This window comes from Pseudomonas sp. Irchel 3H7 (genome assembly GCF_900187605.1).
Classification (GTDB): domain Bacteria; phylum Pseudomonadota; class Gammaproteobacteria; order Pseudomonadales; family Pseudomonadaceae; genus Aquipseudomonas.
The window spans coordinates 286,589-517,274 of the sequence record NZ_FYEA01000003.1 but is presented as its reverse complement, the minus strand read 5'-3'; the positions used below and the strand labels follow the sequence as shown (position 1 = coordinate 517,274).

Below are 230,686 nucleotides of genomic sequence, written 5' to 3'. Positions count from 1 at the left end.
TTGGCTTGCATGAGAGTGGAAGCGAAAACCCGGTCGATTGCCAGGATGCTGACGCGCCGCAAGGGCGTGGAGACTTGCTTGGACATAATTCAACTTTTGTTTTGTTTTTATAAGGGAAAGTGGTCACCAGACGGCTGGATCGTCTTATTTTTTGTCGGATGTGTCCAGTGTCCTGTGTCAGAGGGGAGGCTTAGTCTCTGAAGATCATCTCCCTCCAACAACAAAGAAAGGTGCCGCATGATCCCCAGAACCTTGTTTAGCCCCGAGCACGAATTGTTTCGCGACAGCGTCCGCACCTTCCTCGAAAAAGAGGCCGTGCCGTTTCATGCGCAATGGGAGAAGCAAGGCTATATCGACCGCAAACTCTGGAACAAGGCAGGGGAGGCGGGGATGCTCTGCTCGCACCTGCCGGAAGAGTATGGCGGGCTGGGAGCGGACTTTCTTTACAGCGCGGTGGTGATCGAGGAGGTCGGTCGACTGGGCCTGACCGGCATCGGTTTCTCGCTGCATTCGGACATTGTCGCGCCGTACATCCTGCATTACGGCAGCGAAGCGCTGAAGCACAAATACCTGCCGAAACTGGTTTCGGGCGAGATGGTCACGGCCATTGCCATGACCGAACCGGGCGCCGGTTCCGATCTGCAAGGCGTGAAGACCACGGCCGTGCTGGACGGTGACGAATATGTGATCAACGGTTCGAAAACCTTTATCACCAACGGCTTTCTGGCGGACTTGGTGATCGTAGTCGCGAAGACCGATCCGAAGGCCGGCGCCAAGGGCACCAGCCTGTTTCTGGTGGAAGCGAATACGCCGGGCTTCGACAAGGGCAAGCGCCTGGAGAAGGTCGGCATGAAGGCGCAGGACACCTCGGAATTGTTCTTTCAGGATGTGCGCGTGCCGAAGGAAAACCTGCTGGGGCAGGCTGGGGCAGGGTTTGCTTATCTGATGCAGGAGTTGCCGCAAGAGCGTCTGACGGTAGCGATTGGTGGCCTGGCTTCAGCTGAAGCGGCGTTGCAATGGACGCTTGATTACACCCGTGATCGCAAGGCCTTTGGCAAGGCGATTGCCGACTTCCAGAACACCCGCTTCAAGCTGGCGGAGATGGCGACTGAAATCCAGATCGGTCGAGTGTTCGTCGATAAATGTCTGGAGCTGCATCTGCAAGGCAAGCTGGATGTGCCGACAGCGGCGATGGCCAAATACTGGGGCACCGATCTGCAATGCAAGGTACTCGACGAATGCGTGCAGTTGCATGGCGGCTACGGTTTCATGTGGGAATACCCGGTAGCCCGGGCGTGGGCGGATGCGCGGGTGCAACGGATTTATGCCGGCACCAATGAAATCATGAAGGAGATCATTGCGCGTTCGCTTTGATGATCGTTCCCACGCTCTGCGTGGGAATGCCGCCGGGGACGCTCCGCGTTCCGCTTTGGTGATGATCTGATCGGCCTCTTCGCGAGCAGGCTCGCTCCCCAAGGATCACGCTGTACCTGTGGGAGCGAGCCTGCTCGCGAAGCTTTTAGCGTTCAATCAAGGCGCAGGATTCGGATGATCCTTGTGAATCGCTTCGATCCCTGCCAGCACTTCGTCGGAAAGCTTCAGATCAAAACTGGCAATGTTGCTGTCCAGTTGCTCAAGCGTCGTCGCACCAATGATGTTGCTGGTGACGAACGGTTGCTGCGTGACAAACGCCAGCGCCATCTGCGCAGGATCCAGACCGTGTTCACGGGCCAGCGCCACATAGCGGCTGCACGCTGCTTCCGACTGCGCGTTGAAATAGCGGCTGAAGCGACTGTAGAGGCTCAGACGACCTTTCGGCGGCCGGGCGCCACCTTCGTATTTGCCTGACAGAAAACCAAACGCCAGCGGCGAATAGGCCAGCAGACCGCATTGCTCGCGAATGGCGATTTCTGCCAGACCGACTTCAAAGCTGCGGTTGAGCAGGTTGTACGGGTTTTGAATCGACACCGCACGCGGCCAGCCACGGGCCTCAGCCAATGCCAGAAAACGCATGGTGCCCCACGGCGTTTCGTTGGACAGGCCGATGTGGCGGATCTTGCCGGCCTTCACCTGTTCGTCGAGCGCCTCGAGGGTGTCTTCGAGCGGCGTCAGGTTGGCTTCGATCTTGTGTTTGTAGCCCAGCTGTCCGAAAAAGTTGGTGCTGCGTTCCGGCCAGTGCAATTGGTACAGGTCGATGTAATCGGTCTGCAAACGCTCGAGGCTGGCGTCCACCGCTGCGGTGATGTGCTGGCGGTTGTGGCGCAGGTTTTTGTCGCGGATGTAGTCAATGGTGTTGCCCGGGCCGGCGATCTTGCTGGCGAGAATCCAGTCGGCGCGATCACCGCGACTTTTGAAGTAATTGCCGATGTAGCGCTCGGTGGTGGCGTAGGTTTCGGCTTTCGGCGGCACCGGATACATCTCGGCGGTGTCGATGAAATTGATCCCGGCTTCCTTGGCCCTTTCGATCTGCGCGAAGGCTTCAGCTTCAGTGTTTTGCTCGCCCCAGGTCATGGTGCCGAGGCAGATTGCACTCACGTTCAGGTCGGTACGGCCTAGCTGGCGATAGTCCATCGGGTGCTCCTTGGGCAAAACAATCATAAAAGCAGGTTGAAATATTTTTCGCAATCTGCATAATTGCCGACCTCTTTCTGCAGTGGAAGTGATGCGCCGCCGCCGAAGAATCTTGCCGTTGAACGGACGCGCCGACCCGAGCCCCCGAAAGCGTCTGTATCCGGCTGCCTTTGACTTGTCAAAGTACGCACTATTCAGTAAGATCCGCCGTCTAATTTACAGGGCGGCCCCTGAGGCTATAAAGAATGAAAACTTTTACTGCTAAACCGGAAACAGTAAAGCGCGACTGGTTTGTCGTCGACGCTGCTGGTCAGACCCTGGGTCGTCTGGCCACCGAAATCGCGAGCCGTCTGCGTGGCAAGCACAAGCCTGAGTACACTCCTCACGTTGACACCGGCGACTACATCGTCGTAATCAACGCTGAGCAGATTCGTGTTACCGGTGCTAAAACCACTGACAAAATGTACTACTCCCACTCCGGTTTCCCGGGCGGCATCAAGTCGATCAACTTTGAAAAGCTGATCGCTAAAGCCCCTGAGCGCGTGATCGAGACCGCGGTTAAAGGCATGCTGCCTAAAAACCCACTGGGTCGCGACATGTACCGTAAGCTGAAAGTCTATGCGGGCGCTGCACACCCACATACTGCTCAGCAGCCCCAAGAACTGAAGTTTTAACGGAATAGTACATTATGTCGGCGACTCAAAATTACGGCACTGGCCGTCGCAAGACCGCAACCGCACGCGTTTTCCTGCGTCCGGGTACTGGTAACATCTCCATCAACAACCGTTCGCTGGATAACTTCTTCGGCCGCGAAACTGCCCGCATGGTAGTTCGTCAGCCGCTGGAGCTGACCGAGACTGTCGAGAAGTTCGACATCTACGTCACCGTGATCGGTGGTGGTGTAAGTGGTCAAGCTGGCGCAATCCGCCACGGCATCACTCGCGCTCTGATGGACTACGACGAAACCCTGCGTGGCGCTCTGCGCAAAGCTGGCTTCGTTACTCGCGACGCCCGTGAAGTTGAACGTAAGAAAGTTGGTCTGCGTAAAGCGCGTAAGCGTCCGCAGTACTCGAAGCGTTAATTCCGCTTCCGCGTTCAAAAAGAACGCCCGCCTCCTCACGGAAGCGGGCGTTTTTTTATGCCTGTGATTTATCAAAGAATTGCGCTGCGACAACTTGCCACTTCCGTAGACCCCCTATACTGCAAGGCTTGAGGGTAAGAGCTCGGGGTAATTCCCTTGTCAGAATTGGGGCTTTTCATTACCATCTCGGCAAAATTTTTATAAGTAACATTGATTTATTTAGTAGACGCCTGATTTAACAGGCCACAAAAGCTGATGGGAGAGGACTGAATGAGCAATGACGGCGTGAATGCAGGCCGGCGTCGCTTCTTGGTAGCAGCCACATCCGTGGTGGGTGCTGCAGGAGCGGTGGGGGCTGCGGTCCCGTTCGTGGGGTCATGGTTTCCCAGTGCCAAGGCGAAAGCCGCCGGTGCACCGGTGAAAGTGAATGTCAGCAAAATCGAGCCAGGACAGCAGATGATTGCTGAATGGCGCGGCCAGCCGGTGTTCATTGTCCGCCGTACCGAGGAAATCCTGGGGAATCTCAAGAAGATCGAGGGCCAGCTCTCCGATCCAACCTCCAAAAACTCCACGCAACCCACCTATGTCGACCCTGAAGTGCGCTCGATCAAGCCGGAAATTCTGCTGCTGATCGGGATCTGCACACACCTGGGTTGCTCACCAACCTTCCGTCCCGAAGTGGCACCTGCGGATCTCGGTAAAGACTGGGTCGGTGGCTATTTCTGCCCTTGCCACGGTTCCCACTACGATCTGGCTGGCCGCGTCTACAAGTCGCAACCTGCGCCTTTGAACCTGCCAGTTCCCCCGCATTCCTATGAGACCGATGACCTGATTGTCATTGGCGTCGATACGGAGAAAGCGTGATGAGCAAGTTCATGGATTGGGTTGATGCGCGCTTTCCCGCGACCAAAATGTGGGAAGACCATCTCAGCAAGTATTACGCTCCAAAAAACTTCAACTTCTTCTATTTCTTCGGCTCCTTGGCGCTGCTGGTGCTGGTGAATCAGATCGTTACCGGTGTCTGGCTGACGATGAGTTACACGCCGTCGGCAGAAGAAGCCTTCGCTTCCGTTGAATACATCATGCGCGACGTCGAGTACGGCTCGATCCTGCGTCTGCTGCACTCGACCGGCGCTTCGGCGTTTTTCATCGTGGTTTATCTGCACATGTTCCGTGGCCTGCTCTACGGTTCGTACCAGAAACCGCGCGAGCTGGTCTGGGTCTTCGGCATGCTGATTTACCTGGCGCTGATGGCCGAAGCCTTCATGGGTTATCTGCTGCCTTGGGGTCAGATGTCCTACTGGGGTGCCCAGGTGATCATCTCGCTGTTCGGTGCGATTCCGGTGATCGGAAACGACCTGACCCAGTGGATTCGTGGTGACTACCTGATCTCCGGGATCACCCTGAACCGCTTCTTCGCCTTGCATGTGGTGGCTCTGCCAATCGTGATTCTCGGTCTGGTCGTGCTGCACATTCTGGCGTTGCACGAAGTCGGTTCGAACAACCCTGACGGCGTCGACATCAAGAAGCACAAAGACGAAAACGGCATCCCGCTGGACGGCATTGCCTTCCACCCGTACTACACCGTGAAAGACATAGTCGGTGTCGTGGTGTTCCTGTTTATCTTCTGTTTTATTGTGTTCTTCTTCCCGGAAATGGGCGGCTACTTCCTCGAAAAACCAAACTTCGAACAGGCTAACCCGTTCAAGACACCAGAGCACATTGCCCCGGTCTGGTACTTCACGCCGTTCTACGCAATCTTGCGGGCGATCCCCGACAAACTCATGGGTGTGATTGCCATGGGCGCGGCGATTGCGGTGCTGTTCGTGCTGCCATGGCTGGACCGCAGTCCGGTCAAATCGATGCGCTATAAGGGCTGGATGAGCAAAATCTGGCTGCTGGTGTTCTGCATTTCGTTCGTGATTCTGGGCATTCTCGGTGTTCTTGCGCCGACGCCGGAGCGAACCTTGCTGTCGCAGGTCTGCACCTTCCTGTACTTCGCCTACTTCATTCTGATGCCGTTCTACACCAGGCTCGAGAAGACCAAACCGGTTCCGGAAAGGGTGACTGGCTGATGAAAAAGTTATTTTTCGCTCTGATTTTTGCTGCTTTGCCTGTCCTGTCTTTCGCTGCTGAGCACGGAGGTCCTGAGCTGGAGAGAGTCGACATCGACGTTTCCGACAAGGCCGCCCTGCAGGATGGCGCACGTACTTTTGCCAACTATTGCATGGGTTGCCACAGTGCCAAGTTCCAGCGTTACGAGCGGGTTGCCGATGATCTGGGCATTCCTCACGAAATGATGCTGGAGAAGCTGGTGTTCACCGGCGCCAAGATCGGCGATCACATGAACATCGGCATGCAGCCGGCGGACGCCAAGACCTGGTTCGGCGCGGCACCACCGGATCTGACCCTGGTGGCGCGCGTGCGTGGTACTGACTGGCTTTACGGTTACCTGCGCTCGTTCTACGAAGATCCGGCACGTCCTTGGGGTGTAAACAACAAGGTCTTCCCGAACGTCGGCATGCCTAACGTGCTGGTCGGCCTGCAAGGTCGCCAGGTCGTGGGCTGCAAACAGGTGCAGATCGTCGAAGACGGCAAGAAGCAATATGATCCGTTGACCGGCACGCCTCTGACGCATGAAGCGTGCGATCAACTGACCATCGTGCCGAAATCCGGTGCTCTGAACGAAGAGCAGTTCGATGAGAAGGTCAAGAATCTGGTAACCTTCCTGGCTTACTCGGCTAACCCGGTTAAGCTGCAACATCAGCGCATCGGTACTTATGTCTTGCTGTACCTGGCGTTCTTCTTTGTGTTCGCCTACCTGCTCAAGCGTGAATACTGGAAAGACGTGCACTGATACGCTTCAAGCATTGCTGTTAATCGCGCGCGCCCAAGGGCGCCTCCAATAACGCAACGTCTGGTTCGCCAAGCGTTGCGGGAGGCGCCCTCTGGGCGCGCGCGTTTTTCCGGTTCCGACAAATTCAACAAGCGAGGAGGATCGCCATGGGCGTGACCAATCGGTTGGCCTGTTACTCCGACCCCGCCGACCACTATTCCCACCGAGTGCGCATTGTGCTTGCAGAGAAGGGTGTCAGCGCCGAGATCATTTATGTGGAAGCTGGTCGCCAGCCGCCTAAACTGATTGAGGTCAACCCTTACGGCAGTCTGCCGACGCTGGTCGATCGTGACCTGGCGTTGTGGGAGTCGACCGTGGTGATGGAATATCTGGATGAGCGTTACCCGCACCCGCCGTTGATGCCGGTTTACCCGGTGGCGCGTGCCAACAGCCGCCTGCTGATTCATCGTATTCAGCGCGACTGGTGTGGTCTGGTGGATCTGATTCTGGATCCCAAGTCCAAGGAGGCCGCGCGTGTCGTGGCGCGCAAGGAATTGCGTGAAAGCCTGACGGGCGTGTCGCCGCTGTTTGCCGACAAGCCGTTTTTCCTCAGTGAGGAACAAAGTCTGGTGGATTGCTGCCTATTGCCAATACTCTGGCGTTTGCCGATTCTGGGTATTGAACTGCCGCGGCCAGCCAAGCCGTTGCTTGATTATATGGAGCGCTCGTTTGCGCGTGAGGCTTTCCAGGCGAGTCTGTCTGGTGTCGAACGCGATATGCGCTAAGGCTTAAGGAGCCGCTATGAACTCCAGTCGACCTTATCTGGTCCGCGCGCTCTACGAGTGGATTGTTGATAACGATTGCACCCCGCACATGCTGGTCAATTCCGAATACCCGGCGGTGCAGGTGCCGCAGGGTTTCGCCAGTGACGGGCAGATTGTCCTGAACATCTCGCCAAGTGCCGTGCGTCATCTGCACATGGACAACGACGTGGTGACCTTCGAAGGTCGCTTCGGTGGTGTCCCGCACAGCTTGTACGTGCCGATCAGCGCGATCCTGGGGATCTACGCCCGGGAGAACGGTCAGGGCATGGTGTTCGATCTCGAGTCGCCGATGGATGACGAGGAAGAGATCGAGTCGGATGACGACTTGCCGCCACCGGACAGCGAGCCGCCGCGCCCTAGCGGCCGGCCTAGTTTGAAAGTGGTGAAATAAAAAAAGGCGATCCGGATGGATCGCCTTTTTCATGCGCATCTCAAAACTTCACATACATCTCAAATCTGCATACACATCTCAAAACTGTAGGAGCTGCCGAAGGCTGCGATCTTTTGATCCTGATCTTTAAAGCAAGATCAAAAGATCGCAGCCTTCGGCAGCTCCTACACAGGGTTCTGTGTCAGTCGATGTATTCGAAGAGTTTGACGATCTTCTGCACGCCGGAAACGCCCTGAACCAGATTGGTTGCCTGAGTGGCTTCCTGTTTGGTCAGCAGGCCCAGCAGATAGACGATACCGTTCTCGGTCACGACCTTGATGCGCGAGCCAGGGATGCTGGCGTCGGTGAGCATCTGGGTCTTGATCTTGGAGGTCAGCCAGGTGTCGTTCTGGCGAGCCAGGAAGCCGGACGGCGGTATGACCTGCAGTTCGTTGTGAACGGTTTTTACCCGTTGCACGGCGGCTGCTGCCTGCTCAGCCTTGGCTTTCAAGTCTGCGCGAGGGGTTTGACCGGCCAGCAAGACAACACCGTTGAAACTGGTGACGACGATGTGCGAATCGTTGTCCAGGGCCGGGTCGGCCTTGGCCACGTTCACACCGACTTTGGTTTCGATCAACGAGTCGTCGATCTTGCTACCGAAGGTGCGCGTGCCACGGTCGTCGTCGATCGGTGCTTCACGGCTGGCGTTCACCACCGAGGTGCAGCCGCTGATGCCGAGGCACAGGGTCAAGGCCAGAAGGCCAAGGCGATTAGGGGTCATTCTTCACTCCCGAACAGTTGGCTGTCGATCAGATCGCAAAGGCAATGGATCGCCAGCAAGTGGACTTCTTGAATACGTGCGGTGACATTGGCCGGTACGCGAATCTCGACGTCTTCGGGCAGCAGCAGTGACGCCATGCCGCCGCCATCGCGTCCGGTCATAGCTACGACAATCATTTCGCGATCATGTGCGGCCTGGATCGCTTGAATAATGTTCGCCGAGTTGCCGCTGGTCGAAATAGCCAGCAGGACATCGCCTGGCTGACCGAGTGCGCGGATCTGTTTGGAGAACACTTCGTTGTAGCTGTAGTCGTTGGCGATCGAGGTGATCGTCGAGGTGTCGGTGGTCAGGGCGATGGCCGGCAGGCTCGGACGCTCGCGCTCGAAGCGGTTGAGCAGCTCCGAAGAGAAGTGCTGAGCGTCACCGGCCGAGCCGCCGTTGCCGCACGAAAGCATTTTGCCTTCGTTGAGCAGGGCGTTGACCATGATCTGGCTGGCTTGCTCGATGTGCGGTGCAAGTACGTCCATCGCCTGTTGCTTGGTGTCGATACTGGCCTGGAAAAGCTGGCGAATTCGGGATTGCATGTCCATCTGTGTGACCTTAAGTAGCGCGGCTGTCCGGCACATGAATGTGCAGCCCGCAAAGCAAAGAGCAAAATTTGTCGGTGGGATTGTCCGGGTCGCAACGCCTGCGATCAACTGTCGAAAGCATTCTGCAACCAGTTCAGCTGATCCGGATGGCTGTCGATAGCCACCACGTCGAAGCGGCAAGGGGAATTGGCCCAACGCGACTCGCGCTGAAGAAAATACTGTGCAGCGAAAATCAGTTTCTGCTGCTTGCGCCCATCGATGCTAGCGAGCGCGCCACCCCATTGAGTGTTTTTTCTGTAGCGAACTTCAACGAATACTACTGTATCGCCATCAAGCATGACCAGATCAAGCTCGCCGCGTTTGCATAACCAGTTCTGCGCCAGCAGGCGCAGACCGTGTTGTTGCAGATGCTCGAGCGCCTGGCGCTCGGCATCCTTACCGCTTTGCGAGCGTGACCTGTCGGGCATCAGCGCGGGGTGTCCGGCAGGCGCTGCACCTGGCCGCTGACGAACTGTGCCCAAGGCAATTGACGAACGACGCGTTGGGTCTGGGTCATGCCGAGGCTGCCCGACTCACCGTCGATGCGGCTGTCCGGCAGCGCTTTGAGTTGCCCCAGGCGCGGAGCCAAGCGATAGGCATCGACACCCATCGCGTACAGGCGGCCGAGGCTGCCGGCGGCTTGCGGCCACTGCGCAACCACTTGCTGACGCAATGGGTCACTGCTGTCCAGCAGCCATGGGGTTTCGCAGAAGCGAATGCCGTTCATGTCGTTGTACTGGTTGACGTCGCCACTGGCGCTGTAAACGTGCGAGGTCGCGTAAACCGGAACGTCTCCGGCGTACTGGAAATTCAGGGTCGGCTTGATCTGCTGCGCCTGTTGTGGCGTGGCAGCAAGGAAGATGAACTCGATGTCCTGACGACGCGACGGCTGCGCGGCGACGTTAGTGCCGGCGGCATTTTGCAGGCTCTTGGCGCGGGCTTCGCTCTGACGCAGCTGGAACATGTCAGCGATCTGCTGAGCCAGTTGCACCGGCTGATCAACGCGTTCGGTGGCTACGATGCTGCCGCCGTTAGCCTGCCAGTCCTGGCTGAACGCACGCAGTACGCGGTCGCCCCATTCGCCTTTCGGCACCATAATGGCGGCGCGGTGCAGGCCATCGGCACGGGCGCGGCGCGAGACTTCGCGGGCTTCGTCTTCAGCGGCCAGACCAAACTGGAACAGCTGCGCCGGGCCTTGATCACCTTCGCTGTAGTTCAGGGCGAGGGTGGTGATCGGCAGTTGCGGGCGGGTGCTCAGTTGTTTGACCAGTGGTTTTTCCAGCGGGCCGACGACCAGTTGCACGCCATCAGCCTGAGCCTTGCGGTAGAACTCGTCCATCGAGGTCAGCTTCGAGCTGTCGTAGAACTCGATCGCTGGTGGCTTCTGTCCAGCCTGTTGAGCCTGGTAGTGCGCAGCCATGAAGCCTTCACGCAGTGCCTTGCCGACGGCAGCCAATTGACCGTCCTGCGGCAGCAGCAGGGCGATTTTGCTCAGCGGCTGGCTGGCCAGTTCCTTGAGTTTGGTCAGCGGCAGCGGCAGGTTGATCGCAGCCGGGTGTTTTGGATTCTGCGCACGCCAGGTGTCGATCGCGGCTTGCTGCTGTTCCAGGGTGCCCGCGGATTTTACCGCCATGGCCAGGCCCATCCAGCCGCCGAGATCGTCGGTGCTGTTCGGTTGCAGTTGATCAGTTGGCAGCGAGCCGATCAGGGTCCAGATCGCTTCGTGGTTCTTGCTCGCGGCTTCGCCTTGCAGCATCGGAGCGATAAACACGCGCTCGCGGGCGGCAGCCAGAGTCTGGCCATCGGCTTCAAGGGCGCGGGCGTGAACGGTGCCGGTGCGCACTTGCTGCTCTTCAGGCATCTCACCCAAATGTTGCAGGCTTGGATGGCTCAGGGCCGTCAGCGCAGCTTTCGGCTGATTGCGGGTCATGGCCAGCTCAGCATTCAGCGTGCTGGCGAAAATCTGCTGGCCTGGCTTCAGTTGCTCCATCGGCACTTGTTGCAGGATCTGCGCAGACTGGCCGGCGTTACCCTGACGGTAAGCCAGATCCGCAGCACTCAGGCGCAGCAGGGCGGCTTTTTCCGGGGTTTTCGCCTGGCTAGCCTGTTCGAGCAGTTGCTCGATGCTGGCATCCGGGGTCCGTGGAAGTTCGCCAAGGCTGGAGGAAGGGGAGCTGGCGCAAGCCGCCAACAGGGCAGCGAGGCAGAGGGCAGTGAACAGCCGCAGGCAAGCGATCATGTAAGTGTTCCTGATACTCGATCAAATTAGCGTCGAATTGTACCCAAGCACTGGCCGGGGCGCGATGTTACTGGCGTGAATCGGACGATTTAGCTGGAGTAAATGTTGCGGCGGCGCACAACTGCGCGCAAAACCATGGTGGGTCGAGGCGCGTCGCAAGCCTCGTGTCGCGCTACAATGGCCGCTTTTACCGATCACGAGGTGTGCGCTTTGACTGCTCCAGGTTCCCTGAATTCCGCTGCTGGCTCGCTTTATGTGGTGGCGACGCCCATCGGCAACCTGGACGACATCAGCGCCCGGGCATTGAAGATCCTCCGTGAAGTCGCCTTGATCGCCGCCGAGGACACCCGTCACTCGGCGCGCCTCATGCAGCACTTCGGGATCGGCACGCCGCTGGCTGCGTGTCACGAACACAATGAACGAGATGAAGGTAGCCGCTTTATTACCCGCTTGCTGGCCGGTGATAACGTCGCGCTGATTTCCGATGCCGGGACACCGCTGATTTCCGATCCGGGTTATCACTTGGTGCGTCAGGCTCGCGCAGCCGGGATCAATGTCGTGCCAGTGCCGGGTGCCTGTGCGCTTATCGCCGCGCTGTCGGCGGCCGGTCTGCCGTCTGACCGTTTCATCTTCGAAGGTTTTCTGCCGGCCAAGTCGGTCGGACGCAAGGCGCGACTGGAAGCCGTCAAAGAAGAGCCGCGCACGTTGATCTTCTACGAAGCACCGCACCGCATTCTTGAATGTCTGCAGGATATGGAAGCCGTGTTTGGCGGTGAGCGCCAGGCATTGCTCGCTCGTGAAATCACCAAAACCTTTGAAACGCTTAAAGGTCTGCCATTGGCTGAGTTGCGTGCATTCGTCGAATCCGACAGCAATCAGCAACGCGGCGAATGCGTGGTGCTGGTCGCCGGTTGGACCGCGCCGGAGTCTGAAGACGCAGTGAGTAGCGAAGCGATGCGCATCCTCGATCTGCTCCTCGAAGAAATGCCGCTCAAGCGTGCCGCCGCGCTGGCAGCGCAGATCACCGGCGAGCGCAAAAACGTGTTGTATCAGGTCGCGCTGGATAAACAGAAAGGCGTTTAAGCCGTCGCCCATAGCGGTCTTGAGGCTTTTAGCGCTTGTTCTTCGGGCGCTCTGCCGTTAACCTTCGCGGCGGAGAGTCGATCGGACAGTCGCTGCCCTCTATGAAAATTAGGGGGGGGAGGAAAGTCCGGGCTCCATAGGGCGAAGTGCCAGGTAATGCCTGGGAGGCGTGAGCCTACGGAAAGTGCCACAGAAAATAACCGCCTAAGCGCTTCGGCGCCGGTAAGGGTGAAAAGGTGCGGTAAGAGCGCACCGCACGTCTGGCAACAGTTCGTGGCTAGGTAAACCCCACTTGGAGCAAGACCAAATAGGGTCCCAAGGCGTGGCCCGCGCTGGGACCGGGTAGGTTGCTAAAGATGTCCAGTGATGGCCATCGTAGACGAATGACTGTTCAAGACAGAACCCGGCTTACAGATCGACTCTCCACCTTTTTCTTTCCCTGCTTGAATCAATGGCAACAGGGCTGTGTAATATCAGCAGGCCTGGGCTGAAAGTTCGGCAGCGGCAAACGCAGTAATAGCCATTTCCCACCTTGCTTCAATCAACAGCAGAAGCGCTTTTGTAATACCGAAAAAATCTTACTCTTAACAAATTACTTTAACTTTCGAGCGCAGCTATCAGTGCTGCATCAGGTTATGGGTCAAAAGTCTGCGCCAGATTGTCGTTACTCCTCCTTTTATGCTCCTAAATCTCCGTTCTGTAAGGGTTTTCCTTTAATCCGCGCCTTGACGGTGTGGTGGGCGCATTCCTATAGTGTGCGCAAGTGGCGGAAAGTGGCATGAAGTGGGTTTTTTGAGCTCAAAACGATAAAAATTGGAGAAACGCAGACGTGTTTCGCGGAGCTAACGCTATCAGTCTCGACGCAAAGGGCCGTCTCGCTATGCCGAGCCGGTACCGTGACGAGCTCGATTCGCGCAGTTCCGGCCAATTGATCGTGACCATTGATGCCGTTGATCCGTGTCTGTGTGTCTATCCGCTCGACGAGTGGGAAATTATTGAAACCAAGTTGCGCGCACTCCCTTCGCTTCGCGAAGAGAACCGTCGCTTGCAGCGTTTATTGATTGGCAACGCCGTCGACCTCGAGCTCGATGGCAGTGGTCGTTTTCTGGTTCCACCGCGTCTGCGCGAATACGCCAAGTTGGATAAGCGCGCGATGCTGGTAGGCCAACTGAACAAGTTCCAATTGTGGGACGAGGATGCATGGAACGCGGTATCTGCCGCTGACCTTGCTGCCATTCAACAACCGGGCGCGATGCCTGATGAACTGCGTGATTTGATCCTGTGACTATTGATAGCGGCTTTAACCACATCACCGTACTGCTTGACGAAGCCGTCGAGGCTCTCGCCGTACGTCCTGATGGCTGCTATCTGGACGGCACGTTCGGGCGCGGCGGCCACAGCCGGCTGATCCTCAGCCAGCTCGGCACGGACGGTCGGCTCATCGGATTCGACAAAGATCCACAAGCGATTGCCACCGGGCAAACGCTAGCGGCCGAAGACGGCCGCTTTGTCGTTGTGCAGCGCAGCTTTGCCGAGCTCGGTTCGGTGGTTGCCGAACAGGGTCTGAGCGGCAAGGTCAGCGGTATTCTGCTCGACCTCGGCGTGTCTTCGCCGCAGCTCGACGACGCCGAGCGCGGCTTCAGTTTCCTCAACGACGGCCCGCTCGACATGCGCATGGACCCGTCCCGTGGCATCAGCGCTGCCGAGTTTGTCAACACCGCACCGGCTGAGGAAATCGCCCGGGTGTTCAAGGAATACGGCGAAGAGCGATTCTCCGGTCGCATGGCTCGCGCGGTCGCCGAACGTCGCGATATCAAGCCGTTCGAGCGCACCGCCGATCTGGCTGAAGTGTTGAAAGTCGCCAACCCGGCGTGGGAAAAGGGCAAGAACCCGGCCACCCGTGCATTCCAGGGTTTGCGCATTCACGTCAACAACGAACTGGGTGATCTGGAAGCCGGCCTCGAAGCCGCACTGGACGCTCTGGAAGTTGGCGGCCGTCTGGTCGTGATCAGCTTCCACTCGCTGGAAGACCGCATCGTCAAACTGTTCATGCGCAAGCTGGTGAAAGGCGAAGCCGACAACCTGCCGCGCAACCTGCCGGTTCGCCATGTCGCGTTCGAACCGAAAATCAAAATCCATGGCAAAGCGCAGACGGCCTCCGACGCCGAACTCAAAGCCAACCCACGTTCCCGTAGCGCCGTCATGCGCGTCGCGGAGAAGTTGCGGTGAGCAAGCTTTTCGCCAAGCCACTGCCCGGCGGCAGCTTTCTGATGCTGCTGCTGTTTATCGGCGTGCTCGTGTCGGCCATCGCCGTGTCGTACAGCGCGCACTGGAACCGGCAGTTGCTCAACACCCTTTACAACGAACTCAGCGTGCGCGACAAGGCGCAGGCCGAGTGGGGCCGTCTGATTCTTGAGCAGAGCACCTGGACCGCGCACAGCCGCATCGAAGTGCTGGCCACCGAACAATTGAAAATGCACATCCCCGGCGCGGCTGACGTGAAGATGGTGGCGCCATGATGAAACTCGAAGGCGCACTGTTCCCATGGCGCTTCCGCCTGATGGTGGCGCTGCTTGGCATCATGGTCGCGGCGATCTGCTGGCGCATCATCGACCTGCAAGTGGTTGACCGTGACTTCCTCAAAGGTCAGGGCGATGCGCGCAGCCTGCGTCACATTCCGATTCCGGCTCACCGTGGTCTGATCACCGACCGTAACGGCGAGCCTTTGGCCGTGAGTACTCCGGTGACCACGCTGTGGGCCAACGCCAAGGAAATGCAAACGGCGAAAGAGAAGTGGCCGGCACTCGCCGCCGCGCTGGGTCAGGACCCGAAAGCCCTGACTGAACGCCTCGAAGCCCAGGCCAACAAAGAATTCATTTATCTGGTGCGCGGGCTGACCCCCGAGCAAGGCCAGGCTGTGCTCGACCTGAAAGTGCCGGGCGTTTATGGCATCGAAGAATTCCGCCGGTTCTATCCGGCCGGTGAAGTCACCGCACACATGGTCGGGTTTACCGACATCGACGACCACGGTCGCGAAGGTGTCGAACTGGCTTATGACGAATGGCTCGCCGGGGTGCCGGGCAAACGACAGGTCATCAAGGATCGGCGCGGACGGCTGATCAAGGATGTCCAGGTCACCAAAAACGCCAAGGCCGGCAAGCCCTTGGCGTTGTCCATTGACCTGCGCCTGCAATATCTGGCCAACCGCGAGCTGCGTAACGCGATCATCGAGAACGGCGCCAAGGCCGGCAGCCTGGTGATCATGGACGTCAAGACCGGCGAGATTCTGGCCATGGTCAACCAGCCGACCTACAACCCGAACAACCGCCGCAACCTGCAACCGGCGATGATGCGTAACCGCGCGATGATCGACGTGTTCGAACCGGGTTCGACCATGAAAGCCATCTCGATGGCTGCCGCAATCGAAACCGGCCGCTGGAAACCGAGCGACACCGTCGAGGTGTATCCGGGCTCCCTGCAGATCGGCAAATACACCATCAAGGACGTCTCCAAGAGCGAAGGTCCGGTGCTCGACCTGACCGGCATCCTGATCAATTCCAGTAACGTCGGCATGAGTAAGGTCGCGTTCGATATCGGCGGCGAAACGATTTTCCGCCTCGCGCAGAAAGTCGGCCTCGGCCAGGACACCGGCCTTGGCTTCCCGGGCGAACGTGTCGGCAACCTGCCGAACTACCGCGATTGGCGTAAGGCTGAAACCGCAACCTTGTCTTACGGCTACGGTATTTCCGTGACCGCGATTCAACTCGTCCACGCGTTCTCGGCGCTGGCCAACAACGGTCGTCTCGCGCCGCTGACCCTGATCAAAACCGACAAGCCACCGCAGACCACGCAGGTGCTGCCGGAAGCCGTCGCGAAAACCCTGCAAGGCATGCTTACCCAGGTGATCGAAGCGCCGCGCGGCGTGTTCCGTGCGCAGGTGCCGGCGTATCACGTGGCGGGCAAGTCGGGTACTGCGCGTAAGACCTCGGTGGGCACCAAGGGCTATGCGGAAAACTCTTACCGCTCGCTGTTCGCCGGTTTCGGTCCGATGAGCGATCCGCGTTACGCGATCGTTGTCGTGATTGATGAACCGTCCAAGGCCGGTTACTTCGGTGGTCTGGTTTCCGCGCCGGTGTTCAGCCGTGTGATGTCCGGCACCCTGCGTCTGATGAACGTTACGCCGGACAATCTGCCGACGACGCAACAAGCCAACGCTACCCCGGTCGTTCCGCTGAAAGCCAATGGAGGGCGCGGCTGATGTCATTAAGTCTGAACAAGATATTCCCCCACGCCGGCCACGATCTGTTGATCCGTGAATTGGCGCTGGACAGCCGCAACGTACGCGCGGGCGATTTGTTCCTCGCCGTGCCCGGCGGCAAATTCGATGGCCGTGCGCACATCGCCGATGCCTTGCAACGCGGCGCGGCGGCTGTAGCGTATGAAGTTGAAGGTGCCACCGTGCTGCCGATCACCGACGTGCCGCTGATTCCGGTCAAAGGCCTGGCGGCGCAGCTGTCGGACATCGCCGGGCGTTTTTACGGTGAGCCAAGTCATCACCTGAACTTGATCGGCGTGACCGGCACCAACGGCAAAACCAGCGTGACCCAATTGGTTGCGCAGGCGCTGGATCTGCTCGGTCAGCATTGCGGCATCGTTGGGACCTTGGGTTCCGGCTTCTATGGCGCACTGCAAAGCGGTCTGCACACCACGCCGAATCCGATCGCCGTGCAAGCAACGTTGGGCGACCTGAAAAAGGCCGGCGCCAAAGCCGTGGCCATGGAAGTCTCGTCCCACGGTCTGGATCAGGGCCGCGTCACTGCGCTGGCGTTCGACGTCGCGGTGATGACCAACCTGTCCCGCGACCACCTGGACTATCACGGCACCATGCAGGCGTACGCCGAGGCCAAGGCCAAGCTGTTCGCCTGGAATGATCTGAAGTGCCGCGTGGTCAACCTCGACGACGATTTCGGCCGGCAACTGGCCGCTGAAAAACGCGAATCGCGCCTGATCACCTACAGCCTGCTCGACAGCAGCGCCTATCTATATTGCCGCGAAGCGCAGTTCGATGACCACGGCGTGCGCGGCACACTGGTGACGCCGCAGGGCGAACATCATCTGCGCAGCACCTTGCTCGGTCGTTTCAACCTGAGCAACGTACTGGCAGCCGTCGGCGCCTTGCTCGGTCTGGATTACGCGCTCGACGAAATTCTCAAAGTACTGCCGAAACTCGAAGGCCCGGCCGGGCGCATGCAGCGTCTGGGTGGCGGTACGCAGCCGTTGGTGGTGGTCGATTACGCCCACACCCCGGATGCGCTGGAAAAGGTTCTGACCGCTTTGCGCCCGCACGTCAAAGGTCAACTGCTGTGTCTGTTCGGCTGCGGCGGTGACCGTGATCGCGGTAAGCGTCCGTTGATGGCCGAAGTGGTCGAGCGTCTGGCCGATCAGGTGCTGGTCACCGACGACAACCCGCGCACTGAAGATCCGGCAGTGATTTTCGATGACATCCGCGCCGGTTTCACGGCTGTGGATAAAGTCACCTTCGTCGCCGGCCGTGGTCAGGCGATTGCGCAACTGATTGCCGGCGCTTCGGCGGATGACGTGATTGTTCTGGCCGGTAAAGGTCACGAGGACTATCAGGAAATCAACGGCGAGCGCCACGCTTTCTCCGATCTGGTCGAGGCTGATCACGCCCTGACGGCGTGGGAGGTGGCCCATGCTTAAGGCCTTGAAACTCAGCGAACTGACCAACGCACTCGATGCACGTTTGATCGCTGCTGATGCCAGTTTCGACGGCGTCAGCATCGACAGCCGTGCGATCCAGCCAGGCCAACTGTTTATTGCGTTGACCGGCCCGCGATTCGACGGTCATGACTATTTGAACGATGTCGCTGGCAAAGGCGCCGTTGCTGCGCTGGTCGAGCGTGAAGTCGCCGACAGCACCTTGCCGCAACTGCTGGTCAAAGACACCCGTCAGGCCCTCGGCCAGTTGGGCGCGCTGAACCGTGCCGCGTTCACTCAGCCAGTCGCAGCGATCACCGGTTCCAGCGGCAAGACCACCGTCAAGGAAATGCTCGCGAGCATCCTGCGCACGCGCGGTCCGGTGCTGGCGACCCGTGGCAATCTGAACAACGATCTCGGCGCGCCGCTGACCCTGCTCGAACTGGCTGCGGAACACACTTCGGCCGTCATCGAACTGGGCGCTTCGCGTCTCGGCGAAATCGCTTACACCGTTGGCCTGACCAAGCCGCACGTGGCGATCCTCAACAATGCCGGCACCGCGCATGTTGGTGAGTTCGGCGGGCCGGAAAAAATCGTCGAAGCCAAAGGCGAAATCATCGACGGGCTGGCGGCCGATGGTGTCGCCGTGCTCAACCTCGATGACAAGGCTTTCGGTATCTGGAAGACCCGTGCGGGCGCGCGCAAAGTGCTGACTTTTGCCTTGAGCAACACGCACGCGGACTTTTACGCCAGCGATCTGAGCACCGATGCCCGTGGTTGCCCGGCCTTCAATCTGCACACACCTGAAGGTGTCGAGCGCGTTCAACTGAACCTGCTCGGCACGCATAACGTCGCCAACTCCATGGCCGCCGCCGCTGCCGCTCACGCCTTGGGCGTGTCGCTGTTCGGCATCGCCACCGGGCTTGGCGCCGTGCAACCGGTCAAGGGTCGCACCGTCGCGCAACTGGCGAAAAACGGTATGCGCGTGATCGATGACACTTACAACGCAAACCCCACCTCGATGTGCGCGGCCGTTGATATACTCGCCGGCTTTTCCGGCCGCACCGTCCTGGTGCTCGGAGATATCGGCGAGTTGGGCGATTGGGCGGAGCAGGGGCACCGCGACGTGGGCGAGTACGCCCGGGGCAAGGTTTCCGCGCTTTACGCAGTCGGGCCAAACATGGTTCACGCCGTAAACGCTTTCGGTGAACAGGCGCATCACTTCGGCACGCAAGCCGAACTGATTCAGGCCCTCGACGCCGAGCAGGACACAAACACCACCATTTTGATCAAGGGTTCGCGCAGTGCAGCGATGGAAAACATCGTTGCGGCTCTGTGCGGGTCCAGTCTGGAGAAACATTAATGCTGCTGCTGCTAGCGGAGTATCTGCAACAGTTCTACAAAGGCTTCGCGGTCTTTCAGTACCTGACCCTGCGCGGGATTCTCGGTGTGCTGACCGCGCTGGTTTTGTCGCTGTGCTATGGCCCGTGGATGATCCGCACTTTGCAGAACCGTCAGATCGGTCAGTCCGTTCGTAATGATGGCCCGCAATCGCACCTGTCCAAGTCGGGTACACCGACCATGGGCGGCGCACTGATTCTGTCTTCGATCGGCGTCAGCACTCTGCTTTGGGCTGACCTGAGCAACCGCTACGTCTGGACTGTTTTGTTGGTGACTCTGTTGTTCGGCGCCATCGGCTGGGTCGACGATTACCGCAAAGTCATCGAGAAGAACTCGCGTGGTCTGCCGAGCCGCTGGAAGTATTTCTGGCAGTCGGTGTTTGGCCTCGGCGCGGCGATCTTCCTTTATATGACTGCGTCCACCCCGGTGGAAACCACGCTGATTCTGCCGATGCTCAAGGACTACAGCATTCCGCTGGGCCTCGGTTTCATCGTGCTGACCTACTTTGTGATCGTCGGCTCGAGCAACGCGGTCAACCTGACTGACGGCCTCGATGGCCTGGCAATCATGCCGACCGTGATGGTCGGTGGTGGCCTCGGCATCTTCTGCTACCTGTCGGGTAACGTGAAATTCGCTGAATACCTGTTGATCCCTTACGTGCCGGGCGCGGGCGAACTGATCGTGTTCTGCGGCGCGCTGATCGGTGCCGGTCTCGGCTTCCTGTGGTTCAACACCTATCCGGCGCAAGTGTTCATGGGCGACGTCGGTGCCCTGGCACTCGGCGCGGCGCTGGGCACCATCGCGGTGATCGTCCGTCAGGAAATCGTCCTGTTCATCATGGGCGGCGTGTTCGTGATGGAAACCCTGTCAGTCGTCATTCAGGTTGCGTCCTTTAAGCTGACCGGTCGCCGTGTGTTCCGCATGGCACCGATCCACCACCATTTTGAACTCAAGGGCTGGCCCGAGCCGCGCGTGATCGTCCGTTTCTGGATCATCACCGTGATTCTCGTGCTGATCGGCCTTGCCACCCTGAAGCTGAGGTAGAACGAGTGTCTCTGATCGCTTCTGACCACTTCCGCATCGTTGTCGGCCTCGGCAAGAGCGGCATGTCCCTGGTTCGCTTCCTGGCGAACCGGGGCACGTCGTTTGCCGTGGCGGACACGCGGGAAAATCCACCGGAACTGGCCACGCTCAAGCGTGACTATCCGCACGTGGAAGTGCGTTGTGGCGAGCTGGACGTCGAATTCCTGTGCCGTGCCGACGAGCTCTACGTGAGCCCCGGCCTGGCGCTGGCGACCCCGGCCCTGCAAGCCGCTGCGGCCCGTGGCGTGAAACTGTCCGGCGACATCGAGCTGTTCGCGCGTAACGCGCGGGCGCCGATCGTGGCCATCAGCGGTTCCAACGCGAAAAGCACCGTCACCACTCTGGTTGGCGAGATGGCGGCTGCGGCCGGCAAACGTGTCGCCGTCGGCGGCAACCTTGGCACTCCGGCGCTGGATCTGCTCAGCGACGACGTCGAGCTGTACGTGATGGAACTGTCGAGTTTCCAACTGGAAACCACCGACCAGCTCAATGCCGAAGTGGCCACCGTGCTGAACATCAGCGAAGACCACATGGATCGCTACAGCGGTCTACCGGCGTACCACTTGGCCAAGCACCGGATTTTCCGTGGTGCCAAGCAGTTCGTGGTCAACCGTCAGGATGCGCTGACTCGTCCGTTGATGGGTGAGGGCCAGCCGTGCTGGACCTTCGGTCTGAGCAAACCGGATTTCAAGGCATTCGGTATCCGCGAAGAAGATGGCGAGAAGTACCTGGCCTTCGAATTCCAGAATCTGATGCCAGTGCGTGAATTGAAGATTCGCGGTGCACACAACCAGTCCAACGCCCTCGCGGCGCTGGCGCTCGGTCACGCCGTGGGCTTGCCGTTCGACGCCATGCTCTCGGCGCTGCGCACCTTCGCCGGCCTCGAACATCGCTGCCAGTGGGTGCGTGATCTCGATGGCGTGGCGTATTACAACGATTCCAAAGCGACCAACGTTGGCGCCGCACTGGCGGCCATCGAAGGCCTCGGCACGGACATCAACGGTAAGGTCATCCTGATCGCCGGTGGTGATGGCAAGGGTGCCGAATTCAACGATCTGCGTGATCCGGTGGCGGCCAACTGCCGCGCCGTGATCCTGATGGGCCGCGACTCCGACAAGATCGGCGAGGCCATCGGCGACGCCGTGCCATTGATTCGCGCGACCTCACTGGTCGACGCCGTTGCGCAATGCCGCGCCGCCGCCCGGCCGGGTGACGTCGTGCTGCTGTCGCCGGCCTGTGCCAGTTTCGACATGTTCAAGAATTACGAAGACCGTGGTCACCAGTTCGTCCGCGCTGTGGAGGATCTGGCATGAGCCTGCGCAATATCATCAAACCGTATCCGTCGCCGATCATCACCGGGCGCGGTATCGACCTCGATTTCCCGATGCTCGCCGGTTGCCTGGCGCTGCTCGGTCTCGGTTTGATCATGATCGCCTCGGCGTCCACCGAAGTGGCAGCCGCGCAGTCGGGCAGTCCGCTGTATTACATGATTCGCCACCTTATTTATGTGGTGCTGGGTCTGGGCGCGTGCATCGTCACCATGATGATTCCGATCGCCACCTGGCAACGTCTCGGCTGGCTGATGCTGATCGGTGCGTTCGGGTTGCTGGTGATGGTGATCATTCCCGGCATCGGTCGCGAAGTGAACGGTTCGATGCGCTGGATCGGTTTCAGCTTCTTCAACGTGCAGCCGTCGGAAATCGCCAAAGTGTTCGTGGTGATCTACCTCGCCGGTTATCTGGTACGTCGCCAGAAAGAGGTGCGTGAAAGCTGGATGGGCTTCTTCAAGCCGTTCATCGTGCTGCTGCCGATGGCCGGTCTGTTGCTGATGGAACCGGACTTCGGGGCCACCGTAGTAATGATGGGTGCTGCGGCGGCCATGCTGTTCCTCGGCGGGGTCGGACTGTTCCGCTTCTCGCTGATGGTGGTGTTGGCGGTCGGGGCCGTGGTCTTGCTGATTCAGATGCAGCCATATCGTATGGCGCGTCTGACCAACTTCGCCGACCCGTGGGCTGACCAGTTCGGCGCCGGCTATCAGTTGTCGCAAGCGTTGATCGCGTTCGGTCGCGGTGAATGGCTGGGCGTCGGTCTGGGCAACAGCGTGCAGAAGCAGTTCTACCTGCCGGAAGCGCACACTGACTTCGTGTTCTCGGTACTGGCTGAAGAGCTCGGCGCCGTGGGTTCGCTGTGCACCGTCGCGCTGTTCGTGTTCGTGTGTATTCGCGGCATGTACATCGGCTTGTGGGCGGAGAAAGCCAAGCAGTTCTTTGCCGCGTATGTGGCTTACGGTCTGTCGTTCCTGTGGATTGGTCAGTTCCTGATCAACATCGGTGTGAACGTCGGCCTGCTGCCAACCAAGGGTCTGACCCTGCCGTTCCTCAGTTATGGCGGCAGCTCGTTGGTGATCTGCTGTGCCTGTCTCGGCTTGTTGCTGAGGATCGAGTGGGAGAGTCGAACCCATCTGGGCAGTGAAGAGATGGAGTTCCATGAGAGCGACTTCGCCGAGGAGCCGAATCATGGGCGCTAACGTATTGATCATGGCCGGCGGCACCGGCGGCCACGTATTCCCGGCGCTGGCCTGTGCCCGCGAGTTTCAGGCGCGCGGCTACACCGTGCACTGGCTCGGCACGCCACGCGGCATCGAGAATGAACTGGTGCCGGCGGCAGGTCTTGAACTGCACCGCATCAACGCTACCGGCCTGCGCGGCAAGGGCAAGCTGTCGCTGCTCAAGGCGCCGTTCATGCTGCTCAAATCGGTGTGGCAGGCGCGGGCGATCATTCGTCGCTTGAAGCCGGTGTGTGTGGTCGGCTTCGGTGGTTATGTGACCGGTCCCGGTGGCCTCGCCGCGAAACTGGCCGGTGTGCCGGTGATCGTTCACGAGCAGAACGCCGTGGCCGGCACCGCCAATCGGTTGCTGGTGCCGTTCGCCGCCCGGGTGTGTGAAGCGTTCCCCGACACCTTTACTCTGTCGGACACCCGCCGTACCACCGGAAACCCGGTGCGCAGCGAGCTGTTCCTCGATACATCGCGACCTGCCCTGGCCGGTCGCAAAGCGCGTTTGCTGATCCTCGGCGGAAGCCTGGGTGCAGAGCCGTTGAACAAGTTGCTGCCTGAAGCCCTGGCCCAAGTCGCTGCCGATTTGCGCCCGGAAGTGTTTCATCAGGCTGGCAAAAACCACGATGAAGTGACTGCAGAGCGTTACCGCGCCGCCGGCGTGGAAGCGCAGGTGCAGCCGTTCATCAAAGACATGGCCCAGGCCTATGGCTGGGCTGACTTGGTGGTGTGCCGTGCAGGCGCGTTGACCATCAGTGAGCTGGCTGCCGCCGGTCTGCCCTCGATGCTGGTGCCTTTGCCCCACGCGATCGACGATCACCAGACCCGCAACGCCGATTATTTGGCCCGCGAAGGCGCTGCCTTCCTGATGCCGCAAAGAACGACTGGTGCCGCGGACCTTGCCGCGCGCCTGACAGAGGTCTTGATGCAACCGCAACGACTCGAAGATATGGCCCAAGCGGCCCGCCGTCTGGCGAAACCCGATGCCACCCGTAGCGTGGTCGATACCTGTCTGGAGGTGGCCCATGGTTGAGAATCAGAAAGCCATGCCGCAACCGGAAATGCGCCGCATCCGTCGCATCCACTTCGTCGGCATCGGCGGCGTGGGCATGTGCGGTATTGCCGAAGTGTTGTTGAACCTGGGCTACCAAGTGTCCGGTTCCGACCTGAAAGCTTCGCCGGTGACCGAGCGTCTGGAATCGTTCGGCGCGCAGATTTTCATTGGCCACCGTGCCGAGAACGCTGCGACCGCCGATGTGCTGGTGGTGTCTAGCGCGGTAAATACCTCGAACCCGGAAGTCGCGACTGCGCTTGAGCGCCGCATTCCGGTTGTACCGCGTGCCGAAATGCTTGCGGAACTGATGCGCTATCGCCACGGCATCGCTGTCGCCGGTACGCACGGCAAAACCACCACCACCAGCCTGATCGCTTCGGTGTTCGCCGCGGGTGGTCTGGACCCGACGTTCGTCATCGGTGGTCGTCTGAATGCCGCGGGCACCAATGCCCAGCTCGGCACCAGCCGTTACCTGATCGCCGAAGCCGATGAAAGCGATGCGAGTTTCCTGCATCTGCAACCGCTGGTGGCCGTGGTCACCAACATCGATGCCGACCACATGGCGACCTACGACGGTGACTTCAACAAACTGAAGAAAACCTTCGTCGAGTTCCTGCACAACCTGCCGTTTTACGGTTTGGCCGTGATGTGCCTGGACGATCCGGTGGTGCGTGAAATCCTGCCGCTGGTGAAGCGTCCGACCGTGACCTACGGCTTCAGCGAAGACGCTGACGTGCGCGCGATCAATATTCGCCAGCAAGGCATGCAGACGTTCTTCACCGTGCTGCGCCCGGATCGTGAACCGCTGGACGTGTCGGTGAACATGCCCGGCAACCACAACGTCCTCAACTCGCTGGCGACCATTTGCATCGCCACCGACGAAGGCGTCAGCGATGAAGCCATCGTTCAGGGCCTGTCGGGCTTCCAGGGCGTGGGCCGACGCTTCCAGGTCTACGGCGAACTGCCGGTGGACGGCGGCAACGTGATGCTGGTCGACGACTACGGTCACCACCCGACCGAAGTCGCCGCGGTGATCAAAGCCGTGCGCGGTGGCTGGCCGGAGCGCCGTCTGGTGATGGTGTATCAGCCGCACCGTTACAGCCGCACCCGCGACCTGTACGACGACTTCGTCAATGTACTGGCCGACGCCAACGTGCTGCTGCTGATGGAAGTTTATCCGGCCGGCGAAGAGCCGATCCCGGGCGCCGACAGCCGCAAGCTGTGCAACAGCATCCGCCAGCGCGGTCAGCTCGACCCGATCTACATCGAGCGTGGCGTCGATCTGGCGCCGCTGGTCAAGCCGCTGCTGCGTGCCGGCGACATCCTGCTGTGTCAGGGCGCTGGTGATATCGGCGGTCTCGCGCCGAAGCTGTTGAAAAGTGAATTGTTCGCTGGCGCCGTGGCGGCGTCGGTCGAGGGGAAGTTGAAATGACTGCTGCCTACGCCAACCTGTTCTCCACCATCGCGCCGAAAGACTTCGGCCGCGTTGCCGTGCTCTTTGGCGGCCTGAGTGCCGAGCGTGAGGTTTCGCTGAAATCCGGTAACGCCGTGCTCGACGCACTGCAAAGCGCTGGCGTGGACGCGTTTGGCATCGACGTTGGCGACGACATTCTGCAACGTCTGCTCAGCGAAAAGATCGACCGCGCCTTCATCATTCTTCACGGCCGTGGCGGTGAAGACGGCTCCATGCAGGGCCTGCTCGAAGTGGCGGGCATTCCGTACACCGGCAGTGGCATTCTGGCCTCGGCACTGGCGATGGACAAACTGCGCACCAAGCAGGTCTGGCACAGCCTCGGGATTCCGACGCCGCGTCACGCCGTGCTGTGCAGCGAAGCCGATTGTATTTCGGCGGCGACGGAACTGGGCTTCCCTTTGATCGTCAAACCGGCGCATGAAGGTTCAAGTATCGGGATGGCCAAAGTGAGTTCTGCGTCCGAGTTGATCGACGCATGGAAAGCGGCCAGTACCTACGATTCGCAAGTCTTGGTTGAGCAATGGATTCAAGGTCCGGAGTTCACCATCGCCACCCTGCGTGACCAGGTGTTGCCTCCTATCGCCCTGGGTACACCGCACACGTTCTACGACTACGACGCCAAGTACATCGCCAACGATACCCAGTACCGCATTCCGTGCGGGCTGGATGCCGTCAAGGAGCAAGAACTCATGGATCTCACGGCCAAGGCCTGTGAGGCGCTGGGTATTGCCGGCTGGGGCAGGGCGGACGTGATGCAGGACGCCGACGGGCAGTTCTGGTTCCTGGAAGTGAACACCGCACCGGGCATGACCGATCACAGTCTGGTGCCGATGGCGGCCCGCGCGGCTGGCCTGGATTTCCAGCAACTGGTTCTGGCCATTCTGGCCGCCAGTGTTGAAGACGCTCGAGGTTAAGACGATGCAAGGCGCTCAGCTCCGACATCAGCCTCCCGCACCCGGCCGCAAGCCGGTGCCACGGGGTGCCAGCCGAATGGTGGCGAAAGAGCCGATGTCCGCGCGCCTGCCGAAAGCCAATTTCAGCTTTCTGAAAAGTCTGTTCTGGCCGGTGCTGTTGGTGGTGCTGGGCTTTGGCACTTACGAAGGCGCGACGCGTTTGCTGCCGTACGCCGACCGGCCGATCACCAAGATCGCCGTGCAGGGCGACCTGAGCTACATCAGCCAGCAAGCGGTGCAGCAGCGGATCGCCCCGTATGTGGCGTCGAGCTTCTTCACCATCGACCTGGCCGGTATGCGCACCGAGCTTGAGCAGATGCCGTGGATCGCCCACGCCGAAGTACGTCGGGTGTGGCCGGACCAGGTGGTGATCCGCCTCGAAGAACAATTGCCGGTGGCGCGTTGGGGCGACGAGTCGTTGCTGAACAACCAGGGCCAGGCGTTTACACCCAAGGAACTGGCGAATTACGAACACCTGCCACAGCTGTTCGGCCCACAACGGGCTCAGCAGCAAGTCATGCAGCAGTATCAGGTGCTGAGCCAGATGCTGCGGCCGTTGGGCTTCTCGATTGCGCGCCTGGAATTGCGTGAACGCGGGAGTTGGTTCTTGACCACCGGTGCCGGCAGTTCCGGCCCCGGCATCGAGTTGCTGCTGGGACGCGGCAACCTGGTGGAAAAGATGCGCCGCTTTATCGCCATCTATGACAAGACGCTTAAAGACCAGATTACGAACATTGCGCGCATCGATCTGCGCTACGCCAACGGCCTCGCTGTTGGCTGGCGGGAACCAGTAGCGCCGACGACAGCCCAACCCGCTGTCGCAAAGAATTAAGAAGAGGCAGGACCCATGGCAAACGTGCAAAGCGGCAAAATGATCGTCGGTCTCGATATCGGCACCTCCAAGGTGGTGGCGCTGGTCGGCGAGGTCTCCGACGACGGCTCGCTGGAAATCGTCGGGATCGGTACCCATCCGTCCCGTGGCCTGAAGAAGGGCGTGGTGGTCAACATCGAGTCCACCGTGCAATCGATCCAGCGCGCGATCGAAGAAGCCCAACTGATGGCGGGCTGCCGCATTCACTCGGCGTTCGTCGGCGTGGCGGGCAATCACATCCGCAGCCTGAACTCCCACGGCATCGTCGCGATCCGTGATCGTGAAGTCAGCTCGGCTGACCTTGAGCGCGTGCTCGACGCCGCTCAGGCTGTAGCTATCCCGGCTGACCAGCGCGTGCTGCACACCCTGCCGCAGGATTACGTGATCGATAACCAGGAAGGCGTGCGCGAGCCGCTGGGCATGTCCGGCGTGCGTCTGGAAGCCAAGGTTCACGTGGTCACCTGCGCCGTCAACGCCGCACAGAACATTGAAAAATGCGTGCGTCGCTGCGGTCTGGAAATCGACGACATCATTCTCGAGCAACTGGCTTCGGCCTACTCGGTGCTGACCGACGACGAGAAAGAACTCGGCGTGTGCCTGGTCGACATCGGCGGCGGCACCACTGACATCGCGATCTTTACTGAAGGCGCGATCCGCCACACCGCAGTGATCCCGATTGCCGGTGATCAGGTGACCAACGACATCGCCATGGCGTTGCGCACCCCGACCCAGTACGCCGAAGAGATCAAGATCCGCTACGCCTGCGCCCTGGCCAAACTGGCCGGTGCCGGTGAAACCATCAAGGTGCCGAGTGTTGGCGATCGTCCACCGCGCGAACTGTCGCGTCAGGCCCTGGCCGAAGTGGTCGAGCCGCGTTACGACGAACTGTTCACCCTGATCCAGGCCGAGCTGCGTCGCAGCGGCTACGAAGACCTGATCCCGGCCGGCATCGTCCTCACCGGCGGTACGTCGAAGATGGAAGGCGCCACTGAACTGGCCGAAGAAATCTTCCACATGCCGGTCCGCCTCGGCGTACCGCATGGCGTGAAAGGTCTGGATGACGTGGTGCGCAACCCGATTTATTCCACTGGCGTGGGCTTGTTGATGTACGGCCTGCAAAAGCAGTCCGACGGGGTTTCGTTCTCCGGCATCGGCAGCCGCGACAGCTACAGCAACGAAGAGCCACAGGCGCCGTTGCTGGACCGATTGAAGAAGTGGGTTCAAGGCAACTTCTAAAGCTTTACCGCAACACCGCAACAAAAATGCAGTAGGCGAAAAAACTAGAGAATGTAAGGAGAGGGAAAATGTTCGAACTCGTAGACAACATCCCCGCAAGCCCGGTAATCAAAGTTATCGGTGTTGGCGGTGGCGGCGGCAACGCTGTCAATCACATGGTCAAGAGCAACATCGAAGGCGTTGAATTCATCTGCGCCAACACTGATGCTCAAGCGCTGAAAAACATCGGCGCGCGTACCATTCTGCAACTGGGCACCGGCGTGACCAAAGGTCTGGGCGCCGGCGCCAACCCTGAAGTAGGTCGTCAGGCCGCTCTCGAAGACCGTGAGCGCATTGCCGAAGTCCTGCAGGGCACCAACATGGTGTTCATCACCACTGGCATGGGCGGCGGTACCGGTACCGGTGCTGCGCCGATCATCGCCGAAGTGGCCAAGGAAATGGGCATTCTGACCGTTGCGGTAGTAACGCGTCCGTTCCCGTTCGAAGGCCGCAAGCGTATGCAGATCGCCGATGAAGGCATCCGCATGCTTTCGGAAAGCGTCGACTCGTTGATCACCATCCCTAACGAGAAGCTGCTGACCATCCTCGGTAAAGACGCAAGCCTCTTGTCGGCTTTCGCCAAGGCTGACGATGTACTGGCCGGTGCCGTTCGCGGTATCTCCGACATCATCAAGCGTCCGGGCATGATCAACGTCGACTTCGCCGACGTGCGTACCGTAATGAGCGAAATGGGCATGGCGATGATGGGCACTGGCTGCGCCAGCGGTCCGAACCGTGCACGTGAAGCCACTGAAGCGGCCATCCGCAACCCGCTGCTGGAAGACGTGAACCTGCAAGGCGCACGCGGCATCCTGGTGAACATCACCGCCGGTCCTGACCTGTCCCTGGGTGAGTACTCCGACGTGGGTAGCATCATCGAAGCCTTCGCTTCCGAGCACGCGATGGTCAAGGTCGGTACCGTTATCGATCCGGACATGCGCGACGAACTGCACGTGACTGTGGTTGCCACCGGTCTGGGCGCGAAAATCGAGAAGCCTGTAAAGGTTATCGACAACACCGTTCACACCTCCATGGCTTCTGCCCAGGTGCAACAACCGGCTGCGGCCCGTCAGGAAGCGCCAGCGGTGAACTACCGTGATCTGGACCGTCCGACCGTCATGCGCAACCAGGCTCAGGCCGGTGCTGCGGCTGCCGCGAAGATGAATCCGCAAGATGATCTGGACTACCTGGACATCCCGGCTTTCCTGCGTCGTCAGGCCGATTGATGGAATGTATCAGGGCTATGAAGGTGATTGGTGTTCAGCAAAGGCATGGTCTGCTATCATCGCCAGCCTTTGTTGATACCAGTTCGCAATTTGCGCTGAAGCGGCCCAAGCCATGATTAAACAACGCACACTGAAAAATATTATCCGTGCCACAGGTGTAGGCCTGCACTCCGGTGAGAAGGTCTATCTGACCCTCAAGCCTGCGCCTGTCGACACTGGCATTGTGTTTTGTCGCGCTGACCTCGACCCTGTGGTGCAGATTCCTGCCCGCGCGGAAAACGTCGGTGAAACCACTATGTCGACGACGCTGATCAACGGCGACGTGAAAGTGGACACGGTAGAGCACTTGCTCTCGGCCATGGCTGGCCTGGGCATCGATAACGCCTACGTCGAGCTCTCCGCGTCCGAAGTCCCGATCATGGATGGCAGCGCTGGACCCTTCGTATTCCTGATTCAATCGGCAGGCCTGGAAGAACAGGACGCCGCCAAGAAATTCATCCGTATCCTGCGTGAAGTGACAGTGGAAGACGGCGACAAGCGCGCCACTTTCGTCCCTTTCGAAGGGTTCAAGGTGAGCTTCGAGATCGATTTCGATCACCCGGTATTCCGGGACCGCACCCAAAGTGCAAGCGTGGATTTTTCCAGCACTTCGTTCGTAAAAGAAGTCAGCCGCGCCCGTACCTTTGGTTTCATGAGTGATATCGAGTACCTGCGCAAGCACAACCTCGCACTCGGCGGCAGCGTTGAAAACGCGATCGTGGTTGATGCCGATGGCGTACTGAACGAAGACGGCCTTCGCTATGAAGACGAATTCGTGAAGCACAAGATCCTCGATGCCATTGGCGACCTGTACCTGCTGGGTAACAGCCTGATTGGTGAGTTCAAAGGCTTCAAGTCCGGCCACGCACTGAACAACCAGCTGCTGCGCAAGTTGATTGAGCAGACAGATGCTTGGGAAGTGGTGACGTTCGAAGACGCCAGCACCGCACCAATCTCTTACATGCGCCCGGTTGCGGCGGTGTAAGTAAAAAACCTCTCTAGTTTTTTGAAGGCCATCCTCGGATGGCCTTTTTTTATGCCTGCAATTTCTCTGGTGCCTGATCTGGCCCTATCGCTGGCAAGCCAGCTCCCACAGGTTTCTTTGTGAATCACAAATCTGCAGCACATCACAAATCCCTGTGGGAGCTGGCTTGCCAGCGATAGGGCCGGTGAAGCCAATACATCTATCAGGCAGCCACCACCACCCGGTTACGCCCACCTTCCTTGGCCTGATACAACGCCTTGTCCGCCGCAAACAGCAACTGCTCCAGCGTCATCTCGCTCGCCGCCGTCCATGTCGCGATGCCAATACTCACGGTCATCAGCCGCTCAGCCCCATCGACCAATGGCAATTGCTCCACCGCCTGACGAATATGCTCGGCAATCTGCTGCGCGCCATGGCCGTCGGTCTCGGCCAGAATCACCGAAAACTCCTCCCCGCCATAACGCGCGACCAAATCCGCCGGTCGCCGCACATTGTCCGTGATGACCTTGGCCAGCGTCTTCAACGCCTGATCCCCGGCCTGATGCCCATGTCGATCATTGAAAGCCTTGAAGTGATCGGCATCGATCATCATCACCGACATCGGTTTGCCCGAGCGCTGGGCGCGGAACCACTCATGACGCAGTGCCTGATCGAGCATTCGCCGATTGGCCACGCCCGTCAGCGCATCGGTAGCAGCCAGTTGCGCCAGCTCGCGCTCGGCCCGTTGGCGCAAACGCAACTCGCGGGCCAACAGCCAGGTCAGCCACAACAGACCCACGCACAACACGCCCGTGGCACCGCTGATCAGAATCGCGGTGCGCCGCCAGGTGCCGAACACTTGATCGCTGGACAGCGCAACCATCACCGTCAACGGCAAATTGCCAACCCGCGAATAGGTATAGAGGCGCTGCTGATGATCCATGCTCGAGGTGCTGGTGAAACTGCCGCTGCCGTCCTTGTCTCCGAGGATGCGCACGACATTCGGCCGGTTGCCGAAGCTTTTGCCGATGGAATCACTTTGCAGATAAGGCTTCTGTGCGAGCAGGACGCCGTCACTGTTGATGATGTTCAGCGTGCTGTCTTTGCCAATGTCGAGGCTGTTGAACAATTGGTCGAAGTAGTCGAGTTTCATCGACGCCACGGCCACACCAGCGAACTCACCGGTTTGCGAGGAGATCCGGCGACTGAAACTGATTCGCCACTGATTGGCCTCGTCGCAGTCGCAACGGGTCTTGAACGGACGGCTGATGAACATGCCGATGTCGCGATTGAAGGCGTGGGCGAGGAAGTAATCGCGGTCGGCAAAATTACCCGGTTTTGGCTCGATTCGCGAAGAATCGGCAATCACATTCCCATGTTTGTCGAGCAACAGAATGTCGCCCTTGAAGCGTGCCGTGGTCGAGCGGTCGAACAGCGCCAGATGGCGGATCTGCGGTGAGACATCTTGCAGGTCATCGCGCTGGGCGGCGGCGATCAGGCCTTGCAGGGTCAAGTCGTACAGCTCGACGGTGCGCAGCACATCGGCGTCGATCAGTTGCGCAATGGTGGTGGCACTGCGGGTCGCCGATTCCCGAGCATTGGCGTGCTCGCGGATCAGCAGGAACGTGACGATGCACAGAATCGCGATCACTGTCAGCAAACTGCCGCAGATCAGCAGCAGCTCGGGGCGTCCGGTCTTGCCCGCAACGGGTGGGGTACGGCTCGCGATCATGATTGGGCTGTCGGTTGGGGGAAGGTCTTATAAGCGTAGTAGGCCAAACACCACAGCCGAAGCCAGAAACCATTCCTAATGTGGGAGCGAGCCTGGACTTCAAGACTGTGCTGTGGCGCCGATCTTAGAAGACGTTGATCGGGTAGTCGATGATCACGCGGTATTCATCTGTATCCGAATCAATCACGCCGTAACCGTTGCCGCCACGGTTGGTCGCCCATTGCAGGTGCACCGCCAGATCCTTGGCCTGACCGCTCTGCACCACGTACTTCAAGTCGAGATCGCGTTCCCAATGCTTGGCGTTGCGGCCATCGGCGCTGTACCAGTTGGAATAGCCTTTGCTGTCGGGGTCAACTTTGGTCAGGTCGACAGTGCCGCGCGAGTAGGACACAGACGAAGTCAGACCCGGCACGCCGACACCGGCGAAGTCATAGGCGTACTTGAGCTTCCACGAGCGTTCGTTCGGGCCGTTGAAGTCGGAATACTGTTGCGAGTTATCCAGATAAACGCTGTCACCCTGGCTGATGTAGTCGAACGGCGTGTTGCCGTTGACCCGCTGATACGCGGCGGTGACGCTGTGATTACCGACGCCAACGGTGAAATGCAGGCTGTAGGTGTTGTTGTCGATGTTGCCCAGCAGCGCATCACCGGTGTCTTGCGTGTGATAGAAATGCAGGCCCGGGTTGAGGCTGACCAGATCGTTCAACTGCCAGGTGTAATCCAGGTCGTAGTAGTACTGGTTCCAGATGTCCTTCAGCTCGGAGGCGTAAAGACTGCTGGTCAGACCTTCGACGCCGCTCCAGGCCACACCGGCCCAGTTCAGGTGCTGGCTCTCATCGCCGTCGGCAAGGGTGCCGTAGGAAGTGCCAATACGCGTGTGACCGCTTTGGTTATACGGCTTGGTGAAACTGGCTTGGCCGCCTTCGATCAGCCAGCCGTCGAAGCTGTGGTTGGTCAGACTCACACCACGGAAAGTCTGCGGCAGCATGCGCGTTTCACCGCCAGCGATGACCGGGTTGGTGAGGAACAGGTCTCCGGCCTTCAATTCGGTATCGAACGCGCGCATTTTCAACGTGCCGCCCGCCGTGGAGAACGAACCCGGCGCTTTGCCGCCATTCTCTCGGACCGGCAGGATGCTTGACCCGTCCGTGCCGCCACCGCCATCCAGCTTCAACCCGAGCATGGCGTGGGCGTCAATGCCGAAACCGACCGTGCCTTCGGTGTAACCCGATTTGAACACCCCAAGAAAGCCTTGGCCCCACTCGATGTTGTCGTCCGCTTTCTGCAAGCGGTTGCGATTCATGTAGTAGTTGCGGGCGTTGAGGTTGAGGCTCGAACCCTCGACAAAGCCTTCTTTGGCAGGCTCGTCGGCGTGGGCGGCAGGGGCAATCGTTGCGGCAATTGCAATGAACAGCGGGGTGAAGCGGACTGGGTAACGCACGTGCAATGGAGCTCCTTGGGTCAACTGGCGCCTCTATATTTTGAGGCGCTCGATGTTTCTTGTTGTTACAGACGAACCAAACGGCTTTCAGACCACAACGAAAAAAGGCCGCTGAAAGGCAGCGGCCTGGAATGACGACGGTTGAACGGGAAGAGCCAAACAACCGCGTCGAGGGAAACGTTGGCGCGAAGCGCGCCTCAGCTGTCTTTCTCGCTTGCTTGAGTCTGGGAAGTGGCAGCCTGCGGGGCTTGCGAGGCGTCCTGAGCCTTGGCCATCACTTCGGCCTGATGCTGATCGAAGGCCTGCGCGCGAGCGACATTGTGCGCCACGAACGATTGCGATTCTTCAGCCATCGCCATCGGCGACAGGATCAATGAGGACAAAACGAACGCGCTGGCAATACCCATACTGTTGGACATCTTGAAAACCTTCTCGCTTGGCGAGTGCTGTTTGGTGCGGGCAAAGATAAGGTCGCCGGGCGTTGGGAAACAGCGTGATTTTCATAAATGACTGTTGCGCGGGAGGTAAAAGTCGAAGATCGCGGTGCGGCCAAGGGCAACCCCCTCACCCCAGCCCTCTCCCCCAAGGGGGCGAGGGGGAAAGGGAGCCGATCGGGGGCTTTTCAAAGCCTGAGTTCGACTCGAGCTTTCAGGTCGGCGTACTTTGAAAGAGCACCACGGTCAGTCCCCTCTCCCTCCGGGAGAGGGTTAGGGTGAGGGGCTTTTCAGACCGGCAAATAAATCCCGAAAGTATTCATCCCCCGATCACTGCGCACAAACACATCCCCGCCATGCATCAGCGCAATCGCCTTGACGATCGCTAGCCCCAACCCATGGTTATTGCCACTGTTACTGCGCGACGCATCGACCCGATAAAAGCGCTCGAACAGCCGTGGCAAATGCTCACTGGCAATCGGCGAACCGGGGTTGGCCACGCCGATACTCACCTGATGTTCCTCAACCTCGATGCGCACCTCAATCACCTGACCCGGGCCGGTGTGCTGCACCGCATTGCTCAACAGATTGATCAACGCCCGGCGCAAATGCGCGACCTCGATCTGCACCAGTGCATCACCGCTGACCTGCACTTCAACCTGCGCATCTTCAAGGATGAAATCCAGATACTCCAGCGTCGTCGCCACCTCAGCAGCCAGCGAAGTCGAGGTGAGCTTGGTCGCCTTGTTGCCCTGATCGGCACTGGCCAGAAACAGCATGTCATTGATGATCGAACGCAGCCGTTCCAGCTCTTCAAGATTGGATTGCAGCACTTCGAAATAGTGTTCGGCAGAGCGCCCACGGGTCAGCGCCACTTGCGTCTGGCCAATCAAATTGGTCAGCGGTGAACGCAGTTCATGGGCGACGTCGGCGTTGAACGATTCCAGCCGCGAGTAGGCCTGCTCGACCCGTTCCAGCGTCGAGTTGAACGAATCGACAAACTGCTCAAGCTCCGGTGGCAGCGGTGACAAACGCAAGCGCCCGGCGCGTAGTGGTGGCGCCAAGCGCTGAGCCTCATGGGACAGTTTGATCAACGGCTTCAAACCAATCCGCGCGACCCAATACCCCAGCGCCGACGCCATCAACACACCGACAATCGCCAACCCGATCAGCGCGATCAACAGATTGTGCTGAGTCTCGTGAAAGGTCTCGGTATCAATGCCGATCATGAAGCGTAGCGGCGGCCGCTGATCCTTGGCTGGCAACTCGGTCAGCAACACTTTCAGTGGATAAGGATGGTCGGGCAACTGCAGGTCATGCATGCCCAGCGGGCCTTGAGCGAACGCGCGAATCGCCGCATCGGGCTGACCATACTCGTAACCCGGATCGCCACTCACCACCCAGAAACGAATGCGTTTGTCCTCTTCGCCGAGCAGCTTCAACTTGGCGTTGATTTTCACCCAGTGCTCCGGCGTGCCGAAGCGATTGAGCGCCGATTCGAGCACGCTATATCGGGCATCCAGCTCGGCTTCCGGGAGCAATCCCAAGCCTTTGTCGACCTGTTGATACAACGCGCCGCCGATCAACAGAAACACCAGCAGCGCCACCAGCGTGAACATTCCACTGAGGCGCAGGGCAATCGAGTTACTGGACACCACGGCTCTCCAGCACATAACCCATGCCGCGAATGGTGTGCAGCAGTTTCTCGTCGAACGGCCCGTCGAGCTTGGCGCGCAGGCGTTTGATCGCCACTTCGACGACGTTGGCGTCACTGTCGAAATTGATGTCCCAGACCATCTCGGCAATCGCGGTTTTCGAAAGGATTTCACCTTGGCGACGGGCGAGGACGCTCAACAACGAAAACTCCTTGGCGGTCAGATCCAGTCGGGTGCCGGCGCGGGTCGCCTTGCGGCTGATCAGATCTATCCACAGGTCGGCGATGCTCACTTGCACCGGTTCGTGGCCGCCGCTGCGCCGGGTCAGTGCTTGCAGACGCGCGACCAGTTCGAGGAAGGAAAACGGTTTGCCGAGGTAATCGTCGGCACCGTCGCGCAAGCCTTTGATGCGGTCTTCGACGCGCTCGCGGGCGGTGAGCATGATCACCGGGGTCTGCTTGCGTGCACGCAATGCGCGCAGTACGCCGAAGCCATCGAGGCCCGGTAGCATGACGTCGAGGACGATCACCGCGTAGTCGCTTTCCAGCGCCAGATGCAGACCCTCGACGCCGTCGCGAGCCAGATCCACGGTGTAACCCTGTTCCGTCAGACCGCGGTGCAGATAATCCGCGGTTTTTTCCTCGTCTTCGATAATCAGAACGCGCATGACCCTGCCTCAGTCTGTGGTCGCCAATGCCGGTGAGGGCATCGGTTTGGGCCGGTGGAACAGCCGCTCGAGCCACAAGTATATGACCGGAGTGGTAAACAACGTCAGCATCTGGCTGACCAGCAAACCGCCGACCACCGCGATCCCCAACGGTTGGCGCAGTTCGGCGCCGGTGCCGTAACCGAGCATCAGCGGCAGGGCACCGAGCAGGGCGGCGAGGGTGGTCATGATGATCGGCCGGAACCGCGTGATGCACGCTTCGAAAATCGCCTCCTGCGGCGACAGACCTCGGTGGCGCTGCGCTTCGAGCGCGAAGTCGATCATCAGGATGCCGTTCTTCTTGACGATACCGATCAGCAACACCAGGCCGATCAACGCCATGATCGAAAAGTCCTGGCCGCAGATCCATAGCATGATCACTGCGCCCAAACCCGCCGCCGGCAATGTCGAAATGATCGTCAGCGGGTGCACGAAGCTTTCATAAAGCACACCGAGAATGATGTACACCGCCACCAGCGCCGCGAGAATCAGCCACGGCTGGCTGGCCAGCGAACTCTGGAACGCCTGCGCCGCACCCTGGAAATTGCCGCTGATCGCCGTCGGCATGCCGATCTCGGCCTTGGCCTGATTGAGCAGAATCACCGCATCACCCAACGCCACGCCGGGCGCGAGGTTGAACGACAGGTTGGCGGCCGGGAACATCCCATCGTGGGCAATCGACAGCGGGCCGATGGTTGGCGCATCGAATTTGGCCAGCGCTGACAGCGGCACCATCTCGCCACTCAGCGGTGAGCGCAGGTAGAAATAGTTGAGGCTTTCGGCTTTGCCGCGTTGTTTGGTATCCAGCTCCAGAATCACGTTGTACTGATTGACCTGAGTCTGGAATTCGTTGATCTGCCGCTGGCCAAAGGCGTCGTACAGCGCCTCATCGACATCGCTGGCGGTCAGGCCGAAACGGGCGGCGGCGCTGCGGTCGATGCTGATGTGGGTGATGCTGCCGCCCAGTTGCAGGTCGTTGGAAATGTCGCGGAACGCCGGGTTGCTGCGCAGTTTTTCCGTGAGGCGTTGTGTCCATGTGGCGAGGGTCGCGCCGTCGTTACTCTTCAGCACGTATTGATACTGCGCGCGGCTTGGACCGGAGCTGAGGTTGATGTCCTGGCCGGCGCGCAGGTAGAGGACGATGCCGGGGACTTTCATCAGTTGCGGACGGATGCGGTCGATGAACTGGCTGGCTGAAACATCGCGGTCGCCACGTTTTTTCAGGGCGATCCAGAAGCGGCCGTTGGCGATGGTCTGGTTACTGCCGGACACGCCGACCGAGTGGGAAAACGCCTGCACGGCCGGATCGGCGGCGACGATTTCGGCCATGGCCAAGTGTTTTTTCACCATGTCGCCGTAGGAAATATCCGCAGCCGCTTCAGTGGTGCCGAGGACGAAACCGGTGTCCTGCACCGGGAAGAAACCTTTCGGGATAAAGATGTAACCGCCGATGGCCAGCGCCAGCGATAAACCGAAAACGCCGATCATCAACTTCTGATGGGCGAGGGCGCGGCGCAGACCTTTCTCGTACCAGCCGAGCAGACGTTCGCTGAAGCCCGGTTTGGCGTGGGCGTGGTGCACCGGTTTGCGCATGAACAGCGCCGCCAACGTTGGAGCCAGAGTCAGCGAGACCACCACGGAAATCATGATGGTCGAGGTCGCCGTCAGGGCGAATTCCTTGAACAGTCGCCCGACCACACCGCCCATGAACAGCAGCGGAATAAACGCTGCCACCAGCGAGAAACTGATCGAGACCACGGTGAAACCGATCTCGCCCGCGCCCTTGATCGCCGCTTCGCGCATATCGTCGCCGGCCTCCAGATGGCGGTGGATGTTTTCCACCACCACGATGGCATCGTCGACCACAAATCCCACGGCCACCACGATCGCCACCAGCGTCAGGTTGTTAAGGCTGAAACCGAGGATGTACATCAGGGCGAAACTGGCGATCAGCGACACGCCGAGCACCGCCGAAACAATCAGGGTCGCCGACAACTGACGCAGGAACAGCGCCATCACCGCGACCACCAGCAGGATCGCGATCAACAGGGTGATCTCGACCTCATGCAGCGAGGCACGAATGGTCTGGGTGCGATCGATCAGGGTTTTCACTTGCACCGAGGCCGGCAGCATCGCTTCGAGGCCGGGCAGGGCGGCTTGAATGCGGTCGACGGTTTCAACGATGTTCGCGCCCGGTTGACGCGAGATCACCAAGTTCACCCCGGGTTGATCACCGGCCCACGCTTGCACGTAGGCATCTTCCGAACCGTTGACGACTTTGGCGACATCGCGCAGGTGAACCGGGGCGCCATCCTTGTAGGAAACGATGAGTTGGCTGTAATCCTCGGGGTGGAACAACTGATCGTTGGTCGACAGTGTGGAAATGCTCGATTCGCCGTACAGCGCACCTTTGGCGAGGTTGAGGCTGGTCTGCTGGATCGCCAGACGAATGTCGGCGAGGGTCAGGCCGATCGCCGCGAGTTTGTCGGCCGAGGCTTGTACGCGAATCGCCGGACGTTGCTGACCGGTGATGTTGATTTGGCCTACGCCGTCGATCTGACTGATCTGACGCGAGAGCAGGGTTTCCACCAGGTCGCTGAGTTCGGTGCCGGGCATTTGTGACGAGCTGACACTGAGGATCAGCACCGGGCTGTCGGCCGGGTTGACCTTCTTCCAAGTCGGCAGGGTCGGCATGTCCTTGGGCAGTTTGCCGGCGGCGGTGTTGATCGCCGCTTGGACTTCCTGGGCGGCGGTGTCGATGCTTTTATCGAGGGTGAACTGCAGGGTCAGCAGGCTGGAGCCGAGCGCACTGCTGGAGGTCATCTGGGTCATGCCGGGGATGGCGCTGAATTGCACCTCCAGCGGCGTGGCCACGGACGAGGCCATGGTGTCGGGGCTGGCGCCGGGCAACTGCGCGGACACCTGAATCGTCGGAAATTCCGCTTCCGGCAGTGGGGCAATCGGTAAACGCGGGAAGGCAATCAAACCGACCAGCACCAGCGCGATGGTCAGCAGAATGGTTGCGACCGGGTGATCGATGCACCACGTCGAGACGCCTTTGTGCGCCTTCATGGTTTCGGCTCCGCTTGCACCACCTGCGCCGGCTCGCTCATGACTTGCACCGTTGAACCCGGTTTAAGCCGCGACTGGCCATCGGTGACCAGCACGTCACCGGCCTTCACGCCTTTGATGATGTCCTGACCGCTGCCTTGATAAACCATCTGCACTTGCACGGCTTCGACCTTGTCGCCGTTGACCCGGTAAACGAAGTGTTGGTCGAGGCCACGTTGTACAACGGTGGGCGGGACGACCAGCGCATCTTTGTCGAGGGCTGTCTGAATTTTTACCGTGACCAGCAGGCCGGGCCAGAGCTTCTGGCTGGCGTTGTCGAATTCGGCCTTGGCGCGGATGGTGCCGGTGTTGGCGTTGATCTGGTTGTCGATCAGGGTCAGGTGACCTTCGCCGAGCAGGTTGCCGGTTTCGCCATCGGTGTCGGCGCCGATGTAGGCCTTGACCGGTGCGCGCTGCGGATCGTTGATCAGGCCTTGCAGGGTCGGCAGCATTTGCTGCGGCAGGGAGAATTCGACGGCGATCGGGTCGATCTGGGTGACGGTGAACAGGCCGGCGGTGTCGGTCATGCGCAGGAAGTTGCCTTCGTCGACTGTGCGAATACCGACGCGGCCGGTGACGGGGGAGCGGATCTGCGTGTAGGACAGTTGCACCTGCGCCGCATCGATCGAAGCCTGGTTGCCTTGGGCGGTGGCTTTGAGTTGGTTGACCAGGGCTTGTTGCTGGTCGTAAGTCTGTTTCGAGATGCCGTCGTCGACGGTGAGCAGTTTGTAGCGTTTGAGGTTGACCAGGGCGACTTGCAGTTGCGCCTGGCTTTCGCCCAGTTGGGCGCGGGCCTGGTCGAGGCTGGCGCGGATGGAGCGGTCGTCAATGGTGGCCAGCAGGTCGCCTGCTTTGACGAGTTGGCCTTCTTTGACGAGGATTTTGGTGAGGATGCCGTCGATCTGGGGGCGCACGACGACGCTGTGTAATGAGAGGACGGAGCCGATGCCGCTGGTGTAGCGGGGGACGTCTTTTTCGCTGACCGCTATGACTCGCACGGGGATTGCGGTGGGGGTGGCGAGTTTGGTCGGGGCGGGTTTCAGGGCGTACCACAGACCTGCGCCTGCGAGGACGATCAATAGGGTGGCGAGCAGGGCTTTGTTCTTTTGGATTCGCATGCGGGGTGGGCGCCGGAGGTTTGGAGTTTGGGCAGGTTGGGTAGTTATAAACTTGTTTGGGGGTCAGGAGGGTGACGGCTGGCTGTCAGCGCTGTCAGTTTTCTTTGGGTGTATATCCGTTGCTGCGGGTGTTGCTGATTACGGTTCCGCCCTTACGGCGGGTCACTTTTTCCAGACGCCGAAAAAGTAACCAAAAAGGCTTGCTCCTACGTACGGCCCGCTCGCTGGGGCTCGGGGTTCCTTCGCTGCGGGATCGATCCGGGCGCAGCGCCTACGGTTTGCTTCGCTGCACCTCCTCTCGCTGTGTTTGGCTGCGCCAAACGGTCGCTGCGCTCCCACGCCCGTATCAATCCCTCCACTCAGCCTTCCGACGTCGCCCGTGGATCAAGATCAAGATCAAGAGCAGGCGAGCTGACACTCGGCCTATTGAGTGGTGAAGAGCGCGGCGTGATCGGCTTTGGATTTGTGGTGGATTTGCCCCTCACCCCAGCCCTCTCCCGAGGGAGAGGGAGCCGATTTTCGGGCGTTTCAAAACCTGAGTTCAACGCGGTATTTCACGTCGGTGTACCTCTCCCAAACACCTCGGTCAGTCCCCTCTCCCTCTGGGAGAGGGCTAGGGTGAGGGTTGGCTTTTGGCTGTTTAAATTTGTGTCAAATAACCAGAACCTTCCCACAAGGTTTTCAGGTTGTCCGTCGGACGTGCGCTCTCTAGTCTTGGGTTGTCGCCGAAAACTCGGCGATCGGGTGTGAGAGCCCGTAGGAACTGTTAATCCAACACCAGTACCACCATAATTGCCGCCGGCTATTTGCTGCCCTGCAATTTTTATGGCGGCTGTGTGCGGGCGAACTTCGGTTCGGCCGGGCTTGTTCCTACCGGTTTCTCACTCCGCACATAGCTGCCACCACTCCGCCGCGTGAGAAACGGCATGTGTTGGCTTTGATTAGGAACATTCCATGACTAAGCCCGTACCCGATCCACCCATCGATCCCACCACCCCACTCGAAGACGCCATCCGCGCCGACGACCAGCTCAAAACCCGCGAAGCCATCAAACGCGCTCTCGATTTCTACCTCTGTCCCGAACCGGTCAAACCGCGTCAGCCCAGTACGATGTTCCTCATCCACCCGGACATCGACACTGAAAGCCTGCTCGCCCACGCCTGTGAATCGCTGGCTTCAGCCAATGTCATGGCCGGTGATCTGGCTGATCAGCTCAGTCGCCCGCAGCGCAGTACGGCGCTGGCGATCCAGCAGATCGTCATGCTCGCCGAGTTGGCGGTAACCCGGGCGCTGGATCGGGTTGATCCGCAAACGTAATCCGTCTGAGCACCGCATCATCGTTCTTCGCGAGCAGGCTCGCTCCTACAAGGGGATCGCACTCCAAATGTAGGTGTGGGCCTGTTTGCGATGGCGATTGTTCTGTGGCCGCTGTCTCTGGAAATATTCGCAAGGTTGATAAGTCCCAAAAAGGGACCTATCGTTCCCTTTTTGGGACTCTTTGGCCTTCACAGTGGAAACTATCTCTCTAAGCGAAGCGCTGTTTACCACCACTCAACAAAAAGTGTTGGGTCTGCTGTTCGGTAAGCCTGACCAGACTTTCTATGCCAATGAGATCGCGCGCTGGGCGCGTGTTGGCAAAGGCAGTCTCATGCGTGAACTCGACCGTCTGCAGCGAGCCGGTGTGTTGCGCATGAAAAGGGTGGGTAATCAGAACCATTACCAGGCCAATCCCACCTGTCCCATCTATGCCGAACTACTGGGCATCGCCCGCAAGACGTTTGGCATCGCCGAGCCTCTGCGTCAGGCATTGCAGCCATTTACCGAGCAGATCACCTGGGCGTTTGTCTATGGCTCCGTCGCCAAGGACACAGCAAACACACTCAGTGACATTGATCTCATGCTGATTGGCGAAGGCCTGCACTACAGTGACGTCATGGAACTGCTCATGCCTATGGAGGAGCAATTGGGTCGTCCCATCAACCCCACGCTTTACACCCCGCAAGACTGGACGGCGAAACTGGCTGCGCAAAACAGCTTTGTCGTGCGGGTAGTGCAGCAGGAAAAAATCGATCTGTTAGGGGCAAACCCTTTGGAGTCCAAGGATGGGCAGCAACGAGAGTCTGGAGAATCTTCTACGTAGCGGTGGGCTGAAAGCGGAGCCGCCGGATCGCAAGGAGTGTGAGGGCTTGATGCGCTCGGCCGTGGACCGGCTCAAGGATGCGCAAACTTCTACGTTGTCTTTTTCCAGCCGTTTCGACTTGGCTTATAACGCAGCGCACGCGTTGGCGCTGACGGCGCTTCGATTGAGTGGCTATCGATCAGATAAACGCTATCTGGTCTTTCAGTGCCTGGTGCATACGGCGCATATCAGCAAGATTCAGGTGCGATTGTTCGCGCTGTGTCATGAGCGGCGCAATCTCGCGGAATACGAAGGGTATATGGATGAGGATGACGCGCTTCTGGCGCAGTTGTTGGAAAGCACCTCGCAATTGTTGAGTAACGTCCAGCAACGAATGAACTGACATTCGGCACGGCTTGCGATCCTGACTAATCTCTTAAAGATCCGCCTCTATGAGCGGATACAGCTTGTATGGCTCAGGCCGCGCACGGCCCAAATCTCTCTGGGCCGTCCACCCCGGGAGTGTCTTGAAATGAAGCTGAAAACCGCTCTGCCATCTGTGCTCCTCTTGCTTCCACTCACTACGTTTGCAGCACCTGCCAGCCAATCCGGTGAGATCCGCTTTACCGGGCAAATCGTTGATTCTGGCTGTCAGGTCGGACCGGTCGGGGCGTTTGCGTCTCGTGAGTCTCGCCAGATCGAAATCAAGCCCGGCGTGAAAGTCGATGTCGACACTGAGCGCAACGCCTGCAGTCATCAGGCGCTGCCGATTTCCATGCGCTACGAAACGCTGAAGACCTTGACTGACAAAGGCATTGTCATCATCAGTTACCTGTAAACCGTTCGGCGTGCGTTGCAAATCTTCAGGTGCCGAGCGATGGCGCACAGGTATACTGCGCGCCTTCGCGGCTCACTGATCGGGCCCGACTTTTTGCTTTCCGGAGCTTTTATGACTTCCCCGACCCTGCCGCCGGTTGACGACGCTGTGAGCGATGTCCCGGCTGAACTGGCCGACACCAGCGATACCAAAGCCGAAATCCCGGCGTTCAAATTTCCATTCAAGCCGGGCGAGCTGGCCTCTGCCAAAGGCTCGAACCAGCCGTGGTACAAGAACGGCGCCAAGAATGGCCACACCAAGACCCCGGGCATGGCGCCGCCGGGTACCCGTCGTTCGATGGGCAAGCGCTGAGTTTTAATCCCGCCTGCGTTCAACGCGGCGACTGATACTGCCCGTGCCGGACCTTTCGCTGGCAAGCCAGCTCCCACAGGGTTCTGTGTCGTACACAAATTATGTGAACGCCCGAGATACCTGTGGGAGCTAGCGTGCTAACGATGAGGCCGGTTCGATCGCTGCAAAACCCCGATCAAGCCGCCCGCAGCGAAATAAACGCATACGTCTGCGCCGGTTCAGTCACCACCTGTGCCCCGGCCGCCAACACTTGCCCGGCCACATCATCCCCGGACAAATGAAACACCCACTCACTCGGAGTCGTCGTCAGCGGTTGCGCGGTGACCTGATCAATCACCGAAGCAAAAGCGCTCATATTCGGCAAATACGCTGTAAACCCGTCACCCTTCAACGCCGTGGTGCGAATCCCGAGCATCGCGCAAATCGCATCCTTGATGCCGATGTCATCCCGATCCGCCTGGCGCGAGCGTTGAATCAACTCCACCAGTTCCTGATCCACCAACTCGCCACCGGCAATCAACACTGGCCCCTGTTGCCAGGACTCCGGCGGGCAATCCTTGGCGGCAGGGTTGAGCGGGATATGCGGGTTGATTTCCGCCGGATAGATGCGACACACCAGTGGCCGCCGCTCGTAGATCCGGCACAACTTGTCTTCGTCAAGATTCCGGCAAGGGCCGACGTTGTACGCGGCGAAGGTAATCGCCACGTGGGCATCCGTGACACCGCTGCGCACCACCGCCGAACGCCGTTCAGCGTGCTCACGCTGTTGCGCTGGCAAGCCCAGACCATTGCCGAGAAAAGCCTCCACCAGCACGATCACCTGGCCGCCATCCGCCGCCCACATGCGGGCTTCGGCCAAGGTCAGGGGGACATGGTGATCGGTGCAGCATTTGCCGCAGCCTACGCAGGAAAACGTCGTATTCATTGAGCGATCTGTCTTCAATCAGGGTGTGAAACGGTGGCGGAAAACCACCGCACAGGCCTGGATCGAAGCAAGTTATGCGCCATTCACTGGGTTTTGCCGGTCGGACGGATCGAGTCCCACTCGGTGACGAAAGCAGTTTTCGATTTTTTGTTGTACAGGCACAGCTCGGTGCCTTGCTGGCCTTTCATGTGTTTTTGCGGGTATTGGCCTTGCAGCAAAACGGCGGTGTAGCCGACGCGGTCATCGAATTGCGCGGGCGTGCCGACGGGTTTGATGTTTTTCAAGCCGCTGGCTTTGCTGCAACTGGCGAGCACGGTTTTGTCGTAGGCGGCCCAGGCATCGGGGCTGGAGGCGTGGGCCTGGGACGCGAGGGCGGTGAGGCAGAGTAGGCTGAGGGTGAGCGCTTTCATGGGGGGCATCCTTGGTCGTGGGTGGCCAAGGTTGGAGTGTGCCTAAAGAGTTTTGTTGCCTGGGACACCGTTAAAAGATCGCAGCCTTCGGCAGCTCCTACATGGATATGCGGTTCCCTGTAGGAGCTGCCGAAGGCTGCGATCTTTTGACTTTAATCAGTCCGGCACCCGTTCCCGGCGGACCACATACATCCCGGCACCTTCATACAACCGCTGCGCGCGATGGTTGTCCTCCAGCACCTTCAGATCTACAAACCCTTCGCGCCGTTGCTGAAACACCTTGAATGCATGGAGCAACAACGCCCGACCCAGTCCTCGGCCCTGCATGCGCGGATGCACCACCAGATTTTTGATATAGGCGCTGGTCCAGCATTGCGCCACACCGACCACGCCGTCGCCATCGTGGGCAATAAAGCACAACGACGGATCGTATTCAGGATTGCTCTCGAATTGCTGCTGCCAAGCGTCCAGCGCCGGCACTCGGCCGCCGCCTTCGCGGTAGCCCAGTTGCATCAAATGATGCACGTCCGCCGCCAGTTCGACGGAGTACGTGCGCAGTTCAATGTCCTGTGGCCAAGACGCATCCGGCGCGTCCTTACCGAGGTCGCGCCGCATCAAAAAACAATACGTCTCGACCAAGACTCAGTGCCCGTGTGCCGCGACGTGTTTGGCCGCTTCGATCAGGCAGTGGGTCAGTTCCGGCGAGGAGAACTTGGTCAGCACGCCGTTCGCCCCGGCCAGGCGCGCTTTCTCGCTGTTCATTGCGCTGTCGAGCGAGGTGTGCAGCAGCACGTACAGATGGGCGAAGTCCGGCGTTTCACGCAGGGTGCGGGTGAAGGCGTAGCCGTCCATCTCGGACATTTCGATGTCGGAGACGATCAGGTTGATTTGCTGCGCGGTGCCTTGCAGGTCGAGCAGGCAGTCAATGGCTTCCTTGGCACTGCGTGCGGTGTGGCATTGCAGGCCGAGGTTGCGCAGGGTGTGCACCGATTGCTGCAGCGCCACCTGGCTGTCGTCGACCACCAGAATCCGCGCATTGCCGAGCACTTCGGCGTCTTCCATGGTCAGGTCGGTCGGGGCCATTTCGATCTGTGCCGGGGCGATGCTGTGGATAACCTTTTCGATGTCGAGCACCTGCACCAGCGTGCCGTCCACCGAGGTCACGCCGGTGATGTAGGCGCGCGAACCGCCGGAACCGAACGGCGGCGGTTTGATGTCGGTGGTCAGGCAGTGAACGATTTTGCTCACAGCCTGCACGTGCAGGCCCTGTTTCGAGCGGCTGACGTCGGTGACGATCAGGCAGCCGCCGTTCGGGTCTTCCAGCGGACGTTCACCGATGGCGCGGCTGAGGTCGATGACCGACAGCGAGGCGCCGCGCAACGTGGCGATGCCTTTCACGTGCGGGTGCGATTCCGGCAGCTTGGTCAGCGGCGGGCAGGGGATGATTTCACTGACTTTCAGCAGGTTGATCGCCATCAACTTGCCGCTGCGCAAGGTAAACAGCAGAAGCGAAAGTGAATCTGCGCGGGCTTTGGTGGAGGACATATGAACCTTCTGTGGAAAGGTGGTGGGCGAGGGTGGAAATCGCCAGAAACTATTGATGCCGGGTTATCGGCGTCAAAAGGTTGGGCTTTAGGTTAGTTGTCGGGTGGCGTGCAGATCAAAAGCCAAAGCCCCTCATCGGAACGCCGCCCGATCGGCCCCCTCTCCCAGAGGGAGAGGGGGCCGATCGGGGAATATTGTAGTAATTCACCGACCTGAACCTGCTCTGCCGAATCCATAATCGACTCGATGTTTCAGGTCGGCGTATGGCGCAAGACACCTCACCCTAGCCCTCTCCCTCAGGGAGAGGGCTAGGGTGAGGGTGTGCTTTTAGCTCTTCATCCCCAACCGCTTGGCCATCCGCCCAAGATTCGCCCGATCCAGCCCCAACTCCCGCGCCGCACTCGCCCAGTTATCCTGATTGCGTTCCAGCGCCGCACTGATCAACCTCCGCTGATACTGCTCGGTCGCACTGCGCAAATCCCCACTGATCAACGGCATCTCGGTCACCGCACCAACAACAGACTCAACCGAGTTATCCACAACCTCACGCGGTAAATCCAGATCCGCCGCGCTCAAACTGAGGATCTTCGGCCGCACCTTGCAGTTGCCCAACGCTTTCAGCGCACTGCGTCCGATCAAGTGTTCCAGCTCGCGCACGTTGCCCGGCCAAGTGTAGGCGAGCAGTGCTTCCTGGGCGTCGCTGTTCAGGCGCAGGCTGTTGAGGCCCATGCGCGAGCGATTCTGTTCGAGGAAAAAACCGCTGAGCAACAACACATCGCGACCACGATCACGCAGCGCCGGCACGCGCAGCGGGTACACACTCAGGCGATGGTAGAAGTCGGCACGATAGCGACCACTGCGCACTTCTTCCGCCAGGTCGCGGTTGGTCGCGGCAATCAGGCGCACATCGACCTGATGCTCCTTATCCGACCCCAAACGCTGCAATTGACCACTCTGCAACACGCGCAACAACTTGGCCTGCACGGTCAGCGACAACTCACCGACTTCATCGAGAAACAGCGTGCCGCCATTGGCCAGTTCGAACTTGCCGCGCCGGTCACTGGTGGCGCCGGTGAAGGCGCCGCGCACGTGGCCGAACAGTTCGCTTTCTACCAGCGTATCCGGCAACGCGGCGCAGTTGAGGCTGATGATCGGTTTGTCGGCGCGCGGTGAGGCGGCGTGGATCGCTTGGGCGACCAGTTCTTTGCCGACGCCGGTTTCGCCGGTGATCAACACGGTCAGATCGCTGCCGCCGACCAGATTGATTTCCTCAACCAGTTTTTTCAGCGCCTTGCTCTGGCCGATCATCTCGCGGTTTTGCTGGCCGCTGGCCTGGCGATAAACCTCGGCGCGCTGATGTTCGTCTTCTGCGCGATTGGCCAGGCGTTGAATGCGTTCGGCGGCGTTGACCGTGGCCGAGGCGAGGCTGGCGAAAGCTTGCAGGGCGTCGAGTTCGATCGGTTCGAAACGCTCGGGGTCGAGGGCGTCGAGGGTGATCAACCCCCAGAGTTTTTCATCGACAAATAAAGGACAGCCGAGGCAATCGTGAACTTCGAGGTGTTCGTCGAGGCCGTCGACCAAACCGTCGTAAGGATCGGGCAAGTCGCTGTCGGCGGCGAACCGCGTGGGGCCGGCACCGCTCAGCAGAATCTCGAAGCGCGGATGCTCACTGACTTTGAAGCGCCGGCCAAGGGTGTCGGTGCTCAAGCCGTCCACCGCCAGCGGCACCAGTGCTTCCCCGTCGAGGCGCAACAACGCCGCCGCATCGCAGGGCAGCAAGGCGCGCATGGCTTCGAGCAGGCGTCGGTAGCGCTCGCCCTCGGGCAGTTCGCGAGACAGGTCGGAGACGAGAGGCAGCAGGGCGGTGAGCAGGGATTTGGCGGTCATGGTCTTGTAGTCAAAGAGACAAGATGTAGTCCGGATGACTATAAGGTGCTCTGAGTCTTTATGACTACTTAAATCTCAAGCTATTGATTTATATGAATAAAAAAGTTGGCATGAATACTGATAACTCTTAGGTAACTTTTCCAAGAAGCTCAGGAGTCAACCTTATGCTTAGCGTCCAGGATCGTGCCATCGTCAAATCCACCGTGCCTCTGCTGGAAAGCGGCGGTGAAGCGCTGATCACGCACTTCTACCGCATGATGCTCTCTGAATACCCGGAAGTTCGCCCGCTGTTCAACCAGGCGCACCAGGCCAGCGGTGACCAGCCCCGCGCCTTGGCTAACGGCGTATTGATGTACGCGCGGCACATCGATCAGCTCGACCAGTTGGGCGATCTGGTGGCGAAAATCATCAACAAGCACGTCGCCCTGCAGATCCTTCCGGAGCACTACCCGATTGTCGGTGCCTGCCTGCTTCGGGCGATTTCCGAAGTGCTCGGCGAAGAGATCGCCACACCGGAAGTGATGAGTGCCTGGGGCGCGGCGTACGGCCAGTTGGCGGACATTCTGATCGGCGCCGAAACCGCCATCTACGACCAGAAAGAACACGCCTTTGGCGGCTGGCGTGGTGCGCGCGAGTTCATCGTCGCGGCCAAGGTCGAGGAGAGCGCGGAGATCATTTCGTTCTACTTCGAACCTGCTGATAAAGGCCCGATCCTCGCGGCCGAACCGGGTCAGTACATCGGCATGAAGCTGATCCTCGACGGTGAAGAAATCCGCCGCAATTATTCGTTGTCGGCACTGGCCAACAACGGTCAGTACCGCATCAGCGTCAAACGCGAACCGGGTGGCCGTGCGTCCAATCACTTGCACGATCAACTGCAGGTCGGCGCGAGCATTCAGTTGTTCCCGCCATCGGGTGAGTTCACCTTGGCTGCAAGTGACAAGCCACTGGTGCTGATCAGCGGTGGCGTCGGCATTACGCCGACTCTGGCGATGCTCGAAGCGGCGCTGGAAACCGAGCGGCCGGTGCATTTTATCCACTGCGCGCGTAATGGCAGCGTGCATGCGTTCCGTGACTGGATTGATGAGCTGGCGGCGCGCCATCCGCAACTCAAACGTTTTTACTGCTATGCCGAAGATGACGGTGTCAGCCCAGCGGCGGACAAGGTCGGGATGCTGGATCAGGCGTTGCTGGGCGAGTGGTTGCCGGCTCAGCGTGATGTGGATGCTTACTTCCTCGGGCCGAAGGGTTTTATGGCGGCGATCAAGCGGCATTTGAAAGCGCTGGGTGTACCGGAGCAGCAGAGCCGTTATGAGTTCTTCGGGCCTGCAGCGGCTTTGGAGTGATCTGAAACCGGGTTGCCTTCATTCGCGAGCAGGCTCGCTCCCACAGGGGATTTGTGTTTGACGCAGATCCAATGTGGGAGCGAGCCTGCTCGCGAAGGCCGTTACGCGGTGCTGATTCTTAAAAAGTGTTTAAAGGTTAATCGTTTCTTAACCGGTTTATCGTTTATTCCCCGATGCTGATGATAGGCGCTCGTTCGTTTACATGATCAGGATCGCCCCATGTCGCACTTCGCCTTCGCTCGTCGTTTCAGTTTTGCATCCATCGGTCTTTCGGCCGCGTTGCTGGCCAGCCCGTTTGCTTCTGCCGAATCTGCCTTGATAAAACCGCAGACCCTGATCGTCGATCAGAGCCTGCCCAAGGCGCAGGTCGAAGCCATGGAATTAGCCGCGCGGCGTTATGGCAGTTTCTGGAATTCCGGTGAGGAGGCGCTGGCCACGGCGGCGTTGTCGCCGCAGTTTGTCGACCAGACGCCACCCGAGGGCCGGGTGCAGGGGCCGACCGGGCCGTTGCTGGCGTCGAAGTTCTTTCGCACGGCGGTGCCGGACTTGAGTTGCGACATCGAGCAAATGATCATCGCCGGTGATCGCGTGGTAGTGCACCTGCACTTTCGCGGGCACTTCAGCGGTACGTTCAAGGCTCTCAAAGGGCAGGGCCAGCGTGTAGACTTCCGGGCAACCGATATCTATCAGATTGATAACGGTCGCATCGCGGCCAATTGGCATATCGAAGACAACATCAGCTTGATGGCGCAACTGCACGCGCAGCCGCCGGCCAGCTGAACCATGGACTTACAAGGGAAACGCGATGAGCGAGGAAACGATTCGACTGGGACGTGAACGGCGCTTTCTGGTGCTGCTGGGCATTATCTGCCTGGCACTGATCGGTGGTGCGCTGTACATGCAGATCGTGCTCGGTGAAGCACCGTGCCCACTGTGCATCTTGCAGCGCTATGCGTTGCTGCTGATCGCGCTGTTCGCGTTCATCGGCGCGGCCATGCGCACGCGCCGCAGCATCACCGTGTTTGAAGTGCTGGTGGTGCTTTGTGCGATTGCCGGGGCCGGTGTGGCCGGGCATCACGTGTACACCCAGTTCTATCCGGCGGTGAGCTGCGGCATCGATGTGCTGCAGCCGATTGTCGATGATCTGCCATTGGCGAAAATCTTCCCGCTGGGCTTTCAGGTCGACGGTTTCTGCTCCACGCCTTACCCGCCGATCCTCGGTCTGTCGCTGGCGCAATGGGCACTGCTGGCGTTCGTGCTGGTGGTCATTCTGGTGCCGCTGCTGACCTCGCGTAACCGAAAAGCACTGCGCTGAGTCAACTATTCGGCAGTCTGGCCGATACAGAAAACGCCCCGATTTGCGGATCAGCCAATCGGGGCGTTTTGCATTTCAGAGTGTTTGTGAAAACACCGTGACGGACGGCAAGGGAGGGTGCGGCAAGTGTGCGACATGTTGTCACACGCGCCGTGTCGCAGGGCTCCTCAGTGACGCGGAATCGGCCGTTGTTACAAAAAAGGATTGGTCTGATTCGGGGTTTTTCGGCTTTAGCACGCGAGTGCCAGAGCAGGCAGTTTTAACAAGCGTTGGCAGATGGCCAAAAGCCTTGGGTTATCGGGGCTTGCGCTGTTTCAGCGTTCGGAAAAAGCCATCAGAGCTGTCTGAACTGACGCGGGTACACCTACAATTTTTGGTGTTTTTGTTGAGAATCTATTTCGATAACATGCGGAACTTTTGCAAAAATGGCGATGGATTGTTGCTCGAACGGATAAAAATTATTTCGGGATAAGACATGGTGTATAGGGCGCTACCTATCTACAATCGCCCGCACTGAATTCCCGGCACTGTTCAGCCTTTATTAAGGAGGCGAGCAGGAAGTCGGGTGTCGAGTGAGTCGCAAGGCTTTCAAGACACCCAGGTGTCGGTGCCTTCCAACTTTCCGCACCAAATGGAATTGGTCTGTAACAAGGCCTTTGACCACGAATTCGAATAAGAACTGACCGCTGTCCCAGGTTTTGTCGAGCGTCTGACGCGCGACGGGCGGCCCTTATTCAATCCAAAGAAAATGCCAACCCTTGGCAGGGTGAAGTGTTGGCGATCAAAACCCAACTGCATTGCGCAAGCTGCTTTAGAGGTCGTGAGATGAGTAAAAACAGGTACCCCAGATTACTAGGCCTAGTGCCGCTGCTCGGCACGTTGTTGCTGGGAGGCTGCAACATGACCTTGCTCAATCCAACGGGCCAGGTTGGCCTGGAACAGCGAAACCTGATCATCACCGCGACCCTGCTGATGCTGTTGGTCGTCGTGCCGGTTATCGTCATGACCTTCCTGTTCGCCTGGAAGTACCGCGCGTCGAACAAGAACGCCGTCTACACCCCGAAATGGTCGCACTCGACCAAAATCGAAGTGGCAGTCTGGACCATCCCGGTCCTGATCATCATTGCCCTGGGTTACATCACCTACATTTCGACCCACGAACTGGACCCGTATCGTCCGATTCAATCCGACGTCAAGCCAGTGACCATCGAAGTCGTTGCGCTGGACTGGAAGTGGCTGTTCATCTACCCGGAACAAGGCATTGCCACGGTCAACAAGATCGTGTTCCCGGCGCACACGCCAATCAACTTCAAGATCACCTCTGACGCTGTGATGAACTCGTTCTTCATCCCGGGTCTGGGCGGCCAGATCTACGCGATGGCGGGCATGCAGACCAAACTGCACCTGATCGCTGACCGCAACGCTGAGATGGACGGTATCTCCGCCAACTACAGCGGCGCGGGTTTCACCGGCATGAAGTTCAAAGCTATCTCCACCACTCAGGAAGATTTCGACGCCTGGGTAAGTGAAGTCAAGAAGTCACCTAAACAGCTTGATCAAGCTGAATACGCGGCCCTTGCCAAACCGAGCCAGAACAACCCAGTCGAGCTCTACTCCTCGGTCACGCCGAACCAGTTCCAGATCATCGTCGACAAGTACGAAGGTATGAAGCCGGGCAAGCCGCTGAAGCACGAGAAGAAAGAGAAAGAAGTGGCGGCCACGGAAATTGACTCGAGTTCGCATTCAGCTGCCGGGGCAGAGGAGTAAACGATGTTTGGTAAATTAAGTTGGGAAGCAGTCCCATTCCACGAGCCGATCGTGATGGTGACCATCGCCATGATCGCCCTCGGTGGTCTGGCGCTGTTCGCTGCAATCACCTACTTCAAGAAGTGGACGTACTTGTGGACCGAGTGGCTGACTTCGGTCGACCACAAGAAAATCGGCGTGATGTACATCATCGTCGCCATGGTCATGCTGCTGCGCGGCTTTGCCGACGCCATCATGATGCGTACCCAGTTGGCCATGGCCACCGAGGGTTCGCCTGGCTACCTGCCACCTGAACACTATGACCAGATCTTCACCGCTCACGGTGTGATCATGATCATCTTCATGGCGATGCCATTCTTCACCGGCCTGATGAACCTTGCAGTGCCGCTGCAGATCGGCGCGCGTGACGTTGCGTTCCCGTTCCTGAACTCCCTGAGCTTCTGGCTGCTGGTGTCCGGCGTTGTGCTGATCAACCTGTCCCTGGGCGTCGGCGAATTCGCCAAGACCGGTTGGGTTGCCTATCCACCATTGTCGGGTCTGCAATACAGCCCTGGCGTGGGCATGGACTACTACATCTGGGCGCTACAGCTATCCGGGTTAGGTACGACGTTAACGGGGGTTAACTTCCTCGCGACCGTACTGAAAATGCGTACCCCTGGCATGAAACTGATGGACATGCCGATCTTTACCTGGACCTGCACCTGGGCAAACGTTCTGATCGTGGCTTCGTTCCCGATCCTGACCGCTACCCTGGCACTGCTGACCCTTGACCGTTACATGGATTTCCACATTTTCACCAATGAACTTGGTGGCAATCCAATGATGTACGTCAACCTGTTCTGGGCCTGGGGCCACCCTGAGGTTTACATCCTGATCCTGCCGGCATTCGGCATCTTCTCGGAAGTGATCTCGGCCTTCACCGGCAAGAAACTGTTCGGCCACCACTCGATGATCTACGCTTCGGGCGCGATCTCGGTACTGGGCTTCATGGTTTGGCTGCACCACTTCTTCACCATGGGTTCGGGTGCCAGCGTCAACGCCTTCTTCGGTCTGGCGACGATGCTGATTTCCATCCCGACGGGTGTGAAGCTATTCAACTGGCTGTTCACCATCTACCAGGGCCGTCTGCGCTTCACCAGCCAGGTTCTGTGGACTCTGGGCTTCATGGTGACCTTCGCCATCGGCGGCATGACCGGCGTACTGCTGGCCATCCCGGGTGCTGACTTCGTTCTGCACAACAGCCTGTTCGTGATCGCGCACTTCCACAACGTGATCATCGGCGGTGCGGTATTCGGTTACATCGCTGGTTTCGCGTTCTACTTCCCGAAAGCGTTCGGCTTCAAGCTGCACGAAGGCTGGGGTAAAGCAGCGTTCTGGTTCTGGATCTCGGGCTTCTTCGTCGCGTTCATGCCGCTCTATGCACTGGGCTTCATGGGCATGACCCGTCGTCTGAACGCTACCACCAACCCTGAGTGGGTACCGTACCTGTACGTTGCCATGTTCGGTGCGGTGATGATCGCTGTGGGTATTGCCTGCCAGCTGATCCAGCTCTATGTGAGCGTGCGTGACCGTAACAAGCCAGAGAACGTTTGCGATCACGGTGACCCGTGGAATGCACACACCCTGGAATGGTCGACCTCGTCGCCACCGCCGTTCTACAACTTTGCTGTGCTGCCTAAGGCTGACTGCATCGACCCGTTCACTGAAGCCAAGGAAAACGGTACTGCGTACCAGCGTCCGGCCAAGTACGAGCCGATCCACATGCCGAACAACACCGCCACTGGCGTGGTGATGGGCGCACTGTTGACCGTCTTCGGTTTCGCGATGATCTGGCACATCTGGTGGTTGGCGATCGCCAGCCTGGCCGGCACCGTCATCTACTTCGTGATCCACGCTGCACGTGACGACCAGGGCTATATGGTTCCGGTTGAAACGATCGAGCGTATCGAAGCCGAGCAGCACAAGCGTCTGGTCGCGGCAGGGAAAATCCCGGCCGGTGCCACCCGTGTTGAAACCTCGTTGGAACAGGCTTAAACCATGTCGAACTTAGTGACCAATGTTGGACACGCCCATGGTGACCATGGGCACGATGACCATCACCACGACTCGGGCGAGATGACCGTATACGGTTTCTGGCTCTACCTGATGACCGACTGCATTCTGTTTGCGTCGATCTTCGCGGTGTACGCAGTACTGGTAAACAACGTCGCCGGTGGCCCGTCGGGCCACGACATCTTCGAACTGCCATACGTGCTGGGCGAAACCGCTCTGCTGTTGTTCAGTTCGATCACCTACGGCTTCGCCATGCTGGCGTTGTACAAAGGCAAGAAGCAGGCGGTACTGGGTTGGTTGTTCATGACCTTCCTGCTCGGCGCAGGCTTTATCGCCATGGAGATCAACGAGTTCCACCTGCTGATCTCCGAGGGCTTCGGTCCTAGCCGTTCCGGCTTCCTGTCCGCGTTCTTCACCCTGGTCGGTACCCACGGTCTGCACGTGTCGGCGGGTCTGATCTGGATGGGCATCATGATGTACCAGGTCAACAAGCACGGCCTGACGGCGACCAACAAGACCCGTCTGAGCTGCCTGAGCCTGTTCTGGCACTTCCTGGACGTGGTGTGGATCTGCGTATTCACCGTTGTTTACCTGATGGGGACTCTGTAATGGCTAATGCACACTCCCATGACAGCCATGATGCTGGCCACGGCAGCGTAAAGTCGTACGCCATTGGCTTCATCCTGTCGGTGATCCTGACCGTCATCCCATTCGGTCTGGTGATGTACCCGAGCCTGCCGAAAGCCACCACGCTGGCAATCGTTCTGCTGTTCGCAGTAATCCAGGTGATTGTTCACCTGTATTACTTCCTGCACCTGGACCGTTCCATTGCTCAGCGTAACAACGTGATTGCATTCGTCTTTACGGCGATCGTGATCGTGCTGCTGGTTGGCCTGTCGTTGTGGATCATGTTCAGCATCCACACCTACATGATGGCGAAGTGAGGTAAGACCCGATGTCGCTCAAGCACTTTATCCAAATCACCAAACCGGGGATCATTTTCGGTAACGTGCTTTCTGTGGCAGGCGGGTTCTTCCTGGCCTCGAAAGGGCATGTCGATCTGGCGGTGTTTCTGGCTGCCATGATCGGTACATCCCTGGTTGTTGCCTCCGGTTGCGTGTTCAACAACTGCATCGACCGCGACATCGACCTGAAGATGGAACGCACCAAGAACCGGGTGCTGGTGCAGGGCTTGATCTCCCTGAAACTGGCCCTGGTCTACGCGACCATCCTTGGTGTTCTCGGCGTTGCGTTGTTGTACAAGGTGGCCAATCCGTTGGCCGCTTTGTTCGCGGTGATCGGCTTCATCATCTACGTCGGCTTCTACAGTCTGTACCTCAAGCGCAAGTCGGTTCACGGCACGCTGGTGGGCAGTCTGTCGGGCGCCATGCCGCCAGTGATCGGTTACGTCGCCGTAACCAACAGCTTCGACATGGCCGCGTTGACGTTGCTGGTGATGTTCAGCCTTTGGCAGATGCCGCATTCCTACGCCATCGCTATCTTCCGCTTCAACGATTACCTGGCCGCATCGATTCCGGTGCTGCCAGTGAAGCGCGGGATTCAAGTGGCCAAAAAGCACATCCTGCTCTACATCCTGGCGTTCCTCGTAGCGACCTTGATGCTGACCTTCAGCGGTTACGCCGGCATGAGCTACCTCGCCGTCGCCGCGGCCATGGGCATGTACTGGTTGTACATGGCCTGGACCGGCTACAAAGCGGTGGATGACACGGTCTGGGCACGCAAGCTGTTCGTGTTCTCGATCTTCACCATCACTGCGTTGAGCGTCATGATGTCCCTGGACTTCAAGGTGCCCGCAGAGCTGCTGCTGACGTACGCGCCGTAAGGCTCAAAGGCTTGAAGAAAAACCCCGCACATTGAGAGATGTGCGGGGTTTTTTGTTGCCTGGCGTAAAGCCCCTCATCGGAACGCCGCCCGCCCAGCCCTCTTCCAGAGGGAGAGGGGGCCGATCGAGTTGTCTCGAGTCCACCGCCGACCTGCAAAGTCGTGGCGATTATGGATTCGGTAAAGTGCGTTCAGGTCGGTGTATGTCGTCAATATCCTGCGTTCGGTTCCCTCTCCCTATGGGAGAGAGCTAGGGTGAGGGTTGCGAGTGGAGTTCAAAACCCCTAGATTTGGATCCAACCCCGACAGTGATAGCACCAAGCCATTTTTTCGGTGTTTTACTGCCGTGATTCGAGCTTCTTCATGCACTGATCAAAAGGCTGGGCGAAATGACTGAGAGGATGACCTGCGACGAGCGTTTTATTGCCCTGGCCCAAGAGCTGAACTACGACATCTATGGTGAGAACACCGCCGGCGGCAATTACGCGCCGCTGATCCGTCATCATGATGAGCTGTATATCAGCGGCATGGTGCCGCGCACCCACGGCAAGATTCAGTATCCCGGTCGGGTTGGGCTGGAGTTGACCCTCAAGGATGCCCAGGCCGCCGCCAGCATCAGTGCAATGCGTTGCCTGGCGTTGATCGTTGACGCGGTGGGTTCGCTGGACAAGATCAAGGCGTTGTTGCGGGTGACGGTGTATGTGAAGTCGACGCCGGACTTCGTTGATCTGAGCGAAGTCGCCAACGGTGCCTCGGACGTGTTCAGTCATGTGCTCGGTGATGCCGGCCGGCACACGCGCACCACAGTCGGTGTGTATCAGTTGCCGAAGAACGCGGCGATTGAGGTGGACATGATTGTAGCGTTGCATCCTTCGGCTTGAGGGTGACTTCACGGCTTGCCCTCACCCTAACCCTCTCCCGGAGGGAGAGGGGACTGACCGAGGTGTCTTGCGCTATACATCGACCTGAGAGGTCGAGGCGATTGTGGATTCGGCACCGCACTTTCATTTCGGCGAACTTCCACAATATCCGCAAATCGGCTCCCTCTCCCTTGGGAGAGGGGACTGACCGAGGTGTGTTGCGCTATACATCGACCTGAGAGATTGAGGCGATTGTGGATTCGGCACCGCACTTTCATTTCGGTGCATCTCTTGAATATCTCCCGATCAGCTCCCTCTCCCTCGGGAGAGGGCTGGGCGGGCGGCGTTCCGATGAGGGGCGAGGATTTTCGCCTTCTCACAAATCCCAAGCCGGACAACAAAAAGCCCCGCCTGAATCTCAGCGCGGGGCTTTTTCGTTCAGCGCTGCGCTATTACTGCGCGGCGATGCTATAGCCATCAAACGCAGTCTGCTGTTGCAGCGCGGTAATGATGTTCTTGCGGTTCACTGCCTGCTCGGTACCCGCGTTGTCGACGAAGACTTCGCTTTCCAGCTCCGCCTCTTCGCCTTCACCAACGAAGGTGAAACCGAGGAACTCCAGCGCTGCACGGTCAACGTTCAGGCGCGAGCGTGGCGTGCGCAGTGGCAGGGTCACGCTGATGCCGTCCTTGCTGATGGTGAAGATTTCGACTTCTTTCTTCTTCGCAGCCTTGCTCTTGCCGCCGCTCGGATTGCTGATCGCCTGATGGGTCTGGTTCAGCACTTTCAGCGCGAGGCCGTAAACGATTTCCTGGAACGCCGGATCGTCCTTGAAGCTGGACAGGATGCGGCCGATCGAGAACTTGCTGCTGAGGTCTTCAAGGGCGGCGAGGTCGGCGGCTTCGGCGTCTTTCAGCGCCTTGAGTTCGCCCATCAGCTCGTAGGCCTTGTCGTCATCGAAACTGTCGTGAGCCTGACGGATCGCCGCGCGCAGCTCGCGGATCTGGTCGCTTTCGCGGGTCGACTGGAACGCGTCCAGGACCATCTCGCTGATGATTTTGGCTTGTGGCAGGTGTTGTGAAAGATTGATGGAGTTTTCGTATTCCGCTTTGGACGATTCGGTGACTACGGATTCAGCGGTGTTGAAATCGGACATTGAAATTTCACTACTTTTTTAACTTGAGTGGAGATGAGAAAACCGAGGGCTTTTTCAGGCCGACTAATTTAGGGGAGCGCGGCGGCGTTGTCACGGAGCAACGGTCTGCCGGTCGAGTTTTTTCCCGGCGTGCACTATTTCCGGCGCGGCCGTTCCATGGCAATCACCGAGGTTTCAAAACCCAGGCTGGCAAAAAAAGCCTCTGCGCCCTCGCGTCCGGCCCGCAGCACCCACGTAATATCGGGGTTGTCGCCCATGATGTGCTCGACCAGTGCACGGCCAATCCCTGCACGCCGATGCTGGTCATCGACCACCACCATCGACAGGTAACCGTTGGACAAACCATCGCTGATCCCGCGAGCGAATCCGATGATCTGCCCACCCTGGACGGCGACGGCGGTGCGCTGAGAGTTGTCGATCAACTGGGCGAAGTGTTCAGCTGAACCGGTGCGATGGCCCCAGCCATGCAGCCCGAGAAACTGCCGCACCGATTCCGTTTCGGCGGGCAGCAAATCACGTACGTTGAGTGTGTTGTTCATCTGCTGTTCGGGTCCTTGTCAGCGCTTTTTCATGGAAGGGTAGAGCAGGCCGCGTCAGGATTTCCCCCACGTCTGCATCGCAAACTCCACGAACCGGCGCAATTTCGGCAAACGATAACGATCTGGCGCGTAGAGCAGATGCATCGGTCTGCTGGGTGGCTGGAAGTCGGCGATCACCTTCACCAGTCGGCCTTCGCGCAGGTCTTGTTCCACCAGCGCATCCGGAAGCATCACGATGCCCATGCCGGTGCGGGCCGCCTGGTGCAGCCCGGCGGAGCTGTTGATCAGCATAGGCCCGCTGACGTCGACCATGATCTCCCCATCGGGACCACTGAGACGCCAGCGCTTTTCCACCGATTGCCAGTCGTCGCCAGCGGGATAGGCGAACGACAGGCAGTCGTGTTGTTGCAGGTCTTCCGGGGTTTTCGGCATGCCCCGCCGGGCGACATAGTGCGGCGAGGCGCACACGGTCAGGGTGTAATCGATCAAAGGCCGGGCGATCAGGTTGGACTGCTCGAAATTGCCCAGCCGAAACGCCACATCCAGGCCACTCTCCAGTAGATCGGGACGGCTGTTGGTCAGCACCACGTCGAGTTTGACCTGCGGATACAGCAAGGAAAACTCACTGAGCGCCGGGGCCAGCCGTTCAACGCCGAACGTCAGCGGCGCGGTGAGGCGCAGCATGCCCCGGGGTTGATCGAGGGTCTGCTCGGCGAGGCGTTCGGAATCGGCGACCAATCCCAACACTTCCAGACAACGCTGGTAGTAAACGCTGCCGAATTCAGTGAGCCGCTGACGTCGAGTGGTGCGTTGCAGCAGTTGCACGCCCAGCCGTTGCTCCAGCGCGCGCAGATGATTGCCGACCATGGTCGTCGACAGGTCGCACTGCAACGCGGCCGCCGTCATGCTCCCGGCTTCGACGACTTTGACGTACACGCTCATCGACTGGAACAGGTCCATTATCAAGCTCAGCTTTTAAATGAATGAAGTTTTCCCGAGTTTATCCAGTTTCGCTGGCTAACCATACTGCCAGCACACCGACCTGCACTGGAGTTTGAAGTCATGACCGCCGCCCTGATGAACACCTACCAACCACTGGCCTTGAGCTTCACCAAGGGCCTGGGCACTCGCCTGTGGGATCAGGCCGGTCGCGAATATCTGGATGCGGTGGCCGGTGTGGCGGTGACCAACGTCGGCCACTCACACCCGCGGATCGTTTCGGCGATCAGCGAGCAGGCCGGGTTGCTGCTGCACACGTCGAATCTGTACAGCATCGACTGGCAGCAACAACTGGCCAAACGGCTGACTGAGCTGTCGGGCATGGAGCGCGCGTTTTTCAATAATTCCGGTGCCGAGGCCAATGAAACAGCGCTGAAACTCGCGCGTTTATACGGCTGGCGCAAAGGCATCGAACAGCCGCTGGTGGTGGTCATGGCCAACGCGTTCCACGGCCGCACACTTGGTACCTTGTCAGCCAGCGATGGCCCGGCAGTACGCCTGGGTTTCAACGATTTGCCGGGGGATTTCCTCAAAGTGCCGTTCGGCGATCTCGCTGCGCTGGAGCAGGTACAGCAAAAGCACGGTGAGCGCATCGTGGCGATTCTGATTGAGCCAATCCAAGGCGAAAGCGGTGTGCAGCTCGCGCCGCCCGGTTACCTTAAAGCCCTGCGCGAACTGTGTAATCGCCATGCGTGGCTATTGATGCTCGATGAAATCCAGACCGGCATCGGCCGTACCGGGCGCTGGTTCGCCTTTCACCATGAAGGCATTGTCCCGGATGTCATGACCCTGGCAAAAGGACTGGGCAACGGCGTGCCGATCGGCGCTTGCCTGGCCCGGGGCAGGGCGGCGGATCTGTTTACGCCCGGCAGCCATGGCAGCACCTTCGGCGGCAATCCACTGGCGTGTCGGGTCGGTTGCACGGTGCTGGATATCATCGAAGAACAGGGCCTGCTGGAAAATGCCAGGATTCAGGGGGAACGGCTATTAACTCGCCTGCGCGCAGAGCTGGCGGACAATCCCAATGTGCTGGCGATTCGCGGGCAGGGCTTGATGATCGGGATCGAGCTGAAACAACCGGTGCGTGATCTGACCCTGATCGCCGCGCGGGATTATGGACTGTTGATCAACGTCACGCGGGGCAAGACGATACGGCTGCTGCCACCGTTGACGATTGATGAGCGTGAGGTGGAGATGATTGTCAGAGGTGTGGGATGTGTCGTTCAGTCGTGACGATTTTCACTCTTCGATCAAATGTCTGACTTTGGCTTTTCCTGCGCGCATTTCGCCGATCGATCTGATCAACCGCTCGGCGTTTGCGGGTGAGCGCATCAAGTAGGCTGTTTCTTCGAGTGTGCTGTTCTCGCCAGGAGGCATCATCACGACAGGCTCAGATTCTTGCCGGGATTGCGAAGTTAGCTCTCGATCCTCGCTGGATGCCAAGAACGTATGGAGGTGAGTACAGGATGACAAGGCGACACCTACTAGTGGTTGTTTCGCAGAAGGGTTGCTGCGAGCACGTTCAGTATCACTTAAGAACCCTGGAGACGTTTCTGAGACGTCTGTAATCCTTGTCCACTGTCTCGGGCAGTGAGAAACCGCCGCGTTGTCGGGATCTGGTATTTCCAATGTAGGAAAAAACTTGTGGCTAGTCCGGATAATCCGCCAGATCCGGCGCCAGCATCCGCGTCTTCGCCTTGCCATTCGAATTGTGCTGAATGATCTCGCGCGGCTGCCCCTGTTCATTGAAAAACACCTGACCGATCCCCGCCGAATTCCATAAGCGTTCACCTGCCTCAGCATGTTCCGGCGTGTAGGGCACGATGCGCATGCGCCGGCGTTTGGTAAACCAGTTCAACGGTGAGCGTGGCGAGTAGAGCCAGCGGTTGAGGCGGTCGAACCATTCCAGCAGGCTTTTCGGAAACTCGTTCTTGATCCCGCTGCTGGTGATCTGCCAGATTCGCGGCCCGGCCTTGCGGTGACGGATAAGCACTTCGTAGACGAAGGAATAATGCACATCGCCGGACAGCACCACGTAGTTACCCGGTGTGCGCGAGTGGCGGAAAATGTTCAGTATTACCTGCGCGGCACCGCGATGGGCCATCCAGTTTTCCGCGTCGACCAGCAGCGGGTAACCGCACCAACTGAAGACCTTCTGCACGGTTTCAATCAGCTTCACGCCGAAGATCGGCGCCGGAGAAACGATGATCGCTGACGGGTGATCAAGCAGTTCCTGTTGCAGTTCGCTCAGCGCCTCCCAATCGAGCAGGCCCGACGGTTGCTTGAGCGCCATCTCACTGCGCCAGCGTCGGGTGCGCGTGTCGATGACTACCAGCGCCGGACTGGTTGGCAGTACGAAATGCCAATGCTGAAAGCGCAGCAGGTCATCGATCAAACCGTCCTGCACCGGGCTGTCGAGATACTGATCATCACCGCTGGCGCTAAGGCTCAGGGTTTTTCCCAGCACATCCTTGAACGCATCGGGATTATTGCCCCAGCCCTGACACAACATATAGGCGATCAACGCGTTGCCGATGATGCGTTTGGAGAACGGATGGCCGTAGGCCGTTTCCTCCCATTGCGCGGACAGGTTCCAGTCATCGGTGATGTCGTGATCATCGAAAATCATCAGGCTCGGCAGATGCGCGAGCGCGCGGGCGACCTTGTCCAATCCAGCCTTGAACGCGTCGATGCGAGTCTGTTCGAGGGTGTAGCGCTTGAGGCGTTCGGGCGTCAGTTCGGGCGCTTGCGGATCGATCAGCGACCAGGCCGTCGGCGACCATACCAGCAAGTACATCGCCATGACTTCGGCGAACGTCACCAGATGATTGTCAGCACTGCTGCTGGTGAAAATCGGCTTACGCGCACCGCCGAAAAATCGCTCGCGCAATGTCTCGTTGCTTTCCAGCGCCGGTAACAAATCCGCACGGTGGTAGTAACTGGCCGGGTGTTTGTAGAGCTTGGCGCTGTCGCTGACCACGGCACCTTCGAGGTGTTCGTCGAACAGGCCAAGGCGTTCGATCAAGGCATGAATCGCCCGCAACATCGGGCCGGCGACATCGTCGGCGTAGACCTGATCGCCGCTCATCATCAACAGGGCGGGGCGTTGTTGCGGATCGGTTTCCGTCGCCAGCAATTGGTCGACGCAAAGCAAACCATCCGTCGCCGGGTGATGCGGCTTGCGGCAAGAGCCATGCAGCAGTTGATCGATCCGCGAGCGCAGGACGAAGTTCGGGCTGGTTGCATCGCCGTACAGCAAATGCGCCGCCCAGTCGGCGATGCCCTCTGCATTGTCGATCAGCAGGTCATAGTCGATACGTGTGTCGCAGGGCAGGGCGTTGTCGAGAGCAACATCGATGAGATGGACAAATGCCTGACGACCTACCGGAATGACGGTGCATTTCCCGGCGTCGAGAGGAATGTCTCCTACACCTTGCAGGCGCAAGGTCAGCGCCAGTGGCCGCGTGCCGACCAGCCACATGACCACGCGCGTTGGCTCCAGCCGTCGCAACAGCGGGCCGGCCAGGACAGGAGGCAGCGGGATCAGGTCAGCGGGTGTCGAAGACATCGAGGGCAAAGCTCAAGGCGCACAGGCCGGCGATGATAGCGCAGCCGGCGCCTTGATCCCTTAAATGAGGCTTAAGAATCGATCTTCTTCAGCTTCAGATCGAGCAGTCGCCACGCGGCTTTGTCAGTATCTTTGCCGTCTACTTGCTGAACGGAACAGTCAGAACTGTAGCTGACATGGTCGCCCAACATGTTCAGAGCGGTGACGGTGCTGCTGATGGTATAGGTCTGATCCTTGAACCGTTGGCTGCTCGCGCTCTTGGCGCTGGCGATCGCTGTCGACGCTGAAAAACGCATGGCACTTTTGATAATAGGGTCGCAAATCATGAACGCCATCAGGGATCTGTCCGCGTCCGGATGGTTGCCGGCCAGTCGGCGCGAAACTTCAAAATCGTTGCGCACGTTGTCCTTGAAGTTCTTCTCCTGGATTAATGCGGTCAGGCGCTGGCTGTAGTTCGGTAGAAGTGCGGACTCGGGCGGCGAAGGCTCGTTCTGTGGTTCGCTGGCGACATAGGTCGTAAGGTTGTCGGAGTTCTCAGGTGAGGACGCGATCGCAGCCATGGGCTCCATTGCCTTTTCTAATTCAGGCATGAGTGCCGCCGCGGCGCTCTGCGTCTCGCTGCTCTGCGTTGTCCTCGGCGCGGCCGACGGAAACAGCGACAACGTGATCGACAGCACCACCATCGCGACAATGAAGCCGCCCGCTGCGCCAACGATGTTGCCGTAGAAAATATTCCAGCTGCCACGGTTCTTGACCACCCAGCGCCACATGAACCCCCAAACCGCGACAATCGCCAGAAAACGCAGAAACTCCATTTGATCCTTTCCTTAAACCTTCCAAACCTGAAATCAACGCACGCCCAAGGTGAACGCTGAGAATGGCCGGCAAGATAACAAAACAGACGTGAAATGGCAGTGACGATAGCGGTGCTCAGTGAAAATTAAGCGCGAAAAACGCCAGCGTCGTCACACCCGCAGCCAGCCCACAGATACCGGCGAAAAGTTGCCGGGCCAACGGATGCTCTGGCCGAGGACGCCTGACCAGCCACATCCAGACACCCGCCAGCACGCCGAACGTGGTGATCATTTGCAACACGCTACTGGCCAGGTTCTCAGTTGCAGGAGGCACGTGCGCCGGGAAAAGGCCTGCACAGATCACCGAAAAAATCATCGCTACGATGAAGCCGCTGGCGGCACCCGCCAGGTTGGCGAGGATCAGGTTCCAGGCACCACGAGTCTGCACGACCCAAGCCCAAACGGCTCCCCAGACGAAAAAGTACAACACGGCCATCAAGGTGTTTCTCCCTCTGAAAATTGACTCCACCGAGGTGTTGGCGACCTCGTTACTGGCAGTGGACGGCAAGATAGCAAAATAGTAGCGTCGCGCCACTGCCCATCTCCGTAACGGACTACCCATGCCAGTCAGTACCCACTGTTTGCGCTTGCTCTGCGCAATCACACTCACCGCTGCAATGGCCCCAGCATTCGCCGCCGTGCAAGAGCATCCGGAAAACAGCTGGAAGTACTACGCCGGTAACTGCCAGCGCGTGCTGGAGAAAATGGCCGACGTGCAAAGCGGCCGCACCACCGCCTACGACGTGATGTTCGCGCTGGAAAGCAACCTGCGAACCATGAATGAACACCGCTCGAACCTGACGCCCAATCACCTCGGCTCCCGGGAATTTGCGCAATGCGAAAACGTAGCGGGCCAGGCTGAAGCGATGATCGCCCAAGGCAAAGCCGAGTTCGCCGCAAAAATGCAAGGTGCCGCGGAGGAGGGCCGCATTGCCCACCAGAACTCCCCCGAATACCAACGCGCCCGCGCCCTCGGCTACAGCGACGTCGGTGATATATCTTTCCTGAAACTGCACGAAGACACCGACGGCGAAGCACGCCTGAAAACCATGCTGATCACCGTCGACGAAATCTGCGGCCAATACTTCCGCGCCACGCAATACGTGAAGCCGTATGTGATCTATACGGTACGGCCTTCAGACGGCGGCTGTGGCGAAGTGAAGCGCGTCGCGGTGGTTGGTGGCCGATCGGTGGAGAAGGGTGATTACATTGATGAGAAGGGCGAGTTTCAGTATCTGGGCTGGAAAAAACTTGTCGGCGCCGACGGGTTCCCAATCGATATCCGCGTGTTGAAAGCCCGTCGTTGAACCAAAGAAATACCGGGATGTTTTCTTGAATATGAGGATGGACAGATGATCGACTTCAACAACAAAGGCTTCTTCAAACTCAAGCAGAACGATGAGTACGCCGAACGCGTAAGCGCGCTGTTGCTGGACGGTGAAGAAGTGATCGACTCTTACAAGGCCATGCGTGACGGCGTGGTGTTTACCAACAAACGCATCATCGCCGTCAACGTTCAGGGCATTACCGGCAGCAAGAAGGATTTCACTTCCTTGCCGTACAAGAACATCGTCGCCTACTCCGTGGAAACCTCTGGCACCTTCGATCTGGATTCGGAGTTGGAGATTTACTTCTCGTCACTGGGGAAAGTGAAGTTCGAATTCACCGGGAAGACGTCGATGGTGGAGATTTCCAAGTACATCTCCAAGCATCTGCTGTAACGCCTCAGCCCATTACAAGATGTCTTTCAAATAGCCCTTGAGCGCGAGGAGCGGCTGATCCAGCTGCTCCAGCGAACGCGCCTCGCTGAACTCGGCTGACAACTTCTGCAACTCGCGCCCCAGCGGTTTCTCGACACCGCCCAAGGCGTCCATCGCCAAGCTTAGGCATTCATTCATCTTGAACTGAATGGTCTCGACATCCCCGCGCCGTACCAATAGTTCGAAAATGTCTTTCTGGTAATCACCCATGACCATGTCGTCCCGCAAAATCGGGCTCAGGCCTTCTTCCTCGTAAGCGAGCTTGAGCGAGAAAAGGGCGACTGTTTCCAGTGACGTTTCCATGAAGTGACCTTTGTGGGATCTCGCCGGACGGCCAGCGGCACTTTCCGACAGACGAAAAAAAAGGCCTTGCTAAGCAAGACCTTTCTTAATTTTGGTGCCCCGAGGGAGACTCGAACTCCCACTCCTTTCGAAAACGGATTTTGAATCCGCCGCGTCTACCAATTCCGCCATCAGGGCTCAATGGCGGCGAAGTATAGAGATGAGATTACCGTCGGTCAATCAGGTACATAGAGAATTTTCGATATTTCCGCTAGACTTTCCGGCCCTGCTAGACGAACCCCATCATGCGCGTTGCTGACTTTACTTTCGAGCTCCCTGATTCGCTGATCGCCCGCCACCCTTTGGCCGAGCGTCGCGGTAGTCGCCTGCTGACCCTTGACGGGCCGAGCGGCGCCCTCGCACACCGTCAATTCACTGATTTGCTTGAGCATTTGCGCCCGGGCGATTTGATGGTGTTCAACAATACCCGGGTGATTCCGGCGCGACTGTTCGGGCAGAAAGCGTCCGGCGGCAAGCTGGAAATCCTCGTTGAGCGGGTGCTCGATACGCACCGCGTGCTGGCCCATGTGCGTTCCAGCAAGTCGCCGAAGCCGGGTTCGAAGATCCTTATCGACGGTGGTGGCGAGGCAGAAATGCTTGCGCGTCACGATGCGTTGTTCGAACTCGGCTTCGCTGAAGAAGTGTTGCCCCTGCTCGATCGCGTCGGGCACATGCCGTTGCCTCCTTATATAGACCGCCCGGACGAAGGCTCGGATCGCGAGCGTTATCAGACCGTGTACGCCGAGAAACTCGGTGCGGTGGCGGCGCCGACAGCGGGGCTGCATTTCGATCAGTCGCTGATGGAAGCAATTGCGGCCAAGGGCGTCGAGACCACGTTCGTTACGCTGCACGTGGGCGCGGGGACGTTCCAGCCGGTGCGCGTCGAGAAGCTTGAAGATCACCACATGCACACCGAGTGGCTGGAAGTCGGCCAGGATGTGGTTGATGCGGTCGCGGCATGCCGTGCGCGCGGTGGTCGGGTGATTGCGGTCGGCACCACCAGCGTGCGTTCGCTGGAAAGTGCCGCGCGCGATGGCGTGCTCAAGACGTTCAGTGGCGACACCGATATCTTTATCTTCCCGGGCCGGCCGTTCCATGTGGTCGATGCCCTGGTGACCAATTTCCATTTGCCTGAATCCACGCTGTTAATGCTGGTTTCGGCATTTGCCGGTTATCCCGAGACCATGGCCGCCTACAAGGCCGCCGTCGACAACGGCTACCGCTTTTTCAGCTACGGTGATGCGATGTTCATCACCCGTAATCCCGCACCTACTGCCCCTAAAGAAACCGGCCCAGAGGAAACAGAATGAGTCGCGAATGTCGCATGTCCTTTGAACTTCTGGCCACCGATGGCAAGGCCCGACGTGGTCGTCTGACCTTCCCGCGTGGCACCGTCGAGACCCCGGCGTTCATGCCGGTGGGCACTTACGGCACGGTCAAAGGCATGTTGCCGCGTGACATCGTTGCCACTGGCGCAGAAATCATTCTCGGCAACACCTTCCACCTGTGGCTGCGCCCTGGCACCCAAGTGATCAAGGAACACGGCGACCTGCACGATTTCATGCAGTGGAAAGGCCCGATCCTCACCGACTCCGGTGGCTTCCAGGTGTTCAGCCTCGGCGCGATGCGCAAAATCAAGGAGGAGGGCGTGACCTTCGCCTCCCCGGTCGACGGCGCCAAAGTGTTCATGGGCCCGGAAGAATCGATGCAGGTGCAGCGCGACCTCGGCTCCGACATCGTGATGATTTTCGACGAATGCACGCCGTACCCGGCCGACGAAGACGTCGCGCGCGTATCGATGGAATTGTCGCTGCGTTGGGCCCAGCGTTCGAAAAATGCCCACGGTGACAATACCGCCGCGTTGTTCGGTATCGTGCAGGGCGGCATGCACCAGGATCTGCGCATGCGCTCGCTGGAAGGCCTCGACAAGATCGGTTTCGATGGCCTGGCCATTGGCGGTCTGTCGGTGGGTGAGCCGAAGCACGAGATGATCAAAGTTTTGGATTATCTGCCGGGCATGATGCCGGCTGACAAACCTCGTTACCTTATGGGCGTTGGCAAACCGGAAGATCTGGTTGAGGGTGTGCGCCGCGGTGTGGACATGTTCGATTGCGTGATGCCAACCCGTAATGCCCGCAATGGGCATCTGTTCATTGATACAGGCGTGCTGAAGATCCGTAACGCGTTCCATCGCCATGATGAATCGCCGCTGGATCCGACCTGCGATTGCTATACCTGCCAGAACTTCTCCCGCGCTTATCTGCATCACCTGGACAAGTGCGGCGAAATGCTGGGAAGCATGCTCAATACCATCCATAACTTGCGCCATTATCAGGTGCTGATGGCTGGTTTGCGCGAGGCTATTCAACAGGGTACATTGGCCGCCTTTGTCGATGCCTTCTACGCCAAACGCGGGCTCCCCGTTCCGCCTTTGGACTGAGTTTTCTGACCCCAAGATTCAACATTTGCAACTGGAGTGCTAAATGAGCTTTTTTATCTCTAACGCCATGGCTGACGCGGCTGCACCGGCTGCTGCCGGCCCAATGGGCGGCGGTTTCGAGTGGATTTTCCTGGTCGGCTTCCTGGTCATCTTCTACCTGATGATCTGGCGTCCACAGGCCAAGCGCGCCAAAGAGCAGAAGAACCTGCTGAGCAGCCTGCAGAAGGGCGACGAAGTGGTCACCACCGGCGGCATCGCTGGCAAGATCACCAAAGTGGCCGATGACTTCGTGGTTCTGGAAGTTTCCGACACCGTGGAAATGAAGTTCCAGAAAGGCGCCATCGCCGCCACGCTGCCAAAAGGCACGCTGAAAGCGATCTGAAGCAACAACTTCTACTCAATCGACGGGGCGCGCAAGGCGCCCCGCGTTCATAACGGGCGGCGTGATGCTGAACAAATATCCTCTGTGGAAATACATTCTGATCCTGGCGGTGCTGGCGATCGGTCTGATTTATTCCGCTCCGAATCTATACCCCGATGACCCGGCCATTCAGGTCAGCGGTGCAAGTACTGCGCTGCAAGTCAATCAGGCTGATCTGGATCGTGTGAGCACTGCGCTCAAGGAGTCCGGGATCAACGTCAAGGCAGCCACGCTGGCCGCCAACGGCAAGGGCGGTCTGATCCGTCTGAGCAAGGCTGAAGACCAGCTGCCGGCCAAAGACGTTGTGCGCAAGGCGTTGGGTGATGACTACGTCGTCGCGCTGAACCTGGCACAGACCACCCCGCAATGGCTGCGCAATCTGGGCGCGCACCCGATGAAGCTGGGTCTGGACTTGTCCGGTGGTGTGCACTTCCTGCTGGAAGTGGACATGGACAAAGCCCTCGATGCACGCCTGAAAGTCTACGAAGGCGACGTCAAGAGCCTGCTGCGTAAAGAGAAGCTGCGCTATCGCAGCCTGCCGCAACTGGGCGGTGCCATTCAGTTGGGCTTCAGCGATGAAGATTCCCGCGAACAGGCCCGTGCACTGATCCGCAAGAACTTCAACGATTTCGACATTGTTCCGGCCGACCTCAACGGTCAACCGGTGCTGCGTCTGGCGATGACCCCAGCCAAGCTGGCGGAAATCCGTGAATACTCCATCAAGCAGAACTTGACCACGGTACGTAACCGCGTCAACGAGCTGGGTGTTGCCGAACCGATCGTTCAGCGTCAGGGCGCCAACCGCATCGTGGTTGAGCTGCCGGGCGTGCAGGACACTGCCGAAGCCAAGCGTATTCTCGGCAAGACGGCCAACCTTGAGTTCCGTCTGGCTGCTGAGCCGGGTGCTTCGAAAGCCACCTCCGAAACCTTTGAGTTCCGTGAAGGCAATCGTCCGCCAGCACAGATCGAACGTGGTCTGATCATCACCGGTGACCAGGTCACCGACGCCAAAGCCGGTTTCGGCGAGCACGGCACGCCTGAAGTGAACATCCGTCTGGATGGTCATGGTGGTGAGTTGATGAGCCGCGCTACTCGTTCGAACGTCGGTCGCAGCATGGCGGTGATCTTCATCGAACAGCGTCCGGTCACCACTTACACCAAGCAAGTGGTCGATGGCGTCGAGAAAGACGTCGCGGTGCAAACGTTCAAAGAAGAGAAGAAGATCATCAGCCTGGCGACCATTCAGTCGCCGCTGGGTGCTCAGTTCCGCATCACTGGCCTGAACGGTCAGGGCGAGTCGTCCGAACTGGCGCTGCTGCTGCGTGCCGGTGGTCTGGCCGCACCGATGTACTTCGCTGAAGAGCGCACCATCGGCCCGAGCCTGGGTGCTGACAACATCACCAAAGGTATCGATGCGTCGCTGTGGGGCATGTTGTTCGTGTCGCTGTTCATCATCGCCATCTACCGCTTCTTCGGCATCATCGCTACCGTTGCTTTGGCGGTGAACATGGTGCTGCTGCTGGCCCTGATGTCGCTGCTGGGTGCAACGCTGACCCTGCCGGGTATCGCCGGTATCGTGCTGACCATGGGTATGGCGGTCGACGCCAACGTGCTGATCTTCTCGCGGATTCGTGAAGAGATCGCCGCCGGCATGACCGTGCAGCGTGCAATCAACGAAGGCTTCGGCCGGGCATTCACCGCGATTCTCGACGCCAACCTGACCACCTTGTTGGTCGGCGGGATTCTCTTTGCCATGGGCACCGGCCCGGTCAAAGGTTTCGCAGTGACCATGTCCCTCGGGATCTTTACCTCGATGTTCACGGCCATCATGGTGACCCGCGCAATGGTCAACCTGATTTTTGGCGGACGTGACTTCAAGAAGTTGTGGATTTAAGGGGCTGCCATGTTACGTACAATCAACTTCATGGGCGTTCGCAACTTCGCGTTCGGCGTCACAGTGTTTCTCACGTTGCTGGCTATGTTCAGTGTCGCTACCAAGGGCATGAACTGGGGTCTGGACTTCACCGGCGGTACGCTCATCGAGCTGACCTACGAGCGTCCGGCCGACGTTACCAAGGTGCGTGAGCAGCTGGCGACGTCGGGTTACCACGAAGCAATCGTGCAGAGCTTCGGTGCGACTACCGATCTGCTGGTGCGGATGCCGGGTGAAGACCCGCAATTGGGCCATCAGGTGGCGGAAGCGCTGTTGAAGGTCGGCGGCGATAACCCGGCAACGGTCAAGCGTGTCGAGTTCGTCGGCCCGCAGGTCGGTGAAGAGCTGCGCGACCAGGGCGGCCTCGGCATGCTGCTGGCGCTCGGCGGCATCCTGATCTACCTGGCTTTCCGCTTTCAGTGGAAATTCGCGGTCGGCGCCATCGTTTCGCTGATTCACGACGTGATCGTCACCATCGGTATCCTGTCGTACTTCCAGATCACTTTCGATCTGACCGTACTGGCGGCGGTGCTGGCGATCATCGGTTACTCGCTAAACGACACCATCGTGGTATTCGACCGGGTTCGTGAGAACTTCCGTGTCCTGCGCAAGGCAACGCTGATCGAGAACATCAACATCTCGACCACGCAGACCCTGCTGCGCACCATGGCGACGTCGATCTCCACCTTGCTGGCGATCGCGGCGCTGCTGTTCTTCGGCGGTGACAACCTGTTCGGCTTCTCGATCGCGCTGTTTATCGGTGTTCTGGCGGGTACCTACTCGTCGATCTACATCGCTAACGTGGTGCTGATCTGGCTGAACCTGACCACCGAGGATCTGATTCCTCCGGCCAACACCGAGAAGGAAGTCGACGACCGTCCATAACGGCCATCGTTTTCCCGGCTGTCAGGCCAAGAAAGGCGCGAGTTGAACTCGCGCCTTTTTTTATGCTCCAAGGCTGGGAGAAGCGCGGGCGCGTCCCGCATGTGATGGTCAGGAGGTTCATGTGAACAAGTCGTTGCTGGTTGGTGCGGTATTGGGTGCTGTCGGTGTGACTGCCGGGGGTGCTGTTGCCACCTACAGCCTGGTTAAAAGCGGCCCTGAGTATGCGCAAGTATTGGCCGTTGAACCGGTTAAAACACAGATCAAGACTCCACGTGAAGTGTGCAAGGACGTGACAGTGACTCGTCAGGCACCGGTAAAAGATCAACACCAGATTGCCGGTACCGTCGTCGGTGCGCTGGCAGGTGGTTTGCTGGGTAATCAGATTGGCGGCGGCACCGGCAAGAAAATTGCCACGGTAGCCGGCGCGGTCGGTGGCGGTTATGCGGGTAACAAGGTGCAGGAAGGCATGCAGGAGCGTGACACCTACACCACCACGCAAACCCGCTGCAACACAGTCAATGACATCAGCGACAAAGTCGTCGGTTACGACGTGCGTTACTCGCTCGATGGCAAGGAAGGCAAAGTGCGGATGGATCGCGATCCGGGCAACCAGATTCCGGTCGACAAGGAAGGCAAGCTGATTCTGTCGCAGAATGAGCCGGCTCAGTAAAGAGCGACTGTTTTAACAAGAAGCACCCTGCGGGGTGCTTTTTTGTGCCCGCCATTTAGGCTGCACAACAAATCCCCTGTAGGAGTGAGCCTGCTCGCGATAGCTATTCATCATTCAATGCAGGTGGTGGCTGATACACCGCTATCGCGAGCAGGCTCACTCCTGCATTGGTCCCGTGGTGTGGCAGGTGACGAATTCCAGGCATAAAAAAAGCACCCCGACGGGTGCTTTTTTCGTTTCGCGTGAAGCTTAGCGCTTCAGCGAAGCCGGCAGGTGCGGCTGGATCGCCGTCAGGACTGCCTTGAAGCATTTGGTGTTGCCGGCAACGATATGGCCTTTTTCAAGGAAGTCGTGACCGCCGGTGAAGTCGCTCACCAGGCCGCCAGCTTCTTGAATCAGCAGGGCGCCTGCAGCCATGTCCCACTCGGACAGACCTGATTCCCAGAACGCGTCGAAACGACCGGCAGCAACATACGCCAGATCCAGGCTCGCCGAACCGGCGCGGCGGATGCCGGCAGTCTGGCCAACCAGGGCGCGGAACATGCCCAGGTAGTTGTCGAGGTTGTCCATCTGATCGTCACGGAACGGGAAACCGGTACCCAGCAGGGCGCCGTCGAGGCTGGTGCGACCGCTGACGCGCAGGCGACGACCGTTCAGTTGGGCGCCGCGACCACGGCTGGCGGTGAATTCTTCCTGACGAACCGGGTCCAGAACCACTGCGTGTTCCAGGCGACCGCGGTATTTGCAGGCAATGCTGACAGCGAAGTGCGGAATGCCACGCAGGAAGTTGGTGGTGCCGTCCAGTGGATCGATGATCCACAGGTACTCTTCGCCTTCGATGCCGGTGCCGGCGTGCAGGCCAGTCTCTTCACCCTGGATCGAGTGATTCGGGTAAGCCTTGCGCAGGGCGTCGATGATTTTCTGTTCAGCGGCGCGATCGACCTCGGATACATAATCCTTGGCGTCTTTTTCGTCGACCTTGATGGTATCCAGGCGCTCGATGGAGCGGAAGATCAGTTCACTGGCGCTGCGGGCGGCGCGCAGCGCGATATTCAGCATGGGCTGCATGGATGTGTCACCTAAGGTTGTTAAAGAAAGCCGCGCATTCTATCAGAACTTTTCTTCAGGTGAAGGACGCTGTTCGCTTTCATAGCTTAACGGTAGGCTGTTCTGTAAGATTTGCACCCCTTTCCTGTGTCCGAGAGCGCCTCCCTTGCTGCAGAACATTCGTGTCGTCCTGGTCAATACCAGCCACCCCGGCAACATCGGCGGGGCCGCGCGCGCCATGAAAAACATGGGTCTGTCGCGACTGGTGCTGGTCGAACCGCGGGTCTTCCCGCACCACGAAGCCGACGCTCGTGCTTCCGGTGCCGGTGACATCCTTGAAAATGCGCAAGTCGTCGCCACTTTGGAAGACGCCTTGGTCGGCTGCAATCTGGTGCTCGGCACCAGCGCCCGTGACCGGCGTATTCCTTGGCCGCTGCTGGATCCGCGCGAGTGCGGCACCAAAGTGGTCGAGGAAGCCGGGCAGGGCGCTGAAATCGCCCTGGTGTTCGGTCGCGAAGATTCCGGCCTGACCAATGAGGAGCTGCAGCGATGTCACTTTCACGTGCACATCCCCTCTGACCCTGAGTTCAGTTCGCTGAACCTTGGCGCGGCGGTGCAGGTGTTGAGCTACGAAGTGCGCATGGCTTGGCTGGCCGCCCAAGGTCAGCCGAGCAAGATCGAGAAAGAAGAAGTGGCTTCGGTGAAAAGTGCCGAGCTGGCGACCATGGATGAGCTGGAGCGATTCTATGAGCATCTGGAGCAGACGCTGGTCGCCATCGAATTTCTCGATCCGGAAAAGCCACGGCACTTGATGGCGCGCCTGCGCCGGTTGTACGGACGCAGCTCGGTGAGTCGGGCGGAAATGAATATTTTGCGTGGCATCCTCACGGAAACCCAGAAGGCGGCCCGTGGCGAGCTTCTTAAGCGGAAGGACTAAATGATGTTTGAGCGTTTGCGTGAAGATATCCAGAGCGTATTCCATCGAGACCCGGCGGCGCGTAACGCTTTTGAAGTCCTGACCTGCTACCCCGGCATGCATGCAATCTGGATTCATCGATTGGCCGGCATGTTGTGGCGCAATGAACTGAAATGGCTGGCGCGGCTGGTGTCGAACTTCGGTCGCTGGTTGACCGGGATCGAGATTCATCCGGGCGCCAAGGTCGGTCGACGCTTCTTTATCGACCACGGCATGGGCATCGTTATTGGTGAAACCGCCGAGATTGGCGATGACGTGACCATTTATCAGGGCGTGACCCTGGGTGGCACAAGCTGGAACAAAGGCAAACGCCACCCGACGTTGGGTGATGGTGTGGTTGTCGGTGCGGGCGCCAAGGTGCTTGGTCCGTTCACCGTCGGCGCCGGTGCCAAGGTTGGTTCCAATGCCGTGGTGACCAAGGAAGTACCGCCGGGCGCCACTGTTGTCGGTATTCCTGGACGCATCATCGTCAAGTCCGACGAAGAGCAGGACGCCAAGCGCAAGGCCATGGCCGAGAAGATCGGTTTCGATGCCTACGGCGTCAGCGAAGACATGCCTGACCCGGTGGCGCGCGCCATCGGTCAGTTGCTCGATCACCTGCAAGCGGTGGACGGACGGCTGGAAGGGATGTGCGGCGCGCTGAAGGATCTGGGCAGCAATTACTGTGCGAAAGATCTGCCTGAGCTGCGTGAAGAAGACTTCGCCTGCGTCAAAGGCAAAGACGAGTCCAAGGCCAGCTAACGCCCCCTGTAGGAGCTGCCGAAGGCTGCGATCTTCTGATCTTGGCTTTCATAAGATCAAAAGATCGCAGCCTTCGGCAGCTCCTACACAGGCATCCGTCAACCGGTGTGCCATTAGGCCGCAGAGCCTGCTATCATTCGCGCGCTCTTTTGCGGGTAATCCTGACTAAAGTACTAGGTCTTAAAGTTGACTTAAATACTCGGGAATTGCATACTCGCCCCATTCTGAACTCCGTGGTAACTGTCCATGCGACTGACTACAAAAGGCCGATACGCCGTGACCGCCATGCTTGACCTGGCGTTGCACGCGCAGCACGGGCCCGTGTCCCTGGCCGATATCTCCGAGCGCCAAGGCATCTCTCTGTCCTACCTCGAACAGCTGTTCGCCAAGCTGCGCCGCAGCAACCTGGTTTCCAGCGTTCGCGGCCCGGGTGGCGGCTACCAGTTGTCCCGCGACATGCAGGGCATCCAGGTCGCCCAGGTGATCGATGCGGTAAACGAATCGGTCGATGCCACCAAATGCCAGGGCCAAGGCGATTGCCATTCCGGCGACACGTGCCTGACCCATCATCTGTGGTGCGATTTGAGCCTGCAGATTCACGAATTTCTAAGTGGTATCAGCTTGGCTGATCTTGTGACTCGCCGTGAGGTGCAAGAAGTAGCCCAGCGTCAGGACCAGCGCCGTTGCAACAGCAAGGCGCCACGCCTGGACAAGATTGAAGCGTCCGCCGTCGAATGACAGCCAAAGAGCTAGCGGCACGCCAGCCCTGATTTAGGAGATAGTCCATGAAATTGCCGATTTACCTTGATTACTCTGCGACCACCCCGGTTGATCCGCGTGTTGCGCAAAAAATGAGTGAATGCCTGCTGGTCGACGGAAACTTCGGTAACCCGGCGTCCCGTTCCCACGTGTTCGGCTGGAAGGCTGAAGAATCGGTCGAAAATGCGCGTCGTCAGGTGGCTGATCTGGTCAACGCCGACCCGCGCGAAATCGTCTGGACTTCCGGTGCCACCGAATCCGACAACCTGGCAATCAAGGGTGCGGCGCATTTCTACGGTTCCAAGGGCAAGCACCTGATCACCTCCAAGATCGAGCACAAGGCTGTCCTCGACACCATGCGCCAACTGGAGCGTGAAGGTTTCGAGGTCACCTACCTCGAGCCGACCGAAGACGGTCTGATCACCCCGGCCATGATTGAAGCTGCACTGCGCGAAGACACCATTCTGGTCTCCGTGATGCACGTGAACAACGAAATCGGCACCGTCAACGACATCGCAGCGATCGGCGAAATGCTCCGCGCCAAGGGCGTTCTGTTCCACGTCGACGCCGCTCAGTCCACTGGCAAGGTCGAGATCGACCTGCAGAAGCTGAAAGTCGACATGATGTCGTTCTCCGCCCATAAAACCTACGGCCCTAAAGGCATCGGCGCGCTGTACGTCAGCCGCAAGCCGCGTGTGCGCATCGAAGCGACCATGCACGGCGGCGGTCACGAGCGTGGCATGCGTTCCGGCACCCTGGCGACCCACCAGATCGTCGGCATGGGTGAAGCGTTCCGCGTGGCCAAAGAAGACATGGCGGCCGAAAACGTCCGTATCAAAGCCTTGAGCGACCGTTTCTACAAGCAGGTCGAGCATCTGGAAGAGCTGTACGTCAACGGCAGCCTGACCGCCCGCGTTCCGCACAACCTGAACCTGAGCTTCAACTACGTTGAAGGCGAGTCGCTGATCATGGCGCTCAAGGATCTGGCGGTATCGTCCGGTTCGGCGTGCACCTCGGCGTCGCTGGAGCCTTCGTACGTACTGCGCGCCCTGGGCCGCAACGACGAACTGGCACACAGCTCGATCCGCTTCACCTTCGGCCGTTTCACCACCGAAGAAGAAATCGACTACGCCGCGCAGAAAGTCTGCGAGGCCGTTACCAAGCTGCGCGCTCTGTCGCCGCTGTGGGACATGTACAAAGACGGCGTCGATATCTCGAAAATCGAGTGGGCGGCACACTAAATATAGAAGCCGCCAGATACAGATCCTGTAGCGACGCGGCGGTTTACGCAGTGCAGTTGCAGGGTCTCAAGAGCGGCCCTGATGAGTGAGGATTGAGAATCATGGCTTACAGCGAAAAGGTCATCGACCACTACGAAAACCCGCGCAACGTCGGAAAGATGAACGCGGAAGATCCTGATGTCGGCACCGGCATGGTCGGCGCTCCGGCGTGCGGCGACGTGATGCGTCTGCAAATCAAGGTCAACGACGCCGGCATCATCGAAGATGCCAAGTTCAAGACCTACGGCTGCGGCTCGGCTATCGCTTCCAGCTCCCTCGCCACCGAGTGGATGAAGGGCAAGACCCTGGACGAAGCAGAAACCATCAAGAACACTCAGCTGGCCGAAGAACTGGCCCTGCCGCCAGTGAAGATTCACTGCTCGGTACTGGCTGAAGACGCTATCAAAGCGGCTGTTCGCGATTACAAGCAGAAGAAAGGCTTGATCTGACTTTCTGGATTTGGCGACGAGTAAGGAGTCACCGATGGCTATCAGCATGACAGAAGCGGCTGCTCGACACGTGCGGCGCTCCCTCGACGGGCGCGGCAAAGGTGAAGGGATTCGTCTGGGTGTTCGCACCACAGGCTGTTCCGGCCTTGCCTACGTGCTGGAGTTTGTCGACGAGGTGGTTGCAGAGGATCAGGTGTTCGAGAGTCACGGCGAAAAAGTGATCATCGACCCGAAAAGCCTGGCCTACCTGGACGGCACCGAGCTCGATTTCGTCAAGGAAGGGTTGAACGAAGGCTTCAAGTTCAACAACCCCAACGTACGCGGTGAATGTGGCTGCGGCGAAAGCTTCAACATCTGAGGCTTGTCGTGGGTATTCCTTGTCATTTCGCTTTATTCGAGCTGCAACCGGGTTTCCGTCTGGATCTCGAGCAGTTGGCCACGCGCTATCGTGAGTTGGCGCGCGGCGTTCATCCTGACCGCTTTGCCGACGCTTCCGAGCGTGAGCAGCGGTCGGCACTCGAGCAGTCTGCGCGGCTCAACGACGCCTATCAGACGCTCAAGAGTCCGGCCCAGCGCGCACGCTACCTGCTGACCATCAGCGGGCATGAAGTGCCGATGGAAGTCACGGTCCACGACCCCGAGTTTCTTCTGCAGCAGATGCAATGGCGCGAAGAGCTCGAAGACCTCCAGGACAGTGCCGATCTCGACGGCGTCGCAGTGTTCAAGCGGCGCCTGAAAGTGGCTCAGGAAGAACTCAATGAAAGCTTCGCAGCCTGTTGGGATGATGCAGCGCAACGTGAGCAGGCCGAACGCCTGATGCGGCGCATGCAGTTCCTCGACAAGCTCACCTACGAAGTGCGCCAGTTAGAAGAGCGCCTCGACGATTAACCCAGTGCCGCTCCGGTCGCACGCCTGATATACAGATAAGTCCTGATCACGATGGCCCTACTGCAGATCGCCGAACCCGGCCAAAGTCCTCAACCGCACCAGCGTCGTCTGGCTGTGGGAATCGACTTGGGCACTACCAATTCGCTGGTCGCTGCGTTGCGCAGTGGTCTTTCCGAGCCGTTGGCTGACGCAAACGGGCAGGTCATCCTGCCGTCCGCTGTGCGTTACCACGCCGATCGCGTCGAAGTCGGCGAGTCGGCCAAACTGGCTGCCGCTTCCGATCCTTTGAACACCGTGCTGTCGGTCAAGCGCTTGATGGGTCGTGGTCTGTCCGACGTCAAGCAATTGGGCGAGCAACTGCCATACCGCTTTGTCGGTGGCGAATCTCACATGCCGTTCATCGACACCGTGCAAGGCCCGAAAAGCCCGGTCGAAGTCTCCGCCGATATCCTCAAGGTCCTGCGTCAGCGCGCTGAAGCAACCTTGGGTGGCGAGCTGGTGGGTGCGGTGATCACCGTTCCTGCTTACTTCGACGATGCTCAGCGCCAAGCCACCAAGGATGCGGCGAAACTCGCCGGTCTGAACGTGCTGCGTCTGCTCAATGAGCCGACCGCTGCCGCTGTGGCGTACGGTCTGGATCAACACGCTGAAGGCCTGGTCGCTATTTATGATCTGGGCGGCGGCACCTTCGATATTTCCATTCTGCGTCTGACTGGCGGTGTTTTTGAAGTGCTGGCCACTGGCGGCGACAGCGCGCTGGGCGGCGATGACTTCGATCACGCGATTGCCGGCTGGATCATCGAGAGCGCGGGCCTGTCCGCCGATCTCGATCCGGGCGCACAACGCAATCTGCTGCAAACCGCTTGCGCGGCCAAAGAAGCCCTGACCGATGCGTCCAGCGTTGAAGTGGCCTATGGCGACTGGAAAGCACCGCTGACCCGCGAAGCCTTCGATGCGCTGATCGAGCCAATGGTCGCGCGCAGTCTGAAAGCCTGCCGCCGCGCCGTTCGCGACTCCGGCATCGAGCTGGAAGACGTGCACGCCGTGGTCATGGTCGGTGGTTCGACTCGCGTGCCGCGTGTTCGCGAAGCCGTTGCCGAAGCCTTCGGTCGTCAGCCTTTGACCGAAATCGACCCGGATCAAGTGGTGGCCATCGGTGCCGCGATCCAGGCTGATACGCTGGCTGGCAACAAGCGCGATGGCGGCGAGTTGCTGTTGCTCGACGTGATTCCGCTGTCCCTGGGGCTGGAAACCATGGGCGGTCTGATGGAAAAGGTGATTCCACGTAACACCACCATTCCCGTCGCTCGCGCACAAGATTTTACGACTTATAAAGACGGCCAGTCGGCCATGGCGATCCACGTCCTGCAGGGTGAGCGCGAGCTGATCAGCGACTGCCGCTCGCTGGCGCGCTTCGAATTGCGCGGTATCCCGGCGATGGTCGCCGGTGCAGCGAAGATTCGCGTGACTTTCCAGGTCGATGCCGACGGTCTGCTCAGCGTTTCCGCCCGTGAACTGGGTTCAGGCGTTGAGGCAAGCATTCAGGTCAAACCGTCCTACGGTCTGACCGACGGCGAAATCGCCAAAATGCTCAAGGATTCGTTCCAGCACGCCAATGACGACAAGGTCGCCCGCGTTCTGCGTGAGCAGCAGGTCGATGCCCAGCGTCTGATCGAAGCGGTGCAGGGCGCTCTGGAGGCGGATGGCGAGCGTTTGCTCGACGCCGAAGAGCGCATGGTTATCGACCTGCAGCTGCAGGAATTGGCCGAACTGATGAAAGGTACCGATGGTTATGCCATCGAGCAGCAGACCAAGCGTCTGTCGCAAGTGACCGATGCTTTTGCTGCCCGCCGCATGGATCTGACGGTGAAAGCCGCTCTGTCGGGGCGCAATCTGAATGAAATCGAGGATATCTGATGCCGCAGGTCATTTTTCTGCCCCACGAGAAGTTCTGCCCTGAAGGCATGGTTGTAGAGGCTGCGCCCGGCACATCGATTCTCGAACTGGCCCACGAACACCACATCGAGATGGAAAGCGCTTGCGGCGGTGTCTGCGCTTGCACCACCTGCCACTGCATCATCCGCGAGGGTTTCGACTCGATGGAAGAGGCCGACGAGCTGGAAGAAGATTTCCTCGATCGTGCCTGGGGTCTGGAAGCGCAATCGCGTCTGGCTTGCCAGGCTATCGTTGGTGAAGAAGACATCACCGTCGAAATTCCGAAATATTCGCTTAACCATGCGGCCGAAGCGCCGCACTGACTGGTAAGACTGTCATGAGCTACGGTTGGAATGATGTTCAACGTATTGCAGAAGAATTGGCTGAAGCCAAGCCGGGTGTAGATCCGTTTTCTGTCAATTTCGTCGATCTGCAGCAATGGATCAAAGAGCTGCCGGATTTCGACAACACCTCTGGCCGTGTCGGCGAGAAGGTGTTGGAAGCGGTTCAGACGCTCTGGGCCAAAGAATTGGACTGATCGTCTCGCAGGTTAGGCAATACCCAAGAACCCGCGTATAATTCGCGGGTTTAATTTTTCGCAAATTACCGTTTCTGGAGTTACACCATGGCTGTTCAACGCACTTTCTCCATCATCAAGCCTGACGCTGTTGCAAAAAACGTCATCGGCGAAATCACCACTCGTTTCGAAAAAGCCGGCCTGCGCGTTGTAGCTTCGAAACTGAAGCAACTGTCCAAAGCTGAAGCTGAAGGCTTCTACGCTGAGCACAGCGCTCGTGGTTTCTTCGGCGACCTGGTTGCTTTCATGATCTCCGGTCCTGTTGTTGTTCAGGTTCTGGAAGGCGAAAACGCTATCGCTCTGAACCGTGAGCTGATGGGCGCTACCAACCCTAAAGAAGCTGCTGCCGGCACCATCCGCGCTGATTTCGCTGATTCCATCGACGCCAACGCTGTTCACGGTTCGGACTCCGAAGCCGCAGCTGCTCGTGAAATCTCGTACTTCTTCGCAGCTACTGAAGTAACCACTCGCTAAGCATTGGCTTAAGAGTGAAGGTGAATCCATGACTACATCGACTGTAAAAACCAACCTGCTGGGTCTGACTCAACAGGAAATGGAAAAATTCTTCGACTCAATCGGGGAGAAGCGTTTCCGTGCCGGTCAGGTAATGAAATGGATTCACCACTTTGGTGTCGATGATTTCGACGCCATGACGAACGTCAGCAAGGCCTTGCGCGACAAGCTCAAGGTTATTGCTGAGGTCCGTGGTCCGGAAGTGGTCAGCGAGGACATCTCCAGCGACGGCACCCGTAAGTGGGTGGTGCGCGTGGCGTCCGGCAGCTGCGTCGAGACCGTGTACATTCCCCAGGGCAAACGCGGCACTCTGTGCGTTTCGTCCCAGGCAGGCTGTGCCCTGGATTGCAGTTTCTGCTCCACCGGCAAGCAAGGCTTCAATAGCAACCTCACCGCCGCCGAAGTCATCGGCCAGGTGTGGATTGCCAACAAATCTTTTGGCAGTGTCCCGGCAACCGTCGACCGTGCCATCACCAACGTGGTGATGATGGGCATGGGTGAGCCATTGCTGAACTTCGACAACGTCGTCGCCGCCATGCATCTGATGATGGATGACCTCGGCTACGGGATCTCCAAGCGCCGCGTGACCCTGTCCACGTCGGGTGTGGTGCCGATGATCGATGAGCTGGCCAAGCACATCGACGTGTCCCTGGCGTTGTCCCTGCACGCACCAAATGACGCATTGCGTAACCAATTGGTGCCGATCAACAAGAAATATCCGCTTAAGATGCTGCTCGAGTCGTGCCAGCGCTACATGTCGTCTCTGGGCGAGAAACGTGTGCTGACCATCGAGTACACCTTGCTCAAGGACATCAACGACAAGGTCGAGCACGCGGTGGAAATGATCGCGCTGCTGAAAGATATCCCGTGCAAGATCAACCTGATTCCGTTCAACCCGTTCCCGCATTCCGGGTACGAGCGGCCGAGCAACAACGCGATCCGTCGTTTCCAGGATCAGTTGCATCAGGCCGGTTTCAACGTCACTGTGCGCACCACCCGTGGTGAAGACATCGACGCTGCATGTGGTCAATTGGTAGGGCAGGTGCTGGATCGCACCCGTCGCAGCGAACGTTACATCGCCGTGCGTGAGTTGAGCGCCGACAGCGATCTGGCACAGAACGCCGCGAATACTAACTAAGAGAGGATCTCTATGTCCCTGCGCTTTGCGCTGCTGTTGCTGTTGGCCAGCCTGTGTGCTGGTTGTGTCCTTTCGGGTGACTACAACCCGATGAAGACCAGCAAGGGCCGCGATGAAGCGCGGGCTGCCTACGTGCAGCTGGGGCTGGGATACTTGCAGCAAGGCATGACTGAACGGGCCAAGGTGCCGCTGAAAAAGGCGCTGGAAATCGACGGCTCCGATCCGGATGCCAATGCGGCCCTCGGTTTGGTGTTTCAGTCCGAAATGGAACCTGAGCTGGCCGACGAACACTTCCGCAAGGCCTTGTCCTCCCGTCCCGCCGATGCGCGCATCCTCAACAACTACGGCAGTTTTCTCTACGAACAACAGCGTTATAAAGAAGCCTACGAGCGTTTTGAACAGGCTGCGGCCGATACCCTGTATCCTGAGCGTTCGCGTGTGTTCGAAAACCTCGGCATGACGGCCGCAAAGCTCGGTCAGCGTGATCTGGCGCAGCAGCAACTGGAAAAGGCGCTGCGTTTGAACCGCCAACAACCGCGTGCATTGCTGGAAATGGCTGAGTTGTCCTTCGAAGACAGGCATTATGTGCCCGCGCGTGACTATTACGACCGATTCAGCCTGCTGACCGAACAAAATGCACGTAGTCTATTGCTCGGCGTTCGGCTGGCAAAAGTGTTTGAAGATCGCGACAAGGCCGCCAGTTATGGCCTGCAATTAAAACGACTCTATCCCGGTACGCCGGAATATCAGCAATACCTGTCGGAGCAATGATGAAAGCGGCGCATCCCGAAGTTGTAGCAGCGAATCGCGTTAACCCCGGTGAGACCCTGCGCCAGGCCCGCGAAAGCAATGGCTGGTCGCTGGCCGAAGTGGCCCTCAAGCTCAACCTCACCGTGACTTCCCTGAGCAATCTTGAAGCCGGCGCTTTCGACAAGCTGCCGGGGCATACCTTCGCTCGCGGTTACATTCGCGCCTATGCCAAATTGCTCGGCATGGACCAGACCGTGCTGGTTCAGCAATTCGACCAGTCCACCGGCACCGACTCCCAGGGCAGCAACGTTCACGCCCTTGGTCGTATCGAGGAGCCTGTACGGGTTTCCCACACTATTTTGCGTATTGTCAGCCTGCTGTTGCTGATTGCGGTCATCGGCGGCGGTTTCGTCTGGTGGCAGGATCAGACGTCGCTGCGCACCAAGGACCTGACGTCCCTGGCGCCTGAGCACGTTGAAGTCGAGGGCGCTGACGGTACGACCCAGATTCACCCGATCGACGAGCCGGAAGATCAGGCTGTCGAGGAGAACCAGTCCGACAGCTCGACTGCACTGGCATTGCCTCAGTCTGAAACCACTGCTGAATCGACTGGCGCAGAAGCTGCTGCCCCGGCAACTGCTCCAGCGGCACCGGTTGCACCGGCTGTAACGCCGACCGCTCCGGTTCATACGCCAGCCCCGGTTGTCGCCAATCCGGCCACTCCTGCGCCAACCGTTCCAGCTACCCCAGCACCAACCGTTACCGCTCCAGTCGTTGCTGCTACACCGGCACCAGCCGCAGAAGCGGCCGCTCCGGTGGCCGGCGATGGTCAGGTACAACTGCAGTTCAGCGCCGATTGCTGGGCGCAAGTCACCGATGGCCGTGGCAAAGTACTGTTCAGTGGTCTGAAGCATAAAGGCGATAATGTGACCGTCAGCGGCAAGCCGCCGCTCGCCGTGCGTCTGGGCGTTGCCCGTGCTGCACAGGTCAGCTACAACGGCCAGCCGGTCGATATCGCTCCGTTCACCAGTGGCGAGACTGCTCGCCTGAAGTTGGGTCAATAAGTCATGCACGGCGAATCTCCAATCAAACGTCGCGTTTCGCGCAAGATCTGGGTCGGCAACGTACCGGTGGGCGGCGACGCGCCGATCGCGGTGCAGAGCATGACCAACAGCGACACCAATGACGTCGCCGCCACTGTTGCGCAAATCAACCGTCTGGAAGCTGCTGGCGTCGACATCGTCCGCGTCTCGGTGCCGGACATGGACGCCGCCGAGGCGTTCGGCAAGATCAAGCAACTGGTCAAAGTGCCGCTGGTTGCCGACATCCACTTCGATTACAAGATCGCCTTGCGCGTAGCCGAGTTGGGCGTGGACTGCCTGCGCATCAACCCGGGCAACATCGGTCGTGAAGACCGTGTTCGCGCGGTCGTCGATGCAGCGCGTGATCGCGGCATTCCGATCCGCATCGGCGTCAACGCCGGTTCCCTGGAAAAAGACCTGCAAAAGAAATACGGCGAGCCGACCCCGGCTGCGCTGGTCGAATCTGCTTTGCGTCACGTTGAACACCTCGAACGCCTGAATTTCCAGGACTTCAAGGTCAGCGTGAAAGCCTCCGACGTGTTCATGGCCGTCGAAGCCTACCGCTTGCTGGCGAAAGAAATCGTTCAACCGCTGCACCTGGGCATCACCGAAGCCGGTGGATTGCGTTCGGGCACAGTGAAATCCGCCGTGGGCCTAGGTATGCTGCTCGCCGAGGGGATTGGCGATACTATCCGCATCTCGCTGGCGGCCGACCCGGTCGAGGAAGTGAAGGTCGGTTACGACATTCTCAAGTCTTTGCATCTGCGTTCCCGTGGCATCAACTTCATCGCCTGCCCGAGCTGCTCGCGGCAGAACTTCGATGTGGTGAAAACCATGAACGAGCTGGAAGGGCGTCTTGAAGACCTGCTGGTGCCGCTGGATGTCGCGGTGATCGGTTGTGTGGTCAACGGCCCCGGCGAAGCCAAGGAAGCCCATATCGGCTTGACCGGCGGCACGCCAAACCTGATTTACATCGACGGCAAGCCGTCGCAGAAACTGACGAATGACAATCTGGTGGACGAGCTGGAAAAGCTGATCCGCCAGAAAGCGGCCGAAAAGGTCGAAGCTGACGCTGCGGTTATTGCGCGCGGCTGAGCCTGACCGAAGCGCCGAACGAATTTAAGGATTTAAAGTGAGCAAGTCTCTGCAAGCCATTCGTGGCATGAACGACATCCTGCCCGAACAGACCCCGCTGTGGCGTTATTTCGAGGGCACTGTTGCGCGTCTGCTGGATAACTACGGTTACAAGCAGATCCGCATGCCGATCGTCGAGTTCACCGAGCTGTTCAAGCGCTCGATCGGTGAAGTGACCGACATCGTCGAAAAAGAGATGTACACCTTCGAAGACCGCAACGGCGACTCTCTGACCTTGCGTCCGGAAGGCACCGCTGCATGCGTGCGTGCAGTGCTTGAGCACGGCATCACCGGCGGCGGCCAGGTGCAGAAACTCTGGTACATCGGCCCGATGTTCCGCCACGAGCGTCCGCAGAAAGGTCGTTATCGCCAGTTCCACCAGATCGGCCTGGAGGTATTCAACCTCGACGGTCCGGACATCGACGCCGAGCTGATCATCATGACCTGGCGCCTGTGGGGCGAGCTGGGTATTCGTGATGCGGTCAAACTCGAACTCAACAGTCTGGGCACCAGCGAGTCCCGTGGTCGCTATCGTGAAGCGCTGGTCGAGTACCTCTCGGCGCATCATGACAAGCTCGATGAAGACAGCCAGCGCCGCCTGAAAACCAACCCGCTGCGCGTGCTCGACACGAAAAATGCCGACACTCAAGCGGTGCTGGTCGATGCGCCGAAGATGGCCGACTACCTCGATGACGAATCCCGTACGCACTTCGAAGGTTTGAAAGCGCGTCTGGATGCTGTCGGCATTCCATATGTGCTCAACCCGAAGCTGGTGCGTGGCCTCGACTACTACAGCAAAACCGTTTTCGAATGGGTCACCGACAAGCTCGGCGCCCAGGGCACTGTCTGCGCTGGCGGCCGTTACGACGGGCTGGTCGAGCAGATGGGCGGCAAGCCGACCACCGGCGTTGGTTTCGCCATGGGCATCGAGCGTCTGGTGCTGATGCTGGAAACCCTGGAGCAGATCCCGGAAGAAATCTCCCGTCAGGTTGATGTCTATCTGTGTGCCTTCGGTGAAGAAGCCGAGCTGGCTGGTCTGGCTCTGGCTGAACGTGTTCGCGATCAACTTCCAAACCTGCGTCTGCAAGTCAATGCCGGCGCTGGCAGCTTCAAAAGCCAATTCAAGAAGGCCGACAAGAGCGGTGCGCTGTACGCACTGATCCTCGGTGACGACGAAATGGCCCAGCAAGTGGTAGGTTTCAAACCCCTGCGTGGCCAGGGCGAACAACAAAGCATTGCCTGGGATGCGCTCGCCGCTCACCTGGCCACCTGCGTCGTGCAGGGTTGAAGCTGTCCAAACAGCCGATTTAGCGATTAAGGAGTATTGGGGTGTCGAGTACCGAAGACGAACAGTTGGCGGATTTGAAGGACTGGTGGACACGCAACGGCAAACCTCTGGTCACCGGCGGCCTGTTGGCGCTGGTCATCGTGTTCGGCTGGCAGGCTTATCACAAGTATCAGAGCAACCAGTCGCAAGGCGCCTCGGTGCTCTATCAGCAACTGCTGGAAACCACGCTGACGCCTGACGGCAAGCCTGATGCCGCCCGCGTTGCGGACCTGGCCGGTAAGCTCAACAGCGAATTCGGCGGTTCTGCCTACGCGCAGTACGGCAGCCTGTTCGTCGCCAAAGTGGCGGTCGACAGCGGCAAGCTGGATGACGCCGCGACCGAACTGAAAGCCATCGTCGACAAACCGGCCAACCCGGCGCTGGGCGAAATCGCCCGTCAGCGTCTGGCGCAGGTACTCGGCGCGCAAAACAAGGCTGACGATGCCCTGAAACTGCTCGACGGCGATGCCGACCAAGCGTTCCTGGCCACTCGCGAAGAACTCAAGGGCGACCTGCTGGTACAGCTGGGCCGTACCGATGACGCGAACAAGGCGTATCAAAAAGCCAAGGCGGCACTGTCGGATGAAGCGGCGGTCGGTGGCCTTCAAATCAAGCTCGACGACCTGGCCAAAGGGGATGCGTGACGTGATCCGTTGGAAGCATGCAGCATTGCTGGCTCTGGCCCTTCTGGCCGCGGGTTGCAGCAGCAACAGCAAAAAAGAATTGCCACCGGCTGAACTGACCGACTTCAAAGAAGAAGTGGTCCTGCACAAGCAGTGGAGTCGTTCGATCGGTGACGGTCAGGGCGAAACCTACAACATGCTGGTGCCGGCGATCGACGGTGACACCATCTACGCCGCCGATGTAACTGGCGTGGTGATGGCCATGGATCGCGGCAATGGCGATGTGAAATGGAAGCAGGATCTTGAGCTGCCTGTCTCCGGCGCTGTCGGTGTCGGCTACGGTCTGGTTCTGATCGGTACGCTGCGCGGCGAAGTCGTTGCTCTGGACACCAGCAACGGTGAAGAGAAGTGGCGTGCTCGCGTCAACAGCGAGGTTCTCGCGCCGCCGGCCAACAATGGCGACGTCGTGGTCGTGCAGACTCAGGACGATCGTCTGATCGGTCTGGATGCATCGACCGGTACTCAGCGCTGGGTGTATGACAGCACGCCGGCCGTACTGACCCTGCGTGGCACCAGTGCTCCGCTGGTCACCAACCGCCTCGCGGTGGCTGGCCTGTCGACCGGTAAAGTGGTCGCTCTGGACATTTCCAACGGCGTGCCGGTCTGGGAACAACGCATTGCGATTCCACAAGGTCGTTCGGAGCTGGAGCGCGTAGTCGACATCGACGGCGGTCTGCTGCTGTCCGGCGGTACGCTGTACGTTGCCAGCTACCAGGGTCGCGTGGCGGCACTGGACCTGGAAAGCGGTCGTCAACTCTGGCAGCGCGATGCGTCGAGCTACGCCGGTATCGCTCAGGGTTTCGGCAGCGTTTACGTAAGCCTGTCCTCGGGCACCGTTGAAGGCGTCGACGAACGTTCGACCACAGCATTGTGGAGCAACGATTCGCTGGCCCGCCGTCAACTGTCGGCTCCGGAAGTGTTCTCCAGCTATGTTGCAGTGGGTGACCTGGAAGGTTATCTGCACCTGCTGAGTCAGGTTGACGGTCGTTTCGTCGGCCGCGAGCGCATCGACAGCGACGGCCTGCGTGCCCGTCCGCTGGTGGTGGGTGACACGATTTATGTATATGGCAACAGCGGCAAACTGGAAGCCCTGACCATCAAGTAACAACTATGCTTGGGGTTAAACCCCCAGGCGGCCCCGGATTCATGGGGCTTGCAGCGCTAACAGGCGTTGCCCCGAGCACCAGCCGCTGCCTCGCAGCGGCTTTTGTATTTTCTGAAATAACGAAGTGGAGAGCCGCATGGTTCCCGTAATCGCCCTGGTGGGCCGACCGAACGTCGGCAAGTCCACCTTGTTCAACCGCCTGACCAGGACTCGTGACGCCATCGTCGGCGACTTGTCCGGTCTGACCCGTGATCGCCAGTACGGTGAGGCCAAGTGGCAAGGGCGTTCCTACATTCTGGTCGACACCGGCGGTATCTCCGGTGACGAGCACGGTATGGACGAAAAAATGGCCGAGCAGTCGCTGCTGGCCATTGAAGAAGCAGACGTTGTGCTGTTCCTGGTAGATGCCAAGGCCGGCTTCACCGCCGCCGACCAGATGATCGCCGAACACCTGCGCAAACGTAACAAGCGTTCCTACGTGGTTGCCAACAAGGTCGACAACATCGACCCGGAAATGGCCCGCGCTGAATTCGCTCCGCTGGGTATGGGCCACGCGATCCCGATCGCCGGTGCTCACGGCCGTGGCATCACCCAGATGCTGGAAATCGCCCTGGGTGATTTCCCGAGAGACGAAGAAGAGCCGGAAGAAGGCGAAGAAGAGATCGTTGCCGAAGGCGAGGAAGCCAAGCGCATTCCTGGCCCAAGCGAAAAAGACGGGATCAAGATCGCCATCATCGGTCGTCCGAACGTCGGCAAGTCGACCTTGGTCAACCGCATGCTCGGTGAAGACCGGGTTATCGTTTATGACCAGCCCGGCACCACGCGTGACAGTATCTACATTCCGTTCGAGCGCAATGAAGAGAAGTACACGCTGATCGACACCGCTGGTGTGCGCAAGCGCGGCAAGATCCACGAAGAAGTCGAAAAATTCTCCGTGGTCAAAACCCTCCAAGCGATCAAAGACGCCAACGTAGTGATCTTCGTGATGGACGCCCGCGAAGGTGTGGTCGATCACGACCTCAACCTGCTCGGTTTTGCCATCGAATCGGGTCGTGCGCTGGTGATCGCGATCAACAAGTGGGACGGCATGACGCCGAGCGAGCGCGACTATGTGAAGGTCGAGCTGCAGCGTCGTCTGTTCTTCGTTGATTACGCAGACATCCACTTCATCTCGGCCCTGCACGGCACTGGCGTGGGCAACCTCTACGCTTCGGTGCAGAACTCGTTCAAGTCGGCGGTCACCCGCTGGCCGACCAACCGTCTGACCCAGATTCTCGAAGACGCCGTTGGCGAGCACGCGCCGCCGATGGTCAACAACCGCCGGATCAAGCTGCGTTACGCTCACTTGGGTGGTGCGAACCCGCCGATCATCGTGATCCACGGTAACCAGATCGAGAAAGTGCCGAAGTCGTATGTGCGTTATCTCGAGAACACCTACCGTCGTGTGCTGAAGCTGGTCGGTACGCCGATCCGCATCGAGTTCAAGGGCGGCGAGAACCCGTACGAAGGCAACAAGACCACGCTGACCGACCGCCAGGTCAACAAGAAGCGTCGTTTGATGTCGCACCACAAGAAAGCTGACAAGAAGCGCCGCGACAAGAAATAAGGTCGCTGGCTGTTGATCGTTCCCATGCTCCGCGTGGGAATGTATTCCGTGACGCTCTGCGTCACATAAGCGGCGGACGCAGAGCGTCCAAGGCTGCATTCCCACGCAGAGCGTGGGAACGATCAACGTGAGAGAAGGGTGCCATCCGGCGCCCTTTTTTTATGGGCGCCGGATGGGCTATCCTCGGGCTCTCCCGCGCCGTCGTCAGAGCCGGGTGTTGAGCAGGGAACCCCCGATGATCACCAGCAAGCTGCCGAATGTCGGCATCACTATTTTCACGCAGATGTCTCAGCTCGCCGCGCAGACCGGCGCGATCAACCTGTCCCAGGGTTTTCCTGATTTTGACGGCCCGCAGGCGTTGCGTGATGCGGTCGGTAGACACATTGCCAGTGGCCACAATCAGTATTCGCCGATGACTGGCCTGCCGGCACTGCGCGAACAGATTGCAGCGAAAATCGCTCGCAGCTATGGCGTGCAGGTCAATGCTGACAGTGAAGTGACGGTGACGCCGGGCGCGACCCAGGCGATCTTCTGTGCGATTCAGGCGGTTATCCACAGCGGCGACGAAGTCATCGTGTTCGATCCGTGCTACGACAGCTACGAGCCGGCCACAGAGTTGGCGGGCGGTCGTTGCGTGCATGTGCAGCTGAACCCGGACGACTTCTCCATCGATTTCGACAAACTTGCAGCGGCCCTGAGCCCGCGCACGAAAATGATCGTCATCAACACCCCGCACAACCCGAGCGGCGCATTGATCAGCCGTGCCGAGCTGGATCAACTGGCGGCATTGATCCGTGGTCGCGACATTTATCTGATCAGCGACGAAGTCTACGAACACCTGGTATTTGACGGCGTACCGCACGTTAGCGTGCTCGCCCATGAAGAGTTGTATCAACGCGCCTTCGTGGTCAGTTCGTTCGGCAAGACCTACCACGTCACTGGCTGGAAAACCGGTTACGTCGTCGCGCCGCCAGCGCTGACGGCCGAGCTGCGCAAGGTGCACCAGTACGTCAGTTTCTGCGGCGTTACGCCGTTGCAATACGCGCTAGCCGATTACATGGCTGAACACCCGGAGCACGTCGAAGAATTGCCGGGTTTCTATCAGGCCAAGCGCGATCTGTTCTGCGATCTGCTGGCGCCGTCGCGCTTCAGTTTTACCCGAGTCACCGGCACCTATTTTCAACTGGTCGATTATTCGCAGATTCGCCCCGACCTGAACGACGTCGAGATGGCGATGTGGATGACCCGCGAGCACGGCGTGGCGAGTATTCCGGTGTCGGTCTTCTATCAGAATCCACCCGAAGGCCAGCGCCTGGTGCGTCTGTGCTTCGCCAAACGCGAGGAGACGCTGCGAGAAGCGGCGGCGAAACTATGCGTGATCTGAGTGCGTTACCCGATCTCAACCTGGCGCTGATCCAGACCAGCCTTGCCTGGCATGACCGCCAGGCCAACCTCGAGCATTTCGAGCTGTTGCTGGAGCAGGCGCGCGGGGCGGATCTGATCATCCTGCCGGAAATGTTCACCACCGGATTCTCCATGGAATCCGAAACCCTCGCGGAAGCTGAGAACGGCCCGACCAGCAAATGGCTGCGGGTTCAGGCGGCGAAGCTTAATGCAGTCATTACCGGCAGCGTGATCATTCAGGCCAGCGACGGCAGCCATCGCAATCGCCTGCTGTGGGCGCGGCCGGACGGTGAAGTGCTGCATTACGACAAACGTCACCTGTTCCGCATGGCCGGCGAGCACAACCATTACACCCCTGGCGAACGTCAGGTGCAGTTCGAACTCAAGGGCTGGCGTATCCGTCCGCTGATTTGTTACGACCTGCGCTTTCCGGTGTGGAGCCGCGATGCGCAGGACACCGATCTATTGCTGTACACCGCCAACTGGCCGGGGGCGCGACGGTTGCACTGGAACCGACTGTTGCCTGCTCGGGCGATCGAGAACCTTTGCTATGTGGCGGCGGTGAACCGCGTTGGCACCGACGGCAAGGGCTTCGCGTATACCGGAGACAGTCAGGTGCTGGATTTCCAGGGGGAAACCTTGCTGGCGGCGGGGGAGGCGGATGGTGTGTTCAAGGCTGTGCTGGAAGCGGCTCCGCTCGCGGCGTATCGCGAGCGTTTCCCGGCGAATCTGGATGCCGACACCTTCGAGTTCACCTGAAAAGCAAAAGATCGCAGCCTTCGGCAGCTCCTACATGGCGTACGACATCACAATGTAGGAGCTGCCGAAGGCTGCGATCTTTTGCTCTTCAACAAAAAGGCCCCGGAGTTCGCACTCCGGGGCCTTTTGCATTTCAGCGGTCGATTACGCTGCTTTCGCCTCAGGCTGGCTCAGCGAGCGGTTCAACGCGCTGAACAGCGCCTTGAAGCTCGCGGTGGTGATGTTTTCATCGATACCCACGCCGTGCACTGCACGTTCGCCGTTCACACGCAGTTCGATGTACGCCGCTGCCTTGGCGTTGGTGCCCGCGCCGATGGCGTGCTCGTTGTAGTCCATGATCTCCACCGGAATCGGCAGGCCGGCGACCAGTGCTTCCAGCGCACCGTTACCTTTGCCGCGCCAGTGCAGGTTGGTTTCGCCCTGACCTTTGCTGGCCACTTCCACTTCGACGGCGCTGTTGCCGTTTTCTTCCTGCAGGCGATGGCTAACCAGCGCGTACGGGGTGTTGGCTTGCAGGTATTCGCTGATCAACAGCGAGTGGATCTGCTTGGCGGTCATCTCCAGACCGAGACGGTCGGTTTCACGCTGCACGACCTGGCTGAATTCGATCTGCATGCGACGTGGCAGGCTGATGCCGTATTCCTGCTCCAGCAAGTAAGCGATGCCGCCCTTGCCCGACTGGCTGTTGACGCGAATCACCGCCTCGTAGCTGCGACCAATGTCGGCCGGGTCGATCGGCAAGTACGGGACTTCCCAAAGCGCGTCTGGTTTCTGCTGGGTGAAGCCTTTGCGAATCGCATCCTGGTGCGAGCCGGAGAATGCGGTGTGCACCAGGTCGCCTACGTACGGGTGACGCGGGTGAACCTGAATCTGGTTGCACTCCTCGACCACTTTGCGCACGCCGTCGATGTCGGAGAAGTCCAGCTGCGGGTCGAGACCCTGGGTGTACATGTTCAGTGCGACGGTGACGAGGTCGACGTTACCGGTACGCTCGCCGTTGCCGAACAGGCAGCCTTCGACGCGATCGGCGCCGGCCATCAGGCCCAGTTCGGTAGCCGCAACGCCAGTGCCACGGTCGTTGTGGGTGTGCAGGCTGATGATCACGCTGTCACGACGGTTGATGTTGCGGCCGAACCACTCGATCTGGTCGGCGTAGACATTCGGCGTTGCGCACTCAACGGTGGCGGGCAGGTTGAGGATCATCTTGTGCTCAGGCGTCGGGTTCCACACCTCGATCACCGCGTCACAGACTTCCTTGGCGAATTCCAGCTCGGTGGCGCTGAAAGTTTCCGGCGAGTATTCGAAAGTCCATTCGGTGTCCGGCTGCATCGCCGCGTATTTGACGAACAGCTTGGCCGCGTTCACGGCGATGGCCTTGATGCCGTCCTTGTCCTGGTTGAAGACGATGCGACGGAAAGAAGGCGAAGTGGCGTTGTACAGGTGAACGATGGCTTTCTTCGCGCCGCGCAGCGATTCGAAAGTGCGCTCGATCAAGTCTTCACGGCCTTGGGTCAGCACCTGAATGGTGGTGTCGTCCGGGATGTGGCCTTCTTCGATCAGGGTACGCACGAAGTCGAAGTCGGTTTGCGAAGCGGCCGGGAACGACGCTTCGATTTCCTTCACGCCGACTTGCACGAGGGTTTTCCAGAAGCGCAGCTTCTTCACCGCGTCCATCGGCTCGATCAGCGACTGGTTGCCGTCGCGCAGGTCGGAGCTGCACCAGATCGGCGCGGTGTCGATGGTTTTCGACGGCCAGGTGCGATCCGGCAGATTGATGACAGGAAACGCGCGGTATTTCGAAGACGGATCTTTGAGCATGCTCATCGGGAAATTCCTTATTGTCTGGGCCGAAAAGAGGCGGCCTGCCGGTGTTACGAATGTTCTGGGAAAAGCGTGGGACGAGGCGCAGCGATTCAGCCTGGCAGTCGTGCGCTGACAAGGCACAGGCTGCGGTGCTGGCGAAGCTGAATGAGGGTGTGAGAGGTTTTCATGCCTTCAACCCTAACCGCGAGGGGAGAGGATGGCAAGCAGTCGGAAAAAATTGAGAGGAATACTCGGAAAGAGAGTTTTGGCGGGATTTTATTGCGCTGGAGATCGCTGATCGTTGTGATATTTGCGCGAGGTTTGATTGGGGCGCAATCGGGGGTGATGGGGTCTCAGGGGTGTTTGAATACAGCATAAGCCGCCATCGCGAGCAGGCTCACTCCTACAGTTGATCGTGTTCACAACACCAGTCCAATGTAGGAGTGAGCCTGCTCGCGATGAGGCCTTAAGCTTCGCTCTATTTTTTAAGGTTGAAACGCACCAATGAAAATCGCCGGATCCACCCGCGCATCATTCAGGCTGACATTCCAGTGCATGTGCGGCCCGGTCGCGCGGCCGGTCATGCCAACTTTGCCGACCACAGCGCCCCGCGCCAATTGATCGCCAACCTTCACATCAATCTTCGACATGTGGCAGAACATGCTGATAAAGCCTTGCCCATGGTCGACAAACACTGTGTTGCCGTTGAAGAAGTAATTGCCGGTGAGGATCACCTTGCCCGCCGCCGGGGTCTTGATCGGCGTGCCCGCCGGCACCGCGAAGTCGAGGCCGGCATGCGGATTGCGCTCTTCACCATTGAAGAAACGACGCACGCCAAACTTGCTCGACAGCGGCCCGTTGACCGGTTTGTCCAGCAACAGATTGCTCGGCGTGTTCGGGCTGAAGCTGCGGTAGGCCTTGATCTGCTCGGCCAGTTCACCCTCGATGCGCTTGAGGTTCGACTGGTCCGGATTGACTTGCTGCTTGTTCTTCAGGGTGATGCGCTGTTCCGGGTATTTCTTGTTGCCCACGGTGAACGGCAGATTGCGCCCGCCGCTGCTGATCTGTTGCGCGCCCGGCTTCACAGTCAACGGCACGCCGACAATCGCCAGCCAGTTGTTCTGCTCTTTCACCACCAGCACCGGTTTGCCTTGATACGTGGCTTTCGGTGCCTGCGCGGCTGAGCCGAGATCAACCACTGCCACGCCACCCGGCACCGGTTTGTTCAGCAGCCGGGTGATGTAACTGTCAGCGTGGGCATTGAAAGTCAGGCAGAGCAGAAACAGTGGAGCCAGAAAACGCGACATTGATCAGTCCAGTAAAGAGAGGGTGACAGGCGTCAGGTGATTGTCCTCGACGCGCACTTGCAGTTCGCCTTCGCCGAGTTTGGCTTTGAGACGCTGGCCGGTGTGGGTTTGCGCGGCGTTGCGGATCGCCTGGCCGCGCTCATCCAGCAGAATGCTGTAACCACGCCCGAGCGTTGCCAGCGGGCTGACCACATGCAGCGTCTGCATTTGGCTGTGCAGTTGCAGGCGACGGTTTTTCAGGCCTTCGCGCATGGCCCGGGGCAGACGTTCGGCGAGGCTGTCGAGGCGCTGACGCAACATCGCCAGTTGCCGTCCCGGATGTTGCCCGGCGAGGCGGGTTTCCAGGCGGATCAAGCGTTCACGGCGAGTGTTGAGATGACGCTCGAAAGCGCGGCGCATGCGCATGTCCAGATCATCCAGACGCTGAGCCTGCTGGCGCAGACGTTCGCCGGGATGACGCAAGCGACGGGCCATACTTTCCAGGCGCAGGCGATCACGCATCAAGCGATCGCGCATACGCATCACCAAGCGGCGATGCAGGCTTTCGACCTGACGGATCAAGTGACTGGAATCGGGCGCGAGCAACTCAGCGGCGGCGGACGGCGTCGGTGCGCGCACGTCAGCGACAAAGTCACTGATCGACACATCGGTTTCGTGACCGACGGCGCTGACAATTGGCGTCACGCAGGCATCGACGGCGCGGGCCACGGCTTCTTCGTTGAAGCACCAGAGGTCCTCCAACGAGCCGCCGCCACGGGCGAGGATCAGCGCGTCGAAGCCACGGGCATCGGCCATTTTCAGCGCGCGGACGATTTGCGCGGTGGCTTCGCGGCCCTGTACGGCAGTCGGAATCAGCGTCAGTTGCACCTGCGGCGCACGCCGGCGGAACACGCTGATGATGTCGCGAATCACCGCGCCGGTGGGTGAACTGATGATGCCGATACGCTGAGGATGCGCGGGCAGCGGCACTTTGCGTTCGGCACTGAACAGGCCTTCGGCGCTGAGCTTTTCTTTCAAGGCATCGAAGGCCAGACGTAGCGCACCGTCACCGGCAGGTTCGACGGTGTCGAGGATCAGTTGATAGTCGCCACGGCCTTCAAACAACGAAACCTTGCCACGCACCTTCACCGCCAGGCCGTCCTTCAACGCCTGACGCACTCGCGCGGCGTTCTGCCGGAACAGCGCGCAACGCACCTGCGCGCCGCTGTCCTTGAGGGTGAAGTAGATGTGACCGGACGCCGGGCGGGCGAGGTTGGAAATTTCGCCTTCGACCCAGATGTTGCTGAACACGTCTTCGAGCAACACCCGCGCGCGGCCGTTGAGTTGGCTGACGGTCAGGACTTCACGGTCCAGGCCAAGTCTTGCAAAGGGATCTTTAATCATGGGGCGCAGTTTAAAGCTAATTTCCAATGCAATACACGATCCCCTGTAGGAGTTGCCGAAGGCTGCGATCTTTTGATCTTTCTTTTGGCGGTCAAGATCAAAAGATCGCAGCCTCGTTTCACTCATCAGCTCCTACAGGGGATTGGTGAACGCCTTGATAAAGTGTTGGATCAGCGGGGTGGGATCCTGTCGATAGGCGAGGGCGACGGTGCTGTGGCAGTCGGGATCGGCCAGTGGCAGAAAGCGTACACCGCTCGGGGCGATGTCCTGCATCGATTCCGGCAGCAGGGCGATGCCGAAACCGGCCTGGATCAACTGCAATTGCGTGGTCTTGCGCGACATCACCCGCGCCGCTTTCGGGAAGAAACCCTGACGCATACACAGGTCGGCACACAGGTAACTCAAGCCGCCGCGTTGCGGGTGCGGGATCGAGATGAACGCTTCGTCCTTCAGTTGTGCCAAATCGACACGTTCAGCGTCGGCCAATCGATGATCCCTCGGTACCGCCAGCAGCAACCGTTCAGTAAACAGCGGAACAATCTGAATACCTTCGCGCTGGCGCAACACGGGCAGGCGCAGCAGGCCGATATCGAGGCGTCCTTCGGCCAACTCTTCCAGTTGCGCCTCGGAAGACAACTTGCCGATATCCAGTGACACGCCAGGCTGTTGCTGCAGATACGCACCGATTTCACCGAGCAAACCTCCGCTGATCGACACGGTGCTGGAGTGGCTGAGGCGCAATGTGCCGAGCTGACCGTTACCGACTTCAGTGGCCATGGCACTGGCCTTGCTCAACTCATTGAGCAGATTTCTGGCGCGCGGCAAAAACGCCTCGCCTGCCGCTGTCAGGCGAGGCTGGCGCGCGGTTCGTTCGAACAGTGGTGTTTGCAGCCGCGTCTCCATGTCCTTGATCTGCCGGCTCAGCGCCGATTGCGCAACAAACAACCGTTCGGCTGCCGAACTGAAGCTGCCGCACTCAGCGATTTCGACGAAGTAACGCAGTTGACGGGTTGAAAGCATCAGGCATGCCTTTTTGAGATGGGTGAGCGACTTTTAAGATATTAGTCGCAACCCTCGGCGCTGGCTAAAGTCATCTCAGGCTTATTAAGGAAGCAGATCAATGAGCGTGGCCGGGTTGTTGAGTGAGTGGACATGGGGCACCGGCGGCTGGGCGGTGATCGGGCTGGGGATCGCCCTGGCCTATATCGTGTTCGGCATTGCCGGGTTTGGCACGGCGCTGGTGGCGGGGCCGATTCTGATTCTGTTCATGCCGTTGTCGAAAATCGTGCCGTTGCTGGTGCTGCTGGATTTTGTTGCGGCGTTCGGCAATCTGCTGCCGTCGCGGCGGGATGTGGCCAAACCCGAGTTGCTGCGGCTGCTGCCGTGTATGGCAGTCGGTTGCACGCTGGGGGTGATTTTTCTGCTCAACCTCAAATCCGATGTATTGCTGTTGTTTATGGGGCTGTTTATCAGCGCCTATGCGATTTACAGCTTGTGGGTGAAGGCGCGGCCAACGCAATTGTCGGCGGCATGGGCGGTGCCGATGGGGACGGTGGGCGGGTTGTTTGGGGCGCTGTTTGGCAGTGGCGGGTTTCTTTATGCGATCTATCTGAATAGTCGGCTGCCGAAGGATGCGGCGCGGGCCACGCAAAGTGCGTTGATCAGTTGCAGCACGGTGGTGCGTTTGAGCCTGTTTGCTATCGCCGGTGTATATGCCGAGCTACCCTTGTTGATGCTGGCGCTGTGTCTGTTGCCGGCCATGGCGCTGGGGTTGTGGATCGGGCGGCGATTGACCATGCGCCTATCGCGCGAGGCGTTTGTGCGATTGGTGACGTGGCTGGTGCTGGCGAGCGGGCTCGCATTGATCGGACGCTACCTCAGCACTTGACCGGATTTCGTCAGGGATTAAGCTGCCGGCCGCACTGACGCCATCGCGGGCAAGCCCGCTCCCACAGGTTTCTCTGGTGTACACAACATTTGTGACCGAACGAGATCCCTGTGGGAGCGGGCTTGCCCGCGATGGCGGCGGAGTGAGCACCGCAGAATTTCCATTTGACGTCGCAGGCTGCACCATGAATTCGCAAAGCATCATCGTCCCGAAAATCTCCACCCTGCCGGTCCACGAACCCCGGGCCCGGGCGATCGTGCGCTGGCTGGTGCGCAAGAACATCATCAAGGAAGAGCTGACCACCTGTGGCCGCACCGGTAACCGCATGGCTTACGCGATTGCCGATGGCGCCCGTGCTGTGGTCCTGCACCCGCAAGCCTTGCCATTCGGTGAGCCGATCAACGGGCTGGAGATCGTCACCAAGCGCTGCATCTACACGCCGGCCAAGGGCTTCCTCGAAGAAGCTGGTTGCGCCGAGTGCCGTCGTGAAGTCGGCGAAGCACTGTTCGAAAGCCTTGAAGACTGGTTCCCGGGCCGCACCGACAACTTCACGTGCCCGGAATGCGGGCACGAAGATGACATCAACGGTTTTCTGTTTTTGCAGGAATGCGCGTTCTCCAACCTTGGTTTCATCTTCAATAACTGGCTGGAGGCGGGCTTCAAGCAAAGCTTTATCGATGAGTTCGCCGATTGGCTCGATCAACCTGTCTCTTGGGTCAAGGTGGAGCTGTAGGGGCGGGGATTTCCCGTACATCAGCAACATTGATATTAAGCTGAGTTTTACATTGAACAGCAGGGGGTGTCTGACTATAATGGCGCGCTTCCATTTTCCCGCTCGGGAGCCCCCGCGATGCTGCGTATCAGCCAAGAAGCTCTGACATTCGACGACATTCTCTTAGTGCCTGGTTATTCCGAGGTACTTCCTAACGAAGTCAGTCTCAAGACCCGCCTTACCCGTGGCATCGAGCTGAACATTCCTCTGGTTTCTGCTGCAATGGACACCGTCACTGAAGCCCGTCTGGCAATCGCCATGGCTCAGGAAGGTGGCATCGGCATTATCCACAAGAACATGACCATCGAGCAGCAAGCTGCCGAAGTGCGTAAGGTCAAGAAGTTCGAAGCCGGCGTCGTCAAGGATCCGATCACCATCGAGGCTGATGCCACGGTTCGTGATCTGTTCGAATTGACCCGCATGCACAACATTTCCGGCGTTCCGGTTCTGCACGATGGCGACCTGGTCGGCATCGTCACTTCCCGTGACGTACGTTTCGAAAGCCGTCTGGAAGCCACCGTCCGTGAAGTGATGACGCCCAAAGAGCGTCTGGTCACGATCAAGGAAGGCGCGAGCAAGGACGAAGCACGCGAACTGCTGCACAAGCACCGCATCGAGCGCGTGCTGATCGTCGACGACAAATTCGCCCTCAAAGGCATGATGACCGTCAACGATATCGAAAAAGCCAAAGCCTACCCGCTGGCCAGCAAGGACGATCAAGGTCGTCTGCGCGTGGGCGCTGCTGTCGGTACCGGTAAAGACACCGGTGACCGCGTCGCAGCCCTGGTCAACGCTGGTGTGGACGTCGTGGTAGTCGATACCGCACACGGTCACTCCAAAGGCGTGATCGACCGTGTTCGCTGGGTCAAAGAGAACTTCCCTGAAGTGCAGGTGATTGGCGGCAACATCGCCACCGGCGCCGCTGCCAAGGCTCTGGCCGAAGCAGGCGCTGACGCAGTCAAGGTCGGTATCGGCCCTGGCTCGATCTGCACCACCCGTATCGTCGCCGGTGTCGGCGTCCCGCAAATCAGTGCTATCGCCAACGTTGCCGCTGCCCTTGAAGGCACTGGCGTTCCGTTGATCGCCGACGGCGGCATCCGTTTCTCCGGTGACCTGTCCAAGGCCATCGTCGCCGGTGCTTCCTGTGTGATGATGGGCTCGATGTTCGCCGGTACTGAAGAAGCGCCGGGCGAGATCGAACTGTTCCAGGGCCGTTCGTACAAGGCGTATCGCGGCATGGGTTCGCTGGGCGCCATGTCCCAGGCTCAAGGCTCCTCCGACCGTTACTTCCAGGACTCCTCGGCAGGCGCCGAGAAACTCGTTCCGGAAGGCATCGAAGGCCGTGTTCCTTACAAAGGCACCCTGAGCGCGATTATTCACCAGTTGATGGGCGGTCTGCGTTCCTCGATGGGTTACACCGGCAGCGCCAACATCGAAGAAATGCGCACCAAGCCTGAATTCGTGCGGATCACCGGCGCTGGCATGGCCGAATCCCACGTTCACGACGTGCAGATCACCAAAGAAGCGCCAAACTACCGCGTAGGTTGAGCCTTCAAGCAATAAAGTAAGCAACCGGGGCTGTTTGATTCAGCCCCGAGTTGTTTCTGAATCACGACTGTTTCTGAACGACTTAAACGAGACTGAATCATGGCCCTCGATATTCACGCTCACCGCATCCTGATCCTCGACTTCGGTTCGCAATACACCCAACTGATTGCCCGCCGCGTGCGTGAAATCGGTGTGTATTGCGAACTGCACCCGTTCGACATGGACGAAGATGCGATCCGCGAATTCGCTCCTAAAGGCGTCATCCTCGCCGGCGGCCCCGAGTCCGTGCACGTCGCCGACAGCCCGCGTTGCCCACAGGCCGTGTTTGACCTGGGCGTACCGGTTTTCGGTATCTGCTACGGCATGCAGACCATGGCCGAGCAACTGGGCGGCAAGGTTGAAGGTTCCGAACTGCGTGAGTTCGGTTACGCCCGCGTTGACGTGGTTGGCAAGAGCCGCCTGCTCGACGGCATCGAAGACCACATCGACGCTGACGGCTTGTTCGGCCTCGACGTGTGGATGAGCCACGGTGACAAGGTCACCCGGATGCCGGAAGACTTCCACATCCTCGCCAGCACCCCAAGCTGCCCGATCGCCGGTATGTTCAACGACGACCGTGGCTACTACGGTGTGCAGTTCCACCCGGAAGTGACCCACACCAAACAGGGCGGTCGTATCCTCTCGCGTTTCGTTCTCGACATCTGCGGCTGTGAAGCCCTGTGGACGCCGTCGAAGATCGCTGAAGACGCCATCGCCAACATCCGCGCACAAGTCGGCACCGACAACGTGCTGCTGGGTCTGTCCGGCGGCGTTGACTCCTCGGTTGTTGCTGCGCTGCTGCACAAAGCCATCGGCGACCAACTGACCTGCGTCTTCGTCGACAACGGCCTGCTGCGTCTGCACGAAGGCGAGCAAGTGATGGCCATGTTCGCCGAGAACATGGGCGTCAAAGTGATCCGCGCCAACGCTGAAGAGCAGTTCCTCAACAACCTGGCCGGCGAAGCCGACCCGGAGAAGAAGCGCAAAATCATCGGTCGCACCTTCATCGACGTCTTTGATGCCCAGTCGAACAAACTGGAAAACATCAAGTACCTCGCTCAGGGCACCATCTACCCGGACGTGATCGAGTCGGCTGGCGCGAAAAGCGGCAAGGCCCACGTGATCAAGTCGCACCACAATGTGGGCGGCCTGCCGGAAGAGATGAACCTGAAACTGGTCGAGCCACTGCGCGAACTGTTCAAGGACGAAGTCCGTCGTCTGGGCCTGGAACTGGGCCTGCCGTACGACATGGTCTACCGTCACCCGTTCCCGGGCCCGGGTCTGGGCGTGCGCATCCTCGGTGAAGTGAAAAAGGAATACGCCGACCTGCTGCGTCGTGCCGACCACATCTTCATCGAAGAACTGCGCAAAGCCGACTGGTACCACAAAGTCAGCCAGGCGTTCGTGGTGTTCCAGCCAGTGAAATCGGTTGGCGTTGTTGGCGATGGCCGTCGTTACGCTTGGGTGGTTGCCCTGCGTGCCGTGGAAACCATCGACTTCATGACCGCGCGTTGGGCTCACCTGCCTTACGAACTGCTGGAAACCGTCTCCGGCCGCATCATCAATGAAATCGAAGGCATCTCCCGCGTCACTTACGACGTGTCGAGCAAGCCGCCGGCGACCATTGAGTGGGAGTGATCCCGCTGCAGGTTGATTAACGAAAAACCCTTGGCCTGAAGCCAAGGGTTTTTTCGTTTCATACCCTGAAAACAGTCAGCTGGGTAAGCGACTTTGCAGGGTCAAGCCGATCTCTATCAAGCGCTGGGATAACGCGCCGAGGTCACGGAACATGATGCCGCTGATCCGCGGCATCGTCTGTGCCCAGATGTAAACCTGACCGTCCCTTCTGCGATTCACCATTGTTCGAACAATATTGCTGGCACTGTCGCGACGCACGAGTGTGTATGCATTCTGCGTTTTTTCGAACATGAACATGCCGTTGCGATTCAGCAGTGTGTTCACTGTTGCCTCAGTCCATTGCGGTACAGGTGCTGCGATCTGCAAGCGCAGATCAGCGTATAAGACGTCGGAGGAGTTGCGCGTCGTTGCCCCGTTATCAAACGGACCTCGAGCGACTTCCAGTCCCGGGTCGACTCTGATGTCAGCCACTTCGGTGGACGCCACTTCTTCGATCCGTAAACCGATGCCGCCTCTGAGTTCGCTGATGCCTGGCAGATTTCTGAAGGTATTGGTGTTCGTTGCGTCGACCAGGGCAACCCATTTCCCTGGTTTGTTGAGGAGATCGTCACCCCACATGATTTGATTGGCGAGCCGGGCGTGGATCATCTGCTCTTCGATCGAAGTCAGCGGTACCTTCAACTTGTAACTGTGCGCGACTTCAAGCCCATGGGGCCGGATGCCATTGGCCTGAGCAGCCTTGATCAGTTCAAGGATGTTGAATCGTTCATCAGGGTCGGTACCCAGGCTGGACAAGTAGCCTCGAAGATCCTCTGACATCTCTCCCGAGCGGTAAAAGTCATTGAGATCTTCCTGGGCAAAATCACTCAGCAAACCACGTACGTATAGTGTGCGGATATGCCGTGAAAACGTCGGCATGTTTTCGATCATGAAACGCATACTGGCGATGCGATCAAGTGTTTCGCCGACGACCAGCCCATCGGTATTGGCAAAGATGCGATCAATCAACTCAACGGCCTGCATCTCGGCGTCGATTTGCGGGATGACTGGTCGTGCGGGCAGGTTGGTCCAGTTCAGTTCTGAGTAATACTCTTTGGCCTCGTTTAGCATGGACGTGCGTCTGTCGCGGAAATAGGCTGCATACGTATCGGTAGTTGATGATTTACCCTGGTTTGCACTGGCAAGCTCGACGGAAGTCTCGGGCAAGTTCATTGCCCATCTTTTCATTTTCGCCAAGTCCATTCCGATGATGTCGTTGAGAGGAGTAACCAGGCGCAACGGCCGCGCAACCGGTGAAACCGGTTCGACGAGGGGAAGCTCCGCGGACGGCGTGGCCGGATCCGGGGCCGAGGACGAGGTCAGGTCAGTGTCCAGGAAACACGCCTTGCCCACGCATTGGCCTCCTCCCCTGAGACGCAGCGCGGGTATGCGTTCCCACTTGCCGCTACTACCGAAGCGTACTGGCAACGAGTAAGCGAACTGATTGGGCCGCTCGGGATTGACGATGGCCCAGTTGCCAGCGTCTTCGGAGTCGGCAAAATAGCGCACGTAGTACGCGGCACCCTCCATTTCGATGGCATGGCCCGGCTCCTTGTCCAGGCGGTAAATACCCTCATATTTGCCTGGCGCTGCTTCTACAGAACGCTGTGCCAGTAACTCGTTGCATCGATATTTGGCAGGAATCTTTGGAAAAGACGAACCCTGGCGCGCAGCAGCCGTGGCCAACTGCTGGCTGGATGCGAGGGTCGTCTCGATGGGGATTTCGTTTGCCAGCTCAACGGCCGCCTCTGGATCAACCGCCGTGACTGGCGGTAGATCCCGAGGCGGCAAGAATGGTGGTTCAGGCGAAGTGAGCTCGATCAACCCGCGCATTTCTTCAGCTTCAGCAAACTCCACCTGTGGGCCCACTTCAAGTTGTGGGCCAGTGCTGATCAGAAACGGAATGTTGAACACAATGTCGATCGCGTTGAGCACTGCGCCAGTAACACCGGCCTTGCGTTCGGTTGGCGTAGTGCCGTTGATGGCCTGATCGATGTTCAATCCCATGTTCGCGATGCTCGCGCCAATCAAAGGCAACGCCACAGGCCAGCCCACTGCTGCCATCGGACCGAATACTTTCAGACCGGCACTCAAATAACCGATCCAGAGTTTTTTGCGCAGGGCACTGTTGGAAGTGAGCGCCAGATGCGCCTCGGCAACCATGCTCGTGCGTGTCGACTCGCTCAACCAAGTGAATGCGTCACCGCTGATCGCGACGTTGCTGCGATTGATCATTCGGTGATCGCTGTGGCCCCAGGTGCTCACCAGACGGTTCATCAGATCGGTGAGGTTTTCGGTCATGTGATTGCGCTCAGCCAGCGGGAAATGCTTGAGAAAGGCCGTGCGCTTGTCCTCTGAATTCATCTGCTCAAGCATCCACCAGTGCAGATCCGTTTCATTGTCCATCAAGAGGAATGACTGGGCTTCGCCTGGCAAGTAAAGGGTCTGCCTGCCACTGTCTTCCACCAGACGCAGCGCATTGGAGGCTACCTGGCCATCGAGATCCAGCGCCCGCACTTCAGCACCGACCGGGTGCAACGCTTGCAGCATTTGCAAGGTAACGGGCCAGGTGACGGGCCCGATAACCGAGGCGACGACGCGCTGAAAATCAGTCCCGTCAAGGTCACCCTGTTGCAGCGCCTGCACCGCCAGGCTGAGAAAGTTGCACTTTGCCAAGGCGCGGAAGTTATCCGACGAGGTTTGCCAGAATGTCGTCAGTTGACCTGTGTAGCGCGCGCTGAAGTCGACGTCCCAGAACGCTTTCAGCACATCGCTGCCAAGCAACCGTACTTCATTGCTCTGATTGAAGTTTTCCGCCTCCGGGCCATCCGAATAGAAGCCGCAGTAAAGGCCAAGCAGGTCTGCGTTGTCTTGATCAGTCGCACGAAAGCGATGGATCACCAACTGCGTGAGGGTGAGCGTTTCGTAAGGCTTTTCGAGCAAATGCTCCCAACCCGTGAAGGTCAGCGCGCTGCTCTGCGCCGTTTTGAAACGGTGGAAGTAAACCCGGTCGGGATCCAGGCCGGACAGGCCTTTGTCCGCCAGGAGTTCGTTGGCGACTTGCCGGGCTGCGTCGAGCAGACTCGGGCAAGTCTGCACGATCGTCGTGGCAATCGCTTTGAGGGCAGTTTTGTCCGCTGCGTTTGGCAGGAGACGTCGTTCGGGGGAGGTCATGCGTTCTTCATCCTTGAGAAACAAAAACCGAGCATGACCGATTGGTGCAAGGGCAGTGCACTACCCGGCTATCGCATATTGCCCACTATTGATAATGGAGTCGGAGTGATGGAGGAGAGACTGTCTGCAGGGCGTCCTCCAGGCGTTAGCTGGCTTCACAAACGCATGGAAGGTTGATGAAAAATGCCAGTCAGTTCTGCTGACTGGCATTTTTTGTTTTCGGGCCTTCCATGCTCAGTTTTAACCGGAGAGCCTCAATCAGGAATCCGGCTACGCAATATCAGCCCGGTATCGGACAAACGTTGCGACATGTCTTTAAGGTTAGCGAACTCAATGTCATTCACCCGCTGCCACGCAGGTCGGTGGAGGGAGACATTGCCGTCACTCAATCGAGATATCGGAGTGCGCTGGAGCATGCCCTGTTTGCTGCGGTGGATCAGGGTGTAGCTGTCGCCCGCTTTTTCGAACAGATACATGCCGCGCCGGTACAAAAGATTCTCCAACGTCTCCTCGCTCCAGACCAGCTCGGGTGCCTGAACTTTCAAGCGCAAGTCGGCGCGAAGCAGATCCGGATTTCCTTGCCTGACAGTGCCACCGGGCGAGCTGCCGCGTGGCACTTCAATACCCGGATCGACATCCACACCCAGCTCTTCACCAATGCCGACTTCATCGATTCGCAGACCGATTGCTCCTTTCAATTCACTGATGCCCAGCAGTCCTCTGAAGGTATTGGTGTTGTGAGCATCCGTCACTACGATCCATTTTCCCGGGCTGTTGAGGTAGACGTCGCCGGTCATGATGTCGTTTGTCAGATAGGTGCTCATCATCTGCTCGTCGACGGAGGGCAGCGGGGTTTTCATTTTGTAGCTGGCGGCGCAGTCGATCGCCTGGACCCGAACGCCGTTCGCTCGCGCGACCTGGACCAGTTCCAGTGGGTTGAATCGACTGGCGGGATCGGTGCCCAGGCTGCTCAGGTAAGTGCGCAAATCAACGGTCATGTTGCCGCTGGTGAAGTAGCGGTTCAGCTCAACCTGAGCGAAGTCACTGAGCAGCCCGCGCATGTAGAGGGTTTTCGCGTGGCGGGCCAGTGCCGGCATGCTTTCAATCAGAAAACGCAGGCTGGCGATGCGATCAAGGGTTTCTCCCACCACTAGCCCTGAAGCACTTTCAAAAATGCCATCGACAAGATCGGCCAGCGGCATCAGACGGCTGATTTCGGGGATTGCCGGACGCGCAGGCTGGATGATCCACGGCAGATTCTTGAAAAAGCCTCGGGCCGAACCTTGCAGCAGCTTGCGTTTGCCGGCGGCATACAATTCGAACGGGTCATCCATGCCAAAACCGCCTTCTCCGTCGGGCTGCAACTGGGCATGGGTTTCGTTGAGGTTCAACGCCCAGCTTTTAATGGAACGGCGCACCGGCGGATCGATGTCGTAGGCGCTGGTTACAGGACGCGGGGGGCGCGATGTCGAGGGTTGCAGTTCTTCCGCCGGTGGAGCGGCCGCCTCGGGTGATACAGGTTCGAAGGTGTCGAGTTCGAGATCCGGGGTGCATTGTTTGCCCATGCACTGGCCGCCACCTTTGAGGCCCAGGGCTGGCATCCGCTCCCACTGCCCTTCGCCATTGAGGCGGATCGGCAAGGCGTGAACAAGCTGGTTGGGACGCTCCGGGTCAACGATTGCCCAATCGCCACCGCCGCGAGAGTTGGCGAAGTAGCGGACATAGTACGGAGTGTCATTCATCAGAACGGCATAGGGAGGATCAGAGTCGAGACGGTACACGCCGTGGAATTTCCCGTATCCCTCGCCGAGTGCCGCGCCATCGAGCAGTTCGTTGCATTGATAGCGTTCGGGCACCGGGGGCGGTGGAGCGTTCTGCGCCGGAATCAGCGTCGTTTCATCGATATTTGGCACGGTGATGTCGAGATCGTCCGGCACCATGATCTGCAATGGGGGGGCGGCTTCGGCGGAGGGATTCAAGGCTTCGCTGTACTCGGCCATTTCTGCGGCCTCAGCCGCCTCGACCTCGGCGCCCACCTCCAGCATCGGCCCGGTGCCGATCAGCAATGGAAGGTTGAATAACAGATTGATGCCACTCAATACCGCACCCAATACGCCCGCCTTGCGTTCGGCGTTGCTCTTGCCGTTCTGCGCCTGATCGATATTCAGGCCCATGCTGGCGATGGTCGCGCCTATGACCGGCAACGCCAGCGGCCAACCGACAGTGGCCATCGGTCCAAACACCTTGAGGCCTGCACTCAAGTAGCCGATCCACAGTTTTTTGCGCAGATCACCATTGGACGTCAGCGACAGGTGAGCTTCAGCAAACATCGCCTGACGTGTGGTGTCGCGCAGCCAGCTGAATGCATCATCGCTCAGCACCTGGTTTGTGCGGTTGATCAGGTGATGGTCGGCCCGGCCCCAGGTGGCCACCAGGCGATTCATCAGATCGGTAATGTTCTCGCTCATGTGCTGACGATCGGCGAGGGCAAAATGATTCAGGAAGGTCGCGCGGCGTTTTGCGTCGTTCAGCTGATCCAGAACCCACCAATGCAGGTCCGCCGGCGTTTCCTTGACCACGAAGGCTTCGGCTTCACTGGGCAGATAGATAATCTGCCGGCCGGCGGGGTCGACGATGCGCAGCAGCTGCGTGGCGACGTGCCCGTCAATGTCGAAGGCGCATACCTCCCCCGTTGCCGTGTGGCTCGTGTGCAGCATGCTCAGGGTGACCGGCCAGCTTACAGGCCCCACCACCGAGTCCATCAGCCATTGAAAGTCACTGCCGGTGAGCTGCCCAAGATCCAGGGCCTGCACCGCACGGCTAAGGAAATTGCACTTGGCCAATGTGCGGAAGTCGTCAGCGTGGCTGTTCCAGAAGTCCGTCAGAGTGGCGGTGTAGTGACCACTGAAATCGAGGCTCCAGAACGCGTTCAAGACCTCGTTGCCGTGCAGGCGCACCTGATTTTTCTCGTCGAAATTCTCGCCCTGCGGACCTTCGGTGTAGAAGCCGCCGTACAGATCGAGAAGATCAGCGTTGTCCTGGTCGGTGGTGCGAAAACGATGAATCACCAACTGTGTCAGGGTCATCGATTCGTAGGGTTTTTCGCGGATGTGCTCCCAGCCGGTAAACGAGCGGGTGCTGCTTTGGGCGGTCTTGAAACGATGGAAATAAACCTGATCCGGATCAAGGCTCGACAAGCCTTTGGCTTCCAGCAGATCACGGGCCGCTTGATGGGCGGCGTCCTGCAGACCGGGACAGTTCTGCACGACGGTATAGGCGATTCGCTTCAGCGCCGCTTTGTCTGCCGCGTTTGGCAGAGGACGTGGTTGGGTGGCGTACATGCTTTCTCCATCCTTGAGAAATGAGAGCCGAGCATGGCCGATTCGCTCAAGGGGAGTGCACTACATATGTACCGCACACGACCGTTGGAAATGTGCCGGGGTCAGCGCCGAGCCACGTCGGAAAAGTAGAACTTGTCGAGGGTGTGCCGTGATTCGGTGTACTCGAACTGCCGACCGTCCTGAAGAAAGGTCTGGTTGCTGACCACGATCACATGGCTCTGGCCGTCGAGATCCAGGTGCAGTTGATCGTCCTTGCTGCGCGGCACGGCTTCGATGGTGCGTTGGGCGTAGGCAATCTGTAACTGCAATGTCTGTTCGATATGCGCATAGATCGACTGTTCGGCGATGTCGAGGGACAGGCCGGGAATCACTTCGCTGACAAAGTGGTTGATGTCGAGGATGACCCGTTTGCCGTCAATGCGCCGCACACGCTTGATACGGGTGATGAGGCTGCCGGGTTCGGCGTGGATGTGCTCGAGCAGGGCGCCTTCGAGCGGGATCTGGCTCAGCTCGACCACTTCGGTGCTGACATCGTTGCCCAGGCGCGGGTAGGTCTCTTGAAAGCTGACGATGCCGCCGAGTTGAAACTCGATCGGGTTGGTCGAAAGCACGAAGGTGCCTTTGCCGTGGATTTTCTGCGCAAAGCCACGCTCTTGAAGTAATTCGATGGCCTTGCGCACCGTGCCACGGCTGGCCTGATAGCTGTCCATCAGTTCGGTTTCGGAAGGCAGGCGGGCGCCGCGCTCCAGGCGTTCAGTCGTGATGCTGGCCAGCAGATCGCTATAGATCTGGTTGTATTTGCTCATGGGTAGGCTCGGTGCCGACTGTGCTCAAAGCTTCGAACCTTAAGGCCAGGGTAGGGCTTTGTCCATGTGGACGATGGAAATCACCTTAGGGCTGAGTAGGAAAATTCGTCTTCGGTCTGGCAGGAACATACATAAACAAACTCGTCTGTACGAGTTGTTGCAATAACTCGTACAGACGAGTATTTTTCGCTTCGGCGTGCTGCCAATAACAACAATCCATAGCGGAAGAACTAGCATGAGCCACGACTACCCGAATATCGCCAGGCAATTGCTGCAAAGCCTCGGCGGCAGCGACAACCTCGAACAGGCCGCCCATTGCGTCACGCGGTTGCGACTGGCCCTGAAGGACCCGAGCCTGGTCGACACTGCCACGCTCAATCAGATCGATCTGGTCAAGGGCTCGTTCTTCACCGGTGGTTTGTATCAGGTGGTGATCGGTCCGGGCGAAGTGGAAAAGGTCTATGCCGAACTGCGTCGCCAGACCGGTCTCGCGGCGTCGACCATCGCTGACGTCAAACAGAAAAGCGCCGAAAAGATCAACGCCATGCAGCGTCTGGTGCGGGTGTTCTCCGACGTATTCATGCCGATCCTGCCAGCACTGATCATTGCCGGCCTGCTGATGGGCATCAACAATCTGCTCGGTGCCAAAGGCATGTTCATTGACGGGCAGACCCTGCTCGATGCCTACCCGAAACTCGACGGGTTGTGGAGCCTGATCAATCTGATGGCCAACACCTCGTTCGTGTTTTTGCCGGCGCTGGTGGGCTGGTCGGCGGCCAAACGTTTTGGCGGCAGCGAGATCCTCGGCATCGTGCTCGGCCTGATGCTGGTGCATCCGGATCTGCTCAACGCCTGGAACTATGGCAAGGCCGTGGCCGGGCTCGACGGGCAGCAGTTGCCGTACTTCGACATTCTCGGGCTGTTTCAGGTGGAAAAAGTCGGTTATCAGGGGCAGATCCTGCCGATTCTGCTGGCCGCCTACGTGATGAGCGTCATCGAAAAATGGCTGCGGGCGCGCGTGCCCAACGCCATTCAATTGCTCGTGGTGCCGATCACCACCATCGTCGTCACCGGCGTGCTGGCGCTGGCAGTGATCGGCCCGGTGACCCGCCACATCGGCATCTTCATCACCGAAGGGCTGGTCATGCTGTTTGATCTGGCGCCGATGGTGGGTGGAGCGATTTTCGGTCTGCTGTATGCGCCGCTGGTGATCACCGGCATGCACCACATGTTTCTCGCGGTCGATCTGCAATTGATCTCGACCCAGGGCGGCACCTTCATCTGGCCGATGATCGTCATGTCCAATCTCGCCCAGGGCAGCGCCGCCCTGGCGGTGTTCTGGATGACCCGTAATGCGCGGGACAAGAGCATGGCGTCGACCTCGGCGATTTCCGCCTACTTCGGGATCACCGAGCCGGCGATGTTCGGCGTCAACCTGCGCTACAAGTTTCCGTTCTACGCCGCGCTCACCGGCTCGGCGCTGGGCTGTGTGTTCCTGTCGCTGAACAAGGTTCAGGCCTCGGCCATCGGCGTCGGTGGTCTGCCGGGTTTCATCTCGATCATTCCGCAGTACATCCCGATGTTTGTGCTCGGGATGCTGATTGCCATGCTCGTGCCGTTTGTTCTGACCTGTGCACTGAGCATGAAGATTGTCCGCCCCGGTTATCGGGTTGCCTGAATCGATCTGTAGGAGCTGCCGAAGGCTGCGATCTTTTGATCTTGCCTCTCAAAATCAAAAGATCGCAGCCTTCGGCAGCTCCTACAGAGCTCGTAAAATTCAAGAGGGAAATGTGCCATGCAAGACTGGCAGCGTTCGGTGATCTACCAGGTCTATCCGAAGAGTTTTCATAGCCACGCCGGCAACCCGACAGGTGATCTGCTCGGTATCGTCGCCAAGCTCGATTACCTGCAGTGGCTGGGTGTCGACTGCTTGTGGATCACGCCATTTCTGCGTTCGCCGCAACGCGACAACGGCTATGACATCAGCGATTACTACGCCATCGATCCGAGCTACGGCAGCATGGCCGACTGCGAATTGCTGATCGCCGAAGCGGGCAAGCGCGGAATCAAGCTGATGCTCGACATCGTGGTCAATCACACCTCGATCGAACACGTATGGTTCCAGCAGGCGCGCAGCAGCCTCGACAACCCTTACCGTGATTTCTACATCTGGCGCGATCAGCCGAACAATTGGGAATCCAAATTCGGCGGTTCGGCCTGGGAGTACGAAGCCCAGACCGGTCAGTATTACTTGCACCTGTTCGACCACACCCAGGCCGACCTCAATTGGGACAACCCCAAGGTGCGCGCTGAAGTGTTCCGGATGATGCAGTTCTGGCGGGACAAGGGCGTGGGTGGTTTTCGTCTGGACGTGATCAATCTGATCTCCAAGCCGGAAGACTTTCCCGAGGACAGCAGCGATGGTCGACGCTTCTATACCGACGGGCCGAATGTCCATGAGTACTTGCAGCAGATGCACCGCGAAGTCTTCGAAGGGCACGACCTGATCAATGTCGGCGAGATGTCATCGACCAGCCTCGAACACTGCATTCGTTATTCGAATCCGCAATCCAAAGAGCTGTCGATGACCTTCAACTTTCATCACCTGAAAGTCGATTATCCGAACCTGCAAAAGTGGGTGCGCGCCGATTTCGATTTCCGTCAGCTCAAGCAAATCCTGTCCGACTGGCAGACCGGCATGCAGGCCGGTGGCGGCTGGAACGCGCTGTTCTGGTGTAACCACGATCAACCGCGAGTGGTCTCGCGTTTCGGCAATGACGGCGAGTATCGCGAACGCTCGGCGAAGATGCTCGGCACCGCGCTGCATTTTCTCCAGGGCACGCCGTTCGTGTATCAGGGCGAAGAGTTGGGCATGACCAATCCGGGGTTCGAATCGATCGAGCATTATCGCGATGTCGAGACGCTGAACATCTTTCGCCTCAAGCGCGAAGCCGGCAGCAGTGATGCCGACAACATGGCGGCAATCAAGCAGAAATCCCGTGATAACGGCCGTACGCCGATGCACTGGGACGCCGGGCCGAACGCCGGTTTCAGCAGTGTCGAGCCATGGATCGGAGTGCCGGCCAATGCCGCGCAGATCAACGTCGCCAGGCAGCTTGATGACCCCGATTCGGTACTCCATCACTACCGCAATCTGATCGCACTGCGTCGCCGCGAATCGTTAATGACCGAGGGGGTGTACCGACAATTACTGCCCGAACATCCACAAGTCTGGGCCTATGTACGTGAAGGCAGCGCCGAGCGTTTGTTGGTGGTGAACAACTTCTACGGGACAACCTGTGAAGTGGAATTGCCGGCGACGGTCATCAGCGAGTCAATGAGCCAGCGCCCGTTGATCAGCAACTATCCGGACGGGCCGTTGCGCAAACGCCAGGTGACGTTACGGCCTTACGAGTCCTTCGTTCTGCACCTGATCGATCCCTGATCCTTAACTAAAAAAACAGCTTTCAAAAAAACACGCAGAGCATTGCGCGGGGGATTTCTGCGCGCCGAATTCATGCAACCAGACAATAAAAACAATGGGGTGGCTTATGAAAACAACAATAAATCGCAGCCTTGCAGTCGCAGGTTTTTGCCTGGCCTTACCGCCGACTTCACAAGCGCTGGAGTTTGGCGGCTATTTGCGCAGCGGCGTCGGCACGTCGGTCAACAGCAGCGGTCAGTCGTGCTTCCAGTTACCGGGGGCGCAGACCAAATATCGTCTGGGTAACGAATGCGAGCAATACGGTGAGTTGGAGTTGCGTCAGGATCTGTACACCCTCGACGACGGTTCGGTCCTGAGTGTCGATGGCATGGCTTCGCTGTATAACCGTTACGACCGCAGTCCCACATTCAAAGATGACAACGGCTCGATACGCTTGCCGCAGGCCTACGCACAGTGGTCGGCGATGCCCGCGCTCAATGGCGGTTCTCTGTGGGCCGGGCGCCGTTACTACAAGCGCAATGACATCCATATTTCCGACTTCTACTACTGGAACCAGAGCGCCACCGGGGGCGGGATCGAGGACGTATTGATCGGCGACCTGAAGTACAGCTACGCCTTTTCGCGCAAGGACAACCTGTACCAAAAGGACTACATCAATCGGCACGACTTCAACGTCGCCGGGTTCAAGACCAACCCTGGCGGTGAGCTGGAGTTCGGCTTGAGTTATATCGACAAACCCGACAGCCGCGATGCCCACCGGGGCTGGGCGATCACCACGCAACATGTGCAGACGGATTTCCTCGGCGGCAAGAACAAACTCGCGCTGCAATACGGTGAGGGGCCGGGCACCGGGCTGGGTTATACCGGCAACGTCAAACTGGACGACAGCAACAAGAGTTACCGGATCGTCGAATTTTTCGACTGGCAAGTGACGCCGCGTTTCGGTGGCCAGATTGCGGCGGTGTACCAGAAAGACATTCGTCCGGACGGTGTCGACCAGAACTGGATCTCTCTGGGTGTGCGTCCCGCCTACGCGCTCAGCGAACACTTCAAACTGGTCACCGAACTGGGCCACGATCAAGTCGAAGCCCCGGGTGGCACGCGCAAACTGAGCAAGTTCACGTTTGCCCCGACCTGGTCGCCCAAAGGCCCGGAGTTCTGGGCGCGACCCGAGGTGCGTCTGTATTACACGTACGCCACCTGGAACGAGGCGGCGAAACGTGCGGCCAACCAACTGGCCAAAGGCTCGGCACTCTCCGATACCGGCGCCTTCGGCAGTGCTCGTCACGGTGCGAATGTCGGATTGCAGGTCGAATACTGGTGGAAATAAGCGATGCTGATGGAGCGTCGCGCTCCATGGGCACTTCAAAGCATAAAAACTGCAGGTGACGTCATGGCCACACCCCAACCATTGCAACTGCTGGCTCCCTTGTCCGGTGTCCTGATGGCGCTTGAGCAAGTGCCCGATCCAGTGTTTTCCGGGCGCGTGATCGGCGACGGTCTGTGCATCGATCCGACCTCATCGACCTTGTGCGCGCCTTTGGCCGGGGTCATCAGCAACGTGCAGGTCAGCGGGCATGCGGTGAGCATCACCGATGAGCATGGCGTACAGGTGTTGATGCATATCGGTCTGGATACGGTGAACCTCGGCGGGCAAGGCTTCACCCGTCTGGTCGAAGAGGGGCAACGGGTTGCCGCCGGGCAGGCGCTGATCGAGTTCGACGCCGACTACATTGCCCGACATGCGCGCAGCCTGATGACGTTGATGTTGGTGGTCAGCGGTGAGCCGTTTACCTGGCTGGTCGCGTCGAGCGGGCGGGTCGAAACAGGTCAGCCGTTGCTTGAGCTTGTCAGCGCACAGGCGATCAGTGAAGAGACAGTCGCGGCAGACAGTCCAGCGCGGTTTTCACAGCCGTTGAAACTGCCCAATCCCAACGGTCTGCATGCGCGCCCGGCAGCGGTGTTCGCGCAAGCGGCAAAGGCTTTCGCGGCAAAGATTTACCTGCATAAACAGCAGGCTCAGGCCAACGCCAAGTCTCTGGTGGCGATCATGGCGTTGCAGACCGCGTTCGGCGACAGCGTGCAGCTCAGTGCGGTGGGCGAAGACGCTGACGCGGCAATCGATGCGCTGACCCGGTTGTTGGCCGAAGGCTGCGGTGAAACGGTGACGGCGGCGGCGCCTGTCGAGGTGGTGGAAACCGAGGTTCTGACTCTTCTGCGTGGCGTCTGTGCGTCACCCGGTTCGGCGTTGGGCCAAGTGGTGCAGATCAGCGAACCGGTGTTCGACGTCAGCGAGTTCGGCGGCGGAGCAGACCTGGAGCGTGTGGCTCTCGCCAATGCCCTGATCGAAGCGGATCTGGCCTTGCAGCATTTGCGCGACACCGCTACGGGTGAGGCTGAAGCCGAGATCTTCAAGGCGCATCAGGAACTGCTCGAAGACCCGGGCCTGCTCGATCAGGCCCAGGCATTGATCAGTGAGGGCAAAAGTGCGGCGTTCGCCTGGCGCGCGGCCACTGAAGAAACTGCGGCGATGTTTCGCCAACTGGGCAGTGCGTTGCTGGCCGAACGGGCGGCGGACCTGACCGATGTCGGACGTCGCGTCCTCAAGTTGCTACTGGGTATTGGCGAGCAGGCGCTGGAGTTGCCGCAAGGATGCATTCTGATCGCCGATCAACTGACGCCGTCGCAGACCGCCGGCATCGATACCAGCAAGGTGCTGGGCTTCGCTACGGTCGGGGGCGGCGCGACCAGTCACGTGGCGATTCTCGCCCGTGCCTGTGGTCTGCCATCGATCTGCGGGGTGCCGGTGCAGATGCTCGCGCTGAGTAACGGCACTCCAATATTGCTCGATGCCGACAAGGGTGAATTACATATACATCCCGACCCTGGGGTCGTCGGGCAGTGGCAGGCTCGATACGCACAACAGCGTCAACGCCATGAGCATGAACTGGCCAGCGCAACGCTTGCGGCACGGACCCGTGACGGCCATCACGTCGAGGTGTCGGCCAACGTCGCCTCGTTATTGGAAACCGAGCAGGCCATGGCCCTCGGCGGTGCGGGCGTCGGCCTGCTGCGTTCGGAGTTTCTCTATCTGGGCCGCAACCACGCGCCGAGCCACGACGAACAGGTCGCCACTTACAGCGCTATCGCTCGCTGTGTCGGGCCTGCGCACAATCTGGTGGTGCGCACCCTCGATGTCGGCGGCGACAAACCGCTGGCCTATGTGCCGATGGACAGCGAAACCAACCCTTTCCTTGGCGTGCGCGGCATTCGTTTGTGTCTGCAGCGTCCGCAGCTACTGCGGGAGCAGTTCCGGGCCATGCTCGGCTGCTGCGATCTGACGCGTTTGCACATCATGTTGCCGATGGTCACGCAACTGTCGGAGCTGCGTCTGGCGCGGCAGATGCTCGACGAGGAAATCCTCGCGCTAGGCCTGACGCAACGGCCGAAACTGGGGATCATGATCGAAGTGCCGGCGGCGGCGTTGATGGCGGATCTGTTTGCACCGCTGGTGGATTTCTTCTCGATTGGCACCAATGACCTGACGCAGTACACCCTGGCGATGGATCGCGATCACCCGCGTCTGGCCAGTCAGGCGGACAGTTTTCATCCCTCGGTATTGCGCCTGATCGCCACGACCGTGAAGGCGGCACACGCCCATGGCAAATGGGTCGGCGTGTGCGGGGCGATGGCTTCGGAACGTCTGGCGGTGCCGCTGTTGCTGGGGTTGGGTGTGGATGAACTGTCGGTGAGTGTGCCGATGATTGCACCGGTCAAGGCAACGGTGCGCGAGCTGGAACTGGCGGATTGTCAGGTCATCGCGCAGCAGGTGCTCGGTCTGGAAAGTGCCGGGCAGGTGCGTGAGGCGTTGCAGCTGTTTCATGAGGCAACTGTCGATACTTTACGGGTTCTGGAGAACTGAACATGTTCGATCAATTGCAGAAGGCATTCTGGAAAGCCCTGACCCCGGATCTGGTGGTGGATACACCCGCAGCGGCGGCCGAACCGAGTGACGGATTGAGCAGCGACATTGTCGCGGCGCTGGGGGGTGTGGATAACCTCCAGTCCCAGCAACCGCTGGCGTTGACGCGGGTACGGGTGGTGTTGCGTGATGTGTCGCACATGGACCCGAACGCGTTGAGCGCCGCCGGTGTCGCGGGCGTGATGCCTTTGGCGGACGGCGTGGTGCACCTGATTACCGGGCTGCGATCTTAAGCCGGCAGGTGATGTGCGGCCTCAGGTCGCCCTTACTGTTTCTCAACCGCAGGTGTATCGTATTCGCCTTTTGCAGGCTTTCAGGGCCTGCTGCTGATACGTGAGGTAGTTGAGTTCATGTCCTTTACCCGTCGCCAAATCCTCGGTGGCCTGGCCGGTCTTGTTGTCGTTGGTGTCGGGGCGGGGGGCGCGTCGCGTTATTGGCTCGGCAAAATGGCCGACGCCGAGGCGGGCCATGACTATGAACTGATCGCCGCACCGCTGGACGTCGAATTGGTGCCGGGGCACAAGACCGAGGCCTGGGCATTCGGCCCGTCGGCGCCTGGCACCGAGTTGCGTGTGCGCCAGGGTGAATGGCTGCGGGTACGTTTCATCAACCACTTGCCGGTGGCGACGACCATTCACTGGCACGGCATTCGTCTGCCGCTGGAAATGGACGGCGTGCCGTACGTGTCGCAGCTGCCGGTGTTGCCGGGCGAGTACTTCGACTATAAGTTCCGCGTGCCGGATGCCGGCAGTTACTGGTATCACCCGCACGTCAGCAGCAGCGAAGAGCTCGGGCGCGGGCTGGTCGGGCCGTTGATCATCGAAGAGCGCGAGCCGACCGGTTTCAAGTACGAAAAGACCTTGAGCCTGAAGAACTGGCACATCGATGACGAAGGCAATTTCGTCGAATTCAGTATTCCCCGTGAAGCGGCGCGTGGCGGTACGGCGGGGCGTCTTTCGACGATCAATGGCGTGCCGACTCCAGTGATCGAACTGCCGGCCGGGCAGATCACTCGCGTGCGTTTGCTCAACCTCGACAACACCCTGACTTATCGCATCAACATTCCCGGTGTTGAAGCGCAGATCTATGCGCTGGACGGCAATCCGGTCGAACCGCGCCCGCTGGGCAAGGAATACTGGCTCGGCCCGGGCATGCGCATTTGTCTGGCGATCAAGGCGCCGGCGGCGGGCGAAGAATTGTCGCTGCGCAACGGTCCGGTACGTCTGGGCACCCTGCGTTCGGTGGCCAATACCGACGCGCCGAGCGACTGGCCAAAAGCGCTGCCGGCCAATCCGGTGGCAGAACCGGACCTGGCCAATGCCGAGAAACTCAACTTCAATTTCGAATGGGTCGGCTCAGTGTCGGTCAACGTCGACAATGGCCGGCCGCCGAGCCTGTGGCAGATCAACGGCAAGGCCTGGGACATCACCGACAAGACCTGCGCTGACCGACCGATTGCCAGCCTGAAACTGGGGCAGAGTTACATCTTCGAATTGAAGAACATGACCCAGTATCAGCACCCGATCCACCTGCACGGCATGAGTTTCAAGGTGATCGCGTCGAACCGGCACAAGATTATTCCGTACTTCACCGACACCTATCTGCTGGGCAAGAACGAGCGCGCGCAAGTGGCGCTGGTGGCCGATAATCCGGGGGTGTGGATGTTCCATTGCCACGTGATCGACCACATGGAAACCGGCCTGATGGCCGCCATCGAGGTGAAGTGATGCGCCAGATTCGCCCCGCGGCCATCATCGACCGCAGCCGTGACCAAGACTTCATGCGTGAAGCGCTGACCCTCGCTGCACAAGGCGCAGCGATCGGCGAAGTGCCGGTGGGGGCAGTGTTGGTGCAGGACGGCGAGATTATCGGGCGCGGCTTCAATTGCCCGATCAGCACCAGCGACCCGAGTGCCCATGCAGAAATGGTCGCCATCCGTGCGGCGGCGCAGGCGGTGGATAACTATCGCCTGCCGGGCAGCACGCTGTATGTGACGCTGGAGCCGTGCAGTATGTGCGCAGGCTTGATCGTGCATTCGCGGGTGGCGCGGGTGGTGTATGGCGCGCTGGAGCCGAAGGCGGGGATTGTGCAGAGTCAGGGGCAGTTTTTTACCCAGGGTTTTCTCAACCATCGAGTGCTATATGAAGGCGGGGTTTTGGCCGAAGAGTGTGGCGCCGTGCTGACCGAATTCTTCCGTGCTCGCCGAGCAAAAAGCCCCTCACCCTAACCCTCTCCCAGAGGGAGAGGGGACTGACCGAGCTGGATGGGCGAGGTCCGTCGACCTGAGATTCCGAGTCGAACTCAAGTCTTGAAAAGCTCAACGATCAGCCCCCTCTCCTTGGGGAGAGGGGACTGATCGAGTTGGATGGGCTAAGTCCGTCGACCTGAGATTCCGAGTCGAACTCAAGTGTTGAAAAGCTCAATGATCAGCTCCCTCTCCTTGGGGAGAGGGCTGGGGTGAGGGGTGGGCTCACCGCGGTGTTTGGGCGATTTGATTATTTACGAGCGACAATCACCGCGCGCATCGGCGCCGGCAATCCTTCAATCGTTTTGCTGTGATCTTCCGGATCAAGGAAATCACTCAGCGACTGATACTTCATCCACTCAGTCCCGCGCTGTTCTTCCACCGTTGTGGTGCTCACATCCACGCAGCGAATATCGCTGAACCCGGCACGACGCAACCACAACTCCAGCGCCGGCACCGACGGCAGGAACCACACGTTACGCATCTGCGCGTAACGGTCTTCCGGCACCAGCACTTGATGCTTGTCGCCTTCCACCACCAACGTTTCCAGCACCAGTTCACCGCCCTTGACCAGGCAATCCTTCAGCGCCAGCAAATGCTCGATCGGCGAGCGACGGTGATAGAACACGCCCATCGAAAACACGGTGTCGAAGCCTTCCAGGTTCGGCGGCAGGTCTTCGAACGGGAACGGCAGGTGCCAGGCATTCGGCTCGGACAGGTAACGCTGCACCGCCTGGAACTGGCAGAAGAACAGCCAGTTCGGGTCGACACCAATCACGCTGTTCGCGCCGGCACCGAGCATGCGCCACATGTAGTAGCCGTTGCCGCAGCCGACATCGAGGATGCGTTTGCCTTTCAAATCCAGATGCGGGGCGACGCGCGACCATTTCCAGTCCGAACGCCATTCGGTGTCGACGTGCACACCAAACAAGTCGAACGGCCCTTTGCGCCACGGCGACAAACCCATCAATGCAGTACGCATCTGCGCACGGGTTTCGTCGTCGCAATCGGTGTCGAGTTTCAGGCCATTGAGCAGATCGATTTCGCTCGGCTGAATTTTCGGCAAGGCATCCAGCGCACTTTGCCAGCGCTCCAGGTCGCCGTGACCTTTCTCCATTTTCTTGTCGAGTTGCGCCTGCAGGGTGTTGGCCCATTCGGCCAGCGGCGTGCCGGCCAGACGACGGGCGAGGGGGGACAGATCAATCATGGCAAGGCAATCAACGAGGCAAAGTTAAGACACTGGAACCACGGCACGACTTTCGAGAACCCGGCGGCCAACAGGCGTTCGCGGTGTTCTTCGAGGCTGTCGGGCTTCATGACGTTTTCGATGGCGCTGCGTTTCTGGGCAATCTCCAGTTCGCTGTAGCCGTTGGCGCGTTTGAAGGCGACGTGCAGATCGGTGAGCAGCGCGTGTTCTTCGGCATCGTTGAAGCGCAGCTTCTCCGAGAGGATCAGCGTGCCACCCGGCAGCAGCGATTGGCGAATGCGCGAGAGCAACGCGGTACGCTGATCCGGGGCGATAAATTGCAGGGTGAAGTTCAGCGCCACCACCGAAGCAGGCTGAAAGTTGAGGGCGAGGATGTCGCCTTCGATCACTTCAACCGGCAGCAACTCCTGGAACATCGAATCCTGACCGTTGAGGTATTCGCGGCAGCGTTCGACCATCGCGGCAGAGTTATCCACAGCGATCACCCGGCAGCCGTCGGTGCGCACGTGACGGCGCAAGGCCTGAGTCACTGCACCTAGCGATGAACCGAGGTCGTAGAGCACGCTGTTCGGCTGGGCGAACTGTGCGGCGAGCACACCGAGGTTTTCGACGATGGTCGGGTAACCCGGCACCGAGCGCTTGATCATGTCCGGGAACACCCGCACCACGTCTTCATTGAAGGCGAAGTCAGGCACCTGGGCCAAAGGCTTGGCGAAAATACGATCGGGTTCTTTGCTCACGGCGGTTCCGGCGGTGTAAATGGAAAGGCCGGCATTTTAGCCAAAAGGGCGCGGGGATGCTTGGGTTGTCTGATAAAACGCGGGGATATTGCTCTGGTTGATCGTTCCCACGCTCTGCGTGGGAATGCCGCCCCGGACGCTCCGCGTCCCTGCGCAAATGACGCAGAGCGTCACAGGATGCATTCCCACGCGGAGCGTGGGAACGATCAGATCCGTTTGGTCTGGGAGAAAGCGGAGGCGGCGATGCCCCACTGGCCCAGCCAGTAGCTGAGGATGATGACGTATGGCGCGGCGTGGAATGGCGATACGAAGCGATCAATACCGATCACGCTGTCCGAGAACACAAACGCCAGCGCACCGCCCGCCGCTAGCAACGCCGAGCGTTTCGGCACATCGGTGCCCAAACGGGCCAGTGCGCGCCAGAGCATCGCGCTGATCGCCGTGCCATAAACAATCACCGGCACCAGCAATGGCCCAAGACCGCTGGAAATCAGAAGACCCAGCAGCACGGCACCCACTCCGAGGGCAAGTACCAGCGGCAAAATCGCCAGACGCTTGCAGTCACTCAGATAAGCCTTCAGATAAGCCAGATGCGCGACCAGAAACGCACCGAGGCCAAATACAAACAGATCGCCCGGCCACGCCAGCAACACATCACCCAGCAACGAGAAAATCAGACCGAGACTGATCCAGCGCCGATAGTCACTGGGTGGCGCGTCGTGCAGCCAGCCGAGCAATGCCAGCACCGGCAACGGTTTGACCAACAGGCACAGCAACGCCGCATGGGTGCTGACACCGTAGAGAAACGTCACCGCGCCCATCAACGCCAGAATCAGCCAGCCCACGATCAATTTACCGAAATGGCGCAGTCAAAGGTTTCCACCGGGAGCACTTCCGGTGCCCACGGTTGTTGTGAAGTCAGGCGCAGGCGCCCGGTGCCGGGGGCGAAGGCCTGGAAGCGCCAGGTCGACAAACCCGCTGCGCCGACCACGCCAGCGTCTTCCGGATTGCTGTAGACCTCGGGGCTGAGTGCGCGCAATACACCGCCAGCGGAATCCTGAATGGCCCAGCGATAACCCGTGGTCGGGTTGCTTGGCAGCATGATGATGAGGTTTTGCCCGTTAGTGAGCCGAACGGGGCATTCGCTTTGTTTTTCCACGGTCACGTTGTGTTTCGGTTGCGTGGCGCACGCGGCCAGCAATGAAAGGGCGAGGGGGAGAAACAGGCGAGTGGGGGACATAAGGTCAGTGGCTCCGGGTGTTCACGACGAACGGCGAGCATAACTGAAGATGAGACAAAGTGTGACAGTGCCAAGCCCTCACCCTAGCCCTCTCCCAGAGGGAGAGGGGACTGATCGGGGGATATTGGTGAGGTACGCCGACCTGAACGTGCGTCAGCGAATCCATAATCGACCCGGTGTTTCAGGTCGGCGCATAGCGCAAGACCGCTCGGTTGGCTCCCTCTCCTGGGGGAGAGGGCTGGGGTGAGGGGCTACGGGCTACCGGTCAGAACAGTACCTTCGCCACATCGGCAAACCGCTTGGCGAAATGCACCGTAATCCCTTCCTTCAGATAATCCGGCAATTCCTCAAAATTACCCCGGTTCGGCTCCGGCAAAATCAGCTCGAAAATCTTCTGCCGTCGCGCTGCAATCACCTTCTCGCGCACCCCGCCAATCGGCAGTACATGCCCGGTCAACGTCAGTTCACCAGTCATTGCCACACCTTTTTTTGGTGGCTGGTTTCGCGCAAGCGAGAGCAGGGCGCTGGCCATGGTCACGCCGGCGCTCGGGCCGTCCTTCGGTGTCGCGCCTTCCGGTACGTGCAGGTGGACGAAGGCTTCGTCGAAGAACTTCGCGTCACCGCCAAACTGTTTCAGGTGCGAGCTGACGTAGCTGTAGGCGATCTCTGCCGATTCCTTCATCACATCGCCCAGTTGCCCGGTGAGCTTGAAGCCACGGTTAAGCGTGTGAATCCGCGTCGCTTCGATCGGCAAGGTCGCGCCGCCCATGCTGGTCCAGGCCAGACCGGTGATGACGCCGGTGCCGGACAGCACTTGCTCGTTGCGGAACACCGGATGGCCGAGTGACGCTTCAAGGTCTTTCGGCCCGAGTTTGATCACCGCTTTCGGCTCGTCAATCAGCTTCATCACCGCTTTGCGCACCAGTTTGCCCATTTGTTTCTCGAGCTGGCGCACCCCGGCTTCACGGGCGTAACCGTCGATCAAGGCTTTGAGCGCGCTGTCGCTGATGCTCAGGCTGCCCTTGGACACACCGGCCTTTTCCAGCAGTTTCGGCCACAGGTGACGCTTGGCGATGGCGACTTTTTCTTCGGTGATGTAGCCCGACAGGCGAATCACTTCCATGCGGTCGAGCAACGGGCCGGGGATCGAATCGAGGGTGTTGGCAGTGCAGACGAAGAGGACTTTCGACAGGTCCATGCGCAGGTCGAGGTAGTGGTCGAGGAATTCGACGTTCTGCTCCGGGTCGAGGGTTTCCAGCAGTGCCGAGGCCGGGTCGCCTTGGTAGCTCTGGCCCATCTTGTCGATCTCGTCGAGCATGATCACCGGGTTCATCACTTCGACGTCTTTCAACGCCTGCACCAGTTTGCCCGGCTGTGCGCCGATGTAGGTGCGGCGGTGTCCCTTGATCTCGGCTTCGTCGCGCATACCGCCGAGGCTGAAGCGGTAGAACGGCCGGCCGAGGGATTCGGCGATGGATTTGCCGACGCTGGTTTTACCTACGCCCGGCGGGCCGACCAGCAGCACGATGGAGCCGCTGATCTCACCTTTATAGGCACCGACGGCGAGGAATTCGAGGATGCGGTCCTTGATGTCGTCCAGGCCCGCGTGGTGTTTGTCGAGAATTTTGCGCGCGTGCTTGAGGTCGAGTTTGTCCTCGCCGTACACGCCCCACGGCACCGAGGTCGCCCAGTCGAGGTAGTTGCGGGTGACCGCGTATTCCGGCGAACCGGTCTCGAGGATCGACAGCTTGTTCATTTCTTCTTCGAGGCGCTTCTGCACCTGCGCCGGCAGGACTTTGCCTTCGAGGCGTTGCTCGAACTGTTCGAGGTCGGCGCTGCGGTCGTCCTTGGTCAGGCCGAGTTCCTGCTGGATAACCTTGAGTTGTTCCTTGAGGAAGAACTCGCGCTGATGCTCGCCGATCTTGCGGTTAACTTCTGCCGAGATCTCTTTTTGCAGGCGCGCGACTTCGACTTCCTTGCGCAGCATCGGCAGGACTTTTTCCATGCGCTTGAGCATCGGCACGCAGTCGAGCACGCCTTGCAGTTCGGGGCCGGTGGCGGAGGTCAGGGCGGCGGCGAAGTCGGTCAGCGGCGACGGGTCGTTGGGGCTGAAGCGGTTGAGGTAGTTTTTCAGTTCTTCGCTGTACAGCGGGTTGAGCGGCAACAGCTCTTTGATCGCGTTGATCAGCGCCATGCCGTAGGCCTTGACCTCGTCGGTCGGCTCGGTGGGCTGGTGCGGGTATTCGACTTCGACCAGATACGGTGGGCGATGGTGTTTCAGCCAGGTCTTGATGCGTACGCGGCTGAGGCCTTGGGCGACGAATTGCAGTTTGCCGTTCTCGCGGCTGGCGTGGTGGACTTTGACCAGGGTGCCGTATTGCGGCAGGGCGCCGGTGTCGAAGTGGCGCGGGTCTTCCTGGGGCGTGTCCATGAAGAACAGGGCCAGGGAATGGTGTTCAGATTTACTGACCAGTTCGAGGGTTTCGGCCCAGGGTTCTTCGTTGACGATGACCGGCAGGACTTGGGCCGGGAAGAATGGGCGGTTGTGGATCGGGATGATGTAGACCTTGTCCGGCAGGTTCTGGCCGGGCAGGGCGAGGCCTTTGCCGCTGGAGGTGTGTTCGATGTGTTCGGCTTCGGTGTAGTCGTCGGGGTTTTCCGGGAATTCTTGCTGGTCGCTCATGGGGCACCTGCGCAATGGGGTATGGGTCTTAGATGGGGCAGGGTTTGGGTGGTTTCAATGGCGGGGGATGTTTCTGCTTGTGTGTTCAGGGTTTTGACAGGGTTCACGCTTTTGACTTGGCGGCCTTTGGGCCGACCATGCTCTTTGGGGTTTTGGGTGTATATCCGTTTCTTCGGTAACGGCGGCTTAGGGTTTCGCCCTGACGGCGACTCACTTTTTTGACAAACGCCTCAAAAAAGTAAGCAAAAAAACGCTTGCTCCTACGTGCGGCCCGCTCGCTGGGGCTCGGGGTTCCTTCGCTCCGGGATCGATCCGGGCGCAGCGCCTACGGTTTGCTTCGCTGCACCTCCTCTCGCTGTGTTTGGCTGCGCCAAACGGTCGCTGCGCTCCCACGCCCGGATCAATCCCTCCGCTCAGCCTTCCGACGTCGCCCGTGGATCAAGATCAAGATCAAGAGCAGGCGAGCTGACACTCGGCCTATTGAGTGGTGAAGAGCACGGCGCGCATGGCTTTGGTTTTTGTGGTGCTCTTGCCCCTCACCCCAGCCCTCTCCCGAGGGAGAGGGGGCCGATTTGTGGGCATTTCAGAATCTGAGTTCGACTCGATATTTCACGTCGGCGTAGCTCGCCCAAACACCTCCGTCAGTCCCCTCTCCCTCCGGGAGAGGGTTAGGGTGAGGGGCTTTTGATTTTACGTTCTGCATTTGGGTACGGGGTTACCTGACCAAGGTCGTTACAAAGGCCACGTCAGTTCCTGGAGCAGAAAGAACCCGTTGCAGGTGAGTTCACGTGTGTCATCCGTGTAGCGTGCCTTGCCGAAAAGTTCGAAGTCTTTGAAGTCATATCGGTAGAGGTTGGGGTTGAGCTTGGTGACTGCGATAGTTGAAGAGGACTCTGTTTTAAATTCATAAAACTGGATACCCCGGCCTGTAACGACTCTTTCAGAGTAGGCAGGTGTAGATGGCTTTAGCAGGTCGCGAAGTGAAACGGAAAAAGTTCGTTCGCTCGATAAGCCTTTTTTGTGACCGAAATCAAAGTAATACCCCCCTAACGGGTTGAATGACACAGAAGTGGCTTTGGTCCTGTAGCTGGTCAGATCTAAATACGTACCGCTGATAGTGCCCTTCACATCAATATCAAGAACACCGACGGCGAAGACTGCTGGGAATGCTTTTGAAGTTGTCATAGGGGGCTTCCTCGATTGATTGAGTTGGAGAAGGAAGTCTGAGAGAAACGGCATAACCTGTTAACTGTCATATCTGACAGGTTTTTATGCCTATTCGTGATGATGGCCTATGAGACGAGTTATATAGGACGCGCAAGATAATCCGGTGGCGGGGAGGGCCGCTTGCGAAAGTGACCTGACAGCCGACCCTTTTCTAGCTAAATGCGCTCAATCCGACTATGGGCGAGCCTGCTCGCGGACGCGGTGTGTCAGGCACTGTAGATGTTGAATATGCTGACGCCTTCGCGAGCAAGCTCGCTCCCACAGGTTATTTGGGGGTGTTTTTGAAATAGCGTGCACAAATAAGGCGATGCCTCTCGACAGTCATCTGCAATCTGGCGGTTAACTCATAGATCAAAATTCATTGCGGTTTATTTCGAAGCGGTCTTGGGCCCCTGTAATTTCTGACAGTAGACACATTGCCCGGTCGATCCGAGATTAACCAGGCGTCTTCAGGCAGGGCGGCGCATGCCGATTTACGGACTTAAAGGAATCCAGCCATGAGTTATACCGATACGAGTTACGAGGGCTGCACTATTCGCGAATACTCCCCTGACACCCCGGGTCTGCGTTATCGGGTGATCTATAGCGCGACGGATGAGAGTTTGTTGCTTGAGACTCGCAAACAGGCCGAGCAATTGATCATTGAGCGATTGCGGTTGATGAAAAACGGAGGGAAAGCTTCTTGAGTCAGCCGGGCTAACGCTCACCTGTGCAGGAGCAGCCTGCGGCAGCTCCTGCACCGGGTGGTTTGTCAGGTATTTGCGGGGATTTCGTGGTTATCCAGCACGCGGTTCACCGCCAGTTCGGCGAGCATGATGATCTGCTGAATGGCCAGGATCGTGCGCCGCTGTGGCAGGTCGATGTAGGCGGCGATGTCGCTGGTCATGAGGCTGGCCTGGGCCAGTGATTCGCAGGCGTGGACCAGAAGGCTTTCGCTGTCCTGCTCGGGGGCGACCTGGAACATGGTGCTGGGTTTGTGGAAGCGCAGGGTTAAGGCGTTGGGTTTGAGGTAGTGGTCGAGGGCGCGTTCGGCGGCTTCGTGGAATTTCTTGGAATCGGGGGATTCGTAGGGCGAGGTGTCGTCGGTTTCGGGGGGATTGGGTGTTGGCTTTTTCATAGTGACGCTCCGAATGATAAGTGGGGCTGTCACTCTCAATCACCGCGACGCGACGGAGGGTGGCAGCTGTACGCAGGTTCGCGGACCGAGCCATTCGGCAATCTCGGCATACCCGAAGGTATCCCGCGCACAGCCACCATCAAACCAAACAACAAGCACCTGAGCGCTCCGGTTTGGGCCGGCGATTATGCATCAAATCGAATGAACTGCTCGGGCCGCGACGCCCGTTCGCTGAATTTGCAGCGACCCCCAGAGCCTATCCAGCCGATTTCCGAGGCACAACCGACGCGACTTGTCGGAAAACTCCGCGCCACTTTCAACGTCTGTAGGACGAGTACCTTTCCCACAGATCAACGCATTTCAACCTGTAGGAGCTGCCGAAGGCTGCGATCTTTTGATCTGGCTTTTAAAAAACGAAGTCAAAAGATCGCAGCCTTCGGCAGCTCCTACATGGGTGTTTGGCGTGCACAAAAAAGGCGATGTCCCTGCGGGACATCGCCTTCATTTTTACCGCCGCTGAATCTTATTCCGGCAGTTTGTAGGCAATGATGTAATCGCCCATTTTGGTGCCCAGCGAACCGTGACCACCAACCACCAACAGGACGTATTGCTTGCCGTCCTTGCCGGTATAAGTCATCGGAGTCGCTTGACCACCCGCCGGCAGACGCGATTTCCACAGCTCTTTACCGCTGTTCACGTCGTACGCGCGCAGGTACTGGTCGAGGGTGCCGCTGAGGAAGCCGACGCCGCCCGCAGTCACCATCGAGCCGCCCATGCTAGGCACGCCCAAGGTGAAGCCGATCGGGATTGGCGAGCTGTCGCGGCTGGTGCCGTTTTTGCGTTTCCACACGACTTTGCTGGTGGTCAGGTCGATACCGGCAACGTAACCCCAGGCCGGGGCCTGGCACGGTACGCCGAATGGCGACATGAACGGGTGCATGATCACCGCGTATGGCGCGCCGGTGTTCGGTTGCACGCCAGCGGTTTCGCTTTCGCGTTTGCTGCCGGCGGCGACTTGCTCGCGTGGCACCATTTTCGAAACGAAGGCCATGTAGTTCGGGCTGGTGAACAGCATTTGGCGAACCGGGTCGACCGAGACGCCGCCCCAGTTGAACACACCAACGTTACCCGGATAGATCAGGCTGCCCTGTTCCGACGGTGGGGTGTACTGGCCTTCGTAACGCAGTTCTTTGAACTGGATGCGGCACAGCATCTGGTCGAACGGGCTCGCGCCCCACATGGCTTTTTCGGTCAGTTCCGGGGCCAGCAGGTTGAGGTCCGAACGGGCCTGGGTCGGTGCGGTGTGGTCGCCTTTCACGGCGCCTTGCGGTACCGGGATTTCCTTGATCGGAATGATCGGCGTGCCGTCACGACGGTCGAGGACGTACAGGCTGCCCTGCTTGGTCGGGGCGATCAGCGCAGGTTTCACGCCATCGGCGGTTTTCATGTCGAGCAGGGTTGGCTGGCTGCCAACGTCCATGTCCCACAGGTCGTGGTGAGTGAACTGGTAGTTCCAGCGCACTTTACCGGTGGCCAGGTCCAGGGCTACAACGCCGGCGCTGAATTTCTCGGCGCCCGGGGTGCGGTCTGCGCCCCACTGATCTGGGGTCTGGTTGCCCAGTGGCAGGTAAACCATGCCGAGTTTTTCGTCGACACTGGCCAGCGACCACATGTTCGCCGAGTTGCGGCTGTAGGTTTCACCCGGTGCCAAAGGCTCGGTGGCGTCTGGCTTGTCGCTGTCCCAGTTCCATACGAGGTGACCGTCGCGCACGTCGAAAGCGCGGATCACGCCCGATGGCTCGTTGGTCGATTCGTTGTCGGTCACGTGACCGCCCATGATCACCAGATCACGAGTGATCGCGGCTGGCGAGGTGGAGTAGTAGCCGCCAGCGGTGAACGGGCCGATGCCTTGGGTCAGGTCAACCACGCCTTTGTTGCCGAAGCCTTCGCAGATTTTGCCGGTGTCGGCATTCAGTGCGATCAGGCGAGCATCAGCGGTTGGCAGGTACAGACGACGCGAGCAGGCCTGAGCAACGGCTTTGCCGGCTTCGGAAATCACCGCCGAGGCGGCGTTTTCAGTTTTCGCATAAGCAGCTTCGTCGTAGTACGACACGCCACGGCAAGTCATGTGGGCGAAGCCTTTGAAGCCGACCGGGCTCTTGATCTGCGGGTCGAAGCGCCACAGTTCTTTGCCGGTGTCCGGGTCCAGGGCCAACACTTTGCTGTGCGCGGTGCAGGCGTAGATCATGCCGTTGGCTTTCAGCGGGGTGTTTTCGTTGGTCAGCTCGACCGGGTCATCCGCGGTCGGCAGGTCGCCGGTCTGGATGCGCCAGGCTTCTTGCAGCTTGCCGACGTTGGCCGGGGTGATCTGCTTCAGCGGCGAGTAACGGTCACCGAACTCGGTGCGGCCATAGGCCTGCCAGTCGCCATCAGGCATGGCTGGCGCGGTGCTGGTGGTGTCCGCCGTGTCGCGGCCCAGTTCGCCGAAGGTTTCGCCCGGGTGGGTGAACAGGCTGGCCAGAGCGGTAACGCCGGCCAGCACCACAGCGACGGTCAGACCGCCAGTGCCCATTGGCGCCGGGCCGTTCAGCAGCAGTGGACGACGGAACCACGGCAGCAACATCACGAAGCCGAGGACGAACCACAGGGCCAGACGTGGCACCAGCTGCCACCAGTCCAGACCGACTTCCCACAGCGCCCAAACGGTGCTGGCAAACAGAACGATGGCGTACAGGCCCAGCGCCGCGCGACGACGCATCAGCATCAAAATGCCGGACAGCGCGATGCCGATACCGGCCAGCAGGTAGTACAGCGAGCCGCCGAGCATGCTCAGCTTGACCCCACCGGCCAACATGGCCAGGCCCATCAGTAGAAGCAGAATGCCGAGCAGGCTCGGTAGCAAACGGCCCCGACTCGAAGCACTTTCGGTGCTCATAGTGTGATTCTCCGTGACGTTTATGTAGTCCCGCGCTGTAGTCACTTTAGATGACGATTTGGCACAGGCATGGTTCAGATAAAAACTTGTCTAGCTAACGAAATTCATTTGTGTAGGAGTGAGCCTGCTCGCGATGGCGGTGCGTCAGTCTCTGGAGATGTCGCCTGAAACACCGCTATCGCGAGCAGGCTCACTCCTACAATGGATTTGCGTATTGCTTTAGAACGAGGACTGGATCTTGATCCCGCCGATCAGGGCGTCGTCGACGTCGTTCACGCCACCGGGGTGGCGGATGTATTGCAGGTTCGGGCGCACGGTCAGCCAGTTGGTTACGTGCACGCCGTAATACAACTCGGCGCTGTATTCGGTGTCTTGCGGCGGCAGGAACGACGGATCGTCGTAGTCGTACACGGCGTTGGCGCGGTTGCTGGCTTCAGCATTTTTGCGGAAGGCCGGGTTGACGTGTACGCGGGCGAGGGCGAAACCGATGTCGTCCTTGGCGCGCGCATCGAACGGGCCTTTGTAGGTGATGCCGGCCTGGACGTAGTTGTCGATCGCGTTGGTTTTCTTGTCGTGCATCGTGCCGTTGGCAAACACGCTGAGGCCGCGCGAGTTGTCGCTGGCCATGCTGGTGATCTGCTGCTGAATGCCCAGCCACACGCCGTGTTTGCTCGACGCGCTGCGGTAGGCTTCGCCGCTGAGAGCCGCCGGTTGGCCGTGGCTGTCTTTATAGACGTCGCTGGCATTGGCGTTGCTGTAGTAGTAACCGGCGCGGTATTCGCCCGGCAGGCCGTTGAGTTTCGGCGTCCACACCAGTTCGATCGGCAGGATTGCGCCCTGGGTGCCGCTGCCGCTGAGTTTGAAGCCGTTGCCGCGATCGAGGTTCGACGGGTTCTGCTCGTAGGCGCCGACCTGTGCGTACAGCTCCGGGGTCAGGTGATATTTGACGCGCAGCGCCCATTGGCTGACCGGCCAGTTGTACCAGATGCCGCCGACCCAGTTGCCGACCTGCGAGCCGCAGAACGCCAGGTTCTGGAAGTCGCACGGAAAGCTGTTGAAGTCTTCGCCTTCGCCGAAACGGCCGACCTTGATGTCGAGTTTCTGATCGAAGAACTTCTGCTGGTACCACATCTGCGTCAGGCGTGTGGTCTGGCCACGGCCCCAGACTTCCTGGGCCGAGGTGAAACCACCGACGCGCGGATCGTTGATGCGGTCGTTGCTGATGTTGTTGCCGCTGCGTTTGGTGATGGTCAGTTGAAACTCCGCATCGTCCCAGCCGAGGATCTTTTGCAGGTCCAGGTGTGTGCCCAGGCCAAACTGATCGCTGTAACGCGCGGTGCGGTCATGGTCGTAGCCACCGTGCAGGTTGCTGCCCATTTCGCCGGTGTAATCGAGCTTGAAATCGTAGCCTTTTTCCGAGAGTTCGGTGCGCGTGCCGTTCCAGTCACCGAGCATGTACGGTGATTCACTGTCGAACGCGGGCGCCGCTTGCACGCAGCTGGCGAGGCCGAGGGCGGTACAGCCGCCAAGGGTGCGCAGGGTTAAGATAGCGCTGTCTCGGGAGAAGGAAAAATCGGGCATGGCTAAGTCTTTTTTTGGTGTTTTCGGGGGCGCGAGCTGAGTGCTTCAATAAGTCGCAGGCAGTGAAGCGATTCAGCGGAAGGGCGGCAGGATAATGATCTGTTACAAAAACACAAAGGCCTTTTGTGAACATGCAGCGTTTCAGATTCGGTAACAGTGCGGCAAACGGGCGCATTGTCGGCCGGTTCGCAGCCTGCGATCTTTTCAGGTTGGCCTACATTTGAAGGTAGGCCTTCCACCCGATCACCCCCTCGGCTAAGGTGCGCGGCTTCTGCATTTTCACTTCGCCCAAAGGCCTGGCATGAACGAACAAACCCCCGATCCGCTGCACGGCGTCACCCTTGAACAGATTCTCAATGCGCTGGTGAGCCATTACGAATGGTCGGGGCTGGCCGAGCGCATCGATATTCGCTGCTTCAAGAGTGATCCGAGCATCAAGTCGAGCCTGACGTTTCTGCGCAAAACCCCGTGGGCGCGGGAGAAGGTCGAGCGCCTGTACGTGAAGTTGATGCGCACCAAGCGACCGCTTTGAAATGGACGCCGGTTGTTGGCGTCGTCGCCTGATCACCTGCGCAGCCGTGTTGGGCTGGGCGGGATTGGGCATTCAGCTTTACCTGATTTTCTTCGCGCGTTTAAGCGTTGGCGCGAGCCTGTTGGGTGGCGTGGTGAGCTTTTTCAGCTATTTCACGATTTTGACCAATACGCTGGTGGCGACGGTGCTGACCTGCGCGGTGACCGCTCGCGAATCCGCTGCGCGCCGCTGGTTTTTGCTGCCGTGGGTCAGCAGTGGGATTGCCGTGAGCATTGCTGTGGTCGGACTGGCCTACAGCATTCTGCTGCGGCATTTGTGGCATCCCGAAGGTTGGCAATTTATTGCCGATGAACTGCTGCACGACGTGATGCCGTTGCTGTTTCTAGGCTATTGGTGGTTGTGCGTGCCCAAGGGCACTTTGCGGTTGTGGCATCTGCCGGTGTGGCTGCTTTATCCGCTGGTGTATTTCATCTATGCGCTGCTGCGCGGGCATTTGCTCGGCGCGTATGCGTATCCGTTCATTGATGTGGCGGTGTTGGGTTATCCACAGGTGCTGGTCAATGCCGGGGGGATATTGGTGGGGTTTGTGCTGATTGGATTGTTGGTCATTGGCTTGGACCGATTACGGCGATGAAAATCAAAAGATCGCAGCCTTCGGCAGCTCCTACAGGTGTACGCATTCCAATGTAGGAGCTGCCGAAGGCTGCGATCTTTTGATCTGGGGATTTACTCCTCTTCGGAGGTGCCTTCGGCGCGCCAGTAGCCGACGGCTTTGATCAGTTGCTCATCCAGCCCGTGCTCATCGATCAGCACCCGGCGGATCTGCCGTGAAACTTTCGTTTCTGTGGCTACCCACGCATACAGATTGCCCTTGGGCACCTGCAACTGCTTCACCGTACTCAGCAGGTTGTCCTTGCCACCTTCACGCAACACCCAGATCACATTGACCTGCGCTGCGCTTTCCAGCACTTGCTGCTCGGCGCCGTTTTCCACTTCGATCACCACCAACGCCTTGCGATTGGCCGCCAGGCCTTCGAGGCGGCGGGCGATGGCGGGCAGGGCGGTTTCATCGCCGATCAGCAGGTAGCTGTCGAAAATGTCCGGCACGATCATCGAGCCGCGCGGCCCGCCGATGTGCAGGAACTGCCCCGGTGTGGCTTGCTCCGCCCAGGTCGACGCAGGGCCGTCACCGTGCAGAACGAAATCGATGTCCAACTCCAGCGTGTCGAGATCATAGCGACGCGGTGTGTAGTCGCGCATTTCCGGTTTCGGCCCATCGTCCTTGCCGGCGCCGAGCACCATCGTCTCCAGCGCGGCGGCTTGTTCGGCGTTCTGCGGGAACAGCAGTTTGACGTGATCGTCGGTGCCCAGGCTGATGAACCCGGCCAGCTCCGGTCCGCCGAGGGTGATGCGGCGCATACGCGGCGTCAGGTCGACCACGCGCAGGACTTCCAGCTTGCGGCGTTTGATTTCGTGCATCACGCGGTGAATGGTTTGGGTATCGACTGCAGTCATTCGGCTTTCTCCGGGGCAGGTTGAACGGCAGGGCCGTCGACGATGGCTTTGGCGGTGTCGTTGAGCAGGTCACGCACGCGCAGGATTTCTTCGGCGCTCCAGCGGCCGTGGTGCATCTGCAGGGCATGGCGCAGGTTGTGCACGGCTTCATGGATTTCCGGCGGCCGATCATGGCCGCGCAGCGAGCGTTTGCTCACATCGATGCGCATACGCACACCGTCCAGCGCCACGGCTTGCTCGCTTAAAGACAAACGACCGGCGTCGGTGGCGCTGTAGCGTTTTTTGCCGCCCTCGGCGTCGCCGGTGATCAACTCGCTTTCTTCGAGAAAGGTCAGGGTCGGGTAGATCACGCCGGGACTGGGGCTGTAGGCGCCGTCGAACATGCCTTCGATCTGGCGGATCAGGTCGTAGCCGTGGCACGGCTGTTCGGCGACCAGCGCCAGCAGCAGCAATTTCAGGTCACCGGGGGCGAACACCCGAGGGCCTCGGCCGCCGCGCTCGCGCCCGGGGCGCTTTTCGAAGCCGTCACGGCCGTCGCCGTGTTCGCGATGGGGGGAATGATGGTCTCTCATTTCTGTCTTCTCTCGTCGTGTTTAGATACAACTTAAGATATATCTTGGAGAGTGTGCAAGACGTTTTTCCCCGAGAAAGGGCGTCGCCTGACGAGCGGCAGATCCGATTCGGGCGCAAGCAGCGAATCTCGGCCGGTTGTCGGAAACGATAACTTGAAAGTTAAAGTCATCGCTCTATTGTGTGTAGAGTATATGTTCTAAATTGCACTAAGTTGCCGTGCTGTCAGGGTGAAGTTGCTGTATGGTTTTTTTACTGAAACTGTCTGTAGGGTGAAACTTACAGTCGATGTTTTGAATATCTGTTTTATGTTCTTTTTTCTTGCAGGTCATGGGGTTGTTTAACTACGCGGTTGTCGGAAGTTGCCTGCTTACTTCCAAGAGTTAACAGTTGATGATGCTTCGGCATTGAAAGTCCAAGTTGACCTGGCTCAACTCGGGCAGCGACTCGGGCAGTGATTGTCTTGAACTTTCAATGTTCATCCCCCTATCAAGAAAACAGGTACATAACGATGTTCAAGAAACTCGCAATCGCCGCTCCACTGGCTCTCCTGGCACTGGGTTCGACTGGCGCATTCGCCGCTGGTGAAGCGTCGCACTCGATCAGCCTTGTCGCGCATGTGCCGACCAACGGTTTCTATGTAGTGCCGACCGATCCGGACCTGGTCAACAAAGACCAGGACATGAGCTACCAGCCGAGCACCGGGAAAATGCGCGACGTCAATGGGTTCTTCGATGTGCGCAACAACAACGGTTCGGTACACGCCAGCCTGGAAAGCCAGCCGAAGCTGGTCGCTGGCAATACCTCGATCAACCTGCAAGTCATGCTTAACAACAAGGAACTGACCCTCACCCCGCAAATGGTTGTGGGTGAATCGGAGTCGGACGTCAACTACCGCGCACCGCTGAAAATCAGCGCGGTGGGCAGCAACTTCGTGCCGGGGGATTACACCGGCTCCGTGGCGATGATCTTTGATGCCGTGCCACCGGTTGCTGGCAACTGATCGCATTGATCAGGCACTAAGGCGCGCTTTTACCAGTGGCGCTAACCGACGGGGTAGATAGCAGTGTTTGTCCCGTCGGACTTTCCTTGTTTGTAAATCAGAGTACGAGTTCATGTTCCCGATGACACCCATCGCGGCTGCGCTTGCGCTGTTGTTTTGTGCCAGCGCAGCCGTGGCGTCCAACTCCACCGGTACCACGCCCCGCAGTCTGCTGGCGCAGGCCAAGGGTTTGCCGGCGGATTTCGAAGAGCATTTCTTTGATGTGCCTCTGGCGGTACGGGTCGAAGTCGATCAGCAACCGCTGGGTGAGGCCATGGTGGTGTTGTCGCACGATGATCGCATCACCCTGCTCGAATTCACTGACACCAGCGATAACCGTCTCGGCCCGGCCGAGCGGGAAAAATGGGCGAGCTATCTCAAGCCCGGCGTGCCCTTGGGCGCGTGCAGCGGTTCCTGTCCGGACCAGTTTCTGGCGGTGCATTACAACCTGGAAAACTCCCTGGTCTCGATCCTTACCGAAAATGCCGAGCGCGACGTTGAGGCCAAGCGCTATTACGAGCAGCCCGACAGTGGCAGCCACGGCCTGATGGTGCGTAACCAGCTCAACCTCAACGGTGGTCAGGAGCAGGATCTGGGCGGACGCTTCGGCCTCGAAGCCAGTTCAAGCCTGGGCAACTGGAGCCAGACGCTGAACCTGCAAGTTGCCCGTCTTGGTGGCCCGGACGACAAGCTTTATCACGCCATCCAGGAGCTGCACACCCAGCGCGAACTGCAAGGCAGTTTTTTCCGTCTGGGCTATTTCACCCCCAATTCCGAAGGGCTGATGCGCCAGCCGCGCACGTTCGGCACCAGCCCCGACACCGCCGTTGGTGTGATGTACGGCAGCTCCGACAGCCTGGCCATCAACAGCGCGATGCCCAGCGTTTATCCGATCTATGTCACCGCCAACCGTCAGGGCTCGGTGGAGATTTGGCGCGATGGTCTGCTGATCAATACCCAATCGGTGCCGGCCGGTTTGCAGACCCTCGATACCCGACCGCTGCCCGGCGGCATTTATGAAGTGGAAGTACGGCTGATCGAAGACGGTCAGATCACCTCCACCACCCAGGAGCTGGTGTACAAGCCCAACAACTGGCGCAACCTCGATGAGCGCTGGCGCTACAACGTCTTTGCCGGCGAAGAACAGAAACTGCTGAGCAACTGGGACACCCAGGCCAGCGGCAATCCGACGGCGGGCGCGTCAGTGAATTACCTGCTGCATCCGCGGGTGATCCTCGGGCTGTCGGCGCGGCAGATTCGCGAAAAACTGCAATACGGTACGTCCATCGACTGGACCCTGGCCAATCACCTCAGCCTCTACGCCAACGTCTACAAGACCGAGGATTACGGCACTGGTCTCGACTTGCAAAGCCTCTACAACTATGGCGCCGGCAGCATCGTCGTCAGTCACAGTCGTAGTTGGCTCGACACCACCTATACCTACGACACCCTGCCCGATGGCACTCGGGTTCGTCCGCGCAACGTGTTCATCGGCCAGACCAGCAATTCTTCGCTGGCGCTCAACCATCGCGTCAGCAGCAAGAGTTCAGTCAATGCGCGGGTGTCGCACAGCGAAGGCAATGTCGAAGGCATGGGTATGGATCTGGGCTGGACGCAGCGCACCACCCTGCTGGGCAGTGACGCCAGTTGGCGGCTTTCGTTGTTTGATCGGCCCGGCAGTTACAGCAGTGGTGATGCGCGCAATCGCGGGGTCGACCTGAGCATCAACATGGCGCTTGGCGCACCCGGCCAGCAGATCACCGGCAGCATCGGCTCACGCACGGCCCGCGACGGCACGCGTGACAACAACGCCTCGCTCGGCTGGCGCAAGGATTTTCAGGATCACGTCCTGCAAAACGTGTCGCTCACGGCACTCACCGATACTTACGGGGTGGGCGTCGCCAGCCTCGCCAACTTCCGCACCGACGCGGTCAATGGTGATGGCTTCATTCAGCGCTCCTCCTACAACGGCAACTTCACCGGCGGCCTCAACGTTGACAGCACCTTGGTGGTCGGCGGGCAACAGATGCTCATGACCAGCCAGAGCGATGTGCGCGGCGCCGGGATGATCGTCGATGTCGAGTCGGATATCGAGGACATCGTCCTGCGGGCTGACGATTACAGCGGTGGCGGGGCGGCGTTGAAGCCGGGGCGCAATTTCATCCCGATCACCGCGTACCGGAACAGCTCGGTGAGTTTTGATTTCGAGGGTACCCACGTGCCGGCGGCGAGCATTGAACCGGCACGCACCCGTTATCACCTGAACAAGGGCGGGGTCGAGTACCGCAAAGTCCGCGTGATGAAAACCCTGACCGTGCTCGGTCGACTGGTGGACGCACAAGGACGGCCGCTCAAGGGCCATCACGTGATCAACCACGCCAGCCGCGGTGTAACGGAAGTCGACGGCTTCTTCTCGATGGAAATGAACGCCGGCTCACCGACCCTCGAAGTGCGTCAGGGCAACCAGTTGCTGTGCCAGTTCCGCCTCGATGCCGGCAGCCATCGCAGCGAAAACGATGTGTTGATGATCGGCGACCTGCGTTGCACGCCGGACACGCTGGCCGACGTTACGTTCACCGAACAGAAGGCAGGTTGATCCGATGAAGATAATCACAAGTGGATGTGTATTGGCGCTGGCGCTGAGCATGTCGCCGGCACAGGCCATCAATCAGGAGATCCGCGCGCTGTTTCAACCGGATGCTTCTCAGCCGGGCAAGAACCTGTTCGTCAACCAGACACCCAATAGTGGCTATTGCGTGAACTTCCCCGCGCAATGCGCCAGCAACAACATGTTCAGCATTGAGTTGCCCGTCCGCTACAGCTCAGGCGAGCTTAGGCCGGGTGACGATGTCTCAGTGCAGGTTCCGGCTGGCTGGAGACGGTTGACGGTCACCAATCAGGATACTCAGGAAACGGAAACCGTAGAGGTGCGTATTACTGGTATCGGCTCCCGATTTGTCCTCAGCGATAGCGTGGATAACCTGACCGGAGTGGCAGCCCCCACAGGCCATGACATCCTCTGGACGTCCCTTAGCGGTTGGCTTTATGCCCCGGCGCCTTGCCAAGGCACTAGCGTGGCCGGGTACAGCGATCGCACCTATCGCTTTTTCTGGCAGACGCCTGTGCAAGCGCCCTGTACCAAAACCGCCGCTTTTCGCATCCCCTCTATGTACTTCGAGAGGATTGATTTTGCGTATGAGCTGAAAACCCCAAACCCGTTGAACATGTCGAGCGGTCTGTACACCGGATCCATCTCCTACAGCATGGGTCCCAACGGTGATTTCGATATGGGCGCGACATTTCAACCGGATGACGGCAACCTCACCCTGGACTTCGTGCTGGACGTACAGCACACCCTCAAGGTCGATCTGCCGCCGGGTGGCAACCAGGTGTCGCTGGAACCCCAAGGTGGCTGGGCGCGCTGGATCGACAGCGGGCGCAAGCCGACACGGATTTTTCGCGATCAGCTGTTTTACCTGTCCGCCTCGTCGCGCTTCAAAGTCAAGATGGTGTGCAATTCCACTGGCGGCCCGGCGTGCAAGCTCGGCAGCCCCAAGGGCAATACCACCGAGGTCGAAGTATCCCTCAGCTTGCCGACGGGGATTACCGGTCCCAGCGGCAATGTCACCCGGCATCCGTTAAAACACGACGAGTGGGCGGGGCCGTTCCTGCCAAGCCTGTACGTGGATCGCAAGCCCGGCACGCTGCATTTCGACATGACCCCGTTTGCCATCGAATTCCTGTTGCGCCCCGGCCTGAGTGACCGGCTGCGCGGCAACATCACCATTATCTGGGACTCGGAAGCATGAGCGGTCCCGCCTGGCCATTCTCGACATTCATGGAGTTGAAAACGATGAACCGTGGTTTTCTGCTGGGCCTGCTCAGCGTGTTTTGCCTGACGGCGCAGGCCGGTCCGCAGATCAATGTCGGCACCGTTTACGACTATCTCGACGCCGATAAAAGTACCTATCTGAAACGCGTGTTCAATAGCGGCGACGCGACGGCATTCGTCAAGATCAATGTGCTGGAAATCATCTACGACAGCGATGGCAAGCCGCAGGAAATTGCAGTCGAGAACGCTGCCGACGGCGCCTCACGCAATGGTTTGATGGCCAGTCCGGCGCGGCTGATCGTCCCGGCTCAGGGCATGCAAGGCACGCGTTTGCTGTACATGGGCGAGCGTGATCGTGAGCGTTATTTTCGCGTGCGTTTTGTCCCGGTAGTCCCGGAAAAGGAAGACGACTTTGTGGTCAGTGGCGAAGAGCGGGATGAGTACAAAAAATCGCTTTCGGCCGGGGTCAATGTCATGACCGGATTCGGCACGATCTTTTTCGTGCGGCCCAAGGACGTTCGTTTCGCCACCGTGGTCAATGAAACCGAGAGCCGCTATGAGCTGCGCAATGACGGTAACACCGTAGTGATTGTCGATGAGTTCAAGAGCTGTTCGCTGAGCAAGGAAACCGACTGTGGTGCGACCACCAAGCACCATGTGCTGGCGGGCAAGACTTTCGCGTTCGACAAGGACAAGGGGCGCGAGTACCGCTTCTTCCTGATCGAGGGCAGCGCCAGAAAAACCATAAAGACCGCCAGTCGCTAGGTCTGTTTTCCAATGACGCATCGGGTAAACCACATGATCAAGCAATGCATCCTCGGCACGCTGATGGCCACTGCCGTGTTGGCCAGCGTTGGGGCCTGGGCCGCTCGCGAAGAACACACCTTTGAAGTGTCCCTGACCATTCCCAGCCGGCCGTTCTACATTATTCCCGCAGAGCCGGACTGGATTCACCGGACCCAGCGGCTTGCCTGGGATTACCCGCGTGCGACGCTTGGTGGCCTGGAGAAAAATTTCGACCTGCGCCACGACAGCGGCGCGATCGAGGCGCGCCTTGGCTCCGACCCTTATCTGGAAAACGGCCGCCCCGGCGAGGTGATCGAGTTACAGGTCACGTTCAATGCCGTGGAGTTGAGTTCACACATCACGCCGCGCCAGGTGCTGTCTCAGGAAGAGGCGGCGGCCGGCAAACGCGTGGCCCTGAAGATCAGCCCTGTCGAACCGGCGGGCGGGTATCGCTCCGGCGATTACAGCGGCAACGTCGTGTTGTTGTTCAACGCCAGGGCGCCGGGTGTCGAATGAGGCTGTTGCGTAGTCATCTTCGCGCCTGGCCCGATCCTGTGGCGGTCTGTTGCTGGCGCTCAACGTCAGCGCCGCAGCGGCCGAAGTGCATCACATCGAAGCCCGGCGTGGCGTGAAGTTACTCAGGCCACGTCACCGTGATTCGGGATTCGGAAGTGGCGCAGGCGCGATGAAGCTCTGCCAGCTTTGACCGGGCTGGCAGAGCAACAGCGTTGTCGTCAGAAACCCGCCCTGGCCAATGCTTCACGAGTCAACTGCCTGGACAGTTCATCGCGCTCATAGCCAATGTTGTCCGACAGCCGTCTGTGGCGTGCGGCGCTCATGGCTTCGCCGCTGAAGACCTCTGCCTGCGGTATGCCCAGTTGATCGGCAAGGCTTTCCATTTTTCGCGCCAGTTGATTGAGCGGCGTTTGTGGCGTGGCGTTGGCCCATTCAGCCTGCGCATCACGCAGCTCATCGAGCCGTCCCAGTTTTTCCGCGTAAAAATCATCATTGGTTTCATAGCGGTCCGGGTGGTTCTTGCGCAAATGAGTCTCCCAGAACTTCTTCGAATAGAGGTGGATCATTCCGTTGACCAGACCATCGCCCTGTTCGCGTTTGATGATCGTGTTATAGGCCGCGTCGAGTTGTTCGGTACTGACGCCGGAGCGAGGTCGGTAGAGCATACCCTCGGCCTGCCAGGGCAGCCCCAGTCTTTCGGCCAGCCCGGTCTCATAGGCCAGATGGATTTCTACCTCATCGGGAGCGGGGATGCTGTTATCGATCTTGTTTTGCTGTTTCTGACGCTGGTATTCAAAATCTGCCTCATCGGTCACTCGGTTCAGTCGGGCGGCACTGCGGGCGAGGCGTACGAGTCTGTCATCCAGAGCGCTGGCTGATGTCGACTCCTCGTAGGCTTTGGATACCAGTACTTTCATCCCCAGTGAATTGAACAACTGAGTACCCAGATCGCCGCAATCGTCGGGGGACACAATCTGTTTGAACAGTTCTGCGCGCAGTTGTGAATCGATTGCCGCCGCTTCGACCATTTCCCATACGCGCCGGGTCAAATTCTGTCGACCGCGACTCGTCCGGTAATCCGCGCTTTCCCTTTGCTTGCGGATAACGCTGAAAAAACCGGCGGAGTCTGGTTCGGCCATCAGGTCATGCCAGGATTCTTCGCGATATTTTTGCAACGCTGCGGACGGTCCGAACCCGCCAGGCTCAACGGGAAACATTTGCCAATGGCTGAGCTCGTTGCTGGCTGCCGGCAAATAGCTTTGCACCAGACCCAGGCCTGAAGATTGCCGATACAGGCCATAACGCACCCTGTCCTCATTGGTCAGTTTTGCCAGGTCAAAGCGCGCGCGGCTGAGGACAAACGCCTGATCGGAGCCGGGCGTGACCTGGGGCAGGGTATTGATCGGCGCCCGCCGCATGTCGAGCATGAAACCGCGCCGTCGCGGCCAGTCGCCGCTGCCGGGTTCGAACAACCCCTCGGGCCAGGTTTTAATGTCGGTATTGGCCAGGCCCAGTTCATACAACTGGGACATCCGCCCGACATCGGGTGGCACGCCCAATGGATTACCGTTCAGGTTCAGCGTGCGCAGACGCACCAGTGCGTTGAGGTGTTCGCCGGACTGTGGCGTCAAGTGAATCCGGTTGTCGCTCAGATCCAGATACTCGAGCCGGCGCATTTGGCCGAGGGTGGAAGGTATCTCTTTCAGACCGCACTGGCGGGCGCTCAATTGCCGCAGCCGCGGCAGGCTGCCGAGTAGTCCTTCGGCGGTAGGCGAGAGGGGCATTTTGTTGACTCTCAGCGAGGTGATCTGCTCAAGGTGTTTCTGCAGGTCAGGTTGTTCGCGTAAATCTTTCCACCACCTTTCGAGCTCAAAGCTCAGGAAATCGGACGTCAGGTCCAGCGTATAGCCTTGTTCGGGATGATTGCTGCCACCTTCGAACAGATCGCTTTTACGCTCGAAACATTCAATCAACTTGTCTTCGATGTGCCTGCCGCCGTTGTGCATGTAATCCAGGGATGCTCCGTAGGCCGGATCTCCCGAGTCGTCCATGCCGGCGGGGTAATTGTCACGCCATTTCTGCAGTGCCTGGTGCAGATCCTCGCGTTCGTTTTCCAGCTGTTTGATCGCGTTTTCGGGGTTATCACCCTTGCGTTTCAACACTTCGATGAAGGTGGTCACCTCGCTTTCCTTCATGTACGGGTAGAGCTGCCTGATTCGTTGTTCCGGTGTCTGTTTGGCAAACGGCCACGGCCAGCCGCGCAGCAGCGTTTCGGTTTCAATCGTCGCCACCGGGCGGATGGGTGGCTCTGCCAGCGCGGTTCGGCGCTGTGCAGGGGACGTGGCCTGTTCCATGATCCATAGCTTCAGCGGGCGTCCCTGACCGCGTTGATAACCCACTTCAGGCAAGGTCTGGACAGGCACCGCATGAAGAATCGACTCGTAGAAATCATCGCCTTCATGCAGTTGGCGGTTATTGGCGTCGAGCACTTCATAACGCCCCCGTTCGTCGCGAATCAGACGTCTGACGGTGGTTGCGTCAGCCGGCCCGACACTGCAGCGCAGCGTTCCGTCAAAGCTGCCATCGCGAACCTCCAGGCGCAGGTCGGCGAAGGTGTCGGTATTGACTCTGAGGGTGTTGAGCGCGAGGCGTTCAGTCTCCGCAGTGATCAACTCATCGTGATAAAAACCATCGTAAGCCCGGGTAGCGGATGCTTCGAAATCCAGTTCTCGGGCTTGGTTCTTGAGGCGCAGCGGCAGGCGTTGTTCATCGGCGATGCGTTGCAGTTCGGCGGGTTTGGCCTGCGCCACGACTTTTTCTGCAAGCTCGAGTGGAAGATCCGGGAACGTCTGTCGGACGCGCTGGATATCGGCTTTGCCTGATCGTTCCCCAGCTTGATAAACATGCCGGGATACGGCGCCGCTGCGTTTGTCGACGTCATCGGCGAGCTGATTGCGCAAGGCCGCAACACGCTCGCCAGGGGGAACCTCGCGCCCCAGCAGACTGTTGAACTCTGCCTCGGTAAGAAAACCCGCCACCCGATCCGGCAACTTGCCCGCGTTCAGATCGGCGAGACTGATGCTCAAGGTATCGGCCTCCAACGCTTGGGGGTTGCCGTACTTGCGCGAATAGCCGGCCAGGTCGGTGTCGGCAAACACCTCCAGCGCCCGGTTGTACGGCCAGCCTGGCAGGCTGGTCAGCACCGGTTCCAGCCACACCGATTCAGCGGCAATCGGCTGCCCGTTACGGATGTTGGCGGTGGCGATGCGAATATCGTCGTAGGCACTGAACCGCTTGACCGTGTCGGCCAGCAGCGGTGGTGGTGGACGGGTGTCCACATACATCTGGCGCAGAGCGTTGTGGTCGGTACCGCTGCTGATGCGGATCTGCTCCAGTTCCCTGGGGGAAAATCGCTCGACGCGATGGCCCAGGCGCCGCATCAGTGCTTCATTTGGCCAGTCTTGCGGGGTTTCCGCTTCATGCACCCAGGCGCCGTGGCCATTGTGTTCGATCCGTGGCTGGTAGGCGTTGGCGCGGTTCGGGTGCTTGATGCGGTGGGTGGTGGACGTCGCGTCAGTCGAGGCTTTTTCGACGAAGTACAGCTTGCCCTCCAGTGGCAGGACGTTTTCGTTGCCGTACTGATGCAGTCCCTGGTGGTCAGGTTTGGCGTCTGGCGAGAGCATCAGTTCATTGCGTGCGTAAGGGCTCAGATCCGGGTGCCATAAACTGTTTTTGCCATCGGGCAGCTTGACCGGTTTCATAGCGTCGACCAACGGCGACAGCTTCACGCGAAAGGCTTCGCCGATCTGCGCGCCCGCAGTGAAGGCGGCCAACTGGATGATGTCGGTCACCACGCTGATGACATGCCCGGCGGCTTCCTGCCAAAGCCCTTCGGCCAGATCGACGATGCCTTCGATGACGTCGCTGGTCAGTTGGTAAGCGGTGTAGGCCATCATCAGTTCGCCCAGACCCGGGACGAAGGGAGTGGCGATCAACAAGGCGACATTGGCAATGTCCGAGAGGATTTTCTTGAAGTTGTCCCACCACGCCCAGCGCGCCTTGCTGTCGGTGTCGGCGGTGGAGACGGCGATTTCCCGGGCATCGTTGAGAATCTTGTTGAGCTTTTGCTGATAGGCGTGGCGCCAGTAATCACCCTGTAATTTCAACCGGCTGAATTGCAGGTTGGGATTGTCCACCGGATCCTTGCGCCACGCTGGTCGCTGGTCGGCCGGATCCTGACGCGGGTGATACCTGACGATGAACAGTCGCTGTTCGAGTTCAGCGAAGAAGTGTCCGCGCTGCTGCTGGTCGACAAACTGGCTGAAGAATTGACGATAGGTCTGTTGGCTTGAGGCACTGAATCGGTCTTCGCGAAACTGCCGCGTCAATTCATCGCGCAATGCTGTCAGAGAGTCGTACTCCTTGAGCGGGTGATCCGGATCGTGAGGAATGTAGGCGATCACCCGTCGAACACCGCGGTTGTCCGATACCGCATGCGTCAGTAGCAGGATCCCGGTCAGGCGGGTGCCGAGCAGCGACAGGTCAGAGCACTGCATTGAACGGCCATTGAGCCGCAGTTGCGGTTTGCCTTCGGCCAGGGTCAGCAGCATTTTGTAGGCGTCGTACTGGATATCGTCCTTGATCAGTGCCAGGTGCGCCGCGACGGCGAGGGCGTCTTTCTGACTCTCGTTCACCTTGTGTTGCAGCACGCCTTCAGCCAGCGGTTCACCCGGTAGCAGATAGCTTTCCAGATGCTTTTTATACTGGGCGCCGATATCCAGGTCGCGGCACAGCGTCTGGAACTGGCTGATGGGCATGGCGCTTTTGATCGGCACGACATCGAACAGACCGCGTTCATCGGGTTGGCTGATGTAGTCCGAGCCAGGACCTACCGTTTCGCTGTTGGCGAAGTTGTGCAGGGCGGCGTCCAGCAAGGAGACAGTGCGGGTCACGACACCTGCGGAGAAATCGATGGCGTACCACGGTTTTTCTTTCGGCAGGTACAGGCGTAGAAAGGTGCTTTTGACGTCCGGCTCGATGCCGTGACGTTGTTTGATTTTTGCCTTGAGCAGCGGTTCGGCGAAAGCGTACAGATCGGTTTTCGCCAGCAGGTGGTCAACCTGGTTCTGCGAACCCCAGGCCTTGAGGTTGGCGTCGGCGAGTTTGTTCAGATAGGCGGCGGGCGCGGTGGTGTACCAGGCTTCATTCTTCAGTGGCGAGGCTGCCAGGGCGAGGCCCCGGCTGACGGTAGCGGTCTTGAAATTGTCGTCGACGGCGGATTTGATGAATTCGTAGTGCCGTCCTTTGTCCGTGTTTTCCGCAGGCTGGGGAGAGAGAGACATGGCCAATCATCCTTGATTGTTGAGGAGTGATCAGCCTACTCAGGGCAGGGCAAAACAAAAGTTCAAAGATCGGGAGGCAAACGGCGTTGCGCAGCACCAACCCGACGAAAATTCGAATCTGAAAAATACATGAATACCACCCGCCGAATCGAAAATTCGTCACTCTGATGCAGAAAAAACCGACACGATTTGTTACCTCGCTGTAGGGCGCGGCGCTTCGAGCATCGCCACGCTGGCGGTTTTCGTTGGCGTGCATTGCGAGTCGCTGCCCGGTTGCAGATACGGCGTCAGAATCGGCGCCATGCCCTTGAGCACCTGCACTGGCAGGGCCGAGGTGAACTTGAAGTTCTCCGCCGAGCGCCCCGGGACGAACGCGGTGAGGGTGCCGAAATGGTGATCGCCGATGTAGAACACGAACGTCGCCGTGCGGTTGATCGACTTCGAACTGAGGATGCGCCCGCCCGAACCGATGGCTTCGATGCGGTTGTCACCGGTCCCCGTTTTGCCACCCATGGCCAGTGGGCTGCCATCAGCCAGTTTGAAACTGCCGGAAACACGTTTTGCCGTACCGGCGTCGACCACTTGCGACAGCGCCTCGCGCATGGCCGTGGCGACTTCGGACGGCATCACCCGTTTGCCGACATGCGGGTCATTGACCAGTTGCGTTTCGTAGGGTGTGCCGGCGGCGAAATGCAGGCTGTCGATGCGCAGGGTCGGCATGCGCACGCCGTCATTGAGGATGGTGCCGATCAGCTCGGCCAGTGCGGCCGGGCGGTCACCGGAACTGCCAATGGCGGTGGCCAGCGAAGGCACCAGGTGGTCGAACGGGTAGCCGACTTTCTGCCAGCGCTGGTGAATTTCCAGGAACGCTTCGATCTCGAGCATGGTGCGAATACGGCTGTCACGAGCGCCCTTGTGCTTGCTCTTGAACAGCCAGCTATAGACTTCCTGACGTTCGAAATGGCTGGCCTTGACGATCTCGCTGAAGGTCGCGTCCGGGTGGTTCAACAGGTAGCCCATCATCCACAGGTCCAGCGGATGCACCTTGGCGATGAAGCCTTGATCGGGCAAATCGTAACTGCCGGGGCCATAGGAATCGTAGAGGCGGATCAGGCGATCATCGGTGAGTTTTTCGCTGAGCTTGGCGCCTTTGAGGTGTGAGCGCACGAAGGTATTGAAGTCTTCCTGACTCGCCTCCGGCAGCAAGTAACGATGCACGGCGGCCATGCGAATCGGCGTCGGGCGCATGCTGTCGAGAAAGGTGTCGAGGCGCGCTTGAGTGTCTTTGTTTTTGTACTTTTTCCAGAACTTGAGCTGGAACGAGGTGCCTTCGCGGTCGGCGAAGCTCGCCAGGTATTCCTGCCGGCGCGGGTCACGATCATCCTTGAGCAACTCGGCACTGCTGTTGGGCCCCGAATAAGTGACATAACGCACCACGTCGCGCATCAGCCGAATGAACGGCAGGTTGATCGACTCGCGCAGGGAATCGCGCAAGGTCGGCAGGCGGCCGTTGTCTTCCTTGCGAAAGTTATGGAACGTGTGCAGGCCGCCGCCGGTGAAAAACGCCTCGCCGGGGCTGGCCGAGTATTTGCGGTCGAGGGCTGCGCCGAGCATCTTTGAAAGGTCGTGGTCTTTGTTCTGGATCAGGTAGTCGATGACCCACTGGCTCAAGCGGTCCTGATCGGGGACTTCGACTTTCTTCAGTTCCGGCACGCCCATTGCGCCGTACTTGTCGTGGAGTTCGGCGATGATTTGCAGGTAAGTGGTGAGCACGCGCATTTTCGCCGTTGAGCCGAGTTCGAGTTTGCTGCCTTCGTTGATGTCGAACGGCTGGTCGGTGCTGTCGGTCTGTACCCGCACGCGGGAACCGTCCGGGGTCAGCTCGAAGAGGGTGAAGCTGTAGCGCACTTGGGTGGTGCTGGTCGGCGTCAGCAAGCGTTCACCGAGCAGGCCGATTTCGGCGGCGTAGGCCGGGTCGGCGAGTTTTTTCAGGTAGGCGGTGGCCTGGGTTTGCAGGTCGCCTTGCAGCGTGCTGGTGGCGGACAGATCCAGGCGATCGAGATCGTACAGCGGCCGGTTGAGCATGCTCGCCAGACGACTGCGGGCGACGCTGATGCCTTTGTTGGTTTCGATCGGTTGCATGGTCGGCTGGGTCTGCCAGTCGCGGTAGGTGACCTTGCTGGCGAGGGCGGCATCGGCCAAAGCGCTGTCGATCACCGCGTTCTGCTTGAGCAGGCGCAAGTGGCTGTCGGTGAGGTTGGCGAGTTCCTCGCGGCCCTTGGTCAGATAATGCGAAGGGCGACGCTGGGCGATCATCAACGAAAGCATTTCACGCAGGACCAAGCCTTTGGCCGCCATGGTTTTCGGATCCGTGGCCGGACTGTTCAGCTGTGCATTGGCCTGGTTGAAATCACTGCCGTACCAGACGCGCAACCCCTCCGCCATGCCATGCACTTCACCATGCCCCGGCACCGCCGAGAGCGGCACGCTGTTGAGGTAATCGCGCACGATGTTCTGCCGTGCCCCCAGAGTTTGCGGGCCGGGCTGATAGGCGCGCACGCTGGCGGACATCATCTGCCGCAGCTTTTCGGCACCGGAGACTGTCAGGCCATCCGGTGAGTGCCGGTACTTTTCCAATTGCGTCGCCAGCGTACTGCCGCCTGCCGATTGGCCCGGCAATCGCAGCAGTTTCGCCACTTGCGACCAGGCGGCCATGCCGAAGCGCGGCCAGTCCACTGCCGGGTTGGCCAGCGGCTGTTTCGGGTCGAGCAGAAAGCGGTTTTCGATAAACAACAGGCTGCTGACCACCACTGGCGGGATGGATTCGAAGCTTGAATACAGCTGCTGCGGGTAGTTGTACTTGTACAGCGGCGCAGCCCGGCAATCAGTGATCGACAGCCCGGCCTGGATCTTTTCCGAATACGGCACGAACAGGCCTTTGTCGGTGTAGCTGAGCAGCGCCGGGGAAAAACGCGTCTGCTCGGTGATAACGTAATTGCGTTTGAGCAGGCGTGGCAGAAATTCATCCAGCGAGCTGTAGCCCAGGCGCAGATCGAATGGCCCATTGCCCGGATAGCGAATCGCTTCGCTGGGGCCGGGTTCGAGATGGTAAGTCAGCGACGCGGCGTACTGGCTGAGCTCGCGCGACTGGAAGCGCGAGGTGCGCATTTCCTTGGACGCGGCCAGTCCCACGACAATCGCGATAATCACCAGCAACAACCAGAAAGCCTTCCACCCATGCCGGTTGCGGCGGGGTTTTTCAGGGACAGGCGCTTCATCCACACGGTCAGTCGGAACCACGGCTTTACTCGAATCGGTTTGCCACAAAGCGCCCATAGTCGATTGATCCATTCACGCAGATTGATCGGACTTGTCTGAAGCTTAGACGGTGGTTGGCGAGGGGCGAGGGAATTGTGAGCGGGATGCGCCTCGAAGCACTGAGCCGTCTCGACCACTCGATGAGTGGCCGGGGCTTTTCGGTTTCTACCACGTGATCGTCCCCCGCCACACGATCACGCGGTTCGCTCGAACTTCGGTCGCCGGGGTGGCTGGTCTGATCGTTTTGACAGGCTCCTGACGGCTAAAAAGCATGACTGCCTGTATATGTTTTACAGCGAGCGAAGAGAGCGGGAACAAAACTTGATAAGGCTTTTATCGACTTGTGTTTTCCGGCTGTTTTTTTTCTTCGAATGATTTGTTTTCATGATGTTGAGTGTGATTGCGCATTGTTTGTTAGAAGGAATCGTTGGTTGGATTTTACATACAGTTGGTAAAACACTTAATTGGTAATGGTTGTCGGCTTTTTATTTAAGTGTTTTGGAGGTTTACTTTTTCCTTGTTTTAATCCTGAAGGAAAAGTGTATGTCTGAGTTTGAAAGTTCTACTTCGAATGTTGTTTCGGTAACTGACAGTGATACAAATAATATTGATTCCATAAAGCGTGAAGCCGAAAAGGTTTTGCCTTGCGCACTGGCAGATTTTGCCGGCGCTTTATCCTGGCAAATTCCTTTAAGTGTCGAGCAGAAGAAACAGGTGTTGGAAGCCGTTCGGCTTTTTATCGCCGGTCTTGATGACACGCCGCAGCCGGATCAAGGGCTGCTGGAACTAATGAACATAGAGCAACCGCTCGCCGCCGACGCCTTGCGCGATCCAGCCAGGGCACTGGAAACCCTGATTGCCGGAACTCGCGGTCAGGCATTGGGGCTGGCAGTGCAAACTCACTTGAAAGGTTTTGCCTCGGATGTAAGCGTCAACGACTACGCGCTGGCCGCACTTCAACTTGACCTTGATCCGCAGTCGATTGAAAACCATCAACGCAATAATGTCGCCGGATTCGATCTGGACAGTAAGCAACATTGGGGGGAACCGGTTGCAGCAGTATTCAACAAACTGCGCGAACACCTGATCAAAGACCGTGTCTGCAACTCCGAAATGGCTGGGTTGGGCGCTTACTTGTTGCTGGCCAGGCATGCTCCATTATTTCTGATCAAAGACCTGCCGACCGCAGTTAAATACGGTGGGCCGGCATGGTTCAACCTGTCCGTTGCCGCTGCGACCATCGAAGCTGAATCGCCGGGCAAGGTTGCAAAGATGAAGTTCGCACAGGTCATGGTCTGCGCCGAAAGTGCAGCGTTGATCGACCCGGCCGTTACTCAGTACGCGCAGACCGTTACGCTGATTGATTGGGGCGTTGTCCACGGGCTGGTGGAAAGGAAAAACGATGGACATTACACTCCGGCTGAACTGGATGTACTCAAAACACGTTTCAATGAGGCCTTGGCCGACCGGCTCAACACGCCAATTCTGTTGAGCAGTGTGTTCCCGAGTCGCAAGGAAATAGCTCGGGCCGGCCTTAAGAAGGAGTTTGGCGAGAACTATCCGATTGAAGAACACGTCCTTGAATGGGACCGCTCGGTGGGGGCGAAAATAGTCGGCGCACTCTCCCCGGTACCCAGTGCAATCCAGGGGCCGGTCGGGATGCACACGTTGCTGGACGTTGCAATGATGGACGGGACGTACAAGTGGAAAACCAGCCACCCACTCGTTAACTTCCGTATTCACGACATCAACGAACTGGATCTGCGTGTACGAAGGATCTTCAACCGTGAGTTTGAAGCGACGCTCAATCACCTCAAGGAAGGTACCCGGTTAACCATACGCCATCTGATTTCCGAGTTACCGCTGGAAGACCGAGAGAACATTGAATACGGCAAGATCGATTTTTATCAGGACAAGACCATCAAAGCCGGTTTGCAGTTTCATGACAAGTTTGTGCGTGCCGGCAACCAAAATTTGACCCTGAGAGTGGAGCAGGGCATCGATAAAAAAGTCTCGGTGTATTACATCGATCTGAAAGCGGGCTCAATCACCAAAAAAGACGTTGATCCCGTCACACAGACAGACAGGGTCAGCGTGCATATCCCCAGCGTTTCGTATGGTGTGAGGCCGTTCTATCTTGCTGACAGGGACATCGCCAAAAAACTCAAGCGAAGACCCTCCCCGTCATGGACATTTCCCGTTCCCGACAGTTATTCCAGCGAGAGAACCCGCATCATTGCCGATGCCTTTGTCGAGCATCTTGATTACGACAGTGAAGATATTCTCAAAGCCGCTGAAGGCCTGACCACGTGGGATCAGGAAGTGGAGGTGCTGGAGAGGAGTGTGAAGTTTCTGCTTAATCTGATTCCCTTCAAATCGGCCATCAGCAATTTTATCGACGGCAAATACCTGGACGGTGCAATTGACCTGTTTCTCGACGTGTTGGGATTCGTTACCGCTGGCGTGAGTGCCACGGCAAAGTTGGCACAATTGGGCGCCAGGACGGCATCGGCACTCAGCAAGGCGCTCAAGGCCGCGAAAATCATCGGCGCACTGGTTATCGGCGAACTCAATCCGTTCAGCGGGTTGCACGGTCTCGCAACGGGAGGCGCGCGGCTCGCAGGCAACGGAGTCAAGTTCCTTGCGAACCGCGGCCTGGGAAATATCGCCAGATTGCGCGGCGGGGCTGCGGGTAGCTACGAGCTGTTGCAGGCGGTGGGAAAACAACACGGGACTGCATTGCCTGGTACTTGGAAGGTAGGCGAGCAGAATATCGCTGGGATAGGCGTTTTGAAGAATGATCAGTGGTATCCCTACAATCCTGTAAACAACAGGATCTATGGCGCCCCTGGCAACTTTCAGCCCAGACAAGGCCGTTTGGGCAGCCTTTCTGGAGTGGATGCCGGCTATGCCGATCGCTATGCGGGTTTTAGCGCCAATATCGCGGCTGCCCGCACGCCACTCAACTTTCCAGCCTTTAGAAAAGCTTATGACGACGGGCTGGATATTCTGGAGGCCATCACTGATTACAGCTTCCGAATGGACACGCAGCAATTGGTCGAGTTGGCGGCCCAACCCGGCCGCCGCCCTGAAGAAATGGGGGCTCTGGTAAGGGAGATAGAAGACAGCCTGTTTGACGACGCCACGTTTTATACAAATCTTCTCCGTCAGGACATGCCCAAAGGCGTAACAGTGGAGCCGTTCTCGCAGTGTTATTTTCTGGCACGGGTCGATATGGCTTCCAATGGCAGATGCGCCGCCCTGTCGTACGCCATGGCGTATGCCTATCTTCATCGGCGAGAAGGCACTCTTTTGAGCAATGTCTTGAAGGCCGCCGAGAAGCAAACTCATCCGCAAGCGGCGCGATTTATTTCCGCTCTGGAAAAGAGTCAACAGAGACTGGGTCCCAAGTATTCGTTTCATACAGGTGGGGCGCCTAAAAAAATGGATGCCCAGAACATCATTGATGAACTCGTCGCTTCTCGTGATTCAAAAATCCTCATGATCGGTACTAAAAGTCACGGAATGGTCGCCGGCACCCGATTCACAGGCGGCAAGCAGGAATGGTTTTTTTTCGACCCTAACTCTGGCATGGCGATATTTGAAACCAGACAAACCTTACAGCAAGGTTTGTCTAAAGCGTTCGGGAACGGGTCCTTGGCGAGCACCTTCAAGACCTATGGAAAAAAACGCGGCGGCGCTGATTATGCTGTCAACGAGTTCCGGCCTGGCGATGTCGAATTGACCGACGTCCGTGACACTCTCGAAAAATTTTCCGCCATGCCCCTGAGCGTGTGATCCGCCCTGAAGGGGCAACTCCTCGAACCTCGTCCGTACGGGGGGCGCGGAAGCGCCGGTAACGCGTTACCGAGAGCGGTAAAAAGCAGGGCGAAGCAGAACGGCTTGCTCTTTTTGTGAATTACTCGCCGCTGTTTTCAGTGGCGAGTTTTCCTACTGGTGCCAGTTGATCCAACGGGTCTGCTGGCCTTCTCGCGACAACTCCCGCCTCAGGCTTTTTGCCGGTCTCAAGTACAAGATGTGGCTGTGCCCGGTCAGCTCGTACTTTGCGCTGGCGTTTCTGGTCCTGCTGACCGTTTTGTTCTACGTGTTCAAACTGCAGCCGAATAATCTGCCGCAAAGTGCCGCGCGTTCGGTGCTGTAAGGTTTCAAGCGTTCAAGGCCATCAACAAAGATCGCTGCCTGCAGCAATACCTACATCGTTCAATCATGTAGATATTGTTTCAGGAAGCGATTTTTTTGTTGTAACAGTAATCTCAAGATTTTCATTTGTTATGTTGAGAAGCATTTTTGGATGCGCGTCTGGGCGGGTCAAATGAATGTCTGTCTTTGCTGTGCGCCAAGTTATGGCGATCGGTGTCTGTTGTTTATAATGTTCTGTGACATTCACTAAGTAACAGTTTTTTCATGGTTGTTGATTAAATTGTTGTCTGTCGGTGTTGGCGCGCTATATCGGTAATGGTTCTTCGGTTTATGTTCTGCCGAATTCATTATCTACTTTGGATTCTATTAATCCCGTCAAGGAACAACAGATGTCTGAATCCAATGTAGACGTTGTTGCTGAAGTATCGTTATCCGAAAGTGATCAGCTGGAAAAAATCGCAACTTTTCTGCAAGTCGAAAAAGTCACTGCCCATCCGTTTGCTGACTTTGCCGGAGCATTATCCTGGCCGATTCCACTGACGGTCGCGCAGCAAAAAGAGGCCTTGCACGCCACGAGTGTTTATCTGGACAGCCTCGATATTGTGTCGATACCCGGTGCCGGAGTACTGGACTACCTGGACGCTGACGAGCCGCTTTCAAATGCGGCACTGAGTGATCCGCACTCGGCATTGGCTCGCCTTATTACCAGTCCTCGCGGGCAGGCGCTGGGGCAGGCGATCCAGACCCGCTTGAACGGAATCGCCACGGATGTCAGCGCCAGGGAATACGCAATGGCTGGCATCCATTTGAGCCTGCATGAGGGGGATATTGATCAACCGTCGCCTCGCAAAGTTGCCGGTTTCGACCTGGCCGGGGAGAAACTTTGGGGCAGACCTGTTTCGGCGGTTTTTGGCAATCTGACTGATTACCTGATCAAGGAACGTCTTAGTAGCCGGAAACTGGCTGGATTGACGGCGGCACTGTTGCTGCTTCGCAAGGCGCCCGAGTTTCTCGTCAAGCAGTTGCCTGCCAGTTTGAAATACGGCACGACGGCATGGTTCAACCTGAGAGTCGCTGCGCGAACGATTGAGGCTCACACACCCGGAAAAGTGGCGTATATGACGTTTGCCCAAGTCATGGCCAGTGCAGAAAGCGCTGCGCGGATCGACTCGCAAGTTGCGCCGCAAGTCAATGCCGCCGCCCTGGCAGATTGGGGCGTGGTCAGCGGCGTATTGCAGAAGAATAATGATGAACATTACCCCCAGGACGAGTTGGAAAACGTCAAGACACACTACAACCGGCAACTCGCTGACCGCCTCAATGCTTCGATCCTGTTGAACAGCGAACTTCCGAGCCGCAAAGCCATCGCGAAGCACAGACTCAAGCAAAAATTCAAAGGCGACATTCCTTTTGAAGAGCGGCTGCTGCAACAGCCCACTGTGGCCGCTGTTGACGGTGCCTTCTTGTACCCGACCCTGAACGGTCGATATTCGCTGCTCGACATCGCCATGATGGGAGGCCCTCCCTACTATCAATGGACGACCCGGGATCCTCGCTTGCAGCCGCTGCTTGACCAGATCAATGCGCCGCTGGAACTCGGTGTAGTCGACGCCTTCCAGACTCAATTCGAGAGTGCCGTCAGTAACATCAAGCAAGGTTCCCGGCTGCTGGTTAAACATCTGCTCGCCGAGTTGCCTCTGGAGGACAGGAAAAATCTCGAATACGGCCAAGTCTCTTTTTACCAATACAAGACTTACCGTTTGAGTATGGGCTTTTTCGGCAAAAACCTGACATCCACACACGGCACCCTGCGAGTGAAAGTTGATCTGGGCCATGAGTCGAAGCTTTATGAGATCGATCTCAAGCAAGGCGTTATTCATACCCGCAGCTACGATCCAGAGGAGGTGACGGAACGCACCGATGCTTTTGTTCCGAGCATCCAGTACACCATCGAACCGTTCAAGCTGGCTGACGAGTCGAAGGCCGGGAAGCTCCTGCCACAGACCGCAAACAGAACTTCGGTGCCCGCCAGTTACTCGAGCGAGAGGACCGAGCTGATTGCCGACGCCTTTGTTGAACATCTCGATCTGGACAGCGAGGCCATTCTGAAGGCCGCCAGTGGCCAGACTACGCAAGACCGGGAAAACGCAGCGGTGCAGAAGGTTATTGATTTCGTGGTCGACCTGATCCCGTTCAAGTCGGCGATCACCAATTTCGTCAAAGGCAACTATTTCGACGGTGCGATGGATCTGTTTTTCGATGTATTGGGATTCGTGACTGCCGGTGCGAGTGTTGCCGCGAAATTGGCCAGGATCGGCGTTTCCACGGCTTCAGCCATCAGCAAGACACTCAAGGCTGCGAGAATAATTGGCGCGGTGGTGATTACCGAACTCAACCCGTTGACCGCTCTGCGCGACGTGGGGGTGGGAGTTACCCGGCTTGTCGGTCACGGGCTCCAATTCATCGGAAGTCACGGTCTGCAGCAAATCATGAAATTACGCAAGGCGATGGACCTCAGCGAATTGGTGCAGATGTTGCGTAAAGAACACGGGCCGACGCTGATCGGTGCCTGGAAAATAAACGGACTAAGCGTCGACGGCCTCGGTGTGCTGAAAAACGAGCAGTGGTATCACTACAATCCGCTGAGCAATCGTCTTTATGGCTCGCCGGGTGATTTCCGGCCCAAGCCTGGCCGCTTCGCACTGGGCGGATTCGACAATAACGACTTCAAGCGCTTCACCTTCAAGCCAGCGGAACTCAGTGGACTTGAAGCCAATGCCCACGGTATTTATCGCAGTGCCGATGGCCAGCGCTTCTATATCCGCAACATCGATGCAACCGGCAAGGAAGCGGTGTATGGCATCAGGAATGATTTCAATCTGAAAGTTGATTTAACGGACGTGGTGATTGTTGATCCTTTGAACAATCGTCCCCACGGTCCCCGACTCTGGCAAGTCGCGCCGGATCAATGGCAGCCAGTTTCACTGCGCGGCGGCGATCTTCCGCCGGGGGCGGCAGACGTCCCGGCTGGCGAGATTGTTGATGAAAGTGCCAGTGTCAGCCATCAGCTCGTATACACCTCAAGCAATCCGCTGCGTCCGGACCCGGCATTTGTGCGCGAGCGGCTGCCCAACGGTTTATGGGAGCCCGTTATCGAAGCCGTCACTAAAAGTGAGGTTGAGCACTTGGCGTACGATTGGGGTGAGTCTTCCCTGATGCAATATTCGTTTCAGCTCACCAGCATCAATGAAGCGTTGTCGCCAGCGCAGTTGAGCCGGTTTACGGTGGCAACAGGGTTGTTGCAGCCGGTTCGAGTCAACTACAGCGACGAGATCACGAAACGACTGGTCAACAAGCAGGGCGGTTCGAGTTTCGCCTTTGTCATGGAACGCATTCAGCCCGTCAATTCGCCCCGGGCTGAATTCAATGCACTGAAAATTCATGACCCCAAATTCGGCAAACTTCCGCAACCATCGAATGCCGTGGTGGGTTATTGGGCAGCGCAGGGAGGCTATGTCGATATCCCGATCCATCCCAAGTGGGGCGAGCCCGATCATGTATTTACGCCAGGCTTCGGTGGCTGTTCGTTGGTGGTCGATCAGTTGGACGCCAGTCGCCTGCGGGTACGGCATGTCGAGGGTGGAAAGGAACTCGCTCAATACAACGGCCTCGCCACTCATGAACATGGCTTGGGTCTCAGCGCGTCCATGGAATATCCGGACTATGGATTGCGCGTGAATGCAAGCGGACAGGTAGACTCGAGGATGGTGGGTTTCGCCTTCATGAAGTACGACCATTCGGCGCGGTCCTGGAAGTTGCATTTCCAGATCAGCGAAGGCGCTGCAACAATCGTAAAATATTCCTCGGCGAAACCTGGCTGGATAACGCGGCCGGACACATTGGTCGGCGTCCACCCCAATTCCAGAGTTACCAAAGTGGTGACCAGACCGGTGCTGATCATTGATACGGTGGGCGCCGGGTAATGTGACGCTGCACCATCCTTGTGCAATACTCGCCGCCATTTTCGGTGGCGAGTTTTCCTACTTGTGCCAGTTGATCCAACGGGTCTGCTGGCCTTCTCGCGACAACTCCCGCTGAATCTTGTGGTTTATAGAGTGAAAAATCCTGCCTCAGGCTTTTTATACTGCACGCCCCGCTGATCTTGCAGGTTCTCTTGCAGGACGCGTCTGCCCACGAGGCAGGCGCGGTTTCACAGCAGCCAAGGCTTATCGGCCGACGCTTCGACACTCGGTGGTCATATCCAATAACAAGACGAGGTTGTCCCCCTATGCCAACTGGCAATCACCTGCCTCACGGCGACACCGCTCAGGGCGGTCCGCTCAAACGCGAACTCGGCGAACGGCATATTCGCCTGATGGCACTCGGTGCCTGTATTGGCGTCGGTCTGTTTTTAGGTTCCGCCAAGGCCATCGAAATGGCCGGTCCGGCGATCATGCTGTCTTACATTCTGGGTGGTCTGGCGATCCTGGTGATCATGCGCGCCCTCGGCGAGATGGCCGTGCACAATCCGGTCGCCGGCTCGTTCAGTCGCTACGCCCAAGACTACCTCGGCCCATTGGCGGGCTTCCTCACGGGCTGGAACTACTGGTTCCTGTGGCTGGTGACCTGCGTCGCGGAAATCACCGCGGTGGCCGTGTACATGGGCATCTGGTTTCCCGACGTGCCGCGCTGGATCTGGGCCCTCGCGGCGCTGATCAGCATGGGCTCGGTCAACCTGATCGCGGTCAAAGCCTTCGGTGAATTCGAGTTCTGGTTCGCCCTGATCAAGATCGTCACCATCATCGCCATGGTCATCGGTGGCGTCGGCATCATCGCCTTCGGTTTCGGTAATGACGGTGTGGCGCTGGGGATTTCCAACTTGTGGGCCCACGGCGGCTTCATGCCCAACGGCGTGACCGGCGTGCTGATGTCGCTGCAAATGGTCATGTTCGCCTACCTCGGTGTCGAGATGATCGGCCTGACCGCCGGTGAAGCGAAGAACCCGCAAAAGACCATTCCTGATGCGATCGGCTCGGTGTTCTGGCGGATTCTGCTGTTTTACGTCGGCGCGTTGTTCGTGATTCTGTCGATCTACCCGTGGAACGAAATCGGCACGCAAGGCAGTCCGTTCGTGATGACCTTCGAGCGTCTGGGCATCAAGACCGCCGCCGGCATCATCAACTTCGTGGTAATCACCGCCGCGCTGTCGTCGTGCAACGGTGGCATCTTCAGCACCGGGCGCATGCTCTACAGCCTGGCGCAGAATGGCCAGGCCCCGGCCGGTTTTGCCAAAACGTCGAATAACGGCGTGCCGCGTCGTGCGCTGTTGCTGTCGATTGCGGTGCTGCTCTTGGGCGTAATGCTCAACTATCTGGTGCCGGAGAAAGTCTTCGTCTGGGTGACCTCGATTGCCACCTTCGGCGCGATCTGGACCTGGGTGATGATCCTGCTGGCTCAGCTGAAATTCCGCAAAGGCCTGAGCGCCAGCGAACGTGCCGGCCTCAAGTACAAGATGTGGCTGTACCCGGTCAGTTCGTACTTTGCCCTGGCATTTCTGGTGCTGGTGGTCGGCCTGATGGCGTACTTCCCGGACACGCGCGTGGCGCTGTATGTAGGCCCTGCGTTCCTGGTGCTGCTGACGGTGTTGTTCTACGTGTTCAAGCTGCAACCAAGTAACGTGACACAAGGTGCTGCGCGTTCGGCGTCTTAAGTAAAAAACGCTGATACAGCCAAGCCCCGATCGCGAGATCGGGGCTTTTTTGTGGGGGCTGGTGCCGCCCGACCACTGGTCTGAAACAGCGATACAAAACCGCCGTGGCCGCTCAAAGCTTTATCACACACCGCTCCCCGCGCAGTCGTGAACAGAGGCGCCGCCATGAGGATCAGCGATTTTGTCGTTCGCGAGCTCGGTCGTCGCCAGGTTCTGCTGTTCTTTGTGCTGGCGACCGGGTTGTATGTTCTGCCGTTGATCCTCGCCGACTTTCCTTACATCGACGACAACTGGCGCGCACTGGCCGCCGGTAATGCCTGGGCCGGTTACGGGCGGCTGTTTGCCGACTGGCTGTATCAGGCGTTGACGTTCACCGGCGCTGCGCCGGATGTCTTCCCTTTGCCTTTGCTGCTCGCCACCTTGGCGATGAGTCTGGCACTGACCCGGCTGACGTTTCACTACTTTGTCGAGCCGACGCTGGCCTGTTGTCTGGTGCCATTGCCGCTCTGGTACAACCCGTTCCTGCTGCAGAATCTCTCCTATCAGTACGACGGGCCAAGTATGGCGTTGAGTCTTGTCGCGATGATCTACGCGATCACCTTTCACGGTGCGACTCGGGTGCAGTGCTGGCTGATACCGGCGTTACTGATTGCACTGGGCACAGGGTTGTACCAGATCAGCGTCAACGTCTTTCTTGGCTTGTGTTGTGTGGAGTTGCTCAGGGCGTTGCACCGGCAAGTATCGTGGACTGAGGTCTGGGGTTTGCTTGGCGGCAAGCTTGCGCAGTTCGGTCTGGGCATCGCGATCTATGGCGTCACCGCGTATCCGTTCATGACAGCCGGGCGCTATTCAGAACGGCTCGATGGGGCAGGGCATCCATTCCTGCAGATCGGCACGAACATGGGCCGCGTGCTGGAAAAAACCGCGCTGTTGTTTCACGGCGGATATCTTTGGGTGTTTGCCGCTTTGGTGCTTTGTGCGTTCTTGGGGCTGGCCCGTCTCGGTCGTCCGGATCGGCGCGCAAGTCATGTGATCCTGGGCCTGACGGTTTTTGCTGTATTGGTGCTACTGGTGCCAGGTATCACGCTGTTGTTTCGCGACTTCAACGAGGGCGCGCGCACGTTGATGGGGTTTGGCGTGCTTCTGGTGTGTTTGTTTTATCTCAGCCGTCTGGCGCTGGCGGCGCATAACCGCTGGTTGCCCTTGCTGCTGATCATCCCGCTGCTGGCGACGTTGTCGCTGTCGTTTGCCTACGGCCGCGTGTTGAGCATGCAGAAAACCTTCGCCACTGCAGCCCTGTACAGCCTCGGTCACGACATCGTCACCCATCGCGAACTGCGAGAAGCCAAGCGTATATACCTGTCGATCAACTACTCCGATCGCTGGCTGGCCAGCGCCGAGGGATCGTTCAGGCAACTGCCGGTTTTGCGTTATCTGCTCAATGTCGACTACTACATGCTCGCGGAAAACCTGCCTTCGGTGGGCATCACCAACGTGGTTGCCGAACGTGAGCGCCGCAATGCCACGCACGTTGGCTATCTGCAATATCCCGCGCTGGTGGAAAGCCTGTATTACCGCATTTATCTGCTCGGCGATTACGGGTTTATCGTCATGAAGGAGCCGCCGCACGGGCGGTTGTTGCAATGGTGAGTGCTGATTATTCGTCGGGAGGAACGCGCCAGTCTGCGGTGCAGACCGGCGCTTTTGCCGTTATGCCGCGGCCACTTCCTGCGGCTCGAAACTGTCCGCCCGCGCCATCTGCCACATCCGCGAGTAAAACTCGCCATTCACTTCCCCGGTAAGCAATTCCCCCGGTTTCAAGAACACGTGCAACTGCGAGAACAACTTGATCTCGGTCGCCGACATGCGCCGCACCAGATGCTTGGCCGACAGTTGTGATGGATGTTCAAGCCCGGCCGCCGCGAGCATTTCCGCCAGCGCCTTCAAGGTGTTGCGGTGGAAGTTGAATACACGCTGGGCCTTGTCCGGCACCACCAGCGCACGTTGGCGCAAGGCATCCTGAGTCGCTACGCCGGTCGGGCATTTGTTGGTGTGGCAGCTTTGCGACTGGATGCAGCCGATGGCGAACATGAAACCGCGCGCGGAGTTGGCCCAGTCGGCGCCGATGGCCAGCACGCTGGCGATGTCGAAGGCGCTGACGATCTTGCCGCTGGCGCCGAGTTTGATCTTGTCGCGCAGGTTTAAACCGACCAGGGTGTTGTGCACAAACAGCAGGCCTTCGCGCATCGGCACGCCGATGTGGTCGGTAAATTCCACCGGTGCGGCGCCGGTGCCGCCCTCCTTGCCGTCGACGACGATGAAGTCCGGGAGGATGCCGGTTTCCAGCATGGCTTTGGCGATGCCCATGAATTCCCACGGGTGGCCGAGGCAGAACTTGAAACCGACCGGTTTGCCGCCGGACAGCTCTCGCAGTTGCTGGATGAACTGCATCATTTCGATCGGCGTGGAAAACGCGCTGTGGCGTGACGGCGAGACGCAATCTTCGCCCATCAGGATGCCACGGGTTTCGGCGATTTCCTTGGTGACTTTGTGCTTGGGCAGGATGCCGCCGTGGCCGGGTTTGGCGCCTTGGCTCATCTTGATTTCGATCATCCGCACTTGCGGGTTCTGCGCTTGGGCGGCGAAGCGTTCCGGGTCGAAACGGCCGTCGCTGGTGCGGCAACCGAAATAGCCACTGCCCAGTTCCCAAGTCAGGTCGCCGCCATGTTCGCGGTGATAGGGGCTGATGCTGCCTTCACCGGTGTCGTGGGCGAAGTTGCCGAGTTTCGCGCCTTGGTTCAACGCGCGAATGGCGTTGGCGCTGAGCGAACCGAAGCTCATCGCCGAGATGTTGAACACCGAGGCTGAATAAGGCTGGCTGCACTGCGGGCCGCCAACGGTCACGCGGAAACTGCTCGGGTCGCTCAGCGGTGCCGGGCGCATCGAGTGCCCGATGAATTCAAAACCGGATTGATAGACATCGATCAGCGTGCCGAACGGTTTGTCGGCGGTTTCGTTTTTCGCTCGCGAGTAGACCAGCGAACGTTGCGCGCGGGAGAAGGGCAGGGCATCGCTGTCGGACTCCAGCAAATACTGGCGGATCTCCGGGCGGATGCCTTCGACCAGGTAACGGATGTTGCCGAGGATCGGGTAGTTGCGCCGTACCGCGTGGGGGCTTTGCAGCAAGTCGAACAGACCGATCAGGCTCAGTACGCCGGTGACGGCGGTGATTGGCCATAGCCAGTCATGTTCGAGGAAAGGCAGGCTGGCGAGTGTGAACATCACACAGACGGCAAAGAAGGCGTAGCGGCTCAGGAGTGACAGGCTCATACGGTTTCCTTGGTTCGGACTCGGAATAATCAGCGAAGATTGAGGGATAAACACATTCCCTTGTAGGAGTGAGCCTGCTCGCGATAGCGGTATATCAGCTACGAATGATTTGACTGACCCGACGTCATCGCGAGCAGGCTCGCTCCCACAAAAAGCAACTTCACCAAACGATCAGGCGTTTTGTGCCTGAAGAAATATCGAAAACAGCTCGGACTGGGATTTGATCCCCAGCTTGCTGTACATGTGTTTCTTATGGACTTTCACGGTTTCTACGGAGATTTCCAGCTTACGGGCGATTTCTTTGCTGGAGCAACCGCTGAGCATCAAGCGCCCGACATCCAGTTCCCGCGCCGTCAGTTGCGCACCCTTGAGTTGTTGCACCGAGGCTTCCAGTTGCACGCGCCAGTCTGCTTGAACGGGTGCGGCGGCGAGGGCCACGGTTTCGTTGATTTCATAAGGCAGGCGCTGACGCAACAAGCCCAGCACCCAAGGCTGGATCAATGACAGCAAGGCGATCTGTTCGCCAGTGAAACGTTTTTCACTGCCCAGCGACAGACACAACGTGCGCTCACCTTCGAGCTGACAATTGAACTGGATTTCGTCCGCCACGACATTCAGACGAAAGTATCGCTGGTAATACTCGGTCAGTTCGAAATGCTCCGGCGCCACTTCTGACAGGCGATACAGACCGGTGCGCGTTTGCTCACGGCAGGCGATGTAGAACGGGTCAAGCAGGTACAGGCCACGCAGATAATCCTGAAACAACGGATCAGGGCTGCCGTCTGCGCCGGGGCATTCGGCGAAGACTTGCGGGTGTTGATCGGCGCTGAACAGCAACGCCACCCAGCTATCGAACGGCACGTACTGGTCGAGCAACCGCACCAGTTGCGCCCAGAAATTCGGCTTGTCGAGCGCGTCGATCAGTTGCCCGACGGCGCGGTGCCAGGTGATGTCGTCAAACGAAAGTGTCATCGATCTACCCCTATCGGGTTACCCCGGCCGCGTAATTCCCTGGCCGCTCGCTTGCTGCGCATACTGGCCCACAGACAGCCACCGGGCAATCTTTCCGCGCCCGTCGCTCAGCACAAGGAATTCCCATGAAAGTCGAACTCGCCCAACTGGCGGGCCGTGACAATGCCACGGCCTACAACCTCGAACGCGCCCTGGCGGCGATTGCCGCGTGCGCGGCCGATACGCAATTGATGGTGTTCCCGGAAACCCACCTGATGGGCTTCCCGACAGCCGAAACCGTGGCGCAATCCGCCGAATCCGTCGACGGCCCGACCGTCAGTGCGGTGCTGGCAGCTGCGCGCGAACGCAACATCGCCGTGGTGATCGGCATGGCCGAGAACGACAACGGCCATTTCTACAACACCACGCTGCTGATCACCCCTCAAGGCATCGCCCTGAAATATCGCAAGACCCATCTGTGGGCGTCGGATCGCGGCGTGTTCGAGGCCGGCGACCGCTATGCCACGTGCGAGTGGAACGGTGTGCGTATTGGCCTGTTGATTTGCTACGACATCGAGTTTCCGGAGTCGGCCCGTGCCTTGGCGCAAATCGGTGCCGAACTGTTGATCGTGACCAACGGCAATATGGATCCGTACGCGCCGACACACCGCACCGCGATCATGGCCCGCGCGCAGGAGAATCAGGCCTTTGCGTTGATGGTCAATCGCGTGGAGGCGGGGGATGACGGTTTGATGTTTGCCGGTGGCAGTGCGTTGGTCGATCCGCTGGGGACGCTGCTGTTCGAGGCCGGGCGTGAGGAAGGGACGTTCTGCGTTGAACTGGATTTCGCGCGGTTGGAGATTGCGCGCAGGGATTACCGCTATCTGGATGATCAGCGTTTGAAGTTGCCGGGGGAGGTGCTGGAGCGTGGCGATGGTGTTCGCGAATTGTTGATTCCACGTCGTTGACCGCTGCCCTCACCCTAGCCCTCTCCCAGGGGGAGAGGGGACTGATCGAGTTGATTATCCGAGGTACGCCGACCTGCAATACCGAGTCGCACTGAGGATTTGAAACTGCGAATCAAACTCAGGATTTGAAACTGCGAATTCAAGTCGAGCTCAGGATCTGAAAACCATGGAGATCGGCTCCCTTTCCCCCTCTACCCCTTGGGGGCGGTCCGACGTTTCGGGAGGGCTGGGGTGAGGGGGAAAAACTTCAAGTCGAACAAAAAAACCAGGCAACACCAGAACAATAAAACCAACCCGAAAATATTCGCCGAACCCGGCTCTGCCATAAATCCAATAACATTCGGAGTAAGTCGCCCATGGCTCGTTTGCAACGCACCCTTTCATTAGGGTCGGTGGTGCTGTTCGGCATCGCCTACATGACGCCGATCATTGTCCTCGGCACCTTCGGCATCCTCGCTCAATCCACCGCTGGCATGGTGCCCGCCGCGTATCTGGCGGCGCTGGTGGCGATGTTCTTCACCGCCATGAGCTACGGGCGCATGGCCGCCGCGTTCCCCGTCGCCGGTTCCGCTTACAGCTACGTGCGCAAGGCGATCAGCCCGAAACTCGGCTTTATCGCCGGTTGGGCGGTGTTGCTCGATTACCTGTTTCTGCCGATGGCGATCTGGTTGATCGGCGCGGCTTATCTGGCCTCGGCGTTCCCGTCGATCCCGCAATGGATCTGGGTGCTGGCGTTCATCGGCATCACCAGCGCAATCAACATCATTGGCCTGAAACTGGCCAACGGCATCAACGCCTTGCTGATGCTGGTGCAGTTTCTGGTGCTGATTGCTTTCGTCGCGCTGTGCGTGCACTACATTGGCGGCGATGCGGGCACGCCGTTGTGGTCGATCAAACCGTTCTTCAACGGCGACATGCAGATGCCGCTGATCATGAGCGGCGCGGCGATTGCCTGCTATTCGTTCCTCGGTTTCGATGCGGTCAGCACCCTGACCGAAGAGACCCGCGACCCACGCCGCACCATTCCAAGGGCGATCATGTTGATCACCTTGATCGGCGGACTGATCTTCGTCGGTGTTTCGTATTTCGTGCAGATCGCGCACCCGTCGTTCCAGTTCGACAGTGTCGATTCGGCCGCCTATGAAATCGCCCGCAATATCGGCGGCGATCTATTCGTGTCGATTTTCCTCATCGGTCTGATTGTCGGCCAGTTCGCCTCGGGACTGTCGGCGCAGGCCAGCGGCTCGCGACTGCTGTTCGCCATGGGCCGCGACGGCGTGCTGCCCAAGTCATTTTTCGGCACCTTGCACGCGCGCTTCGGCACACCGGTCAACAGCATCCTGCTCTGTGCCGTGGTGGCGTTGCTGGCGCTGAAACTCGACGTGACCACTTCGACCTCGTTCATCAACTTCGGCGCTTTCCTGGCGTTCAGTCTGGTCAACCTGTCGGTGATCTTTCATTACTGGATCGGCGGTGAGAAAAAAGGTCCGCGCGAGTGCCTGCTGTTTCTGGTTTTCCCGTTTATCGGGCTGGTGGCGGACTTGTGGCTGATGGTCAGCCTTGATCATCTGGCGGTGTATCTGGGGCTGAGCTGGCTGGCGATCGGCGTGGTGTACCTGGCGGTGCTCACTGGTGGTTTCCGTCGGCAGCCGCCGGAGATGGACTTTCAGGAAACCACCTGAAGCGCCCTCAGGCAGCGGGCCGGTTCTGGCGCATCGGCAACTCGACGCGAAAGGTCGTGCCGACGCCCGGTTCGCTGCGTACGGAAATGTCGCCACCGTGCTTTTTGACGATGCCATAGGACAGGGACAGGCCCAGCCCGGTGCCTTGGCCGACGGGTTTGGTGGTGAAAAACGGATCGAAGATTTTCTGCAGGATGTCCGGCGCAATCCCCGCGCCGGTGTCCGCGACTTCCACCCAGGCCGTGTCTTGTTGTTGCCCGGTGCGCAGGGTGATGGTGCCGCGCTCGGGGCCCATGGCCTGCGCCGCATTGACCACCAGGTTCATGATCACTTGATTGATTTGCGACGGCAGGCACTCGATGTCCGGCAGGGGCTGGTACTCCTTGATCAGGTCGGCCTTGTACTTGAGTTCGCTGGCGACGATGTTCAGGGTCGACTCGATGCCTTGTTGCAGATTGGCCCACTGCCATTGCTGCTGGGTATCGACCCGGGAGAAATCCTTCAGGTCCTTGACGATCTGCCCGACCCGGCCAATGCCTTCCTTGGATTCGCGGATCAGCACCGGAATGTCCTCGAGCAGAAAATCCAGGTCGGCGTCTTTGCGCAATTGCTCAAGCCGCGCCACCGACTCGCTGTCTGGCATTGGCCCAAGCGTCTGCCAGGCGTCGAGTACGCTGAGCAATTGTTTGAAGTAGCCGTCCAGCGTGCCGAGGTTGGAGGAGATAAAGCCGATTGGGTTGTTGATTTCATGGGCCACGCCCGCCGCCATTTGCCCCAGTGAGGCAAGTTTTTCCGACTGCACCAACTGACTTTCCAGTTGCTTGCGCTCATCGATTTCCCGCTGCAGTTCTTCGCTGGCCTGCTTGAACTGGGCCGTGCGTTGATCGACCAGATGTTCCAGGTGATGCATTTGCAATGACGCGCGTTCGGTCATCTGCCATTTGGTCAGCAGGGTGTTGGCCATCTGCTGCACTTCGATGTTGTCGAACGGCTTCTTCAGAATCAGCAAGCGGTCATGCGCTTGCAGACGTTCCAGCAGTTCATCCCAGGAATAATCCGAGTAGGCGGTGCAGACCACCACTTGCAACTGCGGATCCTGCTGCCATAGATGCTCGATGGTTTTCGCGCCGTCCCAGCCGTCGGGCATGCGCATGTCGACAAAGGCCAGCGCGTAGGGGCGTTGTTCTGCCAGGGCCTGCATCAGTTTGCCCAGGCCCTCTTCGCCGCCATAGGCGGAATCGAGTTCGAACAGTGGGCGCTGGGGGCGTGTCTGGGCACCGAACAGTGCCGCTTCCATCTCGTCCAGTTCCACGGACTGCGCCGCCGGCGGCGCGAGAATCTTGCGAAAGTCTTCATGAATCGACGGCATGTCGTCGATCAGCAGAATGCGGCGGTTCGACAGCTCGCTCATGCGTTCTCCGTGACGCTGATCAGGGGGATCTGCAAGGTGAACAGCGCACCCTGGCCAGGGCCGTCGCTGTGCGCGGTGAGGTGGCCATTCATCTCGATAGCCGCCAGGGCGCAACTGTGCAGGCCGAAGCCGTGGCCTTCCTTGCGGGTGGTGAAACCGTGGGCAAAGATTCGCGTCATGTTTTCCGGCGCAATGCCTTCGCCGTCATCCTTGACGCTGATCTCAAGGAAATTGTTATCGACGATCCTGACCGCCAGGGTCATGGTGCGGGGGCGGTTGCTGAGGTCGGACATGGCGTATTTGGCGTTGCTGATGAGGTTGATCAGGATCAGCAGCAATCGGTGTTTGTCGCCCATCACCTGCGGCACTTCGGCGTATTCCCTGACCACCGTGACGTGGTGGCGGGTCAGGGCGCCAGCGTTCATGCGCAACGCGTCTTCGAGCAATTCGTTGATGAATAGCGGTTCGGTCATGCTGTTGGCGCCAGCATAGGATTGCTGGGTGGCGACGATGTCCTTGATGTGATCGACGCTTTTGTTCATCTGATTCAATTCGTCGAGCATTTCCTGTTGTTCCTGGGCAATCGCGACCACCAGTTGGTTGAGGTAACCGGGGAGCAATTTGCCTTTGGCGTCTTCGCTGAGGAACGCGCCGAGGTCATCCGGGTGTTCATTGATCAGTTGCATGGCCTTGCCCAGGCCTTGGCTCTTGCTGTTGCGCAGCTTGCGCGTGATCAGGTCGCTGGAGATGTTCACGCTGTTGAGCACATTGCCGACGTTGTGCAGCACATTGGTGGCGATTTCCGCCATGCCGGCCTGACGTGCCGCGTCGAGCAGTTCGCTCTGGGCGTCCTTGAGTTCGCGGGTGCGTTCTTCGACCCGTTGTTCCAGCGCATCGTTGGCCGTTTGAAGCGCATTATTGACCCGGTTGATTTCGGCGAAGCTGCCGATCAGGCGGATGGCCAGCCACACCAGCGACAACATCAACAGCACCGAAAACAGCAGCAGGTAGAAGTGGTATTGCCGGTCGACCTGATCGGCGCGCTGCTGATCGTGATCGAGCATGGTGGTGATGTTGTCGAGGCTGTCAGCCACGGGGATGTTTTCGATGTTTTCGAGCAACTGGTTGACCAGTGGCTGTTCGCGAGCAATCAGTGAGATATGGCTGCTCAGGATTTTGATCGGGGTCTGAAACGCCGGCGGCAGGCGTTGTGCATTGACCTTCAGCTTGTTCAGGCCGACCTCGATGTCGGCGGCCCGGTCGTCGGAGGTGACCTGGGCGAACTCAAGGGCGCTGAGCAGCAAGTCGTAGGTATCGGTGATGATGTTTTGCAGCTGCAATTTATCGAAGTCCGACAGGCTCGCCAGTTGCTGCTGGATGTCGTCTTCAGCGGTGGGTAAAAAAGCCAGGGAGTTACGCAACAGCGCGTTGTGCGATTTGAACTGTTCGACCAGACGGGTCTTTTCCTGCATCGCCTGCAGGAAACGCTCGTGAGCTTCGTTCCATTGCGCCGAGTCTTTACGCCCGTGCCCGGACTCGATCGCTTCGAAGCGCGCCCAGAGCCGGTTCATCTCGTTCATCGGCGACACCAGCGGATCGTAGTTGTGGGTGAGCGCCACTCGCGCCTTGAGAATTTCGTTTTCCCACAGCGAGTTCTGCTGTTTGATCTGCCGGATCAGATCCCGTGATTCGGTGTACGTCATGCTCTGGTCAGAGCTGGATTTCAAGTACAGAAACAGCAGAGTCGAGGCCAGCGCCAGGGCGACCAGGGTCAGCAACAACAGGCTGCGTCGCCGCGAGATGTTGATCATGGCTTGTCTCTCCCTTGGCCGGTGAGGGTGGTGAGAAACAGAATGATCAGTGTTTTGTCCTCTTCACTCGGTAAGCGCCCCAACTGGTACCGGAACATCACATCCACAGCATCTTCGAGGGTGAGCGCCGAACCGTCGTGAAAGTACGGCGCGGTGATCGCGACATTGCGCAGGCTCGGCACCTTGAACACGGCCCGGTCCGCTTCGTCGCCGGTCACGTTGAAACGTCCCTGATCGGCCACGGTCGGGTTGCCGCGATCGACTATGTAATCGCCGAACACGCCGAACTTCTGGAACATGTTGCCGCCGATGTTCACCCCTTGATGGCAGGCAATGCAGCCGTATTCCTTGAAGCGCTGGTAACCGTATTTTTCCTCCAGAGTGAGGATGTCGGTGTTGCCGAGCAGGTATTGATCGAAGCGTGAGTTGGGCGTCAGCAGGGTGCGTTCAAAACTGGCCAGCGCCTGCTGGACATTGGCCTGGGTCACGCCGTCCGGGTAGGTGGCGGCGAAATCACGACGATAGTCGGGGTCGTTGCCGATGCGTTCGATCACGGTGCGCCAGTCGCTGCCCATTTCATGGGGGCTGGTGATGACGACATTGCTTTGTTCCTCCAGCGTTTTGACGCGGCCATCCCAGAACTGACGAAAGTTGAGGGCCGCGTTGAACACGGTCGGTGTGTTGACCGCTACCGGTTTACCGTCGAAGCCCAGTGACAAGGCGCGGCTGTCGGCCCCGTTCTTGTCGAGTTGGTGGCAGCTGGCGCAGGACAGCGTGTTGTTGATCGACAAGCGTGGCTCGTGGAATAACCGTCGACCGAGTTCCACGCGCCGGGCATCCTGTTGCGGCACTGCGGGCAACGGTTTGAGCGGCTCGTCCAGTGGCTCGGCACTGGCGCCGACGCAGAGTCCGCACAGCAGCAACGCCATGGCGTGGTGGAACAGGCTCATCGGCAAATGTCTCCCTGACTCAAGGCCGTTTTTACAGTGATCATTCAATCGCCCAGGGCGTGGGTTGCGTACCAGCGAGCAACTGCGCAAACGTGTCTGCCGGCAGCGCCTTGCTGAAAAAGTAGCCTTGGCCCTCTTCGCAGTGGTGGGCCTTGAGAAACGCCAGTTGTTCGGCGGTTTCGATGCCCTCGGCGATGACGTTCAGGCCCAGGCTCTTGCCCAGGTTGATGATCGCGCTCACCAGCGCGGCATCGCTGCGGTCGTTGCACAGGTTGCGAATGAACGATTGGTCGATCTTCAGCACATCGATGGGAAACCGCCGCAGGTAGCTCAGGCTGGAATAACCGGTGCCGAAGTCGTCGATGGCCAGCCGCGTGCCCAGCGTTTTCAGGCGGTTAAGTGCTGTCATCGTCGCTTCGACGTTTTGCATCAGCACGCCTTCGGTGATTTCCAGTTCCAGCCACTCGGGCGCCAGACCAGTCTGTTGCAGTACGCGTTCGATGCCGGCGACGAAGTCACGCTGGCGAAAATCGATGGGTGAAGTGTTGACCGACATGCGGATCGGCGGCAGTCCGGCCAGTTGCCAGGCACGGGTCTGCCGACAGGCTTCAGCCAGCACCCATTTGCTCAACGGCACGATCAGGCCACTGTCCTCGGCCACCGGGATGAAGTCCGCCGGATAGACCCAGCCATGCCCGGGTTTTTGCCAGCGCAGCAGTGCTTCGGCACCCACCACGGCGGCCGTGCGCAGGTCGATTTTCGGCTGATAGTGCAGGACGAATTCATGTTCCTGCAGGGCGCGGCGAATGCCCGACTCGATGCTGTGCTGTTCCCGGGCGTGCTGGTTCATGGCTTCGATAAAGAAGCCGATGTTGTCAGGCCCCAGTTCCTTGACGTTGCGCATCGCGGTCTCGGCCTTCTTGATCAGCTCGGTGGCTTCGAGGCCGTCATCGGGGTAGACGCTGATGCCGACGCTGGCAGTGACGCTGACATCGTGACCGGCAATCGTCTGCGGCAAGCGAATGGCCGTGAGGAGTTTTTCCGCGACGGCGTGGGTTTGCTGAGGGTGGTTGATGTCGCCGAGGATCACTACGAACTCGTCTGAGCCGTAGCGAAACACCGAGTCCGAATCACGCACACAGGTCAGCAGTTGTCGGGCGACCCGTTTGAGCATCTCGTCGCCCGCCGGATGGCCCAGCGCATTGTTGATGCGCTTGAAGCGATCCAGGCCGAGAAACATCACCACCAGTTGTTTGTCATGCCGTCGGCACACCGCTATGGCCTGGCTCAGGCGATCACCGAGCAGGGTGCTGTTGGGCAGTTCAGTGAGGCTGTCGTATTGCAGCAGGTGCGAAACCTTGAGCAGTTCGTGCACCCGCGCCTCAATGGTTCGCTCAAGGCTGAGCATCTTCAGCGCCGCGTCTTGCGCCAGTTGCCATTTCCACGTCAGGGCGTTGGCCATCTGGCGGATTTCCAGACTGTCGAACGGCTTTTTCAGGATCAGCAACTGGTCGCCAAACTCCAGCCGTTCGGCCATCGCCTCCCAGCTGTAGTCGCTGTAGGCGGTGCACAAGGCGATTTGCAAATTCGGGTCGACTCGCCACAGTTGCTCAATGGTTTCCAGGCCGTCCCAGCCGGGCGGCATGCGCATGTCGATAAAGGCGAGGGCGTAGGGATTGCCACTGGCCAGTGCCCGGTTGACCAGCGCCAGCGCTTCCTGGCCCTGATAGGCGGAGTCGAGCTGGAAGCTCAGGTGCGGCGTCTGCTGAGTGCCGAACAACGTTTGCTCCAGTTGCTGCAAATCCGCTGCGTCTGAAACCTGTGGCGCAAGGATCTTGCGAAAGTCATCGTGGATCGCCGGCGTGTCGTCGATGATCAGGATGCGCCGGTTGGTCTGGGGAAAAGGCGCTTTCATGCCTCGTCCTCCTTCGGTGCGAGGAGGGAACTGTCCTTGAGCAAATGCCCGGCCTGTTCGGCGCTGACCGCCGCGCTGAAATACAGGCCCCGGGCACTGGGCAGCGCGGCTGCGGCAGAGGGCGCGCGCGGCTGCTCCGGCGATGGCTGGCCTTCAGCGATGATGCCGATGCCCAAGTCCCGGGCGAAGTTGACGATCGCGCGCAGGGCATTGGCGCTGGCGACATCGTGGGCGGCACTGTCGACGAAACTCTGCGCCAGTTTGAGGTGATTGACCCGGTAGGTTTTCAGATAGTCGAACGATGAGTATTCGGTGCCGAAATCATCGATGGCGATGGCCACGCCCAGTTCACGCAGGCGCGGCAGCGCATCGTTGTGCGTCCACTTGGTCTGGGCCAGCGTGGCCTCGGTGACATCGAAGCGCAGCTCCCAAGGGGCGAGCTCCCAGCGGGCGGTGGTGCGTAGCACGTTGTAGATCAGTTCCGGGCCGCTCTTGAGTTGCGCCAGCGAGAGTTTGATCGCCATCACCGGCGGCGCGACGCCTTCGTTACGCCACAGATGCATCTGCTGGCAGGCGTGATCCAGCACCCAGCGTCCGAGCGGAATGATCGCGCCGGTTTTCTCCGCAATCGGCACGAAGTCGGCGGCCGCCAGCAGACCGCGACGGGGATGCTGCCAGAGGACTTGCGCCTCCATGCCGAGAATTCGGCCGCTGTGCAGATCGATTTCCGGCGCATACCGCAGCATCAGTTCATTGCTCTCGAGGGCGGTCATCAATTCGCTGACGAGGGTCATGCGTTCGGCCACTTCCCGGGAGATTTCCTCGGAGTGGAAGTGGTACTGGTTGCGGCCCATTTCCTTGGCGCGGTACAGCGCCATGTCGGCCTGCCCGAGCAGCGCGTCGGCATCGAGGCTGAGGTCGCTGTAACTACTGATGCCGATGCTCACCGAAATATGCAACGCATTACCGGCCAGGTGGTAGGGCGCCAGCAGCGTGTCGCGGATGTTGGCAGCCATCGTGGCCGATTGGGTCGGGTCGCTGACATCCAGTTGCAGGATCGCGAATTCATCGCCGCCCAGGCGCGCCACTACGTCACTTTCGCGGACGCCGAACTTGATACGCCGGGCGACCTCCTGCAGCAGCAGATCGCCCACCGGGTGGCCCAGGGTGTCATTGATCCGTTTGAAATGGTCGAGGTCCAGGTAGAACACCGCGAACGGCATGGCGCCCCGTCGCGCGGCAGCAAACGCCTGATGCAGGCGTTCGATCAACGTGGCGCGATTGGCCAGGCCCGTCAGGCCATCGGAGCGCGCGAGCAAGGCCAGTTTTTCCTCGGCCAGGCGGCGTTCGGTGATGTCGAGGATGATGCCTTCGACTTCCAGCAGGCGGCCGTCCTGATCGCGCACCGGAATGTAGCGGTTCTCCACCCAGCGCCAGGTGCCCTGGCCGGTGCGCATGCGGAATTCGATGGACGCGCCCGACGCATGCCGATCCAGCACTCGGGCCATGGCCGCATCGACGTTCGCCTGATCGTCCGGATGAATCAGTGCCTGTGCCCAGTCGGGCGACCCCACCAGATCGGCGGCGACATGACCGTAACGGGTGATGTTGTGGGAGATATACATTAGCGCAAACGAGGGTTCGCCGCGCAAACGGTAAAGAATGGTCGGGCTGTTCTGCACGATCATATTGGCATCGGACAGCTCGCGGGTGCGCTCCTGCACCGCAGCTTCCAGCAGGGTCATCTTCAGCTCGGCGTCTTCGGTCATCTGCCATTTGACCGTGAGGGCGCTGGCCATCTGCCGTATCTCGATGGCGTCGAAGGGCTTTTTCAGGATCAGCAACCGATCGTTCAGCGCCAGACGTCGGTCGATGTCCTCCCAGGAATAATCGGAATAGGCCGTGCACAGCGCAACTTGCAGCTTGGGGTCGATCTGCCACAGCCGTTCGATGGTCTCCAGGCCATCCCAGCCCGGCGGCATGCGCATGTCGATGAAGGCCATGGCGTAGGGACGGTTTTGCGCCAGTGCGGCCTGGAGTTTTTCCAGGGCTTCGCGGCCCTGAAACGCCGAGTCCAGTTCGAAATGTTGGGATTGCTGTACTGAAGGGGTGCCGAACAGCAGGCTCTCGGTTTCGCCCAGACCATCGTCGCCGGGGATGACCGGACAGAGAATCTTGGCGAAATCGCCATGGATTGCCGGGCTGTCGTCAACGATCAGCACACGGCGATTGATGTGCACGGTTGCTGCTGTCATGCCGCGCCGCCCGTGGGGAGGCATGCTGTGATCATCCGGGGCATCCTTTTCCCTCGCCATTTGCCTGCTTGTATCAGCCGATGGTGTCTTGCGCTGTCTTCAGCATAGTCGGCTCCTCGGTACTACGCTTTCGGCCCCGGACAAAGATCGGCGTGAATGCCGGCGAAAATCATCTAGCCTTGGACTCAGGCGCGGACCGGCGCAGTGTTGGCTCGGTGCGTCGTAATTTCCCTGTTTGCTTGAGGCCATGCCATGGAAGAGCCATCCGCGCCGATGCCGGCGCATCGACCCACTGTGCTGCTGGTCGACGACGAGGAGTCGATCCTCAATAGTCTGCGTCGCCTGTTGCGCGGCCAACCCTACGATCTGCTGTTGGCCACCAGCGGCGCCCAGGCGCTGGAGCTTCTCGCGCAGCAGCCGGTAAATCTGGTGATGAGCGATGCGCGCATGCCGGGCATGGATGGAGCTTCGTTACTGGCGCATGTCCGTGAGCGTTATCCGGCGACTGCGCGGATCATGCTCACCGGCTACGCCGATCCGGCGGCGATCATCAAAGCCATCAATGACGGGCAGATTCACCGTTACATCAGCAAGCCGTGGAATGACGAGGAGCTGCTGCTGATTCTGCGCCAGTCCCTCGAACACCAGCATTCCGAGCAGGAGCGCCAGCGTCTGGAACGCTTGAACCGGGTGCAGAACGACCAGTTGAAACTGCTCAACAGCACCCTGGAAAAGCATGTCGCGGCGCGCACCGCCGAACTGCAGCAGACCGCCGACATGCTTGATCTGGCGTACGAAGAGCTCAAGCACAGCTACGTCACCGGCACTGAAGTGTTCTCGCTGCTGGCCAATCTGCGCTTGCCACCTGCCAAGCAGACCAACCGGCAGATCATCGAACTGGTGCGCAGCTACTGCAAACAGCACGGGCTGGACGAGGCCACCAGCCGCGATCTGACCATGGCTGCGGCGCTGTACAACATTGGCAAACTGAGCTGGACCGACGCGATGATGACCACGCCCTCGGATCTGCTGCGCCATACCGAACGCGAGCGCTATCGCAGTTATCCGAAGCAGAGCGAATCGTTGCTCATGACCCTGGATCCGATGAAGGATGCGGCGCGTCTGATCCTGCATCATCAGGAGCGCTGGGACGGCAGCGGTTTCCCCGACCGGCTCAAGGGCGAGGGCATTCCGTTCGGTTCACGCTTGCTGAAACTGGCGGTGGATTTCGTCGAGTTGCAGCGCGGTCTGATCCTTGAGCGGCAGATGAACAGCGATGAAGCGCTGCTGTACCTGCGCCAGTACGCCGGACGTTTGTACGATCCCGATCTGGTCGAAGACTTCATTCAGGTGTGCGCGGCGTTCCTCAGCGACGTGACGCTGGCCGATCCGTCGGTCAAGGTGCTGTCTACTCGGGATCTGGCGGCGGGGATGATTCTGGCGCGCAATCTGAATGCCGATAACGGCATGCTGCTGCTCAACGCCGGCAAGGTGCTCAGCGCGCTGCTGGTGGAAAAGCTGATTGCGTTCGAAGCCATGGAGGGCGGCAAGTACACGATTTTTGTCAAGGTGCCGGAGGAGGTTGAAGCCACGCTCAAGGCTCAGGGTGAGTGATTTACGGGGTGACCTCAGCGGCGCTCGCATGGGATCCTTGGGGTTTTTCACGCTGGTGGCTGCCCCATGACTTCTGTATCCCTTGTTTCTGCAAACCTGATTCGTATAGCCGCCGCGCTGTTGCTCAATCCCGAAGGCCAGACCCTGCTGGTGCGCAAGCGTGGCACCACGGCATTCATGCAACCGGGCGGCAAGATCGAGGCGCATGAGTTGCCGGTGCACGCGCTGGCCCGCGAGCTGGAAGAAGAGTTGGGGCTGCAGATCGATCCTGCGCAGGCCAGGTTTCTCGGCCAGTTCTCGGCGCCTGCAGCCAACGAGCCGGGGTGTGTCGTTCAGGCCGAGATCTTCCAACTGACCATCGACGCTGAAGTCACGCCGGCCGCGGAAATCGAAGAAGTGATCTGGGTCGATCCGACCACTGATCCTGCTGTCGTTCTGGCGCCATTGACACGCGACCTGATCCTGCCGTTTTATCGCAACTCGCTGAGCGCAATCGCCTGATCATCCACGCAAAGGACTTTGCCATGATCCCGCTGCAAGACCTGCTGATTTTTGCCGCCGCTGCCCTGCTGATGGTGCTGACGCCGGGGCCGAACATGATCTACCTGATCTCGCGTTCGATCTGTCAGGGACGCAAGGCCGGGGTGACGTCGTTGCTCGGCGTGGTGGCGGGGTTCTTTGTGCATCTGTTTGCGGCGGCGGCCGGTTTGACCGCTGTGTTTCTTGCGGTGCCGATGGCCTACGAAGTGCTGAAATGGGCCGGCGCGCTGTACCTGCTGTGGCTGGCCTGGCAAGCGGTGAAGCCTGGCGCACGCTCGCCGTTCCAAGCGCAGCAATTGCCGGCGGACTCGTCGCGCAAGCTGATCAGCATGGGCTTTCTCACCAGCGCGCTGAACCCGAAAATCGCCGTGTTCTATCTCTCGGTATTTCCGCAGTTCATCACCCCTGAACACGGCTCGGTGTTCACCCAAAGCATCATTCTCGGCCTGACCCAGATCAGCGTCAGTTTCTGCGTCAATCTGCTGATCGCGCTGTTCGCGGCGGGCATCGCTTCGTGGTTTGTGCGTAACCCGACGTGGCTGGCGCTGCAGCGTTATTTCATGAGCTTCGTCCTCGGCGGTCTCGCTGTGCGGCTGATGCTTGAGCAGCGCAGGACGCCGTGAGCATGTGGATCGAACGGCTGGACGCCAGTCATGCCCTGGCTTACCGCGAACTGATGCTCGAAGCCTATGACCGCCATCCGCAGGCTTTTACCTCAAGCGTGCGCGAACGCGCGGTGATGCCATTGAGCTGGTGGGAAGGGCGCCTGACCAGCAAACTCGACGTGGTGCTTGGCGCGTTTGAAACCGGCACGCTCGCCGGTATCGTTGGCCTGGCCTTCGAACCGCGTGAGAAGGCGCGCCACAAAGCGACCGTGTTCGGCATGTACGTTTCAGCGGATTTTCGCCAGCGCGGCCTGGGCCATGAACTGGTGCAGGCGGCCATTGCCGAAGCGCAAAACCAACCGGCGCTGAAACTGCTTCAGCTCACCGTGACCGCCGGCAATGACGCGGCATTCAAGCTCTATCAGCGCTGCGGCTTCATCCAGTTCGGCCTCGAACCACTGGCGGTGCGGGTGGGCGAGGACTATTTCGACAAGATCCATATGTGGCGCGAGATCTGAGTTCACACTGATCCCTGTGGGAGCGAGCCTGCTCGCGAAGGCAATCTGACAGTCACTATTTGTGTGTCTGATACATCGCTTTCGCGAGCAGGCTCGCTCCCACAAGTGACTCAGCGCACGGCGCTGACCCCGTCCAGGGTCGAGAACGACGTGTCCTTGGCCGTCAGCAGAAAATCACGCATGTACGGCGCATCGAGCATGTCGGTACGAATCGCCGCGTACAACGTCGCGAACAAGCCTTTTTCCCCCAGCCGTTTGCCCTTCACGTAACCGCGCGAGCTGTATTCATGCAACGCCCAGTGCGGCATGCCGCAGACGCCACGGCCGCTGGCAACCAGTTGCATCATCATCACTGTCAGCTCTGAAGTGCGCACCTGCGCCGGTTCGATATCGGCCGGTTCCAGGAAGCGCGTGAAGATGTCGAGGCGGTCGCGTTCCACCGGGTAGGTGATCAGCGTTTCCGTCAGCAGGTCTTCGGGGACGATGTACGGTTTGCTCGCCAGCGCATGCTGATTGGCCACGGCGAGCATGGCTTCGTAGGTGAACAGTGGCACATAAGTGATCCCGGCGATTTCCAGTGGATCGGACGTCACCACCAGATCCAGATCGCCACGGGCCAGCGCCGGCAACGGAGCGAAAGCGAAACCCGAGGCGAGGTCGAGTTCGACTTCCGGCCAGGCATCGCGGAACTGGTCGATGGTCGGCATCAGCCACTGAAAGCAGCTGTGGCATTCGATGGCCATATGCAAACGTCCGGCGGTGCCACCGGCCAGCCGACCGATATCCCGTTCAGCGGCGCGTAACAGCGGCAGGGTCGCATCGGCCAGTTGCAGCAGGCGCAAACCGGCACTGGTGAAGCGCACCGGTTTGGTCTTGCGCACGAAAAGGGCCATGCCCAGGCGCTCCTCAAGTTCCTTGAACTGGTGCGACAGCGCTGACTGCGTCAGGTGCAAACGGTCGGCGGCATCGACCAGACTGTCGGCTTCGCGCAAGGCATGCAGGGTTTTCAGGTGGCGGATTTCAAGCACCGATGGCTCCATGAGGAAAACTTGTGATTAACGCAAAGAGGGTGAGTTTGTCTCAAGTTGAGAGCGCTGTCGACGATTACACCTTTTTACGCGTGCAGTCTCGAAGTCGCCTGCCATTCCCTGATCGTTTCAACGGCTCAACGTGGGTTCCGTCGTCGAACCATTGGCTGCGCGAACACCTCGCCGCGCTACTGTCAGATCTGACAGTAGCGACGGGCGGTAGCACGTGTGGATTCAAATCCCTTCGAAATGCTGCAAAACAATCGACTGTGCGGTGATTCTGGAATCGAGCAGGGTCGGGTCGTCAGCGTGAGTCAGGTGGCGATGCGCCGGCAGTTTCAGATGAGCCCTTTCGAATTTGCGCAAAGGTCGGGTCGCCGAGCGGTAATGGAAATGTGCGTACCAGAGCAGTTGCTCAGGTTCGCGCGTGATGTTCCAGATCTCATATTCCTGCAGGTAGTCGGGTTGCCCCTGATGGTCGGTGATGCGCCGGATCGCAAGGGGTCTGCGGATCACTACGGCGTTCTGTCCGATGAGGTCATCAAGCATACCGTCGGTGGGCTTCTGACTGGTCAGTGAGTATTGGGTGCGCAGGGCACGACCTTCGACGATCAGCTCAGCGGCCTGATCGCGCAATTGCTGAATGATCGGCTGCTCTGCTGACTTGGCGGCGATGCGATTGGCGCGGGTATTGAGCTCGCCTGCCTGGCTGGTCATCATGTGTTCCAGGTTGACAGGGAGCATGTCCCGGTCGGCGTTGCTCTGCACTTTGGCGCGGTAAGCTGCCACGTTATCCAGACGCTGCTGTGCTTCGGTGAGCAGTTTGGCCAGACTTAACACGGCGGGCGAACGGGTTGCGATGTTTTGCGGATTGGTCAGGCGTAATCTGCCATCGGCGCCTTGTTCCCAGATCTCTTCATGGCCACCAGGCCCGGTACTTTTATATTGTCGGGTCTGGGTCGCACTGTCCCATTGCTCGACGCCATGGCGCAGTTGATTGTCTTCCGTGATGAATACACGCTGTTGCGGTTGTCCTGCAACGCTTGGCCCGGGCGGCTTGTTGATCCCGGCGCGCGCCCGATCGGCCAGTCGGTCAACGCCTTCAAGCAATGGCTCGACCACTTCCAGATGAAAGAATTGCGGATAGCTGGCGGTCCAGGCGGCCATCTCGCGACGGTACTCGACACAGACGTCGACGCACTCCTGAAGAATCCGGTTACGTTGGGCGACCGTGCCAAGAATGTTCGGCAGGTCGTACTGGCTGTACAGGACACGGTCGATGTTATTTCGAAGTGGCTCCGCCAGTTCCAGCAGATAGAGCCACGACGCATCATCGGGGCTGCCGGCTTTCTTGACGATCTCAAGGCGTTGAGAGGTTTTCAGGTACAGCAGGGATGTATCGCTGTGCAGAACGTTGATGTTGTCGACGAGTGCGGACATCTTCGGCCGGTCTTTGGCAAGCATACGTTCATACCATTGATTGACCTGCTCCTTGAACCCTTCCATATGGTCGAGCTTTTTCACGATCTCGACACGCAAGACACGTATCTCTTCCATGATTTCCAGGCGCCGGGCCAGTGTGCCGTCTGGCAGAGCATCGCGTACCTGCTTGAGCTCCTTGATCTTCAGTGTCATGGCGTGAACATTGTGCGATGCGTGAACTGCGCGCCGCCGATAGCGATCGGTCAATAACCATGCGGTCTTGCTTTGCATATCGGCGACTTCCCTGCGCTTTCTGCGATGGGCCACCTCAGTCAGCTCGGTCAACGTCTGGTAACGCTGTTGGGCTAATTGGATATCGCCGACGCAGGCGGCTTCGACCGCCGGCCACATGGCGGGGCGTTCCGCTACAGAGGCGGCGCGGTAGGCGTTCAGTACCAGGTCGCTTTTTGCACCTCGGGCCTGCAGTTGATCAGCCAGTTCGTCAGCGGCGGCGGTCAGTTGATGGTGACGGCGAAAGTTTCGATCCACCAGCCAGCGCGGCAGGCGCTGCCGAATCGCCGGTGGCCAGTAAGCATCCAGCGTATCGGCGACACGCCCGGCAATATTGCCGCCACCGGCCAAGCCGCTTTCAAGGGGCTCCCCGTAGACGCCGAACCAGGTGTCCCATTGCCCGTTTTCATCCAGTGCGATCGGCTGCTTGTAAGTTTTTCGCGAGTTACCGGACAGACGCCAGCTGCGCGAATCCCGGCTCAGCTCCACTGGGTAGAGGCGACCCTGACGTTCAATGAAATCACCGTCGGCATGCCGGTAGATCCCGCGGTAGAGGCCATGGCTGGCGGGTTCTGTGCCTGTCAGGGAAATCGGCTTTTCATATTCGTAATCCTTGAAGCGCGCCAGCACATGCCGGGCGTGACGCTGCGTTTTGATCTGCAATGCCGCCACGTTGCGGACCACCGCGTGAAGTTGGCGCGCCCGAGTCAACGCGCGGGTCGTGCGCGAGAGAGTCGAGGCGGCTGCTTCGCCCGGGAGCAAATCCATGAAAGCGTCGACCAACGACAGCAGCATCGACTCGATTTCCACCAGACCGTCAGCCACGTCGCCACGCAGAAATGCAGCGACGGCCTGATTGGCAGCGGTCCAGGCCTGATAAAGCGCCAGCACACTGCCGACGAAGGGCACCATCCCCAGCGCCATTTTTATGTAGTTGAAAGCGCGCGGACCTTTCAGGGCATAGCGCTCGAAGAACAGTTCATCGTTGGAGCGCGACGTGCCGCGATGGGCTTCGATCAACCGGCCCATGTGAGCATCGAGCAGGTGCGCTGCCAGCGAGGTACTTGCCGGCCAGCGCACGCCCACTTCAATAATGGCGTCGAAGTTTTTTTCCACGGCCTGGCCGATACGGCTGATATGAGCCCTGACGTTACCCTGCAACGTCCTGCCCGCCAGATACTCGATCCACTTGTCACTCCCGCACAACCGGAACAGCCCTTTGCGCGCCGCTTCAAGATTGTCGTAGCGGCGGAAAAACTGCCCGTCCTGGCTGTCTGGCAGATACAGCAAAGTGACGCCGCTGATCTGTTCTTCGATCAGGCTGACGCCGGACAGGGTTACCGGCCCTTCGCCGGGGGTATCCTTGCCGCCTGCTTTCAGAGCGACCGGCAGCAGGACCAGGCGCTTGCCGTTGGCTTGCCACGCGTCTACGGTGCTGGCATCGATGGCGATGTTCAGCAAGGCGGACTCATCACGGCTGAGATGTTTTTGCAGGCGGGCAGTCTCGCTTTGAATTTTGAGCATCAGCCGCCATGGCTCGATCAGGCTTTCCCGGCGATGCTGTTTGACGAAGAGCGACTCGCTGCTTGCGCCTCTGAATGCTTCATTGATCTTCTGGTCATACGCCTTGGGCAGATCCAGTTCCGGCAGCACCTTGCGCAGATACCTCAGGTTGATGCCGTTGAGCAGGCGGGTGCGATCCTTTTTATGCGTCGCGGTGACCTCCAGGCGCAGGAAGACCAGGCGTTGCGACAGCGAGTCATTGAGCACTGATTGCACATTATCGATATTCAGCTGGGCCAGGTCCTCAAGTGACATTTTGCTGCGGGACTTGCCAGGGACAATGACGGTGGTTTTGCGAATGCCACCGGGCCCTGCCTCAGGAACCTGTTCGGTAGTGGTCGAGTCGGGCAACTCGACTTGTATGGAAAAATGGCCTTCAAGGGAAAAGTCCTTGCGCAGTCGGGCGTACAGGTGTCGGCGGGTGAAGTCGTCACGCGGTTCCAGCGCGAGCGTCATAAGGGCGTGGCTTGTGCGCATCGCTGCGATATACGCCTCGATGTTGTGTTTCAGCCCGTTACGCTCATTCTCGTTGAGTCTGGTCAACCAGCCTGGCCGATGGCCGGCGAGGGTGGCGGTGCGTTCCTGCTCTTGCAGGTGAGCAAAGGCCAGGCTTCGGGCGTCGTGCAGCGGAACCTGCACAGTGGCGAGACAGCCTTGGCGCAGAATTTCCAGGGCGTCCGCCTGCTCGGGCTGACCGCGCAGAAGGGTGGCTTTTGAATCGAAGTCGGTTATCAGCTCATTGAGGCAGTGATGCAGCGGGTCTGTGGTGAACGGGCTCAGTTGCAGGGTCAGATCGCTGGCGTGGTCCGCAATCCTGAACACCTCGCGCTCCAGTGTCTGGCGATCAGCAAAGCGCTGCAGGCCCCCACCGGTGCCTGGCCAGTAGAGCAGCAGACTGGACGTCGATGCCCGATCCGTGAGCATCGCCTGGCGTCCGATCACCAGCACGCCTTTGAGCCGTTCACTCTGCGTCGTACGTATCTCGTCCTTGGTTTCGGTCAGTGACAAGGTCAGGCTCGCTGCCGTGATGTCCGGGTCGCGTTCGGCGGCAACAGGGTTGTCCAGCACGGCTTTGAGCAGATCGTGATCGGCGCTGTCGAGTTGGCCCAACGCCGCTTGCAGATTGCCTTCGGCATACAAGCCATCCCGGTGCGCCTGACGCAGGGCCGTGAGCGCCGTGTTGAAAGTGCTGACGTCGAGGGGATTGTCGCGGTACAGCAGGGATGAGGCGGCGGTCTCGCCGGCTTGCTCAGCGGTTTCCAGCGTTTTGAGGGCTTCCTTGCATTGCCGATATCGAGCACCGTCGCCATCGTTGCTCTGCAAGCGTTCAAGCGCATCGCGTTCGCGTTTGAGCGCTGCTTGTCGCACGGCCAGTGGAATGCCGGCCGACAGGCTGCCGAACAGCGATTCGTCCTCCATCTCGCTATCACTGCCGGGCGTGAGCGTTTTTGGCGGGGCCGCCACAATGATCGCGCTGCTGCGTTGATGATCGATCAGGTCGACATGTATCAGTGATCGCGCGCCGTGCTCTTTGATCCCGGGAGTGTCTTTGTTGGTATTGCTCAACGCATCGAGTTGCGCGTGGTGTCGACCTGCGAACAGATCGCTTGCCCCGGTGACCATCGGGTCGAGCGCTGCGCTGTAGTCAACGCGCAGTATTTCCTTGGGCAGTCCCGTGGGGATCGGTACCTGACGGGTCAGCCACGTCTGCATTGCTGCGCGTGAATTGAAGGCCTGGATCGATGTGGCGTTGCAGGGCAGATAAAGCAATGGTGCCGCTGTGGACACATCGCCGACGCAGACGACCCATGCACCGGGGAGTTTGACCTTGCTGTCGTTGCTCAGTACCAGCGCCAGTTTTTCCGTATGAATGGGCTGACCATCGATCGTCAGCGCGTCAGCACCTGAATCAATGATCAGTTGCAGCGTTTTGAGTTGCGCTGCGGTAATCGTCTGATGAGCGAGAGCCATGTGCGCAGTGGCTTCGAAATGCGCACGGTAAAGCTGCGTGGCTCGGGTACGGCGCGACACAGGCGTGCGCGGCGCTCGCGCGTCCCAGAACTGTGCCCAGCGAGTCTCGTGACTTTTGCGTGGGTCGAGGGCTTTGAGTTTTTCCAGGAGTTGCAGGGGCTTCAAGGCATACAACGGATGATCTGCGCCGATACCGGTGAGGTCACAGCGCTGATCCAGGTCGGTTTCCAGCGTCGGCTGTTGAACGACAAAGGCACAGGCATCGGTGAGTCTGACGATATGTTCCGGCTGGTCATCGGTGGCAGCAAAGCGCAGTCCGGTTTTTTCGCCATCCAGTTGCAGTTGTTGGCGCAGGAGTTCATTGACGCTGTCGCGCAGGGCCGGGCTGGCGGCAAACAAGTCGCGCAAACCCTCACTGCTGGTGCGCCAGCGTTGGTTGGCCTGCAGCAGCAGACTGTGATCAATCGTTTTCGGCAGGTGCTCGACGGTCTCTGGCAACGGTGACGGTGCGGGGAGCTCATCCAGAATAAGGCGATCGGGCATGGTGGCGTGACTCGCATTGGCGGGGCGGGGAATCCGTCCCTGAGCGGGTCATTCAAGAGAAATCGCGCAAGGCGATGGCGGTACATAGATATTCTTTGCGACCAGCGTCCATGACCGCTCGGCACTCTTCATCAAACTGTCATGGAAGTGTGGCAGCGCGCTTGAACAAACTTCATCAGACTCGCGCTCTACTGGGGTTCTGCGTTTCGGTGTTTTTCATGGTTAAGGCTTTTTTATCGGTCGCGGCTGTTTTGGTCGCGATTTTTTTCGGACCGTCGTCCTGGGCGGCGGCGCGTTGCGACGTCAATGTGCCGACAGAGCACGTTGATCTGCAGCAGGTGAGCCTGGCTTACCAGAGCATTGGTCGCGCGTCGGATCCGGCGTTGTTGCTGGTCATGGGCTTGGGCGGACAGTTGATCCACTGGCCGGACGAAGTGGTGGTCGCGCTGTGTCAGCAGGGCTTTCGGGTGATTCGCTATGACAACCGCGACGTCGGTCTGTCGACCTGGCGTCAGGCGCCGGCCGAAGCCAACCTGACCTTTGAAGTACTGCGCTACAAGCTCGGTCTGCCGGTGTCGGCGCCCTACAGTTTGACCGACATGGCTGACGATGCGCTGGGCTTGATGGACGCGCTGCACGTTGAGCAATTCCACGTGCTGGGCGCGAGCATGGGCGGGATGATTGCCCAGCACATGGCGGCAATGGCCCCGCAGCGGGTCGAGAGCCTGACCTTGATCATGACCACTTCGGGCGCCGAAGGATTGCCGGCACCGAGTGCCGCGCTGGTTCAGTTGTTGTCGCGTCGCGGCGCACCGAATCGTCAGGTGGCACTGGAGCAACAGGCTGATTTGCTGGCGGCACTGGGTAGCCCGGCGGTCGCGGATGACCGGCAGGCCTTGCTGCATCAGGCTGCGCTGTCGTATGACCGTGCGTTCAACCCCGAGGGCGTGAAGCGGCAGATCATGGCGATCCTTGCCGAGCCGAGCCGGGTGGCATTGCTCAATCAATTGCGGGTGCCGACGCTGGTGGTGCATGGCACGGCGGATCCGCTGTTGCCGGTGATGCACGGGGTTCATCTGGCGGCACATATTCGCGGCAGTCAGTTGAAGCTCATTCCGGGGCTGGCGCATCGTTTTCAGGAGGCGTTCAAGGCGCCGTTGCTGGCGGCGGTGCTGCCGTATTTGCAGGCGCATCGTGAAGACACCTCGCACTGGGCGCAGATTGAACCGGTGGTGGGCGCGAATCTGCTCTAAACAAAAGTGGGCGGTGTTGGTCTGGCCCCTTCGCGACCTCATTTGGAATGCGTTCCTCTGTGGGAGCGAGCCTGCTCGCGAAGGTGCCGTTACGGTCACCACAAAATCCGGAGCAGGTGTATCGTGCAAACTTTCCCGCACGATTTCCCCTGCGAGGTGTTTGATGAATTCCGCTCTGAAAATCGACTTTGTCAGCGACGTCTCTTGCCCTTGGTGCGTCGTCGGTTTGTATGGCCTGTTACAGGCATTGGAAATTCTGCGCAACGAAGTGCAGGCCGAGATCCGATTTCAGCCATTCGAACTGAATCCGAAAATGGGTGCCGACGGGCAGAACATTGCCGAGCACATTCAAGAGAAATACGGCTCGACCCCGGAGCAATCGCAGAAGAATCGCGAAGCCATTCGCGCCCGTGGCGCCGAGCTGGGGTTTGTCTTTCGCACTGATGGCAACAGCCGCATCTACAACACCTTCGATGCGCATCGCCTGTTGCACTGGGCCGGTCTTGAAGGTGTGCAGTTGGCCTTGAAAGAGGCACTGTTCAAGGCCTATTTCAGCGATGGCGGCAATCCGTCCGATCACCGGCAACTGGTGCAGATTGCTGAAAGTGTCGGGCTGGATCGTCAGCGAGCCGAGGCTGTACTGGCGTCGGACGAGTTTGCCGATGAGGTGCGTGAAGAAGAGCAGTTGTGGCTGCAGCGCGGGGTGAGTTCGGTGCCGACCGTGGTGTTCAACGGTCGGTACGCGGTGACGGGTGGACAGCCGGTGGAGACGTTTGTTGGCGCGATCCGGCAGATCATGGCGGAGTCCAAGGGCGGGACGGTCAGCTGATATCGGTAGGAGCCAAAAGCCCCTCACCCTAACCCTAACCCTCTCCCGGAGGGAGAGGGGACTGACCGCGTTGTATTTGGCTATCCGCCGACCTGATGCATTGAGTCGATTATGGATTCGGTACTGCACTTTCACGTCGGCGGAGATCTTCAATATTCAGCGGTCGGCCCCCTCTCCCTCTGGGAGAGGGCTGGGGTGAGGGTCAGCTGTGTAACCGAACCCAGACCGTCACCAACACCGTAGCAGCCATCAACCACGCCACCGCCGCCACGGCCAACGAAGCCTCCAGTCGCAGCCGATCCACCATCACATACAACGTCGCCAGATACACAAAGTACGGAATGATCGACCACATGCCGAACACGATCGTGGTCTTCAGATCTTCAATCGAACGCCCTTTGCCGACGATGTAATGCGCAATCAGCGCAAACGTCGGAAACAGCGGCACCAGCCCGGCAATGTAATAGTTTCTGGTCTTCGACAGCGCGGCGATGATCAGCACCACCGCCGCACCCAGCAAGGCTTTGAAAAAAAGATCCACATCGTTCTCGCTTAATGGCTCAGGCCGTATTTTTTTACTTTGTCGAACAGCGTGGTCTTGGCCATGCCCAGCTCAAGACTGGCCTGAGTCAGGTTGCCGCCGCTGCGTTGCAGGGCGTCGCTGAGCAGGTTGCGTTCGAACGCTTCCACCGCTTCGGCAAACGCCAGGCCTTGTCCACCGCTGCTGGCGCCGGATTTTTTGAACGCTGGCAGGCCGAGGGCAAAACGCTCGGCGACGTTGCGCAGCTCGCGCACATTGCCTGGCCAGTCGTGGCTCATCAGGTTCGACAGGGTCTGGTTGTCCAGCTCCGGCAGCGCGCGGTCGAAACGCAGGGCCGACTGCTGGGTGAAGTGTTCGAACAGTTGCAGGATGTCTTCGCGGCGCTCGCGCAGGGGCGGCAGCTCCAGGGTCACGACGTTGAGACGGTAATACAGGTCGCTGCGGAACTCACCGGCCTTGCTCGCTTCGTCGAGGTCGGATTTGGTCGCCGCGATGACCCGGCAATCCACGGCCACGCTCTGGTTCGAGCCGAGGCGTTCGAGGGTGCGTTCCTGCAACACGCGCAGCAGCTTGATCTGCAACGGCAACGGCATGCTTTCCACTTCGTCGAGGAACAGCGTGCCGCCGTCGGCGTGTTCGATCTTGCCGATACGCCGCTTGCCGGCACCGGTGAAGGCATTGGCCTCGTGGCCGAAAATCTCGCTTTCGAAAAGGTTTTCCGGCAGGCCGCCGCAGTTGAGTGCGACGAATTGTTTGCTGTGGCGACGACTGAAATCATGCAAACAGCGCGCGACAAGTTCCTTGCCGGTACCGGTCTCTCCTTCGATCAATACGTTGGCCGAGGTGTCGGCGACGTTGGCGATCAGTTCGCGCAGATTCTGCATCGCCGGCGAGCGGCCGATGATCCGTCCTTCAAGAGAATCGCGTTCGGCCAGTTGCCGACGCAGCGATGATACTTCGCGAGCAAGACTGCGTTGCTCCAGCGCACGCCGCGCGACGTCGACCAGACGCTCCGGCGAGAACGGTTTTTCCATGAAGTCATAGGCGCCTTTCTGCATCGCGCCAACGGCCATGGAAATGTCGCCGTGGCCGGTGATCAACACCACCGGCAAGCTGCGATCGCGTTGTTTGAGGCGGGTCAGCAATTCCAGGCCATCGATGCCCGGCAGGCGAATGTCGCTGATGACGATGCCGGCAAAGTTGTCGCCGACACGCTCGAGCGCTTCTTCGGCGCTGCCAACGCCGACACAGGGGATGTCTTCCAGCGTCAGCGCCTGTTGGCAGCCGAGCAACACATGGGGGTCGTCTTCGACGATCAGCACACTAAGGTCGTGGTTCATATTGGCTCGGCAGGAGTAGGGCTTACCAACGGTAAACTGAGGACGAAGGTGGTGCCACCGCTGGCGGGGTGTTCGACACCCAGATGCCCGCCGGTGGCGGCCGCGAGGCTGGCGGAAAGGGTCAGACCAAGGCCCAGGCCTTGTTCGCCGGGCTTGGTGGTGAAGAAGGGTTCGAACAGATGCTTGCGCGCTTCGGCGTCGATGCCATGGCCGTTGTCACGCACGCGCAGACGATATTTGGCGTTGAACTCTTCGCCCTCCAACCACAGCTCGGGCAGGGGTTGCGCCTGCATGGCGTCGAGGGCGTTGCCGATCAGGTTGACCAGAATCTGCTCGAGGCGGGTCTGGTCGATCTGCACCTGGACATCAATGAACTGGCGGTGAATGTTGACCGCCGAACTCTCCAGGCGTGCCCCGAGCAATTGCAGCGCTGCCTCCACGGCTTTGCCGAGGCTGGCCTGGCCCTGGTTGTCACCGCGCCGGGCGAACGAACGCAGGCTGGCGGTGATCCGGCCCATGCGGTCGATCAGCTCGTTGATGGTTTTCAGATTGGTGCTGGCGACATCCAGTTGACCCCTTTCGAGGAAGCGCACGGTGTTGCCCGACAGCGTACGCATCGCTGCCAGCGGCTGGTTCAATTCGTGGGCGATGCTGGTCGACATCTGGCCGATGGCAGCGAGTTTTCCGGCCTGCACCAGCTCATCCTGCGCACGGCGCAGGGTCTCTTCGGCCTGACGGCGTTCGCGGATCTGGCTCTTCAGACGCTCGTTGCTGGCGCGCAGGTCGGTGGTGCGTTCGGTAATCCGACGCTCCAGTTGATTGTTGGCTTCCTGCAAGGCTTCGCGGGCGGCAAGTCGGGTGGCGATGACCTTGCGCCGCTCGTTCCAGGCGATCAACAGGAACGCCACCAGCGCAAACGCGACCGCCACCAGAACCCCTTGGTTGATGGCTTCGCGACGCAGGTCCTGCAACGGCGTGAGCAGGGTGAAATTCCACGGCGTGTCGGTCAGTGGCCGGGTCTGCGCCAGATAGCTGATGTCGTCATCGTCGGAGCGCACTTCGCTGTTGGCGGGGAAGGTGAGTTTTTCCACACCTTCGGACAGGGTTTCCCGGGCCAGCGGTTGCAGCTCGTTGAGCGGGAACCAGTAGTACTGCAGGCTGCGCGCGAGTTTTTCTTTGATTTCGTCACTCAGCGGAATCACTGATTTAAGGCGACGTGCCGGATCACTGGAAAGAATGATGATGCCGTTCTCATCGCTGACAAAGGCTTCGAGACGTGCGCGTTGCCAGCGTTCTTCCATGGCTTCCAGGCGCACCTTGACCACAGCGACGCCGATGATCTTGCCGTGCTCTTCGAGGCCGTGAGCGAGGTAATAACCGGGCTCGCCGTTGGTACTGCCGATGCCGTAGAAACGGCCAGGCTCGCCGCGTACGGCTTTTTGGAAATAGGCGCGGAAAGACAGGTCTTCACCGAGGTAACTGTCGACATCGCGCCAGTTGCTGGTGGCCATGACACGGCCAGTGGTGTCCATCACGTAGATGGCCCGACTGCGGCTGCGCCGGTTCAGGCCTTCAAGGTAATCGTTGACCGCTTGCCGGTTTTCGGGAGTCGGGTCAGCCAGCAACTGCGACACACTCGTTTCGAGTTCCAGCAGGCTGGGCAGGTAGGTGTATTTGCTGATTTCGCTTTCGACGGCGCGTGCGTTCAGTTCGAGCTGGCGCTGGCCGTTTTCGCTGAGGCTGCGAATGCCAAAATGCTCACTGGTCCAGAAGCCGACGTAACCCAGACCGATCATCAGGATGATGACCAGCGGCGGCAGGAACAGATGACGAATCAGACGGGGTTTCACGGCAAGTGATGGCGGCGCGGCGCGATAGAGATTGGGGTCGCATTTCATCACAGTTGCCTTGGGTCAACCACCACAACAAACTTCACCAATCCCCTGTAGGAGCTGCCGCAGGCTGCGATCTTTTGATCTTTAAAAACAAAGTCAAAAGATCGCAGCCTGCGGCAGCTCCTACAGGGGGAGGCGGTGTTGCTTTTAGTGCTGCAGGATTTTCTCGAGGAAATGCTGCGCGCGTTCGGAGCGGGCGCTGATATCGCCGAAGAACTCCTCTTTCGGGCAGTCTTCGATGATCTTGCCGGCGTCCATGAAGATCACGCGGTCGGCCACTTTGCGCGCAAAGCCCATTTCGTGGGTCACGCACATCATGGTCATGCCTTCGTGGGCCAGTTGCACCATCACGTCGAGCACTTCGTTGACCATCTCCGGGTCGAGCGCCGAAGTCGGTTCGTCGAACAGCATGACGATCGGGTCCATCGCCAGCGCACGGGCAATCGCCACGCGCTGTTGCTGACCACCGGACAGTTGCCCCGGGTGCTTGTGGGCGTGTGCAGACAAACCGACGCGCTCAAGCAGTTGCAGACCTTTCTTGGTCGCCTCTTCCTTGCTGCGGCCCAACACCTTGATCTGCGCGATGGTCAGGTTTTCGGTGATGGTCAGGTGCGGGAACAGTTCGAAATGCTGGAACACCATACCGACGCGCGAGCGCAGTTTCGGCAGATTGGTCTTCGGGTCGGCAATCGAGGTGCCGTCGACAACGATGTCGCCTTTCTGGAACGGCTCCAGCGCGTTGACGCATTTGATCAGGGTCGATTTGCCGGAACCCGACGGGCCGCAGACCACGATCACTTCGCCTTTTTTGACCTCGGTGCTGCAATCAGTCAGCACCTGGAAGTCGCCATACCACTTGTTGATGTTCTTGATAGAGATCATACGGCAAACCTTTTTTGCAGACGCTTGACCAGCAGCGAGGCGGCAAAGCTGATGATGAAGTAGACGACACCGGCGAAGATCAGGAACTCGTTGGAACGACCAATGATGTCGCCACTGGCGCGGGATGCGTTAAGGAAGTCAACCAGACCCACGGTGTAAACCAGCGAAGTGTCCTGGAACAGAATGATGCTCTGTTGCAGTAACAGCGGGGTCATTTTGCGGAACGCCTGGGGCAGGATGATCAGGCGCATCATCTGGCCGTAGCTCATGCCCAGCGCTTGTGCCGCGCCCATCTGGCCTTTCGGGATCGACTGTACGCCGGCCCGAACGATTTCGCAGAAGTACGCCGCTTCGAACATCATGAACGCCACGATGCACGAGGTGAACGCGCCGATCGGGGTGTCTTCGCCGGTGATCCAGCGCAGCACGAATGGCACTGCCAGATAGAACCAGGTAATTACCAGCAGCAGCGGGATCGAGCGGAAATAGTTAACGTACGCGCCAGCAATGTTCGACAGCAGTTTATTGTGCGACAGCCGGCAGAGCGCGAGGATCGTGCCGAGAATGATCCCGCCGACCACACCCATGGCCATCAGCTTGAGGGTCATCACCATGCCGTTCCACAAACCGGGAATGGCCGGGACGATGCCACTGAAATCGAATTCCATTATTTACCCCCCACGGAAATCAGGCCGGGCACGGAGACTTTCTTCTCGACCATGCGCATCAGTAGCATCAGGCTCATGTTCAGGGTGAAGTAGATCAGGGTCGCCAAGGTGAACGCTTCAAACAGGTTGGCCGAGAACTCGGCAGTCTGTTTGGTTTGCGCGAGCAGCTCCATCAGGCCGATCAGCGAGGCCACGGAGGAGTTCTTGAAGACGTTGAGGAATTCCGAGGTAAGCGGCGGAATGATGATGCGGTAGGCCTGGGGCAGCAGCACATTCCAGTAGATCTGTGGCAGCTTGAAGCCCATGGCGCGGGCGGCGGATTCCTGGCCACGCGGCAGCGCCTGGATACCGGTGCGCACTTGTTCGCAGACACGGGCGGCGGTGAACAGGCCCAGGCACACGACTACGCTGAGGTAAGCCGAGGTGGTCGGGTTGAGGTCCTGCTTGTACCACTCCTGCAGATCCGCCGGCAGCAGGTCGGGCACCAGAAAGTACCAGATGAACAGCTGAACCAGCAGCGGCACGTTACGGAACAGCTCGACGTAGCACGTCGCGATGCCCGACACGATACGGTTCGGCACGGTGCGCATGACGCCCAGTATCGAGCCCAGCAGCAGGGCGATGATCCAGGCCACGATGGCGATGGCGATGGTCCAGCCCAGACCGGAGATGAACCAGTCGAGATAGGTCTCGCTGCCCACGCCGGTGGACTTGAAGAACACGCCCCAGTCCCAGTTGTAATTCATTAGGGTCTCCCCTCGATTCGATCGATGTACAAGTGCCCGCCTGGGGAAACTCCGTTCCCTCCCTGACCTTGACGGTCAGGCACACGCGATCGGCTCGACAGCCACCGGTTCGAGTGTTTCCAGAAAATGCCAGCAGGGAGTGACCATCCCCTGAAAAGGCAGAAGCCTCCTCAGGGGATAAGGTTAGTCAGAAATCAGGATTTCTTGTCGTCAGCCGCTTTGTCGGTCGGATTGGCGATCAGGGCCTTGAGCTCGTCGCTCATCGGGAAGTTCAGATTCAGGCCTTTTGGCGGAATTGGCTGCATGAACCACTTCTCGTAGATCTTGTTGATCGCGCCCGAAGCGTAAGTGGCCTTGATGGCGTCATCCACAGCCTTTTTGAACGGCTCGTCGCCTTTGCGCATCATGCAGCCGTAGATTTCGTACGACTGTGGAGTGCCGGTCACGGCCCAGTCAGTCGCCTTTTTGGCCTTGGCGGCTTCACCGGCCAGCAGCGCGTCGTCCATCATGAACGCAACGGCTCGACCCGATTCCAGCATCTGGAAGGATTCACCGTGGTCTTTGGCGGAGATGACGTTCATGCCCATCTGCTTGTCGGCGTTCATCGCCTTGAGGATGCGCTCGGAGGTAGTGCCAGCGGTGGTCACGACGTTCTTGCCTTTCAGATCGTCGAAATCCTTGTACTTGGAGTCAGCCTTGGACAGCAGACGGGTACCGATTTCGAAGATGCCGACGGAGAAGTCAACCTGCTGCTGACGCTCGACGTTGTTGGTGGTGGAGCCACACTCGACGTCCACGGTGCCGTTCTGCACCAGCGGGATACGGGTCTGCGAGGTCACCAGATTGTATTTGACTTGCAGGTTTGGCAGGTCGAGGTCTTTCTTGATCGCTTCGACGATGGCCAACTGGATATCGTGGGAGTAGCCAACCGGCTTGCCGGAAGCGTCAGCGATGTAGGAAAACGGGATGGAGGCGTCGCGGTGGCCCAGGGTGATCACACCGGACTCTTTGATTTTCTTCAGGGTGCCGGTGAGTTCGGCGGCGAAAACTGGCGTGCTGATCAGAGCGGCCGCAATGGCTGCGCCCAGGATATGGGGAACGATGCGCATCAAATTTTCCTCGACATTGTTTTTTTTATGGAGCCAGTTTGTCGGCCCTTTTGTGCTTCGAATGCCTGACGGCTCCTGAAGTGTTGGCGCAACAGGCATTCGTCGAGAGAGTGTAGAGCATGACTCGTGCCAGACCAGTCGCAGATAGATAACGTGTTGTTTTATAACGTTATTAAACTTTTGTGGCGGTATTTTTTAACGTAACTGATCCGGTTAACCGAATCGACCGTAAGGTCGTGTTCGGAAAACCGAACGAGAAGTCCTCAGCGCCATACAGGCAGGCAATCAAATACGAACAGCAAATGGGACACCGCGCAGATCGCCCCGAAAAACAGCACCAGCACGATCATCGGCGTCCCCCCCCACACCTGATAGCGTGGACTGCCAAAGCGTTTGCGCGAAGCCCGAGCCAGTAGCGCCGGAGTAATCACCGCCCACAATGTCGCCGCCAATCCGGCAAAACCGATGGCATGCAGAAAGCCTTCCGGCCAGAGCAATCCGCAGAGCGTCGGTGGCGCGAAAGTGATGGCGGCGGTCTGCAGGCGGCCGATGGGGCTGTCGTCGAAACCCAGCACATCGGCCAGGTAATCGAACAAACCCAGGGTCACCCCGAGAAATGAACAGGCCACGGCGAAATTGGAGAAGAACGTCAACAGCAGATCGACGTTGGCGCTGTTGAGCTGTGAACCCAGGGCGCTGATCAGCGCATCGATATTGCCACCGCGCTGAGCGATGTCCTTGAATGTGTCGCGGGGGATGTTGCCCATGCTGCAGAGCATCCACACCAGATACAGCGCCAGAGCGATCAACGTGCCGCCGACCAGGCAAGCGCGAATCCGCTGCGGGTCCTTGCCGTAATGCTTCATCAGGCTCGGCACGTTGCCGTGAAAACCGAACGAAGTCAGGCAGAAGGGCAGGGTCACCAGCAGATAAGGCCAGTAATGGTTGTCACCGCTGTTCAGGTTGAGCAGCGTGGTGCTTTGCACATGGCCGAGCAAACCGCCAAAGGTTAGAAAGAACGCGAGGATTTTTGCGCCGAACACCAGCGTGGTCATGCGACTCACCGCCGTGGTACTGAGCCAGACAATGAACGCCACCAGCAGCGTGAACCCCAAACCGCCCGCGCGCGATGACAACTCAAGCCCGAAGGTTTGCGCGGTGTGATGAAGCACTGAGCCGCTGGCGGAGATGTAGGCGTACGTCAGGGTGTACAGGACAAAGACAATGCTCAAACCATTCAAACGGCTCCAGCCACGCCCGAGCAGATCGCCGGTGATCGTGGCGAAACTCGCGCCTTCACGGTAATTGAGATTGGCTTCAAGAATCATCAGGCCCGAGTGCAACGTGCAGAACCAGGCAAACAGCAGCACGGCAACCGAGCCGTAGAACCACAGCCCGGACATGATCACCGGCAGCGAAAACATGCCGGCACCGACGATGGTGCCGCCGATGATCATGGCGCCGCCAAGGATCGACGGCGAGCGTTCGACAGCGGGAACGGAGGATATTGAGGTGACGCGCATGGCAAGGCCCGCAATTTGAATTGTTATAGGTGCATCGACGCAGAGCCCCTGTAGGGGCGAGCCGGCTCGTGATAGCGATGTGGCAGACGAAGTTGATGTCGACTGACACGACGCCTTCGCGAGCAGGCTCGCTCCCACAGGGATCGTGGTTTAGCCGATGTCGAGCAGGTGCTTCAGGTGCCGCACATTGGCCAATAGAAAGTCGTCCTGCTCTGGCAATGCATCGAACGACAGGCCCACCGGTAACGCACCCGCCGCCGCTACCGGCACACTGATGCTTGGCGCCGCCAGATTGCTCGCCGGGTCGGTATTGCGCACGAACGTTTCAAAGTTGCTTTCATCCGCGCAAGCGCTGAGCAGCGGTGCGCTGCACGTGACGGTCGGGTAAGCCAGCAGGTCCAGTTGATGGCGGCTGAAGAGGGCGCGGTATTCCTTCTCCAGACGCAGTTTGCTCATCAATGCCTGCACGTAGTCGGTGTAGGAAATCGCTGGGCTTTCCAGTTGGGCGGTGAGGATTTTCTTGATCGCCGGATCGCGAATCTGCGCGAGGATGTCGAGGAACTGCTCACCGCGTCCGGCTTTCATCAGGAACCGTGGAAAATCGATGAAGAACTCGTAGATCGGTAGCGGAAACTGAATGCTCTCGTTGATCTCGCCAATCACGGCATCGTCGACCGGCACGATGATCACACCGCGATCGGCCAAGGTATCGATGGCCGTGCGGCAAGCGCGTTGCACGTTGTCAGCGAGGTCGGTCCAGAGAAACCGCTCGGGAATGCCAATGCGCAACGACCGGGTTTCTGCCTGATGCACGCTGCCAGTCAATTGCCCGTGAACGAACTGACAATCCTCCACGGTGCGGGTCAACAAGCCCGGAGTGTCTTTGGTTTGCGACACCGGGACGATGCCGTCGACCGGATAAACGCCGGTGGTGGGGCGAAACCCGACAATCCCGCAGAACGCCGCCGGTATCCGTACCGACCCCCCGGTGTCGGTGCCGACCGCACACGCCACCAGTCCGGCAGCGACGGCGGCAGCACAGCCGCCGCTGCTGCCACCGGCACTGTGGCGTTCGTTGACTGGGTTGATCACCGCGCCATGGGAATGGTTGGCCGAGGTCACGCCGAACGACAATTCGTGCATGTTGTTCTTGCCGACAATTTGCGCGCCCAATTGCCGAAAGCGCTCGACGATGCCGGCATCGGTTTGCGGCACATAGTCGGCCAGCCCGGGCGTACCGGCTGTGGTCGGCATGCCGCTGACGTTGATGTTGTCCTTGAACGACACCGGCAGGCCATACAGTGCGCTGTCGCGCCCAGCGGCATTTGCCTTGGACGCTGACGGGTCGAAGGTGATGAAACTGTTCAGGTGTTGCATCTGCACATGACGCTCGCGCAAGGCATGCTGCCAGGTGTCCGGGCAGTTTTGGCCACTGCGCAAGCCGTTGACGAGCTGTTCAATTGAAAGCTGGCTGTACATGGATGATTCTCGGCGTGGAAAGGGACTGGGTCAGCAGTAGCGGTACTGCGAGTGCAAGTCGTCGAGCGGGTTGCCGGCAAGCAGATCGCCGCCCAGGCTGCTGATCACCGCGCACGCACCGTTGAGTGCGGTTTGAATCGCGCCTTCGGCCCAGCCACCGGTGAACGAGGCGCCGCAACCGGCCAGGTACAAACCGGTATCCTGTTGCGGATCGAGTGCGGTACGGAACTGATAGAACAGGCGCTCGGAGTAGATGTCGTCGCCGGGGAAATTCAGCTTGAAAGCGCCGAGTGCGTGCTTGTCGGTCAGCCAGTCGTATTCCAGAACGTAGCGCTGGTAGTCACCGTCCAGCGGCAGCAGATGGCTGGCAAATTCCGGTGCGCTCATCGCCAATTCGTCGACCAGACGCAGGCAGCGCTGCACCTTGTCGGTCATCGAAACCATCTTGTGCGAGTCGTCTTCCCAGGTGTAACTGATCAACACCACGCCCCAGGAATCCGGATCGTGCGGCGCGTAATCGAGGCAATACACGCCCTTGACCAGGGTGTCGGTCTGGATGTTTTGCGCCAGGCCATGTTTGAGCCAGAACTTGTCCTTGGTCAGGATGAACAGCTTGGATGAGCCGACCATGTGCGTTTCGTTGATCGCCCGCGCGACGTCGCGATTGACGAAGGCCTGGTTCTGCGTGAGCTTGAGGTTCACTTGCAGGGCGCGGGTCGTGGTGGTGGTGATTACCCGGTCGCAGGCGTAGGTTTCGCCGTTGCTGCCGGCCAGCAGAATCTCGCCGTGCGCACCTTTGTTGATCGACTCGATGCGCGTGCGGCAAATCATGTCGCGCACCTGAATACCGTTGAATTCGGTGTCGGCAATCCGCTCGGCCAGCGAGGAAATACCGTTGGGCACCAGACGCTGATTGACCTCCAGCGCATTGACCACCAGGCGCAGGATCTCGGTGAACGAGGCGCGGTACACCGACTGGAAACCGCCCGAGCCAATGCCCAGCGAGCCGAACAGGTGGAAGTCTTCAGGCTTGCGCCACGGTTTGCCGCCCGGTGGTTTTTTGCCGGTGAAGATGCGCACCATCGCCGAGTAAAACGAGCTGTCACCGAAGCAGTCCAGGTAGCGTTGCCACTCGGGCTGCACTTCGCAGTAACTATGCTGCTTGAGTAATTCGGTGATCAGCAGCGGTGGCGCCAGGCACGTGCCGTCATCGAGGGTCACGCCTTCGCTGAGAAAGGCGATCCAGCCTTGGTGCACGGTGCTGAACAGCGCCGGCGGTGGTTGCATGGCTGCCCAGTGATGGGCTTCGCCACGGTAGTGGATTTCGGTGTCGACCACGCCCGGGTCGGGAAACGCCTCGGTGGTCTGGATGCCGAAGCGATTGAGGTAATGAAACAGCCCGACTTCACTCGGCGGAAAACGCATGGCGCCCATTTCCGCGATGAACTGCGGCTGTTCCTCATCAAAACACTGCGTCAGCAGACGCCCGCCGACATGCTCGGGTTCCGCTTCAAACAGCGTCACGCGACGCGCACCGGCGCGCAGCAGTTCGTAAGCGGCGACCAGCCCGCTGAGGCCAGCGCCGACGATGCCGATGTGTTTCTCGGCAGTTTCCGCCGGCAGGTAACCAATGGCTTCATCGGCACTGCGCAGGAACTGGCCATAGTCATACAGCAGATCGACGTAGGGAAAAGACAGGCACGCGGACGCCTGACTGGAATCATGGGAAATAGCTTTCACAGGGAGACTTCTCGATCGATCAGATAATGAGCTGCAGGCTTTCAAGGGCGCGTGCGGGGTTGAGCAACAGGATCTTCTTGCCGTGAATCTTCCACGTGCCATCGATGTTGATCAGTTGATGTTCGACGGTCACCGGGTAGTGCCATTCGTTGTCGCCGCGCGCTTCGCAATAGAGCATGTTGGAGCTGGCGCACGCGCTGAACGAGGCTGCGTCGAGCGTGATGCGCGGGCGCTGGGCGATGTGCAGGCTGCGGCTCTTGGGCTGTTGGGAGAAGTTGCGCGCATTGGCCAGTCGGTTGATCCGCAGCGTGGTCAGAAAACGGTCTTCGTACACCAGCGATGATTCGTGCAACGGACTGACCTGCTCACGGGTCATGGGAATCCAGTAGTGGTAGTCATCGCTGAGCAGCTGTTGCCAGGCGTCGAAATCCTGCTGGTCGAGCAAGTGCAGTTCGGTCTCGATCAGTTGCGCGATGGCGTGGTGATTAGATTGATCGTGTTGCATGGTCGTCCCGCATCAAGTGCTGCCAATTGTTATAGAAATTACGCATGGCCATTTCGCTGGTGCCGGACACCACTTGGGTCTGCGCATAGGATTCGTTCGGGCTGAACAGGCGGGCGACGTTGACCCATTCGTTGGCGTCGCTGCCCAGGCCTTCCATGGCCCGTTCGTACATTTCCACGTCGTCGTGGGCGACCATCGAACACGGCGAGTTGATCAGGTTGTTGTACTGCACAGTCCTTTCCAGCAACTGCACGGGGGCGCCCTGCAGTTCGAAGATCCACGACTCGACGATGGTTTCGCGGGCGCTGAGCGGTTTGATCACGCGCAAGGTCTGGATCGGTCCCTTGACCATCAGGTTGGGGAAATACACGGTGTTGTGGCGGGTGTCGTCGAGGATCGCCCGGGCCTGCTCTTCACCGTAGCTTTCCACCATCAAGTCCCAGTAACCGGGGATGTCGGTGTAGGCCTTGTGGATCGAATTGCTGACCCCGGTGTGCCCGTGGCCATTGGGCCAGACGCGAATGCCCATGCCGGCGAAAAACTCGTAGGAGGCCATGAACGGCGAGAACAGTTCGACGGCCATCGGTGGCTTGCCCTGATCACCGGTTTCCTGCCACAGGCGGATGGCTTCGCCGGCCGAAGATTCGTGGGCGATCATCGGGTGGCAGGTGTCGGTCTGGTTGTCGACGACCATTTTCCAGTTGCAGCGATGGCGGTGCAGCAATGGCTGGCCGATTACTTTCAGCTGGCCCTGCGGCGAGCGCATGACCATGTTGTCGAGTGTCGACAGCGACTCGCCAAAGAACTCCTCGAAGCCGATGCCTTCTTCCGTCAGGCGGACAAAGACGAAGCCGCGATAGTTGTGCACCGCGTTCACCGGGCGCATGCCTTTGTGCGCGGAACAACTGCTCAGGTCGCAGTCGTCGTACTCCTTTTTCACCGGAATGCTCAGCAGCTCGCCGTCCGTCTTGAACGTCCATGCGTGGTACGGGCAACGCATGAAGCGGCCGACATTGCCGCGCGCTTCGGCCAGCACTTTCACGCCTTTGTGCGGGCAACGGTTATGCAGCACGACGATGGCGCCGTTCTTCTGCCGAACCATGGCCAGCGGCTGTTGTGCAAGGGTGGTGGTGAAGTAGTCGCCGGTCTCGGGGATCAGGCTGTCGTGACCCAGGTAGCACCAGCTCGCGGCGAATACGCGCTGCTGTTCCTGTTCGAAAAGCGCCTGATCAAGGAACAGAGATTTATGCACTTCTCTGCCATTGAAATAGTTGTCCAACGGAGTGTCCTCTCTCAGATCGCCAGTTTCAGGCGCGGGCTTTTGGCGCGGGAGACGCAGGGGTAGATTCGCGCACTGCACGCCGCTTCCTGTTCGCTCATGATGAAATCGCGGTGGTCGACCTCGCCTTCGAGGACGTCCAGCGCGCAAACGCCGCATTCACCACGACGACAGTCGTACAGCGGGTCGAGCCCGGCCGCTTCCAACGCTTCGAGCAACGACTGTTGCGGGCCGACATTGATGCTGACGCCGGAGTCGGCCGCCTCGATGACGAAGCCTTGCGCGGTGGTTTCGCGGGCAACGTTGAACACTTCCAGATGGATCTGTTCACGCGCCAGGCCAACGCTTTCGGCGTGACTGAGCACTGCGTTGAGCATCGCTGCCGGGCCGCAGACATACAGGCGGTCATCGGCGCGCAGATCGGCGAGCACTTCGCTGATCGCCGGGCGACTGCCGGAGAGGTGCAGTTGCAGGCGTTCTTGCAGGTGTTCTTGCAGGTGCCGGGCGTAGACCGCGTCGTCGGCGCTCTTGGCGAAGTAATGCAGGTGCGCAGGGCGATCCAGCGCAGTCAGGTGGCGCAGGATGCCGGTCAGCGGCGTGATGCCGATGCCGCCGGCAATCGCGATATCACGCCCGCTGTCAACGTCGAGCGGGTAGTTGAAAGTGTTCAACGGACCTTCCAGTTCCACGCTGTCATTGACCGCCAGGGTGCGGATGTACTGACTGCTGACGGAGTCTGGCGAGAGGCGAATGGCGAAGGTGAACTGGCCATCCTCAACCTCCTTTACATGCACCGTCGAGTAGTGACGACAGTCATCCAGCCCCGGGATCTGCCATTTGAAATGTGCCCCGGCGTGGCTCATATCGATCAGGGAAGGCGGGCCGCTGACGGTGACTTCCTTGATCGACGCCGAGAGCATCCGGCAGTGGGTGACGGTGTATTTCATGCAGGTTTTTCCTGGCTCAACGGTGTTTCGTGCAGGTACAACCACTGGACGTCGTGGTGCTGGACGCGAAGGATCGCCAGCGAAATACGCGAGGTTTCGCTTTGGTTCAGGCGATGGGTTTCCTTGTAGCGCAGGGCCACGGTCGAACCTTCGTGCCAGACCGTGTGCAGGTCGCTGATCAGAATCTCCAGACCTTTGCGGGCACCGACGGCGCCGTTGAACAGTTGCTCGACTTGCGCCCGACCGACCACGGCGGCCGAGGTGGTGACCATGCTGAAGTGCTCGGCAAACACCTCCATCAGCGGCGCGATGGCGTCTGCGCCGGCCCCGTCGGCGTCGGTAAAGACGCGGTGAATCAGTTCGTGCACGTGGTGAATACTGTGTTGCGCTCGTTCAACCAGGTTGTTGTTCATGGCATTCCTTTGGAGGGTTCAATTGACTCATCTGAAACAGCGGGAACAGCCCGACCAGCGCGGCAATCGCGAACGTCGCGTGGTAGGCCTGCGTGGTGTCGAACTGCTTGAGCAGCACATTGAAAATCATCAGAAACAACGCCGCACCGAGGCTGAACGACATCTGCCGATTGATGTTCCAGATCACACTCGCCTTGTGCGTATCGCCGCCGGCAAAATCCATCAATGAGGTGGTTTGCGCGGTGTTGGCACCGATGCCACCGCCGATGCCCATCAAGCTGTAAGCGATGACGATCACCCACAGGTCCGTTGGCGCGTTGACCAGCATCAGCGTGGCGATGCCGGCGCTGTGCAGCAGCATGCCGAGGGTGAACAGGCGTTTCGCGCCGACCCGGTTGTAGACCCGGCCGCAAATCGTCATCGCAATGAACGCGCCGATGGCGTAGAGGATCATGAACATCCCGGTCAGCCGGGCGCTGAAGTGCAGCGTGTTCTGCAGGAAGAAAATGCTCATCAGATTGACCCCGGTGAACACGCCGGGAATCGCGTAATAGATGAAGATCGAAGTGCTGAGTTTCTTGCTCTTGAGCAGGCTCAACTCGATGATCGCGTTGCTGCAGCGGCGGTAGTGCCGCAGGTACAGCACGATGAACAGCAAGCCGGCCGCGACACAGCTCAACGCGGCCAGCGCCGGGTAGTCGCCGCCGTACAGCGACATGCCCATCAGCAGGCTGGCGAGCGCGGCACTGACCAGTAGCAGGCCTTTGATGTCCGGGCGCGGCAGATCGGTCGGTTTGCTTTCCTTGATCCAGAACCATGACAGCCCGGCCGCGATCAACGAAAACGGGATGTTGCTGTAGAACACCCAGCGCCAGGAGCTGCTGTCGACAATGATGCCGCCGACCGTCGGTGAAATCGCCGGGGCAATCAGCGCGACGGCCATCACCAGTGTGGATATTTTCGCCCGTTGCTCGCCCTGAAACAGATTGAAGGTCAGCGCCTGACCGACCGGAATCAGCAGCCCGCCACCGACGCCCTGAATGAACCGCCAGATCACCAGTTCGTGGAAACTGTCGGCCATGCCGCACATCCACACAGAGCCGGTGAACACCAGCATCGAAGCGGTGAGAATCTCGCGACTGCCAAAACGCCCGGCCAGCCAGGTGCTGACCGGAATAATCAGGGTCAGGCCAAGAATATAAGCATTGGCAACCCACGCCACCGATGAAGTACTGACCTGTAAAGTTGCCGATATACTCGGCAGTGCCACCGCCGACATAAATATGTTTATACAGTCAATAAAAAAGCCGATCAGAAAGATCAGCGCGATCTTATAGCGATAGTTCATGTTGAATCCCCTTTGCCGCGCAGCATAGGGGCGATGGACTTGAAGTGTCGATACGACTATGCTTAAAACAATGTTTGACAGGATTTAACAGTGAGCCATAGCGCCATGCACTCTCATCTTAATCGGGTTCAGACGTTCCTCGCGGTGGTGGATTTTGGTTCTTATACCAAAGCTGCAAACTACCTGAGTATCAGCAAAGCCATGGCCAGCCTGCATGTCAAGGCGCTGGAGGAGGTTTTGTCGGCGACGCTGTTGATCCGCAACACCCGCAATATATCGCTGACCGAAATAGGTCAGGAGTTTTATGAAGAGTTCAAGGGGATTGTCGCGGACATCGACAATGCCTTTGATAATGTCCTGAAAGGTAATAATCGGGTATCCGGAAAGTTACGGATTAGTTCAACCAGTGAATACGGTGAAAAGTATATTCTGCCGTTGATTCCACTGTTCTCCGAGCGTTATCCGGAAATCCGCTTGTGCTACAACTTCAACTCTTCGTTGAATGATCTGGTCGCGGAAAAACTGGATCTGGTGATCCGTCTGGGTAACTTGGCGGATTCGGCATTCAAGAGCCGCAAGTTGGCCGATTATGAAATCGTGCTGGTCGCCACCGAGCAATTCCTCTCCCGACATCCGGTGCGGCAACCGCTGGACCTGAACAGCGTGCCGTGGATCGCCAACAGCAATTTGCAGGCGCCGACTCAGTGGACATTGCGCCATGGGCCAGGGCAGGGCGTTGAGGTCGGTGGCACCAGCCACTTCGAATCGAACTCGTCGACGGCGATTCGCTCGATGACGTTGTCTTCACTGGGCGTATCGGTTCTGCCTGCCTGGGTGGTGGCAGATGACATTGCCGCCGGGCGTCTGGTGCGCTTGCTGCCGGAGTATTCGCTGCCCTCGCAGTCGATCAATGTGGTGTTTCCCAACACCCCGCATCTGCCGCACAAGTCGCGGGCGTTTATTGATTTTCTGTTGTTGCATTTGGCGCAGTGATCCCGGCCCCAAAGCCCCTCACCCTAGCCCTCTCCCAGAGGGAGAGGGGACTTGATCGCGTGGTCCTTGCGAGTTACGCCGACCTGAAATATCGAGTCTAACTCAGGATTGAAAAAGCCCTCGATCGGCTCCTTTTTCCCAGCGCGGTATTTGAGCGAGCCCCGATCTGCTCCCTTTCCCCCTCGCCCCCTTGGGGGGAGAGGGCTGGGGTGAGGGGGGCTGGATTTCATTGGCACAACAAAAAGCCCCTGAATCTCTCAATTCAGGGGCTTTCGTTCAAGCGACGTTCCGAAGATCAGGCCGCTTCGATCTTGCGGTTCTGTTCAACCTTACCCAGATAGCTCGCCAGTTTTTCCTGCTCTGCCGGCGTGGTGAACAAACCGAGTTTGCTGCGGCGCCACAGAATGTCGTGGGCAGTGGTCGCCCATTCTTCGCTGCACAGGTAATCGACTTCACGGGTGTAGAGTCCACCGCCGAGGTGCTCGCCCATGTCGGCCAGGGTTTCCACGCCTTCGAGCATGCGCCAGGTGCGGCTGCCGTAAGTGGTGGACCAGCGACGGGCGATCTCGGTCGGCACGAAGTCGAACTTGTCGCGAATCTGCGCGCACAGAGCCTGTGGCGTGGTCATGTCTTCGCCACCGGGCAGGGTGGCGGTGGCCGTCCAGTTCGGGCGCATCTGGGTGAAAAATGGCAGCAACTGCGCCATCGCCGACTCAGCGAGTTTGCGGTAGGTGGTCAGCTTGCCGCCGAACACCGAAAGCAGTGGCGCTTCTTCGCCGCCAGCCGACAAGGCCAGGGTGTAATCGCGGGTGACGGCCGACGGGTTGTCGGATTCGTCGTTGCATAGTGGTCGTACGCCCGAGTAGCTGTGCTGGATGTCGTCGCGGCTGATCTGCTGCTTGAAGTGCGCGTTGACCACTTTCAGCAGGTAATCGGTTTCGGCATCGGTAATCGCCACTTTTGCCGGATCGCCAGTGTATTCACGGTCGGTGGTGCCGATCAGGGTGAAGTGGTTGTTCAGGTACGGAATGGTGAAAACGATGCGCTGATCTTCGTTTTGCAGAATGTGCGCGTGATCGCCTTCATACAGCTTCGGCACGATGATGTGGCTGCCCTGAATCAGACGGATGCCGTACGGCGACTCCATCTTCAGGTCATCACGAATGAACTTGGCGACCCACGGGCCAGCGGCGTTCACCAGCGCTTTGGCAGTGATCGAAAACAGGCTGCCGTCGGCACGTTCCAGGTTCAGGTGCCACAGGCCCTTGGCGCGGCGAGCGCTGACGCAGCGAGTCTGGGTGTGCACGTGGGCGCCTTTTTCACGGGCGGCCATTGCGTTCAGAACCACGAGGCGGGCGTCGTCGACCCAGCAGTCGGAGTATTCGAAGCCTTTCTTGATTTCGCTTTTCAGCGCGCTGTCGGCGCCGAACTTCAGGCTTTTCGAACCTGGCAGTTTTTCGCGCTTGCCGAGGTTGTCATAGAGGAACAGGCCCGCACGAATCATCCACGCCGGACGCAGGTGCGGACGGTGCGGCAGCACAAAGCGCATCGGTTTGACGATGTGCGGCGCTTTGGCCAGCAGTACTTCGCGTTCAGCTAGCGCCTCGCGCACCAGGCGGAATTCGTAATGTTCGAGGTAGCGCAGGCCACCGTGGATCAGCTTGCTGCTGGCCGACGAGGTGTGGCTGGCCAGATCATCTTTTTCACAAAGGAACACCGAAAGCCCGCGACCGGCGGCATCCGCTGCGATCCCCACGCCATTGATCCCGCCGCCGATAACGGCGATGTCGTAGATCTCGGAGATTGGGGGCGTACGCAAGGTAGAGGTGGACATCGGCTGGCCTCGGGTTCTTTTGATTTTCTATATTGGAAATCGAACATTAATGTTCATTTGCGAAAATGGTAGCCCATAAAGACGCGCGCAGCCAGTCACGTTCGATTGAAAAAACTCATCGAAGGGCGATTAAAAGAAAATTTTCGAACATTAAAGGCAAAAGATCGCAGCCTGCGGCAGCACCTACAGGTCAAGTGAACTCATGTAGGAGCTGCCGTAGGCTGCGATCTTTTGATCTTGCGGGAGTTAGACGACTTCGAGGCGAATCTTGTGCTGACTCAACAATTGCGCGAGCGCAGGCACTGGCTGCTGATCGGTTACCAGACAATCGATCAGGCTGATCGGGCCGAGGCGAATCATTGCATTGCGGCCGAACTTGCTCGAATCCGCCGCCAGAATCACTTGCCGCGCATTGGCAATGATCGCCTGGGAAACCCGCACTTCCTGATAATCGAAATCCAGCAAACTGCCGTCTTCATCAATACCGCTGATCCCGACCAGCGCGAAATCAACCTTGAACTGATTGATGAAATCCACACTGGCCTGGCCGACCACACCGCCGTCACGACGGACATTACCGCCGGTCAGCAGCACATCAAAATCATCCTTGGCACTGAGCATCGACGCTACGTGCAGGTTGTTGGTGATGATCTTCAGATGATTGTGATTGAGCAGAGCGCGGGCAATCGATTCGGTCGTGGTACCGATATTGATAAACAGCGAGGCGTGATCGGGAATCTGGGCGGCGATGGCTTCACCGATGCGTTGTTTTTCATCGCGCATCTGATCGGCGCGCATCGCATAGGCAGTGTTTTCGACGCTGGAATCATAAGCGGCACCGCCATGATAACGACGCAGCAGATTGGCTTCCGCGAGCTGATTGATGTCGCGGCGGATGGTTTGCGGGGTAACAACGAACAGCGTGGCCATTTCCTCGATGCTCACATAGCCGCGTTCGCGGACCAGCTCGAGGATTTGCTGCTGACGGGGAGGCAGATTCATGGGGCTTCCTTTGGGCTGCCGTGCAAAATTTGCCCATGATGACGCAGGAATCCGCTCCCTACCAGTTTCCAAACAACGTGAAAGCTACTTCGTGCTGGGCGCCTACGGCGTTACGCAAGCCATCCTGCGTTAAAAACAGGCTCGGACTGCTCATTTACAAACCCGTAAAGTCGAGTGCGACCCCAGCCGGTCCTCGCCTGTTTTTGCCTTGGCTTGCCTTCGCTCGCTACGCTTTCACGCTGTTTGGACCGTTTTAGCCAGTCCTAAGATTGGCTTATTCAGCGTCTTCACGCGCCCAGTCACGGGTGCGGCTGACGGCTTTTTTCCAGCCTTTGTACAGCTTCTCTTTCTCAACTTCATCCAGGCTCGGCTCGAACTCGCGCTCGATCACCGCTTTACCGCGCAGTTCTTCCAGGCTGCCCCAGAAGCCGCACGCCAGACCGGCCAGATACGCCGCACCAAGTGCGGTGGTTTCGCGCATTTGCGGGCGCTCGACCTGCGTGCCGAGAATGTCGGCCTGGAACTGCATGAGGAAGTTGTTCGCCACCGCGCCGCCGTCAACACGCAGAGCCTTGAGGCGTTCGCCGGAGTCCTGTTGCATGGCGTCGAGCACGTCGCGGGTCTGGTAGGCGATCGATTCCAGCGCAGCGCGGATGATGTGATCCACACGTACGCCGCGCGTCAGACCGAACAGCGCACCGCGGGCATACGGGTCCCAGTACGGCGCGCCGAGACCGGTGAAGGCCGGCACCAGGTACACACCATTGCTGTCCTTCACTTTATTGGCGAAGTATTCGGTGTCGTGGGCGTCGTTGATGATTTTCAGTTCATCACGCAGCCACTGCACCGTGGAACCGCCGTTGAACACCGCGCCTTCCAGTGCGTAAGCAACTTCGCCACGCGGGCCGCAGGCGATGGTGGTGAGCATGCCGTGTTGGGATTTCACCGCTTTGTCGCCGGTGTTCATCAGCAGGAAGCAGCCGGTGCCGTAGGTGTTTTTCGCCTGGCCTGGCTCGACGCACATCTGGCCGAACAGTGCCGCTTGCTGGTCACCGGCGATACCGCCGATGGCGATGCCGCTCTTGGTGCGACCGTAGATTTCCGAAGAAGCCTTCACTTCCGGAAGCATCTCGCGCGGGATATCGAGGATCTCCAGCATCTTCGAATCCCACTCCAGCGAGTGGATGTTGAAGAGCATGGTGCGCGAAGCGTTGGTGTAGTCGGTGACGTGCACCTTGCCGCCGGTGAATTTCCAGATCAGCCAGCTATCGACGGTGCCGAACAACAGTTCGCCATTGCGCGCACGCTCGCGGCTGCCTTCGACGTTGTCGAGGATCCACTTCAGTTTGGTGCCGGAGAAGTACGGGTCGGTGACCAGACCAGTGTTGTCGCGGATATATTCTTCGTGGCCATCGCGCTTGAGCTGCTGGCAGATCTCGGTGCTGCGGCGGCACTGCCAGACGATGGCGTTGTACACCGGGCGGCCGGTGGTCTTGTCCCAGACCACGGTGGTTTCGCGCTGGTTGGTGATGCCGATGGCAGCGACCTGGTCGTGGTGCAGACCGGCCTGGGCCAGCGCTTCAACCATTACCGCGCTCTGGGTGGCGAAGATTTCCATCGGATCGTGTTCGACCCAACCGGCCTGCGGGTAATGCTGAGCGAATTCGCGCTGCGCGGTGCAGACCACGTTCGCATCGCGGTCGAAAATGATCGCGCGGGAGCTGGTCGTACCCTGATCGAGGGCAATGATGTAGTTCTTATTCTGAATGTCGGTCATGTCGATTGCCTTGGACGAAATAAGGGAGAGTGGGCCGTGGCGCAGGCTCTATCGGGCAGGAGCCGGCGCCGACTGTTTCAAGAAGTTCTTGGTTTGCCGTCAATGGCCGGTTCTGCATCCTTTGTAGCAGGTGTGGCGCCGGTCAGGTGACGGGCGATGAGCCCGCGATACCCGGCAGCGCCGAGGCAGGCACCGACAATCGGTGCAAAAATCGGAATCAGGAAGTACGGAATATCGCGGCCGCCAGTGAAGGAAATTTCACCCCAGCCGGCGAAGAAAGTCATCAGTTTCGGACCGAAGTCACGCGCCGGGTTCATCGCGAAACCGGTCAGCGGCCCCATCGAGCTGCCGATCACCGCGATCAGAAAACCGATCAGCAGCGGTGCCAGCGGGCCTTTCGGCAGGCCGTTGTTGTCGTCGGTCAGGGACATGATCACGCCCATCAGGATGGCGGTGATGATCATCTCCACCAGGAATGCCTGAGTAGTCGACAGCACTGGATTGGGGAACGTCGAGAACACCGAGGCCAACTCGAGGCTGGCAGCCGAGCCGCGAACCATTTGGTGAGTTTGTTCGTAATCGAAGAATAGATTGCTGTACAGCGTGTAAACCAGCAGCGCTCCGCAGAAGGCGCCGGCGATCTGGGCAAGAATGTAGAACGGCAGTTTGCGCTTTTCGAAGTCAGCGAAGATCGCGAGCGCAATGCTCACGGCTGGGTTCAAGTGTGCACCGGAAACCCCGGCAGTGAGGTAGATCGCCATGCTCACGCCGACGCCCCAAATGATGCTGATTTCCCACAGGCCGAAGCTGGCGCCCGCGACTTTGAGCGCGGCGACGCAACCGGTGCCGAAAAAGATCAGCAGTGCAGTACCCAGAAATTCGGCCATGCATTGGCTCGAGAGCGATGGTTGCTGTAAAGCAGTTGTCATTGAAAACCTCGGTTTTTGTTGTTGTCTGGCGTCATGCCGATAGGGCAGGGCGCGATTTTCCCCGGTCAGGAATCCCCATTCCTTTCCCGGTTTACTGCTGAGTGCTGCGATGACGATAATTCTTACATTATTCAGATTCGAAAAAATATAGACAAGAAACAAACCTGTCAAAGGTCGAAAGTGAACCATCGGTCACAATAAAACTATTCGCTGTGTGAATGATCCTTCGCCGGCGAGGCGGAACGGCGCGCTCAGAATGTCTGCAAGTCACGGGAATCACGGCTTGGGATAGAGCCTTTTAGGGGCTGATCACCTAGAATCCGGCACAGTGTTTTTCCGTCACTGCCGAGCCCGGAGCTGCCATGACCCCTGCGTTGGACTTGTTGAAAAAAGTTCGTGCCGAACATCGCGTGCACAGTTACGAACATGACCCCAAAGCCGCCTCCTATGGGCTGGAGGCCGCAGAAAAACTGGCACTTGAGCCGGCACAGGTGTTCAAGACCTTGCTTGCAGCCAGCGAAAAAGGTGAATTGCTGGTCGCAGTAGTGCCGGTCGTCGGAAGCCTCGACCTCAAAGGTCTGGCGCATGCTGCCGGGGTGAAAAAAGTCGAGATGGCTGACCCGGCAGCGGCCCAGCGCTCCACCGGTTATCTGCTGGGTGGCATCAGCCCGTTGGGGCAGAAGAAGCGCTTGCGCACCTTCATCGATAACTCCGCTCAGGGTTTTGCGACTATTTATGTCAGCGCCGGCCGGCGCGGCCTGGAAGTGGAATTGGCGCCCGCCGTGCTTGCTGAACATACCCAGGCGAAGTTTGCCGATATCGGCCGCACGTAGCCGTTATCGCTGTATGCAGAAAATTGGCCGGTTCTGTCACTGGCGCTGATTGCCTCGTGGTTGCATGCTCGGCGGACTGACTTAGGGAGAAGGTTATGCAGCTCGAGTTTCATCAGGTCGACGCGTTCAGTGATCGGCCGTTCAGTGGCAATCCGGCGATGGTTTATCGGCTGGAGGCGTGGCTAGCGGATGAGTTGATGCAAAAGATCGCCGCCGAACACAATCTGGCGGAAACCGCGTTTCTGGTGCGCGAAGGTCAGGCCTGGCATATCCGCTGGTTTACCCCGACCACTGAAGTGCCGTTGTGCGGGCACGCCACGTTGGCCAGTGCTTATGTGCTGTTCGAGATGTATAAGGAAACCGCCGAGCGTATCGACTTCACTTGTAAGTCCGGCGCGCTGAGCGTCACTCGAGAAGGTGATCGGTTGTGGCTGGATTTTCCGTCGATCATGCCGTCAGAGATCGGCGTTACCCTGGATGTTGAGCGGGCGCTGGGTGTCGAAGCGGTTGATGTCCTTGGCTCAAACGAACTGTTTGTGGTGCTGGAGTCGGAGCAGGCGGTGCTCGATTGCAAGCCGGACATGGTCGCTTTGGCCAAGCTGCCGTGGCTCGGCGCGATCGTCACGGCGCGCGGCAATCAACACGATTTTGTCTCGCGCTATTTCGCCCCGGCAATTGGCATCAATGAAGACCCGGTGACCGGCTCGACGCATTGCAGCCTGATTCCGTATTGGTCGAAACGTCTGGGCAAGTCGAGCCTGACCGCGTGCCAGCGCTCGGCGCGGGGCGGGGAGTTGTTCTGTCGTCTGGAAGGTGAGCGCGTGAAGATCGGCGGCAATGCGACGCTGGTTGCCAGTGGCACCCTGATCCTCGGTTAAAAGCTGAAAGATCGCAGCCTTCGGCAGCTCCTACATTGATCCCTGTAGGAGCTGCCGAAGGCTGCGATCTTTTGATCTTTAAAGCGCGGTGCTGTAGCGGCGGACGCCGTTTTCCACTGCCGGGATTTGTGCAGCGGTACTGCCCGATGCCTGGAACAGCACCAGATGTTCAGCAGCTACGCGAATCCCCACCTCTGCCCCAACCTGATGATCGGCATGGCTGGGGAAAATCGATTCCAGCTGCGCACCCGTCGGCAATTGCAGGCGATACAACGTTGAAGCACCAAGGAACGTCTTGCCGACAATCCGCGCTTTCAACGCACTGTCCGGCGCATAAACAATGTCATCCGGACGCAACAAAACATCCACCGCGCCGCCAATCGGCCAAGTGTAAGCACGATTGCCGCGCAGCTCACCCAGCTCAGTCTGCACCGATTCCGGGCTGTCGAGCTGGCCGCGAATGAAGTAACCCTGTCCGATAAAACTGGCCACATAGGGCGTTGCCGGCTCGTGATACAGGTTGTAAGGAGTGTCCCACTGTTCGAGTCGACCTTCCTTGAACACTCCGACGTGATCGCTGACGGCGAAGGCTTCTTCCTGGTCGTGGGTCACCAGAATCGCACTGGTGCCACGGGCCTTGAGGATGTCGCGCACTTCATGACTGAGCTTGCGCCGCAGTTCACCATCGAGGTTGGAGAACGGCTCGTCGAGCAACAGCAATTGCGGCTCCGGTGCCAAGGCGCGGGCGAGGGCGACGCGTTGTTGCTGGCCGCCGGACAACTCGTGCGGAAAGCGTTTGCCAAGGTTTTTCAGGTTGACCAGTTCGAGCAGCTCCTCGGTGACGCGCTCCTTGTTCGGGTGCTTGCGGATACCGAAGGCAATATTGTCGGCAACGCTCAGGTGCGGGAACAGCGCGTAATCCTGGAACACCATGCCGATCCGGCGTTTTTCCGGCGCCAGGGTGAAACCGGCGCTGGAGATGGTTTCGCCACCGAGGGTGATTTCACCTTCGTGCACCGGTTCGAATCCGGCGATGGCGCGCAGGGTGGTGGTCTTGCCGCAGCCGGACGAACCGAGCAGGCAGCCAATGTCACCGGCGTTGAGGTGCAGATTGAGTTTCTGCACCACGCGTTGGTCTTGATAGCCGCAAGCGAGGTTGCGCAGGTTCAGCAGTAATTCATGGCTCATGCGTGGTGATATGCCGGTTCGACGAGGAACTCGAGCAGGGCCTTTTGTGCGTGGAGACGGTTTTCTGCCTGATCCCAGGCGACGGAGCGCGGGTCATCAAGCAGGTCGAGGCTGATTTCTTCGCCACGGTGCGCAGGCAAACAGTGCATGAACAGCACGTCCTCGGCAGCGAGGTCGAGCAGGGCGCGGTTGACCTGGAACGGGGCGAACAGCTTGAGGCGCTTGGCAGTTTCCTCTTCCTGACCCATCGAAGTCCAGACATCGGTGCTCACCAGATGCGCGCCGCGCACGGCGTCGGCCGGATCGCGAACGATGGTCACGCGATCGCCAGCCTTGGCCACGAACTCCGGGTTAGGCTCGTAGCCTTCCGGGCAGGCGACGCGCAACTGGAAGTCGAACTGGATCGCCGCCTCTATATAGCTGTTGCACATGTTATTGCCGTCGCCGATCCAGGCCACGGTCTTGCCCTGAATCGAGCCACGGTGTTCAAGGAAGGTCTGCATGTCGGCCAGCAACTGGCAAGGGTGCAGGTCATCGGACAGGCCGTTGATCACCGGCACGCGCGAGTTGGCCGCGAATTCGGTCAGAGTGCTGTGGGCGAAGGTGCGGATCATCACCGCATCGAGCATGCTCGACATGACGATGGCGCAGTCACCGATCGGCTCGCCACGGCCCAGTTGGGTGTCACGCGGGGACAGGAAGATTGCCTGGCCACCGAGCTGGATCATGCCGGCCTCGAACGAGATCCGGGTGCGGGTCGAGGATTTCTCGAAGATCATCCCCAGCACGCGGTTTTTCAGAGGCTCGAACAGTACGCCGCGGTTACGCAGGTCCTTGAGCTCAACGCCTCGACGGATCACGCTGACCAGCTCTTCGGGCGTGCAATCCATCAGGGAGAGAAAGTGCCTTGCGCTCATCATTGACTACCTTTTTGCTACAAACCGCAGATGCTCAAAGCCTTGTTTAACGGAACAACGGGCGAGACCTGCGGCGTAAGCCGCACGGGGCGACGAAATAGGGGAAGGCGCGATATTGACACTAAATGTCGCGTTTTTCCAATAGGCTACGGTTTTTGCGGAAATCGAAGGGCGCACTGGATGTAGCAGTCACGCATTTGAAGTCGGGTTCAGGACAGCAGCGAGCCTCTTTGTACACTGGCCTCGCGGGGCTTGGCAATGCGCCGTGACGGGGATTGGGTCAACTGGGTCGGTTTACGACCGTGGCGCCATGCCATCACTTGGTCGGATGCTTGGGCTGAAACATTTGCTAAAGCAAAGTGCTGGGTTATAAATAAGTTTCGAGCGACGCAGGAAGCCTCCGCATGGAATCGAAAGAAAAACTGTTAATGGAACTGTTGGGCCACACGGCTCGCTCTCTGACTCATCTCACCGCGTCAGTCACTTCAATGTCATTCGAACTGCTGCGCAGCGAAGACGAAGTGGTGAAGAGTGCCGGCCGCCACATGATTGATCGCATGGCGACTATCAGCGCAGGGCTCGACGAGCATTGGCGGTTGATTGGCGAACTGACCGGCGTCCATGTCGCCCACGAGCAGATCGAAACCATTCAGGAAATCCAGTTGGCGGCACCGCCTCAGCTCCCTTCCAGTTAAACGTGGCGATCTATCGGCTCTCCTGATAGTCGTCGATTCACAAGACGAACGTCGCTGGCGCCTGGACGGCGCCGGGGCCATAGTTTTGTTCCCGCGGGCGTGATTGTCCGCCCAGAACAAGACAGAGACTGGCCATGACCAAGACTCTCCATCACCGTGCCTGCCACCTGTGCGAAGCCATTTGTGGGCTGACCATCGAGACCACCGAAACCGATGGCCATGTTGCGATCACCTCGATCAAGGGTGATGCCCTCGACACCTTCAGCCGTGGCCACATCTGCCCCAAAGCCGTGGCCCTGCAAGACATCCAGAATGATCCGGACCGCCTGCGCCAGCCAATGCGTCGCGTTGGTAGCGAGTGGCTGCCGATCGAGTGGGACGAAGCGTTTGCGCTGGTGGCCGAGAAACTGGCGGCGATTCAGGAACGTCATGGCCAGAACGCTGTGGCGGTCTATCAAGGCAACCCGAGCGTGCATAACTACGGGCTGATGACCCACAGCAATTATTTCCTCGGTTTGCTGAAGACGCGCAATCGCTTCTCGGCGACCTCGGTCGATCAGTTGCCGCACCACTTGAGCAGTTACTTGATGTACGGCCACGGCTTGCTGCTGCCGATTCCGGACATCGATCACACCGACTTCATGCTGATCCTCGGCGGCAATCCGCTGGCCTCCAACGGCAGCATCATGACCGTGCCAGATGTTGAGAAACGTTTAAAGGCAATCCAGGCGCGCGGCGGTAAAGTCGTTGTGGTTGATCCACGACGCAGTGAGACGGCGGCGATGGCTGATCAGCATTTGTTCGTGCGTCCGGGGGGCGATGCGGCGCTGTTGTTTGGTGTGCTCAACACCTTGTTCAGCGAAGGGCTGACCCGCGACAGTCATTTGCCGATTGATGGTCTGGACGACGTACGCGCGGCGGTGGCGGCGTTCACGGCGGAGGCGATGAGTCCGTTGTGCGCCGTGCCAGCCGAGCAGATCCGCCAATTGGCACGTGACTTCGCTGCTGCGCCGAGTGCGGTTTGCTATGGGCGCATGGGTGTTTCAACCCAAGCCTTTGGCACCTTGTGTCACTGGGTCGTGCAATTGATCAATCTGGTCACTGGCAACCTCGACCGGGTTGGCGGCGCGTTGTGCACCGAGCCGGCCGTGGATCTGGTGGCGTCGACCTCGGGCGGGCATTTCAACAAATGGCAGAGCCGTGTCTCGGGTCGTCCTGAATACGGCGGCGAGTTGCCGGTCTCGGCGCTGGCCGAAGAAATGCTCACTGAAGGCGACGGCCAGATCCGTGCGCTGATCACTGTGGCCGGCAATCCGGTGTTGTCGACGCCGAACGGGCGGCAACTGGAGCAAGCGCTGGACGGCCTGGAGTTCATGGTCAGCATTGACCTCTACATCAACGAAACCACGCGCTACGCCGATCTGATCCTGCCGTCGACCTCGGCGCTGGAGAATGATCACTACGACACCACCTTCAATCTGTTCGCGGTGCGCAACGTCACCCGCTTCAACCGCGCGATCCTCGCCAAGCCTGAGGGTGCTTTGCATGACTGGGAGATCTTCGTCGGTCTGGCCAAGGCCTTCGCCGAGAAGACCGGTAAAGAACTGAAACCGACCATGCCGCCGGCGAAGATGATCGACATGGGCCTGCGCATGGGCCTGTACGGTGACGCCTCTGAGCAGAAACTCTCGTTAGCGACATTGTTCGATCATCCGCACGGGATCGATCTGGGGGCGCTGAAAGCGAATCTGGCGTCGCGGCTGAAAACGCCGAATCAGCGAGTGCAGGCCGCTCCGCCAGAGATTCTCGCTGACCTTGCACGTTTCGCTGCCTTGCAGGCGCCAGCCGCCGATGAGCTGTTGATGATCGGCCGCCGCCACGTACGCAGCAACAATTCGTGGATGCACAACTATCACCGTCTGGTGAAGGGCAAGCCGCGCCATCAACTGCTGATGCACCCGGATGACCTTGCCAGTCGTGGGCTCAACGATGGTCAGTTGGTGCGCGTCAGTTCACGGGTTGGCCAGATCGAGGTGGAAGTGCTCGGCAGTCTGGACATGATGAAAGGCGTGGTCAGCCTGCCGCACGGCTGGGGCCATGCGCGGCCGGGTGTGCAGATGGCGATTGCCAGTGGCCAGCCGGGCTCGAGTGCCAATGATCTGACCGATGAATGCCAGCTTGATGAATTGTCGGGTAATGCGGCCCTTAATGGTGTGCCGGTGACGGTGGCGGCGGCCTGAATGTGACCGTCGGGGAGACCGAGCATGGCGCTCGGGATTCCGTTACAATGCGTCACCGTGCCGACCCATGAGTCGGAAAGTTCAGCCGAGGTGCTCCATGGATATCATCGAAACGATTAAAGAGCAGATTGCCAACAACACCATTCTGCTTTACATGAAAGGCTCGCCGAATGCCCCACAGTGTGGCTTCTCCGCGAAAGCTGCGCAGGCTGTCATGGCTTGCGGCGAAAAGTTTGCGTACGTGGACATCCTGCAGAACCCGGAAATCCGCGCCAACCTGCCTAAATACGCCAACTGGCCGACTTTCCCGCAACTGTGGGTCGGCGGTGAGCTTGTCGGCGGTAGCGACATCATGACCGAGATGGCTGCAGACGGTTCGTTGCAAACCACCATCAAGTCGGCTGTTGAAGCGGCAGCGGCGAACAAGTCCGAAGCCTGATCGGCCAGGTCTCATGCGACAGCTGCTGCTTCTGTAGGAGCTGTCGAGTGAAACGAGGCTGCGATCTTCTGATCTTCAGCCACTAAAAAGCCCCGCCACTCGAAAGAGGGCGGGGCTTTTTAGTGCGTTCGAAAAGTTACTGCAAGTTGCCGGTGCAATCTGAAAAGATCGCAGCCTGCGGCAGCTCCTACTCTTCGCCCATCTGCGATTGCAGATAGTTCTCAAGACCGACTTTATCGATCAGGCCCAGTTGGGTTTCCAGCCAGTCGATATGTTCTTCTTCAGATTCGAGAATGTCTTCCAGCAGTTCACGGCTGCCGAAGTCGCCAACGGTTTCGCAATGCGCGATCGCGGTCTTCAGGTCAGCATGGCCGGTCTTCTCGATACGCAGGTCGCACTCCAGCATTTCCTTGGTGTGCTCGCCGATGTGCAGCTTGCCCAGGTCCTGCACGTTCGGCAGGCCTTCGAGGAACAGGATGCGCTTGATCAGCTTGTCCGCGTGCTTCATCTCGTCGATGGATTCTTTGTATTCGTGCTTGCCGAGCTTGTTCAGACCCCAATCTTCGTACATGCGCGCATGCAGGAAGTACTGATTGATCGCGACCAGCTCATTGGCAAGGATCTTGTTGAGATGCTGGATGACTGTAATGTCGCCTTTCATGATCGGAGTCCTGCCCTGTAATAGCTGTATATACGGCAGAGTTTGAGCTTCGCACTTATAAGTGTCAAACCTAAGTTATTGAATAATATATGAAAATTAATCGGAATAAGAATGTTTGTGTTCCGCGTCTGGACGCTAAGCAATTGATTTACAGGCATAAAAAAACCGGACATAAGTCCGGTTCTTTGAAATGGGGTGTTATTACGCGGCAGTAAATTCTACCGGATAGGGGATCGCGGCCTGAGCGGTTTGCAGCTTGGTCAGGGTTTCGCGTACCACTTCCTTGGCAAGGCAGGCACATTTGCCGCATTGGCTGGCGACGCCGGTGGCCTGGCGAACTTCTTTATAGCTGCAGCAACCTTCATAGATCGCTTCGCGGATCTGTCCGTCGGTGACGCCAGTGCAGAGACAAACATACATAAGTGAGAACCGTCGCTGGTTGTGACTCAATTGCGATGGATCTTAATGTTAACGAGAATGATTGTCAAAGTGCTTTCGGAACGCTTCAGCCGATTAACAGCCATGACTGACGAACGGTATTTACTGGCGATTTGCCTGGCCCCGTAAATGCAGCGCCGTTCTGCGCCTGCTTTGAAAAACCGTTAAGGACAGGCCAAATTCGCAGTGTATGATGGTCGGCCCTTGCGAAGGGGGTTCGTGTCACAGGGCTGTCGCCTGAGGGTGGCAGGCTGGCGCGGACCCTGAACTTCAAGTTTTTACACCAGGAGATATCAATGAGCGTACTCGTAGGCAAACAAGCCCCTGACTTCACCGTCCCGGCCGTACTCGGCAATGGCGAGATCGTTGACAGCTTCACCCTGTCCTCGGCCATCAAAGGCAAATACGGCCTGGTGTTCTTCTACCCACTGGACTTCACCTTCGTCTGCCCGTCCGAGCTGATCGCTCTGGACAACCGCATGGCCGACTTCAAGGCGCGCAACGTTGAAGTGATCGCTGTGTCGATCGACTCGCACTTCACTCACAACGCATGGCGCAACACGCCTGTGAACAATGGCGGCATCGGCCAGGTGAAATACACCATGGCTGCCGACATGAAGCACGACATCGCCAAGGCCTATGACGTTGAATCCGAAGGCGGCGTAGCTTTCCGTGGCGCGTTCCTGATCGACGACAAAGGCGTTGTCCGCTCGCAGATCATCAACGACCTGCCGCTGGGCCGTAACATGGAAGAGCTGATCCGTCTGGTCGACGCTCTGCAATTCCACGAAGAGCACGGCGAAGTCTGCCCTGCCAACTGGAAAAAAGGCGACAAAGGCATGAACGCTTCGCCAGAAGGCGTTGCTGCATACCTGACCGAGAACGCTGCAGCCCTGTAAGGCGCAACGTCGAGGTACAAAAAAACCGGCCCACGTGGCCGGTTTTTTTATCCGCGGGATTTACCCGACGACCATCGATCAGTCGTCGAAATCTTCCCAACCGCCCATCTGTTTCCAGCGGTTGACGATGCCGCAGAACAGCTCAGCGGTTTTCTCGGTGTCGTAACGCGCTGAGTGCGCCTCACGGCCGTCGAAATCGATGTCGGCTGCCTGACAGGCTTTCGCCAGTACGGTTTGACCGTACGCCAGACCGGCCAGCGTCGCGGTGTCGAAGCTGGAGAACGGGTGGAACGGGTTGCGCTTCATGTCCAGTCGCGCGACAGCGGCATTGAGGAAGCCAAGGTCGAAGCTGCTGTTGTGGCCAACCAGAATCGCGCGCTTGCAGCCATTGGCCTTCAACGCTTTGCGAATGCCACGGAAGATGTCGGTCAACGCGGTTTCTTCGCTGACGGCCATGCGCAGTGGGTGATCGAGCTTGATTCCGGTGAACTCCAGCGCCGCTGCTTCGATGTTGGCGCCTTCGAACGGCTCAACGCGGAAGAAGTAAGTGTGATCCGGGTAAACAAAACCCTTTTCATCCATGGCGATGGTGGTCGCGGCAATCTCCAGCAACGCATCGGTGGCCGAGTTGAAGCCGCCGGTTTCTACGTCGACGACAACCGGCAGGTAGCCGCGAAAGCGTGCTGCCATCGGGTGACGGGAACCGCCACCGCCACTTTGACCGTCCAGTTCGTCGTCGAAATGGTCTTCACTCACGCGTGTTCCTCCAGCAGGCGCCAGCGCAGTTTTTCACCGGCGCGCAGCGGGATAACGGTCAGCTCGCCGAATGGCAGGCTGGTCGGGGCGGTCCATTCTTCACGGACCAGGGTGATGCGATCGGTGTTTGCCGGCAGGCCGTAGAAACGCGGACCGTTGAGGCTGGCGAAGGCCTCGAGCTTGTCCAGCGCGTTACGCTGTTCAAAGGCTTCGGCGTACATCTCGATGGCGGCGTACGCGGTGTAGCAGCCGGCGCAGCCGCAAGCGGCTTCCTTGGCGTGCTGCGCGTGCGGCGCCGAGTCGGTACCGAGGAAGAACTTGGCGCTGCCGCTGGTGGCGGCATCGAGCAAGGCTTCCTGATGCGTGTTGCGCTTGAGGATCGGCAAGCAATAGAAGTGCGGCCGAATCCCGCCCACCAGCATGTGGTTGCGGTTGTACAGCAGGTGATGCGCGGTGATGGTCGCGCCAACGTTGGCCGAAGCCTCTTTGACGAACTGCACGGCATCGCCGGTGGTGATGTGTTCGAACACCACTTTCAGCGTCGGAAAACGCTCGACCACGCGGCGCATGTGCTCATCGATGAAAATCTTTTCGCGGTCGAACACATCGACGTCGCCACGGGTGACTTCGCCGTGGATCAGCAGCGGCATGCCAACTTCGGCCATGGCCTCGATCGCCGGCAGAATCTTGTCGATGCTGGTCACGCCGGAGTCGGAATTGGTGGTTGCGCCGGCCGGGTACAGCTTGGCGGCGTAGACAAAACCACTGGCCTTGGCTTCACGAATTTCTTCGGGCTGGGTGCGGTCGGTGAGGTACAGCACCATCAGCGGCTCAAAGCGACTGCCGGCCGGGCGGGCAGCGAGAATCCGCTGGCGATAGCCGTCGGCTTCAGCGGCGTTGCGCACCGGAGGTACCAGGTTGGGCATGATGATCGCGCGGCCAAAAGTGCGCGCAACATCGGCAACGGTATTGGTCAACACGGCACCATCGCGAAGATGAATGTGCCAGTCGTCGGGACGCAGCAGGGTCAGGCGGTCGGACATGAGGGGATTCCAGGCGGGTCAAACTGAGGCGAATGCTACCGGAAAAGACTCTTGCAGGCACTCGCTATCAAGTTTTGCGGGAACCTTCCGATATCCCGTAGGTATGCCGTAAACATAGTGTGAATCGGTCTTTGTGTTTCAGAAGCCAATGGAGCCTCCCGTGCGCCAGCGTTATTTAGCCTTGCTCAGTGTGTTTGCCAGCTTTCCCGCGATGGCGCTCACGTACCAGACCCGTCTGGAGAACATTGAGTGGACGGTCGCCGGCGACAAGTTCGAATGTCGTCTGACCCAGCCGATCACCGATTTCGGTTCGGGTGAGTTCGTGCGCAAGGCCGGCGAGCAGGCGATATTTCGTCTGAATGCCTACAACGCCATGCTTGGCGGCGGTTCGGCGACGTTGCTGGCGGCGGCTGCGCCTTGGCAGCCGGGTCGTAGTGACATCAATCTCGGCTCTGTGAGGCTTGGCAGTGGCAACGTGCTGTTCAGCAGTTCGCAGTCGCAGGCCGGCGGTTTGATCAGCGGCCTGCTGGACGGACGGAGCCCGGTCGTGCGTCGCGCGTCTGGCGATGGCCGTGTCTCGGAAGTGCGTTTATTGCCGGTGAAATTCAGCAAGGCGTTTAACGACTATCAGACCTGTGTAGCGAAATTGCTGCCGCAGAATTTCGACCAGATCAAGCAATCGCAGATCGGCTTCCCCGGCGAAGGCGTTGATCTGGACGCCGCCGCCAAGGCCAAGCTGCAAGTGATGCTCGAATTCATGAAGGCCGATCCGACGGTCAATCACATCGAACTCGATGGCCATTCCGACAACAGCGGTAATCGTCTGACCAACCGTGAACTGTCGCGCCGCCGAGCGCTGGCAGTGGTCGACTTCTTCAAGGCCAATGGCATCGCCGAATCGCAGATCACAGTACGTTTCCATGGTGAACAATACCCATTGGTTCCGAACACCAATGCGGCCAACCGGGCGAAGAACCGTCGGGTTGCGGTGAAGCTTGCACGCGTGGCGCCAACCACCGCTCCAGCGCCTCAGGCGAGCACCCCAGCCAGCACTGCAGCGACTTCCTGACCCGCCGGTCATCGTCGCGCTGTCGACAGATTCTGTCGCTTTGTCGTCTTAAGCTGTCGCGCCTCTGTAAATTATCGCGTTTGAGCGGTAGACTCCTCGGCTTTCCGTAGAACCCCGTGGAGTGATGGCATGGCGGACGTAAACAAGGTCGTTCTGGCGTATTCCGGCGGCCTGGACACTTCGGTGATCCTCAAGTGGCTGCAGGATACTTATAACTGTGAAGTGGTGACCTTCACCGCTGATCTCGGTCAAGGCGAAGAGGTCGAGCCGGCCCGCGCCAAGGCTCAGGCCATGGGCGTCAAAGAAATCTACATCGACGATCTGCGCGAAGAATTCGTGCGTGATTTCGTGTTCCCGATGTTCCGCGCCAACACCGTTTACGAAGGCGAGTACCTGCTGGGTACTTCCATCGCACGTCCGCTGATCGCCAAGCGTCTGATCGAAATCGCCAACGAAACCGGCGCTGACGCCATTTCCCATGGCGCTACCGGTAAAGGCAACGACCAGGTGCGTTTCGAACTGGGTGCCTACGCACTCAAGCCTGGCGTTAAAGTGATTGCCCCTTGGCGTGAGTGGGACCTGCTGTCCCGCGAGAAGCTGATGGACTACGCCGAGAAGCACGCGATCCCGATCGAGCGTCACGGCAAGAAGAAGTCTCCGTACTCGATGGACGCCAACCTGCTGCACATCTCCTATGAAGGCGGCGTGCTGGAAGACACCTGGACCGAGCACGAAGAAGACATGTGGAAATGGACCGTCTCCCCGGAGAACGCTCCTGATAAAGCGCAATACCTGGAACTGACTTACCGCAACGGCGACATCGTTGCACTGGACGGCGTCGAAATGACTCCGGCCACCGTGCTGGCGACACTGAACAAAATCGGTGGTGCCCACGGTATCGGCCGTCTCGACATCGTCGAGAACCGTTACGTCGGCATGAAGTCCCGTGGTTGCTACGAAACCCCGGGCGGCACCATCATGCTGCGCGCTCACCGCGCCATCGAATCGATCACCCTGGACCGCGAAGTCGCTCACCTCAAAGACGAGCTGATGCCGAAATACGCCAGCCTGATCTACACCGGTTACTGGTGGAGCCCAGAGCGTCTGATGCTGCAGCAGATGATCGACGCTTCGCAGGTCAACGTGAACGGCGTTGTGCGCCTGAAGTTGTACAAAGGCAACGTGATCGTCACTGGCCGCAAGTCCGACGATTCGCTGTTCGATTCCAACATCGCGACCTTCGAAGAAGATGGCGGTGCTTACAATCAGGCTGACGCTGCGGGCTTCATCAAGCTCAACGCGCTGCGCATGCGCATTGCTGCCAACAAGGGCCGCAAGCTGTTCTAAGCGTTGCAGACTGACGTGCAATGAAAAGGGCGGCCTTGTCATCGAGACAAGGCCGCCCTTTTTGCTTGATTCTTTGGCGGTTTCTGTTCGGGTCATGTTCAGGTTTTCGCACGTGTGGCAACGACTCTGCCTTCATGCTCGCCCCAGTAGTGTCACCGCTTGTGAGCAAAGGTTATAAACAATACACAGCGTGTTGCCAGAGCCTTTTTTTATGTGCCTGATTTGCAGCAGTGCATTTTGCGTCAGTAAAACATCGGACACATGATTGGAAAGAAAGACGACCACACGGGCAGTTTTCCTGTCCAGGTTGCGGATATTTTCCACTATCGTGGCTAACTCTCTCGATGCATCGACATCCCTGGCGTCTATGAGATGGAGATTGCTGATCGACGCGGGCAACTGAATGTTGTGCTGAACAATCAGGCTCGGTTTTGCGTTGATGTCCGCAGGCGGGTCAGGTGCGTTGTGTACTTTGCACGAGTCTTTGCATTCGACAGTGCCCGATTCGCTCGGCACGATACAACTGGAGAATCCGAATGTACCTGGTGTGGCAGGTTCTTGCATCGAGGTGTTTCGTTTGTTCTCGCGATCATTGATATCGATTACTTTCAGGAAGTTCTTGTCTTTACCGAAATCGGAAGGTGAATAGAGGGAGCGGTAGTTGAAGTTCAAAGTGATAAAGAAAAGAAATAACAAATAAAATGGAAAGCTGATCAAGAACCACACATAAATTTCCCTGTCCTGGTTGTCAAGGAAAGGCAGAGACACGGCGGCTGATGTTTCAGAGATGGCCGCAAATATGGCAATGACGGTCATTGGGTTGCTAATCTTCTTTTTGATTTTTAGCATGTTTGTACTCTTTGGTCTGGTCTTGCTCATGGTTAATAAGTTCGTATTGTCTGGATGTAGTTAGTGGTGTTTCAGTGTTTATTTTTATAGCAAAATTATAGGGCTTGGTATAAATATCTTGTTTCAGGTGTTTATGTTTTTCTCGACGTTATAATGCCGATGCGACCGCTGTTGCCAGGTGTTTCCAATATCCCGATATTTTTCAGTCGCGCGCATATGCCCGGGCGCCAATGCCGTTCGGGCACAATGAACTGCAGCGACGGCGTGTGTTTTTTACCGGTAGTCGTAGTCCGTAACAGGTTGAAAGAGAAATTTTTCCTCCGGCAAAAGCAGATGCGGCGTCGGATGTTTAGAGGGGTAGAGGTTTTTTGTAGGATTAATCCGCGATGGATGTAGGGCATGTCTCTCGATGCAAGTGCGTGTTAACACTGGCATGCCATAGAGCAAGTGACTGGGCTATTGTGCGTGTTCTAAAAATTCGAACAGCGAAACTGGACTTGCCCATGAATAAAGTGCTGATCGTGGATGATCACCCTGTCATTCGTCTTGCGGTACGTATGCTGATGGAACGTCATGGCTACGAAGTCATCGCAGAAACTGATAACGGTGTGGACGCGTTACAACTTGCTAGAGAACAAATGCCGGATATTGTCATTCTGGACATTGGAATACCAAAACTTGATGGTCTGGAAGTTATCGCACGCCTGACCTCAACGGCCATGCCTATTAAAGTACTGGTTCTGACTTCCCAGGCTCCCGGGCACTTTTCCATGCGCTGCATGCAATCGGGGGCGGCCGGCTATGTGTGCAAACAGCAGGACTTGACCGAGTTACTCAGCGCAATCAAGGCCGTATTGTCCGGCTACAGTTATTTTCCCAATCAGGCTCTGCATACCGTGCGTACCAGTCTGGGCAATGCAAGTGAAGCCGATATGGTGGATCGTCTGTCCGGTCGGGAGATGATGGTGCTGCAGCAGTTGGCGCGGGGCAAAACCAACAAGGAAATTGCAGATGGCATGTTTTTGAGCAACAAAACCGTGAGCACCTACAAGACGCGCTTGTTGTTGAAGCTCAATGCGCGTTCTCTGGTTGATCTGATCGAATTGGCGCAGCGTAATGGTCTGGTCTGAATCCATCGATGGCTGACAGGGTCATGGGCCGATCAAGCTCAGCTAGCCGCACAAAGAGAAAAGCCTCCGGTTCGGGAGGCTTTCAAGTATCAGTCATCAAAATCGTAATCGGCCAATTGCTTTTGCAGTCGGCGCTCCTCAAGCAGGTTGTCGATCGTACGGCGCTTGCTGAGATTGGTCTTGGCGACTTCGACCACAGGTTCGGCGTCATCAGTTTCTGCAGCGATATCGTCATCTACATCCAGTGGCTCTTTGTCGCTACTCATAAGCTAACTCCCGGCTAAGAATGCCTTTGGCGCCCCTTATATCGACATTCCTGCAGCGGGTAAAAAAGATTTTTTCAATCGACTTATCAATTGTTCCAATAGCCGGTCAATCGTCAGAAGTTTTGTCTTTGTACTCGCACAAGTCTTCGATCCGGCAACTCCCACACCGTGGCTTGCGGGCCAGACACACGTAGCGACCGTGAAGAATCAGCCAGTGATGAGAGTCGAGCAGGAATTCCTTGGGTACAAACTTCATCAGCTTGTTTTCCACTTCAACCACATTTTTGCCCGGTGCAATGCCGGTGCGGTTGCTGACGCGAAAGATGTGGGTGTCGACGGCCATGGTCAGTTGGCGGAACGCTGTGTTGAGTACGACGTTGGCGGTCTTGCGGCCTACTCCTGGCAAGGCTTCGAGCTCTTCACGGGTTTGGGGAACCACACTGCCATGGCGTTCGACCAGCAGGCGGCAGGTTTCGATGACGTTCTTGGCCTTGCTGTTGTAGAGACCGATCGTTTTAATGTATTCCGATAGACCTTCGACCCCTAAAGCATGGATCGCCGCCGGCGTATTGGCCACCGGAAACAGCTTCGCCGTGGCTTTGTTGACGCCGACGTCAGTTGACTGCGCCGAAAGAATCACCGCGATCAACAGCTCGAACGGCGAGGAGTAGGCCAGTTCGGTCTTTGGCTCCGGATTGTCTTCGTGCAGGCGGCGGAAAATCTCCAGACGTTTTGCTGCATTCATGGGCGATGCGTTTCCTTGGATATCGAGTTCGGGCGATTCCACGCCTGACGGGCCGCGAGCAGCAGACCCAATACAATAAAGGCGCCGGGCAACAGCGTTGTCAGATGCAGCCCAGCGCCGAATAAAACAAGACCGGAGCCATGCTCGAACAGCCCTCGGCCAAGGCTGCCCTGACCGATGAGTTCACGCAGCGCCGCGAGCCCCAGCATCAAACTGCCAAACAATGCGCAAAGTTTGAAGCGCTGGGCCAGCGGTCGGTCGAAGAAACCGTGGTGCTCCAGCACCACGCACTGCAAGGCGATCAATCCGCCATAGAGACCGAACGACTGATGCCACGCCAGAAACCAGCGTTGCGCCAGAAGATCTGCACAACTGCTTAACGTTGCAGCAAGCAGCACACCGGCCAGCAAGGCACTCGCCTCTGTCATGCGCGGGCGCAGCGGTGACATGCCCAACGCATAAATGCCCACCACAAGGACAAACATCAAGATCGTCCCCAATGCGCCGGCCAGAGAAACGGTGGTGCCCAGCAATAGCACCAGCATCAGTGAGTTGGACAGGTTCATGCTCCGCTCCCCAATAATGCCGTTCGATGCTCGTCAAAGTAACGCAACGCATCGTGGATCGCGTTGATGGTCGCGCGCGAAGTAATGGTTGCCCCGGCCATTTGATCGAATTGCCCCTGATCTTTTTTCAGTGCCCAGCCAGTGTCATTCGGTTCACCGCGTGATTTGCCGGTGAAAACCTGAAGCCAGCGGTTCGGCCAGTCGCCAATCGGCCCGCCGAGTGCCGGGGTTTCGTTTTGCTTGAGGGGTTTCACGCCGAGCAACTTGCCGTTGGCATCGATCGCAATCAGCAATTCAATGGCCCCGGCGTAGCCCTCGGTCTGGTTACGCAGCAACACTGCAACGGTTTGACCATGCTTGGTTGCACGATAACCAGCCGCGAGCGTGCTATGGCTCAGACCTGTATCGGTCAGTGTAATCGGCTGGTCCAGCGGTTGGTTGTCGTAGCTGTCAGCGGGAAGCACGTCGAGCAGTTTGCGACTGTCGGCCCAGCGCTGCTCTGCAGCGATTTGCGGTGCACTGCTGCGTTGCAGCAGGTACGTCGCGCCAATGCCGGCCACCGCCAACAACAATAACGTCAGTGCGCTGACCGCGCGGTTCATGAGCTCACCTGTGGCTGACGACTCGCGGCAAACCGCTCCAGCGCTGGCACGCACAGGTTCATCAGCAGCACCGCAAACGCCACGCCATCCGGGTAACCTCCCCAGGTGCGAATCGCATAAGTCAGCAGTCCGACGCCGACACCGAACAGCAGGCGGGCAAGCGTGGTTTTAGCGCCGGAGACCGGTTCAGTGATGATGAAAAACGCGCCCAGCATGGTCGCGCCACTGAGCAGGTGGAACAGCGGCGAACCCTGAGAGTCCGACCCGGAGCCATTCCAGAACAGCAGGCTGACAACAAACAGACTGCCGAGCATGCCTGCTGGTGCATGCCAACCGAAGACCCGGCGCTGCAGCAAAAACAACCCGCCGGCGAGAAACGCCAGATTCACCCATTCCCCACCGTGTCCGCCAAAGCGACCGAAGGCCGGATTACTGGTGAACAATTCATCCATGGTCAGGCTCTTGTTGATGCGCAGGCTGTCCAGCACCGTGGCCTGCGCCCAAGCGTCCGGCGCCTGACCTGCGCCGAATACCTGTTGAAACGTTGCCGTCAGATCCAGGCCATGGGCCGGCCAGTGGGTCATCGGTTGCGGGAACATCACCATGATCAGGGCAAACCCGAGCATCGCCGGATTGAACGGATTTCTACCGACGCCGCCGTAAATGTGCTTGCCGAACAGCAGTCCCGAAGCAACCGCCATCACCGTCAGCCACCAGGGGCAATAAGGTGGCAGGGCGGCCGCCAGCAATGTTGCGCTGACCAACGCACTGCCGTCGCTCAACGCTGGCTGGATGGGCTGTTGACGCAGACGTGCGACGCCGGCCTCGACCATCAGCGCGGCGACGATCGCCAGCAGCAGATTGATCAGCACGCCCCAGCCGTACCACCAGAACAGCGCCAGCAACCCCGGCAAGGCGGCCAGCAGCACCAGCTTCATCGCCTGTTGCAGGCGATTGTCCGGTGTCTCAATGGGCGACATGATCTTGTACCTGGCGCTCGGCGATTTGCAGGCGGACGCGGGCCTTGTCGAGGATTTCGGTGGGCGTGTCGGCGCGTCGTTCG

General features: G+C 58.9%; 198 protein-coding genes, 1 tRNA gene and 1 other RNA gene (1 of these 200 only partly in view). 112 read left to right on the top strand and 88 right to left on the bottom strand.

Annotated elements, in window-relative coordinates:
• The first annotated feature begins 237 nt into the window (after positions 1–237).
• Positions 238–1,374: an acyl-CoA dehydrogenase family protein gene (locus CKW38_RS08335; RefSeq protein WP_095112414.1), complete on the top strand. Its 1,137-nt coding sequence runs from the start codon at positions 238–240 to the stop codon at positions 1,372–1,374.
• Positions 1,375–1,530: 156 nt separating this feature from the next.
• Here CKW38_RS08335 and CKW38_RS08330 read toward each other — a convergent pair whose 3' ends face one another.
• Positions 1,531–2,571, bottom strand: coding sequence for an NADP(H)-dependent aldo-keto reductase (locus CKW38_RS08330; RefSeq protein ID WP_007917033.1), 1,041 nt, complete (start codon positions 2,569–2,571; stop codon positions 1,531–1,533).
• A 245-nt stretch (positions 2,572–2,816) separates the two neighbouring features.
• On the opposite strand from CKW38_RS08330, the gene rplM reads away from it, so the two are divergent.
• From rplM to CKW38_RS08295, 7 genes are all read left to right on the top strand, one after another.
• Complete coding sequence (gene rplM / locus CKW38_RS08325) at positions 2,817–3,245, top strand: 50S ribosomal protein L13 (protein ID WP_007917032.1); 429 nt, start codon at positions 2,817–2,819, stop codon at positions 3,243–3,245.
• A gap of 14 nt (positions 3,246–3,259) precedes the next feature.
• Positions 3,260–3,652 (top strand): 30S ribosomal protein S9, encoded by a 393-nt coding sequence (gene rpsI / locus CKW38_RS08320; RefSeq protein ID WP_003205364.1) that lies wholly within the window; start codon positions 3,260–3,262, stop codon positions 3,650–3,652.
• Between the two features lie 270 nt (positions 3,653–3,922).
• Complete coding sequence (petA, locus tag CKW38_RS08315) at positions 3,923–4,516, top strand: ubiquinol-cytochrome c reductase iron-sulfur subunit (RefSeq protein ID WP_007917031.1); 594 nt, start codon at positions 3,923–3,925, stop codon at positions 4,514–4,516.
• The gene (locus CKW38_RS08310; RefSeq protein ID WP_007917029.1) at positions 4,516–5,727 is read left to right on the top strand and encodes a cytochrome bc complex cytochrome b subunit; all 1,212 of its coding nucleotides are present in this window, start codon (positions 4,516–4,518) and stop codon (positions 5,725–5,727) included. The genes petA and CKW38_RS08310 overlap by 1 nt, the downstream gene beginning before the upstream one ends.
• Entirely contained in the window at positions 5,727–6,509 is a 783-nt protein-coding gene (locus tag CKW38_RS08305; protein WP_095112413.1) for a cytochrome c1, read from the top strand. The genes CKW38_RS08310 and CKW38_RS08305 overlap by 1 nt, the downstream gene beginning before the upstream one ends.
• A 146-nt stretch (positions 6,510–6,655) precedes the next feature.
• Positions 6,656–7,273 carry a glutathione S-transferase N-terminal domain-containing protein gene (locus CKW38_RS08300; RefSeq protein ID WP_007917025.1) on the top strand — a complete coding sequence of 206 codons (618 nt, stop codon included), beginning with the start codon at positions 6,656–6,658 and terminating at the stop codon, positions 7,271–7,273.
• Between the two features lie 16 nt (positions 7,274–7,289).
• The gene (locus CKW38_RS08295; protein ID WP_007917024.1) at positions 7,290–7,703 is read left to right on the top strand and encodes a ClpXP protease specificity-enhancing factor; all 414 of its coding nucleotides are present in this window, start codon (positions 7,290–7,292) and stop codon (positions 7,701–7,703) included.
• A 181-nt stretch (positions 7,704–7,884) separates the two neighbouring features.
• On the opposite strand, the gene CKW38_RS08290 is transcribed toward CKW38_RS08295, so the two are convergent.
• The 4 genes from CKW38_RS08290 to CKW38_RS08275 all read right to left on the bottom strand — a co-directional run bounded on the left by CKW38_RS08290 (position 7,885) and on the right by CKW38_RS08275 (position 11,331).
• On the bottom strand, positions 7,885–8,463 hold the full coding sequence (locus CKW38_RS08290; protein ID WP_007917023.1) for a BON domain-containing protein: 579 nt from the start codon (positions 8,461–8,463) through the stop codon (positions 7,885–7,887).
• Positions 8,460–9,053 (bottom strand): phosphoheptose isomerase, encoded by a 594-nt coding sequence (locus CKW38_RS08285; RefSeq protein WP_007917022.1) that lies wholly within the window; start codon positions 9,051–9,053, stop codon positions 8,460–8,462. Before CKW38_RS08285 ends, CKW38_RS08290 begins: the two co-directional genes overlap by 4 nt.
• Positions 9,054–9,157: 104 nt before the next feature.
• The gene (locus CKW38_RS08280) at positions 9,158–9,520 is read right to left on the bottom strand and encodes a YraN family protein (RefSeq protein WP_007917019.1); all 363 of its coding nucleotides are present in this window, start codon (positions 9,518–9,520) and stop codon (positions 9,158–9,160) included.
• Positions 9,520–11,331: a penicillin-binding protein activator gene (locus tag CKW38_RS08275; protein WP_007917016.1), complete on the bottom strand. Its 1,812-nt coding sequence runs from the start codon at positions 11,329–11,331 to the stop codon at positions 9,520–9,522. The genes CKW38_RS08280 and CKW38_RS08275 overlap by 1 nt, the downstream gene beginning before the upstream one ends.
• Before the next feature lie 177 nt (positions 11,332–11,508).
• Here CKW38_RS08275 and rsmI point away from each other — a divergent pair, with 177 nt between their 5' ends.
• From rsmI to lpxC, 18 genes are all read left to right on the top strand, one after another.
• Positions 11,509–12,414, top strand: a complete 906-nt coding sequence (gene rsmI, locus CKW38_RS08270) for a 16S rRNA (cytidine(1402)-2'-O)-methyltransferase (protein WP_034156477.1) — start codon at positions 11,509–11,511, stop codon at positions 12,412–12,414.
• Between the two features lie 73 nt (positions 12,415–12,487).
• Positions 12,488–12,841: RNase P RNA component class A (gene rnpB, locus CKW38_RS08265), an RNA gene on the top strand.
• 402 nt (positions 12,842–13,243) lie between these two features.
• Complete coding sequence (gene mraZ / locus CKW38_RS08260) at positions 13,244–13,699, top strand: division/cell wall cluster transcriptional repressor MraZ (RefSeq protein WP_007917012.1); 456 nt, start codon at positions 13,244–13,246, stop codon at positions 13,697–13,699.
• The gene (rsmH, locus tag CKW38_RS08255; protein ID WP_163019685.1) at positions 13,696–14,643 is read left to right on the top strand and encodes a 16S rRNA (cytosine(1402)-N(4))-methyltransferase RsmH; all 948 of its coding nucleotides are present in this window, start codon (positions 13,696–13,698) and stop codon (positions 14,641–14,643) included. Before mraZ ends, rsmH begins: the two co-directional genes overlap by 4 nt.
• Complete coding sequence (ftsL, locus tag CKW38_RS08250) at positions 14,640–14,933, top strand: cell division protein FtsL (RefSeq protein ID WP_007917008.1); 294 nt, start codon at positions 14,640–14,642, stop codon at positions 14,931–14,933. Before rsmH ends, ftsL begins: the two co-directional genes overlap by 4 nt.
• Positions 14,933–16,672 carry a penicillin-binding protein 2 gene (locus CKW38_RS08245; RefSeq protein WP_174245137.1) on the top strand — a complete coding sequence of 580 codons (1,740 nt, stop codon included), beginning with the start codon at positions 14,933–14,935 and terminating at the stop codon, positions 16,670–16,672. Before ftsL ends, CKW38_RS08245 begins: the two co-directional genes overlap by 1 nt.
• On the top strand, positions 16,672–18,135 hold the full coding sequence (locus tag CKW38_RS08240) for a UDP-N-acetylmuramoyl-L-alanyl-D-glutamate--2,6-diaminopimelate ligase (protein ID WP_095112411.1): 1,464 nt from the start codon (positions 16,672–16,674) through the stop codon (positions 18,133–18,135). The genes CKW38_RS08245 and CKW38_RS08240 overlap by 1 nt, the downstream gene beginning before the upstream one ends.
• Positions 18,128–19,495, top strand: a complete 1,368-nt coding sequence (murF, locus tag CKW38_RS08235; RefSeq protein WP_095112410.1) for a UDP-N-acetylmuramoyl-tripeptide--D-alanyl-D-alanine ligase — start codon at positions 18,128–18,130, stop codon at positions 19,493–19,495. The genes CKW38_RS08240 and murF overlap by 8 nt, the downstream gene beginning before the upstream one ends.
• A complete protein-coding gene (gene mraY, locus CKW38_RS08230) occupies positions 19,495–20,577 on the top strand; it encodes a phospho-N-acetylmuramoyl-pentapeptide-transferase (RefSeq protein WP_007917000.1) in 1,083 nt (360 codons plus the stop codon). The genes murF and mraY overlap by 1 nt, the downstream gene beginning before the upstream one ends.
• Positions 20,578–20,582: 5 nt before the next feature.
• On the top strand, positions 20,583–21,929 hold the full coding sequence (gene murD / locus CKW38_RS08225) for a UDP-N-acetylmuramoyl-L-alanine--D-glutamate ligase (protein WP_095112409.1): 1,347 nt from the start codon (positions 20,583–20,585) through the stop codon (positions 21,927–21,929).
• Positions 21,926–23,143, top strand: a complete 1,218-nt coding sequence (gene ftsW / locus CKW38_RS08220; protein ID WP_007916996.1) for a putative lipid II flippase FtsW — start codon at positions 21,926–21,928, stop codon at positions 23,141–23,143. The genes murD and ftsW overlap by 4 nt, the downstream gene beginning before the upstream one ends.
• On the top strand, positions 23,133–24,203 hold the full coding sequence (gene murG, locus CKW38_RS08215; protein ID WP_007916994.1) for an undecaprenyldiphospho-muramoylpentapeptide beta-N-acetylglucosaminyltransferase: 1,071 nt from the start codon (positions 23,133–23,135) through the stop codon (positions 24,201–24,203). Before ftsW ends, murG begins: the two co-directional genes overlap by 11 nt.
• Complete coding sequence (gene murC, locus CKW38_RS08210; protein WP_007916992.1) at positions 24,196–25,656, top strand: UDP-N-acetylmuramate--L-alanine ligase; 1,461 nt, start codon at positions 24,196–24,198, stop codon at positions 25,654–25,656. Before murG ends, murC begins: the two co-directional genes overlap by 8 nt.
• Positions 25,653–26,612, top strand: coding sequence for a D-alanine--D-alanine ligase (locus tag CKW38_RS08205; RefSeq protein ID WP_095112408.1), 960 nt, complete (start codon positions 25,653–25,655; stop codon positions 26,610–26,612). The genes murC and CKW38_RS08205 overlap by 4 nt, the downstream gene beginning before the upstream one ends.
• A gap of 4 nt (positions 26,613–26,616) precedes the next feature.
• Positions 26,617–27,483, top strand: coding sequence for a cell division protein FtsQ/DivIB (locus tag CKW38_RS08200; protein WP_007916989.1), 867 nt, complete (start codon positions 26,617–26,619; stop codon positions 27,481–27,483).
• A 15-nt stretch (positions 27,484–27,498) separates the two neighbouring features.
• The gene (gene ftsA / locus CKW38_RS08195; RefSeq protein ID WP_007916987.1) at positions 27,499–28,758 is read left to right on the top strand and encodes a cell division protein FtsA; all 1,260 of its coding nucleotides are present in this window, start codon (positions 27,499–27,501) and stop codon (positions 28,756–28,758) included.
• A 68-nt stretch (positions 28,759–28,826) separates the two neighbouring features.
• Positions 28,827–30,023 carry a cell division protein FtsZ gene (ftsZ, locus tag CKW38_RS08190; RefSeq protein WP_007916986.1) on the top strand — a complete coding sequence of 399 codons (1,197 nt, stop codon included), beginning with the start codon at positions 28,827–28,829 and terminating at the stop codon, positions 30,021–30,023.
• A gap of 112 nt (positions 30,024–30,135) precedes the next feature.
• Entirely contained in the window at positions 30,136–31,047 is a 912-nt protein-coding gene (lpxC, locus tag CKW38_RS08185) for a UDP-3-O-acyl-N-acetylglucosamine deacetylase (protein WP_007916984.1), read from the top strand.
• A gap of 202 nt (positions 31,048–31,249) precedes the next feature.
• On the opposite strand, the gene CKW38_RS08180 is transcribed toward lpxC, so the two are convergent.
• The 7 genes from CKW38_RS08180 to CKW38_RS08150 form a co-directional block, all read right to left on the bottom strand.
• On the bottom strand, positions 31,250–32,758 hold the full coding sequence (locus CKW38_RS08180; RefSeq protein WP_095112407.1) for a sensor domain-containing diguanylate cyclase: 1,509 nt from the start codon (positions 32,756–32,758) through the stop codon (positions 31,250–31,252).
• A 124-nt stretch (positions 32,759–32,882) separates the two neighbouring features.
• Positions 32,883–34,199, bottom strand: coding sequence for an OprD family porin (locus CKW38_RS08175; protein WP_095112439.1), 1,317 nt, complete (start codon positions 34,197–34,199; stop codon positions 32,883–32,885).
• 197 nt (positions 34,200–34,396) lie between these two features.
• Positions 34,397–34,618 carry a hypothetical protein gene (locus CKW38_RS08170; protein WP_007916980.1) on the bottom strand — a complete coding sequence of 74 codons (222 nt, stop codon included), beginning with the start codon at positions 34,616–34,618 and terminating at the stop codon, positions 34,397–34,399.
• 305 nt (positions 34,619–34,923) lie between these two features.
• On the bottom strand, positions 34,924–36,288 hold the full coding sequence (locus tag CKW38_RS08165; RefSeq protein ID WP_095112406.1) for a heavy metal sensor histidine kinase: 1,365 nt from the start codon (positions 36,286–36,288) through the stop codon (positions 34,924–34,926).
• The gene (locus tag CKW38_RS08160; RefSeq protein WP_007916978.1) at positions 36,278–36,955 is read right to left on the bottom strand and encodes a heavy metal response regulator transcription factor; all 678 of its coding nucleotides are present in this window, start codon (positions 36,953–36,955) and stop codon (positions 36,278–36,280) included. Before CKW38_RS08160 ends, CKW38_RS08165 begins: the two co-directional genes overlap by 11 nt.
• A gap of 9 nt (positions 36,956–36,964) precedes the next feature.
• Positions 36,965–40,066 carry a multidrug efflux RND transporter permease subunit gene (locus tag CKW38_RS08155; protein ID WP_007916977.1) on the bottom strand — a complete coding sequence of 1,034 codons (3,102 nt, stop codon included), beginning with the start codon at positions 40,064–40,066 and terminating at the stop codon, positions 36,965–36,967.
• Entirely contained in the window at positions 40,063–41,223 is a 1,161-nt protein-coding gene (locus CKW38_RS08150) for an efflux RND transporter periplasmic adaptor subunit (RefSeq protein ID WP_007916974.1), read from the bottom strand. Before CKW38_RS08150 ends, CKW38_RS08155 begins: the two co-directional genes overlap by 4 nt.
• A gap of 954 nt (positions 41,224–42,177) precedes the next feature.
• Here CKW38_RS08150 and CKW38_RS08145 point away from each other — a divergent pair.
• The 5 genes from CKW38_RS08145 to CKW38_RS08125 all read left to right on the top strand — a co-directional run bounded on the left by CKW38_RS08145 (position 42,178) and on the right by CKW38_RS08125 (position 44,531).
• On the top strand, positions 42,178–42,540 hold the full coding sequence (locus CKW38_RS08145) for a DUF6124 family protein (protein WP_095112405.1): 363 nt from the start codon (positions 42,178–42,180) through the stop codon (positions 42,538–42,540).
• 193 nt (positions 42,541–42,733) lie between these two features.
• Entirely contained in the window at positions 42,734–43,363 is a 630-nt protein-coding gene (locus CKW38_RS08140) for a nucleotidyltransferase domain-containing protein (RefSeq protein WP_007916969.1), read from the top strand.
• Entirely contained in the window at positions 43,326–43,745 is a 420-nt protein-coding gene (locus CKW38_RS08135) for a hypothetical protein (protein ID WP_095112404.1), read from the top strand. The genes CKW38_RS08140 and CKW38_RS08135 overlap by 38 nt, the downstream gene beginning before the upstream one ends.
• 129 nt (positions 43,746–43,874) lie before the next feature.
• Positions 43,875–44,180, top strand: coding sequence for a hypothetical protein (locus CKW38_RS08130; RefSeq protein WP_095112401.1), 306 nt, complete (start codon positions 43,875–43,877; stop codon positions 44,178–44,180).
• Positions 44,181–44,291: 111 nt separating this feature from the next.
• Positions 44,292–44,531: a hypothetical protein gene (locus CKW38_RS08125; protein WP_007916963.1), complete on the top strand. Its 240-nt coding sequence runs from the start codon at positions 44,292–44,294 to the stop codon at positions 44,529–44,531.
• A gap of 175 nt (positions 44,532–44,706) precedes the next feature.
• On the opposite strand, the gene CKW38_RS08120 is transcribed toward CKW38_RS08125, so the two are convergent.
• The 5 genes from CKW38_RS08120 to norR all read right to left on the bottom strand — a co-directional run bounded on the left by CKW38_RS08120 (position 44,707) and on the right by norR (position 49,298).
• The gene (locus CKW38_RS08120) at positions 44,707–45,456 is read right to left on the bottom strand and encodes a YkgJ family cysteine cluster protein (protein ID WP_007916961.1); all 750 of its coding nucleotides are present in this window, start codon (positions 45,454–45,456) and stop codon (positions 44,707–44,709) included.
• A gap of 83 nt (positions 45,457–45,539) precedes the next feature.
• Positions 45,540–45,866: a hypothetical protein gene (locus CKW38_RS08115; protein ID WP_095112399.1), complete on the bottom strand. Its 327-nt coding sequence runs from the start codon at positions 45,864–45,866 to the stop codon at positions 45,540–45,542.
• A 156-nt stretch (positions 45,867–46,022) separates the two neighbouring features.
• Complete coding sequence (locus CKW38_RS08110) at positions 46,023–46,481, bottom strand: N-acetyltransferase (protein WP_095112397.1); 459 nt, start codon at positions 46,479–46,481, stop codon at positions 46,023–46,025.
• Positions 46,482–46,508: 27 nt separating this feature from the next.
• Positions 46,509–47,411, bottom strand: a complete 903-nt coding sequence (locus CKW38_RS08105) for a chemotaxis protein CheV (protein WP_008084803.1) — start codon at positions 47,409–47,411, stop codon at positions 46,509–46,511.
• A 327-nt stretch (positions 47,412–47,738) separates the two neighbouring features.
• Positions 47,739–49,298, bottom strand: coding sequence for a nitric oxide reductase transcriptional regulator NorR (norR, locus tag CKW38_RS08100; protein WP_095112396.1), 1,560 nt, complete (start codon positions 49,296–49,298; stop codon positions 47,739–47,741).
• 164 nt (positions 49,299–49,462) lie between these two features.
• Here norR and hmpA point away from each other — a divergent pair, with 164 nt between their 5' ends.
• The 9 genes from hmpA to CKW38_RS08050 all read left to right on the top strand — a co-directional run bounded on the left by hmpA (position 49,463) and on the right by CKW38_RS08050 (position 58,501).
• Positions 49,463–50,644, top strand: a complete 1,182-nt coding sequence (hmpA, locus tag CKW38_RS08095) for an NO-inducible flavohemoprotein (protein ID WP_095112394.1) — start codon at positions 49,463–49,465, stop codon at positions 50,642–50,644.
• A 219-nt stretch (positions 50,645–50,863) separates the two neighbouring features.
• On the top strand, positions 50,864–51,424 hold the full coding sequence (locus CKW38_RS08090; RefSeq protein WP_095112392.1) for an ester cyclase: 561 nt from the start codon (positions 50,864–50,866) through the stop codon (positions 51,422–51,424).
• 25 nt (positions 51,425–51,449) lie between these two features.
• The gene (locus CKW38_RS08085; protein ID WP_095112391.1) at positions 51,450–51,959 is read left to right on the top strand and encodes a disulfide bond formation protein B; all 510 of its coding nucleotides are present in this window, start codon (positions 51,450–51,452) and stop codon (positions 51,957–51,959) included.
• 825 nt (positions 51,960–52,784) lie between these two features.
• Positions 52,785–53,726 (top strand): ubiquinol oxidase subunit II, encoded by a 942-nt coding sequence (cyoA, locus tag CKW38_RS08075; RefSeq protein WP_007916947.1) that lies wholly within the window; start codon positions 52,785–52,787, stop codon positions 53,724–53,726.
• 3 nt (positions 53,727–53,729) lie between these two features.
• A complete protein-coding gene (cyoB, locus tag CKW38_RS08070; protein ID WP_007916945.1) occupies positions 53,730–55,760 on the top strand; it encodes a cytochrome o ubiquinol oxidase subunit I in 2,031 nt (676 codons plus the stop codon).
• A gap of 3 nt (positions 55,761–55,763) precedes the next feature.
• Positions 55,764–56,387: a cytochrome o ubiquinol oxidase subunit III gene (gene cyoC / locus CKW38_RS08065; protein WP_007916943.1), complete on the top strand. Its 624-nt coding sequence runs from the start codon at positions 55,764–55,766 to the stop codon at positions 56,385–56,387.
• A complete protein-coding gene (gene cyoD, locus CKW38_RS08060) occupies positions 56,387–56,722 on the top strand; it encodes a cytochrome o ubiquinol oxidase subunit IV (protein WP_007916940.1) in 336 nt (111 codons plus the stop codon). The genes cyoC and cyoD overlap by 1 nt, the downstream gene beginning before the upstream one ends.
• Before the next feature lie 11 nt (positions 56,723–56,733).
• Entirely contained in the window at positions 56,734–57,621 is an 888-nt protein-coding gene (gene cyoE / locus CKW38_RS08055; protein ID WP_007916939.1) for a heme o synthase, read from the top strand.
• 388 nt (positions 57,622–58,009) lie between these two features.
• A complete protein-coding gene (locus CKW38_RS08050) occupies positions 58,010–58,501 on the top strand; it encodes a RidA family protein (protein ID WP_034156086.1) in 492 nt (163 codons plus the stop codon).
• 431 nt (positions 58,502–58,932) lie between these two features.
• Here CKW38_RS08050 and CKW38_RS08045 read toward each other — a convergent pair whose 3' ends face one another.
• The 3 genes from CKW38_RS08045 to CKW38_RS08035 form a co-directional block, all read right to left on the bottom strand.
• On the bottom strand, positions 58,933–59,634 hold the full coding sequence (locus CKW38_RS08045; protein WP_007949995.1) for a hypothetical protein: 702 nt from the start codon (positions 59,632–59,634) through the stop codon (positions 58,933–58,935).
• Positions 59,635–59,768: 134 nt separating this feature from the next.
• Positions 59,769–60,173 (bottom strand): GNAT family N-acetyltransferase, encoded by a 405-nt coding sequence (locus CKW38_RS08040; RefSeq protein ID WP_095112390.1) that lies wholly within the window; start codon positions 60,171–60,173, stop codon positions 59,769–59,771.
• Between the two features lie 54 nt (positions 60,174–60,227).
• Positions 60,228–61,133: a LysR family transcriptional regulator gene (locus CKW38_RS08035; RefSeq protein ID WP_095112389.1), complete on the bottom strand. Its 906-nt coding sequence runs from the start codon at positions 61,131–61,133 to the stop codon at positions 60,228–60,230.
• A 102-nt stretch (positions 61,134–61,235) separates the two neighbouring features.
• Here CKW38_RS08035 and CKW38_RS08030 point away from each other — a divergent pair, with 102 nt between their 5' ends.
• A complete protein-coding gene (locus CKW38_RS08030; protein ID WP_095112388.1) occupies positions 61,236–62,405 on the top strand; it encodes an aspartate aminotransferase family protein in 1,170 nt (389 codons plus the stop codon).
• Positions 62,406–62,411: 6 nt separating this feature from the next.
• On the opposite strand, the gene CKW38_RS30370 is transcribed toward CKW38_RS08030, so the two are convergent.
• The 4 genes from CKW38_RS30370 to CKW38_RS08010 form a co-directional block, all read right to left on the bottom strand.
• The gene (locus tag CKW38_RS30370) at positions 62,412–62,615 is read right to left on the bottom strand and encodes a prevent-host-death protein (RefSeq protein ID WP_081498753.1); all 204 of its coding nucleotides are present in this window, start codon (positions 62,613–62,615) and stop codon (positions 62,412–62,414) included.
• A 205-nt stretch (positions 62,616–62,820) separates the two neighbouring features.
• On the bottom strand, positions 62,821–64,740 hold the full coding sequence (locus CKW38_RS08020; protein ID WP_095112387.1) for an alkaline phosphatase D family protein: 1,920 nt from the start codon (positions 64,738–64,740) through the stop codon (positions 62,821–62,823).
• A gap of 71 nt (positions 64,741–64,811) precedes the next feature.
• Complete coding sequence (locus CKW38_RS08015; protein ID WP_095112386.1) at positions 64,812–65,555, bottom strand: hypothetical protein; 744 nt, start codon at positions 65,553–65,555, stop codon at positions 64,812–64,814.
• A 115-nt stretch (positions 65,556–65,670) separates the two neighbouring features.
• The gene (locus CKW38_RS08010) at positions 65,671–66,129 is read right to left on the bottom strand and encodes a hypothetical protein (RefSeq protein WP_256588353.1); all 459 of its coding nucleotides are present in this window, start codon (positions 66,127–66,129) and stop codon (positions 65,671–65,673) included.
• A 25-nt stretch (positions 66,130–66,154) separates the two neighbouring features.
• Here CKW38_RS08010 and CKW38_RS08005 point away from each other — a divergent pair, with 25 nt between their 5' ends.
• Both CKW38_RS08005 and CKW38_RS08000 read left to right on the top strand, forming a co-directional pair.
• On the top strand, positions 66,155–66,901 hold the full coding sequence (locus CKW38_RS08005) for a hypothetical protein (RefSeq protein ID WP_095112385.1): 747 nt from the start codon (positions 66,155–66,157) through the stop codon (positions 66,899–66,901).
• A 45-nt stretch (positions 66,902–66,946) separates the two neighbouring features.
• On the top strand, positions 66,947–67,315 hold the full coding sequence (locus CKW38_RS08000; RefSeq protein WP_034156100.1) for a PH domain-containing protein: 369 nt from the start codon (positions 66,947–66,949) through the stop codon (positions 67,313–67,315).
• A 12-nt stretch (positions 67,316–67,327) separates the two neighbouring features.
• Here the strand turns inward: CKW38_RS08000 and CKW38_RS07995 are convergent, their stop codons facing one another.
• A complete protein-coding gene (locus CKW38_RS07995; protein ID WP_095048374.1) occupies positions 67,328–67,657 on the bottom strand; it encodes a hypothetical protein in 330 nt (109 codons plus the stop codon).
• 92 nt (positions 67,658–67,749) lie between these two features.
• Positions 67,750–67,834: transfer RNA gene (locus CKW38_RS07990), tRNA-Leu, on the bottom strand.
• A gap of 107 nt (positions 67,835–67,941) precedes the next feature.
• On the opposite strand from CKW38_RS07990, the gene queA reads away from it, so the two are divergent.
• The 6 genes from queA to CKW38_RS07960 all read left to right on the top strand — a co-directional run bounded on the left by queA (position 67,942) and on the right by CKW38_RS07960 (position 74,045).
• The gene (gene queA, locus CKW38_RS07985) at positions 67,942–69,006 is read left to right on the top strand and encodes a tRNA preQ1(34) S-adenosylmethionine ribosyltransferase-isomerase QueA (protein ID WP_095112384.1); all 1,065 of its coding nucleotides are present in this window, start codon (positions 67,942–67,944) and stop codon (positions 69,004–69,006) included.
• Positions 69,007–69,020: 14 nt separating this feature from the next.
• Positions 69,021–70,136 carry a tRNA guanosine(34) transglycosylase Tgt gene (tgt, locus tag CKW38_RS07980; protein ID WP_162130185.1) on the top strand — a complete coding sequence of 372 codons (1,116 nt, stop codon included), beginning with the start codon at positions 69,021–69,023 and terminating at the stop codon, positions 70,134–70,136.
• Positions 70,137–70,179: 43 nt separating this feature from the next.
• Positions 70,180–70,518 (top strand): preprotein translocase subunit YajC, encoded by a 339-nt coding sequence (yajC, locus tag CKW38_RS07975; protein WP_007916913.1) that lies wholly within the window; start codon positions 70,180–70,182, stop codon positions 70,516–70,518.
• A 64-nt stretch (positions 70,519–70,582) separates the two neighbouring features.
• A complete protein-coding gene (gene secD / locus CKW38_RS07970; RefSeq protein WP_007916911.1) occupies positions 70,583–72,451 on the top strand; it encodes a protein translocase subunit SecD in 1,869 nt (622 codons plus the stop codon).
• A gap of 9 nt (positions 72,452–72,460) precedes the next feature.
• Positions 72,461–73,375: a protein translocase subunit SecF gene (secF, locus tag CKW38_RS07965; RefSeq protein ID WP_007916909.1), complete on the top strand. Its 915-nt coding sequence runs from the start codon at positions 72,461–72,463 to the stop codon at positions 73,373–73,375.
• A gap of 121 nt (positions 73,376–73,496) precedes the next feature.
• Entirely contained in the window at positions 73,497–74,045 is a 549-nt protein-coding gene (locus CKW38_RS07960) for a glycine zipper 2TM domain-containing protein (RefSeq protein WP_007916907.1), read from the top strand.
• 249 nt (positions 74,046–74,294) lie between these two features.
• On the opposite strand, the gene suhB is transcribed toward CKW38_RS07960, so the two are convergent.
• A complete protein-coding gene (gene suhB / locus CKW38_RS07955; protein ID WP_016773320.1) occupies positions 74,295–75,113 on the bottom strand; it encodes an inositol-phosphate phosphatase in 819 nt (272 codons plus the stop codon).
• A gap of 145 nt (positions 75,114–75,258) precedes the next feature.
• Here suhB and trmJ point away from each other — a divergent pair, with 145 nt between their 5' ends.
• The 21 genes from trmJ (at position 75,259) to CKW38_RS07850 (ending at position 94,198) form a co-directional block, all read left to right on the top strand.
• On the top strand, positions 75,259–76,029 hold the full coding sequence (trmJ, locus tag CKW38_RS07950; RefSeq protein ID WP_007916903.1) for a tRNA (cytosine(32)/uridine(32)-2'-O)-methyltransferase TrmJ: 771 nt from the start codon (positions 75,259–75,261) through the stop codon (positions 76,027–76,029).
• Positions 76,030–76,032: 3 nt separating this feature from the next.
• Entirely contained in the window at positions 76,033–76,809 is a 777-nt protein-coding gene (cysE, locus tag CKW38_RS07945) for a serine O-acetyltransferase (RefSeq protein ID WP_007916901.1), read from the top strand.
• A 246-nt stretch (positions 76,810–77,055) separates the two neighbouring features.
• Positions 77,056–77,547 (top strand): Fe-S cluster assembly transcriptional regulator IscR, encoded by a 492-nt coding sequence (gene iscR / locus CKW38_RS07940; protein WP_003227911.1) that lies wholly within the window; start codon positions 77,056–77,058, stop codon positions 77,545–77,547.
• A 47-nt stretch (positions 77,548–77,594) separates the two neighbouring features.
• Complete coding sequence (locus CKW38_RS07935; protein ID WP_007916899.1) at positions 77,595–78,809, top strand: IscS subfamily cysteine desulfurase; 1,215 nt, start codon at positions 77,595–77,597, stop codon at positions 78,807–78,809.
• Positions 78,810–78,910: 101 nt separating this feature from the next.
• Positions 78,911–79,297, top strand: a complete 387-nt coding sequence (gene iscU, locus CKW38_RS07930; RefSeq protein WP_007916892.1) for a Fe-S cluster assembly scaffold IscU — start codon at positions 78,911–78,913, stop codon at positions 79,295–79,297.
• A gap of 34 nt (positions 79,298–79,331) precedes the next feature.
• Entirely contained in the window at positions 79,332–79,655 is a 324-nt protein-coding gene (gene iscA / locus CKW38_RS07925; RefSeq protein ID WP_003227904.1) for an iron-sulfur cluster assembly protein IscA, read from the top strand.
• An 8-nt stretch (positions 79,656–79,663) separates the two neighbouring features.
• Positions 79,664–80,185, top strand: a complete 522-nt coding sequence (hscB, locus tag CKW38_RS07920; protein ID WP_007916889.1) for a co-chaperone HscB — start codon at positions 79,664–79,666, stop codon at positions 80,183–80,185.
• Between the two features lie 51 nt (positions 80,186–80,236).
• The gene (gene hscA, locus CKW38_RS07915; RefSeq protein ID WP_007916887.1) at positions 80,237–82,102 is read left to right on the top strand and encodes a Fe-S protein assembly chaperone HscA; all 1,866 of its coding nucleotides are present in this window, start codon (positions 80,237–80,239) and stop codon (positions 82,100–82,102) included.
• Positions 82,102–82,443: an ISC system 2Fe-2S type ferredoxin gene (gene fdx, locus CKW38_RS07910; RefSeq protein WP_007916885.1), complete on the top strand. Its 342-nt coding sequence runs from the start codon at positions 82,102–82,104 to the stop codon at positions 82,441–82,443. Before hscA ends, fdx begins: the two co-directional genes overlap by 1 nt.
• A 14-nt stretch (positions 82,444–82,457) precedes the next feature.
• Positions 82,458–82,658 carry a Fe-S cluster assembly protein IscX gene (gene iscX, locus CKW38_RS07905; RefSeq protein WP_047599296.1) on the top strand — a complete coding sequence of 67 codons (201 nt, stop codon included), beginning with the start codon at positions 82,458–82,460 and terminating at the stop codon, positions 82,656–82,658.
• 87 nt (positions 82,659–82,745) lie between these two features.
• Complete coding sequence (ndk, locus tag CKW38_RS07900; protein ID WP_007916882.1) at positions 82,746–83,171, top strand: nucleoside-diphosphate kinase; 426 nt, start codon at positions 82,746–82,748, stop codon at positions 83,169–83,171.
• Between the two features lie 28 nt (positions 83,172–83,199).
• On the top strand, positions 83,200–84,348 hold the full coding sequence (rlmN, locus tag CKW38_RS07895) for a 23S rRNA (adenine(2503)-C(2))-methyltransferase RlmN (protein ID WP_007916881.1): 1,149 nt from the start codon (positions 83,200–83,202) through the stop codon (positions 84,346–84,348).
• A gap of 12 nt (positions 84,349–84,360) precedes the next feature.
• Entirely contained in the window at positions 84,361–85,119 is a 759-nt protein-coding gene (pilW, locus tag CKW38_RS07890; RefSeq protein ID WP_007916880.1) for a type IV pilus biogenesis/stability protein PilW, read from the top strand.
• On the top strand, positions 85,119–86,162 hold the full coding sequence (locus CKW38_RS07885) for a RodZ family helix-turn-helix domain-containing protein (protein ID WP_007916871.1): 1,044 nt from the start codon (positions 85,119–85,121) through the stop codon (positions 86,160–86,162). Before pilW ends, CKW38_RS07885 begins: the two co-directional genes overlap by 1 nt.
• Positions 86,163–86,165: 3 nt before the next feature.
• Positions 86,166–87,275 carry a flavodoxin-dependent (E)-4-hydroxy-3-methylbut-2-enyl-diphosphate synthase gene (gene ispG / locus CKW38_RS07880; protein WP_003227888.1) on the top strand — a complete coding sequence of 370 codons (1,110 nt, stop codon included), beginning with the start codon at positions 86,166–86,168 and terminating at the stop codon, positions 87,273–87,275.
• Positions 87,276–87,312: 37 nt separating this feature from the next.
• Complete coding sequence (gene hisS, locus CKW38_RS07875; protein WP_007916867.1) at positions 87,313–88,602, top strand: histidine--tRNA ligase; 1,290 nt, start codon at positions 87,313–87,315, stop codon at positions 88,600–88,602.
• A 41-nt stretch (positions 88,603–88,643) separates the two neighbouring features.
• Positions 88,644–89,285, top strand: coding sequence for a tetratricopeptide repeat protein (locus tag CKW38_RS07870; RefSeq protein WP_095112383.1), 642 nt, complete (start codon positions 88,644–88,646; stop codon positions 89,283–89,285).
• The gene (gene bamB, locus CKW38_RS07865) at positions 89,278–90,429 is read left to right on the top strand and encodes an outer membrane protein assembly factor BamB (protein ID WP_038362973.1); all 1,152 of its coding nucleotides are present in this window, start codon (positions 89,278–89,280) and stop codon (positions 90,427–90,429) included. Before CKW38_RS07870 ends, bamB begins: the two co-directional genes overlap by 8 nt.
• 136 nt (positions 90,430–90,565) lie before the next feature.
• Positions 90,566–92,035: a ribosome biogenesis GTPase Der gene (gene der, locus CKW38_RS07860; RefSeq protein WP_007950048.1), complete on the top strand. Its 1,470-nt coding sequence runs from the start codon at positions 90,566–90,568 to the stop codon at positions 92,033–92,035.
• A 235-nt stretch (positions 92,036–92,270) separates the two neighbouring features.
• On the top strand, positions 92,271–93,419 hold the full coding sequence (locus tag CKW38_RS07855; RefSeq protein ID WP_095112382.1) for a pyridoxal phosphate-dependent aminotransferase: 1,149 nt from the start codon (positions 92,271–92,273) through the stop codon (positions 93,417–93,419).
• A complete protein-coding gene (locus tag CKW38_RS07850) occupies positions 93,407–94,198 on the top strand; it encodes an amidohydrolase (protein ID WP_095112381.1) in 792 nt (263 codons plus the stop codon). The genes CKW38_RS07855 and CKW38_RS07850 overlap by 13 nt, the downstream gene beginning before the upstream one ends.
• A gap of 144 nt (positions 94,199–94,342) precedes the next feature.
• Here CKW38_RS07850 and leuA read toward each other — a convergent pair whose 3' ends face one another.
• The 4 genes from leuA to CKW38_RS07820 all read right to left on the bottom strand — a co-directional run bounded on the left by leuA (position 94,343) and on the right by CKW38_RS07820 (position 99,711).
• The gene (gene leuA, locus CKW38_RS07845) at positions 94,343–96,022 is read right to left on the bottom strand and encodes a 2-isopropylmalate synthase (RefSeq protein WP_095112380.1); all 1,680 of its coding nucleotides are present in this window, start codon (positions 96,020–96,022) and stop codon (positions 94,343–94,345) included.
• Positions 96,023–96,486: 464 nt separating this feature from the next.
• A complete protein-coding gene (locus CKW38_RS07830; protein WP_007916854.1) occupies positions 96,487–97,308 on the bottom strand; it encodes a M23 family metallopeptidase in 822 nt (273 codons plus the stop codon).
• 3 nt (positions 97,309–97,311) lie between these two features.
• Positions 97,312–98,691 (bottom strand): exodeoxyribonuclease VII large subunit, encoded by a 1,380-nt coding sequence (gene xseA / locus CKW38_RS07825; protein ID WP_095112379.1) that lies wholly within the window; start codon positions 98,689–98,691, stop codon positions 97,312–97,314.
• 132 nt (positions 98,692–98,823) lie between these two features.
• A complete protein-coding gene (locus CKW38_RS07820; RefSeq protein WP_095112378.1) occupies positions 98,824–99,711 on the bottom strand; it encodes a LysR family transcriptional regulator in 888 nt (295 codons plus the stop codon).
• Positions 99,712–99,811: 100 nt separating this feature from the next.
• On the opposite strand from CKW38_RS07820, the gene CKW38_RS07815 reads away from it, so the two are divergent.
• The 4 genes from CKW38_RS07815 to guaA all read left to right on the top strand — a co-directional run bounded on the left by CKW38_RS07815 (position 99,812) and on the right by guaA (position 104,576).
• Positions 99,812–100,579, top strand: coding sequence for a sulfite exporter TauE/SafE family protein (locus CKW38_RS07815; RefSeq protein WP_095112377.1), 768 nt, complete (start codon positions 99,812–99,814; stop codon positions 100,577–100,579).
• 184 nt (positions 100,580–100,763) lie between these two features.
• Positions 100,764–101,312: a sugar ABC transporter ATPase gene (locus tag CKW38_RS07810; RefSeq protein WP_038363001.1), complete on the top strand. Its 549-nt coding sequence runs from the start codon at positions 100,764–100,766 to the stop codon at positions 101,310–101,312.
• Positions 101,313–101,429: 117 nt separating this feature from the next.
• Complete coding sequence (gene guaB / locus CKW38_RS07805; RefSeq protein WP_007916845.1) at positions 101,430–102,899, top strand: IMP dehydrogenase; 1,470 nt, start codon at positions 101,430–101,432, stop codon at positions 102,897–102,899.
• 99 nt (positions 102,900–102,998) lie between these two features.
• Positions 102,999–104,576 carry a glutamine-hydrolyzing GMP synthase gene (guaA, locus tag CKW38_RS07800; protein ID WP_007916833.1) on the top strand — a complete coding sequence of 526 codons (1,578 nt, stop codon included), beginning with the start codon at positions 102,999–103,001 and terminating at the stop codon, positions 104,574–104,576.
• Positions 104,577–104,651: 75 nt separating this feature from the next.
• Here guaA and CKW38_RS07795 read toward each other — a convergent pair whose 3' ends face one another.
• From CKW38_RS07795 to treR, 3 genes are all read right to left on the bottom strand, one after another.
• A complete protein-coding gene (locus CKW38_RS07795) occupies positions 104,652–107,789 on the bottom strand; it encodes a membrane-targeted effector domain-containing toxin (protein WP_095112376.1) in 3,138 nt (1,045 codons plus the stop codon).
• Positions 107,790–108,043: 254 nt separating this feature from the next.
• Positions 108,044–111,130, bottom strand: a complete 3,087-nt coding sequence (locus CKW38_RS07790) for a membrane-targeted effector domain-containing toxin (protein WP_095112375.1) — start codon at positions 111,128–111,130, stop codon at positions 108,044–108,046.
• A 101-nt stretch (positions 111,131–111,231) separates the two neighbouring features.
• A complete protein-coding gene (treR, locus tag CKW38_RS07785) occupies positions 111,232–111,936 on the bottom strand; it encodes a trehalose operon repressor (RefSeq protein ID WP_034156275.1) in 705 nt (234 codons plus the stop codon).
• A 235-nt stretch (positions 111,937–112,171) separates the two neighbouring features.
• Between treR and treP the strand changes: the two genes are divergently transcribed.
• From treP to tadA, 7 genes are all read left to right on the top strand, one after another.
• Positions 112,172–113,614 carry a PTS system trehalose-specific EIIBC component gene (treP, locus tag CKW38_RS07780; RefSeq protein ID WP_007916823.1) on the top strand — a complete coding sequence of 481 codons (1,443 nt, stop codon included), beginning with the start codon at positions 112,172–112,174 and terminating at the stop codon, positions 113,612–113,614.
• Positions 113,615–113,731: 117 nt separating this feature from the next.
• Complete coding sequence (treC, locus tag CKW38_RS07775) at positions 113,732–115,381, top strand: alpha,alpha-phosphotrehalase (protein WP_095112374.1); 1,650 nt, start codon at positions 113,732–113,734, stop codon at positions 115,379–115,381.
• Between the two features lie 106 nt (positions 115,382–115,487).
• The gene (locus tag CKW38_RS07770; RefSeq protein WP_007916821.1) at positions 115,488–116,711 is read left to right on the top strand and encodes a carbohydrate porin; all 1,224 of its coding nucleotides are present in this window, start codon (positions 115,488–115,490) and stop codon (positions 116,709–116,711) included.
• Positions 116,712–116,774: 63 nt separating this feature from the next.
• Positions 116,775–119,303 (top strand): phosphoenolpyruvate--protein phosphotransferase, encoded by a 2,529-nt coding sequence (ptsP, locus tag CKW38_RS07765; protein ID WP_095112373.1) that lies wholly within the window; start codon positions 116,775–116,777, stop codon positions 119,301–119,303.
• 2 nt (positions 119,304–119,305) lie between these two features.
• Positions 119,306–119,596, top strand: a complete 291-nt coding sequence (locus tag CKW38_RS07760) for a PTS transporter subunit EIIB (protein WP_007916817.1) — start codon at positions 119,306–119,308, stop codon at positions 119,594–119,596.
• 117 nt (positions 119,597–119,713) lie between these two features.
• Positions 119,714–121,090 (top strand): multicopper oxidase family protein, encoded by a 1,377-nt coding sequence (locus tag CKW38_RS07755; RefSeq protein ID WP_007916816.1) that lies wholly within the window; start codon positions 119,714–119,716, stop codon positions 121,088–121,090.
• The gene (tadA, locus tag CKW38_RS07750; protein WP_095112372.1) at positions 121,090–121,590 is read left to right on the top strand and encodes a tRNA adenosine(34) deaminase TadA; all 501 of its coding nucleotides are present in this window, start codon (positions 121,090–121,092) and stop codon (positions 121,588–121,590) included. Before CKW38_RS07755 ends, tadA begins: the two co-directional genes overlap by 1 nt.
• Before the next feature lie 268 nt (positions 121,591–121,858).
• Here tadA and cmoB read toward each other — a convergent pair whose 3' ends face one another.
• The 6 genes from cmoB to CKW38_RS07720 all read right to left on the bottom strand — a co-directional run bounded on the left by cmoB (position 121,859) and on the right by CKW38_RS07720 (position 128,663).
• The gene (cmoB, locus tag CKW38_RS07745; protein ID WP_095112371.1) at positions 121,859–122,815 is read right to left on the bottom strand and encodes a tRNA 5-methoxyuridine(34)/uridine 5-oxyacetic acid(34) synthase CmoB; all 957 of its coding nucleotides are present in this window, start codon (positions 122,813–122,815) and stop codon (positions 121,859–121,861) included.
• A complete protein-coding gene (cmoA, locus tag CKW38_RS07740) occupies positions 122,812–123,555 on the bottom strand; it encodes a carboxy-S-adenosyl-L-methionine synthase CmoA (protein ID WP_095112370.1) in 744 nt (247 codons plus the stop codon). The genes cmoB and cmoA overlap by 4 nt, the downstream gene beginning before the upstream one ends.
• A 206-nt stretch (positions 123,556–123,761) precedes the next feature.
• On the bottom strand, positions 123,762–124,400 hold the full coding sequence (locus CKW38_RS07735) for a lysoplasmalogenase (RefSeq protein ID WP_176472302.1): 639 nt from the start codon (positions 124,398–124,400) through the stop codon (positions 123,762–123,764).
• Positions 124,401–124,402: 2 nt separating this feature from the next.
• The gene (locus tag CKW38_RS07730; protein WP_007916811.1) at positions 124,403–124,795 is read right to left on the bottom strand and encodes a protease inhibitor I42 family protein; all 393 of its coding nucleotides are present in this window, start codon (positions 124,793–124,795) and stop codon (positions 124,403–124,405) included.
• Between the two features lie 265 nt (positions 124,796–125,060).
• Positions 125,061–127,478, bottom strand: a complete 2,418-nt coding sequence (gene lon / locus CKW38_RS07725; RefSeq protein WP_095112368.1) for an endopeptidase La — start codon at positions 127,476–127,478, stop codon at positions 125,061–125,063.
• A gap of 732 nt (positions 127,479–128,210) precedes the next feature.
• On the bottom strand, positions 128,211–128,663 hold the full coding sequence (locus CKW38_RS07720) for a hypothetical protein (protein ID WP_007916808.1): 453 nt from the start codon (positions 128,661–128,663) through the stop codon (positions 128,211–128,213).
• Positions 128,664–129,202: 539 nt separating this feature from the next.
• On the opposite strand from CKW38_RS07720, the gene CKW38_RS07715 reads away from it, so the two are divergent.
• Positions 129,203–129,391, top strand: a complete 189-nt coding sequence (locus tag CKW38_RS07715) for a hypothetical protein (protein WP_007916807.1) — start codon at positions 129,203–129,205, stop codon at positions 129,389–129,391.
• A gap of 65 nt (positions 129,392–129,456) precedes the next feature.
• Here CKW38_RS07715 and CKW38_RS07710 read toward each other — a convergent pair whose 3' ends face one another.
• The 3 genes from CKW38_RS07710 to CKW38_RS07700 form a co-directional block, all read right to left on the bottom strand.
• Entirely contained in the window at positions 129,457–129,822 is a 366-nt protein-coding gene (locus tag CKW38_RS07710; RefSeq protein WP_007950222.1) for a DUF6124 family protein, read from the bottom strand.
• Positions 129,823–130,345: 523 nt separating this feature from the next.
• Positions 130,346–132,757, bottom strand: a complete 2,412-nt coding sequence (locus CKW38_RS07705; RefSeq protein ID WP_095112367.1) for a glucose/quinate/shikimate family membrane-bound PQQ-dependent dehydrogenase — start codon at positions 132,755–132,757, stop codon at positions 130,346–130,348.
• A gap of 219 nt (positions 132,758–132,976) precedes the next feature.
• Positions 132,977–134,338: a carbohydrate porin gene (locus CKW38_RS07700; protein WP_095112366.1), complete on the bottom strand. Its 1,362-nt coding sequence runs from the start codon at positions 134,336–134,338 to the stop codon at positions 132,977–132,979.
• Positions 134,339–134,639: 301 nt separating this feature from the next.
• Between CKW38_RS07700 and CKW38_RS07695 the strand changes: the two genes are divergently transcribed.
• Together CKW38_RS07695 and CKW38_RS07690 are read left to right on the top strand one after the other, a co-directional pair.
• On the top strand, positions 134,640–134,870 hold the full coding sequence (locus tag CKW38_RS07695; RefSeq protein WP_007916799.1) for a VF530 family DNA-binding protein: 231 nt from the start codon (positions 134,640–134,642) through the stop codon (positions 134,868–134,870).
• Between the two features lies 1 nt (position 134,871).
• On the top strand, positions 134,872–135,504 hold the full coding sequence (locus CKW38_RS07690) for a Pr6Pr family membrane protein (protein WP_095112365.1): 633 nt from the start codon (positions 134,872–134,874) through the stop codon (positions 135,502–135,504).
• 92 nt (positions 135,505–135,596) lie between these two features.
• Here the strand turns inward: CKW38_RS07690 and CKW38_RS07685 are convergent, their stop codons facing one another.
• Together CKW38_RS07685 and CKW38_RS07680 are read right to left on the bottom strand one after the other, a co-directional pair.
• On the bottom strand, positions 135,597–136,385 hold the full coding sequence (locus CKW38_RS07685) for a siderophore-interacting protein (RefSeq protein ID WP_095112364.1): 789 nt from the start codon (positions 136,383–136,385) through the stop codon (positions 135,597–135,599).
• Positions 136,382–136,957 (bottom strand): PadR family transcriptional regulator, encoded by a 576-nt coding sequence (locus CKW38_RS07680; RefSeq protein WP_007916794.1) that lies wholly within the window; start codon positions 136,955–136,957, stop codon positions 136,382–136,384. Before CKW38_RS07680 ends, CKW38_RS07685 begins: the two co-directional genes overlap by 4 nt.
• 509 nt (positions 136,958–137,466) lie before the next feature.
• Here CKW38_RS07680 and CKW38_RS07675 point away from each other — a divergent pair.
• The 5 genes from CKW38_RS07675 to CKW38_RS07655 all read left to right on the top strand — a co-directional run bounded on the left by CKW38_RS07675 (position 137,467) and on the right by CKW38_RS07655 (position 143,131).
• Positions 137,467–137,958 (top strand): CS1 type fimbrial major subunit, encoded by a 492-nt coding sequence (locus tag CKW38_RS07675; RefSeq protein ID WP_095112363.1) that lies wholly within the window; start codon positions 137,467–137,469, stop codon positions 137,956–137,958.
• 112 nt (positions 137,959–138,070) lie between these two features.
• On the top strand, positions 138,071–140,593 hold the full coding sequence (locus CKW38_RS07670; protein WP_007916790.1) for a CS1-pili formation C-terminal domain-containing protein: 2,523 nt from the start codon (positions 138,071–138,073) through the stop codon (positions 140,591–140,593).
• A 4-nt stretch (positions 140,594–140,597) separates the two neighbouring features.
• A complete protein-coding gene (locus tag CKW38_RS07665) occupies positions 140,598–141,806 on the top strand; it encodes a hypothetical protein (RefSeq protein ID WP_007916788.1) in 1,209 nt (402 codons plus the stop codon).
• Positions 141,807–141,850: 44 nt separating this feature from the next.
• Positions 141,851–142,594 (top strand): hypothetical protein, encoded by a 744-nt coding sequence (locus CKW38_RS07660; RefSeq protein WP_007916787.1) that lies wholly within the window; start codon positions 141,851–141,853, stop codon positions 142,592–142,594.
• 33 nt (positions 142,595–142,627) lie between these two features.
• Complete coding sequence (locus CKW38_RS07655) at positions 142,628–143,131, top strand: CS1 type fimbrial major subunit (RefSeq protein WP_042704860.1); 504 nt, start codon at positions 142,628–142,630, stop codon at positions 143,129–143,131.
• A gap of 218 nt (positions 143,132–143,349) precedes the next feature.
• On the opposite strand, the gene CKW38_RS07650 is transcribed toward CKW38_RS07655, so the two are convergent.
• Positions 143,350–148,473, bottom strand: coding sequence for a dermonecrotic toxin domain-containing protein (locus CKW38_RS07650; protein WP_095112362.1), 5,124 nt, complete (start codon positions 148,471–148,473; stop codon positions 143,350–143,352).
• 192 nt (positions 148,474–148,665) lie between these two features.
• Positions 148,666–151,809 carry a transglycosylase domain-containing protein gene (locus CKW38_RS07645; RefSeq protein ID WP_095112361.1) on the bottom strand — a complete coding sequence of 1,048 codons (3,144 nt, stop codon included), beginning with the start codon at positions 151,807–151,809 and terminating at the stop codon, positions 148,666–148,668.
• A 525-nt stretch (positions 151,810–152,334) separates the two neighbouring features.
• Here CKW38_RS07645 and CKW38_RS07640 point away from each other — a divergent pair.
• The 5 genes from CKW38_RS07640 to CKW38_RS07620 all read left to right on the top strand — a co-directional run bounded on the left by CKW38_RS07640 (position 152,335) and on the right by CKW38_RS07620 (position 163,312).
• Positions 152,335–155,589, top strand: a complete 3,255-nt coding sequence (locus tag CKW38_RS07640; RefSeq protein WP_095112360.1) for a hypothetical protein — start codon at positions 152,335–152,337, stop codon at positions 155,587–155,589.
• Positions 155,590–155,827: 238 nt separating this feature from the next.
• Positions 155,828–155,953, top strand: coding sequence for a hypothetical protein (locus CKW38_RS30365; protein ID WP_256588356.1), 126 nt, complete (start codon positions 155,828–155,830; stop codon positions 155,951–155,953).
• Between the two features lie 388 nt (positions 155,954–156,341).
• Positions 156,342–159,935 (top strand): hypothetical protein, encoded by a 3,594-nt coding sequence (locus CKW38_RS07630; protein WP_095112359.1) that lies wholly within the window; start codon positions 156,342–156,344, stop codon positions 159,933–159,935.
• A 305-nt stretch (positions 159,936–160,240) separates the two neighbouring features.
• Positions 160,241–161,662: an amino acid permease gene (locus CKW38_RS07625; protein ID WP_007916772.1), complete on the top strand. Its 1,422-nt coding sequence runs from the start codon at positions 160,241–160,243 to the stop codon at positions 161,660–161,662.
• 165 nt (positions 161,663–161,827) lie between these two features.
• The gene (locus tag CKW38_RS07620; RefSeq protein WP_095112358.1) at positions 161,828–163,312 is read left to right on the top strand and encodes a glucosyltransferase domain-containing protein; all 1,485 of its coding nucleotides are present in this window, start codon (positions 161,828–161,830) and stop codon (positions 163,310–163,312) included.
• 60 nt (positions 163,313–163,372) lie between these two features.
• Here the strand turns inward: CKW38_RS07620 and CKW38_RS07615 are convergent, their stop codons facing one another.
• Together CKW38_RS07615 and CKW38_RS07610 are read right to left on the bottom strand one after the other, a co-directional pair.
• Positions 163,373–164,992 carry an FMN-binding glutamate synthase family protein gene (locus CKW38_RS07615; RefSeq protein WP_007949595.1) on the bottom strand — a complete coding sequence of 540 codons (1,620 nt, stop codon included), beginning with the start codon at positions 164,990–164,992 and terminating at the stop codon, positions 163,373–163,375.
• A 171-nt stretch (positions 164,993–165,163) separates the two neighbouring features.
• Positions 165,164–165,964: a LuxR C-terminal-related transcriptional regulator gene (locus CKW38_RS07610; protein ID WP_095112357.1), complete on the bottom strand. Its 801-nt coding sequence runs from the start codon at positions 165,962–165,964 to the stop codon at positions 165,164–165,166.
• 125 nt (positions 165,965–166,089) lie between these two features.
• Between CKW38_RS07610 and CKW38_RS07605 the strand changes: the two genes are divergently transcribed.
• Positions 166,090–166,911 carry a carbon-nitrogen hydrolase family protein gene (locus CKW38_RS07605; protein ID WP_095112356.1) on the top strand — a complete coding sequence of 274 codons (822 nt, stop codon included), beginning with the start codon at positions 166,090–166,092 and terminating at the stop codon, positions 166,909–166,911.
• A 356-nt stretch (positions 166,912–167,267) separates the two neighbouring features.
• Positions 167,268–168,593 carry an APC family permease gene (locus CKW38_RS07600; protein ID WP_007916762.1) on the top strand — a complete coding sequence of 442 codons (1,326 nt, stop codon included), beginning with the start codon at positions 167,268–167,270 and terminating at the stop codon, positions 168,591–168,593.
• Between the two features lie 7 nt (positions 168,594–168,600).
• Here CKW38_RS07600 and CKW38_RS07595 read toward each other — a convergent pair whose 3' ends face one another.
• The 5 genes from CKW38_RS07595 to CKW38_RS07575 are packed head-to-tail and all read right to left on the bottom strand — an operon-like array spanning position 168,601 to position 176,935.
• Positions 168,601–170,004 carry an ATP-binding protein gene (locus tag CKW38_RS07595; protein ID WP_095112355.1) on the bottom strand — a complete coding sequence of 468 codons (1,404 nt, stop codon included), beginning with the start codon at positions 170,002–170,004 and terminating at the stop codon, positions 168,601–168,603.
• Positions 170,001–171,815 (bottom strand): DAHL domain-containing protein, encoded by a 1,815-nt coding sequence (locus CKW38_RS07590; protein ID WP_095112354.1) that lies wholly within the window; start codon positions 171,813–171,815, stop codon positions 170,001–170,003. The genes CKW38_RS07595 and CKW38_RS07590 overlap by 4 nt, the downstream gene beginning before the upstream one ends.
• Positions 171,812–172,765 carry a cytochrome-c peroxidase gene (locus tag CKW38_RS07585; RefSeq protein WP_007916758.1) on the bottom strand — a complete coding sequence of 318 codons (954 nt, stop codon included), beginning with the start codon at positions 172,763–172,765 and terminating at the stop codon, positions 171,812–171,814. Before CKW38_RS07585 ends, CKW38_RS07590 begins: the two co-directional genes overlap by 4 nt.
• Positions 172,766–172,805: 40 nt before the next feature.
• Complete coding sequence (locus CKW38_RS07580) at positions 172,806–174,680, bottom strand: bifunctional diguanylate cyclase/phosphodiesterase (RefSeq protein WP_007916756.1); 1,875 nt, start codon at positions 174,678–174,680, stop codon at positions 172,806–172,808.
• Positions 174,677–176,935 carry an EAL domain-containing protein gene (locus tag CKW38_RS07575; protein ID WP_176472301.1) on the bottom strand — a complete coding sequence of 753 codons (2,259 nt, stop codon included), beginning with the start codon at positions 176,933–176,935 and terminating at the stop codon, positions 174,677–174,679. Before CKW38_RS07575 ends, CKW38_RS07580 begins: the two co-directional genes overlap by 4 nt.
• Before the next feature lie 252 nt (positions 176,936–177,187).
• On the opposite strand from CKW38_RS07575, the gene CKW38_RS07570 reads away from it, so the two are divergent.
• From CKW38_RS07570 to CKW38_RS07555, 4 genes are all read left to right on the top strand, one after another.
• Positions 177,188–178,549 (top strand): HD domain-containing phosphohydrolase, encoded by a 1,362-nt coding sequence (locus tag CKW38_RS07570; RefSeq protein WP_007916752.1) that lies wholly within the window; start codon positions 177,188–177,190, stop codon positions 178,547–178,549.
• Positions 178,550–178,615: 66 nt separating this feature from the next.
• Positions 178,616–179,050 carry an NUDIX domain-containing protein gene (locus CKW38_RS07565; protein ID WP_007916750.1) on the top strand — a complete coding sequence of 145 codons (435 nt, stop codon included), beginning with the start codon at positions 178,616–178,618 and terminating at the stop codon, positions 179,048–179,050.
• A 23-nt stretch (positions 179,051–179,073) separates the two neighbouring features.
• The gene (locus tag CKW38_RS07560; RefSeq protein ID WP_095112352.1) at positions 179,074–179,712 is read left to right on the top strand and encodes a LysE family translocator; all 639 of its coding nucleotides are present in this window, start codon (positions 179,074–179,076) and stop codon (positions 179,710–179,712) included.
• 2 nt (positions 179,713–179,714) lie between these two features.
• A complete protein-coding gene (locus CKW38_RS07555) occupies positions 179,715–180,212 on the top strand; it encodes a GNAT family N-acetyltransferase (protein WP_095112351.1) in 498 nt (165 codons plus the stop codon).
• Between the two features lie 110 nt (positions 180,213–180,322).
• On the opposite strand, the gene metR is transcribed toward CKW38_RS07555, so the two are convergent.
• Both metR and CKW38_RS07545 read right to left on the bottom strand, forming a co-directional pair.
• Positions 180,323–181,240, bottom strand: a complete 918-nt coding sequence (gene metR / locus CKW38_RS07550; protein ID WP_007916739.1) for a transcriptional regulator MetR — start codon at positions 181,238–181,240, stop codon at positions 180,323–180,325.
• A gap of 234 nt (positions 181,241–181,474) precedes the next feature.
• Positions 181,475–187,030 (bottom strand): dermonecrotic toxin domain-containing protein, encoded by a 5,556-nt coding sequence (locus CKW38_RS07545; RefSeq protein ID WP_095112350.1) that lies wholly within the window; start codon positions 187,028–187,030, stop codon positions 181,475–181,477.
• A 218-nt stretch (positions 187,031–187,248) separates the two neighbouring features.
• Between CKW38_RS07545 and CKW38_RS07540 the strand changes: the two genes are divergently transcribed.
• Both CKW38_RS07540 and CKW38_RS07535 read left to right on the top strand, forming a co-directional pair.
• On the top strand, positions 187,249–188,283 hold the full coding sequence (locus CKW38_RS07540; RefSeq protein WP_007916736.1) for an alpha/beta fold hydrolase: 1,035 nt from the start codon (positions 187,249–187,251) through the stop codon (positions 188,281–188,283).
• 163 nt (positions 188,284–188,446) lie between these two features.
• Positions 188,447–189,112 (top strand): DsbA family oxidoreductase, encoded by a 666-nt coding sequence (locus CKW38_RS07535; protein WP_095112349.1) that lies wholly within the window; start codon positions 188,447–188,449, stop codon positions 189,110–189,112.
• A 202-nt stretch (positions 189,113–189,314) separates the two neighbouring features.
• On the opposite strand, the gene CKW38_RS07530 is transcribed toward CKW38_RS07535, so the two are convergent.
• The 15 genes from CKW38_RS07530 to CKW38_RS07460 all read right to left on the bottom strand — a co-directional run bounded on the left by CKW38_RS07530 (position 189,315) and on the right by CKW38_RS07460 (position 205,527).
• The gene (locus tag CKW38_RS07530; RefSeq protein WP_095112348.1) at positions 189,315–189,653 is read right to left on the bottom strand and encodes a GlpM family protein; all 339 of its coding nucleotides are present in this window, start codon (positions 189,651–189,653) and stop codon (positions 189,315–189,317) included.
• Between the two features lie 11 nt (positions 189,654–189,664).
• Positions 189,665–190,993: a sigma-54 dependent transcriptional regulator gene (locus tag CKW38_RS07525; RefSeq protein ID WP_007949592.1), complete on the bottom strand. Its 1,329-nt coding sequence runs from the start codon at positions 190,991–190,993 to the stop codon at positions 189,665–189,667.
• A complete protein-coding gene (locus CKW38_RS07520; protein WP_007916731.1) occupies positions 190,990–192,891 on the bottom strand; it encodes a sensor histidine kinase in 1,902 nt (633 codons plus the stop codon). The genes CKW38_RS07525 and CKW38_RS07520 overlap by 4 nt, the downstream gene beginning before the upstream one ends.
• A gap of 144 nt (positions 192,892–193,035) precedes the next feature.
• Positions 193,036–193,770, bottom strand: coding sequence for an amino acid ABC transporter ATP-binding protein (locus CKW38_RS07515; RefSeq protein WP_007916729.1), 735 nt, complete (start codon positions 193,768–193,770; stop codon positions 193,036–193,038).
• Positions 193,767–194,438, bottom strand: coding sequence for an amino acid ABC transporter permease (locus tag CKW38_RS07510; RefSeq protein WP_007916726.1), 672 nt, complete (start codon positions 194,436–194,438; stop codon positions 193,767–193,769). The genes CKW38_RS07515 and CKW38_RS07510 overlap by 4 nt, the downstream gene beginning before the upstream one ends.
• Complete coding sequence (locus CKW38_RS07505; protein ID WP_095112347.1) at positions 194,438–195,184, bottom strand: amino acid ABC transporter permease; 747 nt, start codon at positions 195,182–195,184, stop codon at positions 194,438–194,440. Before CKW38_RS07505 ends, CKW38_RS07510 begins: the two co-directional genes overlap by 1 nt.
• Before the next feature lie 194 nt (positions 195,185–195,378).
• Entirely contained in the window at positions 195,379–196,293 is a 915-nt protein-coding gene (locus CKW38_RS07500) for a glutamate/aspartate ABC transporter substrate-binding protein (protein WP_095112346.1), read from the bottom strand.
• A gap of 263 nt (positions 196,294–196,556) precedes the next feature.
• Positions 196,557–197,816 carry a tryptophan permease gene (gene mtr / locus CKW38_RS07495; RefSeq protein ID WP_095112345.1) on the bottom strand — a complete coding sequence of 420 codons (1,260 nt, stop codon included), beginning with the start codon at positions 197,814–197,816 and terminating at the stop codon, positions 196,557–196,559.
• A gap of 150 nt (positions 197,817–197,966) precedes the next feature.
• Positions 197,967–199,295 carry an amidase family protein gene (locus CKW38_RS07490; RefSeq protein ID WP_095112344.1) on the bottom strand — a complete coding sequence of 443 codons (1,329 nt, stop codon included), beginning with the start codon at positions 199,293–199,295 and terminating at the stop codon, positions 197,967–197,969.
• 30 nt (positions 199,296–199,325) lie between these two features.
• Positions 199,326–201,035 (bottom strand): NAD(P)/FAD-dependent oxidoreductase, encoded by a 1,710-nt coding sequence (locus CKW38_RS07485; RefSeq protein ID WP_095112343.1) that lies wholly within the window; start codon positions 201,033–201,035, stop codon positions 199,326–199,328.
• A 19-nt stretch (positions 201,036–201,054) separates the two neighbouring features.
• The gene (locus tag CKW38_RS07480) at positions 201,055–201,540 is read right to left on the bottom strand and encodes an aromatic-ring-hydroxylating dioxygenase subunit beta (protein WP_095112342.1); all 486 of its coding nucleotides are present in this window, start codon (positions 201,538–201,540) and stop codon (positions 201,055–201,057) included.
• Positions 201,521–202,819 carry a Rieske 2Fe-2S domain-containing protein gene (locus CKW38_RS07475; RefSeq protein ID WP_095112341.1) on the bottom strand — a complete coding sequence of 433 codons (1,299 nt, stop codon included), beginning with the start codon at positions 202,817–202,819 and terminating at the stop codon, positions 201,521–201,523. The genes CKW38_RS07480 and CKW38_RS07475 overlap by 20 nt, the downstream gene beginning before the upstream one ends.
• Positions 202,820–202,833: 14 nt before the next feature.
• Positions 202,834–203,766, bottom strand: a complete 933-nt coding sequence (locus CKW38_RS07470; RefSeq protein ID WP_095112340.1) for a flavin reductase family protein — start codon at positions 203,764–203,766, stop codon at positions 202,834–202,836.
• Complete coding sequence (locus tag CKW38_RS07465) at positions 203,763–204,179, bottom strand: DUF4440 domain-containing protein (protein ID WP_095112339.1); 417 nt, start codon at positions 204,177–204,179, stop codon at positions 203,763–203,765. Before CKW38_RS07465 ends, CKW38_RS07470 begins: the two co-directional genes overlap by 4 nt.
• On the bottom strand, positions 204,160–205,527 hold the full coding sequence (locus tag CKW38_RS07460) for an MFS transporter (protein ID WP_095112338.1): 1,368 nt from the start codon (positions 205,525–205,527) through the stop codon (positions 204,160–204,162). The genes CKW38_RS07465 and CKW38_RS07460 overlap by 20 nt, the downstream gene beginning before the upstream one ends.
• A gap of 105 nt (positions 205,528–205,632) precedes the next feature.
• On the opposite strand from CKW38_RS07460, the gene CKW38_RS07455 reads away from it, so the two are divergent.
• Positions 205,633–206,520, top strand: a complete 888-nt coding sequence (locus CKW38_RS07455) for a LysR family transcriptional regulator (protein WP_095112337.1) — start codon at positions 205,633–205,635, stop codon at positions 206,518–206,520.
• Between the two features lie 295 nt (positions 206,521–206,815).
• Here the strand turns inward: CKW38_RS07455 and glpD are convergent, their stop codons facing one another.
• The 4 genes from glpD to CKW38_RS07435 all read right to left on the bottom strand — a co-directional run bounded on the left by glpD (position 206,816) and on the right by CKW38_RS07435 (position 212,062).
• Positions 206,816–208,354 carry a glycerol-3-phosphate dehydrogenase gene (glpD, locus tag CKW38_RS07450; protein ID WP_095112336.1) on the bottom strand — a complete coding sequence of 513 codons (1,539 nt, stop codon included), beginning with the start codon at positions 208,352–208,354 and terminating at the stop codon, positions 206,816–206,818.
• A gap of 246 nt (positions 208,355–208,600) precedes the next feature.
• Complete coding sequence (locus CKW38_RS07445) at positions 208,601–209,356, bottom strand: DeoR/GlpR family transcriptional regulator (RefSeq protein ID WP_007916700.1); 756 nt, start codon at positions 209,354–209,356, stop codon at positions 208,601–208,603.
• Between the two features lie 274 nt (positions 209,357–209,630).
• Positions 209,631–211,133: a glycerol kinase GlpK gene (glpK, locus tag CKW38_RS07440; protein WP_007916698.1), complete on the bottom strand. Its 1,503-nt coding sequence runs from the start codon at positions 211,131–211,133 to the stop codon at positions 209,631–209,633.
• A 77-nt stretch (positions 211,134–211,210) separates the two neighbouring features.
• Complete coding sequence (locus CKW38_RS07435; protein WP_095112335.1) at positions 211,211–212,062, bottom strand: MIP/aquaporin family protein; 852 nt, start codon at positions 212,060–212,062, stop codon at positions 211,211–211,213.
• 362 nt (positions 212,063–212,424) lie between these two features.
• On the opposite strand from CKW38_RS07435, the gene ybaK reads away from it, so the two are divergent.
• Positions 212,425–212,895 (top strand): Cys-tRNA(Pro) deacylase, encoded by a 471-nt coding sequence (gene ybaK, locus CKW38_RS07430; RefSeq protein WP_007916692.1) that lies wholly within the window; start codon positions 212,425–212,427, stop codon positions 212,893–212,895.
• A 95-nt stretch (positions 212,896–212,990) separates the two neighbouring features.
• Complete coding sequence (locus CKW38_RS07425) at positions 212,991–213,773, top strand: PhzF family phenazine biosynthesis protein (protein WP_095112334.1); 783 nt, start codon at positions 212,991–212,993, stop codon at positions 213,771–213,773.
• A gap of 78 nt (positions 213,774–213,851) precedes the next feature.
• Here the strand turns inward: CKW38_RS07425 and CKW38_RS07420 are convergent, their stop codons facing one another.
• Both CKW38_RS07420 and argF read right to left on the bottom strand, forming a co-directional pair.
• Positions 213,852–214,961 carry an ABC transporter ATP-binding protein gene (locus tag CKW38_RS07420; protein WP_095112333.1) on the bottom strand — a complete coding sequence of 370 codons (1,110 nt, stop codon included), beginning with the start codon at positions 214,959–214,961 and terminating at the stop codon, positions 213,852–213,854.
• Positions 214,958–215,878: an ornithine carbamoyltransferase gene (argF, locus tag CKW38_RS07415; protein ID WP_042704963.1), complete on the bottom strand. Its 921-nt coding sequence runs from the start codon at positions 215,876–215,878 to the stop codon at positions 214,958–214,960. Before argF ends, CKW38_RS07420 begins: the two co-directional genes overlap by 4 nt.
• A 404-nt stretch (positions 215,879–216,282) precedes the next feature.
• On the opposite strand from argF, the gene CKW38_RS07410 reads away from it, so the two are divergent.
• The 3 genes from CKW38_RS07410 to grxD all read left to right on the top strand — a co-directional run bounded on the left by CKW38_RS07410 (position 216,283) and on the right by grxD (position 219,252).
• Complete coding sequence (locus CKW38_RS07410) at positions 216,283–216,573, top strand: hypothetical protein (protein ID WP_007916677.1); 291 nt, start codon at positions 216,283–216,285, stop codon at positions 216,571–216,573.
• Positions 216,574–216,707: 134 nt separating this feature from the next.
• Positions 216,708–218,813 carry a molybdopterin oxidoreductase family protein gene (locus CKW38_RS07405; protein ID WP_007916675.1) on the top strand — a complete coding sequence of 702 codons (2,106 nt, stop codon included), beginning with the start codon at positions 216,708–216,710 and terminating at the stop codon, positions 218,811–218,813.
• A 97-nt stretch (positions 218,814–218,910) separates the two neighbouring features.
• Positions 218,911–219,252 carry a Grx4 family monothiol glutaredoxin gene (gene grxD / locus CKW38_RS07400; RefSeq protein ID WP_007916674.1) on the top strand — a complete coding sequence of 114 codons (342 nt, stop codon included), beginning with the start codon at positions 218,911–218,913 and terminating at the stop codon, positions 219,250–219,252.
• A gap of 187 nt (positions 219,253–219,439) precedes the next feature.
• Here grxD and bfr read toward each other — a convergent pair whose 3' ends face one another.
• On the bottom strand, positions 219,440–219,913 hold the full coding sequence (bfr, locus tag CKW38_RS07395) for a bacterioferritin (protein ID WP_007916671.1): 474 nt from the start codon (positions 219,911–219,913) through the stop codon (positions 219,440–219,442).
• 201 nt (positions 219,914–220,114) lie between these two features.
• Positions 220,115–220,333 carry a bacterioferritin-associated ferredoxin gene (locus CKW38_RS07390; protein WP_003227725.1) on the bottom strand — a complete coding sequence of 73 codons (219 nt, stop codon included), beginning with the start codon at positions 220,331–220,333 and terminating at the stop codon, positions 220,115–220,117.
• Positions 220,334–220,647: 314 nt separating this feature from the next.
• Between CKW38_RS07390 and CKW38_RS07385 the strand changes: the two genes are divergently transcribed.
• On the top strand, positions 220,648–221,250 hold the full coding sequence (locus tag CKW38_RS07385) for a peroxiredoxin (protein ID WP_003227723.1): 603 nt from the start codon (positions 220,648–220,650) through the stop codon (positions 221,248–221,250).
• Positions 221,251–221,328: 78 nt separating this feature from the next.
• On the opposite strand, the gene rnt is transcribed toward CKW38_RS07385, so the two are convergent.
• Entirely contained in the window at positions 221,329–222,006 is a 678-nt protein-coding gene (rnt, locus tag CKW38_RS07380; RefSeq protein WP_007916667.1) for a ribonuclease T, read from the bottom strand.
• Positions 222,003–223,049: a dihydroorotase gene (gene pyrC / locus CKW38_RS07375; RefSeq protein ID WP_095112332.1), complete on the bottom strand. Its 1,047-nt coding sequence runs from the start codon at positions 223,047–223,049 to the stop codon at positions 222,003–222,005. The genes rnt and pyrC overlap by 4 nt, the downstream gene beginning before the upstream one ends.
• 160 nt (positions 223,050–223,209) lie before the next feature.
• Here pyrC and CKW38_RS07370 point away from each other — a divergent pair, with 160 nt between their 5' ends.
• Entirely contained in the window at positions 223,210–224,118 is a 909-nt protein-coding gene (locus tag CKW38_RS07370) for an OmpA family protein (RefSeq protein WP_095112331.1), read from the top strand.
• A 129-nt stretch (positions 224,119–224,247) separates the two neighbouring features.
• Entirely contained in the window at positions 224,248–225,465 is a 1,218-nt protein-coding gene (locus CKW38_RS07365) for an argininosuccinate synthase (RefSeq protein ID WP_007916658.1), read from the top strand.
• 132 nt (positions 225,466–225,597) lie between these two features.
• Here CKW38_RS07365 and CKW38_RS07360 read toward each other — a convergent pair whose 3' ends face one another.
• Positions 225,598–226,314 carry a hypothetical protein gene (locus CKW38_RS07360; RefSeq protein WP_095112330.1) on the bottom strand — a complete coding sequence of 239 codons (717 nt, stop codon included), beginning with the start codon at positions 226,312–226,314 and terminating at the stop codon, positions 225,598–225,600.
• Positions 226,315–226,817: 503 nt separating this feature from the next.
• Between CKW38_RS07360 and CKW38_RS07355 the strand changes: the two genes are divergently transcribed.
• Positions 226,818–227,444 carry a response regulator transcription factor gene (locus CKW38_RS07355; RefSeq protein ID WP_007916656.1) on the top strand — a complete coding sequence of 209 codons (627 nt, stop codon included), beginning with the start codon at positions 226,818–226,820 and terminating at the stop codon, positions 227,442–227,444.
• Between the two features lie 89 nt (positions 227,445–227,533).
• On the opposite strand, the gene CKW38_RS30165 is transcribed toward CKW38_RS07355, so the two are convergent.
• The 6 genes from CKW38_RS30165 to rsxB form a co-directional block, all read right to left on the bottom strand.
• On the bottom strand, positions 227,534–227,710 hold the full coding sequence (locus CKW38_RS30165; protein WP_007916654.1) for a PA3496 family putative envelope integrity protein: 177 nt from the start codon (positions 227,708–227,710) through the stop codon (positions 227,534–227,536).
• 106 nt (positions 227,711–227,816) lie between these two features.
• Positions 227,817–228,455, bottom strand: a complete 639-nt coding sequence (gene nth, locus CKW38_RS07345; RefSeq protein ID WP_007916652.1) for an endonuclease III — start codon at positions 228,453–228,455, stop codon at positions 227,817–227,819.
• Positions 228,452–229,021: an Rnf-Nqr domain containing protein gene (locus CKW38_RS07340; protein WP_095112329.1), complete on the bottom strand. Its 570-nt coding sequence runs from the start codon at positions 229,019–229,021 to the stop codon at positions 228,452–228,454. Before CKW38_RS07340 ends, nth begins: the two co-directional genes overlap by 4 nt.
• Positions 229,018–229,623: an RnfABCDGE type electron transport complex subunit G gene (locus tag CKW38_RS07335; protein WP_095112328.1), complete on the bottom strand. Its 606-nt coding sequence runs from the start codon at positions 229,621–229,623 to the stop codon at positions 229,018–229,020. Before CKW38_RS07335 ends, CKW38_RS07340 begins: the two co-directional genes overlap by 4 nt.
• A complete protein-coding gene (locus CKW38_RS07330; protein WP_095112327.1) occupies positions 229,620–230,603 on the bottom strand; it encodes an RnfABCDGE type electron transport complex subunit D in 984 nt (327 codons plus the stop codon). Before CKW38_RS07330 ends, CKW38_RS07335 begins: the two co-directional genes overlap by 4 nt.
• On the bottom strand, positions 230,590–230,686 hold the 3' end of the coding sequence (rsxB, locus tag CKW38_RS07325; RefSeq protein ID WP_095112326.1) for an electron transport complex subunit RsxB. 1,112 nt of this gene lie beyond the right edge of the window; only the last 97 of its 1,209 coding nucleotides appear in the window; the start codon falls outside the window, past its right edge; its stop codon occupies positions 230,590–230,592. Before rsxB ends, CKW38_RS07330 begins: the two co-directional genes overlap by 14 nt.

Coding starts and splice junctions, on each gene's coding strand:
- CKW38_RS08330 (WP_007917033.1), bottom strand. CDS start 2,571: ATGGACTATCGCCAGCTAGGCCGTACCGACCTGAACGTGAGTGCAATC.
- CKW38_RS07720 (WP_007916808.1), bottom strand. CDS start 128,663: ATGACAACTTCAAAAGCATTCCCAGCAGTCTTCGCCGTCGGTGTTCTT.
- CKW38_RS07500 (WP_095112346.1), bottom strand. CDS start 196,293: ATGCGCATCGTTCCCCATATCCTGGGCGCAGCCATTGCGGCCGCTCTG.
- murG (WP_007916994.1), top strand. CDS start 23,133: ATGGGCGCTAACGTATTGATCATGGCCGGCGGCACCGGCGGCCACGTA.
- pilW (WP_007916880.1), top strand. CDS start 84,361: ATGTCCCTGCGCTTTGCGCTGCTGTTGCTGTTGGCCAGCCTGTGTGCT.
- CKW38_RS07810 (WP_038363001.1), top strand. CDS start 100,764: ATGAATTCGCAAAGCATCATCGTCCCGAAAATCTCCACCCTGCCGGTC.
- argF (WP_042704963.1), bottom strand. CDS start 215,878: ATGAGCGCAAGGCACTTTCTCTCCCTGATGGATTGCACGCCCGAAGAG.
- ftsZ (WP_007916986.1), top strand. CDS start 28,827: ATGTTCGAACTCGTAGACAACATCCCCGCAAGCCCGGTAATCAAAGTT.
- rsmI (WP_034156477.1), top strand. CDS start 11,509: ATGGCCGCTTTTACCGATCACGAGGTGTGCGCTTTGACTGCTCCAGGT.
- CKW38_RS07410 (WP_007916677.1), top strand. CDS start 216,283: ATGGAATCGAAAGAAAAACTGTTAATGGAACTGTTGGGCCACACGGCT.
- iscA (WP_003227904.1), top strand. CDS start 79,332: ATGGCTATCAGCATGACAGAAGCGGCTGCTCGACACGTGCGGCGCTCC.
- CKW38_RS07760 (WP_007916817.1), top strand. CDS start 119,306: ATGTTCGATCAATTGCAGAAGGCATTCTGGAAAGCCCTGACCCCGGAT.
- CKW38_RS07600 (WP_007916762.1), top strand. CDS start 167,268: ATGGCTCGTTTGCAACGCACCCTTTCATTAGGGTCGGTGGTGCTGTTC.
- tgt (WP_162130185.1), top strand. CDS start 69,021: ATGTCCTTTGAACTTCTGGCCACCGATGGCAAGGCCCGACGTGGTCGT.
- CKW38_RS07695 (WP_007916799.1), top strand. CDS start 134,640: ATGAACGAACAAACCCCCGATCCGCTGCACGGCGTCACCCTTGAACAG.
- CKW38_RS07515 (WP_007916729.1), bottom strand. CDS start 193,770: ATGATCTCTATCAAGAACATCAACAAGTGGTATGGCGACTTCCAGGTG.
- CKW38_RS08050 (WP_034156086.1), top strand. CDS start 58,010: ATGACTGAGAGGATGACCTGCGACGAGCGTTTTATTGCCCTGGCCCAA.
- CKW38_RS08200 (WP_007916989.1), top strand. CDS start 26,617: ATGCAAGGCGCTCAGCTCCGACATCAGCCTCCCGCACCCGGCCGCAAG.
- CKW38_RS07625 (WP_007916772.1), top strand. CDS start 160,241: ATGCCAACTGGCAATCACCTGCCTCACGGCGACACCGCTCAGGGCGGT.
- CKW38_RS07675 (WP_095112363.1), top strand. CDS start 137,467: ATGTTCAAGAAACTCGCAATCGCCGCTCCACTGGCTCTCCTGGCACTG.
- CKW38_RS07575 (WP_176472301.1), bottom strand. CDS start 176,935: ATGACAGCAGCAACCGTGCACATCAATCGCCGTGTGCTGATCGTTGAC.
- CKW38_RS07935 (WP_007916899.1), top strand. CDS start 77,595: ATGAAATTGCCGATTTACCTTGATTACTCTGCGACCACCCCGGTTGAT.
- CKW38_RS07655 (WP_042704860.1), top strand. CDS start 142,628: ATGATCAAGCAATGCATCCTCGGCACGCTGATGGCCACTGCCGTGTTG.
- CKW38_RS08275 (WP_007917016.1), bottom strand. CDS start 11,331: ATGATCGCTTGCCTGCGGCTGTTCACTGCCCTCTGCCTCGCTGCCCTG.
- CKW38_RS07630 (WP_095112359.1), top strand. CDS start 156,342: ATGTCTGAATCCAATGTAGACGTTGTTGCTGAAGTATCGTTATCCGAA.
- CKW38_RS07560 (WP_095112352.1), top strand. CDS start 179,074: ATGATCCCGCTGCAAGACCTGCTGATTTTTGCCGCCGCTGCCCTGCTG.
- treP (WP_007916823.1), top strand. CDS start 112,172: ATGAGCCACGACTACCCGAATATCGCCAGGCAATTGCTGCAAAGCCTC.
- CKW38_RS08305 (WP_095112413.1), top strand. CDS start 5,727: ATGAAAAAGTTATTTTTCGCTCTGATTTTTGCTGCTTTGCCTGTCCTG.
- petA (WP_007917031.1), top strand. CDS start 3,923: ATGAGCAATGACGGCGTGAATGCAGGCCGGCGTCGCTTCTTGGTAGCA.
- CKW38_RS08000 (WP_034156100.1), top strand. CDS start 66,947: ATGATCGACTTCAACAACAAAGGCTTCTTCAAACTCAAGCAGAACGAT.
- hscA (WP_007916887.1), top strand. CDS start 80,237: ATGGCCCTACTGCAGATCGCCGAACCCGGCCAAAGTCCTCAACCGCAC.
- cysE (WP_007916901.1), top strand. CDS start 76,033: ATGTTTGAGCGTTTGCGTGAAGATATCCAGAGCGTATTCCATCGAGAC.
- CKW38_RS08170 (WP_007916980.1), bottom strand. CDS start 34,618: ATGTCCAACAGTATGGGTATTGCCAGCGCGTTCGTTTTGTCCTCATTG.
- CKW38_RS07570 (WP_007916752.1), top strand. CDS start 177,188: ATGGAAGAGCCATCCGCGCCGATGCCGGCGCATCGACCCACTGTGCTG.
- CKW38_RS07470 (WP_095112340.1), bottom strand. CDS start 203,766: ATGAAATACACCGTCACCCACTGCCGGATGCTCTCGGCGTCGATCAAG.
- CKW38_RS07650 (WP_095112362.1), bottom strand. CDS start 148,473: ATGTCTCTCTCTCCCCAGCCTGCGGAAAACACGGACAAAGGACGGCAC.
- CKW38_RS08005 (WP_095112385.1), top strand. CDS start 66,155: ATGCCAGTCAGTACCCACTGTTTGCGCTTGCTCTGCGCAATCACACTC.
- CKW38_RS07540 (WP_007916736.1), top strand. CDS start 187,249: ATGGTTAAGGCTTTTTTATCGGTCGCGGCTGTTTTGGTCGCGATTTTT.
- CKW38_RS08035 (WP_095112389.1), bottom strand. CDS start 61,133: ATGGACCTGTTCCAGTCGATGAGCGTGTACGTCAAAGTCGTCGAAGCC.
- glpK (WP_007916698.1), bottom strand. CDS start 211,133: ATGACCGACATTCAGAATAAGAACTACATCATTGCCCTCGATCAGGGT.
- CKW38_RS07455 (WP_095112337.1), top strand. CDS start 205,633: ATGCACTCTCATCTTAATCGGGTTCAGACGTTCCTCGCGGTGGTGGAT.
- fdx (WP_007916885.1), top strand. CDS start 82,102: ATGCCGCAGGTCATTTTTCTGCCCCACGAGAAGTTCTGCCCTGAAGGC.
- iscX (WP_047599296.1), top strand. CDS start 82,458: ATGAGCTACGGTTGGAATGATGTTCAACGTATTGCAGAAGAATTGGCT.
- CKW38_RS07390 (WP_003227725.1), bottom strand. CDS start 220,333: ATGTATGTTTGTCTCTGCACTGGCGTCACCGACGGACAGATCCGCGAA.
- glpD (WP_095112336.1), bottom strand. CDS start 208,354: ATGTCCACCTCTACCTTGCGTACGCCCCCAATCTCCGAGATCTACGAC.
- CKW38_RS07445 (WP_007916700.1), bottom strand. CDS start 209,356: ATGAATCTGCCTCCCCGTCAGCAGCAAATCCTCGAGCTGGTCCGCGAA.
- treR (WP_034156275.1), bottom strand. CDS start 111,936: ATGAGCAAATACAACCAGATCTATAGCGATCTGCTGGCCAGCATCACG.
- CKW38_RS08030 (WP_095112388.1), top strand. CDS start 61,236: ATGACCGCCGCCCTGATGAACACCTACCAACCACTGGCCTTGAGCTTC.
- cmoB (WP_095112371.1), bottom strand. CDS start 122,815: ATGATTGATCTGTCCCCCCTCGCCCGTCGTCTGGCCGGCACGCCGCTG.
- CKW38_RS08115 (WP_095112399.1), bottom strand. CDS start 45,866: ATGAAAGCGCTCACCCTCAGCCTACTCTGCCTCACCGCCCTCGCGTCC.
- lpxC (WP_007916984.1), top strand. CDS start 30,136: ATGATTAAACAACGCACACTGAAAAATATTATCCGTGCCACAGGTGTA.
- guaA (WP_007916833.1), top strand. CDS start 102,999: ATGGCCCTCGATATTCACGCTCACCGCATCCTGATCCTCGACTTCGGT.
- CKW38_RS07425 (WP_095112334.1), top strand. CDS start 212,991: ATGCAGCTCGAGTTTCATCAGGTCGACGCGTTCAGTGATCGGCCGTTC.
- CKW38_RS08085 (WP_095112391.1), top strand. CDS start 51,450: ATGAGCGAGGAAACGATTCGACTGGGACGTGAACGGCGCTTTCTGGTG.
- CKW38_RS07700 (WP_095112366.1), bottom strand. CDS start 134,338: ATGCCCGATTTTTCCTTCTCCCGAGACAGCGCTATCTTAACCCTGCGC.
- CKW38_RS07815 (WP_095112377.1), top strand. CDS start 99,812: ATGAGCGTGGCCGGGTTGTTGAGTGAGTGGACATGGGGCACCGGCGGC.
- CKW38_RS07640 (WP_095112360.1), top strand. CDS start 152,335: ATGTCTGAGTTTGAAAGTTCTACTTCGAATGTTGTTTCGGTAACTGAC.
- CKW38_RS07580 (WP_007916756.1), bottom strand. CDS start 174,680: ATGAAAGCGCCTTTTCCCCAGACCAACCGGCGCATCCTGATCATCGAC.
- CKW38_RS07690 (WP_095112365.1), top strand. CDS start 134,872: ATGGACGCCGGTTGTTGGCGTCGTCGCCTGATCACCTGCGCAGCCGTG.
- murC (WP_007916992.1), top strand. CDS start 24,196: ATGGTTGAGAATCAGAAAGCCATGCCGCAACCGGAAATGCGCCGCATC.
- CKW38_RS07685 (WP_095112364.1), bottom strand. CDS start 136,385: ATGACTGCAGTCGATACCCAAACCATTCACCGCGTGATGCACGAAATC.
- CKW38_RS07385 (WP_003227723.1), top strand. CDS start 220,648: ATGAGCGTACTCGTAGGCAAACAAGCCCCTGACTTCACCGTCCCGGCC.
- CKW38_RS07885 (WP_007916871.1), top strand. CDS start 85,119: ATGAAAGCGGCGCATCCCGAAGTTGTAGCAGCGAATCGCGTTAACCCC.
- CKW38_RS07535 (WP_095112349.1), top strand. CDS start 188,447: ATGAATTCCGCTCTGAAAATCGACTTTGTCAGCGACGTCTCTTGCCCT.
- lon (WP_095112368.1), bottom strand. CDS start 127,478: ATGAGCGACCAGCAAGAATTCCCGGAAAACCCCGACGACTACACCGAA.
- CKW38_RS07710 (WP_007950222.1), bottom strand. CDS start 129,822: ATGAAAAAGCCAACACCCAATCCCCCCGAAACCGACGACACCTCGCCC.
- ispG (WP_003227888.1), top strand. CDS start 86,166: ATGCACGGCGAATCTCCAATCAAACGTCGCGTTTCGCGCAAGATCTGG.
- CKW38_RS08280 (WP_007917019.1), bottom strand. CDS start 9,520: ATGCCCGACAGGTCACGCTCGCAAAGCGGTAAGGATGCCGAGCGCCAG.
- CKW38_RS08160 (WP_007916978.1), bottom strand. CDS start 36,955: ATGCGCGTTCTGATTATCGAAGACGAGGAAAAAACCGCGGATTATCTG.
- rpsI (WP_003205364.1), top strand. CDS start 3,260: ATGTCGGCGACTCAAAATTACGGCACTGGCCGTCGCAAGACCGCAACC.
- CKW38_RS07520 (WP_007916731.1), bottom strand. CDS start 192,891: ATGAAATGCGACCCCAATCTCTATCGCGCCGCGCCGCCATCACTTGCC.
- CKW38_RS07460 (WP_095112338.1), bottom strand. CDS start 205,527: ATGAACTATCGCTATAAGATCGCGCTGATCTTTCTGATCGGCTTTTTT.
- CKW38_RS07620 (WP_095112358.1), top strand. CDS start 161,828: ATGAGGATCAGCGATTTTGTCGTTCGCGAGCTCGGTCGTCGCCAGGTT.
- bfr (WP_007916671.1), bottom strand. CDS start 219,913: ATGAAAGGCGACATTACAGTCATCCAGCATCTCAACAAGATCCTTGCC.
- CKW38_RS08125 (WP_007916963.1), top strand. CDS start 44,292: ATGACTTCCCCGACCCTGCCGCCGGTTGACGACGCTGTGAGCGATGTC.
- secD (WP_007916911.1), top strand. CDS start 70,583: ATGCTGAACAAATATCCTCTGTGGAAATACATTCTGATCCTGGCGGTG.
- CKW38_RS07830 (WP_007916854.1), bottom strand. CDS start 97,308: ATGTCGCGTTTTCTGGCTCCACTGTTTCTGCTCTGCCTGACTTTCAAT.
- CKW38_RS07680 (WP_007916794.1), bottom strand. CDS start 136,957: ATGAGAGACCATCATTCCCCCCATCGCGAACACGGCGACGGCCGTGAC.
- CKW38_RS07755 (WP_007916816.1), top strand. CDS start 119,714: ATGTCCTTTACCCGTCGCCAAATCCTCGGTGGCCTGGCCGGTCTTGTT.
- ftsA (WP_007916987.1), top strand. CDS start 27,499: ATGGCAAACGTGCAAAGCGGCAAAATGATCGTCGGTCTCGATATCGGC.
- hmpA (WP_095112394.1), top strand. CDS start 49,463: ATGCTTAGCGTCCAGGATCGTGCCATCGTCAAATCCACCGTGCCTCTG.
- CKW38_RS08295 (WP_007917024.1), top strand. CDS start 7,290: ATGAACTCCAGTCGACCTTATCTGGTCCGCGCGCTCTACGAGTGGATT.
- CKW38_RS30365 (WP_256588356.1), top strand. CDS start 155,828: ATGTGGCTGTGCCCGGTCAGCTCGTACTTTGCGCTGGCGTTTCTGGTC.
- treC (WP_095112374.1), top strand. CDS start 113,732: ATGCAAGACTGGCAGCGTTCGGTGATCTACCAGGTCTATCCGAAGAGT.
- grxD (WP_007916674.1), top strand. CDS start 218,911: ATGGATATCATCGAAACGATTAAAGAGCAGATTGCCAACAACACCATT.
- CKW38_RS08205 (WP_095112408.1), top strand. CDS start 25,653: ATGACTGCTGCCTACGCCAACCTGTTCTCCACCATCGCGCCGAAAGAC.
- CKW38_RS07545 (WP_095112350.1), bottom strand. CDS start 187,030: ATGCCCGATCGCCTTATTCTGGATGAGCTCCCCGCACCGTCACCGTTG.
- CKW38_RS07705 (WP_095112367.1), bottom strand. CDS start 132,757: ATGAGCACCGAAAGTGCTTCGAGTCGGGGCCGTTTGCTACCGAGCCTG.
- CKW38_RS08335 (WP_095112414.1), top strand. CDS start 238: ATGATCCCCAGAACCTTGTTTAGCCCCGAGCACGAATTGTTTCGCGAC.
- murF (WP_095112410.1), top strand. CDS start 18,128: ATGCTTAAGGCCTTGAAACTCAGCGAACTGACCAACGCACTCGATGCA.
- cyoE (WP_007916939.1), top strand. CDS start 56,734: ATGTCGCTCAAGCACTTTATCCAAATCACCAAACCGGGGATCATTTTC.
- CKW38_RS07660 (WP_007916787.1), top strand. CDS start 141,851: ATGAACCGTGGTTTTCTGCTGGGCCTGCTCAGCGTGTTTTGCCTGACG.
- CKW38_RS07605 (WP_095112356.1), top strand. CDS start 166,090: ATGAAAGTCGAACTCGCCCAACTGGCGGGCCGTGACAATGCCACGGCC.
- CKW38_RS07585 (WP_007916758.1), bottom strand. CDS start 172,765: ATGAGCCTGTTCCACCACGCCATGGCGTTGCTGCTGTGCGGACTCTGC.
- CKW38_RS07565 (WP_007916750.1), top strand. CDS start 178,616: ATGACTTCTGTATCCCTTGTTTCTGCAAACCTGATTCGTATAGCCGCC.
- mtr (WP_095112345.1), bottom strand. CDS start 197,816: ATGCGCGTCACCTCAATATCCTCCGTTCCCGCTGTCGAACGCTCGCCG.
- ftsW (WP_007916996.1), top strand. CDS start 21,926: ATGAGCCTGCGCAATATCATCAAACCGTATCCGTCGCCGATCATCACC.
- CKW38_RS07465 (WP_095112339.1), bottom strand. CDS start 204,179: ATGAACAACAACCTGGTTGAACGAGCGCAACACAGTATTCACCACGTG.
- CKW38_RS08130 (WP_095112401.1), top strand. CDS start 43,875: ATGAAGCTGAAAACCGCTCTGCCATCTGTGCTCCTCTTGCTTCCACTC.
- CKW38_RS07770 (WP_007916821.1), top strand. CDS start 115,488: ATGAAAACAACAATAAATCGCAGCCTTGCAGTCGCAGGTTTTTGCCTG.
- CKW38_RS07420 (WP_095112333.1), bottom strand. CDS start 214,961: ATGAGCCATGAATTACTGCTGAACCTGCGCAACCTCGCTTGCGGCTAT.
- CKW38_RS08300 (WP_007917025.1), top strand. CDS start 6,656: ATGGGCGTGACCAATCGGTTGGCCTGTTACTCCGACCCCGCCGACCAC.
- CKW38_RS07405 (WP_007916675.1), top strand. CDS start 216,708: ATGACCAAGACTCTCCATCACCGTGCCTGCCACCTGTGCGAAGCCATT.
- CKW38_RS07795 (WP_095112376.1), bottom strand. CDS start 107,789: ATGACCTCCCCCGAACGACGTCTCCTGCCAAACGCAGCGGACAAAACT.
- cyoB (WP_007916945.1), top strand. CDS start 53,730: ATGTTTGGTAAATTAAGTTGGGAAGCAGTCCCATTCCACGAGCCGATC.
- CKW38_RS07610 (WP_095112357.1), bottom strand. CDS start 165,964: ATGACACTTTCGTTTGACGACATCACCTGGCACCGCGCCGTCGGGCAA.
- cyoC (WP_007916943.1), top strand. CDS start 55,764: ATGTCGAACTTAGTGACCAATGTTGGACACGCCCATGGTGACCATGGG.
- leuA (WP_095112380.1), bottom strand. CDS start 96,022: ATGAGCATGCTCAAAGATCCGTCTTCGAAATACCGCGCGTTTCCTGTC.
- CKW38_RS07365 (WP_007916658.1), top strand. CDS start 224,248: ATGGCGGACGTAAACAAGGTCGTTCTGGCGTATTCCGGCGGCCTGGAC.
- mraY (WP_007917000.1), top strand. CDS start 19,495: ATGCTGCTGCTGCTAGCGGAGTATCTGCAACAGTTCTACAAAGGCTTC.
- CKW38_RS08310 (WP_007917029.1), top strand. CDS start 4,516: ATGAGCAAGTTCATGGATTGGGTTGATGCGCGCTTTCCCGCGACCAAA.
- tadA (WP_095112372.1), top strand. CDS start 121,090: ATGCGCCAGATTCGCCCCGCGGCCATCATCGACCGCAGCCGTGACCAA.
- ptsP (WP_095112373.1), top strand. CDS start 116,775: ATGGCCACACCCCAACCATTGCAACTGCTGGCTCCCTTGTCCGGTGTC.
- bamB (WP_038362973.1), top strand. CDS start 89,278: ATGCGTGACGTGATCCGTTGGAAGCATGCAGCATTGCTGGCTCTGGCC.
- CKW38_RS08135 (WP_095112404.1), top strand. CDS start 43,326: ATGGGCAGCAACGAGAGTCTGGAGAATCTTCTACGTAGCGGTGGGCTG.
- CKW38_RS07855 (WP_095112382.1), top strand. CDS start 92,271: ATGATCACCAGCAAGCTGCCGAATGTCGGCATCACTATTTTCACGCAG.
- CKW38_RS07335 (WP_095112328.1), bottom strand. CDS start 229,623: ATGAACCGCGCGGTCAGCGCACTGACGTTATTGTTGTTGGCGGTGGCC.
- CKW38_RS08120 (WP_007916961.1), bottom strand. CDS start 45,456: ATGAATACGACGTTTTCCTGCGTAGGCTGCGGCAAATGCTGCACCGAT.
- ybaK (WP_007916692.1), top strand. CDS start 212,425: ATGACCCCTGCGTTGGACTTGTTGAAAAAAGTTCGTGCCGAACATCGC.
- CKW38_RS08105 (WP_008084803.1), bottom strand. CDS start 47,411: ATGTCCTCCACCAAAGCCCGCGCAGATTCACTTTCGCTTCTGCTGTTT.
- CKW38_RS08015 (WP_095112386.1), bottom strand. CDS start 65,555: ATGGAGTTTCTGCGTTTTCTGGCGATTGTCGCGGTTTGGGGGTTCATG.
- CKW38_RS07525 (WP_007949592.1), bottom strand. CDS start 190,993: ATGAACCACGACCTTAGTGTGCTGATCGTCGAAGACGACCCCCATGTG.
- cyoA (WP_007916947.1), top strand. CDS start 52,785: ATGAGTAAAAACAGGTACCCCAGATTACTAGGCCTAGTGCCGCTGCTC.
- CKW38_RS07995 (WP_095048374.1), bottom strand. CDS start 67,657: ATGGAAACGTCACTGGAAACAGTCGCCCTTTTCTCGCTCAAGCTCGCT.
- CKW38_RS08090 (WP_095112392.1), top strand. CDS start 50,864: ATGTCGCACTTCGCCTTCGCTCGTCGTTTCAGTTTTGCATCCATCGGT.
- rlmN (WP_007916881.1), top strand. CDS start 83,200: ATGACTACATCGACTGTAAAAACCAACCTGCTGGGTCTGACTCAACAG.
- CKW38_RS08110 (WP_095112397.1), bottom strand. CDS start 46,481: ATGCGGCGCGACCTCGGTAAGGACGCGCCGGATGCGTCTTGGCCACAG.
- iscU (WP_007916892.1), top strand. CDS start 78,911: ATGGCTTACAGCGAAAAGGTCATCGACCACTACGAAAACCCGCGCAAC.
- CKW38_RS07510 (WP_007916726.1), bottom strand. CDS start 194,438: ATGGAATTCGATTTCAGTGGCATCGTCCCGGCCATTCCCGGTTTGTGG.
- norR (WP_095112396.1), bottom strand. CDS start 49,298: ATGACCGCCAAATCCCTGCTCACCGCCCTGCTGCCTCTCGTCTCCGAC.
- CKW38_RS08045 (WP_007949995.1), bottom strand. CDS start 59,634: ATGTCCGATTTCAACACCGCTGAATCCGTAGTCACCGAATCGTCCAAA.
- suhB (WP_016773320.1), bottom strand. CDS start 75,113: ATGCAGCCCATGCTGAATATCGCGCTGCGCGCCGCCCGCAGCGCCAGT.
- xseA (WP_095112379.1), bottom strand. CDS start 98,691: ATGATTAAAGATCCCTTTGCAAGACTTGGCCTGGACCGTGAAGTCCTG.
- queA (WP_095112384.1), top strand. CDS start 67,942: ATGCGCGTTGCTGACTTTACTTTCGAGCTCCCTGATTCGCTGATCGCC.
- CKW38_RS07820 (WP_095112378.1), bottom strand. CDS start 99,711: ATGCTTTCAACCCGTCAACTGCGTTACTTCGTCGAAATCGCTGAGTGC.
- CKW38_RS07850 (WP_095112381.1), top strand. CDS start 93,407: ATGCGTGATCTGAGTGCGTTACCCGATCTCAACCTGGCGCTGATCCAG.
- rplM (WP_007917032.1), top strand. CDS start 2,817: ATGAAAACTTTTACTGCTAAACCGGAAACAGTAAAGCGCGACTGGTTT.
- CKW38_RS08180 (WP_095112407.1), bottom strand. CDS start 32,758: ATGATCGCGAGCCGTACCCCACCCGTTGCGGGCAAGACCGGACGCCCC.
- CKW38_RS07670 (WP_007916790.1), top strand. CDS start 138,071: ATGTTCCCGATGACACCCATCGCGGCTGCGCTTGCGCTGTTGTTTTGT.
- CKW38_RS08040 (WP_095112390.1), bottom strand. CDS start 60,173: ATGAACAACACACTCAACGTACGTGATTTGCTGCCCGCCGAAACGGAA.
- CKW38_RS07360 (WP_095112330.1), bottom strand. CDS start 226,314: ATGCTAAAAATCAAAAAGAAGATTAGCAACCCAATGACCGTCATTGCC.
- iscR (WP_003227911.1), top strand. CDS start 77,056: ATGCGACTGACTACAAAAGGCCGATACGCCGTGACCGCCATGCTTGAC.
- CKW38_RS07435 (WP_095112335.1), bottom strand. CDS start 212,062: ATGACAACTGCTTTACAGCAACCATCGCTCTCGAGCCAATGCATGGCC.
- CKW38_RS07665 (WP_007916788.1), top strand. CDS start 140,598: ATGAAGATAATCACAAGTGGATGTGTATTGGCGCTGGCGCTGAGCATG.
- nth (WP_007916652.1), bottom strand. CDS start 228,455: ATGAATGCAGCAAAACGTCTGGAGATTTTCCGCCGCCTGCACGAAGAC.
- der (WP_007950048.1), top strand. CDS start 90,566: ATGGTTCCCGTAATCGCCCTGGTGGGCCGACCGAACGTCGGCAAGTCC.
- cyoD (WP_007916940.1), top strand. CDS start 56,387: ATGGCTAATGCACACTCCCATGACAGCCATGATGCTGGCCACGGCAGC.
- CKW38_RS08285 (WP_007917022.1), bottom strand. CDS start 9,053: ATGGACATGCAATCCCGAATTCGCCAGCTTTTCCAGGCCAGTATCGAC.
- CKW38_RS07480 (WP_095112342.1), bottom strand. CDS start 201,540: ATGCAACACGATCAATCTAATCACCACGCCATCGCGCAACTGATCGAG.
- CKW38_RS08150 (WP_007916974.1), bottom strand. CDS start 41,223: ATGCGAATCCAAAAGAACAAAGCCCTGCTCGCCACCCTATTGATCGTC.
- CKW38_RS30165 (WP_007916654.1), bottom strand. CDS start 227,710: ATGAGTAGCGACAAAGAGCCACTGGATGTAGATGACGATATCGCTGCA.
- CKW38_RS07590 (WP_095112354.1), bottom strand. CDS start 171,815: ATGATCAACATCTCGCGGCGACGCAGCCTGTTGTTGCTGACCCTGGTC.
- CKW38_RS08240 (WP_095112411.1), top strand. CDS start 16,672: ATGTCATTAAGTCTGAACAAGATATTCCCCCACGCCGGCCACGATCTG.
- CKW38_RS08245 (WP_174245137.1), top strand. CDS start 14,933: ATGAAACTCGAAGGCGCACTGTTCCCATGGCGCTTCCGCCTGATGGTG.
- CKW38_RS08155 (WP_007916977.1), bottom strand. CDS start 40,066: ATGAAGGCGCACAAAGGCGTCTCGACGTGGTGCATCGATCACCCGGTC.
- pyrC (WP_095112332.1), bottom strand. CDS start 223,049: ATGTCCGACCGCCTGACCCTGCTGCGTCCCGACGACTGGCACATTCAT.
- CKW38_RS07490 (WP_095112344.1), bottom strand. CDS start 199,295: ATGTACAGCCAGCTTTCAATTGAACAGCTCGTCAACGGCTTGCGCAGT.
- CKW38_RS08145 (WP_095112405.1), top strand. CDS start 42,178: ATGACTAAGCCCGTACCCGATCCACCCATCGATCCCACCACCCCACTC.
- CKW38_RS08290 (WP_007917023.1), bottom strand. CDS start 8,463: ATGACCCCTAATCGCCTTGGCCTTCTGGCCTTGACCCTGTGCCTCGGC.
- CKW38_RS07615 (WP_007949595.1), bottom strand. CDS start 164,992: ATGAGCCTGTCACTCCTGAGCCGCTACGCCTTCTTTGCCGTCTGTGTG.
- secF (WP_007916909.1), top strand. CDS start 72,461: ATGTTACGTACAATCAACTTCATGGGCGTTCGCAACTTCGCGTTCGGC.
- CKW38_RS07715 (WP_007916807.1), top strand. CDS start 129,203: ATGAGTTATACCGATACGAGTTACGAGGGCTGCACTATTCGCGAATAC.
- yajC (WP_007916913.1), top strand. CDS start 70,180: ATGAGCTTTTTTATCTCTAACGCCATGGCTGACGCGGCTGCACCGGCT.
- guaB (WP_007916845.1), top strand. CDS start 101,430: ATGCTGCGTATCAGCCAAGAAGCTCTGACATTCGACGACATTCTCTTA.
- ndk (WP_007916882.1), top strand. CDS start 82,746: ATGGCTGTTCAACGCACTTTCTCCATCATCAAGCCTGACGCTGTTGCA.
- CKW38_RS07555 (WP_095112351.1), top strand. CDS start 179,715: ATGTGGATCGAACGGCTGGACGCCAGTCATGCCCTGGCTTACCGCGAA.
- CKW38_RS07645 (WP_095112361.1), bottom strand. CDS start 151,809: ATGGGCGCTTTGTGGCAAACCGATTCGAGTAAAGCCGTGGTTCCGACT.
- CKW38_RS07505 (WP_095112347.1), bottom strand. CDS start 195,184: ATGAATTACAACTGGGACTGGGGCGTGTTCTTCAAGTCCACCGGCGTG.
- CKW38_RS07330 (WP_095112327.1), bottom strand. CDS start 230,603: ATGTCGCCCATTGAGACACCGGACAATCGCCTGCAACAGGCGATGAAG.
- CKW38_RS07355 (WP_007916656.1), top strand. CDS start 226,818: ATGAATAAAGTGCTGATCGTGGATGATCACCCTGTCATTCGTCTTGCG.
- CKW38_RS07790 (WP_095112375.1), bottom strand. CDS start 111,130: ATGTACGCCACCCAACCACGTCCTCTGCCAAACGCGGCAGACAAAGCG.
- CKW38_RS08020 (WP_095112387.1), bottom strand. CDS start 64,740: ATGTCTTCGACACCCGCTGACCTGATCCCGCTGCCTCCTGTCCTGGCC.
- CKW38_RS07340 (WP_095112329.1), bottom strand. CDS start 229,021: ATGAACCTGTCCAACTCACTGATGCTGGTGCTATTGCTGGGCACCACC.
- CKW38_RS07595 (WP_095112355.1), bottom strand. CDS start 170,004: ATGAGCGAGCTGTCGAACCGCCGCATTCTGCTGATCGACGACATGCCG.
- CKW38_RS07730 (WP_007916811.1), bottom strand. CDS start 124,795: ATGTCCCCCACTCGCCTGTTTCTCCCCCTCGCCCTTTCATTGCTGGCC.